The following is a 230,686-nucleotide window of genomic DNA, read 5'->3' as shown; positions in this document are numbered from 1 at the left end:
AACAAAGATTCATCAGGTTTTGAGAACAAAGGAGAGAACGATTTGAAGCAATATGATGTCATCGTCATCGGGGGCGGATCGGCCGGGCTGATGGCCGCCGTTGCGGCCGCAAAGTTTGGCGCATCCGTGCTGCTGCTCGACAAGGGCGCCAAGCTTGGGCGCAAACTGGGGATTTCCGGAGGAGGGCGTTGCAACGTGACGAATGCCAAGGAAACCGAGGATCTGATCGCCCATATCCCGGGCAACGGCCGCTTTTTATACAGCGCATTCCAGCACTTTAACAACCGCGACATTATGGCGTTTTTCGAAGGGCTGGGGATCGCCCTGAAGGAAGAGGACAACGGAAGGATGTTCCCGGTTTCCGACAAGGCGGCAAGCGTCGTCAACACGCTGATCGGCGAAGTCCGCCGATTGGGCGTCGACATTCAAACCGACACTCCCGTATCGGAAGTCCTTTATTCGGAGGGCCGCGTGTCGGGGGTAAAACTCGCCACGGGCGATATCCGCCGGGCACACGCAGTCATTGTCGCGACCGGCGGCAAATCGGTGCCGCATACCGGCTCGACGGGCGACGGTTATCCTTGGGCGGAAGCCGCCGGGCACACCATTACCGAGCTCTATCCTACGGAAGTTCCCATCGTGTCGCGCGAAAGCTGGATTGCCTCCCGGGAGCTGCAGGGATTGTCGCTTCGCGACGTCGAATTGTCGGTATGGACACCCAAGGGGAAAAAGCAGATCGGGCACCGCGGGGACATGATTTTCACCCACTTCGGCCTTTCGGGTCCCATCGCCTTGCGCTGCAGCCAGTTCATCCGGCAGGTGAAAAACAAATTCAAAGTCAACGAGGTCGACATGGCGGTCGATCTTTTCCCTGACCTGCCCGCCGGCGAGTTGGACCGGATGCTGCGGGACAAGCTTGAAACCGAACCGAAAAAAGCGATCAAAAACGTGCTGAAAGCGCAAATTCCCGACCGCATGCTTCCGCTGCTCATGAACAAGGCCGGACTGGACGGCGACGCGACCTTCGCCCATCTGCCGAAGCAGCAGTGGTCGGCTTTTATCGATATATTAAAGAAGTTTGTCATCAAGGTGACCGGCACCAAATCGATCGAAGAGGCATTTGTCACCGGCGGCGGGGTCAACCTGAAGGAAATTAATCCGAAAACGATGGAATCCAAGCTGACGGAGGGACTTTTTTTCTGCGGGGAAATTCTCGACATCCACGGCTACACCGGCGGCTATAACATCACGGCGGCCTTCTCCACCGGTTATACCGCGGGAATGCATGCGGCGCAGCTAGCGCATCCCGCTTCCGGCTGAACGTTTAAAGTTAAGGATGCCAAAAACCTCCCGGGTTTCGCTTTTGCGATGCGGGAGGTTTTTTGGTGCGTTCACATCTTCTTATTCAACAGGAACATGCGCATCAGATAAGGCACCGCCCAGCTGACCGCCGCGCCCAGCGGTATGAAGCCGATCGCCGCGAGCCATGGATTCAGCCTGGTAAACAGGACAAGCGCCGAAGCCCAGACCGAATAAGGCAGCAGCAGCCCCTGCATCGCCGCCAAACCGGCCTGCATGCCGTGTTCATCCGGCCAAGGAAGCAAGGACACGAAGGCGTCCTCCCTAAATGCAGACCATTGCAAAAACAGCCAGTACGCGATAAGCGCATGAAGAGCCAGAAACGCAAGGATCTGTATCTTGACCGGCAAAGAAACGAGCACCAGCGTGCTGACCCCGGCGAAACGCAAATATAGAGAGCGATGGCCCGGATGGCGAAGAAGCGATTTGACCATCGCGCCGGCGATTCTTTTGGCGGGCATCCGGGAACGGAACACGGGCCGGGACTTTCGGAAAAGCCATGTTTTGCTGCGGACGCGGCGCGGCTTATCCACGGAATGGCTCAACAAGAGACCCGTCAATCGGGTGCGTTTGACCAGATCCTCTTGAACGTCATGCATAAACGTGCCGCGCAGTCCGAGCCTGAACTTCAGCAGCAGCAAGCTAATCAGCGCCATCACGAGCGCCCCGATCCAAAGAACGACTCCCTGCTGCCAAAAGATGATCGCGAAAGCCAGATAAGCCGCGACGGGCAAAACGGTGAACGGAACGTAAAGCAGCCACCTGCGCACACCCTTAGCCTGCACCTTAATCAGATGCCGCGACCACATCAGCACCCATTCAAAAGCGACGGTTGAAGCAAGCAGCCCTCCTGCAGCCAAGCCGTCCGCATGAAAACGCCTGAACAGGAAAGGCAGAAAAACAAGATAACAAAAGGACGTTTTGACGGCTGCCGCGGCCATGCTGTACAAACCGCTCCGCAGCATGATTCCCCGCAGCCATTCCCTGCGCTGCACCAAAAACAACACGTCCCCTTCCCGCACCAGCAGCAGGATTCCTCCCAATGAGGCAATAAGCAAAAGCAGGACGGGAACCAGCGGAAACGGAAGCATGCCCGCCCAATCCGGCAGCGGTTCCTTCCATAACCCGTAATACAGCCGTCCGCCAAGCAGCAGCGCGGGAACGAGAATATACAACAATACCGTCCAATCGTCCGCGACGGACCGCAGGACGGCCGCCGTTTCCTTCCAATGGCTCCGGAGCCTTCGCCGGAACAGGCTTGCGGGGTCCGGGAATAGATATCCTTCTTTTTCCTTGGTCATCATCGTACAGGTCCTTTCTGTCCGAAAGAGACGGCCCTTCCGGACAACGAAGCGTTATGTCAGCGCGTCGAAGCAGTCGAACAGCGACGCTTCGGAAAGCCCGGCGGTTTCCCGGATGTCGGACAACGTCCCTTCCGCAACGGTAGCGCCGCCGGAAATCATGACGAACCTGTCGCAGATTCTCTCCGCCGTATCGAGTACATGCGTTGACATCAGCACCGCCGCGCCGCGTGCGCGCTCCTCGTCCAGCAGCCGCAAAAAATCCTTCGTCGCGCGCGGATCCAGACCGATAAACGGCTCGTCCACAATGTACACATCCGGTTCGCTCAAAAATCCGAGCATCAGCATCATTTTCTGCTTCATGCCTTTGGAGAAGCCGCCAGGCAAATCATGCTTGACTTCCTCCATGCCGAACTGGCGCAGCAGCCTGTCCGCTTCCCCGCAAAACTTTTCGTAATCGAGGCCGTAAACGGCCGCGGCCAAATCCATGTGCTCCCACAGCGTCAAATCGTCGTGAAACACCGGCTGCTCCGGAATGTATGCGTATCTTCCCGCGCTGCCCAAAAACGCGACGTCGGTTTTCGCGTATTTCAGCAGGCCGAGCAGCGTTTTGATCGTCGTGCTTTTGCCCGCGCCGTTCGGGCCGATCAGCCCCAGCAGCTCGCCGGCGTACACCTGAAAGGCGATATTTCGGATCTTTGGATGGCCCTCCTCGTATCCCGCTTCCTCAATGGCGACGTCCAGCAGCGGCTGTTTCGCGTGTTCCGTTTCCATGCCAACCTTCTCCCTTCAAAAAGCCTCACCGGCTTTTAGCGCATTCTACGGTGTGTTGCAAATAAACGTCAATCGGGCGGTACCCGCATTGCCGCAAATTTTAATGTTTTAAAGCTGATGGATTGTGACAAATCGCATGTTTTTCGGGCGGGCCGAACGTTTATGATATATATACAATACGATTCAGGCTGCGGACATGTTTCAAAATATCGAACAAAAGGGCGGGATTGAGGATGATTCACGCGCAAAAACGGGACACCGAACTATCATTGCACCTGTATCGGGTGTTCGCCAAAAGCTTCAAAAGCGTAAGCGAGCACGCCGTCGTCGGCGCCAAGTCCGAAGGGTTTCACCCGACGGCTTTTGCCGTTATGGAAATGCTGTATTGCAAGGGAGCGCATCCCATTCAGCAAATTGGTTCAAGCCTGCTGCTCCAAAGCGGAAACGTCACGTATGTCATCGACAAGCTCGAACAACGCGGCTGCATTCATCGCAGACCCTGCCCGACCGACCGCCGCGTCATTTACGTCGAACTGACGCCGGAAGGCGAAGCTCTGATGAGCGAGCTGTACCCCAGATACGGCAGCCGGATCCATCATGCTTTCAGCGGCCTCGATGACGAAGAAAAATCCGAGCTGATCCGACTGCTGAAAAAAATGGGGACGCAGGCGGAAAGGCTTATGCCTTCATCCCAGAAATAACCTGCATACATAGGCCTTGACCGGGACGCCATCTCCCTGTCGGCCTCTTTTTTTGCCCGAAGTGCTTCATGAAAAAAAGGACACCCCTTGAACCGGTCAATTTCATCCGGGGGTGTCCTTTCCTGCAGTTACCTTATACGCCGGGGTTGTCCCCGGCTTTTGCCGTTTCGGGCTCCTCCTCCGGCGACGGCACCGTGTTCCGAAGCGCCAGAACGGAAATCAGGCTGATTACCGCGATGACTCCCATGACGACGTACAGCGAATGGAGACTGCCCTCCAGCACATGCTTCAACTGATTCCACAATTCCTTCGGCATATCCGCGCTGCCTTCCGGCGTCAGCAGCCGGTTGATATCCTCTTGTTTCACATGTTCGAGGCCCGGCTGACGGGAAATCCGGCCGGCCATGCTCAGATTGATGTACGTTCCGAACACGGCGACGCCGACCGTCTGCCCCAAGGAACGGACGAACGTGTTCAGCGCCGTGGACGCTCCCCGCAGCGAGTACCCGACCGAAGACTGGGCGATGATCGTAAACACGGTGGTCGAGTACCCGAATCCCAAACCGTAAATGAAGGTGAAAATCAAAAGCACATAGTGCGGGGTGGATTCGTTAATAAGGGCAAGTCCGACCGCGCCGATCACGATGCCGGCCAGGCCGATGGCGCTTGTCTTGCGCGAGCCTGCCGTCAGGATCAGCCGGCTTCCGAACACCGAGCCGAACAGCCAGCCGATCGACATCGGGGCCATCGTCAGGCCCGACAGCGTCGCGTTTTTACCCATCACGCCCTGAATCCAAAGCGGCGTATAGGTCGTTAACCCGATCAGCAGGGCGCTGGTCAGAATGCTCGCCACCGTGGACACCGAGATGTCGCGGATGCGGAACAGCTTCAAGGGCAGCATCGGCTCGGCCGCGCGGTTTTCGATGAAAATAAACATGACGAGCAGAACGGCCGCCAAAACAAAACATCCGATCAACAGCGGCGAGCTCCAGCTGAAATATTGCCCGCCGGTCGCAAGCGCAAACAAGAGCGCGGTCATGCCGACCGTAAATGACGCCGCTCCCGCCACATCGACGGATGTTTTCTCCCGCTTATCCCGGCTTTCATGGAAATAGCGGGCGATCAGCCACATCGAAACGACGCCGAACGGAACGTTAAAACCGAAAATCCAGCGCCAATTCAAATAATCGACGAAATAACCGCCGACGAGCGGCCCGATCAGCGAGGATATGCCCCATACGGAGCTGATCAGCCCCTGGATTTTGGCACGCTCCTCAATCCGGTACACGTCGCCGATAATGGTAAACGTCACCGGCACGATGGCTCCGGCGCCGATCCCCTGGATCGCCCGGAACGCGATGAGCTGTTCCATGTTTTGCGAAAAGCTGCAGAGCAGCGAGCCGAGCACGAACAGCAGCGAGCCGATCTGGAATACCAGCTTGCGCCCGTACAGATCGCTGACTTTGCCGAAAATCGGCGTCGACACGGCCATCGTCAGCAGAAAAGCCGTAAATATCCAGCTCAGCAGTTTCATGCCTCCGAAACTGCTGATGATGGCGGGCCCTGCGGGCCCCGTGACCGTCCCTTCAATCGCCGACAGGAACGTCGATACCAATATACCGATCAGAATGAGCTGGCGTTTGGAATGTAGAACTTCGGATTGAACAGACATGGGTTTCCTTTCTGGACGACGAGGAAAAAGAACCGCTGCGCCCGGTTACGCACCGTTCGCCCTGCGCCGCGCAGCTTGCGGGGAACCCAATGGCGGCTCCTTCCGCTGCGCGAGTTCCCGATCGTCATCATATATGTTGTATTCGCATCAGGCGGTTTCTATTTGATTTTGATAAGGTTTCCATTCCATGTCAACTCCTAATCCTCAAAATTTCCGAATGAAACCTCCAATCCGGGCGCAGCAGCGCGTGCATATCGGCATCCACGAAACCCTGATCCGTATGCCGGTACTGCCGGAGCCGCCCTTCCAGCGTAAATCCGAGCGCATGAAACAACCGTCCGGCACGTTCGTTGCGGGGATCGGCCAACGCTTCCAGGCGGTTTAGCCCCATCTCTCCGAAAGCGTAGTCGATGAGAAGGCCGACGGCTTCCCGCATGTAACCGCGGCCCCAATAAGCGCTTGCCAGCTCGCAGCCGATTTCCCCGCGGTAAGCTCCCTCAAGCTGCCACCAGTTCAAACCGCAGCTGCCGATCAATCCGCCGTCCGACGCATGAATCCCCCACCTCAAGCCGTCGTCGGTCAGGGATAGACGGTTAAGCAGGCCGATCATTTCCGCCGCGGCCTCCGCATTCGGCATGTCGGGAAGATCCGCATACCGCCTCACCTCGGGGTCGGCCCAACATTCGTACATCGCTTGCGCATCCCGGGCGGAAAGACGGCGCAGGATGACGCGCTCTCCCTCGAGTTCCGGAATGCTGCCTTCGCAGCGGTATAGCATATCTTGTCCCTCCTTAGATAAAAAAATGGCTGTATGCGCGCCACTCGCAAATAAACGAACTTCCCCCATCTGTGACCCAGCCGCGATAGTTTTCAACGGCTGTATGCGCCGGCACGTTTGAAAAAAGCGCTTGTCCCGTCCGGTTTCGCCGGTTGGCGGGCAAGCGCTTGCGACATGCTTAGGCTTCCTGTGCGTTATCCTTCGGTTCGCGTCCCGCCCAAAGCAGCAGGACGATGAGGATGAACGCAATCAAGGCGAGAAGCGGAATGGTGATGAATCCGAACCAGTTCAAGTAATCGAAATTACACGGAATCCCGACGGTGCACGGAAGGGCTTTGGCCAACGCCGGAATTTTCTGCTCCAGATAATGGTAGATGGAGATGCAGCCCCCGATGACGCTGAGCGTCATGGCATAGGGGATGATTTTGCGGTCGTTCTTGTAGCTTGCAATCCCGAGCAGGATGACCTCCGGATACATGAAAATCCGCTGAAACCAGCACAGCTTGCATGGCTCGTAACGCATGACTTCGCTTAAGTACAAGCTTCCGCCCACAGCCACGATGGATACAATCCAAGCCATGTACAGGGCATACGGACGTATAGACGCCAAGAAACGATTGCCTCCCATCGTTTTAACTCCTTTTTCTCCAAAGTTTCGTCATTCTTTATTTTGCTCGGCCAGCTTCTTCTCGATAAACGGTTTCAGCACGGGATAGTTCATGGAGGCTTTTTCGGAAGCCATCTCCCCGTTAACGAACAACGTCGGCGTGCTCATGACGTTCAGTTTCCGCGCCAAAGCGTTTTGGCTGTCGATTTCTTTTTGATACGTTTTTTCGTCGATATCCTTGCGGAGCTGGTCGTAATCAACCTTGATGTTCTCCGTGCGGGCGAGGTTCACCAGGAAATCCGGCGTTGCCCACTCGGTGTTTTCGTCTCCTTGGTTTCTGTAAATCGCCTCGTAATATTTCCAGAATTCATCCTTGTTCTGATGGAACACGGACTGCGCGGCCAAGGCGGCGGTATTGGAATCCGCTTCCGGACTGATAATGAGATAATTGCTGAAGTACAGGGCGGCTTTGCCCGTATCGATGAAGTCTTTTTTCAGCTGCGGCGAGATATCTTGGGTAAAATACTGGCAGCTTGGACATTTGTAATCGCCCATTTCCACGATTTTGACCGGTGCATCCGGATTGCCGAGCACAGGCATGGAGCTGTAGTCGAAGTTGCCTTCCTTGGACGATGAACCCGGTCTGATGATGATCAGCAGCAGCACCAATACGACGATGCATGCGCCCGTGATCCACATGACCCGCTTCATGCGCTTCTCCTGCTGCTCCCTTTGGGCCTGTCTCTGCGCGATTGTATTTCCCGGCTTTTTCTTGGCTTTCATAAATTGCCGACCCTCTCCTCTCTTCGAACCAAAGTTCGAGGCGACTTGGCATGATTTTTTGGTTTCTTCCTTATAATAGCTGCATAATGGCTGCAAAAAAATGCTGCATGTCCACTTTATTCTAGCATCTTGCTCTTTGAAAGGCTATATCATTGGGAAAGGATCTTGCCGTTACAGACGCCCTCTTCCCGAATTCGTCAGATTTTATCCATTTTTTTGGTAGGCGGCGTCGCCTTTTGCGGTTAAAATTGGTTAAAAACGCATATACTAATGCCCTATCGATCAATAGCCATCATGGAGGTGAGCGGAATTGGAATGGTGGGTCATCGTCCTGATTGCAGCGGTTGCCGCGCTTGCGGCCGCAGGTATTACCCAATATGCATTCATACAAATGACGCAAATGAAAGCGTTAAGTTACCAGCAGATTTTTGAAGCTTTCGAACAGGCAGGCGCCCGCTTCCGCGATTATTACGAGCCGCTGAAAAAGGAAAACGTCGAGATCAGAAGCCATGACGGCCTCCGACTGAACGGAGTTGTCGTCAAAACGGAGCAGCCTTCGGCCAAATGGGTCATTCTCGTGCACGGGTATACCACTTCCCTGCCCGCATCCATTCCGTTTATGGAAATGTTCCGCGAGGAAGGATTCAACCTGCTGCTCATCGACCAGCGCCGGCACGGCAACAGCGAAGGCAAATACACGACATACGGCTACCATGAAAAACACGACGTCGCGGCCTGGGTGCGATTCATTAAAAAGACGTACGGCCAAAACTGCATCATCGGCCTTCACGGCGTTTCGCTTGGAGGCGGCACCGTGCTGGAATATTTGTCGCTGCCGGAAGCCGACGCCAAATTCGTCATCGCCGACTGCCCTTATTCCGATTTGACGCGTCTGATGCACCATCAAATGCAGCGCTTAAACCACATCCCTGCCGCCGTGTTCCTCCCTTTGGTCAACGTCCGGCTGCGCAAAAAGGCGGGGTTTTCGCTGAAGCAGGTCAGCCCGGTCCGCACCGTGCAAAGCAGCAGCGTGCCCGTCATGTTTATCCATGGCACCAGGGATGATTATATCCCGCCGTCCATGAGCGAGGATCTGTTCGCCGCCAAAACGGGAACGAAAAAGCTTCTGCTTGTCCAGGACGCGACGCACGGCTTTGCGTTGGATGCCGACCCCGTCCTGTACAAACGGTCGGTGCAGCAATTTGTGCGCGAAGCGCTGGCGGGCGCAGGCAATCCGGCGGAAGCCCCGGAGCAGGCCGTGGTGCTTCCATGGCCGGAAAAAGCGGATTATGGCGGATTCGAATTGACGGAAGCCCCTAATGGTTAGGCCCGGCTTGGTATTTATCCGTTCACGCGCAACAAATTACCGCAAAAAAATCCCCCTCCGTCATATACCGAAGGGGGGATTTTTGCTGCATCGGCCGAATAATTGCAGCTCCACATGGAATAAATATCCAAAATTTGATCCTCGCTTCAAGCGCATAGCATCTTTTGCTTGACGCGGAGGCCATTCCTGTATACTATCTTTTATAATTAACCAACGGTTAAAAGAAAGGTGGAGTATGATGTTTCAAGCACTTCCCTATGAAGGAAACCGGAGCGAGCAGTTTGCGGCCGTTCTGGAACAACTGAAATCTCTCATTCACGATGAACCCAGCTCCATCGCCAATCTGGCCAATGCATCGGCGCTGCTGAACAGCTTTTTGCCGGATATCAACTGGGTAGGCTTTTATTTGTACGACGGGCAAGAGCTGGTGCTTGGTCCATTCCAAGGTCTTCCGGCATGCATCCGCATTCCGCTGAACCGCGGCGTATGCGGCACGGCGGCAGCCGAACGCAGAACGATCGTCGTGGACGATGTTCACGAGTTTCCGGGACATATTGCCTGCGACGCGGCATCGAACAGCGAAATCGTCGTTCCGCTCGTCAAGAACGGAAAGCTGCTGGGCGTACTCGACATCGACAGCCCGCTCAAAGGGCGCTTCGATCGCGAGGAGCAGCAGTTTTTGGAGCAGTTTGCCGAAATCATCATTTCAACATTGTAATTTTCCGTTTTAAGAGGCGGCCTTTCGCGTCAGCGAAAAAGCCGCTTCTTTTTTTGTTTGATTTCGGGGAACCCGCATGATTTGATCACGCGTCCCCCGCCTGACGCCAGTTACATGTCTTCCGGTTTGCGAATGATCGTTAAGCCCTCCACATGTTTTTTCTGCATCAATTTGTTTTTTTTCCGGTTTTCCTTGCTGTCGAGAATGATGTCGAAGTCATAATCCTCCGGGTAAAGATTTCCCTTCTCAATATACAGCTTCAGCCGCTTCTGGTTGATCTTCAGCTTTTGCTTCTGGACCATGACCCCCACCATGCCCTTTGCGTCTTCTTCCTGGTACACGATCCCGACGCGCTGAAGCGAGCTGACATATACCGCGTCTCCCACTTCAAGCTTCCGCGGTTTTGCCGCTTCTTCTGCTTCCGTTTCGGCTGAGTTCACTTCCGGCTGTTCCCTATTTCGATCGCCTTTGCCCTCCCGCTCTGCCAGATGTCGGTTTTCGTCATCTTCAGGCAGCGGCCCATCTTCATGATGCCGAGGCCCACCCCCGAGGTCGTCCGCCATCGGGGGTGGGCTGCTATCCGTAACCGTGGCGGGCGTTCCGCTTTCTGTTCCCGGCGCTGCCAATACCGTTCTTTGGCTTTGCAAAATATCTCTGGACCGCTGGGTGATGCCGTAAGGCATGCCGAGTTTAGTGGCGATTTCGATGGCGTAACTTTGGCCGGATTCGCCGATCGTCAGGCGGTAGAGCGGTTCAAGCGTGTTAACGTCGAATTCCATCCTTGCGTTTTGAAAACCCGGGGTGCGGGAAGCAAACCCCTTTAATTCGTTAAAATGGGTCGTGACCATCATCATCCCCCCTCTCCGGTTCAATTCCTCCAAAATCGCGATCGAAAGCGACATGCCTTCTCCGGGATCGGTCCCGGCGGCAAGCTCGTCGATCAGAAGCAGCGTAGAACGGTCCGCCGTCTCCACCATCGCGATCAGCCTGCGGATTTGGGCGGAGAACGTGCTAAGCGATTGCTCGATGCTCTGTCCGTCGCCAATCGCCGTCATGACCTTATCGAATACGGCGAATATGCTGCCCTCCTCCACGGGCACAAGCAATCCGGATTGAACCATCAAGGTCAGCAGCCCGAGCGTCTTCAGCGCTACGGTTTTGCCCCCCGTATTCGGTCCGGTAATGATCAGCGAGCGGTAGCCGTTTCCGAGCTCCAGCTGGAGCGGCACCATCGTTTTCAGCATAAGCGGATGTTTGGCTCCCCGAAGCCGGATAAATCCCCTGTCACTCAGCTGTACGATCCGCCCTTCAATGGAGCGGCCATATTTGGCTTTGGCGAAAATAAAATCGTAGTTTCCCGTAATGTCGATGTTCAATAGCAGATCCGCGCCCGAAGCTTCCAGCAAGCCCGTCAGCATGCTGAGCACCACGCCTTCCTCCCGGGCCTCATCCGCTTCCAGCATCCCAAGCTCGGTCTGAAGCTGCGAAATTTCCTCCGGCTCGACGAACACCGTTTGTCCGCTGGTGGACTGGTCGAGCACCGCGCCTTTGATTTGCTTATGGTACTCCCGCTTGACCGGCACGACGTACCGCCCGCCCCGGACGCTGATCAGATGCTCCTGCAAAATCGACCCGTGCCGGGACAGGATCGAGCTCATTTTTTTCTGGATCCGTTCTTTGACCACGGCGATCTTTTTCCGGATCTTCTCGAGCTGCTTGCTCGCCTGGTCATCCACCTTGCCGAAGCGTATGCAGCGTTCGATCTCGCTTTTCAGCCGCGGCAGCTCCTGCATCGATAAGGCGTAACTGCTGACGGTAGGCGCAACGTCCCGTTTGCCCGCCATATATTTCATCAGCTGGCCGCAGCTGTGCAAAAACGTCTGCACCGCCGCAAAGTCCTGCTCCGTAAACAAATACCCCGTGTGCAGCAGCGAAACGATGTGCTCTATTCCTTCCAGCGACGGCAGCGGCACGCTCGCCCCTTTCTCCAGCAGCGCCTTCGCTTCCGCCGTTTCCTTCAGCGCCGCTTCGATCGCCCGCAGGTGATTCCCGGGCATCAGTTCGTCGATATGTTTCCTTCCTGCGTAGGACACCGCATATTCCCGCAGCATTTCTTTCACTCTGTCATACTCCAGCATGTTCATTGTCATGTTATCCATAACATGTGAGCCTCCTAATGAATGGTTTCGATTCGGAACAGGCGCTTCAGTCCCATTCCAAAATGCAAAAAGGGACAAAGAACGCTACGCGCGAGTTCTTTGTCCCTTTGTTTTCTGCCGCTTCATTTCCCTGTTATTGCGACGGGGTCGCCGGCTTGATTATGAATCAGCCGCTAACGATAAAGCCCCCTATGAACGCAAAAAAACCGTGCTGCAAGAGCACGGTCGTCAAAAAGTTCCTCGCTGCCGCAATCGCCGCATAACGAAGATACTTTTATGAATAACAAAGAAAGAAACAGCAGCCAAGGCGCCGTTTGATGCTTCGCGTGTTCTTAACTATTTTCCATGACCGCGCGAACGAAACAGACGTAAAGCATGCGTACAGCTTCGTCCTGCCGTTCAGCTTGAAAAGGCGCAAGGAAATAAAGCTGCCTTAACAGGCAAGCTTGACCCGGTCTTTTCGAGCGGTCTTCGTATGGAATTGGATTAGTTAAGAACAACCACCGACATCAAAATCTCTCCTTTGGATGAGGATGAGGTAAACTTAACAATATTTTTCATCGATGTCAAGCCTTTATGCCCGAAGCATGTACACCCGGGCTTCATAGGGGCGCAAACGGAAGGCCAAGCCGAGATCGTCTTCCCCTGAAACGTCGTAATTGGAAATCAGCAGCTCTTTTTCGGACAAGTTCAGTCCCTGCGGCAGCTCCAGCTCCGGCTCTCCGCCGAAAAAATTCAAAATGACAAGCAGCTTCGCATCATCCAGCGTCCGCGTGTATACGTATATTTCCGGGTCGTCCGGCAGCAGCAGCTCGTATTTCCCGTACACGATCACCTCATGCTCCTTGCGAAGCGCAATTAGCTTTTTATAGTAATAAAAAATCGAATCGGGATCCTTCAGCGCCGCCTCGACATTGATTTCGCGGAAATTCGGGTTCACGGCAATCCATGGTTTGCCTTCCGTAAAACCCGCTTCTTGGGTTCCGTCCCATTGCATCGGCGTTCTGGCGTTGTCCCTGCTCTTTTTGCGGATCGCCTCCATCACTTTTTCCTTAGGCGCCCCCCGCTTCAATTGATCCCGGTAAAAATTATGCGTCTCCACGTCCCGGTAGTCGTCGATCGAATCGAAGGCGATGTTGGTCATGCCGATCTCCTCGCCTTGATAAATATACGGCGTTCCTTCCAGCATGTGCATGTAGGTGGCCAGCATTTTGGCCGATTCCACCCGGTATTTGCCGTCGTCCCCGAATCGGGAGACCGGCCGCGGCTGGTCATGATTGCACCAATAGTTGGCGTTCCAGCCCTGGTCATGCAAAACGGTCTGCCAATTGCTCATGACCTTTTTCAGGTCAAGCAGGCTCCACGGACGAATGTCCCATTTTCCCGAACCTCCGGAGAGAGCGTCAAGCTGCATATGCTCGAATTGAAACACCATGTTCAGTTCTCCCCGCGTATCGCCGACATAGCACAAAGCCTCTTCCGGCCCCAGGCCGGAAGTTTCGCCCACCGTCATAATATCGTAGTGGAACAGCACCTGCGAATACAGCTGATGCAGCAGCGTATGTACATGCTCCAAGTTGGAAAACAGCTCGTAGGCCCGGACCGTCGGCAAATGATGCGGATTGTCCCCGTCCGGCAGGCCGACGGCTTTGGCGATATGCGCGATGGCGTCGAGGCGGAAGCCGTCCACCCCTTTTTTCAGCCACCACTCGACCATCTCATGCATGCAGTCGACAACCTCATGGTTTTCCCAGTTCAAGTCCGGCTGGTGTTTCGAATACAGATGCAGGTAATATTCGTCCGTCGTTTCGTCGTATTCCCAGACCGAACCGCTGAAATACGATTCCCAGTTGTTTGGAGGACCGCCGTTTTTCCCTTTGCGCCATATGTAATAATCCCTTTTCGGGTTATCCTTCGACGACCGCGATTCGATAAACCACGGATGCTCGTCCGAAGTATGGTTCAGTACGAGATCCATCATGATTTTAAGACCTCGGGCATGGGCTTCCCGCAGCAGCTCGTCAAAATCCTCCATCGTGCCGAATTCCTTCATAATGTCCTTGTAGTCGCTGATGTCATAACCGTTATCGTGATTCGGCGACTTATAGATGGGACAAAGCCAGATGACATCGATCCCGAGTTCCTTCAAGTAATCGAGTTTCGACAGAATCCCGCGCAAATCGCCGATCCCGTCCCCGTTCGAATCCATAAAACTGATCGGATAGATTTGGTACACGACGCTTTCCTTCCACCATGTTTTCTTCATATCCGTCTCCTTCCTTGCGCATCAGGCGGCTTATCTTTACAACCCGGCGGAATCCGTTTATAATAGATGTACACTAATTTTCAAATTCCCTTTCATATGAGGGGCAACTGGTGTTTCAAATCGCATAGAATAACATTTGGAGGAGCCTGCCACGCGCGGGCTCCTTTTGTCTTTTTTAGCCTTCTCGTCTTTTTTGGAGTCCGTATGCGGCAATCTTCTCCTGTGACCAAAGGAGGAATCGGATCATGTACAAATGACCATGCTATTTTTTACGGACTGCATCTAGAAAAGAACGGGGAGGAACCTTATGGAACAACAAGCAATTTGGGCTATCGTCATTTTTTTGGTTGCGTATGCACTGATTATTTCGGAAAAAATCCACCGTACGATCATCGCCATGATCGGCGGCGTGCTGATGGTGATTTGCGGGATCGTGAGCCAGGAAACGGCCATCCATCATATCGATTTCAACACGCTTGGGCTGCTCATCGGGATGATGATTATCGTGAACATTACGGCGGAGACGGGCCTGTTCAAATACATCGCCGTCTGGGCCGCGAAAAAAGCGAAAGGCCGCCCGCTCGCCATCCTGATCGCGCTGATGCTGCTGACGGCGCTCGGATCGGCATTTTTGGACAATGTGACCACCGTCTTGCTGATGGTGCCGGTTACGTTTAGTATTACACGCCAGCTTCGGGTCAATCCGCTGCCTTTCCTGATCACGCAAATCATTGCCTCCAATGTCGGCGGCACGGCCACCTTGATCGGCGATCCGCCGAACATCATGATCGGAAGCGCGGTCAAAGAGCTGACGTTTATGGCGTTTATCCAGAACCTGGCGCCGATTGCAGTGATTCTCCTTGCACTGTTGGTGCCGATTTTCGTCCTGCTCTTCCGCAAGCAGATCAAAACGACGCCTGAACTGATGCAAAGCATCATGGATCTCGATGAAAAGGAATTGCTGACGAACAAAAAGCTGCTGATCAAATGCCTTGCCGTGCTCGGGCTGACCATCGTCGGATTTTTTATCCATCAGCTCGTGCATATCGAATCCGCCACCGTCGCATTGGCCGGAGCTTTCCTGCTTTTGATCCTGACCGGGGAACATATGCTGGAGGAAGCATTCGCCAAGGTCGAGTGGCCGACGATCTTTTTCTTTGTAGGATTGTTCGTGCTTGTTGCGGGATTGATCGAAACCGGCGTCATTTCCACTTTGGCCGAGAAGGCGGTTGCACTCACCGGGGGCAACCTAACCTCAACCTCGATGCTTATTTTATGGTTAAGCGCAATCGCCTCGGCGTTTGTCGACAATATCCCGTTTGTTGCCACGATGATCCCGATGATTCAGGATATGGGCAGCATGGGAATCAGCAATCTCGAGCCGCTGTGGTGGTCTCTCGCGCTTGGCGCCTGCCTGGGCGGGAACGGCACGCTGATCGGCGCCAGCGCCAACCTGATCGTGGCCGGCATGGCGGCCAAGGAAGGATACCCGTTGAAATTTACGACGTTTTTGAAATACGGCTTCCCGATCATGATTTTGTCGATCGTTTTGTCCAGCGCATATGTATATCTTAGATATTTAATGTGATGAGGATGATGGACCGGGTTCTAATCGGCCGGAATCATGGGGATAAATGAAGTATGGAGAAAACTTGACCGAAATGGAGGCGCCCGCATGCTGATTTACCGCTGCAACGAGGATGTTGCCAGCATCACGGAAACCGTCAACGGAGAGGATGTCGAATTTCGCATCCGTCTGCTTCAGGAAGAGCCTTATTTGAACCGTCTGCGTGAGATTCGGAAGCACTTCGAAGACAACGACGTATACACCGACGCGCTGTTTTACGTCTATAAAAACCATGAGTATGGCGCCATCGTGCGGAAAGACTATTACGTCGATTTCGTGCTTGCGCTGATGAAGCATGGTTTGCTCCGCAGCGTCGAATGGAAGGAAGATGTAACGTAGTTTGGAGGGCAATCGCCCTCCTTTTTTCATGCATGCAGGTCATTCCGCCGTTTCGATCACGTATTCGTATCTTCTTTTCACGTCTGCCAGGCGCGCTTCCAAGCTGCGCTGCTCCGCTTCGATCTGGCGAACGATGCCTTTGACCGCATCCAGCTTCTCCTCTACCTGCGACAGCGTATCGTTGATCCTTCCCTGCACCATCCAGTCGGAAATGAACCCGTCGAAAAAATAATCCGAAAACCGTAAAAAGCTGCCGATGTCGATTTCGATGGACAGATGCATTTCTACGTCCTTCAGCTCTTTGCCGAACCGGCGCAAGCTGGTCTGCGCATCATGAATGTAGCCCATGGCCTCGTCGATTTTGTTATGTTTGATGTGCGTGGACAGCATGCCGCCGCCAAGCATGTCGTAAGTGCCCCAATTGCGGGCGGACTGCAAATAATCCCGAGCCTGTTCCATATCATGGAGGACGGAGCGGCCCGCCTGCACGGCCTCCTTCATTTCCTTCAGATGTATCGTCAAGTCCGCCTGCCGCTCCGCCAGCTCCGACAGCTCCCCGTGCTGCCGCAAAATGGCTTGTTCTTTTTCCTGCAAAATCCGTTCATATTCGAATTCCGAATAACGCACCTCCCGGAGCAGCTTATCGGTTTCCTGGCATTGCTTGGTGATGTCTTCGACGGCCCGCACCGCCGCATCGTATTTCGCTTTCGCCTCCAGCACCTCGAGCTGTACGCGCTCCAGCTTTTCCTCTTTTTTGCCGATGAGGCCGAAGAACAACCCGGATAAGGAAGCTCCGGTCAAGCGTTCCACGTCCTTTTCCTCGTCCGCGAGCCTCTGCTTCCAGCGATCCGCTTCCCGTTCGCGTTCCTCCCGCTCCGCTTTCAGCTCCTGAAGGCGTTTCTCCCATTTGGTTTTGTTCCTTAGGCTCTCCTTCAGCTCCGTCAGACGGGCATTTGCCGCCTCGAACATCCGCATCCCTCCATGTCAATTTTTACATTCATTACCTGTTTAAACGTTACGTCTTGGGAGAAGTTTCAAGAAAAGCGGAAACAACCGTTTTTTGCCGAAGGAACGGGCCCAAAAGGGGCGCGCTAGATTTTGCCGCGAAAAATCGCTATCATAAGACATAGTGAAAATGCATAAGGAGTGAACATCCCATTCATGAAACTAAAAAAAGCTTATTTCCCGCTCATCATCATGATCGTGGCCATGCTCGTTCTCGGCGGCTGCGGCAAAAAACCTGTAGCATCGTCCGAGGCCAGCCAGAATCAAACGCAGGAAACGCAGCAGCCGCAGGACAATGCGAAAGATAAGGATAGCAACGCATCTCAGGAGACAACGGATAAAGATACGAACGCATCACAGGAAACAACGAATAAAGATACGAACGCCTCTACAAAAACAAAAAGATGGACCAGCCCGCCGGCGATGCAAATTAATACGAGCAAAACCTATGAGGCCGAAGTCAAAACGTCCAAAGGCACGTTTACGATCCAGCTGTTCGCAAAAGACGCGCCGAAAACCGTCAACAACTTCGTGTTCCTGTCCAAGCAAGGCTTTTACGACGGCGTCATTTTCCACCGCATTATCGAATCGTTTATGATTCAAACCGGCGACCCGACGGGAACCGGCGCGGGCGGTCCGGGATATGCCTTCGAGGATGAAAAAACGAGCTACAAATACGAGCCGGGAATCGTCGCGATGGCAAACGCCGGGCCGAACACGAACGGCAGCCAGTTTTTCATCTGCACGGGCGAGGACAGCAAGGATTTGAACCAGATTCCGAATTACACCATTTTCGGCAAAATTACCAGCGGCATGGACGTCGTGAAAAAGATCGCCGCCACGCCGGTCGAAGTAAATCCGGACACGGATGAAAACAGCAAACCAACCGAAAAAGTAACGATCGACGGCATTACAATCAAAGAGAAATAAATGACAAAAAGCGCCCTGCAGCCATTGAGCTGCGGGGCGTTTTGTACATTATAGCGTATATAAATTTCGGGGCTCCCCGCTAAAGCACCTGAATCAGCTTCGAAGCCAAGGCCCCGCTTTGCGGGGTTATTTTATTTGGATTGCGATGGAAATCTACAAATCTACCACGCCCTATCGGAATTTGCGCCTTGCGCCGCAACTCCCTAAAGAATCCCGACGATCATGAAAGAATTTCTTTTGCGAATAGAGTCCGACGCTGGATCATATGGTTGTACAAGTGAGATTTTCGGCAGTCAGCCATACCAAAAGGAGGACAAGATGAACACCATTTTGCTGGGAAGTCTGGCGACTTCCATCTGCACTGCCATAGGCGCGCTGCCGGCGCTCCTGTTTAGCAACGTCACGCATCGGGGAAGGGATATCCTGCTCGCGTTTACCGCAGGCATCATGGTGGCCGCTTCGACGTATGGCCTCATCCCGGCCGCGCTGAAATTATCGAACCTTTGGATTCTGACTGCCGGCACGATTCTGGGTACCGTGATACTCACCTTGATGGAGCTGCTTATTCCCCATCAGGATCCGGGACATGCCCTGCACGGCGAAAATAACGACCGGACAAGCTCTCTCATGTTCCTTTCCGCGATGGCGCTGCACAACCTGCCGGAGGGGCTTTCCGTCGGAGTCAGCTACGGCAGCACCAACCAGGATCTGGGGACGATCGTCGCGCTCAGCATCGGTCTGCAAAATATTCCGGAGGGCTTTCTCACCGCCTTGTTTCTGATCACCCATGGGATGCGCCGGCGTTGGGCGCTGCTCTTGGCCGCCTTTACCGGCGTCCTGGAGCTTGCCGCCTGCTGGGCCGGACTTCGCTTCACCGAAACCTTCCATGCCGTCGTCCCTTACGGCCTGGCCTTTGCCGCCGGGGCCATGCTGTTTGTCGTTTATAAAGAGCTGATTCCCGAAAGCCACGGGGACGGCAATGAACGGGCAGCGACGTTTTCTTTCATTTTCGGCCTGCTGACGATGATTGGGCTGACCCATCTGCTGCGTTAAGGCATTCGTTCATAATATAGCCGGTACGCTCAATCGATGACCGCAGCGGACGGCCTCCGGGATACGCCGAATATTTTCGCCTTGGTTACGATCAAAACGAGCCCCATCGCCGCAAAAAGCATGCCGCACCAAATGAGCTGGTGGATGCCGAAACGGGAAATGAACCAACCGCCCGCGGATGAGCCGAGCGTAATGCCCAAATTGGAAAATGAAACAAACAGGCTGTTGCCGAATTCGGGCGCTTCCTTGACCTCGCTCATCAGCCACGTCTGGCTGACGATCAGACCGCCGGAATGAACGATGCCCCATAAAAAAACGACCGGCAGCATCGGAAGAAAAGAACTCCCGAAGACATAAACGAGCAGATACAACACGAGGTACAGCAGCGGAAACGCCATTGTCGTGCCAAGCATATTTTTTTGCAGCAGACCGCCGAACAGGAAGTTGCCGCCGATCATGATCACGCCAAACGCCAGCAGCATGGCGCTGACCCATGTGCCGTTCATGCGCGTGACCTGCCCCAGGTATTCGGCAAAATAGCTGTAGACCGAAAACATGGCAGCAAACATGCAGCAGACCGCCGCAACGTTCAGCCACAAGGCCGGTTTGCGCAGTACGCCGAGCTGCTTGGCGTAAGACATTTTTTCTTGGGCGGGCATGGACGGCATCAGCGCCAAAATGCCGATGAACGCGACCAAATTGACCGCAGCCGCAAACAAAAAGGCCGTTTCCAGCGACACCTGCTCCGCCAAATACGAAGTCAGCGGTACGCCGAACGCGAAACCGACCGTGATGCCGGCAAAAACCTTCGTCACCGCCTGCCCGCTTTTTTCCGGGGAAACCAGCTGCGAGGCCGTGACAAGCGCAATCGAAAAAAACACCGGATGGAACAAGGCCGGAATAATCCGGAAAACCATCAGGACGTCAAACCGGCTTGTCAGCACGTAAAACACGTTGGAAACCGCAAACATCAACACCGCCGAACTTAAAACCGCTTTGCGGTTCAAGCCGGATGCAAGCAATGTGGCAAAGGGACCCGAAACGGCGACGACCAGCGCAAAAATGCTGACCAGCAGCCCCGCCTGCGATGCGGATACATGGAATTTCTCCGTTACCTGGGGCAATACGCCGACGATTCCCATTTCGGTCGTGATGATGCCGAAAACGCCCAAAGACAAAATCATAATCAGCATCGTTGTTTTACTTTTCATGTTGTTTTCTCTCCAATTCAATTAAAGTCATAGCTACATATCTATATATATGGATATGTTAACGCAAAAAAATCCCTTCTGACGTGTTTGATCTCCTCCCGACCGTTTGACCTGCCGTTGAGTCCTCCGACATTATACATCCATTTATCTAGATATGTAAATATGTTAACGCAAAAAAAAGGAGCTTCCTCCTTTTTCATGGGCATTACAATTCATTCCGGATATAATCGGCGAAAGCCTGGATGGTTTTCTCGTTGCGGCGGTAAAAGGTCCATTTTCCCACCCGCTCCATTTCAAGCAAACCGGCGTTTTGCATCATGAGCAAATAACTCGAGACGACGGATTGGGCCAGCCCGGCCTTTTCCTGAATGTCGCTTACGCAGGCGCCGATGTGCTGGGGCACCCCGTGTTGGACGTAAGGCGTTTCATCGAAATGCCGTTCCGGATGTTTCAACCAAGCCAATATTTGACGACGTGTTTCATTCGATAAAGCTTTTAAAATTAGAGACGGTTCCATTCATTTTTCGATCCTTTGGCATCATATTTTCAGGCATTCGCGAACGATGGTTTACCAGGAAGGCCGAAGCTTCTTTGGCAAATCCCCTTCGCTTACGCTCTGGATAATCCGTTTCAAATCCGAACGCATCATTTGCAGCCGATCGTTGCCGATCACGGCTCCCCACTGGCTTTCAATGTGGTTATAAATGCTTTCCTTGGCTTTCATCAATGCCTGGCCGCGCTCCGTAAGCACCACCAGCTTGCCTCTGCCATCCGAAGGATGCGGTTTGCGGGCGACATAGCCGCGCTCCTCCAAATAATCCAGCATCTGGCTCACCGCCTGCTTGGATATACCCAAAAGCTCAACCAGCGTTTTGGCCGTGGCCCCGTCCGGAACCAGCCCCTGGAACAAAAAACCGTGCGTGGGCCGGATATCTCCGAATCCAAGCTCGTTCAGGCGCTCATGCAGTTCCTCATTCAACGCGCTGAAGGCGAGCGAAAACAATGATGCCAAATCCTCTTGGTGTCGACGGGGTGTTTTGGGCATAAGTAGCACAACTCCTTGTTATAAGTAAAAGTTAAAAATTGGTCAGTTTAGTTGACTTCTATGTTCATTATACCGCCTGGGATCAGGGAGAATCAAATCGGGAACGGGTTTTTGAGGCGCAACTTCCTAAGATCTGGAACGTCTATGAATATCATGTGAACATGGAAGGCGGTTTAACCCGATGATCCGAAAAAAAATTTCGCTGCTCCCCGTGCTCTGCGCTTCGCTGCTCCTGTTGTCGTCCTGCGCCGGCCGGCAGCCGGATTCCGCGGAAAAGGCAAAAAACGTCCATGTCCTCTCCTTCGCCGAAAGGCAGACGGTGGCAGACAAGCTCGATCCCGCCTTGATCCGGGCGCAAAATCGGCTCGGTCTGCGGATCCATGAAAAGCTCGCGGAGTCGGCAAACCCGGGGGATAATATCCTATTATCCCCATATAGCATTTTTACCGCTATATCGTTAGCCTATCAGGGCAGCGGCGGACAAACCGCCGAAGAAACGGCGCGGGTGCTCGGCATCGAACAGATCGGCAAGGAGCAGGCGAACGCCTCGGTCCGGACGCTGTATACGCTTCTCGGGGATGCGGGGTCGGGCGTCCGGTTGAATTCGGCCAATTCCGTCTGGTACCGCAAAGGCGTGGAAATGAAAGAACTTTTTATTCAAACGGCCGAAAACAGCTACCAAGCCGACGTTCAGGCCGTGGATTTTGAAAACGGGCGCACCGTCCAGGAGATCAACGGCTGGGTAAACGAACATACGGGCGGCAAAATCCCGGCGATTCTCGAGCAGGCTCCCGATCGGAACACGGTGGCGATTCTGCTGAATACCGTCTATTTTAACGGCGCTTGGCAGAATCCTTTCGATCCGAAAGACACAACGGAGGGCGACTTTACGCTAAGCGATCAAACGACCAAACAAGTGCCGATGATGGAGCAGACCGGTATGTTCGAATTCAAGCAAACGCCCGAAGCTCAAGCGATTCGCCTGCCCTACGGTGACGGGCGGCTGAACATGCTGATCGTGCTTCCCGCAGGCGGGCATTCGCTCGCCGATGTCATGAAGGGCATCCGCAAGGACCCTTCCCCTTGGCAAGCCCGTTTCGAACATGCCTCCGGCGAAATCCGGCTTCCTCGCTTCAAAGCGGAATCTTCGCTAGAGCTAAACGATGCGCTGGTCGCCATGGGCATGAAGCAAGCTTTCGACCCGGCCGCCGCCGATTTTACCGCCATGTCCGATGCCAAACCGCTGTTTGTGTCCTCCGTGCTGCACAAGATGGTCCTTGACGTGAATGAGCAAGGCACGGAAGCGGCAGCCGTCACGGAAATGGCCATGGCGGGTTCGGCTCCGCCGGCGGGCCGGTTCGAGATGAACGTGGACCGTCCTTTTTTCTTCTGTATCGAAGACGGCCAAACCGGGCTCTGGCTGTTTATGGGGACGATCGGAAATCCGACGTAAAACAGAACCAATCATCAACGTATAACAAGGAACGCAGTCACGGGTTACGGAATATCTATTGAGATGAAGAGCTCCGCTGGACGCTTTCATAGCAAAGAGCCGCGCAAATGCGCGGCTCTTGCCGTGTCTACGATGTATCTTTTAAGCAGCCATGAAACCTTTAAACCTGCTCACACAGCTCCACGCCCTCCGGCAGCACGGCCAGCACCTTTTCCTTGACGCCGGGATTCGTCCACAGCTCTTCGCCCAGCAACACGACGATGCCACGGTCATCCCGGGAACGGATCAGCCGGCCGATGCCCTGGCGCAGACGCAGCAGCATGTACGGCAGGTCCACTTCCGCGAACGGATCGGCGGCCGCCTTCCGTTTGGCGTTAAATACCGGATCATGCGGCGGAAACGGCAGCGACCAGATGATGACGTTCGACAGCGACGGCCCCGGAACGTCAAGGCCTTCCCATAGGCTGAGCGCGCACAGGACGCTTTCCTCTTCGCGCTGGAAGGCCGAAATCAGATGGCTGATTTCCCCGTCGCCTTCAAAATAAAACGGTATCCCGGTCAATAAAGGCTCGTCCTTCGCCATATGTTTGAACCGGCGCAGCTCCTCCCGGGTACGGAACAGAATCAGCGCCCTGCCGCCGGTTTGCTGCAGCAGCCGTACCGCTTCCTTCATTTTGCCTTCAAAGCCGTCTGCGAGATTCCATGCCGGCGCCAGCACTTGCATCTGTTCCGGATACGCATAAGGCGAAGCGACCGAAAAAGACAGAAAGCTTTCAATGCCAAGGCTGTCCGCGAGGTAACGGAACGAACCGTCTACCGACATCGTAGCCGACGAAAACACGATCGGCATGCGCAGGCCGAAAACATGCGCCTTCAGCACATCCTTGACCGTTCCGGGCATAATCGAAAGCGTAAGCCCCTCCGGACTGTCCTCGACCCAGCAGATCAATGCCTCCGAACGCTCGAACAACATAAGCGCCTGCTGCATCATGTCCAGATGCTCCTCCACGATCCGGAGCTGATATTCGTCCAGCGTGTACAGTTCGCCTTCAAATACCAGCTCTTCTTCAATCGCCGTCAGCAGCCCCCGGAACCGGTGCACTTCGCCGAGAAGTTCCTCCGTCAGCATGATTTCTTTGCGGTCCGAACCCGGAATGAGGCGGCTGTGCCGCCCGAACGCGGCAAACATCGCTTCGCTTTGCACGATGGCATCGTCGATCCGAACGGCGAGCGATTCGCGGATTTCGTTTTGCAGCAGGCGCGTAATCAGTTCCTCGAATACCGTATGTTTCATTTTGTAACCGAGCGCCTTCATGGCCGCCGACTCCAGCAAATGCCCCTCGTCAAACACGACGGAGGAATGCTCCGGAAGCAGCGGCAGCTGCCCCTCGCGTTTGCGGCCGTCGTACGTCCACACATGCTCCAGGTAATAATCATGCGAGCAAATGATCACGTCGGTTGCGCGGCGGTAATGGTCCCGCGACAAGGTCTGTCCGCAGCGGTGGCGGCGGTCGCAGGTAAAGCAGTCCTGGAAGGGATCCCAGCTGATTTTTTTCCACTCTTCGTCGCCAAGCTGCGGGTAATCCCGCCGGTCGCCGTACGTATGGAAGGACTGCATCGGTGCAGAGGAATACACAAAGTCCGGCAAACCTGCCGCGATGTCTTCCCATACCATCTCCTCATCGCCTTCCACTCGCGCGTGGTCCAGCTTTTTGAGGCATAGATACTGATCCGGCGATTTGCCGAGCCGCGCGTCGATCACCAAATCCAAATGCCGGGCCAGCTTGGCGATATCGCCTTCAGGTTTGACCAGCTGCTCGATCAAAGACTCGTCCGCGCAGGCGATGACCGCCGGCTTGCGCGTATAACGCGCATAACACACGGCGTACAGAAGATAAGCCAGCGTTTTGCCCGTGCCCACCCCGGCTTCGGCAAAAATCGTTTTTTTCTCGGCAAACGCCTTTTCCAATTGAAACGCCATATAAATCTGCTCGTCCCGGACTTCAAAGCCCGCTTCCGGCAGCAGCTCGTAAAAAACATCCGCTACCCAGTCCGCCGCTTGCTGAATAAAAGGCTGGGAAGGATCATATGCAAAAGGGTACCGTTCCACGTTCGAATTACCTCAGCTTTCCAGTTCAAAAATCGTTGTTTTTCCGTTGATCTTCTTGAAACGAACACCCCATTATCACATGCTCCTTCCGTAATTACAATGGGTTGGCGGGAAATGCCCTAAAAAGCAAAATCGGCCAATCAAAATCCCGAACTATGTACACTGCATCTCGCAAACCACCCGTTCAAAGCGCAGCGCCGCGAGATCATCCTCATGGATCCAAAAATAAATCCGGCCGACGTCCCCCCACATCATTCCCGTCTTGTCCTCCTCGGAATCGATTTGCAGCAGCAAACGCCATTTTACGGCCGAATTCACGATCTGCTTGCGTTTTTCGGAATTCGCCATGTCATCCCAGCCGTACGCGCCGCGGGCCAGCTCGCAGCCGACTTGCATATCCCCTTGAATTTGATCCGGATGTCCCATCAAACGGTTAATATAGTCGTCCTTCCCCCATACCCGTTCAAACTCCGGCAAAAATACCTCCCAGTATTGATCAAAATGCTCACGGTTGTCGCTCCAGCCCAGGTCCAAGCTTTCCAGGAAGGCGGACTCCGAATCCGGGACGGATAGAGAAGATTCAAACGAAATACGGTTAGGTTTCACCCTCGAAGCCTCATTCAAACGTTCGGGGATATTTCTGCGTGAAATTTGATCAAGCCGTTCAGCGTCGAAATAGAGGACACGGCAAGTATCAGGGTCCCCATAAAAGTCATCATCGTCGAACATCGGCTCTACGGCATAGAAAAAAGATAGAAGGCCGTTCTTTGGAAGGGACAGGTCCCGGGGACATTCCGCCAGGTTGATTTGGGCGATAAAAGTCATTTCGTAGTCCTTCCACATCGGCCATTCCACGTCTTCAGGCAGATCCGGATGACCTCCGACCTTGCTGCTCCCCACAGGGATCGAAGAATCATGCGCAGGCTGCAAATTCAGATACGCCGTAGGATAAATCCATCTGGCGATAGCCTGCTTATAGGCTCCCAGCCCTGCCTGTTCCAACATTTGAATGATCTCATCAATAGCCATTTTTAGACTCCTTATAAAGCGGCAGTTGCCGTATCCCCTTGCCCATTTTAAGGCAAAGGTTCATGTCATATATCGGATGCCGATTTTTCACCACTTAAGGTTTCATCAAGCATAACGAGTTTCACTGGTGTACTGCATGTTTGTTAAGCATGAAAAAGCCCCCCTTACGCTAACAGTTTTCTTATTTCGCCTGTCTGCCATAACGGGAGCATATCACAATCTTTTTATCCGATTTTCAGTGGACAGTCCTGTTGCCGCTAGCGACCAAGCCGTGAAGCTCCTGAACATCCCGCGCCGGCGGTTTTCCGTACATGCGGGCGTATTCCCGGCTGAATTGGGACGGACTCTCGTAGCCGACGCGAAAAGCCGCATCGGAGGCTTGCACCGATTCCGTCAACATTAACCGCCGGGCTTCTTGCAAACGCACCGTTTTCTGGTATTGCAACGGGCTCATGGCGGTGACGCGCTTGAAATGCTTATGAAACGCCGACACGCTCATGTTTACGGTCTTTGCAAGCTGCTCAACCGCCAGTGGGTGGTCATATTCCCGATTGATCAAACGAATGGCTTGGGCGATGTTGTAGCCATGGCTGCCGCTGATCGCAAATTGGCAAAGAAGCGCGGCCTGCTCGCCCTGAAGCATGCGATACAGAACTTCGCGGATGGCAAGCGGCGCAAGAACCGGAATGTCCTCAGGCGCGTCGAGCAGCTGCACAAGCCGCACAAGGGCTTCGAGAAGCGCGGGAGACGTTTGGTTCACGGCGATCCCACGGGCGGCTTCCGCGGGCGCGGGAGCGGGGCGGTTCGCCTTTTCCATGATCTCCAGGATGACGTCGATATCGAAGCCAAGTTTCAAACTTAAATAGGGAATCTCGGGTGAAGCCTCGACAATTCTGCCCATAATCGGCAATTCGACGGAAGTGACCAGGTAAGTCGAAGGATCGTACCGGTAGGATTCATCTGCCAGCGCGGCTACTTTAGCCCCCTGCGCCACAACGCAAATGGATGGCTTGTAGATGGATTCTAGCGGTTCCGACAAGCGCGTAGCATGCATCAGCGTCAACGAAGGGATCGCCGTCCGATGAATCCCGCCCTCCGGAGCGTGGCGGCGTATTAAAAGCGCCAGTTGCTTCAAAGCATGTTCCAGGCGCTGCGGTTCATCCGTTTTGTCCATATAGGCCGCCCCCCTTTCCAGGTAGGATGTTACGTCTATTATATGGAGACGGAAGAGAATTAGGCAAGGATCGGACAGAAATGATCTAACGGCAAGGTAGCGATCCTTCCTATAATGAATTTGCAAGGTCGAAGTCGGCGAACGACCGATCGGCCCATATCGGATGAGGAGTGGAGAAGAAATGAGTTTGAATGGAAAAGTTGCAATGGTTACCGGGGCGTCGCGGGGGATCGGACGGCAAGTAGCCATCCAATTGGCGAAAGCCGGAGCAAAAGTGGTTGTCAATTATTCTTCGAGTCGGGAGAAAGCGGATGAGGTTGTCAAGACGATTGAGCAATTTGGCGGCCAAGCAGCGGCCAACCGGGCCGACGTGAGCAAGGTGGCCGAAGTCGAAGCCTTGTTCTCGGAAACGTTGGAGCGGTTCGGACGCGTGGACATTTTGATCAACAATGCAGGGGTTATGGCAAACGTTACGATCTCGGACGTGACGGAAGAGATCTTCGATCGGCATTTCGCGCTCAACGTCAAAGGTACTTATTTCGCTTGCCAACAAGCGATGAAACATATGGCGCCAGGCGGAACAATCATTACCTTCTCGACGTCCATCTCGGGTGCAATGCTCCCGACCTACAGTCTATATGCCGCAACAAAGGGCGCGGTTGAGCAGCTGACACGGCAATTGGCCAAGGAATTCGGTCCCAAAGACATCACCATCAACTGCATCGCCCCCGGGCAAGTAGCGACGGAATTGTTCCTGAACGGCAAATCGCCGGAGCTGGTCGATTCGTACCGCCGAATGAATGCGTTCGGACGGCTTGGCGAACCGGAGGACATTGCGAATGCCGTCGAGCTGTTCGTCAGCGATCAAGCCCGTTGGATCACGGGGCAGACGATTCGCGTCAACGGCGGGTTCAACTGATTTGGGCCCGTCGATTCCCCGCTGGATCACAAGTACGGCAGATTACGGCACGCAAAAAGAGGGCGTACCCAAAGATCTTAGATCTTGAGGGCGGCCCCATTTTGCTGTTGAGAGACGCTACGGATACGAATCATTCCTCCCATCGCTCTTGCGCTCCAATTTCCTGAATGGTCTTTCGTTCTCGGTAGAAATTGGATTCTCAAAGGCGAACACTTTCGCTTGTCCGAAAAATTCCCCCCGGGGGATTCGGAAAATCAAGAAAACTCATATTTTTTGTTTATCCTACAAAATACATTCATAAAAGTCATTTTTCATCGACAAGCGTAGTCATCGAATTGGAATCCATTCTGCAGATTCCGATAAAAATCTACGATATATTGGTGCGTCAGCAAGATCAACTGGACACAAATTTCATCTGTACTGCCAAAAGCCTAAAAATTAATTCTTGCCATTTTGAACCGAATGGTTCATAATTAATTTGAACCTATCGATTCATAATATAAGAAGAGGAGTTTTACTATGCATACGACAAACACAATAAATAAACCCTTAGCGGGCAGAAAGGCATTGGTCACCGGAGGAGCTCGCGGCATTGGCGCAGCAATCGTTAAACGGCTAGCAGGAGACGGTGCATCGGTTGCTTTTACTTATGTGAGTGCGCAAAGTAAGGCAGAGGAATTGGTACAAGAAATTAAAAGCGCAGGCGGCCAAGCTTTGGCGATTCGCGCGGACAGCGCTGATTTTGGGGCATTGAAAGGCGCCGTCGAAGAGACGATCCAATCATTTGGCGGTATTGATATTCTTGTAAATAATGCAGGCATTACAAGTTTAAAGCCCTACGACCAATTTACCCTGGAGGAATTCGATCAACTAGTTGCGGTTAACCTGAAGGCGGTATTCGTTGCCGTTCAAGCGGCCGCTCCACAAATGAAACCAGGCGGTCGTGTCATCAATATTGGCAGTGTTGCCGCCGAATTCAATCCGTTCCCAGGAAACAGCCTGTATGTCTCGACCAAGGCCGCTGTAGCCGGATTGACGCGGGCGTTGGCGCGTGATCTAGCACCTCAAGGTATTACAGTCAACAATATTCAACCGGGAATGATTGATACGGATATGAATCCGGAAAACGGCCCCTATGCTTCGGGCACACAAATGATTCCGTTAGGAAGATACGGAAAGGCATCCGAAATTGCAAGTATGGTGGCTTATATCTCTTCACCTGAGGCGGGCTATATTACAGGGGCAAGTATGAATATTGACGGAGGCGGGAGCGTCTAACAGGAGTTAGTTTCCCAATGAAGACCTGTTGAACGAGGAACGATTTATGCAAGATAAAAGATCCAATCTGTCAGGAGGTCGGCTGCCGCCGATCTTCCCTAGCAGTTTTGGATCTTTCTCATATTTCCGTAACCATGACAGATTTCAAACCATGTAGTAAAATCAATAATTATCTATTGAAAAGGGGAATTGGTTATGGCAGCCGGACGTCCTCGGGCCTTTGACATTAAACAGGCACTTGAAGGTGCCTTGGAAGTTTTTAGGGAAAAGGGGTATGAAGGGACATCGTTGTCCGACCTGACCGAAGTCATGAAGATCAACCGTTCAAGCTTTTATGCCACCTTCGGAAGCAAAGAGAACCTGTTTCACATGGCGTTTGATTTATATATGAACGAAGGGCCAATTCAAGCTTCAATGGCTGCTTTAAACGAACCGACAGCACGCTTAGTCATCGAGAAACTTCTTCGTGCAACCGCGGATTCGGTGGTCGATCCCGATCATTCTCCGGGCTGTTTAACGATAAAAGGAGCCTTGGCGTGCAGTGAGGAATCTGACCCGATCAAACAATTGTTAACCAATCTACGCGTTCAAATTGAAAAAGCGCTCAGTACCCGGTTGGAGCAAGCCAAGAAAGTTGGGGATTTGCCCGAGCATACTGATCCTGTCGCTCTTTCCCGGTATGTCGCAACTCTCGTGTATGGTATGTCGATTCAGGCCGCGAACGGGGCCAGCCGTGAGGATCTTGAAGATGTGATTACCATCACTCTGACAGCATTGTCAATATAAAAAAAAATTTAAGCATCTTTTCAATCGGCAATCATTGAAAACATCTATGCTACTTGAGAAGGTTGTGAACGAATAAGCGACTTTAATTTGCACTATTCTTCAAAGTTCATATTTGAAGGTTGTTGCAATCTTATAAAAACCCAGGATCGTCGAATAACCATTAAGGAAAGAAAGGGCTGGCTGTATCGCTTAATTTGCCAAGTAAGGAAACTGTACGGTCTGCACCTGCTAATAGTAAACCTTTATCCAAACTTTCGGGATCGTTATAGAAATAAAGGATATGATGCGTATCAGCAGTATTGTCCGAAACGGCTCTGACGGATACACCACCATCCACCGTGTTAGCAATGGTAAATCTTTTGCCATCCTTCAGTTCCAAGTAATGTTCATGCTCGGAAACATACCTTTCTACACGACCGCTTTCGAGGTTGTAAAATAAATCCGCTGATAGTGTATTGGGCCACATCCCATTAACCTCGGAACCATCCGCTAAAGTCGCCTTCATGAAATATAAAATCGTGGTTTCGCTGGGCATTCTCCTTGTAGGTGCCAGCTTTGCGGTAACATCGCTAATCCATTTTTTTAATACGCTGTCGTTTAGTTTCAAGTCCTCTGATCTCCACCCTAAACGGAGTAAAGCGATCTGTGCTTGAGATAAAGCATAGTAAATCCCAAGCTGAGGAATGATACGTTCAAATACCGTTATCGTTTTGGCAATGGCTGTAACCGTCTCGGATGCACCTACTGCCGTGTTTCCGTACATAGAACCGACTTCTGCTTTAAAATGAGAATCAAGGAACATAAGTGAACCTTCATTCTTGTTCAATGTAACTTTCAGTGTCGAGTGTGCAGTTCCTTCGCTAACAATTTCTAAAGCCCTGTTAAAGGCATAAGACTCTCTATACTTGCCTGTATCTGAAATTATACCGAATCGTCTCGTCAATAAATCATTTAAATTCTCAAGCAAAAGATCTTTATTAGCTTCATTGCTTATTGAAGCGGCGTCAAGACCCAATAATCTGACAATCCCCTCAGGCTGGACCCCCGCCCTCAGGACGGATGTGACCCTTACGCTCCGGGTCGCGCCGATCGAACGTGATCATGCCAATCGTTGTTCTGTTGAGCTCGACCGCGTGACGTAGGTGCCCACCTCTGGTGTGGAGAACAGGTCGATCAGCGCCGTACGGTCCTGGGCCTCGGAATGGCGGATCATGAGCCGGTCGATCTTGATCGGAGCAGGCTCCGGGCTCGGGATGAGCATCGCCAAAACCATCGTTGCAGCACGATGTGGTCTTGACTTGAAAATTGCTTTTAGGGATAAGAGTAAATGTTCTACTCCTTCGGCTGCTGGTTCTTGACTCCCCATTCACATAACCCTTCCAAAACGGGCAATAAGGTTTCCGCTTTTTCTGTGAGACTATACTCGACTTTAGGGGGAATCTGAGGGTACTCCGTCCGTTTAACCATGCCATCTGCTTCCAATTCTTTAAGCTGTGCGCTCAACATTTTATAGGTGATAGCACCAATCTGTCTTTTCAAATCATTAAAGCGAACTGTTTGGTTTTCGGCTAGGAGGTAAATAATAACCATCTTCCATTTTCCACCAATAACTGACAATGAATAACCAAAAGGCGTATCTTGTATATGCTTAACCTTACCTTTATATTCAGCCATACTCATATTTACACTATCCTTTCTGATAGTATCTACCCATAAAGTGCGTTCTATTCTTTTGTACGTCTAAATTCTATACTAACATTACTTCAAGTAAAGGAGAGAAAAAAATGACTAAACAAACCATACGCCTGCTGATGCCGCAATGGCAAGGCGGAAATAATCCAAACTACTCTTTCGGAGCCGAACTGCTTGCCTGGCTTGCTCCTGATAATGATCAGCCCCTTATTCATGTCCCCGTTCAAGCTTATGACGGAACTCCACTGGAAAACGAGAACGGTACGTATGGAAGAAAACAACTGCTTGAGCAATTAGAGGCTGCTTATCACATCATTGATACCCATAAGCCGGATCGCATTGTCATGTTTGGTGGTGACTGCTTAGTCGAGCAAGCCCCATTTGCCTATTTGAACGAACGATACGGCGGGAATTTAGGTTTAATTTGGATTGATGCTCATAGCGATTTAGGTAGAATTGTTGGCTATGATTATGGACATACATTGCCTCTGGGGAATCTGTTGGGAGAAGGAGATGAAGAGTTTGCCCAACATGTGAAAATCCCTTTAAAGCCTGAAAATGTGTTTATCGCAGGTATAAATGTACTAACAAAACTAGATACAGAAATTATCCAAAGACTTGGTATTAAAACTGCTGGAAGCCAGGAGTTATTGAACAGCACTAAGCCTATAAAAAGTTGGATTAAACAAAATAACATCAAGCACCTGGCTATTCACCTTGATTTGGATGTGCTTGACCCCAAGGCATTTCGTTCATTATTATTCGCCAACCCTGAAGCATCTTATGATTTTTCCGCTGCCGGTACCATGCAAATCCCTCAGCTCCTTAATCTCATTAAAGAGCTGTCAGCAGAATCAGATGTAGTTGGATTAGGCATAACGGAGCATATGCCGTGGGATTCTATTAACTTAAAAAAACTGCTTTCGGAAATACCTATTTTAAATGAGCATGGTGCTTGATCGCTACTCACCACAGTAAGCACTGCTATCCGACTAGTCGACAGAAATCTAGGCCGCCTGCTGTTGCTTAGCTGTGCAAAACTCAGCTAAGCAACATATTCTTCGTTTTTTGCGTCTTTCAACACTTGGACTTGCATCCTTTTCCGACTGCAGCAAAATCCCATTAACAGGACCTAAACGGCGAGAGCAAATGATAAAATCTTATTGTGACAAGTTACATTTAATTTTCTAGATTCCTCTTTTGGTTCGATGACTACATCCCTAAATCCAGTTACTATTTCCTCGCTTTCTTGATAAATCCATTTGCATTTCCAATCCGTTTCACATCTTTCCGAATCGTAAGATGGGTTCAGCATAGGAATTAATTGTAAACAGTGCGCTGGGTTGCGGAACAAATACGGATTTCTTTATCCAAGAAGGGGGAACCACTCGGGTTCGAAATTTCAAAGATGGCCAGCGGCTCGGTAAAACCATGACATCGTCAAAATGGACGCATGGCAGTGTGCTGATAGATTACTTTCATATTTGGAGATCAACGGCTGTCTTCAGGTTGGAAACGGGAATTTCAACGCCGGAGATTCTAGAAATAAAGCTCATGTTCTCACTCCTATCGTTTCGTTTTATACTAAATTAACGATGGTAAGGAACAAAACCAAACACATTTAAAAAAATAAAAAAAGTACTTGATCATCGATCAAATACTTTTCCGGCGAGTTTCAGTATCCCCTTCACGAAATCGCTTTTGGCACGAGTATATGACTTGCGGTCGTCGCGAAACCTCTCTGCAAGTTCAAACTTCAAATCACCGTATGCTTTTGCGTCCTCGGGATGGCTTCTCAAATAATCACGAAACAAAATATGACGCTTATATTCCTCGTTTTCTGCCGTACAGACGTATAAGTGATGCCAAGGTACGTGATTCGGAGGGATAAACGCTTCCCGCCCGGCGATGCCCAAATCGCCTTCATGAAGATATCCAAGGGAAGTTAACCTTTGAACGGCTGTTTGAACCTCGGCTTCCGTAGGCACGACTACATCTATATCCACGATAGGTTTGGCTGCCAACCCTGGAACCGATGTGCTCCCAACATGCTCGATGGCAACGATAATGTCGCTTAACGCCGGCAGCACGAAATCACGCAAATCTTCAAACAACCTGACCCAATCCGGATCATATTCCACGACCGTTATGCTTGAGTTCATGTACTCCCCCTTCTCGGCACATCAATTACTGAACACTATTCTTCAACGTTTGGCGTATTCCTACCGAGCCTGGCTTCATAAAAACCGGCAAAGTCCATGCTTGTCATTCCATCGAGCAATACAAATGCCATTTTCATTGCGCACCTGTCCCTTCTCTATTTGAAAATAAACTTTCGGTTACCAATTCAATAATCAGTGCTTGGCATACCCGAAAAACGTCATCTCTCCATTTTCGTTCTGAGTGATACTGTAGGGATGGGTCTGATCGGAATATCTGCGAACGAATTTCCCCTCGCCTACCGGATAGATCTCGATATGAAGATTGCCGGAGAATCTCGTAAAGTATAACTTGCCATGAATGAACTCCACCTGGATTTTATCTTTCAAGTATGTTCCGCAGTACTCCTTCAGCAGGGTTTCGCTCATGGGAAATTCTTGATGTTTCTCGGGAACCTCGACGTCGACGCCATGCAAAATATCCGAGATGGCATTCCCCAACCTGTACTGACTCACAGCCTCATTATTGGAGAGAATGTTAATGCAAATATCTTCTTCAAAATAACTTTGCATATAAGCGCTGACCCCGAGGTGATCTCCCCCATGGGAATAGCGGTCCGTTCCGTAAATATGATGGTGTTCCAGCCCATAACAGTAGTTGTTTTGGTTCACATTAAAAAACCTGGCATACGTCTTCCGCGACAGCATTTTCCGGTCCCGCAAACAGGCATGCCATAAGTATAAATCTTCGCAGTTCGAAACGATGGCGCCTGCGCCAATGCTGAATTTCTCGTTATGATATGGACTTTTGATGTATACATCATAATCTTTTACGTAATTGGAGGACCTGTTGATAATAGGTTTGGAGCCGTCATCAACGGCGCTGTTCATCATATTCAAGGGCAGGAAGATATGGTTTCGAATAAAATCCCCGTACTTCTCCCCGGAAACATGCTCGATGATCCATGCAAGCAAATTATAGTTTGAGTTGTTGTAATCAAACACTGCGCCTGGCGACGCCGCAGGTTTTTTATCGATATACCGCTCGAAGAAATCTTGCTGCGAATACTCCAAGCGATTGTATTGACCAAAAAAATCGTCTTTAAAATGATAGAAATTATATAATCCGGAGGTATGCGATAACAGATGGTGTACCGTGACCGACTCATCCACGTTCATATCGGCAGGAAGATATCGTTTGGCAGGCTGGTCGATGTCCAGCAGTCCCTTTTCATGTAGGAGCATAATCGCAAAGGCCGTAAATTGTTTGGATAAGGAAGCGGTGGAGAAGCGCGAATGCAGACCGTTTTTAATTCCGAACTCGATGCTTGCGTAGCCATAGGCGTTTTCAAAAAGCACTTTGCCTTGCTGGATGACCTGAATAACGCCGTAAAAGTCCCATAATGCCAAATATTCGTTTATGTATGCTTCCAGTTTCATTTGCATGGATTGCACGGATCCCTCTCCTCGTTTTTTTGTATGAAAATCGGCGGCTTGGTTCACTTTGAGGCACAATCCACTTGTTCACGATTACGGATGCCGGTTTTTTTGCGTTTTATTCCCCTAGTCTTTTCTTCAATAAAAGTTCATCGTCTATAACATAATGGTTATGTTCGTACGTTCTAATTGCGGCGTCGTTCCCTTTTCCTGTAAGTACTTTTAAATCTTTTACGCCACGCCCTCTAAGATTGTCTTCCAGACAAGAAAGTATGGCGGCTGCAGCCCCTTTTCTTCGCGCGTTTTCTTCTACATACAGTTCGGTAATTTCCCCCTGAGGCTCTTCATAGCAAAATGAATCAAAACTTTGGGCACAGCCAAAACCGACGATTCTGCCATGAAACTCCGCCACGGCAACCAATTCGTTGTTGGTGTTCAGGCTATTAATGATTTGGGCCGGAGGCCTTCTGTCGCCTCCGTTAAACTCTTGATTTAGCCTCGACAGTTCCTCCGCATCGGCTATGGTTGCCAGTCTTGCCTTTATATCCGCATTCATTCTATTCATCTAGTCCTTTCGCGTATAATTACATATTCTACCACATCTGATTGACCATGAATTTACTCTAGGATAAACTAACCTCAAGGAGCGTGATCTTTTTGCCAACGATTCACAAGGAGATTTTGATTGAAGCCACACCTGAGCATGTTTGGGATGTAATAAGCGATGTAGGAGCAGTTCATCATCGTTTGGTTCCCGGCTATACCGAAGATACGATCATGAACGGCTACGAAAGGACTCTGGTTCTGCCGAACGGCGGGATCACCCGCGAATTCATCGTCTCTATTGATGACAAGGAACGGCGGATGGCTTATGCGGTAAAAGAAACGCGTTTGCCCCTGTTGCACCATCATGCGTCCTTTCAGGTTTTCCCTCATGGCGAGAACGCTTCTAAGCTCGTGTGGATCACCGATTTCCTGCCGGAGCACCTTGCCCCCGAGATTCAAGCACGCATACATCGCGGAGCGGAAGTGATGAAAGAAACCATCGAGGCGGGGGTCAAAGGAGACTGACACTGAAATTTCCCTTCATTGCTGCTCATACGAAGATCTACGAAAAAAGCCGCAGGACTCGCCTGCGGCTTTCTCTTGCTTATTGCTCCGGATTCACCGGTTCATACAAACGGGAGCGGACTTTGAACCATTGATAAATGTGGGAAACGATGACCTTCAGCACCGCATATCCCGGAACGGCCAGCAATACGCCGACGATGCCGAACAGATTGCCGCTCGTTAAAATGACGAAAATGATCGTGATCGGGTGAATCTTCAGCGTTTTGCCCATGACCTGCGGCGAAATGAACTTGCCCTCGATCAGCTGCACGACCGTCCAGACGATGATCATTTTCAGCAGCATGATCGGAGAGGTGACCGCAGCCACGATCAGGGCCGGAGTAATGGCGATAGCTGGCCCCAAATACGGCACGACGCTGGTGAATGCCGCAATCACCGCCAAAATCAGCGAATATTTCAGGCCGATAATAATATAGCCGATAAACAGCAGCGCCCCGATGCAAAAGCTGACGATGATTTGCCCGCGGATGTAAGAGCTGATCTGATGGTTCATCTCTTTCATGACGCGGTTCGTTTCGCCGCGCAGCTTCGTGGGCACGAAACCGAGAATGAAGCCGGGAAGCTTTTTCCCGTCCTTCAGCAAATAGAACAGAATAAACGGCACCGTGACGATGGCCAGCACCACTTCAATGACGTTGCCGACGAATCCGCCGATCCCGGTCCATGTTTTATTCAGGAAGGTGGAAGCCTTCTCCGAAACCGTCCGGATCATTTCCTGCGGATCGAAATTGATGGACTCCTGAAACTGGTTGATCAATTTGCTGCCCATCAAATGCTCGAACTGCACCCGGATCATTTCGCTATACGCGGGAAAATTCGTTACCAGATCCATGATTTGTTCCCGGATGACCGGGATGACAAGCGTCAGCAGCACCGCAACGACGCCGATGATAAGCATGTACAGCAGCAAAATGGACTGAAGCCGCCCCACCCTGTGCCGCTCAAGAAAATCGACGATCGGATTCAGCAGATAGTACACGATCCCCGTGAGAATAATCGGCAAAATGACGGTTTTCAGCAGCACGATCACCGGGTGGAAAATAAACGATATTTTACTGAGCACCATAATATTCAGGCCAATCAAGAGCAGAACCAGCAAAAACAATACGAAACGGTTGTTCAGAAAAAACTTTTTGAAGCGGCTCGCCCAGTTCACGGAGTTGTCCATCTTTTATTCCTCACTTTGCGTTTCCTTGATAATTTCCAGCTTGCAGAAACGGTTGTTCTCCCTTTCCAGCAGCGTAAACGTTACGCCTTCATGCATGAAGGATTCCTTCTCTTCCATCTCGTTGTTTTGGCTGTAAAGCCAGCCGCCGATCGTATCCCATTCTTTCGTGTCCAGATCGAGATTGAAGTAGTCGTTGATTTCCGAAACGGAGACCATCCCGTCTACGATCAGATGGTTTTTCTCCACTTCCTGGATCTCCTCTTCTTCGTCCGCATCAAATTCGTCGCGGATCTCGCCGACGATTTCCTCGATGATGTCCTCGATCGTAACGATGCCCGACGTACCGCCGTATTCGTCGATCAATACCGCCATATGCGTGCCTTCGCTTTGCATCCGCTGCAGAAGCACGCTTACCGGCGTCACTTCCGACACGGCCATGACCGGGTGGATCAGCGTGGATACGTCAACGTCCGGGTTGTCCTCATATGCGAGGAAAAACTGCTTCGTGTTGATGATGCCGATCACGTTGTCCTTGCTGCCGTCGATCAGCGGGAACCGGGTATACTGCTGCTCTTTGATGATTTCCACGTTTTCGCTGCGCGGCTTGTTTTTGTCGAGACAGATCATGTCGGTGCGCGGCACCATAATCTCTTTTGCCAGCATATTGTCAAACGCAAAGATCCGGCTTACGTATCCGAATTCGTTGTCGTTGATTTTTCCGCTTTCGTAACTTTCGTTCAAAATGATTTGCAGCTCTTCTTCGGTATGGGCTTCTTCATGCTCCGAGGCCGGCTTGACGCCGAACAAACGAACGAGCTGGTTAGCCGAACCGTTAAGCAGCCAGATGAACGGGTACATGATTCTTTTAAACCAGATAATGGGGGCCGAGAACCAGAGGGCAATGGTTTCCGCTTTGCGGATCGCCACCGTTTTCGGCGCGAGTTCGCCGATGACCACATGCAGGTACGTAATGACGACAAATGCGATCAGGAGGGATAAAAAAGAACTTAACCCTTCGGAAAAATGCCATTTTTCAAACAGCGGATGCAAAATTTTCTCCACCGTCGGCTCTCCGAGAAAGCCCAGCACAAGCGACGTAATCGTAATTCCGAGCTGGCAGGCCGACAAATAGCCGTCCAGGTCTCCGAGCACCTTTTTCACGGCGTGCGCGCCTTTGCGCCCTTCGGCGATCAGTTGGTCCACGCGGCTGGCGCGGACGCGGATCACCGCAAATTCCACCGCTACGAAAAAGGCCGACAATCCAATCATGAGTGCAACCAAAACCAAATTTAAAACATACCTGTCACTTTCCATTAAAGCTCATCTTCTCCTTTAAAAAATATAATAATGACTATTTAAGATGCTTATACGATAATTCAGCTGCTTAGGTTTCAACTGAAGCCTAAAAAAATTTTTCCTGCTTCCGAAAAAACAAGGCCCCATATCCTACATCTTTTCCGGAATGAACGCAGACATTCCCTTCGATCCGCGCATTCTGCGTCTTGATTACCGGATGGGCTTACCGTCAGCCGGAAAGCACCGGCGAATGCCCATGGAGGAAAAAAGCCTGAAGCCAAGTTCCGGCAAGAACGGGCTTCAGGCTCTTTTTTGAAGGTGGTACAGGGGCCAAGCGGAATCAGTGGCCGATCATAAGCGACGGATCCGGCTTGGTTTCGCCTTCCGGCTCCGATCCCACGGCCATTTCCTTCGGCTTCCGCAAAATGAGGCAGACCGCGACGCCGACAACGGCCATCCAGGCCGACAGCAAAAAGACGTCGCCGAACCCGAGCACCGAGGCTTCGAGCGGGTTGCCGCCCTTGCCGGCCGCTGCGACATGATGGTTGATGCGGCTCGTCAAATAGCCGGTCATGCCGGCCACGGCAAAGGACACGACCACCTGCTGCAATGCCGACGTAAGCGGCGTAACGCGGTTGACCCACTGGCGTGGCGCCGCATTCAGCACATGCGTATTCAGCGGCATCATCGACAAGCCCATGCCGAAGCCCATCGCGCCCAGCAGCGGCATAATGACGTACAGCGACGTATCCGCATGGATTCCGCTGAGGAAAAACAGCGATGCGGCAATGATCAGGAGTCCGACAAAGGAAACCGGGCGGGCGCCGTACTTGTCAAAAAACCGGCCGCCGATCGGCATGGCCAGAGCCGAGCAAAGCGCCTGCGGCAGCAGGATCAGGCCGGTCTCAAGCGGCGTGAACTGCCGGATATTTTGCAGGTACAGCGGCACGAACAGCATACAGCCGAACAGCGATGCCTGCATGATCCACGTCAAAATAATGCCGCGCGTAAAATCCGAAGAGCGGAATACCCGCAGCTCGAGCAGCGGATTTTTATGCATCAGTTCCACGATGATAAACAACACGAGCGCAACTCCGCCAATCGCGAGGCCGAGTTCGGCTCCGCGGGAGGACCAGGACACGCTGCCGCCCTCATTGACGCCGTATGCCAGCATGGCAAACGCGATCGGGGCGAGAATAATGCCGAGCAGATCCAGCTGCTTCGCCGCATTGCGGTCTGCCTTCGGCAAATAGGCGATGCCGAGGATGACGGCGACGACGCCGATCGGCACGTTAATGAGGAAAATCCAGCGCCAGTTGGCGTATTCCACGAGCCATCCGGACAATACCGGACCCAGCGCAGGCGCCAGCAGCATCGGCACGCCGAGCATCCCCATGATCGCGCCCCGTCGTTCCGGCGGCGCCAGCTTGAACACCATCGCCATCCCGATCGGCGCGACCATGCCGCCTCCGAGTCCCTGAATGACGCGGTAGATGACCAACTGCGTTGCATCTTGCGCGATCGAGCACAGCGCAGATCCCAAGACGAACAGGACGACCGTCGTCACGAAAACCTGCTTCGCTCCAAACCGGTCGGTCATCCAGCCGGCAAGCGGAATGACGGCCGACAGCGCCAGCGTGTAGCCGGTGATCGCCCACTGGATCGTTTTTAGATCCGTATGAAAGAAGTCAACGAGCTTGGGGACGGCGACATTGACGACCGTGCCGTCCAAAATAACCATAATCATGCCGACGATGATCGCCAGAAGGGGCGGAAGGATCGCTTTCAGCGAAAAAGGGGCCTCTCCTGCGGCGGGATGTCCCGCCATTGGTTTAGACATAGGTTTCTCCACTCATTTCTGTAGTTAGTTTGTTTCTCTATCTCTCGTATTTGTGAAAATAGTGACTGAACAACATGTCGACCTGGGCTTCCAGATCCGGCAGGTGAATCTCCGGCGCGGGCTCTTCCCCGTTGATCCCGAGATAAGAGTTCATAATGACGGGGTAAAACAACGCTCCGTAGAGCTGAGCCATCATGCAACGTATTACCGTTTCATCCGTTTCGCCCGTGATTTCCACCAGCGTATCCATCAGCTTTTCCGTCTTCATGACTTTGCTGTAGCGGACATATTCGTTTTGGGAGCAGAGAATCAGCCGGCTCTGGTCGAGCAGCTCCTTGGCGAGGCCCGGGTACTCCTGAAGATGCTTGATATACCGGCAAAAAAACTGCTTCAGCCGCTCAATCGGCCCCATGGAACGATCGTCAAGCAATGCGAAGGCGTCCTCGAAAGTGCCCACGATGCTTCCGATGGCCTGGGCGATCAGTTTTTCCTTCGAGCCGAAATGGTAGTTGACCAGCGCCAAATTCGCTGCCGCCTTGTCCGCGATTCTGCGCAGCGTGACGCATGCGATTCCTTCCTCCCGGATCAGCTCGACGGTGGCTTTTAACAAGTCTAGTTTTGTATCGGTTCCTGGTGTGTTTACCGAGCTGTCTTCCTTCGTCAATGCGGGTTCCTTCCCCCTTTCCGCACGAATTTAAACAATGTTTAATACATCGTTTAATTTAACCGCCCATGCTTTGATTGTCAATCATTTTTCCTGAGAAAAGTTGTTGTTATTCGAAGCCGTTTCCGCCCGATGTCGGTTTTGCCGATAGACGCTCCATCTCCCATTCGATGCGGGATGCGTCGATTCGTTCGAACAACGGCTCCGGCGGATTCAGCTTACGGCCGGCCGGCACGAAGTCCACCTGCCATGACGGTTCAGGCAGGGACAGAAAATCCCGGATTTTTCGGCAGGAAAAAGGGATAAACGGCGCAAGCAGACAGCTCAAGTTGGCTATGATCTGGATGCAGCTGTGCAGGGTGGCGCCGCAGGTTTCCCGGTTGTCCTTGATCTGCAGCCAAGGCTTTTCTTCATCGAAATATTTATTGGCCTTGCGAACGATGGAAAAAATGTCTTCCAACGCTTCCTTCAGCCAGCCGGCTTCGATGTTGTCTCCGGCGCTTTGGTATAACGCCGACAGCGATTTTTTCCATGGATCCGGAAGCTCTCCTTCCGGCACGATCCCGTCAAACGATTTATGGACGAAAGCAAGCGTCCGCTGCACGAAATTGCCGAATGCGCCCAGCAGCTCGCCGTTATGGCTGTGGATGAATTCCCGCCACGAAAAATCCGCGTCCCGGCGCTCCGGCCCGTTGGCGATCAGGAAATACCGGATGGAATCCGGCTGGTATCTCGCCAGCAGATCCGGAACCCATACGGCCCAGTTGCGGCTGGTCGAAAACTTCTTGCCTTCAAGCGTCAAATGTTCGCAGGACAGGATCCGGTCCGGCAGATGCAGCCCGCCTGCGCCAAGCAAAATAGCCGGCCAAATGAGCGTATGGAACGGGATGTTGTCTTTCCCGTGCACGTAATAGGACGTAATCCTCCCCTCCTCCTCCAGCCAAAACGGCTCCCATCTTTCCCCGGTTTGCGCGGCCCACTGCTTGCTGGCGGACAGATAACCGCTGACGGCCTCGATCCACACGTAAATTTTTTTATCCCCGAACCCCGGCAGCGGCACATCCACGCCCCATGTCAAATCCCGGGTAGCCGCCCGGTCCTGCAGCCCTTCCTTCAAATACCTTTCCGTCGTCTGCACGGCGTTGTCCCGCCAGCCCTCCGCCTGACCGGCATAACGTGACAAAACCTCCTGGAACCGCGACAAGGCCAAATAATAATGCTCCGTCGGCCGCTCCACCGGCTCATTGCCGCACAGCTTGCAGGCCCGTTCCTTAAGATCCGAGGGCTCCAGCAGCGTGGAGCAATGGTCGCATTGGTCTCCCCGCGCCTGCTTGCCGCAAACCGGGCAAATGCCCTCGACGTACCGGTCCGGCAAAAAGCGACCGTCCGTCTCGCAATAGGTTTGCACGACCGTTTTCCGGTATAAATATCCTTGCTCCAACAGCTTCAAAAACAAAGCCTGCACCGTCTCATGATGGGCCTGCCGATCCGTGCGCGTGTACAGGTCATAGCTGAATCCCAGCTTTTCGAAGCATGCCTTGAATTCATCATGATACCGTCCGGCAAAATCCCCCGGCTCCATGCCTTCCTGCGCGGCTTGAACGGCCACCGGCGTTCCATGGCAGTCGCTGCCTGAAACGTACAGCACCTTCTCTCCCTTGGACCGAAAATAACGCGCCAACACGTCCCCGGGCAGCAGGCTGGCCAGCCTCCCCAAATGAAGCGAGCCGTTGGCATAAGGCCAAGCTCCCCCGATAAAAATATGCGCCATCTTATACTCCTCCTTTTTTTGGGGCATCAAAAATACAAAAAAGCCCTCATCCCTTAAGGGACGAGAGCTTGCTAGCCCACGTGTTACCACCCAAATTCATCAATGCCTCGCGGCACTCACCTCGTCAGGTACGCCGCAGCCCATTCGCGGTTATACCTTAGCACGTTAACGGGTGCGGGCTTCCGGCGCAGTCTACATCCCTGAGGCGGGATTCGGTGCGCAGCTCCAAGACCATGTTCCCGCGGGTATTCCCTGCTCCTTTTCAGCTCCCGGAGCTCTCTGCAGAAGGCGTCGCCGCGGTACTCTTCTTTTCATCGCTTTTAGTTGTCGTTTGAAGTTATTGGAAAAATTATACACAGAGGGTGAGGAGTAGTCAACAACAAAAAGCTCATTCCACAAAGCCAGGGATTACACAAATTCCCCATTATGGATCAGACCGAGCCTTTTAGCTTCTACAATCGCCTCGGAGCGCGAACGCACGCCCAGTTTTTCGAAGATCCGGGTCAAATTGTACTCGACTGTGCGTTGGCTCATGAGCAGCTTCGCGGCGATATCCTTGTTGCTGCTGCCCCCCGCAACCTCCTGCAATATTTCCTGCTCCCGTTCATTGATGGACACGTCTTCCATCGTTTTATCGTTGCGGATGGAAGAGAGCCGTACCTCGCTTCGTCGCAGCTGCCTCAAAAGCGAAACAGGTATTACCGCTTCCCCGCGGAGTGCGCAGCGGATCGCATTTAACAGCTGCTCCCGGCTGGCCGTTTTGCTTATGATGCCCGAAACACCGGCTTCCACCAGCAAATTGAAATTCGAGCTGATCTCGTAGCCCGTATAGATAAGAATCCGAAAATCCGGATTGATGCCCATCAATCGTTTGGTAAGCTCCAGACCGCTGATCACCGGAATGTTGAGGTCAAACAGCATGACGTCAAATTCCTGACTTTTGGCTATTTCGAGGGCCTCCGGCGAATGATAGGAAACCGTTACTTCCATATCGGGGTCCTGTTCGATCATCGTTTTCGTACCCTCACATACCGAAGGATGGTCGTCAACTAGCAAAATACGAATCATCGTTCTCTCCTCCTTCTTCACTGTGGGGATTCATCGGCAGCGTCAACTGGACTTCAAAGCCTTTGCCCGGTTCCGAATGAAACGCAATATCCCCGTCAAGGCTGCGGACGCGTTCCTTGATACCCGAAATCCCCATATGTTTGAACGAATCGGTAAGTTCCGTCAACTGAAGCCCGCGGCCGTCATCTTTATAGTAGAAATACAATTCGCCGTCGCGCTGCTCCAGCTCGATCAGGATTTGGGACGCCCTCGCATGCTTGTCGGCGTTTCGCAACAATTCCTGCACGATGCGGTAAACCGCCAAAATTTGCACGTCATTAAGCTCGATGACGGACGGTTCCGCCCGAAGCGTCACGGAATAATTGGAGCGGATCTGCTCCTGCTGAATCAACTGTTCCAGCGCCTCCACGATCCCCATCTCCTTCAAGAGAGGCGGGCGCAGCTCGTTGCAGGTCTGCCTGATCTGATGAATAACGTCGAGAAGTCCTTCTTTGATCTGGTCCAGTTGTTCCAGCAAGCCGTCTTCCATCGGGTAATCCAGCATCAGCGACTCCAGCTTCCGGTACCAGATGAGCTGATCCTGCAAAGCCGCGTCATGCAGATCAGAAGCAAGCCGTCTACGCTCGTTTTCGGAAAGGGTAAAAATCAGGCGGAGCACCCAGGAAGGCGCCTCCTTCTGGCTTTTCATTTCCGTTTCCAGGTTCTCGATCAACCCTTCGATCAAGTACAGGTTTTCGTATACGATCCCGCTGTAATGGGCAATCGTTTTGAGCCAGTTCTTCTCGTCCATGTTAAGGCTCGTATGGTTAACCTTTTCGTCGATCCACAATACGTGCTGCGTCGTTCCGTAATTGCCCGTCACCAGCCCGGTGCCTGCCGGCAGGCGAATCATATCTCCTACCGCCGGCTTATAGCCCAGTTTTTGCAGCGCGGCTTCGATCTCCGGATCAGCGTTCCCGTCTCCCGAAACCGTAGGACGGTCCATGCTTTTATCCTGAACGATTTTAAGGAAAGACACATTCCGAACGGGCAAAATCATGCAGACCTCCCGCTCCAGCAGCTTCTCCAGATCGGAACGTTTCATCACCTTCGAAATCCTCTTGGAAAAGCGGTCGATGCTTCCTTGAAAATCATGGGTTTCCTTAAGAAAATGAGGCCTCAGCCTATAGTCCATAAATTCCTTGGCGAACAAAAACAGCGTAATCATGAAATAGACCAATAGAAAAGTCTGAATCCACTTGACCCAGGTATATTGATTCTGATGCATAATTACAGCCATCAGGCCGATGATGACCAAAGCCGGAATAAAAGAAATCGTCGTATAATAAAAGAAGCGGTTCAGCACAAAGTCGATATCGAACAGCCTTTTTGTAATAAAGAGATAAAAATACACGACCGGAATGGCCACCAGAAAAATCGCCGTCAGCTTTGCCGGGGCAAAGGAAAGGCCGAAAAAACCGGGAATCGCGTCAAACAGCAAAAACGGCAGAAAAGCAACCGTATGTCCGGTTAACGTAAATTTGAAAAGCGATCGGAGTTCCCCGGAACGGTGCTTTATGAATTTGCTAATCAATTTGTAAACGATGACCACATTGGCGTACACGAAAAATGCCAACAGCGCCGTCGTCTCATACGGATGGATCGGGATTCCGGGAATGACGCTCAGCACCATCATCATACCGACCAACGAGGCGAACAGGTAAAAAGCTCTAAGCCCCGTCCTGGTAATAAATCGTTCTTGATAGTTCCGAAGATAGGCTTCCATGAAGTGGATGAAGAAGACCGGTATGCTGGCGAAGCTGATCCCGAGCGTGATTCTTCCGACGGGGTTCAGCAGCCCCGAAGCTGCCGAGCTGAAATAACTTAAACCAATGCTCAGAAAAAACAGGATCAGGAGCTTAGCAGCCCGGTCTTCTTTTTCCTTCTTATATACATACACCGAGAAAATCAGCAGCAGCACCAGAGATAAGCCGGGGATGACCAGATAAAATAACGTGCCGTACGCCGAAACGCCATGATCGACGGGAAACGTAATCGTATATGAAGAACCGTCAGGCGCTTGGCGTTCGATCTCGATATGGTCTGCGCCTACAATGACTCCATACGTCCGGATCGCTTCCGATTGGAGGGGATCGGCTCCGTCCACATTGACCACGATGTCGCCGGGCTTAATGATGCCTTTGCCCCAGCTGTCCGGCTCGATGGCCGTCACGGCCATACGGCCGTCCGCATTCGGTGCGACGTCGATCCCCATGTCCCGTTGGCTTATGATAACGCCTGCCAAATATGCGACCAATACGATAAGTGCAATCCATCCTGCTGCAAGTTTGATGTTATTCGTCCATTTCGACAATGAAGTAGGCCTCCAGATCACTTAATGTTGTATGCGGTAAAGTGGCTGATAATTTAAGCCCAATATGCGCTTTTGCGGAGGGAGTCATCCGGTTTGCGCTCTTGCATGACATCCATGAATGCGCGCTGTTCCAATGCCGACATGCCGGCCAGCTGCAGCTGTCCGTTTTGAATCCGGGCCATAAATTCAGGTTCCGTTACGATTTTACGAATCATTTCTTTCAACATTGTCGTTTCCTCCCAATGGATCAATTTGCTTCCTTTGATTTCAATATATCAAGGCAGCATCCATTGCAAAACGACAACATATCACGTATTTCCCGCAAATCGGTTGCGTGGGAATTGCGGCATCTTTGCGGTACCCGGAACGTGTTTACCGGGTTATACCCGGATGGTTACCGCGCGGCTTCGATCATTAAGTCACGCCATTTCGGGTCCATCTCCATGCCCTCGATGATGTTCAAAAACCGGTAATAGTGGGATCGCATCCGAACGGAAGTATATAATGCGGTGCCTGTCCGCTCCACCACGGCGCAAAACTCCTCTTCGCGATTCAGCACCTCCTCCGGTTTGAGGTGGCCCGCAAAATAGTCCACGATCCAGCGTTCATTCTGTTCTTCCGCAGTAGAAAGCAAAAACAGTACCGGGAGCGTTTTTTTGCGGCGCAAAAAATCATTTTTGTTTCCCCAATCCAGCAAGTCCCTATAATCGTTTTTAATCTGAGCGGCGATGCCGACCTCCCGGGCATATTCGGCCACCCGTTCATCGGCCTGTCCGGTAGCCAAAATGACTCCAATCATGCAGGCGCACACCAATAGGGCCGCCGACTTTTGCTCCACCATCTTCAGATATTCATCCTCGTCGCGGACGGCATTCAGCAGATCCAACGTTTGGCCGTTAATGGCCACCAGCATTTGCCGGTTTAAAAAGGCTCCGGACTCATGCACCCTCTCCAGCGGAAAGTCGCTGTAAAGCAGCGTCTCCTGGGATAAGGTCAAAAAGCCGATGGCGAGGTTTAGCGCAATATCCTTCGAAAGCCGGTGCCAGGGCATTCCTCCATGGTCTTCATCTTGCAAATCGTCGATGATGTCCAGGCCAAGAATCATCAGTTCCACCGCTGCCGCAGCCTTGTAGACGGCGTCGCCTTCCCCGCCGAACATCCGGTAATGCAAAACGGTCATTTTGCCGAATAATAGGGATTCGGCTTGCTTCACCCGCAAAGACGCCAAAGCAGCCTCAAGCAGCATTTCCACTCTAAAAAACGCCTTTGCTTGGCCTTCCAATTCGGACATGATTCTGGGTTCAAATTGCTCCACGAACTCCCCTCCCGAAATTTCGCAGTTTCCACCAATATTTAACTCTTATTTTAATGGATGCTAGAATCCGTTTCCATAGTTTTCCTAAAACAACCCCGCAAAGTGGGGCCTTGGTTCCGAAGCTGATTCAGATACTTTGCGGGGAGTCCCGAAATTGATAAACCCTGTTATGTTGAAAAAAAAGCATCTGCAGGCCTTGGATCGGCCGGCAGACGCTTTTATTCAGCTTATTAGGCAATGACAGCGGGAATAACGCGGGGTGATCAAACTCGTAAAACCGATCTCCTGATCGCGAAGCAGCATTTTCCGCTCATGGACGGTAGAGAGCAATGTAATGTATGAACTGTAGTGGTCGATCAGCGATTTGAGGAACTCCTCTTCGAGGAGCTGTCCGGCAGGCACCGACAAAGGACTCGACCAACGGATATGATAAGCTTCGAGCTTGCGGACCATGCAGTCCAGGCAAAAGGTTGGGTGAGTGACGTACATCGGTCCAATCTCGGCGATCCGGCCCTGCATGACACGGCACAGAAACAGGGTATCTCCCCGCTTGGTATCCATCTCCTGCTTCAGCTGCCGAAGCTGTCCGGGCTCGCGGTACAAGACCAGATAGTTTCTCGGAGCGTTAGTGTCTTTAGGCGACGGGGTCTGCCACAACCGAAAGTCCAAGTCCAAGTCCGCGTCCTCGTATACGATAACGGCAAACTCCGACCGCAAATATTCCCTGGCGACGACCAGCGACAATGAATAAAGATCCACGTCCGGGCCAACCTGCGCAAAGAACCGTTTGAACCTTTCCAGCCCTTCCGAGCGGACCCGGTCCACCAAAATCCCTTTATGGTACAAGTTTTGGACCCCCTGGGCGCCCGCAGGCAGGTCTTGATTCTCCAATATCCGCTTCAGCTTCTCGGGTTCTTGATGGGGAATCGTGTAAAGCGGATGGTCGCGGCGGTAACGGTTCATGACCCGCAAAGTCTTTTCGGCCGGCTCAAGTTCGAAAAAGGCGTTAATCACGGAATATCCTCCTCCTTTACCCCAGCAGCATGGCATACACGCAGTGCTGGTATTTTTGTTCACGCACCTGCAGCATTTCCTCTACCTTATCGGCAAAAAAGCCGCAGATGGGCAGCGTTCGTTTATCGAGCGCGGTACTGATCAGTTGGATGTTCTGGGCGATGTGGCCTGCCTCGATCAATGCAAGCTTGTAAGACAACCGCCCATATTTCCGGAAACTGTACTGCAGGTCTGCAATGAAAAACAGCAAAATCGAAACGCCTTCCAGCACGGAACTGCGGGCATCCGTTTTGTAAAGCGTCATCGGAAGCATCCGTTCAAGCTCGCCTATTTCAAGAGAACCCCGATATCGATAAAGCTCCTGCTGTACCGGCGCGTAATAGTACACGCCTTCCTCCAGCCCTTCCACGCCGCGGATATACATGTACAGCTTAATCGGATACATGGCGCCGCCCGAGGGATATGTACGCATCGCAATCACTTCTTCCGTTCCCCGGCTGCCCATATGTCGGTGAGTATCGCGGATTCCCGCCGACCAGGTCAACAAAGCGTTCACGTCGGATAAGGTCCACGTCTGCCCCATGCCGTTAATAAAGGTTGATCTTCGTTTAAGCAGCAGCCGGGCCAATTCGGCCTCCGCGTTTTCGGGAAACGCCGCTCCCCGCTCCAGCTCAATTTTCTCCAAATATTCAGGCAGGGGCACTTCATGCTTGGAAAAAACGTAATCGTCCAGCGGCCGCTGGTTAAACCGCCATGCGACGGACCGCGGTTCCTGACTAGCCAGCTCCTCGAACAGCACGTCGTAATCATAAAATTCGGAAAGCTCGTTATGAGACGGTTGCATTTACGTTCGCCTCCTGACCGGTATGGAGTCTCCATAAAACCTCATAAAGCGCGTATTCATATTCCGGGCCCATCCCGAGACGGTTGTTCAGCATATGAAGATGGGAATAGAATATCGACCTGACCTTTTGACCGTCTTCGATCGCATCCGCAATCGCAGCGCAGCCGGCAATCAGCCTTTCGCGTAACCTGACGTACTCCTCATCCGAATGAATCAGGCGGGAGGCCGCTTCTTTCAGCCGGGAATAATCCTTCCCTGCTTGAACGAAACGGTCCGGAATCGACATCCGTTCAAATCGATAGAGGCGTTTCCAGCTGTCCGCGCTTTTGCGGTAATAGGAAACCACGCCGCCAAGCCGGACGTTCCCGGCGAAAAAGAGATTCGCCAAATCCTCCACGGCCGCCATGGCTACCAAAAAACGGGCCGTAAACGAAGATTGCTGCGTAAGGCGGAGAAGCCGAACCGCGATCCTGCTCGATTCAAGAAAAAGCGTCTCCGTCAACGGCATCAGCTGCACCCCGCCGTACCGCTCGTATTCCGGCTCATAAGGCTTTGCCACGATGTCCCCTTCCTCGTACCAGCCCATTTGATCAAGCGTCAACGGCACTCCGTCGAATTGATGATTGCGGAAGTACTCCTGCTTGGTGAGCCGGCGGCTGGCGGGATGCAGCCGTATCCACGATTTGGCCTTTTCAAACAGTTCTTCCGCATCCCGCCCTTCCGGACCGAGATAACGGATGCGGATATGCGGTCCGTCCTCCCAATATCTGAGAAAAAACCATTTTGAAATGTTCCCTTCAGCCATCCATCTCTCCATAAGATCGGCAAGCAGCAGGATAAGTCCGTCGTACATGGCGTAATTTTGATAATAAATCCGATAACTTTTCCAGGTTTCCATGGAATATCTCCTCCTTTCAAGGAAAAGGATGCGGCTCAGGATTCACTTCAAACTCCCCGCCAAAGCCCCGCCGTATTCGCTCGCGGCTTAGCCGCTCAGGAATAACGCGCCGATGCTGGTGACCGAAAGTCATTGGGAGCATGCCGGGCACAAGCACCTTGGCTGCATAAAGGCCGAAGCCTGCAACCTCGCCTGGCGTCACGTCTGCCACGTATATATTTTCGTAATGCTGAAGCACTTCCGACGCCAATTGCTCCAAATCCTCCGCCAAATCCTCATGGGTAAAGCGGGAACTTTCATAGAATATTTCCCTATACGCTTGCCGGACCGGAAGTTTGACGGATGCGTCCCGGTTCAACAAGAACCCCAGACCGTTCCTGCAGTTTTCCTCGCTTGCATAATAAAGCACATGGTCCTCAAATTCCGTTACGGCTCCCGGCCGGCCTACCAGCTGCCGCACCCGCTCGCGCATCGCGTCATCCCGGCGCAGCGCATCTTCATAAATCGGAAGCGACGTAATGACCTCCATGGCGGCCGATTCAATGGCTTTTTCCGGAATAAAATGGGCCGCCGCCGCATTATAGGCTTTCATGAGCGCATTCTTTCGTGTATCGTAGGCCACGGCCCATACGCTCGGCACCCGCAGCTCCATCGTAATATCGAAAAATCGGACTTGAATCCCTTCCAGCTCCAGAAAGTAAAGGATCTGTTTCAACTCGTCCAGGCCGGTATCCTCGATGTCGAGCTCCTGCAACGGAAGCCGGTTGTACCAGGCGCAGAGGAAATGATCCCGTTCGATCAGTTCGAACAATCCGTGAAGCACCGCTTCTTCACGGGAGCTTCCTAGCGCGAGTCCGTTCGAGCTGTCATACACAAACCGATTGGTCTGGTCTCTGAAATGCCCGTCGGCGTAATAAACGAGCTGCTCGGGAACAAGCACCTCCCGTCTCTCCTTCATCGAATAGGCAGGCGTCCAGTAAATAGGCAGTTCCTCCGTATAATGTTTCAGCCGGAATTCCGGATGTTTAAGATCCGCTTCGGTATGCAAGCCGAAATCCACCGGATTCACCGCCATGGCGCGCACTTGGGCATAGCTTTTCTTCTCGGCCGAAGGCGCTTCGCGAGCGCACATGCCGCAATACCGCTCGACAGCCTCCAGAACTGCCACCTTCTCGGCATCCGTCCGACGATAGGCTCTTCCGAACCCGGTCTCAACATATGCCGGATTCACCCGAATTTCGACGCCGCCTGCTTCGATCATGGAAGAGCGAAGCTCACGATAGCTGTGCGTCGCCGTTCCGCTGTCCCTGTCGAACCAACGCTTTAGGATCGCGCCGGTATCCGGGCCGGAATTCAGGCGGTATATTCGGGGATCAGGTTTAAATCCGCTTTGAAAACCATGGATGAATGGAATTTCACGCTTTACGTCCGGCGAGCATATAGGACAATATCCGCTTCGGCTCAACACATAGGAATCGGCCCGCAATGCATCAAACTGGATATGCTCCACCCGCTGGCCATAACGTGTAAGCAGTTCTCCCGAAAGCTGAAATGCCTCCATCATATCCACGACAAATTCCGCCGCTTGGGGATGCGGCGAAGACAGGCTCGGCTCCCCGTATGCAAGCGAGACGATATTTTCCCGGCCGTTTGCCTGCAGCCTATGCTTCAAGCAGGCGAAGCATACGCCGGACCGATCTGCGACAAACGGGCCTACCAGGAGCGTATTCAGCAGTTGATGATAGAAAAATACGCCCCCGGCATGCAGCGGAGCCGGTTGAAAAAACGGCGCGAAGTCCTCTTCCTTGAGGCCATCCGAAATGACGTGAAGGGTCATCTCCGGCTTGCCGGTCCTCTCGCGGGTCAGTCGGTACAACATGCCGCGGCGGTCCATCTCGCCCAGGACTTGCCGGAGCAGCATGCCGCCCGTATCGTATAGCAGCAGCTCTTTCATGCTTGCTTCCCTCCTTTGCGGCGCAATTGAATCACGGATATCCCGCTGTCTTTAAGCAGCGGAATCCGCATCGCCCTTACCTCATACATGCGGGTGATCAGCCGGTACAGATCCTCCGCCCGGCAAATCTCCGGACGGCTCAGGTTAACGGCGTTTTGCGTTTCGATCATCCGGAAACGATCCGGACCCGCGGCGCGGATTCCGTTCTGGCGGACTAAGGCATAATAACGGATCAGCGCATCCTCAATCGCCCGTTCGGACGTGGTGCCGTATACCCTATCCGTCCACGGCTCCTCCTTCGTGCCCGCGGCCGCGCTCCACAGCGAAGTTCCAGGAATATGGTCCACATGAAGATACAGCTGTGCCTTCTCCTTTACGAAGCGGTTGATCATGGCATCAATTCGCCGCCCATTCGGGATGAGTCCTGCATAAGGAATGACCTGTCTTTCCACCGGCCCCTGCTCCAATGCATCGTTTGTCATGAGAAATTGGGCGAGCCGATGGAGCCCATGCCGGGATCCGGCGGCCACCAACCAGGCTGCCTCCGGATCCATCCTCTCCAAGCGCAGTTCCAGATTGCGGCAGGATGCGTATACGATCTGCTCCGCGCCCGATTCCCCGGAAAAGAAACTTCCGTCCTCCGCATTCGCCAATTTGTAAGGCACCTGAATCCATTCATTCCGGCGGAATAGAAAGCTCGTAATGATGCGGCTTTCGAGGCGCTCCATCGCATCGATCATTCCGGTCCATTCGAAACGGTCCTCTTCGGCCAACCGTTCCCGCAAATCAAATTCCTCCAATGCATAGTCGCTTAACAGTTCTTTTTCTTCCGCGATCCGTTTGGCATCCTTGGCAATCACAAGAACCGTCTTGGCTTCTTCATTTCCTGCATCCCCCGCATGGGCCCGGCTTGCGGCTGCCATATGCCCTGCGTAAATGTCGAGCAAGAAATCGTCCTTTTCCTGCGGGCCGGCTTCGGCAGCTGCCATCAGCTCCGCATAGTTTTGTGGAGTCACGTTTCGGAACAACACCGACGTTGCTTCGTCAAGGTGCAGCATCTGCCACTCGCCGGAAGCCGGGGGAAGCGCCGTTTCCAATATTCTGGTTTCAGCCGCGGCAGGGGCCAATGGCTGGACGGGGCTCCCGGATGCTTTCCTTTTTAGGAGACGGTCCGCCAAGGTCTGGTCGATTTCGGCCATTCCGCCCGGCTTGCCGCCAAGCACGGCCTCTTCCAATATCCGCTTGGTCTCCGGGGGCATTTGCAGGCGGTGAAGCCCCTTCTTTTCATACACATAAAGCCGGTCTTCCTTCTTAATCAGCCAGTTTGCCATAATCGGTATCACCTGCCATCTTCATTTCCAAATAACGATATGCAGCCCGCCAGTCCATGTCGAAGCCGCTCTCCACGCATTCCGCCACCAGTCCCGTAATCCGCTGCCTCCGCAGCGAAGACATGCCCAATAGCGGCATCAGCGAATACAAGGCGGAAGCCACGAACCGGTATACAATAAATCCTTTATCGCGGTAATGCTGCAAAAATTGCGGATTCGAATAAAATGTCCGGTGAAATTCGCTCGCCTCGTCATGACGCTCAAAAAAATCATCGCCATGCGTCAGCTTCTCCACCTCCAGCTCCCCCTCGTCATAAGCCTGCGCCAGCATCGCCGAAAGCGAATGGACGAAGATCTTGAACCGCCCGAAGAGGAACTCCCGCTCAAAGATGCCGTTCGAAAATTTCCGAACCCCCTCTGCGATAAATTCTTCTTCGGCTTCCGTCCGGCCCAGCAGCGCTGCCCGGATTTTCGCTTCGATGTCGGGCTTCTTTTTCATGGCTTCGATCTGGGTTTTAAAGTACTCGAAATTCGAACGCAGGGATAAGTAGCCGATTTTGAGCCCTCCCGGACTGCCGCTGCCCGTAATGAGAAATATTTTGGCGAATTCAACGTTTTGCCTGTCTTCTGAAAGCTTGTTCCAATCCTCGTAAATGTCCGCGAGCAGCTGGCTTTTCAGCAGCTCCATCCCGTAATTAATTCTGGGGCTGCACAGCGGATTGCCGCCCGTCAGCCGCTCTTCCTCTCTCACAACCACTTCGCCGTCGCGGCGCAAGGGCAAATAATCGCCGGAGTACCCCTCCATGCCGGCAAGCTTATGAAGCATCTTCTCGTATTTTTCATATTCCTCCGCACTGCGCGGTTTGGCATAACGTTCCGCGGTCCGCCGGATCATCCGTTCAAGTCCGTGGTCGGCCTCGGACACGGGGAGCGTCGTTTTGACATGGAAGCCGTTCACCCAGCTTTTTTGCAATATGGCATTTTTCAGGCTCCCCGCCTGGATATACCGGACAATACCTCGAAGCAATGACGCCGACGCCTCGCTGTCGTACAAAAAGCAGCTAATGGTTCGCAGCCGCATCGCCGTACACCTCCCCGCAAGTAATTTCGTAAGTGTACTCCCTGACGCACTCCTGTTTCGGATCCGCCTCGGGAAACTCTTCTTCGAGCATCAAGTAGCCGGTCTTACCCGCCAGCTGAACCAGCAGATGGAACAACAATGGCGATGAGAGGTTAATGAATTGCGGCTTGCGTTCTCCCCCTTCCGTGACTTTCTCCATCTCCGTCATGAATGCGCGGACATAAAACCGGCTCGGCACGCCATGTTCCTCCATGAAATCAAGCACCCGCTTCCAGGAGCCGAACCGATCCTTTTCTTTATACAGCTCGAGCAAAGTTCTGGCAGGAATCAGCCATTTGGCGCGGGAAACGATTAACTCGGAATCACCGAAGCTGATCCGCGGTACGCGAATGATTGCGTCATCATGCTCCTTCCGCTCTTTCAGACGTTCGCGAATGACCAATTCCCCAAGGTCAAAATAACTCGTTCCATGGGAAGACAGCACGTCAAAAGTGGTTAAAATAGCCGGTGCGGCGACCAGGACGAGCGTTCCCAAAAATTGCGGGCGCACAACCTCTCCGGTCTCCTTCTCAAAAAACTCCACGCTCCCTGTCGAAGCATTGTATCTCAGGCCCAAATCCAGCCAGGAAAGGAACCGCTCGGACTCCGTCATCGATTGGATCGGCAGCGCGATCTCCCTTTCAACCGTTTTCCGGCGGATGTTTGCGTTAAAGCCGAACGTGTTGCGTATATCCGCCACCCGGTTGCCGTCGAAGCATTCGCTCAGGTATTCGCCGTACGCGGCTCCCGTATCTTTCAAATATTTGAGGAATCTCGCAAAATAGATCGAGAAGCCTTTATACATATGGTTAACGACCATACGTTCACCGTCTTCCTGCACGAAAAAGGAATGGGAAAGCAGCCGTTCGCCGAGCACCTTCTCGATTTGCCGCAGCCACCCGGAAATGCAGTCGTCCGGAATGACGATCTCCTGTCGATCCGCTGCCCCTGCCAGAAAGGAAGCCAGCTCCCCGGCAATGTCATGCAGGCGACGGATACGCGGATGCATATATGCTTTGTTCCAGTTAAAAAAGCCGTAGGTCTCTTTCATTAGTTCCGTATCCGAAAAGATCACTTGGGCCATATCCCTGAGCACTCTCGAAGCTTCCTGCGAATTGCTTGGCACATAGGATCTGCCGTAACGCTGCCGGAAAAATTCGCCTGCGGCAAACTGCATTTTGACGACTGTATCAAAGCACATCATCAGCCATTGATATTGCGACAGCCGATTCAGCTTATGCTGCTGCTCGCGATAGCTGCGAGCGGTCACCTTTTCGTCGATGCCGTCAATATACAGCATGCTCCGCCGCGGCATCGGATCCATGCCGAACATCGCGGACAATTCCTCAAGCGCTTCATACAGCCGTTCCGCTTTGGTACGGTCGAAGGACATCTCCAGTTCTGCGGTCAGCTTGCGCAATTGCCGAAACGCGTTCAGGCACGGGTGTACGATGCCGTAATGCTCAAGCTTACGGATGAGTTCGGCCAACAGCTCGCCGGATTGCTCGTTGAGCACATCGGTACGTTCAAGAACGCCGCTTCCGATCAGGTGGCGAAGCGTGCCGTCCGCCTGATCCCCTTCAATGCCAAGGCCGGTAAGGGTTGATTTCAATTCGTCGTACGACAACGATCCGCGATCCGTCAATTTGCCGAAAAGAGCCCTGAGAGCTTCGCCCGAACGCAGCGTCACAAGACCCTGTCTGGATTTGTAAAGCTGCCGCTCCCCCTTCGCATTTTGCAGCACCGTAATGTAATATTTGCCTTCCAGCTCCACGCATGTGGCGTTCAGCCGGTAATGCAGCCGGGACATAAGCTCGGGCTCCAGGCACAACCTGTCGAATGCTTGAAGGATCAGCGAATCATTGATCCGGGGATACAATTTTTTGCAGCCCTCTTTACCCGCGCCGTCGAAGCTGCCCATCCCGGAGTACGTCAAATTGGCGAAAGGGCTCGTCTTCATGCTGGCCCGGGTTAAAAATTTGATTAAGGTATAGTCGAGCTTTCTCAAGCTGCGGTCATGCTGCTCCACCGGCGTCTGCAAATATTTTTCCAATTTAGGCACGATGGCGCTGTTCATGAACATGACGGCATCGCGCAATTCCGAATCTTCCCGGTAGACGTCATGCAGCCATTTCCGGTCGGCACAGGAAAGCGCGCCAAATTCTTCTTCGATCCCGGCCATATCGGACTGAGCAGCTTCACGGGCGGCAAACACGCCCTCCACCTCTTCCCGCAAGCCTGCAGGGAACCAATGCTTTACCCGCTCGTAGCGGCCCCGGGCCGAAGGCCGGGCGTTAAAGAAATCACGTTTGAAGCGAATCGCTTCCATGCGGTCTTGATCCTCCGTAATGCCGGCGATCGCATGCTCCATTTCTTCGGTGACTTCTTTTGCCCGGGGTTCAAGCCGGGTTGCCCGCGCTTTGGCTTCCGCATACCTTTCCGCCAAATCGCCTAAATAGTGGGAGACCCGCTGCAGCGGAAAGTGGGTTTCCCTATAGATATAAAGGGGGGATACTTTCATCGTTTTCACTCCCGTTTTCGAAAAGTCGTGTTCTTTCGGCCCGTTCCCCGGCCTGTTCGAACATCCGGACAACCGCCCGCAGGCTTTCATATCCGTACAGAAGGGCCTCCTCGCCAATATCGAACGACGCCGTATGCACCGCGTTATGCTCCCTTGCATAGGCGCCTATAAAGAAATAACAGGTCCGAAGGCCCGGCAGATCCCTGGCATAGAAAGCAAAATCATCGCTTGAGAACAAAAACGGCGAGTTTAACACCGACTCCTGACCGAATCTTTTGCCGAGCAAGCCCCGGATCCGTTCCGCCAATTTAGGGTCATTGGCATACGCAGGATACTCCGAGACGACCCGGTTCCACAAAACGCCGCGGACGGAACCGTTGTGCTGCATCCGGTGGAGCAGCTGGCCGTATCCGCTGCGGTTCGCCTCTTCATCCGCCGAACGGAACGATAGGAAAAACGTTATCCGGTCAGGAACCGCATTATAGTAGCCGTTCGTTTCGATATGCGTAACTTTGCAGATCCGGCGCTCATCGTTATATTCCCGCTGGAACGCATGGACTTCGGCCAACAGCTCCATAAAATCCTGCTGATCCGCCGCATGGCCGGAGGCGAGCTCCAGCCCGATCTCGGCCGTCAGAGCGCCGGCAAGCGCCGTGCCGCCCCGCAGCGCAAAGTATCCCGGATACAAATCGGGCGTGACATGGACCGCGAACATATAGCCGATATTCCGGCCCCGGAGGAGCGGAACAAGCTCCCGCGCGCCTCCCAGCACTTCCTCGGCCGCCTGAAAGATGAAGACAAGATTTCTGCGGGGGGCGGTTTCATCCGCCCATCGCAGCAGCTGCAATAAAATGGACATGTGGGCATCGTGGCCGCAAGCATGATTCATGCCGGCATGGCGGCTTCTATATTCGAGCTCCTTATCGTCCCGGATCGGCAGTCCGTCCAGCTCGGCCCGAAACGCTACGGCCGGAAGCTTCGACCCGCCGTCATAAGATGCGATCAAGCCTTTGTCGGAATGATGGTCGATACGAATCCGCCGGGTATGCTGCCGGATGTAATTCTCGACATAAGCCCGCGTTTTGATTTCCTTCCCTGCCGGCTCCGGAATCCGGTGGAGTTCTCTCCGAATTCTTCGCAGTTCTTCGAATACGTCCGGCATGGCTGCTACCCCATTATCGCGCTTCTTTTATACCGGTACACGAACAACGTGACCACGAGCAGCGCCGCAATGTTAAGCGTCAGCATCCCGATGTCCTGCAGCGCGTTACCGCCGGCCGATATCGCTCCGACGGCCTTGTTCAAATAAAATCCGGGGAAAAACTTTTGAATATGGGCCATGAACTCCGGCATATGAAGTCCGAGATCGTTCGTCAGATTCATCGCCATAAATCCCATGTAGAGCGGGAAGGAGAGGGATTGAAGCGAAACGACATCCAGCAGAAATCCCAGGCTCAGCCCGATGAAAATATAGTAGAGGCTGGAGTAGACCGCAAGCAGCTCCATTTTCAGCAGCATTCCGTCGATGTTCAATCTGAAAACGGCAAGGCCGAATACAATAATGACGGCGGCGATCAACACGTTGAGCAGCAGCTGGACAAACGCCGTCACAAAAATGAATTTTCCCGGCGAATACGGCGTTACGGCATAGATGCTGCCAATGTAGGACTTTTCTTTGGCGACGCGCGTGCTAAGCGTGTTAAGGCCGCTCCCCGCCGTTCCGAACAACGTGCAAAATACGGCAAGATAAGTAATGTATTGCCCTTGGTCGCCTTCCGGCTTGGCAAAAGCATTCAAAACCACCAAAAACACCAGCGGCAGCACCAACGTAAAAAATACGAAACGTTTGTTGCGCAGCACCTTCAATATTTCATAACGAATGATCGTGATCATGCCTGTTTCACTCCTTCTTCCGGATTCAAATCATAAATTTCCCGGTAACAATCCCTGACTTCCTTCAGCCTTTCCTCAAACGTCATGCCCCGCTGCTGCAAATACGCGCAAAGCACGGAATGTTTATTCTTGTCGGTGACATACAGCTTGCGGTCTTCCATCAGGCCGCCGAATTGGCGCTGAAGATCCAGTGCTTCCTCTGCCGTCTCCAGATAAACGACGATCACCTTTTGGGTGTTCAAATCCTCTTTGCGCACATCGGCGATAATCTCGCCGTTCTTCAGGAAAATAAACCGGCGGCAATAGTCGTTCAACTCGTCGAGATGATGGGAGGTTACGAAAATCGACTTGCCCTGCTCCTGAATTTCCCGGATTTTATTCCAGAACATCCGGGAGGCCGTCACATCCATCCCTACCGTCGGTTCGTCCAGGAACAGCAGCTTGGGATCCGCCGCAAGCGAAAGTGCAAAAGACAGTCTCCGTTTCTGGCCGCCGGAAAGGTTTTGAACCATCGAGCGCGCTTCTTTGACAAGATCGCCGGCCTCGAGCAGGACATGGGTGCTTACGTTTGATTTGCTGTAGCTTTTGTGCAATTCGATCACTTCCCTGACCCGCAAATGATCCGGAAACAAATCGTGCTGAAGCATGACGCCGACATCTTTCCGCGTATTAAAGTTCCGTATGATCTCGCCGCCATCAATCGATGTAAGGCCTAATACCGAACGGATCATCGTCGTTTTTCCGGCTCCATTCGGTCCGATCAGCGCGATGCTCTCCCCTTCGTCGATCCCGAAGCTTACTCCGGACAATACCAGCTTTTCCTTAAAGCGCTTTTCAACCTGGTTAAATTTCAACAGCATCAACAATCTCCTTCTTCCCTTTAAAATTTGGCCTGCGTTAAATATGCCATGTCTCTGTTTCGGGCTTCGTACGAGGAGTTTAGAACCTTTTTAAGCCCTTTCCTTTTAAGGAAAAGGATGAGGCGCATGCTGAATGTCTCCCGGCGTAACGCCCCAGAATCGGGCAGCTTGTTCCAGCCGCTTCCGGCTTAACATCCGATGTTCCTCTCCAAACCAGAGCTGCTGCAAATGGGGGATCAGCACTTTGACGACCTCCAGGCCCAGATGCGTATATCCCTCCGGCGTCTGGCGAACCAAAATGACGTCGCCGAAAATGGCTTTCAGCCGGTCAAGGAGCCCCGAAGTTTCGCTGGCCATATCAATGGCGGTGTATCTGAGATTTTCGTAATAATCTGCAAAGCGTTCCATGAGATCCACATTGCCGCCTCCGAACAAAAAGTCGAAATGATGCCTTTCTTCCGGCAAGAAGTAAAGGATCGGGTGATCTTCGACTTCCCGAACGCCCTGCTGCTGGATGCGTTTGGCCTTCTCACGGATGACGCCGGTATGCGTGTCGTAAAATTCAAGGGCGAGCAGCATTTCCTCGAGCGCGTTTTGAATGGCTTTCTCCGGATCGGGATGCGCCGCGGACGTCGAATAAGCCGCAAACTTATCCGGCGTCCTGCCGAAGCAAAGCGCCCAGATGACCGGGATTCCGGTATCCATGGTGATGTCGAACAACCTCACATCGTAGTCCAGTTGCTCCAGCCTTCCGCACATGTAACGGGCCTTGCCGTTCGTAACGGATTCCGGTCGAATTTCCGGGGGCGCATGCCGTAAATACCAATGATTCAGAAAAGCATCGCGCTCTATCAATTCGAGGCACGCATAATACACGCTATCTAGAAGGCCGGTACCCAACGCGTTGCCGTTGGAGTTCCCTTTATAAACTCGCAGCGCGCCGCCCGAATAATTCTGATCCATTTTGTAGTAAGCCAAGCTTTCGGGAATATGCGTTAGCGCTTTTGAGCTCCAGGAATAGGCTGGGATCCATGGCAAATCGCCATTTTCGTCAAAGGGAACCAGACTCTCGCTTGAACCTGCAACATCCCTGATAAAGATACGGGGATCCGTCACATGCCCAGACTGCCGCATGGCGTTAAAACTGGCGCAGGTAACCGTTCGCTCCCGGCCTCGCGGATGCATGCCCGCATACCTTTCGAGCGCTTCAAACAAAGACTTGCGCTCGCTTGCCCGATAGTCCGTTGTACTTCCGATCCCCATTCCATATTTTTCTTCCCTATTTACCCGGAAAAAGGTGGAGACCGAAAAGAAGGATCGCGTATTCCGGTCTTTATAAACGATAAAATTCGAGTCGGTATTATCCGTCCTGAATACATCGCTCGGAATTGAAGCCCCCTCCTTGCGGTAGCTGTCTCCATACGGGTAAACCGCCTTCTCCCTAAAAGCCGCCGCAAACGCTTCGGCGTCATCCGGCTTCCCGCCTTCCGAGCAATTGGAGCATCGTTCCGCCGGCCAAAAGGTTAGCCGTTTCAACAACCCGTTTCCGTTCATCCGGTAATAGTCCAGCAGCCCCGGCTGCCTGCGCTTGCGGAGCAGCATGCCGAAGCATTCCATCACGAGATCCTCGGGTACCTGCAGGTCCCCGACCAGCCTGCTGGGCGCCCCTTCAAGCCGATATTCATGCTCCCGAAGATTGAAAGCCCTTCTTTTCAGGAAGCAGGAAGGACAGCCTATTTCTTCACGGCAAAAAACCGGCCCGACGATGCATTCATGCGCGTCCACGTGCAGCAAGGCGAATTTCGGAAGCTTCCGTTCCAAATATCCGTTTGCTTCCGGACGGTCGCCGTACGTGATCAAGCAGGGCAGCCGTTCCCCCTCAACCTCCAAAAGCGTCCATTGTTCTCGCCGGTTCAATACCTCGTTCAACGCGTGCGTTGCGATCATGAATCGTCACCTCCCCCCAATAAAGCAAACCCGTATTTGCGGGAAAACCCGTCTTCATATCGAAAAAGAGGAAGCTCGCCATTCTGCCGGTCCCGTGTATGAAAGCCCTCCGCCAGCCTATTTGCATCCCTAAAGGATCCTGCATTAGCCTCCGTGGATCCTCCCTTCCCACGAAGTCTGTTCCATAACCGGAACAAGGCATCCTCCAGATCCTCTCCGAAGGCCCGCAAAAGAACTCCGCCGTTTTTCCATTCAACGCCGTATACCGGCATCAAGCCTTCAATGACTCTGTAACTCATGGCAGGCGGGAATAACACGGGCCCAGGCATCCAAAACGAAAATTGTCCGGGATCGAATATCCGCTGCTCTGTTTCTACCCCGTCAATCAATCCGTAACGGTTGATATGATTCAGATAAGCGGCGCGAACGGTTAATCCGGGAGAAAGCGTGCGGTAGCTGCAATAATGGGTAAGCATGTATGCATACATATCCTCCAGCACCCGGCGTTTGCTCGGGCCGTCAAATCTGCGGACTCGATCTCCGAAATCCGCTGTTAACGTCCAGTACGTTTCGAAATCGATATCTATTTGCCGCACCCGCTCCTGAACCAATTCCTGTTCAAGCACGCTTTCATCGCGTGTTTCTTCTCCCAGCATCAGAAGTCGGCTTCGGACCCGCGGGCAGCACTCCGCATGAGCGGTTTCGGGCAGCGGAGCAATGGCCACAAGACCGTCAGCATCCATCGTAATGATGCGATCTCCTTCCCATAACTTCGTTTCAAACAGCTTGGGAAGAGGAAACCTTTTCAAGGAAGACACCGGATATTGCCGCCCAAGACAGCTCATGCACACCCCTTCGGCGAAAATGATCCGGTCTCCCAACTCGTAACGTTCCATCGGCAACAGTTCCTCCGTCTCCCCCAGCAGGCTGCGAACGCGGGCCACCCACTCCGCTTCCTGAGGGTTCGGATCAGGCTTCGCAAAAAGATGGACGATATCGTCATAACTGGCAGCTGCAAGGCTGATCATCCGGCTGCGTCCGAGCAATTCAACCCTTTCAGGGCCGCCAATGATCCGTATTGGACTTTTGTCCACCGCCTCTTCCTCCTTTCCGGCATTACATTTCGTACACATATTCAGCCGCATAATCCGTCTCATACGGATCCGGCAGCGCTTCTTCAAACACAACGGCGATTTCCCCATATTGCTGCCGGCTCCGCTGGATATGCTTCAGCATTTCGATAAAATAGAGCGGCTCTTCCGCATCAAAAAAAATCGGCTTGTGAATGGCCGTCGCCCCATATTTGATATGGAGCTTTCCTTCGCGGACTGGAAAAAGCCTGACGAAAGAACGGAGCGGAATGCCATGGGACTCAAGAAGCTCATGGAAAGAGCCGTATCCTTCAAAGTCGAAGGTCAGACTTGAGAAAAGGCTGGAGTGCAATATGTTTCTGCGGCGCTGCAAAATAAGATCCCCGAAGCTGATTCTTCCCAGCCTCCTGCTCTCCCCGAGGGAAATCTCGTTATACTCGAATCCAATTCCGTTTAAAAAGCCCGATTGACTTAGAAGGGCAATATTCCTGTAATCTTGCGGAAGATATGCCGGCGCAAGGCTGCCCGTATAAAGCGCGATCCCCCGAACATCTCCGGCTCGCAGCTCAAACCGGTTCATGTCCGCATTCCACTCCAATGTGCAGCTGTTTAAGGCAATCAAACGGGATGTTTCCGAATGCCTCCATTCCTCCGGGGCGTGTATTTCTTCAGTCAAGGAATACATTTCCGTAAAATCGTTCGTGTTCGGGTTAAATCCGCAGGACGGCGAATACGTCAGCAGCACCGCCTCACCGCATCCCAAAGCGGATCTTATTTTATGGAGCACTTGCTCATGGCGCCCCGGGTCATGATAGATGGAATACGCCAGGTAACCGTTTTTGCAATCATTGACGACGTATTTCCCATTCATCGCCGGCTGAATTAATAGCTGCAGCGTCCGCTGCGGCTTGATGCCGAGCTCCTCAAGCTGCGCTTTAAGATCCATAAGCTCATCTTCCCCGATATGCACGTCCTCGCCGTTTTCAGCCGGTTTGATCCGTTCCCGATAAACATCTTTCAAATCTTCAAGGCCGGTTACCTGGGGCGATGCGGCAAATACTGTATTTCGGCTGGTCCGGCGCAAAGCTACCTCTTTTTCGTACATGCCGGCGTATTCCGAAAGGGACTGGCGAAGCGACTCATAGGAAGCAGGGAGCCTTTCCTTAAGCAATTCTTTCATAAACAGCCTGAACTTTAACCTGTGATCGAATAAGGGAAGAATATCTGCCCATTTGTCGATCGTTCTTCTGGCGGGAACCTGAATCTCATCGGAGCCCGCAGGAATATAGCTGTCTTCATGAAACAGATCCAAGGGACGTTTTCCTTTCCACAACACCGCATCGCAGCATGCTGCCGCATGCTTCTGCGCGGAATGGATCAGCGACTCCCGTATATGAAGATCCGTGGCGTTTTCCATCCGGGTAGCAATGAGATGCAATGCCTCCAGATGTCTGACGAAACCGTCGACTCTCCCGGAAACGTTCCGGAAAGAAGACGCTTCGTCAATCAGGGCGGTTAAGGTAAGGGTGTCCGCCTTGCGCTCCAGCACATTTCGAAGATATCCGGCTGCCAACAGCTTCGTGGTCCGGCTTTCAACCCAATCCGTTCCGACGCCCAAGCGGGAGGCGAGTTCCTCCCATGTAACGATGCTGCCGGAAGGGAGATTTCGCAGACGGGATTCCTTTAATGCGAATCGCCGTTTGTCACGTTGGTATAGACCCGGCCGGACTTCTATAGGCTCCCCGGCGCCGACGGTCCAAACCGCTTCTCCAACCGGATCGGCTTCATATTTGACTCGAAAACGGCTTGCCCGGACTACTTCCGGCAGCAGAAGAAAATAATCAAACCATGCAAGCAATATCCACTGGGCCAAACGGATCCGGCTGGTCGATGCCCGGGCACCCGGCCTGCCGATGGAGGTAAACGTGGATAACGGGGCGGTTTTGGCAAATGAACGCATCATAATCTTCCAAACCTTTCCTGTTTTTTTCGGGCTATAGGAATTGTTCAACGAACAATACATTTCAAAGTTGGTGAACAGCAATGCATTTTGTACGTTTGACTGCTCCCGGAACAGCTCATAAAGCTCTTCCGCTTGCCTTTTATATTCTTTTTCAAATTGTTCCCGCAAAAGATCCTCACCCCGCTGAAGTTCCTGTCCACGGATTAGATGGGACCGGATGCTTTCCAACAGAACCGGATCAACGAATTCAAGCTTGGGGATCTTTTCGAACTGTATCTTGCCTCTTTTCATCCCCTGCTGGAGGCGTATGTATGCAATTCTGGCTCCCGGCTCACGTTCAATGAATCCGGATAATTGTTGGCGCAGCTCCTGCTGCTGCGTTGCAAAGGCCGAGCGCTCTTCGCGATAGTTGGCGAATCGAAGGTAGAAATGATCCTTCAGGCGCTGAATAGAATGTGAAGACAAATGATTTTGGCGGATGAATACGTGGGGCTCCGTCACCAATGCTCCTCCTCCGGAAAATCCCTTGGATGAAGCGGCCGCTACCGCCCCATCCAAGGTTTTTGAATCCATCTTAGGAAAGTAAGTCTTGCGCAAGCGTATGATTTGCTCCGCTGAATGTGCTCAAGCACAGGAAGAAGAGCAGGAAGAACAGGAAGAGGATCCGCAGGTGGAGTGGCTGCCGCTGCCGCTCGAAGCCGCAGTGGAAGGGATCGCTTCCGCTTGATCAAGCTCGATCAGCTCCAGATCGAGATTTTCCAGTTCTTTGTTCAGTTCCTTGTTCAATTGGTTCATGTTTTACATCTCCTTTAAAATTTTTAATGAGTTCGATCCGATTCGCTTCAAGCTTATGCACAAGATGAAGAGCAAGAGGAGCAGGACGAAGATCCGCAGGTGGAGCTGCTGCCGCTTCCACTCGATGCTGCAGTGGAAGGGATCGCTTCCGCTTGATCAAGCTCGATCAGCTCCAGGTCGAGATTTTCCAGTTCTTTGTTCAATTCCATGTTCAGGTCGCTCATGACGTTCACCTCCTTTTTACGACGATTGGGTACGGGGCAAGTTAACGTTCAAGCAGTTTCCCAAAGGAATGTCTCCCTTCAAAAGTTCTTGGTGCATTTGTTAATTGCTTCCTGTAAACAGACTAACACAGCTTTTATCCGGCTTCACCGAATACGTGTTGAGGGTTCTCCACAATTGTCTTGCGGCTGGTTTTGCGGAGCCGGTTACGGTCGTTACGAGTGGCCGCAAGGGGCAAAAGAATCAGGATTTTTAGGTTTATGGGCAGGGTTTCAAGCTGAATATCCTGGTCTATAATGGTTACTGAACCAGTTGTTAGGGAGGGAAACAAGTGATAGAAAAGGCTTTATCGGGGGGATTATGGAACAAATCGAACTTTTTGAACAAAAGAGTTTGCGGGCTATGGCTGATCTGGGTCGCTGTGGTCATTTTCGCCGGGCTGATGGCGGGAGGAAAGCAGCTGATCATGATGCCCGTTTTTTCTTTCGGCTATGTCATCGGGATATTCGGCATTCTGGCCAACAAATCGTTAAGCCGCAAATTGTCGTACGGAAGACCGACGAAAGGGCAAAACCGGATGCTTTTATTTTCGATCATCCTCATGTTTGTATTGATGGTGCTGATCGGCGGGCCGCATTTCGCGGATGAAAACTACCGGCTCATATGGCTTGGTGCGTTTCTTGCTATAGGCATTCATTTTATCCCGATGGCTTGGGTTCACGGTCCTTCGATGTTCGTGCTCGCCGTGCTGCTGATCGCGGATGCGCTGCTTGGCATGCTGGATTCGAGCCTAAACTTCCGGCTGATTGCGTATATCGATATCGGCGTCAAGCTTCTGTTCGGCATTTACCTTCTATTGACCGGAAAACCGTTGAAAAAAGCGCAGACTGAAACGCCTTTAAGCCATTAAGCGATCGCCACAGCTGTCGGAATCGATCGCCGCTTAAATAAACAGGGATTCGACCTCCATATCGGAGGGCTCGAATCCCTTATTTTGCGTGGAGCAGAATCATTCCTTTTGGGCCGAAAAACAAAGCGAGACGCCTATGAAACGCGCCCCGTATTCCAATCTATAGAAAAACACTCTTAACATAGGAACATATGTTTGGTATAATTTGAAAACGAAGGAGCTTTAGCTTGAGGATTGGATAATGAACTACAAGAAACGGGGTGGATTGGGCTTGACGACGATCATTCAAAAAATGAATCCGGAAACGGGTCTCTCCGAGTTGAGATGCCGGCTGCCCAAACAAATGAGACAAGCGGTAACGGATCTGATCGAGGCCGATTCCGGATCGGAGTATTTCTATAAGCTGCTAACGGATCACGCTCAGATTCAGCTTTTGCTGATCGAACATAACCCTCAAGAACATTATACCGAGTGCCACTGCTTTGCGACGGATATGGGCGACCCGGGGTATGCTTATGAAAGCCTTCCGCTTTTCAGCATCCGTATGTTTGCCGAAATGGCGGGCAGGCTTAATCTTGCTTAGACTCTTGCAAGGACTTTACGCGGATATATTCTTCCTCGATCGTCTTGGAGAGGAGTTCGGTTGCGGTCATGTTCAATTTTTTAGCCGTGTCCGCCAGCATTTGTTTAATATAGACGGGAACGTCATAGTGAAATTTGACTTTGTTTCCGTAAGCCATCGTTCAGCCTTCCTTCCCGAACACGCTTTGGTGTTTTCTTTCAATCAGGCGAATCAGAAGCTGCGTTGCGGACATATCCTGCAGTTCCGCGGCTTCGATCAGCTTTTCTTTGATTTCGGGCTGGAATTCGTAAGGGAGCTTCAGCTTCGGCTCGCTTAAATGCCCGTTCATGCCCTTTTCGATCTCAATCGCGTCCCGAACCAGGTTTTCCAGGCTGTCCTGCGGCCCGGGCTGCCGTCCGTATTTGACCAATACCCGCAGCAGGTAGGCCCGTAATGCGGCCTGATCTTCATCGTCAATGTGAATCCGCATTTTTCCGTCCGGAAAATCGATCCGGCAATCGATCGCGTATCCGAATAAGTTCAGCGTATATTTCATGCCACGTCCCCCTTCTCACCGTTTTGATTATAGTATGCTTTGTATCGTTACGCAATATGAGCCGCTTCTAGCGAATCTATCATTCGCCAAAAGAGCAGCCCGTTATGGAAAACGGACTGCTCTCTTTTGAAGATTTATACTATATGAAAGGAGAATAAGTGCTTCATGATTGCACCGTGACGCTTGGACGAAGGGTTATTTCAAAGGCGCGGCCCCAAATAAATCCCGGATTTTCGTAAGCCAACGCCGCTCCGTTGTATGTCGAACAAGTCCAGCCGCCGGGGCGTTTGATCTGCCGGATCGCCTGCGAGGCGCATGGCAGAAACGCATTTCTTTGCGAAAGTGCTTCCGTGTTTGTCTGCATCCGGTCCCGAAGCAGCTTGACGATCGCCTCGTAATCCTCCGGCGAGTTAAACAAAAGCATATTCTGGTCGGCATACGGAACGTTGGCAAACAGGGTATGCGCCCTGGAATAGGTTCGTACTTCAGCAATCGTCAACTTTTTGTAATAGTAATCCTTCAGGAAACGTTTGAACAACAGCGATCCATGCGCGTCTACGGCGGTATCCAGGGCATGCGGGCGCCGTTCCGTCACCAGGAAGGCATGCCTGGAATGGGCCATGCCGAGCGCCATCCCGATTTTGTTCCCTGCCGTGTTCCAGCCGCTGTACCCTAACAGCAGCCCTGTCGACGCTTGATCCAGCAATGCTTGGGTGACGGTTTCATCCGCTGCGCCGCCGCCGACGAAGTCGATGACGACGGTAAGCTGCCGCTTGCGCGCATTGGCTGCGGCATGGTCTGCAGCTTCCGCTGCCCGATCCGCCCCCGTCACGGCAACGATTTCCACGTCGCAAGGCCCGGAATCGACAAAACGTCCGCCGATCAGATTCACGTGATACCGGATATTATCATGCACGCTCATATACTCATAAGGATTGATGATTGTCGAACCGTCCGGCCCGAAATACCGAACGCCGTAACGCGGTTTGGAGCTGCACTGGTGCAAATGGCTTGCCATACGTCCCATCAACGAATAGCCGAGCCCGTCCGCATCCGGAAGAAGGATGACACGGTCCGGATTCTGGCCGTCCGAGCCGTTCAGGTGCCGATCCACGTAATCTTCCAGGAAGGCGATTTCGTTCGCCTGCACGCCTTGTGTATACGAGTCGTCGACGCCTACGGCAAGAAAATCGATCGCGCCGGTGCGGACCAGCTGGTCCAGTATATAGTAATTCGTTTTGAATTTATGGCGGCGGGCATTGTAATACTGCTCTTTGTCAAAATGGACCGGAGTGCCGAAATGGGTGCCGTCGGGCTTGATGTCGTATCCGTCCAAAATCGCTTCAAACTCCGAAGCTTCGGCCCGCGGCTGCTGCGCAAACGCCCGCGCCTCGTCGTACGCGCTTTGCGTCAATCCCTCGACGAATACCGTCGTGGCAAGCCTCATAATCGTGTCGAGCACAAATACGGGCTTATGGGGACAAGTTTGCTTGATTTCCCGGATGACGTCCAGCAGCCCGGTGGTATCCGGATCATAGTTCGGATAGGCGCCGCCGCCGTCGGCGCGGAAACGCCTGCTGCCGATCAGCCCTCCGTAAGCCAGCATATCGGATGAGATAATGAATCCGTCGGCCGACCGGATATGGTCCCGGATAAACTGCCGGATATGTCCGGTGTTTCCGAACACCGGCGCATACGTTCTAACGAGCGTGTTCCCTTCGGAATCGGCCTCGGTATCGAGCCGGTTTTTGACGTCGTTGGCATCCGGAATAATGACATGAATCCCGGCTGCTTTTGCCTGCATAACAACATCATCGAGGTTGCATGGACGATCATCGAGCGGCACATACAGAACTTTTTTCATAAATACATCTCCTTTTCGTTTCACAATAATATATGACGTCACGTAACGCTATATGAGTGATTAAAAAAATCAATCCTTTCCTGTATCGATACAACGGCCATTCACGGGATTCACTTTCGGATATCCGGATATCCATGACGACTTCCCGCTAAACCGAAGGGAGCATCCTCGCGGGATTCCTTCGTTGAAAACCATGGTAACATGTTACGTAACGATACGCAATATATTTTTGGTAAAATCTATCGATTATTTTTTCAAAAGGAAAGCGCAATAGGTCTGCGTGCCTTTCCTCAGGCCTAAAGCTATGGCAAGTCATCTAAAGAAAATTTTCGGCCACGCCCGGAATGAAGCCCATTAATATTTGGGCAAAAGCCTAAACGGCGGCTCCGACAGCTGCAAGCTTGTCCTAGTAGACGATTTTCCCGTACCATAAGCCCGTTTTCCCGAAATATGGTCGTAAGTCTACCAAACGATAGTTATCCGTCCATGCCAAAATGAGAGTAGACCCGTATGCTGTAGACAAATCTACAGGAGGTGCATATCATTGCATTGTGCAGAAAAGCGCTGCAAAGGCAGAATCAAAACGGTTGTACACCCCCACCATCGTTGCCATCACCATAAGAAAAAGAAACAAGTTGTCGTTAAAAAAATAGTAAAAGTAAACTGTCCTCCTCCCGAAGTTAATGTGACAGCCCCTCAAGGGCCACAGGGACCTCAAGGACCGCAGGGACCACAAGGGCTTCCGGGAGCACAAGGGCTTCCGGGACCACAAGGTATTCCAGGAGCGCAAGGGCTTCCGGGAGCGCAAGGTCCTCAAGGCCTTCCAGGGGCACAAGGCCCTGAAGGACCTCAGGGACCTCAAGGACCCGCAGGGCCCCAAGGCATCCCCGGCCCTCAAGGACCCCAAGGACCTGCCGGACCTGCCGGAGGCATCGCATCGTTCGCGTTTTTGTGCAGCACCGTCGATCAAAACGTCGCAGCGGCCCCTACCCCCGGCGGACAGGGCGGAGCCGTCACCTTCAACAACTCGTTAATTCACGGAACGGCAGTTTCCTTTACTGCCCCTTCAACGCTCAATATTCTGGAGACCGGAACCTATAAAATCAGCTGGGAAGTGTTCCCGACCCCGGGAAACAACGCCTTCGGGCTGTTCTTTGATCCGGATGCCGCCGGACCGCTCCCCGCTACGCTCGTTCCATGCAGCAACTATGGCACCAACGCAGGAAACCAACCTTATCCGGGTCAGGTCGTTGCCCAGTTGACGGCTGGAGGCACCCTGACGCTGAACCGGATCGATAACATGGGGAATTTGATTCTCGAAAGTACTATTGGCGGGGGAACGCCTGTCGTAAGCGCCTCGATCGTAATTGAAAGATTGGCGTAGCCCTAAGTTTCATTTCATCGAAGCTCAAATTGCGATTTTATAAAATATGAGATGTTTCAGTATATGCACGGGAAGCCGCACCTTGACACTAAAGGAGCGGTTTCTTGGCTTTTGACGAATGTATATTTCATTTTTTGGTACGGTTTTCTGCAGCGAGACGCAACCTACGCACGGAATCTCGCTTCTTTCATGATTGATTCTGGAATTTCCCGGCGCCGGCATGTAAGATAGAAACAAATCGTACAGAAATGAGGGAACGGCCATTCAAGCTTGGTTAAAAATGATCGCGGTCGTCGTGCTGACCGGCATTTTAACGCGTTTTCTCCCGTTTTCGGCATTTTTCCGCAACGTGGACACCCTGATTCACGAGCTGTCGCATGCGCTGGTGACGCTCGCATTATCGGGCAGGGTCAACGTCATCCACTTGTACAGCAACCAGGGCGGAGTGACCCTCTCTACCTTTTCGAGCAATTGGATGGCGATTCCGATCTCGCTTGCCGGATATGTCGGTTCGGCGCTGTTTGCGGTACTGCTGTTTTACCTTTATGCCAAACGAAATGAACGGGCCGGACTGCTTACGGTCATGATTCTTGCCATTGTCGCGGCGGCATTGTTCGTCCGCAACGGCTACGGGCTCCTTTGGTGCGTCGGCTTTGCCGTCTTAAGCGGTCTCGTGGCTTTCATGGCTCCGCCTTTGCTGCAAAAATGCTATTATTTGCTCATCGCTTTCATCTGCCTGGTCGAATCCGTGATCAGCCCGTTCGTCATTTTGGTCCTGTCGGTTACACGTCCCGCTTCCGCCGGAGATGCGGCCAACTTGGCCCAAGCGACGCATGTTCCGGCCGTCATCTGGTGCCTCGTCTTTATTGCGGTTACCCTATGGTGCGCCAAGCTGTCGACGTCGCTCTTGTTTAAACGGGGCTTCGGCTCCGGCGCGGCCAAGATCTGAAAGTGGATATTCTATCATTGCAAAAAAAACCGGAAAGCCCTTCTCGCTTAGCGGGAAAGAAGCCTTCCGGTTTTTTTATTTTTTTGGCGGAAGACGAGCTGCTTCTCAGCATGGCTTCCGACTTTTTCATTCAACGAACGCCTTACTCGAAAAAGCTGGAAGCCCCGCTGTACGCAGCGTTTTACTGAATTTTTCTAACCGCGGCTTCTCCTATATCTTCAAAACTTGTACTGAAACAATTAATTTTTATATATCAAATTATATTTGCCATTGACAAAAAAGTTTACCTGATGCAAAATAGCGTTGTAAGAAGCAAAATGTCCGGATCATGAATAACTAATATTATGAATGATAGAAGGGATGAATATGGAAAACTTAACTGCAGTCCAAAAAACAGCGAAACAAAAGCAGCATAACGTGTTTACTTCTACCAACGGTTTGAGCCTTGCAGAAATAAACAATACCGTTTCGCTCCCGAAAAACGCGGGATTTTGGAAAAAACTCGCCGCTTATAGCGGTCCCGGCGCTTTGGTCGCCGTCGGTTATATGGATCCGGGAAACTGGATCACCTCCATCCAAGGCGGGTCGCAATTCGGATATACGCTGCTCAGCATTATCCTGCTCTCAAGCCTCATCGCCATGCTGCTGCAAAGTATGTGCGCCAAGCTGGGCATCGTGACCGGAATGGATTTGGCCCAAGCAACGCGCCAAGCGACCAGCAAACCCGTTGCCGTCGTCTTATGGATTTTAACCGAGCTCGCCATTATGGCTACCGATATCGCCGAAGTCATCGGAGGCGCGGTAGCGCTGCAGCTGTTGTTTAAAATTCCGCTGCTGGTCGGCGTGCTGATTACAACTTTGGACGTACTGCTGCTTCTGCTGCTGGCGAAAGTCGGCTTCCGCAAAATCGAAGCCATCGTCGCGACGCTGATTGCAACGATTTTTATCGTATTTTTGTACGAGGTGCTTTTGTCGAACCCTAGCATCGGACCGTTGCTGCAAGGATTTATCCCAAGCCCGGAAATCGCGACCAACAACGGCATGCTGCTGATCGCGCTCGGGATCGTCGGGGCGACCGTCATGCCGCATAACCTGTATTTGCACTCATCGATCGTCCAATCGCGGCAGTTTGCACGGACGCCCGAAGGCAAAAAGGAAGCCGTCCGTTTTGCGACCATCGATTCCAACATCCAGCTGAGCATCGCGTTTGTGATCAACTGCCTGCTGCTGGTGCTGGGAGCGGCCATGTTTTTCGGTTCTACCAGCGATTTGGGCCGGTTCACCGACTTGTACAACGCGCTTGCCGATAACGCGATCGTCGGCGCCATCGCCAGTCCCCTGCTCAGCACGCTGTTTGCCGTAGCGCTGCTGGCATCGGGCCAAAACTCGACCATAACGGGCACCTTGTCCGGCCAGATTGTTATGGAAGGTTTTATCCGAATGAAAATGCCTTCCTGGCTGCGCCGGATGATTACGCGGCTCCTCGCCGTCATTCCCGTCATCATCTGCGTCATCCTGTACGGCGGACGGGAAAATGCGGTGGAACATCTACTCCTTTATACGCAAGTATTCCTGAGCGTTCAACTCCCGTTTGCCATCATCCCGCTGACCATTTTCACCAGCGACAAAAAAATGATGGGGGAATTCGCAAACCGGGCATGGGTCAAATATTTGTCCTGGACCATCGCGATCGTCCTGACGATCTTGAACGTGTTCTTGATCTACGGCACGTTTGCCGGTATCGAATGAGCCGCTTTCGGCTCGTAAACGGCATCCGCCCCGGAAAAATCCGGGGCGGATGTTTTGTTTTTTTCATAGAAACGATTTCGAATAAAGGCGGCAATCTCTCGTGCATACTAACATCATTGTAGCGCTGCTTCCGAACCTATCGTCCAGCTTTGGCGGGACTCCCCGTTTTTCATTTGCCCAAGCGGTGTACCGCCCCCCGGAACTTTGCCGTTGCGGACGGAGATGATAGTTACCGTTCCCACATTATGCCATCAAGCTCGGCCTTGTCTTCTGTAACGCCCGCCATCCAAGCGCCAAGGCGCCACGCAATCCGGCTTCGTTTCCAAGGCCTGGAGGCACGATATATTCACCGATTCCCCCAAGCACTTCTTCGGCCTGCACGTAACTGTTCAGATTCCGCTTTACTTCCTCCCGGATCAACGGAAACAGCTGGTGCTGCTGCATCACGCCTCCGCCCAGAATAACCTTCTGCGGCGAGTGCGTCAGGATCGCTCCGGCGACAGCCTGGGCAATGTAATGCGCTTCAATCGGCCAGGCCGGATGGTCCGACGGCAGCAGATGCCCCTTCGCCTTCCAGCGAGCTTCAATCGCGGGTCCCGCTGCCATCCCTTCCAAACAATCGCCGTGGAATGGGCAGACTCCCGGAAAATCATCCTCCGGGTGGCGTCGAATCAGCACATGCCCGCCTTCCGGATGAACCAGCCCGTGGACGAGCCGTTCCTCGGTATATACGCCCATACCCACTCCCGTGCCAATCGTGTAATAAATACAGCTATCGAGGCCTTTCGCTGCGCCGTATAGAACCTCGCCCAAAGCGGCGGCATTGACGTCGGTGTCCCAGCCGAATGGGACGGCGAAGCGGCTTTGCAGCTCTCCGAGCAGAGGATAATGCGCCCAGCCCGGTTTGGGCGTTGTCGTGATGCAGCCGTACGTCGGGCTGTCAGGGCGGAGGTCGATCGGGCCAAACGAACCGATGCCGATCGCTTCTACCCGCGCATCCATAAAGTAGGAAACCACTTTGGGCATCGTCACGTCCGGATGTTTGGTCGCAAAGCTGATGCTTTCTTCGATGTTTCCATCCTCGTTTCCGATCCCGCAGACGAATTTCGTACCGCCGGCCTCAATTGCTCCAATTCGCATATCAAACTTCCCCTTACATTTGATTCTTCCATTTGAAAATTTGCAGTTTCGTCAAAAAGTCCGGCAACTGGCCGCATAATACACGGATAACGGGAAGACGGAACCGATTGCTTCAAAAGCAGCCGCAAGAACGATCCGACCCCTGGCGTTTTTTCGACATCGTTAAGTATAAGGAACTAGACGGATAAATCGTAAATATGGAGCGCGTTGATGGTAAGCCCTTCTTCAGTGTCAACGGTCATGCCCATGGACGTATCGTCGGGATAAATCAAATCGGTCAGCACGACCTGGCCCCCGCCTGCAAACACTTCGACGGAAGATCTGTCAATGAAGATGCGCAGCTTTAATAATCCGGAAGTATCCTTCAAAACAGCGGAATGTCTGCCCGCGAATGCCGGATGGAAATCAGCCATGCCGGATCGGGTGCGGTCCACATACACCTCCTTGGCGATTGCATCGTAGCCGATGACCGTCTCCTCGCTTGTTCCGGTTCTTACTTTAAAGGCAATTCTCCCTTGACTCGAATCTGACAAGCCTATTAGGGCATCGATTTCGAAGCTCTCCATCCGCAGGCCGGATAACTGCTTCGCAGCGGCAGCCGCATCCACGCTTTTCAAGGAAACGACCGGCTTGCGGTACGCCTCCAGCTCACGGGCCGGCTGCTGAACCAAAGCTGCCTCGCCGTCAATCTCCCGAAGCCGAAGCTCCCGGACGATGGTCATCGCTCCCCTCCAGCCGTCCGTCGGCGTCAGGTTGGCATATTTCCAGTTGCTCATCCAGCCGATAAACAGACGTCTGCCGTCCTCTGCCGGAATATCCGACCAGCTGACGCCGGCGTAATTGTCCCGTCCGTAATCAACCCATCTGATGGTCTTCCGTGAACAAACATCCGGAATAAACCGCTCCCCATCAAAATCCCCGATAAAATACTGCGTTCTGGAGCCTTCCATGAAATCGGGGTGGTCACCGATGCTCACCAGCATAACCCACCGGGTTTGCCCGTCGGTCCCTTCGACCGGAAGCGGGAACAAATCCGGGCATTCCCACACGCCGCCATGGAAGCCGATCCCCTCCCCGAACTCGCTGGAAAGCGTCCACTCCTTCAAGTTCGGCGAACGATACAAGCACACCGATTGGCCGCAGGCAACGATCATCACCCACTGCGCCGACGACTCATGCCAGAACACCTTCGGATCGCGGAAATCGATAACGGCATCATGCCGCAGCACCGGGTTCCCTTCATATTTCGTCCATGTTTGCCCCTCGTCTGTGCTATAAGCAATGCTTTGGTACTGTACCGGGGGCTGCGAGCCTTCCCCTTCTACGTGATGCGTAAAAATCGCGACAAGCCCCGGCTCATCCCCGAAAAAACCGGTGGTATTGTTCCAGTCGACAACCGCGCTGCCCGAAAAAATCATGCCGTGTTCGTCCGGTGCCAAGGCGACGGGAAGCTCCTCCCACGTTACGAGGTCCTTGCTGATCGCATGCCCCCAGTGCATCGGCCCCCAGGTGGTTCCGAACGGGTGATGCTGGTAAAACAAATGGTAGGTGCCTTTAAAATAAACCATGCCGTTCGGGTCGTTCATCCAGTTTTCCTTCGGGGAAAAATGATAAACGCCGCGGCGGTTTTGCTTTGCGATTGTAGACATCTGCTAAACCCCTTCGTTATCGTAATCATTGCCGAGACAGCGCCGCCTGAAAACAGCGCTGCCCAGCCTTTTACTTTTTATATCCTGGAACTCCGATTTATGCGTTTATTTTGCATTCCGGTCATAACCCGCCTGCTTGATTTTCAGCCATTCCTGCAGCCCGAGCCGATCCAACTCCTTCAAGTAAGCATCCCATTCCCGGTCGATCTTCCCGTTCTGGTACCACTCGGTCCGCTTACGCTCCACATAGGGGAACAAATCCGCTTGAATGGTCGACAGCCGATCCAAATCTTCAAGGGAAAAGAATACGTTCGGGTATGTGTTTTCCGCTTTCATATGCGGCACCATCACGTCTTTGAGCAGCTTCAACCGCCAAGCGGCGTCGTCCGGCATTGTCGTGTACTTGCCGTAATACTCGTCCAAAATGGCCAACGGACCGGCTATGCTCGTTTTTTGCCGAAGCTCCACCGGAGCCGTGCCCTGAAGCGGCAAATGCTTTAGCATTCCTTTCGCTTCATCGAATTCGAAAATGTTTTGCTGGGTTGTATCCCCGTAAGTCCCCCAGTTGTCCTGCACGGACTGCAGCGGATCGTAAAGCTGGTCCACCCATTTGGCGGTCTCCTCTAAATGTTTGTTGCTGCTTGTAATGACCATCCGTCCGCGGTCCAAACCGATCCCGTTCGTTCTCGCCACGTTGACTTCCCCGCTCGGGCCGGCCAGCGGCGGCATCAGGTCATACGCATCGTTCGCCCCGGTAATGTTGGCTTTATCCCACGTAAAATACAAACCGTAACGGTGGTCCTTGCCCTTTGCGAGATACGTGTTCCAATCCTGCTGGAACGATTCGATGTCGACCAACCCTTCCTGATACAGCTCATGAATGTACTTGATCGCCTCTTTATAGCCTTCCTGCGCCGCTGTGAACACCACCTTCCCGTCATTCATTACGACGGTGTGGTCCCAGTTCTCTCCAAGCCCGAAGGAGCCGTACAGGAATGCCAGATCTTCGCCGCCCGGCTTATTAATGAAGGATAACGGAATTTCGTCCGCTTTCCCGTTGCCGTTCGGATCCTGCGTTTTGAAGGCGATCAGCACTTTTTTCAGCTCTTCAGTCGTTTTGGGCATTTCAAGCCCCAGCTTTTTCAGCCATTCGACGTTGATCCAAGGAAGATCGTCCACCGACTGGATTCGCTCTTTGCCGGAGCCGAGTTCTTCAATCCACGGGAAGGAATAGATATGCCCGTCCGGAGCGGTGATCATTTTTTTGTATTCCGGCGCTTGTTCAAGCACTTTTTTGAAATTCGGCATATGCTGCTCGATCAGGTCGTCGAGCGGAATGATGATGCCGTCCTTCGCCAGCTTCAGCAAATCGTAATCACCGTAGCCTGCATCGAAAATCGCGTCGGGCAAATCGCCGCTGGCCACGGCCAAGTTTCTCTTTTCGACAAATACGTCGTTTGTGTAGTTTTTCCAATTGATATGGATGCCCGTTTTTTCTTCCAGCCGTTTGTTGATCAGCTTGTCGTTCGGGTCGGCCGGAGCGAGCGCCGAACTCTGCGTCAGGAAGTTAAGCGTCACCTTGCCGCCTTCCGATTCTTTCGCTTCCCCGCCGCCTCCGCCGCAGCCCGAGAGAAGCAGCAGCGCTGCCAGCGCGGAAAGGGACAGAGTTTGGGTCATGGCTTTCTTTCTTTTTAGCTCTTTCATCTTTATGACCTCCATAATGTAAGAATGGATCCATGCCATTTATGTTCAGGCGGCCTTTATTTCAAGGAACCGACCATGACACCTTTTTCGAAATATTTCTGAAAAAACGGGTACATCACGAGCAGCGGGAGACTTGAGATGACAATCGCCGAATATTTGATCATTTCCGACAGCCGCTTCAGTTCGTTCATGGCCAACTGGTCGCTGATCATTCCCGGCGCCGTCTGGTTTTGGATCAAAATCGAACGCAGCACCAACTGCAGCGGATGCAGCTTCGCGTCCTCCAAATAAATCATCGCGTCGAAATACGAATTCCACTGTCCGACAAACGCATAAAGCGCCAGCACAAAAATGATCGGTTTGGACAAAGGCAGCACGATCCGGAAAAAGATGCCGATATCCGAAGCGCCGTCGACGTTAGCCGCTTCCTTCAGCTCGTTGGGCACGCCTTTGAAAAAGGTTCGCGACAGGATGATGTTCCACACGTTGACGGCGCCCGGAATGATGACGGCCCACACGGTGTTCAGCATGCCGAGTTGCTTGACGAGCAGGTATGTAGGAATCAGCCCGCCCCCGAAAAACATCGTGATGACAAACAAGGTCATAAAAAAACGGCGGCCGGCGAGTTGGGCATGCGAAAGCGCGTATCCGGCAAATATCGAAACGGTAACGGTTACAACGGCAAACGCGGCGGAATAAAACACGGCGTTTCCGAACCCGCGCAGCATGGCCGGATTCTCCAAAATCTTTTTATATCCGTCCAAGGTCCAATCCGAGACCCGAAAAGACAGTCCTTGATTCAGCAGCACGGTCGGATCCATAAACGAGGCGACGACGATGTACACTAAAGGCACGACGACAACCAGAACGGCCAGCGCCAGAAAAATGACGTTGAGGGACAATAACAACCGGTCGAACCGGGAATATTTGACGGCCATGACCTAAAAACTCCTTCCTAATAGAGACCTTCGCCTTCATTAAGTTTTTTGACGATCAGGTTGACGGTAACGAGGAGCACGACGTTAATAACGGAGTTGAACAATCCGACCGCCGCGGAATATGCGTAATCGCCGGACTGCAAGCCGACCTTGTAAACGTACGTGGCGATGATTTCCGAAGCCGGTAGGTTCATCGAAGTTTGCATCAGATAAGCCTTTTCGAACCCGATGGACATGATTCCGCCGGCAGCGAGAATAAACACGATCGCCATGATCGGCCGGATGGTCGGAAGATCGATATGCCTGATACGCTGCAGCAGATTCGCCCCGTCCAGGCTTGCCGCATTGTGCAACTCCGGATCGACGTTCGCAAGCGCGGCCACGTAAATGATCGAAGCCCAGCCGGCTCCCTGCCAAATATCCGACAAAATGTAAATCCATCTGAAATACTTCGGCTCGGACATGAACATGAGCGGCTCTCCCGTGAGCCATGAAAGAATATGGTTGACCGGCCCCGTCGGCGACAGAAAGATAAACAGCATCCCGACGATGACGACCACCGATATGAAATTCGGCGCATATAAAAAGAGTTGGATGTTCTTTTTAACCGACGCCCTGCGGATCTGGTTTAACATCAATGCAAGCAGGATCGGCACCGGGAAGCTGAAAATGAGGCCAAAAAAGCTCAATTTAAGCGTATTCATAAAAATGACGTCGAAATTTGGCGAGTACAAAAACTTTTCGAAGTGCTTCAAACCCACCCATTCGCTTCCCATAATCCCCTTGATTGGGCTGAAATCTTTGAATGCGATGATGGCGCCGTACATCGGGACGTATTTGAAAATAAGGGTCAGGATAAGCGCCGGGGTCAGCAGTAAATACAAGAAATAATGCCTTCTCAAATAATCAAGCATGCGCCCTGTGGAATTCCTCCGTTTCGGCACCGCTACCCTTTGGCTGACTTCCACTGTATTTTCCAAACGTTGACCTCCATTCTTCTACGAAGTTGTACATTGCAGCCGTCCGAAAGTGCTTTCAATGTGACGTATGTTTACCGCTGCTTTTACAATTTACCAAACGGCATTCACTTCCGTCAACAATTTTTGTAAATATATTTTTGTGCAATTGACAATATAAATTTGTTCATAATTATCTTATCACCGCACTTAATGTCACAACATCAGTGTGATAATCATGACTAATCCCTTGGCATTGATACAAAATATTCCACTTCAAAATTTAATATCTAGCACACAACGATATAAACAACACCTTCTTCAAGGGAAGATGAGCCGGAGTTTAAATGTAAAATCTGATTGTGCATTTGCAAACAAAACATTGCTATTTCATCCAAACTATTATACATTTGACGTATAAGAAAAAAGATTGAAAGACGTGATCGGACGCGGGAACTAAAACTATTAGAGGTGGAATCGTATACAATGGCGAAAGAGAAAGTCACAATTCAAGATATAGCCGATGCACTGGGCATCTCCAGAAACACGGCATCGAAAGCGCTGAACGGCAGCGGCAGCATTCCGAGCGAAACCCGGAACAAGGTAATCAAAAAGGCGATCGAGCTGAAATATAAGCAGTTTGCTTATATGGAAACCGAAAACCTCATGGCCAAAAACCCGGGAAATATCGCGCTGCTGACCGCCAATTTGCCCAACACATCCCATTTCGGCTCGCGCCTGATCAGCGGGCTTGAAAAAAGAATCAGCGCCGAAGGATATAATTTATCGATCCATATCGTGCGGGACATTGAGCGAAGCGCCCTGCAGCTGCCGAATAATTTCGAAGCATCCAAAGTGGACGGCATCATCTGCATCGAGTTGTTCGACTTGGAATATAGCAAACTGATTACCAGTCTCGGGCTGCCGACCATATTTATCGATTGCGCGGCGGACATGTTCTACCCTGCCCTGCAGGCGGATCTGCTCCTGATGGAAAATGAGCACAGCACGTACGACCTGACGACAAAATTGATCGAAAGCGGCCACGGGTCCTTGGGATTCATCGGCGACTATAACCACTGCAAAAGCTTCAACGAGCGCTGGGTCGGCTTTAACCGGGCCTTGACAGAGGCTGGAATCCGGCTGGATACCGGGCTGTGCATCCTAAACCCGGACCGCGAGTTCACTTCGGAATCGGATTGGATGGACAAACGGCTGGGCCAAATCAGGGAGCTGCCGGATGCCTTCGTATGCGCAAACGATTTTATTGCGGTCAACGTCATGAAAGCTTTAAAAAACCGGAACGTTTCCGTTCCGGACGACATCGTGGTGGCCGGGTTCGACAACGCGCCCGAGTCCCGGATTGTCGAACCCCATCTGACGACCGTCCACATATACAGCGACGAGATGGGAATTACCGCGGCGAGCATGCTTTTGTCCCGCATCAAGGAGCCTTTTCAGCCGTACCAGGTCACGCACATCCAAACCAAACCGATTTTGCGGGAGTCGACCGGGGCAGTGAGGTAAACCACGGCTAAAATGCAGGGAAGTTGTCGAACGGCTTCTAATGTCGCCAACGTCTGCAACGAAATATGAAAAGCGGCACCTACACGTGTAGGCGCCGCTTTTTTAAGCAAGCATAAATCCCTTATTCCCGCCCGCCAATGACAGGCGATTATTATCGCATGCGAATGACCGCTTTCAGGTGGTGTTTAAAACGAATTAGCTTATTGCGTCACCGCTTCCGCCCTCTTCTGGGCGTCATCGAGGATCGCTTTCACGTCGCCTTTCGTCATCAAGGCTTTTACGACGGCGTCTCCCCAGATTTGCCATGCTTTCGAATTATCCTTGGCGAACGTCGGCAACCCCTGCACGTTTCCGCCCATCGCCTGGTAATGGGTGTAAAGCTCCGGATGTTCTTTTTTGTACGTATCGGATTCCGCGATTTCTTTCAAAATCGGAGAGCGTACGTTGGAGTCGGCGATAAGCTGCTGAACGTCCTTGCTGTACATGGCCCGAATATATTCGAATGCCGCTTCTTTATGCTTGGAATCCTTCGGAACCGAGTGGAATGCGGCGCCGATCGTAATGTTGCCGGCTTTGCCGTTTGGCGACATCGGAATCGGCGCCATGCCGACATCGATCTTTTTGTCTCTCGCCTGCTGGGACTGCCACGGTCCGTCGATAATGTAAGCGAGCTGCCCTTTGTACCAGGCATCGAAATAGGTGCCTTCGTTCGTATTCACCATCAGGCCCGGAGCGTTGCTTGCATTCAAGTCCCGAAGCAGGGTGACCGTTTCGACGTTGGCGTCGCTGTTGAACACCGGTTTGCCGTCCGCGGCAAACGCCCCGCCGTTGATCATCATCAGCGCGCCATAGCGCAGGTATCCGCCGAAGTTCGCTCCGGCGTAAACGCCGCCGCCGTAAAATTTGCCCTTGCCGGCTTCCGTCACCTTTTTCACGTTGTCGGCCAGCTCCGCCCAGGTGGCGGGCGCTTTGTCCGGATCAAGACCGGCCTGCTTCACCAAATCTTTGTTCCAAAACAGGCTGCTTACTCCCGGCTGCGCGGCAAGGCCATAGATTTTGCCGTTGTACTCCATCGGCTTCCAGGCGGCATCCGCCACGTTTTTCCGGATTTCGTCCGCCATGTCGTCCGGGAACGGCTCCAGCAGTCCCTGCTGGGCGAAGCCGTTCATCTGCGTCTCGCCGACGATGATATCCGGCATATTTTTGGCGAGGAAGCCCGCGGTTTGCTTTTGGATGAGCGGTTCCCCCCATCCCCAATCCTGCATGTTCACCTCAATGTTTTTTTCCTTCATCAAGTTGTACATGATCGTCTGATAGTGAAGGCCAAACGCATCCGCCGGAAACTGCTTTCCGGGCGTATATGCCGTATCCAGCCCTTTCCCTTTCAGCTCCTTCTCTTTGGGCGCCAGCAAATCTCCCAGCTTCCCGGTTCCAACGTTTGTCGCCCCTTCCGTTAACACCGTAATCGTCGTGCCCTGCGCAGGCGTCGTTGTATCCTTAGATTCCGGTTTCTCCGCCGGCGGACTTTCGCTTACCTCGCTTTTTCCTCCTGCTCCGCCGCCGCAACCGGCCAGCGCCGCAATAAGAAGCGCGGATATTCCCCATTTAGCTGCTGTTCCGAATTTCATACAAATCCCTCCATCGTAAATGAATTGAATCAATTGAATGAAACGTCATCAGCCGTATGTAGCTTTTAAAACGAATGGGCTGCGATCACCCCTTAATGCCCGTATTGGCTAACCCCTGCACGATGTACTTCTGGAAAAAGAAGAAGATCAGCAAAGCGGGAACGGTCGTACCCAGGCCCAGCGTAATCATCATCGGATAGTTTGGAGAACCGCCGGGGCCTACGGCTGCGGATGATAACCGCGTAATGGCGGAAGGCAGGGTCTGCATGTGGTCGCTGGTCGTATAAAAGAATGGGGTGGCAAAGTCGTTCCAAGTGCCCAGCGCCGTCGTAATGGCGATAAAGGCCATGATCGGCATCTGCAGGGGCAGCAGGATCTGGAAAATGACCCGGAGCGTCCCCGCACCGTCCATTTTCGCCGCCTCGTCCAGTTCGAACGGAACCTTTTCAAGCGACTGCTTCACCAGAAACATCCCCATAATATTGATCGCAGGCCCGCCCAGGAGATATACCCACCAGGTATCGAGCAGCCCTGTGCCTCCGGTAAATATGTCGTTTCCGCCGGCAAACGGCCAGCGCGCAAGCTGAAGATAGGTCGGAATGAGAGCGATGGTGCCCGGAATCATTTGCGTCGCCAGCAGCGTCAGAAACAGCGCATCCTTCCCCTTGAATTTCAATCGGGCGAATGCATATCCGGCCAAAAACGAGGTCAACATGGCAAAAAACGTGCTGTATAAGGTGCGGTAAAGCGAGTTCATAAAATACATTCTGGTCGAAGTATCCGACGAGCCTTTAAACAAAACGAGGTAATTATCCAAAGTTGCATGTTTGGGAATCGGTAAAAATCCGAGAACGGTAGTCGTAAATTCGTCTTTCGTAAAAAAGCCGGCCAAAATCATGAAGATGAGGGGATAAAACAGGACAAGCCCGACGCCGGCCAGCACCAGATGCGCCAGTACATGGCTCAGTTGCAGCTTTCGCCTCGGCGATGAATGCGCGGATACAGAAACCACGGTTTACGCTCCCTTCTTTAAAGGTATCGTGTTGCTTCGATCGGCTTTCGTGGACCTGCGGTAATAAAGAACGGTGGCCGTGAACACGATGACGGCCATGATGAGCGAAGAGGCCCCCGCCATGCCGAGGTTGAAATCCCAGAAAGCGTCGCGATAGATGCGGAAGACCAGCACTTCCGTCTGCCCGTAAGGACCGCCGCCGGTAATAAACATGACCTGCTCGTATATTTGGATCGCTCCGATCAGGCTGGTAATCACGATGTAAGTGGCGATCGGCTTCAAGCCGGGAATGGTCACGTACCTCAGCTTCTGTCGTCGCCCCGCGCCGTCAATTTCGGCCGCTTCATACAAGGATACGTCCACGGATTGCAGACCGGCCAGCCAGATCAAGGCCGCGCCCCCAACCCCCTTCCAGACGGAATAAACCACGATCCAAAACACGCTCCAGCCGGTGGAAAACTGCCAAATGATCGGCTCATGCCCGATCGACTTCAGGAAGTTATTGATGACCCCGTTGCTTGGATCAAGCAAAATATTAAAAATCTGGGTCGTGGCTACCGTAGACGTGACGGCCGGAATATACCAAATGGACCGGTAGATGCCCTTGCCGAAAAGCGGCATATTCATCAGGAGCGCGGCGCCGAACCCCGCCAAAAGCGTTACCCCCGAAACTAGGCCTCCCATCCAGATGGACCGCCATAAGGCGTTGTAATATAGGGGGTCCTCGAAAAAGCGGATGTAGTTGCCCAGCCCGATGAACTTCGGCTGCCCCTGGATGCCGATCCATTCGAAAAAACCGAGAATAAAGCCGAACAGCGTAGGAAAACCGGACACGACAAGCCACCAGAAAATCATCGGCCCGAGGATCGCCGCGGCGATCAGGGCATCGCGATGCCGTACGAGAAAGCGCTTTAGTTTTGATTGTTTGAATGGAACGGCTTGTTCCATTTCTCCCCCTCCCATCATCCTATATGCAATATCAAATATATATAATATTACTATTCATGTCAATTGCTTTTCGGCACAAAAAAACCCTGAAACCAAGTTCAGGGTCTTTTGGAGTCCAAACGATAGGACAATTACTTTTTGGCAGGGCCCGTTGAGGATCTTTCGACCAGCTCGGGCTGCATGATCAATTTGCTGTATTTGACGGCCGGATTCGGGTCTTCCAGCAGCCGGATCAAAATTTCGGCCGCCTGCCTTCCCATCCTGTACTCCGATTGGGAAACATGCGTGAAAAACCCGAATTCGTCATACCCCGAAGACGGGTCGTCAAACGTAAGGATCGAAATATCCTCCGGCACTTTCAGGCCGATTCTTTTCGCAATGTTGAAAATATACACGCCCAACCGGGCGTTAAGCGTAATATAAGCCGTTGCCATTTGATTTCGGATAAACCGGTAGAGCGGGTGCGCCTCGTTGATTTCGGAATAGTCCACCTTAAAGTCCGTCAAAATAAGCGCCGGGTTAATCATCGCTCCCTTTTGCTTCAATGCCTCCATGTAGCCGGTGATCCGGTCTTCGACGGTGATGGTGGGAAGCGGCGTATCCGAGCAAATGGCGATATTGCGGTGGCCCAGATCCCAAAGACGGTTCAGCGCAAGCTTCGCGCCTTCCAGGCTGTCCGTGCAGACGAAATTCGTTTCCACGCCGGCAAGGTAGCGGTCGATCAGCACAAACGGATAATTCCGCATTTTGAGCGCGAGAATTTCTTCGTTGTAGGTCTCCGCATCGGACGGGAAAATAATGAGCCCGGACGTGCCCGTCGACAAGCATTCCAAAATCAGGCTTTTTTCGGTTTCGATCGAGTTGTTGCTGAGGACGATATGCATATGGTATCCATGTTTGATCAGCACCTCGTTGATGCCGGAGATAAGGCGGATCGCAAAAAAATCTCCCAGCGTCGGGATGATCAGCACGATCTTTTTCTTCCTTGGGCCGTCCGCTCCCTGCTCCGGATACATGGACCCTTCGTGCCCGCCGTCCCTTAAAACCGGAAACACCCCATGCCCTCGTTCATCCTGCATCAAGGAAGATGCCGGGGCGTGTTTGCCGCCGCTATAGGGCTCGCCCGCAATCCCCTTCACGAAGCTGCCGCGGCCGGGAATGCGATAAAGCCATCCCTCCTTGGCCAGCTGGCCCAGCGCCGTCGCGACCGTAATCCGGCTGACCTCGAACTGCTTCATCAATTCTTTTTCCGAAGGGATTTTATCGTTAATCTTCAATTTCCCCGTCGATATTCGTTCTTTAAAATAATCCTGAATTTGAATATATAAAGGCTGTCGATCATTTTGCATAATGAATTCTCCCTAAAACGCTATTCTGCATCATCATTTCAGTATATCATTCATGTCTTTTAGCATCAATTTAGCGAAATGACGGTCCAGCGGATCAGCATCATAACGTTACTCCTTATTCCTTGGCCCCTAACGGATCGATCGGCAGGCGGCTGTTCTCGCGGATCAATTCGAAATAAACGTCGGGCCGTACGACAACGATGTCCTTATTCTCTTTAAGCTGGCGATAGGCATTGACGAAGCTCTGATAATGAACCTCCCATGGATTCGCCTGGATGCATACGAAGAGAGGGGAGCGGCGGTCCCAAGTTTCGATCGCTTGCTGTACCGGGAAAATAAGATCCCCTTCCGAAGCGCCGTACACCACGTTCAGCTCTTGGCCGGGCATCGTGTTGTTGTAGATCGCAACCGCTCCGGTGCCGCCCTGGGAGGTAAAACCGAGCAGCGACGGGGCATTGGCCGCAATGCTGTTACCGACGTTCGGATTCGTTTCGCCCTTGACCGTGTTCCATACGGTTAATACCCGCAGCCCTGCGCGCTGCATATAATCGTCCGTCCGGGCAAAAAAGCGGTCCAGCCCCTTCTCATCCTTCCAGAAATTCGGGTACGTGTATCCAAGGCCAGACGGGCCGGAAATGAGCGCGTCGTTTTCCGTCGCCGTCCTGTGAAGGACATCCAGAATACCCGGCATCGCATCGACCATCAGCGGCGATACGGTCCAGCCGATCGGCACTTCGCCCCGGTTCGGCAAAAACCATAACTTGCTGAAATAATGCTCCATGTACTGCAGGTTGTCCCCGTCGCTCATGATATAAGAAATGTAGACTTTATTCTCCAGCGGCGGTTTCTTCGGGATTTGGGCCGGCGCAATGGACCGTGAGGTGCCGCTGAGCACGGACAGGTTGGAGGAATAATCCGCCGCAACGGTTGCCAGCCCGAACTCCGACGTTTTCGTTACCCCTTTCCCTTCATCAGGCCACCACCCGACGTATAACCCGCTTCCGTAAGGCATGTCTTTCATGAATTTGTTCAGGAGCGCCTCTTCCTCCGGGATGTCCGGATTGAGCCACACGACCGCCGCCTCCATCCCCATGGCGTAATCCCTCAAAAACGTTTTGATGTCAGGGGTCAAACCGACAAGAACGCGATGGGTCGTTTGCGGCCAATACTTCTCGTACAGAAATTCGTACACCTCGATATTCGTTTTGAACTTCCCGCGCAAATCCTCCAAAACGGGAAGACGGTAAGGATCGCCGGCGAGTTTGCCTGCAAGCGAAGGCGAAACGACGATGGCGTTTTCCAAGCCGGCGATGGTCGTCGCCAAATTGTACGTATCCGCCACGTCCGGATCGTAAACGATCATGCCGCGAATTTCGTCATGGTATTTGGACAAAAGCTCCCAGTTGTCTTTTACCTTCCGGTATTCGAGCCCGAGGGCGGTCAGCCATTTGGTGCCTTCGTCGCTGCGGGTGTCGTCGTAAATACGCGGCTTGGTTTTGTTGACCACTCCCTTCACGGTTTCGAACATGGCGACGTCTTCTTCCCTCGTTGGCGAACCGATCTGGACGTCGTACAGTTTCAGCGTCGATTTCCCCGTCCAGGCCACGCTGATCTCGATCTCCCGCTCCTCACCCGGGGAAGTGAACGGAACCGCGAACTCCTGCGTTGCGTTTTCGTTGCGAAAATCCCAATTCGTCGCTTCCAAGGAACCCAACACCGCTCCCGTCGACGGCTCGCGGATTTCCAGCTTGGCCACGCTTCCGTTTTCGTCCGCAAACCGGTCGACGCTCATGCGAAACACCGCCTGATTGTCGCCTGCCGGTACATCGGCGATCCGCGGGACGCGCAGCATGACGCCCGTTTTATCCGCTCCCGCCTTGGCAAGCCAGCCATCCCCGTCCGCCGTTCCGGTCTGATGTTCGTATTCCGCATCCTCCGCTTCGTAGACCAGCTTGCTGCTCAGGTTAATCAGATCCAGCATCGCCGCAGGCTCCGGGAAAGACGGCAACGCCTGATCTTCCGGCCAACGGATCCCCTCCTTTTTCTCGGGCCACATCCAGTAGCCGGCGGCAAAAATGGCCGCGGCCAGCGCGCATGACATGATGCCGATGCCGATGGTTTTCCTTGACAACTCGCTTCCTCCTTTGTGCACATGGTTACGCCCCACCCGCATCTATTCGGGACATGCAGCGGATTTGCACGGAACCGACAGATTGGACGAGACGGATGATCTGCGATATCATTTTCCATTCCTTAAATGCAATAATAAATATATCAAATATATTAGTCAAATCTTTTTTTGAAGCCGCAGCAAAAAAAAAGAAGACGATCCTCAAGGATCGTCTATCGTTCAGCATGGTCGTTATTCACTTGTGAAATTTGCATATTTCCTTGTCCATGAGAAGTTTAATGAATAAACCGCCCTGCACCGACCGGTTTTGGAAGTTGACCATTTTCGCGTCGGCCGTCGAATAAAAATCGGTCATCGGCACGCGGCTTTCCGACCGGTCGTACGCATGCCACAAACGATCCGCGATGGAATTGAAATCCTCCTTGTTATCGCATAACGCGGCGCTCCATACCAGCCAATCGGATTTGGTATAGGTGTTGCGGTTATCCAGCATAAGTCCGTACGGGCCGGAATGCTTTTCGATATAGGCTTTCGTCTCCGCCTTGAACGCATCCTCGGGGAATAAACCCAGTCCGAAGATACGATCCCAGACCGCATTGTATTTCATGCTGAAGGAACCGGGCCGGTCAAAAGCGAGGCGGAACGTTCCGTCTTCGTTGGCGGCCATATCCAGCCATTTTTCCGCCATGGAAGCTGCAATTTCCATCAGTTCCTCCGCCTTTTCCCCATACCCCGCCATGCGGTTCAGAATGGAAAAACCGGCAATCCCCATGATGGCCTTGATCGACAAATTGCAGTTATGAGCCAAATGCCCCGCAAAATCATCCGTGCACAGCTGGTTATCCGGATCTACGCCGTTTTGGATCAAATAATTGCACCATGTTTCAAGATGGCGCCAATGCTCCCGCGCAAACGAAACGTCGTTTTCCGCAATCGCGACGGCCGCCGTGCAAATGAGCATGTTGCCGCATTCCTCCACCGGCATTTGCCACGTCGGGCATGTGCCATGGCTGTACACCTGCCCGTTGAGGAGCGGGTACGTACCTACATCGTGCGGAGCAAAGTCATAATGCCAAACATCCGTACTGGCATATTTGAAAATCGGTCTAAGCATGCCCTTCACCAGCTCCGGGTTGTAGATCAAAAATTGCGGGATGGAAGGGTAAGTCACATCGACGGTGGCGGCGCAGCCGTTACTGAAATTTTCCTTAGAGATAAATAGCACGTCCCCGTTCGGGTCCGCGCAAATTTTATGCGCCGCAGCCGCTTGCCGGTAGGCCAAGGAGACCAGCTCCGCATATTTGTCGCTGCCCGCTTCCGCGGCTTCCCGATACAGCTGCGACGAAAACGTTTCGCATTTCCCATAAAGATCGCCGTACTCTCCGAGCGCCTGCTTGATCGCTTCTTCGATGGTTTCCCCGTCTTTTCTCCAATAGGCATCCAGCGGCTCATGGAAATATTCGATGGATTTGATATCGTCATAAGCGACGGCAATCAGCCCTTCCGAACGATCTTCCGTATCCAGCGGGACCGATAACCCGATCGTATGGTTCACGGTGCCGTATTCGTTGGTGGCGGCTGCAGCGGTCACAGCGGCGTGTTCATGATTCGAAGCGAGGTACAGGTACCCCCAGTTGATTCTAAGGTCATCTCCGCATTTGGTTAACATCCGCTGAATTTTGCTCCCCACCCTGCCGCAGGCAAATCCCGGTTCGCTGAGATCGGCGTACACGGTCGGAAACTCGTACTTCAAATTTTGGCATATCTCGTCATCCACCGTGATGGTGATCCTTGCATCATGCTTTTTCCCGTCGTTTGTTCCGGCTTTCACGTGAATATACGATACCGGTCTCGACATCCGCTTCAAATCATCCATCAAAAGAGGCGTAGTAAACGTCACTTCCAGCACGATCTCATCGCAAGCAAAACGGTACCGGCTGGAAAGCGCCGTAATGTCGAGGCCTATTTGCTCCATTTTCACGGCGTTTGGCTTCAAGCCCATAAAACCATATTCTTTGCCGTTGACCGAAGCGGTGCCGATCATGCGATGGGGTTGACCCGTCCAATGTTTGGTGTCCGATTCATTCAGTTTGTCCCCCATCGACCAGACGGAGAAATAAGGATCGACGGTAATCAGCGGTACGGCCGGAGCGCGCAGTTTCATTTCAATTCCTCCTGTTTACGCTTTGGATTCGGTATGTTCGCGTGTCCTCTCTCGTTGATTATGGTTTAATTTATCATGGTATATGGCGTAATATAATAGGAAATATCATAACAAATGTGAGGATTATCACCATGCATGAAACCATTCACAGCTTTTGGCATATGTGCGATCCGAAGCTTCCGTTGAACGTCGTCATGTCGGGCATTTCTTATTGCGATAAAAATTACCGGATCGAGCGGCACGGGGAAAACCTGTTTTCGTTCGAATATATCATCGACGGCAGCGGCGTTCTGGAGATTAATTCCCAAACCGTGTATCCGCAAAAAAACGACGTTTATATGCTGACCCGAAACAGCGACCACGCGTATTATTCCAGCGAAGAGCATCCGTGGACCAAAATTTGGGTCGTCTTTTACGGCGATTTGGCCGAATATTTGTTTAAACGGTATTTGCCCGCCGATACGTATATCGTGAAGGACTGCAATATCTTTTCTTATTTGAATGAAATCCTCAACCTTTCGTCCGCAGGCCATAAAAGTTATCCCGATTTGGTCGACGAAGTTTCCGTCCTGCTGCTGAAAATCGTGCTTCGTTTAAAAAACCATCTGGAGCATAAAGTGCTTTCTGCCGCCGAGCAAATCAAATTATGTTTGGACGTCAACATCGAAAACAGGATGGATATCAACGATGTGTGCGTACAGCTCGGATATTCGAAAAATTACATCATCAAGCTGTTTCGGGAAACGTACGGGACCACTCCCTATGCCTATTTCCGAAAACGCAAAATCGAGCTTGCCCAGCAATATTTGCTGAACACGCACCTTACCGTCAATGAAATTTCCGCCAAGCTGAACTTCGCGGATCAGCATTATTTTGCTTCGTCTTTTAAAGCCACTGTCGGCGTTTCCCCGTCGGAGTATCGAAAAACGGCGAAAAGCCGGTGAGATCGCCGCTATTCTTGTCGATTTTTATTCCGGTACACCGGACTGCCCGAGAGGGCCTCCTATTTCGCAAAATTCATTTAGGAAGAATTTCATATGCCATTGAACGCAAAATACAATATAATAAAAAGAACTTTCAAAAATAAAACTGGGGGAACATCTATGACAACACCACAAAAAAACCCCGCGGCAGCAGGAAAAAACGATCGTTTTTCTTCGGCAGGGTTTATTCTCGCCGCCATCGGCAGCTCCGTGGGTCTCGGGAACATGTGGAAGTTTCCGTACATTACGGGCAAATACGGCGGGGCAGCTTTTTTTCTTCTTTTTATCGTCTGTTTGATCGTCATCGGTTTGCCTGTGCTGCTGGCCGAACTGGCCATCGGCAGAGCCGGCAGGGGCAGCGCCGCCACCTCGTTCGTCAAAGCCGGCGGCTCCAAAATTTTCGGCCGTCTCGGCTTGCTGCAAATCATCGCCCCGTTTCTGATCTTGACCTTCTACGTCATCGTGGCGGGCTGGACGCTTCATTACGCGGTTCAATCATTCAGCGGGCATTTGTACAGCAATAAGGATTTCAGTGGACAATTTAACAGCTTTATCGGCGGCTATATGCCGATCGTTTGGCAAGTCATCGCCATTGCGATCACGGGTTTTGTCGTGGTTAAAGGGATTTCCGGAGGTATCGAAAAATTCAACAAAATCCTCATCCCCGGCATGATCATTCTGCTGATCGTGATGATGATCCGTGCCGTCACCCTGCCGGGTGCGGGCGAAGGCGTAGCGTTTTTCCTGAAACCCGACTTTTCCAAACTAACGACGGAATCCGCTTTGGTCGCGCTTGGACATGCCTTCTTCTCTTTGTCGCTTGGCATGGGTATTTTGCTGACGTACGGCGCTTACGTGGACAAGCGTCAATCGCTCGGAGCGGCGACGATCGCCATCGGGGCAGGCGACCTGATTTACGCCTTCGTTGCCGGGCTCATCATTTTCCCGACGACCGCTTCCTTCGGGATCGCGTCCGACTCCGGGCCAAGCCTCGTATTTATCGCCCTGCCGGCGGCCTTTTCGGCCATGCCGTTCGGCGCGTTTTTCGGCGGAATATTTTTCATTCTGCTGGCGATCGCGGCGCTGACGTCAGCGGTTTCGCTGCTGGAGGTTCCCGTCACCTTTGCGATGGATCGCTGGGGCTGGAGCCGCATGAAGTCCGTTCTGATCATCTCGGTGCTGGTGCTGCTTGTCGGCTTGCCTTCGGCTTTGTCCTTCGGCATCGTGCCGGGCTTTACGCATATGGGCAGCAAAAACTTTTTTGACTGGCTCGATTTTATCGCTTCGAATATTCTGCTTCCGGTAGGCGGATTGATCACCACGCTGTTTGCGGGGTACTTCTGGAAAAACGCCGCGGAGGCGGCGGGACTTAAATCCGCATGGTTCCGGGTGTGGCTGTTCACGCTCCGGTACATCGCACCGATTCTCGTTGTTCTCGTGCTTTTGCACACGACGGGAGTCATCCGGTTCTAATAGGAAAAAGGCAATCTCTATACGGTTCTGTCCATGACAGACCGAAGAGATTGCCTTTTTTATAATATCAGGAAGTATAAACTAACGCTTATTCAGCAGACTCCATCCATTGAAAATGGAAGGTGCCTTCCTTGTCGACGCGCTCGAACGTATGCGCTCCGAAATAGTCGCGCTGGGCTTGCAGCAGGTTGGCCGGCAGACGCTCCGTACGGTAGCTGTCAAAATAGGCCAGGGCCGATGCAAATGCCGGAACCGGAATCCCGCGCTGCATCGCGATGGACACGACGGTTCTCCAGGCTTCCTGATAGTTGTTCACGACCCAGCCGAAATAATCGTCGAGCAGCAGGTTTTTCAGATCCGGATTTTTGTCGTAGGCTTCCTTGATATTTTGGAGGAAACGGGCACGGATGATGCAGCCTCCTCTAAAAATCATGGCAATGCTGCCAAAGTTCAAATTCCAGTTATACTCCTCGGATGCGGATCGCAGTTGGGCGAAGCCTTGGGCATACGAAGCGATTTTGCTGGCGTAGAGCGCTTTGCGCACCGCTTCAATGAACTCTCTGGAATCGCCGGTGTACGGAGTTTTCTCGGGACCGCTCAGAACCTTGCTGGCCTGCACGCGTTCTTCCTTCATCGCGGACAAAAAGCGGGAAAACACCGATTCGGTCACGATGGAAAGCGGTACGCCCAGATCCAAGGAGCTTTGGCTGGTCCATTTGCCCGTCCCCTTTTGCCCGGCGGCGTCCAAAATGACATCGACCATCGCTTTGCCGGTTTCGGGATCCTTTTTGGAGAAAATATCCGCCGTGATCTCGATCAGATAGCTGTCCAGTTCGCCCCGGTTCCACTCCGTAAAGATGTCATGCAGTTCTTCCGTGCCGAGATCCAGCACATCCTTCAGCAGGTGGTACGCTTCCCCGATGAGCTGCATATCGCCGTATTCGATCCCGTTGTGCACCATTTTGACGTAATGGCCGGAACCGCCTTCGCCAATGTAAGTCGAGCATGGGTCTCCGTTCACTTTCGCGGAGATGGCTGTCAGGATCGGCTCCACCAATTCATAGGCGTCCTTCTGCCCGCCCGGCATGATGGCAGGACCTTTGAGCGCCCCTTCTTCGCCGCCGGATACCCCGGCTCCGATAAACCGAATGCCTTTGGCCTGAAGCTCCTTATACCTCCGCTCGGTGTCCGGGAAGTAGGCGTTGCCGCCATCAATCAGAATGTCTCCCTCTTGCAAATGCGGTACCAGCTGCTCAATCAGCGCATCGGTCGGCTGACCCGCTTTGACCATCATCATGATTTTGCGCGGCGTCTCAAGCGACTGCACGAATTCCTCGATGCTGAACGTGCCGACGAAGTTTTTGCCTTCGGCTTCCGCCAGAAGTTCTTTCGTTTTTTCAGGGGAACGGTTATATAACGCGACCGAGAAGCCTTTGCTTTCCATGTTGAGGGCCAGGTTTTTGCCCATGACGGCGAGTCCGGCCACTCCGATTTGTTGTTTGCTCATCGTTTCTCTTCTCCTCCTATGTCTCTTTACCGGTTACTGAACGCTGTTTTTCCAGTCAGCCGCAAATTTGACGAGGCCTTGGTCGGTCAGCGGGTGTTTCGCAAGCTGCGCAATGACGGAGAACGGCACCGTCGCGATATGCGCGCCCGCCATCGCTACGCGGGTCACGTGGTCCGGATGGCGGACCGAGGCGGCGATGATTTGCGTGTCGAGGTTATGCGTGCGGAACAGCTGCGCGATTTTGTCGACCAAAAGTACGCCGTCTTCCGAGATGTCATCCAGCCGTCCCAGGAAAGGCGATACGTACGTGGCGCCGGCACGGGCCGCAAGCAGCGCCTGGTTGACGGTAAAAATAAGCGTGACGTTCGTTTTGACCCCTTTGCGGGACAAATAACGGCAGGCTTCCAGACCCGCAAGGGTCATCGGTAGCTTGATCGTGATTTTCGGATCGTTGCCGTTGATTTTGATCAGCTCGTTGGCCTGCGCGATCATCTCTTCGGCCGTTTCGGCATCCGGCGTCACTTCGGCGGAAACGGATTCGACTTCCGGAACCGCCAGGCAAATTTCAGCGATACGGTCCTCGAATTTCACGCCTTCCTTGGCGACCAGGGAAGGGTTGGTCGTTACGCCGGACAGCACCCCGATTTTGTAAGCCGACTGAATGTCTTGCAGATTCGCGGTATCAATAAAAAATTTCATGAATTACAACCTCCCATGAGTTTTGTTTTCGTCATTTACTGCTCAAAACGCCTTGTTAGCCCGGCTCAGCTAGCCGTGACATGTTCGACAGGCTTCCGCCCTTCTTCCGCATTTGCCGCCTCATGTTCGGACGGCTCGTCGAACCACCAATGGAATCCGTCCTGAGCCAGCAGCGCATTGGCGGCTTCCGGACCGTGGGAACCGGCCGCATACGGATAAAGCGGCACTTCGCCCGCTTCAAACGCTTCGAGGATCGGCTGCACCCACTGCCAGGACAAGTCGACCTCATCCCAATGGACGAAAAACGTCGAATCGCCGTTCAGCGCGTCATCAATGAGCGTTTCGTAAGCTTCCTGGCCTTCGATGCGGTCCGGGAACATGTCGATATGAACCGGCTTGAATTCGCCTTTATGGTTCGGGTCCTTCGTATTAAGCTGCAGCGTGATGCCTTCGTTCGGACCGATTTCGAAAACGAGCAGATTCGGCACGCTCGTATCCTCGGCAGCGGCCGAAGAGCGAAGCGGTTCTTTGAATTCGACCACGATGCGCGTATTTTTGGACTTCAGGCGTTTGCCCGTCCGGATATAAAACGGAACGCCCCGCCAGTAATAGTTGTCGATGTTCAGCTTGGCGGCGATAAACGTATCGTTTTTCGAATCGGGCGAAATGCCGGGTTCCGACGTATACCCTTGAACCGGCTTTCCTTGGATGGCTCCTGCGGCATATTGTCCCCGGACGATCCGCGTATGCACGTCCTGCCGCGCCAAAGGCTCGAGCGCTTCCAGCACGTTCTTTTTCTTCAGCCTGATATCCTCGGCCGTCGCGTTGGTGTTCGGCACATGGATCGAGAGCATCATGAGCAGCTGCATCATATGGTTCTGGAACATATCCCGAATCGCTCCCGCCTGGTCGTAATACCCGGCGCGGTCTTCGACGCCGACCGTCTCGTCGGCCGTAATCTGGACGTTGGCGATATAACGGCTGGTCCACAACGCCTGAATGACCGGATTCGCCTGCTTGAACGCTTCAAGCCGTTGAACCATCGATTTGCCGAGGTAATGGTCGATCCGGTAAATCTCGTCTTCGGTAAACGCCTGGCTGAGTTGGCTGTTGAGTTCCCGCGCCGAAACGAGGTCATGCCCGAAGGGCTTCTCGATGATGAGCCGTTTCCAGCCGGTTACGCTGCCGAGCCCGCTTTGCTCGATTTGGGTCGCGATCGTGCCGAAGAAGTTCGGGGCGACCGACAAATAAAACAGCCGGTTGGCCGCTCCTCCCGCTCCATTTTCCCAGCTTTCCATCCGTTCTTTTAATTGGACAAAATGCTCCAGGCGATCGATATGCAGAATGTTAAACCCGAACAAATCCAAAAAGGACCGCAGGGTGTCGTCTTCCTTCACGTCCAGCCGGTAAAACTCATGCAAGGATTGCTTGACATGCGCGCGGAACGTCTCGTCGGTCAGCTCTTTGCGCCCGAGTCCGATCACGGCGAAAGACTTCGGCAGTTTCCCATGGATATATAAATGATATAAGGCCGGATAGATTTTGCGCTTGGCCAAATCCCCGGTGGCTCCAAACAATACAAAACTGGTAGGATTCATTTTGATTTCTCCCTCCTTCAGAGTTTCGGGACAAGATTCGCCGCCCCCAACTCTGGTTTCTATGTCTTGGATTCACTATAATACAAATAAGTACCATACACATAATTAATATATTTCTGAGGAGATATAGATCATGTCTATGACCAACAATTACGAGCTGTACAAAGTGTTTTATTGGGCGGCCAAAACGGGCAGCCTGACGCAAGCGGCCAAAACCTTGTACCTGACCCAGCCCAGCGTCAGCCATGCCATCAAGCAGCTCGAGGAACGGGTTGGCCTCACCCTTTTTTACCGGAACGCCAAAGGCGTCTCTCTTACACAGGAAGGAAAAATTCTTTTTTCATATATCGAGCAGTCCCAAATTCTCATCACCTTGGCCGAAGAAAAAATGGAGGCGCTGAAAAGCCTCGAAAGCGGCGAGCTTCGCATCGGCGGCAGCGATTCGCTGTTCAAGCATTACCTGCTCCCGTATTTGGAGGACTTCCACGTTCGTTATCCGGGCATCAAGCTGCACTTGAAGCACGGCACGACGCCGGAGGTCATCTCGTACCTGAAGGAAGGGCGGATCGACCTCGGGGTCGTGCGGATGCCGATCGTGGATTCTCAACTGGAGGTCACCGAAAGCACCGAGCTGCAGGACTGCTTTGTCGCCGGCGAGCGTTACGCCGAGCTGAAAGGGCAAACGATGACCATGGAAGAGCTGATGGAATATCCCATCATCTTGTTTTCGCGCAACAGCCGGGTCAGAATGGCAATCAACGAGCTTTTCGAAAAATACGGGCATGAGCTGAAACCGGATATCGAAGTGGGCAGCGTCGACCTGCTCATCGAGTTTGCGCGCAGGGGGCTCGGCATTTCCTATGTAACGCGCGAATTCGTGTCCAAGGAATTGAAGGAAGGTTCGCTGTTTGAGGTCAAGCTGGATGTCAAAATCCCTCCTTCCAAGGTGGGGATCATGATCATGCGCAACTTGCCGATCTCTTCGGCAGCAACCAAATTCATCGGCATGGTTCCGTAAAAGCGGTCAGCCCATCACTCCTGCCCTCGTTTTTTTCTTAGTCACTTATCGTATATTGGGCGACACTTTTGTATAGAGGAACCCTGCCGTCCGTAAATTAAGAAAGGCAGCCGACCAAATGGGGCCGGCTGCCTTCAACTGTCTATATTGTGTTATCGTACCCGTGGGCTTAACTGCACAAAATCAGTCTGATCTAAAAATTAGGCTCGGTCGTCACGATAGGCATCGCCTATAAAGATAAAAACTTCCTAGGCAAGGCAGCATTATTGTTAATGAAGCCATCAGGGGCATCCGTGAATCAAGCCCTGCACTACCAAGCGCATGATTAAGGACGGTTCCGTGGCTTGATCTCAGATCGCTCAAAATCATAATAAAACCTCCCACAAGAGCTTTTCTAGTTTGCTCTTATGGGAGACTTCCTTACAGAATGATTTCCATAGTGCTCAAATCGGATTAAAACTATAGCGAAGTCGGGACGGTTGTCACCGAAGTTGGGAAGCACTGGCACAAGCGGCTCGCCGGGGCCGACGGCTGATCGGTGGCCTCGTGCCTTTCGGGCATGAGCTCAATCGGACGGCGTGCCCGGGTACCACACGCCGAGCCACTGCTCGGCGCCGTAGTCCTCGAACCGCTCCACCTCGGTGAACCCCAGCTTCGCCGCGACGCGCATCGAGGCCTCGTTGGCGGTCTGGGTGGAGAGCACCACCGGCTCGCCGGGATGCGCGTCGGCGAACCAGTCGAGCGCCGCTTCGCACGCCTCGGTGGCGTACCCGCGTCCCCACGCCTGCGGCAGGAACATGTAGCCGAGCTCGGGCTCCCCGCCCTCTGGACGGATGTGACCCTTACGCTCCGGGTCGCGCCGATCGAACGTGATCATGCCGATCGCTGTTCCGTTGAGCTCGACAACGAAGAAGCCGAAGCGCTGCCCGGGCACCTCGGGCAGCGCGCGCTCGAGCTCGTCACGCGGTCGGGAGCCGCCGATGTATGTGCCCACCTCTGGTGAGGCGGACAGGTCGATCAGCGCCGCCCGGTCCCGGGCCTCAGACTGGCGGAGCACGAGCCGCTCGGTCTTGATCGGGGCAGGTGGCCAGGCGACGGTGGGCGCTGTGATCTCATCCGACATGGTGTAATCTCCCTTCTCTATTTAATTCTGTTTGTCCATGTCTAACGACATTTATCATTCATGTATTCCTCCTTGAGACCACCTAAGATCATTTCTTTAATATTGGAATACCGCCGACAAAAAGCGGAAAACGTACGCTAAATAATTCGTTGTTTAAAAGGCGAGCTCTCCCTTTCTCTACAAGGGGATCGCTTTTCGTAAATCGCCGCAAAGTTCAACTAACGTTTCCCGTTAGCTTGTAGCTGATTTTATTTGAAGTTTAATACCACTACTTAATTTACAGCTTTATTATTTATGGCCTAACACTTTATTTTCTTACAACATCATGCTTCGCCGACGTTGTCGAATAGCCCTTTCGAGTCATATTCAGAAAAGGCCCGGTCAGCTATGATGATACGTAGCGAAATGCGATACCAGAAATAAACTCTGCCTGGACCTAAGTCGGGGAAAATAACCGTCTTCGGATGGTTTTTCCAATTTTCTTTTCCTATTATCCTTTAATTGAGATAGCTAATAACAAATATTTACTTACTTATTAAAGGAGAGATGAAATGAAAAAAGTATGGCGTTTCGTCGTATATGCGTGCGTTGCGATTCTCGTAGTAGGAGGAACCGGAGCGATCGGTTACATGCGCACGATGCAGGAGTCTATGTCGGTCTACGATAAGCCGGTACCTGCTTCTTTACAAAGCGTCCAAGCTCCTGCCTATGATTCGAAAAAGCCGACAGTAGCCGTTATGTTGGCGAATGAAGTGACCGAGGTGTTCGATTTCCTCGTACCTTACGAAATGTTCTCCATGACAGGCTCATACAATGTGTTTGCGGCTGCGCCCGACAAAAACGTCAAATCGTTGACAGGCGGTCTTGATGTCGTGCCCCATTATACCTTTGATGAATTAGATCAATTGACGAGCAAAGGTCCGGATATTATCGTCATCCCTTTCATGCCGATTTTGGATGAAGCGAAATACAAGCCAGTCCGCGATTGGATAAAGAAGCACTCGGGCAAGGAAACGACATTACTGTCCATCTGCAACGGTGCCGAGAATTTGGCCGATACCGGCCTGTTGGATGGAAAGGCTGCAGCAACGCACTGGGGAGATATCGGCAGGCTGGAAAAGAAATATACCGCGGTTACCTGGAAGAGAGACCAGCGTTACGTGGCTGACGGCAATTTGGTCTCGTCTGCCGGCTTGACTTCGGGAATCGATGCAACCCTGTACGTCATTTCCCAACAAATGGGTGAGCCGACTGCTGAGAAAGTGGCGAAGGAAATGAATTACCCTTCCTACCATTTTGTTCAACATCCGCAAATGGAGCCTTTTACTGCCGGATTAAGCGATGTCGTCTATATTCTGAACAACGCGTTTCAATGGAGCAAGAAAAAAGACGGGATCCTGCTGTATGACGGTGCCGACGAACTCATGTTGTCCTCTGCTTTTGACACTTATGGAGCTTCCGGAACGACGACAACAATAACGGTATCAAGTAAACTCGATCCGGTCGTGACCCGGCATGGTCTGAATCTCGTCGCCCGATATCAAATTGCAGATGCTCCGAAACTCGACAGAATGATTTTTGTAGGCCCGAACGTGAAGACGGTCGCTGCGGGCGATATACGAAACTGGAACGAAAACGGTGGAAAGGCTGAACAGCTTTACCTGCACACCGACTCGTCCGAGCGGTTCGCGATGGAACCAGCGTTTGAAGATCTGGCAAGGCAGGAAGATGTCCGGACGGCTAAATTCGCCGCCAAGCGGCTCGAGTACCGTGCCACAAGTTACTTTAAACTTGAAGGAGCTCCTTTTTCGTACGAAGCGTTCGGCATTCCGATCGGTGTCGGCATGTTGTCTCTGTTCGTTCTTTATATAGCGGACAGACGTTTCGTAAGAAGAAAGAAAGTTTCAGCATAAACCGGGATGCAGAAGAAGCATATCAGACGTCAGGTCTGGATGCTTTCTTTTGCGTTAGAGAGGTTAGGTCCACAAGGCCGTTCCAAACTTTAAAACACAACCGGTAATTCAATTAAACCACGCATCAAATAAGTCGGACGCCATTTCAACGGTGCAGTTTCCGGATTCAGGTGCAAATTAGGCATTCTGCGCAGCAAAGTGAGAAGGGCAATCTGACTTTCAAGCCGCGCCAACGGAGCGCCCAGACAGTAATGAATTCCCAAGCCGAAGGCAAGATGGCGGTTATTTTTTCTTGTCACATCAAATAGATCCGGCTTTTCAAACTGTGTCTCGTCACGGTTAGCTGAAGCTAGAGCCGCTACAATCATATCTCCCTTACGGATCAACTTCTCATGCAGCAGGACATCCTCATTGGCCCATCGACTCGTCGCTAACTCTACAGGTCCATAGAAGCGCAATATTTCTTCAATCGCAGATGAGATAAGTTCAGGATTGCTTTTGAGCTTTTCCAATTGGTCCGGATGCTGCAGCAAAGCGAATACACCATTTCCAATCAAATTAACCGTCGTTTCATGTCCGGCCACAATAAGCAAAAAAATCATCGAATACAACTCATTTTCCGCTAGCTTTTCTCCCTCCGTCTCAGCTTGAATCAAAGCGCTGACAAGGTCTTCAGCCGGATTTTTTCGCCGTTCTTCAATCAGATGACCCATATATTTAATAAAAGACTGAATCTTCGGGAGAGCCTCCCGCATTTTCTCGGGAAGGTTGGAAGCCTCAATGATCGCGTCTGACCACTCCCGGAACTGATCACGGTCTTCTGTAGAAATCCCCAACATCTCACAAATCACAATGATCGGTAAAGGGAAAGCAAATTCATTAATGATGTTCATTTTCCCTTTGTCTTGAACCTTGTCTAGTAACGTATCAGCGATTTCTTGAATTCGGCCGCGCAATTCCTCGATCATTTTTGGCGTGAATGCTTTTTGAACCAAGCTGCGCAAGCGGGCATGATCCGGGGGATCCGAGTTCAGCATGCTGTTAGTGAGCAAATCCCTTTCCAGCATAGGAAGAACCATCATCTTGTTCATTTGTTCTTGGCTCAACAGGGTATGCGGGTTCTTAATAAACCGATTGTCTTTTAATGCAGCCTGTGCATCTTCGTATCGTGTTAAAAGCCAGGCCACTTGACCGTTAGGAAGTGTAAAACGATAAACGGGCTCTTGTTCCCTGAGTCTTGCATAAAAAGAATAGGCTTTATCTTTAAATTCAGAAGAAAACAAATCAAGTTGAGGTGCTGCATGATTCGAATTTGACATCGTTTAATCTCCCTTCATGCTTCGGTTCTAAAAGTGCCCCTTCGTCTTGGTCCCTTTGCTTTAATCGAAGCCCGGCGCCTCACGCAGGACAAATATCGTCGGCTCTGTCGGCGTCTTTCATGCTTCTCTTAGATTTCCTTCAATTGGTCGATGATGTCCTGGGGCTCCATTCGTGTCATGAAATCCGGATCGGCGTGCGTGCGGCGGATGATCCCTTTTTTATCGATAATAAACGTCGCCGTAATCGGCAAAATCCAGCGATCGGTTTTGTTGAACTCGGTGAGATTCATACCAAGCCCTAAGCCGGATATTGCAGAACGGACACCAGCTGCCGCGGTAGAAGGTCAGAATGACCGGTCCTTTGGCAAGCTCGTCATATAAGTTCACTTGCTCACCGAGCGGATTGGCCAGCGTAAAATTCGGCGCTTCGTCCCCCTCCTTTAAACCGAAAACAATGCCGGACTCCTGCTGCTCCTTTATGTGCCGAAAAACCTGCGCTTGCACCTCTTCAGGCGCTTTGACGATAAAACCTTCCTTCGCTTGATCGAATAATTCTTTAATCGCCATTCTTACAACACTCCTTTTGCGTTTTGCCCATAAAACAACTTAAGGCTCCGTTTTGTGATATAGGATCGAAAAAAAATCGCGTGAGCCTGCCCGTTTACAACTTAGCGAATGTGTTAAAGCTGTTTTACTAGAATTATATGCAAAGGAACAAGATCCTATTTCTATGAGTTTCGTTCCCTTTTATTTACGGGTTCACTTCTCGTATAATTTGGGAAATGGCTAAACAGTATCATTTTTTGACATGATTTAAAGCTATGATAAAACCAAGCGAAAGAACAAATCACTATTTTTAAGAAAAGGTAGGTTTTGAATATGGCAAACTATACGATTGAAGAAAAAGACAGCTTTACCGTTTTGGGCATTGGTACGGAGCTTAAAAGCCATTACACAGACTTTGCCGGCATAAACAAGGAAAAGGCGGAATTTTGGTCTGCCATCGAACAAGACGGAAGACTGGACACTTTAAAAGCCATCGCCGCAAATGACTACATTTTTGCCGTGAACGAAGCGGTGAATAACAAGATGATGTATTATGCCGGCGTCATGACAGAGGCATCGCTACCCGAAGCATCGAGAATCATTCAATTCCCTAAGGGAGAATACCTCGTAGTTAAAGGGGAAGCGAAGACATCTGAAGAGTTGAGTAATACGCTAGCCGGCATTGCCTTTGGTCAAGTATTGGCGGAAGCAAAGGATTTTGCCTATGTCGGCGGACCAAACGCCTCGGTTGAGATGGGTCAGCAAAATGACCGCATTTTTGGTGAAATGTGGATTCCTGTGGTTAGAAAATAAGATTGAACCCTAAAAGGAGGAATCGAAATGTCCTATGTCGTTGATTTTAAAAATGTATCTACGGTTGGTTTGGAGTCTTCACCCGTAGCGGAAGCGCTTGCCGGTTTGCGTGCGAATGAAGCCCGTTATTTTATGAACAAATACAAGCATGAATTTACGGTTGTTCCCGCCAGCGAAAGCCAAGAGACTCTTGATTATGTGAACCGGATTTTGAAAGAAGAACGTGGGATTGAGTTTGCGGCCAAACCTTTGGAAACGTCGCGCTTTCAAGTGGAGAACATCCAAATTACTTACGTCTTCTATGAGGATGGCCTTGGCCTCAATGTCATGTATACGGTGGATGACCCGAAGAAGCGGGCGGTTGGTTTTAAGCTTTCGGAGGGAATGGAGGTACCAAAAGAATTAGGGAATTTTAAATTTGCCCGGCAGAAATCCAAACTGGCTGGAACCATCCGGGGTTCGTTTTTTGTCATTAAGGGTGAATATTAAATAATGAACAGCACCTCTCCATCCAAATCGAGGGTGCTGTTATTTTTTTCGCCCAATTGCCCAAGGACATCTTTCTTAGCTCAGTATACTCCGCCCTTTTCGCCTTCCTGCCCGGATGGAATGACAATCCTCCGAGCAAACTACTGGAAAGGAGGGCATTCCATGGTAAGCATGACTTCTTGGCTTGAGCATTACGGTTACGCGCTGATTTTTACGGCCTTATTTTTAGAGATGCTCGCTCTGCCCATTCCCGGCGAAATGATGATGAGCTACACCGGTTTGCTTGTCTTTGAAGGAAAATTGAACTGGCTGTTAAGCATCGTTGCGGCGAGCTTGGGCGTATCGGCCGGCGTTACGTTATCTTATTGGATCGGCTACCGTTTCGGCAATACGCTCGTAACCAAATACGGCGAGCGCATCCATTTGGGAGAAGAACGGCTCGCCAATATGACCAGCTGGTTCGAGAAGTACGGAAACAAACTGCTGTTTGTCGTATATTTTATCCCGGGCGTCAGGCATATCACCGGTTATTTTTGCGGGATCACCCGGATGCCGTTCAGAAAATACGCGGTATACGCGCTACCCGGCGCGGTGTTTTGGGTCAGCCTGTTCATTTCGCTCGGAAGAGTGCTGGGCCCCAAGTGGGAGATGTATCACAAAACCGTAAACCGTTATATGGTTATATTCGGGATTTTGTCCGCTGTATTGGGCGCCTTGATCTATATATACAGAAAAAATAAACAACGTTTGCTGGAATCGATCCTGTCTCTAATTCAAAAGGGAATACGCCATTTCAACTCGCTGGGCAAAGTCCGCTTTCTGGTTTTGGTCGCTTTTGCGGTGTTTGTGACATGCGTTTCGTTGATGCTCGGGCTCATTCAGGACTTTTTGGCGCAGGAATTCAGCCAATTCGACGAGATTGCTTCCTACATCATCCTCACGCTATTCGGCCCGGAGTGGCGGCAGCCGATGGAATTTTTCGCAGCGCTGGGCTCCGACGTTCTTTATGCTTCCGTGATCTTGGTGACAGCGTTATGGGTATTGTTCAAATCCCGGAAAAAGCTGCTGGAGCTGTCGTTTTTCCTTTGGGTTCTCATCGGAGGCGAGCTGCTTGATGAGGGGCTGCGCGCGTTGTTCCATCGTCCCGGCCCGGTCGTTTCCGGCCATCAATGGATCAACACCTTCCCCAGTGAGGATACGATCACAGCGGTGACGATCTACGGCTTTTCCGCCTTTTTGCTGCTCCGTCATGCGGGCAAAAGCGCGGTGGCCATTCCCGTGATTCTAATCGTCATACTGGTTTGCGCGCTGATCGGAACGAGCCGCGTCTATTTTGGTACGCAGTTTCCGAGCGACGTGGTTGCAGGGTACGTTTTTGGAGGGGTGTGGATCAGTTTGAACGTCTTGCTGCTCGAAATTTTGAGGATGCTTCAAAAGAATAAAAAAGGCGGCGGGAAAACGGGCAGCGGTCGAGCCGAACGGTAACAACTTACGAAGAGGCGCTAATGATCCAAAAAGGGACTGCACTTGGTTTGATCTTTGGCACATCAAAAAAACTTTCGCCCTTTGTTCCCTGATCCCGCCATAAAAGGTTATTTTCATGCTATATTGGATTTATCATGCTCCGATCGGTGGGAGGCGTTATGCATGGAAGAACCGGTAAAAGTATTCAATACGGCGGTGGAAGCAACGCTTGAGGTGATCGGCGGCAAGTGGAAGCCCGTGATCCTTTTTCATCTGACATTCGGAAAAAAGCGCAACAACGAGCTCATGAAATTGATTCCCTCCATCACCCAAAAAATGCTGACGCAGCATCTTCGGGAACTGGAGGACGAAGGCGTGATATCCCGGATCGTCTATAACGAGGTGCCGCCCAAAGTCGAATACGAGCTGACCGAATACGGTTGGACGCTCAAAGAGATCCTGTACATGATGTGCCGATGGGGCGACACCCATATCGAACAAAAATACGACGGCAAAGCCACCGTGCTGCAGAACCCCGAGCTGGAAGCCGCGCAGTAAACATCACAAGAGGCTGTTCCCGGATGAAATCCGCTTGGGAACGGCCTCTTGTCTTGATTCACGTACTATCGATTATGGAATAACCTTAAGGCGGCGCAATTCGTCAAAAATGCCCATAAACATCTCTTCCGTATCCACGAATTCATGAAAACCGAAACGGCGGGCTTTGGAGCCGTCGGCGAAAAAGTCATAGTCCCAGGAAAAAACGAAGTCGCCAAACCGCCAGGAGGACACTTCCTGATAAGAATGCGGCTCAAGTCCGTATTTCTTCACCATTTCATTCCACAGCGGTTCTTTGTCAGCCATGACGACTTCCAACGACATTTGCAGCGGGGGAGCCGTCTCGAGACCGAAGTAACCGGCGATTTTCGGCCACATTTCGTTCCAGCGGAATAAGTCCCCATTATTGATATTAAAAGCCTGATTGGCGCAGCGCGGATCCGTCGCGGCCCACACCGTCGCTTTCGCGAGCAGCCCCGCATCCGTCATTTCCATTAAGGTGTGATAAGCCCCCGGCTTGCCCGGAAAGCGGAGCAGAATACCCAGCTCTTTCGAGATGGAAGCATATACTGCGATCACCATCGCAAGGTTCATCGGATTGCCGAGCGCAAAACCCGCAACGACGGAGGGGCGCAGCGCCGACCAAGTCCACGACTTCCCTTGCTGCCGCTTTTCCAGGTAGTTTTGCTGATCCACGTTAAACTCGGGCGGCATATGGCCGGCATCCGTCTCCCGGGCCGGGGTTTTGAACGGACCCAAATGCGCTCCGTACACTTTGTATCCCTGCATCAAACTGACATGCCGCAAGCCCGGAGCGGCTGCTTCGACGGCCTCCACGCTGTTCGTCAGCATAGCCAGGTTCGGCGCGACAAGCTCCGCCCAGGTCGGACGGTCTTGGAAGGCCGCGTAAAACAGATGGGTAACCTCGGACAAACCTCCCAGCTTTTTTCGCGTATCCTCCGGATCCAGCAGGTCGGCGGCCACGTAGCGGACCCGATCGGTATTCTCCCCTCCCCTGCGGGATACGCCGATAATATCCCAATCCGGCAGCGTCTTCAGATAATCGATCAGGTTGCGGCCGATGACGCCGTTGGCGCCGACGACCAGCGCGACTTTTCGTTCTTGGTGGACAGATGGGTGATTCATGGCAACTCAGCTCCTTTTTGGCTGTGCTTGATATGCTCCATTGTGCAACGAAAACCCCGCCTTGCGAAGTACGCACTTTCATGTCATATAAGCACTATTTTGTAACCATGAGCGCTGCGCCGCCAAGCCGATTCCACCTTTCCTTCCTGCACGTTAAGCCGCCATTCTCCGGCATGTCTGCGCGCACATTACGCAAGCTTCCGCGCAGCGTCGGCAATGCTCGTGCGTATGTTTTGCGCACTCTTTGCCGCACGCGTCACAAATATCGGCGCATAAAGCGCATATTTCCCTTACAAAAGGACTCCCCTGGGATATGGATTTGGCTGCAAGCTCACACATATCCGCGCACTCGCGGTCCAAGCGGATGCAGTCTCTCATCATGCCGATATCGCTTTCCTGCAGGCAAGCATCGTAACAGATGCTGCAGGCGACCATGCACTGCAAACAGGCATCGATACATTGTTGCATTTGCTCGTGTGACATTCCTAAGCACCTTCCTCGTTCCCGAATTTTTTCAGCCTGGTCATTCAGGCCCTCTCAGTTGGTTTTTACCCAAAAGTCGGATGAGCAAAAACGAAACGTAAAAATTCATGCCGTGAAGTAACCGGGCAAATTTTATGTATGATTTTGAAGGATTGGAAAGATAACTTTATACTTTTAATTTCGTTATATAAAGTAAATTCTCTACCGGAGGTCATTCAATGATAAAAACAAACATGGTCAAACTGGCCGCAATGCTCGTTCTTTCGGCATGCATTGTCGCTTCGCCCAAGCTTTCCGCCGCTGCGCCAAGCAAGTTCACACCAGAGCTCATGCAGCCTAATGTCTCTGTGTTGAAAATTAGCGCAGGCAAAAGCCTTATAAAAAACGAGAACGAGGTTCAGCTGCTGGACGTTAATCAGGAAACCTTATCGAGACCGCTGGATCTAAAACAAAAAGTGCTGGATGTCCATGTGTTGGAAAAACCAACCAAATTGGTCATTTTAACGGAAGGGGCCCCCGGCCGCATCGAAAAGCATGTTTTTAACGAAAACGGCGTCCGGCTGAGCAAATCGGAATATAAAATAAAGGCTCCGGAACGGGGAAAGGTGAAATGGGTGGCTCCGGCTAAAGGCGTCAACGAGCGCTTCGTGGTTCAGGAAAGCAATCAATTCTCTCTATACACTTCGTCCGGCAGTTTGGTTGTCAAATATAACGCACAGCCTAACAACAGCACCTATGAGTATGTGAATGTAGTGGACTGGGATGTTTCGGCTTATCCTTACCTTGCAGTAAAATATATGGGGCAGCGGACTATGGCGGACGATTACTTCATAAGCATCGTGAATCTCTATAGCAAAACCTCCACGGAGGTTCCCGGGCTGGAAATCAACAGGCAGCTCCGCATAGATCAGCAAGGGCGGCTAAACGTATGGAACTCCTACAATTATGAAAACATAACTCCCGCCAATGCCGCTCAGCCCGATCCAACACAAAAGCAGACTTTCCATTCCTTATACAACATCAGCTCGGGTAAGGCATTAGCCCATCACCAGTCGCTTTTTCAGCAGGTCCCCGGCCAGGCGTCCGGCGGCTGGGATACGCAACTCGCGGGCGATACCGTTTTTGTTCAAGATCTGGGTACCGGGCTGTGGAGTTTATATCCCACCGACGGTCCTGTCGCCATAGCCAAGCAGCAGACGGGCCTCGGGAAGGGTGCAAAGTTTATCGGTTATGAACCTGAAGCAAAAACGGCCTATTTCCTTGTCAAAACGGATGGTTCGGCCGCTCCCGAGTTAAAAAGGATTCCTATCGAATAGCTTTGCTTTCGTTAACGGCCCCTCCCTACTTTCTCCGGTGAAGGACGGGCTTCTCCAGCACATACAGTTCGTCGTCGATCTGAGCCATTTTCTCGGCAATCATCGCCCTTGCATCCGTGAGCGCCTGATTGTAAATATGCGGCCCCAGCTCGCCGATCATAAAATCGATCAACTGCTCGGCCGCAAGCTGCCCGATGCTTTCGGAGCGTTCCTCTTCGAAATAGGCCTGTACCTTTTGGGCAATGTCCGTTTTTTGTTCTCTAGAGATTTTGATCACCAATATCAGCAGCCTCCCATTCAGCCATGTTTAAAGCAGGCATGTCCAACATAAATTTTCCTAACCATAATACAAAAAAACAGCGGGATCAAGAGTTTGATCCCGCTGACGTCTCGTTGGGCCGATTCACCTATGAAAGTCGCTTTTCGTGTGCTTCCTTGCTTTTTAAAATCCCATTCCAGCGTTTTTCTTCCGCTTCCGGCAGATGTATGCTGAACTGATCCAGCGTTCGAAATACGATGTGATTGACCAGATCATCTAGAGATTGGGGATGGTTATAAAACGCAGGCATTGGAGGAAGTATAACGGCTCCCATGCGAGATAAAGCCAACATATTCTCAAGATGAATATCGTTCAGCGGCGTTTCCCGCGCCACCAATACTAACTTTTTGCGTTCTTTTAATACCACATCTGCTGCGCGGGAAATTAAATGATCACCAAGGCCTACACGAATCGAAGCTAATGTTTTCATTGTGCAAGGTGCGATAATCATCCCGTCAACTCGAAAGGACCCGCTGGAAATCCTGGCACCCAAATCTTGATTTGAATATGAGTAGTTGGCCAGCTGCGAAACTTCCTTTGCTGTATAAGGTGTTTCATCTTGTATCGTTGCAGCCGCCCATGATGATAAAACCAAATGCGTTTCAATGTTTGTATCTTTAAGAAACTGTAAAAGACGAACACCAAACATGGCTCCCGTTGCTCCGGTGATTGCTACAATTAACTTCACCTTGTTCAGCCCCCCTTCTTATGAACAAAAGCTTTCTATCATCATCAAAATCCGTATTTTTCCCAATTCTTTATGACATGATTTCGCAAATTCCCGGGATAACTTTTAAATGATGCTTCTATAGGTCGTTTATCTTTAGGCCAATGGTTTAAAGGCAATAAACAATTATAAACGGCCTTTGTAGTAACTCCATCGCTCTTTTCTTTTTCATCTAAATAGGCCACAAGAGGCAAGACGTTTTGGTCTGTCATAGCTATTCTTCGATCCGGATGATGACGGGTAGCCAAAGCCCATACGACTTGATTGATGTCACTTGGATTAATGTCATCATCCGTAACAATGACTTTCGGCACGTAAGAACCGGCTCTAGTTGCAAACACTGCTTCTCCGATTCCAAAGGCCAGCCTTTCATTATCCTCTCTTGGATGGCTGCGATCTACGGTGACAACAAGCCAATGTACTGCGGACTCTAATGGAATAAAGCATTCTTTAATAGGAAATCTTTGTTTTCGCAGCGTATTTTGAATGCTTGCAGCAATAGCAACGCCCCAATTGGTGTGATTTTCTTCCGGCGGAATACCGGCTGCAGTTACCGGCATGATGGGATTATTTCTATGAGTCATCGCCGTCACATGAAAGCGTGGTACTGGTTTCTTATGACCAACCCATGTATACCCGGCATATTCACCCATTGGACCTTCCGGGATCATCTCTTCCAGGGAGGCGGTTCCTTCAATAACAATCTCACTCGTAGCCGGCACTTCTAAATCACTCGTCTCGCATTTGACAACATCAATGGGCTCTCCATACCATCCCCCGATCATTTCACCCTCGTTAACATGATTCGGAAGAGGATATCCCGCAATCATAGCGATGCCGGGATCTACACCTAGACATAAGGCGAACGGCATCTTTTTACCTATCGCTTTCCACTCCCTGTATATCTTGCCTATATGTTGAGAAGCTATAACAACGCCGGCCATTGAACGGGGACCCTCAAGCATTACACGTGAAATAGACCAGTTGACCCATGATCCATCAGGTGTACGCACAATAAGGATACCGTAAGTATTGATATATCGCCCTCCATCTCCAACATGAATAAATGGCACAGGGAGTTTGGTAAGGTCGATTTCATCATTAAACAATTTGTTCTCCTTGCACTCACCTGTTGTAACTAAGCGAGGAGGAATGGGATTAACGTCGGGAAGATGAGACCAGGCTTCGACAAGCTCAGGGGCGGGAGTGTTTATGGGTAACCCAAGGGAAAGAGCTACCCGTATAAATGGGTGTTCCTTATTTGGACTCATTCCTACAGGAGCCCCTAACACTTCAAATCCTGGCGTACTGTCTTTAATGCTTTTAAACAGCGGTGCCGGAGCAGGCAATTCATAAGCACGTCGAATGATGGCACTCATTTCTAAGTTCCAATCCACCTCTTGATGAATAGAAACGATCTCGTTATGTTCTTTTAAAATTTCTACATATTCACGAAAACTTTTTAATGGTTTCATATCCAATGCCCTCCTTAAAAATCACCTTTTGTCTTATATATTTATATTAATTTCATGCATAAATATCTGTAAAATATATATAATAGTAGGTATACATATGAAAAATATATGATAGATAAAGGACGCTGAGATCTTGGACTTAAAGAAACTCATTTACTTTGTAACCATTGTAGAAGAAGGGCAAATTACGCGTGCAGCGAATCGCTTACACATGGGGCAACCCCCTTTAAGCATGCAATTAAAAGGATTAGAAGATGAGCTCGGAGTCATACTCATTCAACGCAATAATAAAAAATTCGAATTAACCCCCGCCGGACAGACATTTTATAAGAGAGCGAAAGAGGTTTTAAATTCAATTGATGGAATGGTTACAGAAGTAAAGGAACAACAGGATGGAAAAAGGGGGAAACTTTCAATAGGGACCGTAATGTCCTGTGTACCCTACCTTCCACCGCTTTTGAAGATCTTTAAGGAGAAATATCCTCTGATCTCGTTTCAGCTTTGGGAGGAAGATTCACGAAGAATTGAAGAGCTTCTGCAAAATAAAGACATTGAATTGGGCATTGTAAGATTGCCATTGCAATCTAAAGAAATGACCGAAATGAGGAACCTTTCAATCCACCCTATCCAATCCGAACCTCTTGTCGCTCTTCAACCTTCTAACGGCACTTTTTTCAAGGGAAACACGATATCGATAAAAGAATTAGAAAACCAGCCTCTTTTAGTTTTGCACGGCCAAGGCGATTATAATGTTTTTCACAGGTTTGTTGAGACATGTAACAGCTTTGGGTTTAATCCAAAAATCATTTGTGAAAGCCCTGATGTGACAACCTTGATGACTTTAGCGGATTCAGGACTAGGCATTGCCATCGTTCCTAAAATCGCTTTGCAGATCAAAATGCATAACAACTTATCTTTTGCTGAAATCATACCGAACATAAACTCTGAAACGGCCCTCATATGGATAGAGCATCGATATTTATCCAAAGCAGCACAAAATTTCAAAGACATTCTGATCAAACATTTAAAGTAAAGGATATTTCACCCATAGGGTCTTGCTTTTTCATTCCTGCCTCCAAGTTTTTTTAGATTTCCTGTATGATGATGCTATGAAAAAAATATTATCTTTCATGGATTGGGGCATATTCGCTCTCCGTTTATACCATTATATTTTGCTGTTGTCCCGGATTCTGGCAGGAAGTGAGTTTTCGAACCGAACGTTACTAAACGTGATCTGGTTGGGCATAGCCCTTGTGGCCCCTTTGCTGTTCTGGTTTCCCGGGCGCCGGACGAACAAAGTCTGGTTTTGCATATTGGAGTTATTGCTTGGCGGTTCTTATTATGTGAATTCTGTCATTCATCCGGATCTGACTTCAAAAGCGGACTATTTGCTGCCGAGTCTTGCCATCGGGTACTTATTGACGAAGCAATCCCTTTGGATCATTCCCTTACTTGTTTTCATTCCTTTTTCATTTCAGTCTTCCCTAGGACTGTCTTGGGAGCATGCCCTAAGTATCGGAACAGACAATCTGCTGTTCTGCTTCATCGGCATGTGGGCAAGTTCCGTAGCCAATGCGTATGATCAGAAGAATAAACTGGTAGCCGAAGTGGAACATCAAAATAAGCTCTTAACTCACTACTCGGCCGAGATCGAGAAAATGACTTTGCTTGAAGAACGCAACCGCATGTCGAAGGAGCTTCATGATACACTGGGGCATTCCTTCATCTCGCTCATCCTGAGCCTTGATGCTTCTATTGCCCTTATGGATAGCAAGCCTGCCGAGGCCAAAGACCGGTTAATTCGCTTAAGGGCATTGGCTGAGAAAAATCTGGATGATATGAGAAACGTCGTACACGAGATGGGGGAAGAAGAGGAATCCAGCCTGATCCGGCAGGTTGAATCCCTTGCGGCCCGTTTCCGGGAGCACACGGGTACGGCCCTTACTTTGAGTCTGCCGGGGACAGAGCGGTCCATACGTTTTGAAGTACGGCAAACGATCCTTCGGGTCATCCAGGAATCCTTCACGAATGCTCTAAAACATGGAAAGGCAACCCAACTGCATCTGGAGCTTGGATTTTCTGAGAGCCATCTGCAATTGTCCGTTCGAAATAACGGCAAGCCAATCGACAAGCTGAATTACGGCTTCGGCTTGACCACGATGAAACATCGGATTGAGCGGTTGGGAGGCAGCTTGCACCTATCATCCGGGGAGGGAACTCCAGCGATAACCGAAGTCAGATGCGAAATCCCGCTGAAAGGAGTGATGCCGCATGGAGAAGATTAAAGTGCTGCTTGCCGATGATCAAGAGTTAATTCTCGAGAGCTTGCATATCGTGCTGTCCATGGAAGAGGATTTGGAAATTGTCGGTTTAGCCAAGAATGGGGAAGAAGCCATAAAAGGCTGCGAGCAGTTTAAGCCGGATATGGTGTTGATGGATGTCAACATGCCGGTCATGGACGGCGTCGCCGCAACGGCCCTGATCAAAGAGCGAATGCCTGCAACCAAAATCGTCATGCTGACCTCCTATAAGGAAGTAGAATATGTGTTAGCGGCGTTAAGTCATGGAGCAGAAGGTTATCTGCTCAAAGCCATTCATCCGAGAGATCTGGCTGCAGGCATACGGGTCGTTCAGGCGGGAGGAACTTTAATTTCGCAGGAAATGGCGAGTAAAATGATCAAGAACATGAACAGTACCACCTCTGCGAAAAATAATGAATTCGGGCTCACTGCCCGTGAAATCGAAGTGCTGCATAAGCTGGCTGCCGGCCTGCGTAATCAAGAAATTGCCGAGGCATTGTTTCTTAGTGAAGGGACAGTTAAAAATTATATCTCATCGATTTATTCGAAGCTTAATGTGAAAGGACGGCGGGAGGCCGCCCGTAAAGCCCGGGATTCAGGAATGATGGATCGTTAAATAATGACCAAAGCGCACTGCCTCTTTATGACTTTTTGAGCCTATACTCATATCATCAAACAACAGAAGAGGCGATATAAGACATGAAGAAAAAAATGTCCGGAAATAAAGAGGTTCTGCAGAATGGCAGGAAGTTAAGTGCTTGGAGTTCATTTTGGCGCTTTCCCATCGTCTGGATGATTGTGGGAGCTATCGGTATCATTCTCATAGATACGTTATTCCGGCAACTGACAGAGCGATTAGTGGAGATAGTCCCCCTTATATTTACACTGGTGATGGGATTTCTGGCCATATTGGTATATAAGCTCACGCTGACATACGTGGCCCGGCGGTCCACTCCAGAGATAGCCACAAAGCGCGCAGGGATGGAAATTGTTCTGGGCGTACTAACCGGGGCGATTTTTATCACAGGATCCGCCTTTATTATTATGGCTCTGGGAGGGTACTCCTTTCAGTGGGCAGGTTCCGGGTATACGAGTTCTGTTCTAATCTCCTCCATTGAAACAGCTTTAGGAGCAGCCATGGTCGAGGAGCTTATCTTTCGTGGACTTATGTTTCAAGCTATGGATCAATTGGGGGGAAAACCGCTCGCACTTGCTGTGACCTCTCTATTCTTTGGAGTTGCCCATCTTGGAAATCCTGGGGCAACGTTATGGAGCGCGTTCGCCATCGTTCTGGAAGCAGGCGTTCTGCTCGGAGCCGCTTTCTTGTGGCGGCGGAACTTGTGGTTCACCATGGGGCTGCATTTTGCTTGGAATGCCATGGAAAGCTTGCTTGGCATTCCTGTTTCCGGACACGTTGCTGCCGGTCTATTTACCGTAAAGGTGAACGGTGACGCACTTCTCACAGGTGGCGACTTTGGACTTGAGGGCTCTATTGTTCCGGTTGTAGTCAGTCTTCTGATCTCGATCCCTATGTTATTTGCGACTGCAAGGAGTCGAAGGGTTGAAGCTACGAATCTTCCTGTATCAAAGTGAACGGCAGACCGGATGTTTTTAGCGTATGCAGTTGATCCAGCAGCGGACAAGTGATAGAATTTAAGTATAAAGAAACAATTTTTCGGCATACACTAAAAAGAGCCTTTGCCGCAGGAACGGCAAAGACTCGCAGGACAAAAGGCTGTGGAACCCACGGCGCGCAAAGAATTAATCTAAGCGAAACCCACCGTTAGGCGGCAACCTTACGCGGTGGGTTTTCGCTTGTTTAGCTTCCGTTTAATCCATCGATAGAGCTTCCGAATACTAAACGCAAGGCTTAGTAAGGTCGCGATCCATTTGAGGATATCCAGTAGCGCCACAAGTGCGGCCATGGCAACACCTCCTTTCGGAGTGTGCTTCGCCGTGGCCGCTCCACCGCTTTAAGTCCTTTGTCTATTATATCATGAAAGATTTGGAAGATTGCATTCCCCATGCATAATTTTGCATAGCCACTACAACCGAAATAGCTACTAGGAACGTTGATGATACGACCGTAGATTCGTGCACTCAGCTCTTTGAACGACAAGGCGTCAGCGTGTAGCTTTAGGTGAACCACAAGACGAAAAAAGGCAAAAGCGTGTTACTGCTCTTGCCTTCTTTTCACCAAAGAATCAGGATATATCCTCCATCTTGAGCTGTTTGCACAGCGTGTAGCCTGTTGTAGTTCAGGCTCTTATTTCCGAACAACGGTGTATCCTTTTTTCTCAAGCAGCTTAATGATGCCATTCTCGCCCAGATAATGCGCTGCCCCAACCACGATAAAATACTCTTCCTTTTTGCCGTTTTTCAGATATCCGTCGATTTTATCGGCCATGCCGATGTTTCGGTCGATCAGCATTGCTTTGTTGTATTCCGGTTCCGCGGCCATGCTGTTGGTCAGCTCGAGAAGCTGCTCGTCATTGCCCGTTTTCCACATTTCGGCCATTTTGTCTACGCCGTCGTCCAGTACGTCAAAATTGTCCAGGGCCGTGTTAAGGTTTTTCTCCTGCAATTCCTTGGAGAAGCCATTGAACATGCTCAGCTGCGATTCGTAGGATTCCAGCTCGACCACCGGAATTTTGCGCTCGATCGCTTTTTGGATGAAATAGAGGTCGATCCCCGCTTCCGCTTCATACCCTGCTTTTATCGATTTCAGGCTGCTGATCGTCGTTTCGACGACCCAAGGTTTGAAGGCGTCCAAGGCGTCCGGCTTCATGCCGCTTTGCTGCAGAATTTTGCCAAGCTTGGCGTACGTCTCGCCGGAAATATGATCCTTCAGCGTCGTCCCGTCCTGATACATGCCCATATCCATGACCTTTTGCTGCTGCGCCTCGTCGGCCGCTTTGCTCAAATCGATCTCGACGCCGAGATAGTCGGCCTCGGCAAACGCTTCTTCAAACTCCGGACGCAGCGGGTAGAAGCTGTCATCCGCTATATGCATCGAGCCTACCAGATACACCGTATTCCCGTTGTGCTCGACTTCCCACATGAAGCCGCGGCCACCGGCCTTGGCGGTTTCAACCGCTTTGGGAACCAGCAGAACCGTCCGCGTTTTGGCATCCCAACGAACCTCGTAGCCTGCTGCATCGCCAACGATCCGTATAGGGGCGTACGTCACGCCATTGATCCGTTTGAGCTTGCCTTTCAGCGTAATCGTTTTGCCGTCTACGACGACGTGAATCGTGTCGTCCGCCGCGCCCGTCAGCTTCGCGTTCATGGCCTGAAGGGTTGTTTTCAGCGGAACGTACGTTGTTCCGTGATCGATGACCGGCGCGCCGCCGGCATATTGAACGGCGTGGTCATTCACCTTAACCGCCGGCTGCTGCGGAGCAGCCATGACAGGCGCAGCCGTGGCCATGAGCCCGGCCGAGATCGTGATCGATAAGAGCATTCGTTTCCAATGTTTCATGTACAATTCTCCTTAGAATGAGATGATGAATGGATGAGTGATGAGTATTTGGATAACCGTCAAATCTTGTACGCCTTCATCGCTTTGCGAAGCTCTTTGAACGAAGGGCGTTTGCCGTACATCAGGACGCCGGTGCGATAGATTTTGGCCGACAACCAGCCGAAAACAAGGATCGACACGATCAATAGCGCCAAGGAAATCAGAATTTGCCAGGTCGGCACCGCCCCCATGCCGATCCGTACCAGCATGGCGGTAGGGGCCGTGAACGGGATGAAGCTCGTGACTTTGATCAGCATGCTTCCCGGCGTGCTGATGCTGAAAATGCCGATGTAAAACGCGGCAAGCCCAAGCATCGTAATCGGCATAACCGCCTGCCCCAGCTCTTCGGTGCGGCTGACGATGGAACCGACGGCCGCATACAGCACCGCAAACAGGAAGTAGCCGATAATGTAAAATACCAATCCGTACAGCAGTACCATACTATTGAGATCGGCCAGGCTCAGATGGAATTCCTCAAGCATGCCGACATTGTTCGGCAGCATCAGGTTGGCCGCCACAACCACGCCGAAGACGGCGATCTGGACGAGACCTACCAGGAAGATCCCGATGATTTTGCCGAACATTTGGTTCAGCGGCTTGACGCTCGTGATGAGAATTTCCATAATGCGCGAGCTTTTTTCGGCCGTCACCTCTGCGGCGATCATGTTGCCCGTCATCATATTGGAGCTGAAGAACAAAATCATCAGGAAGTAGACCGTCACGTAATTCATGATTTTCTGATTTTTTTCTTTTTCCGTGTCACCAGGGGCACTCACTTTGGTTTCTTCGGAAAGATCAAGCGAATCCAGCGTGACCGGTTTATTAAGGGCGGCGATTTGCTCCGCGGTCAAGGAATCCTTGGCGATCAACGCCGTCTTGATGTTTTGCAGCGCCCCTTGCAGGTACATGCTCAGTCCCTGGTCCATCCCGCCTTTGCCGGCGTACACCGCTTTCGGAAAAGACCGGTCCGCCGGGTCTTCTTCAAACTTCACGTAACCCTCAAGCTTGCCGTTCTTGACGTCCTGCTTAAGCCGACTTTCGTCATTCCCTTCATACGGTACGAAGGCATAATCCTTGCTGCCCGAACCGGCCGCATACTTTTCCAATTCGGATGCTACCGCCTGCCCGCTGCCGGATAACAAGCCGATTTGCGCAGGACCGTCATCCCCGCCGCTGAATTGCTTGATGAAATAAGGCACGTTCATCCCGATCGTAATCAGAATGGCCAGCACCAGCGTCGTAATCAGAAAAGACTTCGTTTTGACTTTATGTTTGAACGTAAACCCGATAATCGTTCCCAGATTGTTACGCATTGGATTCACCCACCTCTTGAATGAAGATTTGGTTCAGCGTCGGTTCCTTGATTTCGAAACGCTCAATGGCCGTTTGCGCCATCGCATGCCGCAAAATCAGCTGGGCCGTATCCGGCGTGCCGATCTTGATCTCGTACCCCCGGTCGACGCGCTCCACCGACTTGACGCCCGGAATAGAGTCCAGCTGTTCCACTTCTCCCTGGGTGTGCAGCACGACTTCCTCCCGCGGGTAGCGGCTTTTGATTTCTTTGATATCCCCTTGTACTACCGTATTAGAGCGATGAAGAATCGTAATGCGGCGGCACAGCTCCTCGACATGTTCCATGCGGTGGGTGGAGAACAAAATGCTCGTTCCGCTGTCCCGCAATTCTTTGACGGTGGCCTTAAGCAGTTCCACATTGACCGGGTCCAGGCCGCTGAAGGCTTCGTCCAAAATCAAAATTTGCGGCTTGTGTACGACGGCGGCGATAAAACCCATCTTTTGCTGATTGCCTTTGGACAGCTCTTCAATCCGTTTGTCGTAATATTCCGGCACTTCAAAACGGTCGAGCCAATAGCGCAGGCTTTTGTCCGCGTCTTGTTTGGACATTCCGCGCAGTCGCGCCAAATATACGATCTGCTCGCTGACTTTGATCTTCGGGTACAACCCGCGTTCTTCGGGCAAATAACCCATGACACGCGTCAGTTCGCCGCTGTACGGTTTGCCGTGGTAGCGGATCTCGCCGCCGTCCGGATAAATGAGTCCCAGCACCATCCGCATCGTCGTCGTTTTTCCCGCGCCGTTTGCGCCCAAAAGCCCGTAAATTTCCCCCTGCTCCACTTGCAGCGAAATGTTGTTCACCGCCGTTTTATCCCCGTATTGCTTGAACACGTGATCCAATTGCAACGATACCATACGTTAATCCCCTTTCCCTGACTGCATTCCCGCAGGCAGATGCCCTTTTAGCCACAGGCTTAATATTTCGTCAAGCTCAAGCGATCTCGTCTTTAACACCGAAATGCCCGAGTCATGCAAAATCTGCTCCGTCCGCATACACTCCGTCGTAATTATGCGCACCACGCCCTGGATTTCCTGCTGAACCTGAATGATTCCGGGCAAATCCTCAGCAAGATCGGCGCTGCCGCTGACCCAAAGCTCTTTCCAGTTGTCCATCAGGCTGTCTTTTTCCGCCACGCCGTGCAGTTTGCCGTGATGGAGAAGCACCACGTAATCCGCCAGGCGTTTGATCTCATCGACGATATGGGTCGACAGCAAAATGGTGGCTTCCCCTGATTCCATAAACTGACGGAGCTCGTCGATCATCAGTTTCCAGGCAAACGGATCCAGCCCGGAGGAGGGTTCGTCAAGGAGCAGAAGCTTCGGCCGCGGTGCGAGCGCAGCGGCTATTTCGTATTTGCGCCGTTCTCCTTTGGACATCATTTTCAATTTGATATTCCGTGGCACTTTGAACTTTCCGAGCAGCTCCTCGAAATACGTCTGATCCCACTCAGGGTACCACTCCGCCCGAAACTCCGCCGCTTCCTCCGCGGTCAAATTGTTCTCTTCGCTGCTTGATTTTTCCGACACAAACCCGATTTGGCGCCGGACAGGCTGCGGAATTTCATGGGGATAATTTTCGCCGAACCAGGAAATGGCGCCCCGGTCGGGATGGACGATTTTCAACATCATATGAATGAGCGTGCTTTTGCCTGAGCCGTTTTCCCCGATCAGCCCGATGACGTAACCTTTCGGCAGCTTCAGGTTGATGGGTCCGACCAGCTTCTGCCGCATTTTTTTCTCGACGCCCTTCAGTTCGATTGCCGCCTGTTCCATTTATGCTTCACCTTCCTTCCCGTCCGGATGATATTTTCTATGCAAAATGGCCAAAAACATCCGCTTAAGCTCTTCCTCTTCGCATTTGACGGATAGGCCAATGTCCACCGCCGAGATTAGCGCTTCCTCCACCGCTTCACGTCTGAACGTTTCCCGCTCAGCATCGCCGACCTTGGCGACAAACGTCCCGGTCCCCTGCTTCGTTCGCAGCAGCCCTTCACTCTCCAAATCCTGATACACCCGGCGGACGGTGATGACGCTGCAATTCAGTCCGCCCGCAAATTCCCTGATCGACGGCAATAGGGTTCCCTCCTTGATTTGCCCGCTGATGATCAGCGATCTTAATTGGGATTCGATCTGATGATAAAGCGGTTCAGCGCTGTTTTCATTTAATTGTATTGGAATCCACACCTTTTGCACCTCACCTCTTGCTTCCCGGTCAGTACGCCGCCGCTTTTGCGGACTTGTTGGCCGTCAGCCATAATCAATCTTTCGCTGCGCGGTTTACACCAGATCCCTGCTGCGAAGCGTACGGAGCGTCAACTTCGTAAATGCGGCCAGGCTAGCCGCCGCCGCCGCGAACATGACCCACATCAAGGGAGAAAGCAGCTTCCAGCGCGTTGCCGTTTCGACCGAATAAAGAAGCATGTTCCCTCCGCATATCTTGATGACAATCGCCGCCACGATCGCTCCGGCAAACAAAATAAGCGTCGCCCGGAAATACGCTTTCCCGTGGTTTGAAAATTCAAAATACATGTACGGCCCCGACAACGCCAGCCCGTAACCGATCCACGTCAGCGAAAAAGCCAGATAACCTGCCAATGACATCCCGCTCCGCATCGGTTCGGCGACCCAATACATCAAGCCGAAAAAGATGATGCCGTTGAAGATAAAAGCCATAAACATCTGCAGCAGCCGATAAAGGATGATGACCCGATCCGGGATCGGCAATGCTCTGAAATACGCCAGCATTTGCGTATACGAATCCTCGCTCAAATATTTAAAGGACCTTCGGGAGAAATAAAATCCCAGCATCGGAATGAACAGCATGAACAAGCCGTCGGTCACCGGGCTGACAAATTCAGGCGCATCCATCTGCCCTCGAACCGCCGTCCCCACCATGACCGCCATATAGACGGCATACACGATGGACCAAACCAGATATTTTTTCTCGCTTCTCAGATCTTTCTGCATGATGTACCAAGCTTTTCTCGCGTTTTCCAAAACGGCTCTCCCCCGCTCCCGTCCGGACTTTCCCGTCAGGTCTAATTATTCAATCATCTCAGGTGTGTATAGTCACATGAACTGTGCTTACTGTGTATATCTTTATACACAGTATATAGGGTGATGCACGTTCTGGCAATAGGCCTTTTGCAAAAATGGTGGAAAATTTTACAGCACAAAAAAGGCCCGGAAGCCGTCATGACGGGTTCCAGACCTTGCAGTGCAAAGTATATTCGCCGATTGTTAATATACCAAGGCAGTCGGATATTTGGCAAAAAAATCAAGCATGCTCTCCACGTCCTTCATGCGTGGTTCAGGCGCCTCAACCTCCAGCATCGTGAACCTGTTATCGTCCTGGCCCTGAAACCGGTATGCCGCCCCGTACTTCCGATAAGCTGCGGCATCCTTGTGCAGGCGATATTGCACGATATGTTCGTTCACCACCGACCGTTTTTCGAATGTCAGCGTGTCCGGAGTCATCCCCTGTTCCTCCGCCCATGCCCTCATGTCCGGAAAATAACTGCCGATCAATTGGGTGGCGCATCCTCCGCAGGAGCCCGTATCCAAATACGTCGCGCGAATGAGCGGATCGGACGGGTCCTGCATTTCGATTTTAACCGAGCCGTTCATACCGATATCCGCCGTGACCACCTTCCAATGGCGCGGAGCCAAGAGAAGATAACCGTGATTGCTGCCCCCGTTCAGGAAAAACGCTCCCCAACGCGTCAATTCCGACACCGGAAGGGATACCCCTCGCAATGTGGGCAAATCCGTATGCGGAACATTCGGAGGCGTAAATCCGCCGTAAAATGTTCCCGAAATGCAGTACAGCGGAATTTGGCCGATGCCTCCAGGCTGATCCAGCTTTAATACGCCGCATTGGACGGTGGCCGGCTGGTTAACGCTTCCGGATCCCGTTTCGTCTGCGCCCAGGTCCGCTCCTTCGCCTGGAGTCGGTTCCTGAACTTGATGGTTTTGGCCTTGACCATGCTGCTCATCCGCCGACATCGAGCCGGGGCCCGTGAGCGATGTTGTGCAGAGCAGGATGATCACGACGGCAACCGTCAAAATAAACAGCCTTCCTCTCATGCTTCCCGATGTTGTTATGCCGTTTCGTTTCATGTGGATCCCGGACCTTCTTTTTAGTGATTTGGAGTTTCACCCATATACTCTTTAGACGTAATCAGGAACCATAAAGTTATCATTTTTTTAATTTTCTTCTTTATCGATCCGTATGGCTGCACTCACCCCTTACCGATGTCGTCCGGCACCCGCGAAAAAGCGCACAAATACTAATATGTAGCCGCAAAAACAAAAAGACCTTTTCGGTATACCTGCATGTTAACGGGATTTGGAAAAATCCCCAGGTAGACTGAAAAGGCCTCTGATGTTTATGCATGCCCATGCAAATCTCTCTTCTAAGCTCCCAAAATAACGTCCCAAACCGGCTTCGTATGTCCGCCCGGATACAATACGTAAAGCAGGACATAAACGACAACTCCCGTAATGGCCGTAATAAACCAGATGGTCGCCGTTACCCTTCCCCATTTCCGGTGCTTCGAGAATTTCTCCCTGAATGCAAGCACCAACGTCGTAATCCCAAATACCGCTGCGACCGTCGCAAGGGTAATGTGGAAGATGAGGAAGATTTGATAGTACACTTTAAGTTCATCCGATCCGCCCCAGGAAGTGTTTCCCACGAATGCGGTTCTGGATACATAAATGATGAAAAAAAGGAGCGCCGCAACGGCACCGAGAATCATCACTTTTTTATGGGCTTCGCGTTTTCCTTTAATAATGAGCCCCCAGCCAATCGCCACCAAAATCGCACTGATGACAATAAACGACGTGCTGATCGTCGGCATCAGCGTATATAAATCCATCGAAATCCTCCTTACCTCACAAAAACGGGCATCTTACACCCGGTTCAATGAACCCTCGTTAAACTCGGCGGGCGTAATGTCTTCTTCCTTATTCTCGGCACGATACCAGCGAAAAAATACTCTCCCCAGCATCGATGCGAAAATAAACTCCTGAATGAACTTCATGACGATGCCGCCTACTTGCTGATCGACTTTCGTGCTCATGATGTTAAAGAAGGTCGGACCGCCAAACACCTGCAGCAGCTTCGACGGATCGCCGGACACGCAGTATCCCATCGCCTCCGCCCATACATTCGGATCGCTGAACGTGGCATACATCGGCTTCGCCGAAAAAATGATCAAACCGCAGGCCGGCGTCAGAAGCACCATGTTCAGGAAAATAAAGCCGGTTTTGGCAAGCCCCGACGTTTTGTCCTTTTCCGGCAGCGGATTGATCAGCGTCCACCACATCAGGATCGCGGCGATAAACAGCACCAGATAATAAAGACGGTGCACGGCAAAATGCAGCATGACATAGTCATGGATCGCCGGGAAATGATAGAAAGAAAACAACCCGTTAAACACAATCGCGGCCACGATCGGCCGGGCCAAAAAGCCAAGCTTCTTGAACGGGTTCACCTTCAAAATCGCTCTCCACAACCATGTCGGAATCCCCATCATTAAAAGCGGCGGCGCCACCAAATAGGAGAATGCCATCGTCGTCATATGGAACGTAAACATCAAATGCCCGAGCAGACTGATTGGACCGCCTTGAGCAAGGTATAAAACCAGCATACCGCAAACGAAGCTGATTTTTTTGCTTAATGGGACGGGTTCGCTGCCTGCAAACCTCTCGCTAAGCGGTCCGATCACGACGAAATATGCGGCCGTTACGAGCAGCATAAACGCCAGAAACAGCGGACTAAACAATTCGCTAAAGCTAAAATATTCTAACCCCAGCATGTAAAAACCTCCTCTCAAGCGGTATCAGTTCTGTCGAATTTGTGACAACTGCCTTCCATTGAAAAAAGAGGGGGCAAGTTAGCCCGCCTCTTTATCTATTTTACCACCAAACCCAGTACAATGCCGTCACGATGGCTGTACCGGCTACGAAAAATCCACCGATCATAAAGATGATGGGGATCATATGTCCCCGGTCTTTCAAGTGCATCCAGTAACCCATTTGCACCAGAACCTGAAGCACTGCCATAACCAGGAGCAGCAGCACGGTAAACGCCGCGTTGACTCCACCGGCCATGACGGCCGCGAAGGCAATGGCTGTCAGAATGATGGAGAAAATGAAAACGATGATATGCTTCTGAGGTCCTTCATGGCGCTCGCTGTGCTTCACGATGCCATGATTCGCCTGATGATCTGTCGTCATATCTTAGCCCACCTTCCCGAGCAGGTAAACGACCGTAAAGATGAATACCCAAACGACGTCGATAAAGTGCCAGTAAATGGCCGACACATAAACCTTCGGCGCCGTTACGACCGTCAAACCTTTTTTAAAGAGCTGTCCAATCAGAATGGAAATCCAGAGCACCCCGAACGCAACGTGTGCGCCGTGGAAACCGACAAGCGTATAAAACGCCGAACTGAATGCACTGGTCGTCATGCCGAATTTCTCGGCATTGACGTATTCGGCAAACTCGTAAATCTCAAGGAAAAGAAAGCCCAGGCCCAAAAGCACCGTAATGGCCAGCCATACGCGAAGCGCAGCGACCTTGTGGCGGTGCATCGCCTGTACGGCGAACACGCTGGTCAAGCTGCTGACGAGCAGGATCAATGTCGCTGCCGCCGTCATCGGCAGTTGGAAAAGCTCGCTTGCGGTTGGACCTTCATTCGTTTGATTGCGAAGCGCAAGGAAAGTCGCGAACAGGGTACCGAACAACACGGCCTCTCCGCCAAGGAAGAGCCAGAAGCCGAGCACTTTATTGCGGCCTTCTAACGTCGCCTTTTCCGGTTCGTGCGGCAAAGCGCCTTCTGTATGCGTTGCACTCATGCTTTTACCCCCTCTTCCTCCAGCTCTTCTACTTCGATGTGCCAGCCGTGATCGTCATACAAGGAACGAAGCAGCATGGAACCGAAAGTGATGACCAAACCGATAATAACAACGATCCAATTGTTGAAAATAAAGCTCATAAAAGAATTCGAGAACTGTTCTTTGCTGAACATGAATCCCAGACCGGCAATGAAAATGCCGACGGACATGACGAAAGGCAAAATCGTTGGCGACGGCATGTGAATCGGACCGAGCGGTTCCGCAGGCGTCATCTCTTTGTTGCCGGCCATTTTTTCTTTCCAGAAAGCATCGATGCCGCGTACGAGCGGAATTTGCTTGAAGTTGTATTCCGCCGGCGGGGACGCGATGGTCCATTCCAGCGTACGTCCGTCTTCCCACGGATCATTGGCAACGCCTTTCGGCTTCGCCGCAGTCGCAAACGCGTTGATCAGGAAGACAAGGATGCCGATGCCCATCAGGATGGCGCCGATCGTACTTACCAGGTTCAACGTGTCGAAATGCTGGTTAGGCAGGTACGTGAATACGCGGCGCTGCATACCCATCAAGCCCAGGAAGTGCTGTACAAAGAACGTCAGATGGAAACCGATGATAAAGAACCAGAAAGAAATTTTGCCGAGCGTTTCGTTCAGCATGCGGCCGAACATTTTCGGCCACCAGTAATGCAGACCCGCAAGCAGGCCGGATACGAGACCGCCTACGATAACGTAGTGGAAGTGGGCAACGACGAAATACGTGTCGTGGAACTGGAAGTCGGCGGGAGCCGATGCCAGCATAACCCCGGTTACCCCACCCATAACGAACGTCGGAATGAATCCGATCGCAAACAGGTTCGGGCTCGTGAAACGGATTTGACCGCCCCACATCGTAAACAGCCAGTTAAAGATCTTAATACCCGTAGGCACGGCGATGAGCATCGTCGCAATCGAGAACAGCGCGTTCGCTACCGGGCCGAGGCCTGTCGTGAACATGTGGTGCGCCCAAACCATGAAGCCCAGGAAAGCGATCAGGATCGTGGCGAATACCATCGAGCTGTAACCGAAAAGACGTTTCCGCGCGAATGTCGGTATAACCTCGGAAATGACGCCGAATGCCGGCAGGATGAGGATATACACTTCAGGGTGACCAAAGATCCAGAAGATATGCTGCCAAAGAACGGGGTTACCGCCATTGGCGACTTCGAAGAAATTGGCGCCCAAAATCCGGTCGAACGAAAGCAATACCAGACCTACCGTAATGGCAGGGAATGCAAACAAAATCATGGCGGACGTAATGAAGGACGTCCACGTAAACATCGGCATTCTCATGAAGGACATGCCAGGCGCGCGCATCGTGATGATGGTCGCCAGGAAGTTGATGCCCCCGATCAGCGTACCGAGACCGGCAATCTGAAGACCGACGGTATAAAAGTCGACGCCGTGCGACGTGCTGTAAGTATTTGTCGATAGCGGGGTATATGCTGTCCAGCCCGCATCTGGAGCTCCACCCATAATCCAGCTCAGGTTAAGGAGCAAGCCGCCGAACAGGAATGTCCAGAAGCCAAGAGAGTTCAGAAACGGAAACGCAACGTCCCGCGCCCCGATTTGCAACGGAATAACCGCGTTCATCAGCGCAAAGATGACAGGCATAACGCCCAAGAAGATCATCGTCGTTCCGTGCATCGTAATCAATTCGTTAAAGGTTTGCGCCGAGACGAAATCATTCATCGGCTTAATCAGCTGCAGCCGGATCAGAATCGCTTCGATACCGCCGATCGCGAAAAACAAACCGCCGGCCAGCAAATAAAGAATGGCTATTTTCTTATGGTCGACTGTCGTCAGCCAATCCATCAAGCCCTTATGGCGCTTGACACTATGAGCATGAGCCAAGGTTGGTACCCCCTCTTATAAAAATCTTGCTGTTGATATCGCTTAGTAATTCAACTTGTAGTTAGCCAAGTAATCGGCAATGCCATCGATTTGTTCGTCTGTCAGACCCAAATCCTTTGGAGCTGGCATTTTGTTGCCCGGTTTCACGGCTTGCGGATCTTCAAGCCATGTTTTGAGGTTTTCCTTAACCGGTTTGCCTCCGTCTTGACCTTCGTTCAGCAAGATACCCGCAACAGATTCACGCGAACCGATGCCGGTAAGGTTCGGGCCCACCGGACCGCCTTGGTCACCTACAGCATGGCAAGACAAGCAAGATTTTTTGAACGTTTCGGCCAAAGCTTGGTCTTTAGGCAGAACCGCAGGCGCTTTCATCGCGGTCACCCAATTTTTGAAAGATTCCGGACTTACCGCCTTGACCTTGAATTCCATCAGACCGTGCGAAGCGCCGCAAAGCTCGGCACATTTACCGCGGTAGACTCCTTCTTTGTTTGTGCTGAAAGCGAACCTGTTGATCGTTCCGTCCGGGTTCGTGTCCATTTTACCGGATAAGGACGGCACCCAGAAGGAGTGAAGAACGTCTGCCGTTTTGAGTTCGACGGCCACGTTTTTGCCTGTTGGGATCATCAGTTCCTGGGCGGTTTTCACGCCATATTGCGGGTATTCGAACTCCCACCAGTATTGGTGCGAAGTGACCTTCACCTGCAAGGAATTCTTATCGTTGTAATGATCGTCGCCAAAGGCAAAAATCTTTTGAACGGTCGGAACGGCGAGAATAAATACCAAGATAAGCGGAATAACCGTCCAGATAACCTCCAGTTTGAAGTTTCCTTCCACTTGTTTCGGTACTTCCGTTTGTCCCTTTTTCCTGCGGAACTTAATCAAAACGTATACCGCAATTGCAAACACGACGATCAGGACGACGATCATGATCGTGATCGAGAGCTTCATCAAATCGTACTGTCCTTCCGCCACAGGCCCCTGTGGTCGTAATGCCGACAAGTCCTCGCGGCCGCACCCGGCTAAAAGCAGAGAAAACACTGCGAGCAAGGGAAGAAGTCGCTTTACAGCCTGCCACCGTTTCATCATTGATCTACCCCACTTTGTACTTTTTCACAGGCGCCCGCCTTCAAGAAACATGCTATGCGCGGTTCATACCTGTGCAATAACGGATGAAATGCTACTGTCAACTAAAACAATCACCTATTTAATATAAGTTTAAGGTAATATTTTGTCAATGATTCTGACCTAGTTCACAAATTGTTCGAAAAGTCCCGAAAGTCGCGCCACGCAAGCATTTGCAATCGTTTTCGACCACGCTCTCCCCCCCGTTCCTCCCTCCGGTTTGCAACCTTACCATTCCCTTTTCGTATACCCATTTTTCATTCCTTTCATTCATATTTATCGGCGTTTGCGTTCATGAACTTGTCACCAAATCGTCAAATTTCAACACGGCAAAAAAAAAGAAGCCTCTCCGGCTTCTTAAGCGGTTAAAATGTACGGCCCTTCCGCTGTCACCGCGACCGTATGTTCGAACTGCACGCCGCAGGTGCCGTCCGCCGTCCGGATGGTCCAGCCGTCGCCTTCCCATAAAACGGCTCCCGTGGAGCCCAGCGTGAAGAGCGGCTCCACCGTAATGACCATGCCTTCGACTAGGCGGACTCCATCCCCGCGCCTGCCGTAGCTGGGCACGTCCGGCGGCTCGTGCAAATGCATTCCGATGCCATGACCCCCGAGCGGCCTGGCGACGCCGAACCGGCCCTTTTTCGCGCATTTTTCGATCGCATACCCGATATCGCCGATGGTTTGGCCGACCCTGGCTTGATCGATGCCGGCAAAAAGCGCCTGCTCCGTCCGCAGCATCAGCCTCTGCAGGGGTCTGCTTAGCTTCCCCACCCCGTAGCTCCAGCCCGAATCGGCAAGCCAACCGTCTTTGTTGACGACGATATCGATGGTAACGACATCCCCTTCCGCCAGCGGAACGTCGGTCGGAAAACCGTGGCAAACGATATCATTGACGGAAGAACAGATCGCGTATGGAAACCCCCGGTATCCTTTTTGCTCCGGAACGGCGCCCTGTTTTGCGAGAAATTCCTCGACGAAGGCGTCGATTTGAAGCGGAGTGACTCCCGGAGCGATCATCCTTGAAATTTCACGGTGGCACGCGGACAGAATGCGCCCTGCTTCGCGCATATACCCGATTTCTTCCTTGCTTTTCAAACGGATCTCCATGCTGCTGCTCCTTTCGCCTATGCATACTGCCATCCGGATCGGATGGTACACTATATGCGCCGACAGGGGCATTCTGCAGCAGGTCTACAAAAAAAACCGTATTCGGCGTGAAGTTCATTCACAGAATACGGTTAAGATTTTCGCGAGTGTAATAGTGATTTTGCCAGTGATTAAGAAACGGAAGAATTCATTCTTCCCAGCTCATGTTCTACAACCGAGGTGAGTTCCTCTTCGTATCCTCCCATAATATGGTACTTCCGGACATATTCCTTCACAAATTTCTTCGGATCTTTTGGCCGGAAAATCCGTGTCATTTCCCGCAGACTTTCTTTGACTTCGTTGTGACCTTTCGTTGCCATGATAGTTCCCTCCCAAGACACTTGAATGGATTGCTCCAATTAAGAGAATGCCGAAAAGACCTTACCTGACATCAAGAAGTAGTCGTATGCAGTTATTTAGGTTTGGGCTGAACGCTCCCGGCTGCTCGCTTCAAGGATCTGTAATGGTACATACCCTGTAAAAGCGTAAACTGAATCACTCCTTTCATTGTATCATATTCTTTCGAGGAAAACAGCTTTCCAAAAAAATGAATAGATTAACGTTTTTTACCTGCTGGACAAACGATATTAAAAAAATCGTTCAGGCCTGCGAAGACGTGCTTAAAAATCCTTGTCTAATTAATCATCGGCAGATCGGGTTAAGTTCATAATAAGGGTAGCAGTATATGAGATACCATCTGGCTTATGGAGGTGATCCCAATGCCGCCGTCGACCGCTTCCCATTTGGGCGAAACGGGCCGCAACGCCTGCTTGCTCGACCAAGCCGACGCAAAAATAATCGAAGCTTTCCCGAAAATGCGGAGCTTCCTGGTCACCCGGAGCGGAAAGCTCGTGTACGAAAAATACTATAACGGTCATGCCGCCGAGTCGCTAAACGACCTCCGGTCCGCGACCAAAAGTTTCACCTCCGTCTTAATCGGAATCGCATCCGGACACGGGCTGCTGCCCGGTCTGGACGAGCCGCTGCTCGGACTGATCCGGCATTATGCCCTCCAAGATGTGGATCCTGCCTTGCAGCGGTCTTTGACCTTGCGCAGGCTGCTCACGATGACCACCGGACTCGCCTGGCAAACAGGCAAAAAGCTCGGGGAACCTTTCATTCGGCGGCTGCATCGCGGCAAACGCTGGACGGCTTTTGCCCTTTCCCTGCCCGTTGTTCCCGATATGGTCGGCCGTTTTCAATACCGCAGCATCGATACGCATCTGCTGTCGGTCATTTTGAGCGAGTGCACGGGGATGGACGCGTACGCTTTTGCCAAAAAGAATTTGTTCGAACCGCTGGGCATTAAACGTTCGGCCTGGCTAGCCAGTCCGGAAAACCACAGCATGGGGCATGTCGGCCTGTTTCTTACGTCACGCGATTTGGTCAAGTTCGGCATGTGCTGCCTTCAAGGGGGAAGATGGGAGGACAAGCAGGTCATACCTGCCTCCTGGCTTTCCCAGGCGCTTCGGCCCCAGGTCGAGGGATATCCTGCTTTCGGCGATTACGGGTTCGGCTGGTGGTGCGGCAAAATGAACGGCCAAACGTTCAGCTGCGCGCATGGGCACGGCGGACAGCAGTTGTACCTGTTCCCCGAAAAGGAAGCCGTTGTCGTGTTTACGGCGGACAGCAAGGTAAGCCGCTGGAAAAATCCGCGTCCGCTCCTTCAGGAATTTGTTCTGGGAGCCGTCGACCAGCCTTTCGCGCAGGATAATCCCGCTCCCGTCAGGGAAACTTAAAAAAGCCTGCCTGCGATTACAGCAACATTTCAACAGCGACGAAGGAGGACTTATTCATGAAAAATAAAGACAAGGCCATGCTGCCGATCTCCCGCGAGGAGGTAGAAGTGGACGGGGTATACACCAATGAATGGGGCCGCGAAGAAGTGCTGCACCGGGGCGATGACTTTCCTTCGGACCCGATGCTCGGGACGACCGAATGGCAGCTGAGTGAATTTCTTTTCGACAACCATCACGAAGGCCGGACGGATCCTCGCCTGGTGCCCAAAGAAGACGACACCGACAAGATTGGAAAAATTACGCATCCGCGCAGACAACAACAAGGCGGGGACCCGCAATAACCATAAGGAAAAGCATCCTGCTTCCAGGATGCTTTTCGCCTGTTTGCTTCATAACTTGTCTCAGCCGGACATATGTTTAATACAACCATCCCGCGAGAAGACAAGGAGTGTGCAAACCATGTCCCCTTTTTTCAAATCGTCGACGGGCCTACCCGAAAATATCGCCGCCTCGCTTTGTTACTTGTTCGCTTTTATCGGCGGCATCGTATTCCTCGCCTTGGAGAAGCGAAGCCGTTTCGTCATGTTCCATGCCCTGCAATCGGTACTCGCCTTCGGCGCCGTCATGATCGCCCATGCGCTATGCGGCTTTATCCCCCTGATCGGACCGCTCATTGCCGGACTGCTGTCCATTTTAACGCTCGTGATGTGGATCGTCCTTCTATTCGCCTCGTTGCAGGGAAAATGGCTGAAGCTGCCGTGGATCGGCGATTTGGCCGAAAAACAGCTTCATCGCCTGTAAACTTCCCTTCGCCCCCGGGTCATTTTTCGGGATTCCCTTTTGCCCTCATACTTCTTACAATAAAGCAAAAGGTTCTTTGAGATGACTTGGGGGAGACAGCAATGTATTTGTTCGTTATCAATAAAAAGGCGGGCAACGGCCAAGGCTACCGCGCCTGGATTAAGATCAGGGCTGTTCTGGACGCGCGTTTGATACGCTACCGCTACGTATTTACCGAAAGCTCGAGCCACGCAGAGGACGTCATCGCCGCGATGCTTTCCGAACCCGAGCCGTGGCTTGGCGTGGCCGTCATCGGGGGCGACGGCACGATTCACAGCGTCCTGCCGGTGCTAAAGGAATTCAGGATTCCGCTGGCCGTCATTCCGGCCGGATCAGGAAATGATACCGCCCGCGGCTTTGGCATTCCGCATGATCCGCTGTCCGCCCTCGACATCATGCTTGGGGGACGAACCCGAGCCGCCGACCTGATCGCGACCGCAAACGGGCTGACGCTGACGGCGCTTGCCATCGGTTTTGACGCGCAGGTGGCCGAAAACGTCAACGCCAGCCTCTACAAAAAGATTTGCAATGTTTTCAGGGTCGGCCGCGCCGCTTATCTTGTCGGCATCCTGCACACGCTGCTGACCTTTAAGCCCTGCGGCGTCACCGTGACCTGCGACGGCAATACAAGCACGTACCAAAACGCTTGGCTGACGGCCGTCTCCAACGTCAAAAGCTACGGCGGCGGACTGCATATTTGCCCGGAAGCCCATCCGGGCGACGGACAGCTCGACGTTTGCATCGTGCACGGCTGTTCCCGGCTGCAGCTTCTGCGGCTGTTTCCGACGGTGCTCACCGGACGGCATGTCCGCCTTCCGTTCGTGACGTTTCTGCGCGGCAAAGCCGTGTCCGTCGCATTCGACCAGCTGCGGCTTGCGCTCGGCGACGGAGAAAACATGTCCGAAGGGACGTTGGACATTACCGTACAGCCAAATGCCCTGCAGGTGTATGCCGTTTAATTCGTACGAATCCGTAATTATCGTTGATAAGAAAAACGAACGTCCAACGACGTACATTCACAGAAGACGACCGCGCTTAGCCGAAATTCCCCTTAAGGTATAAGGAAGCAATCGCTACGAAACTTACACATATCTTCAAAAAAAGGACAAGCCGCTTATGCGGCATGTCCTTCTTTTATGGCAGCGTCCTTGGAGCTCGGGAGCGAACTTCCTTTAAGTCCGTTAAACAACAGGTTCAATACGATGGCGGTGACGCTTCCGGCCACGATGCCGTTATCGACAAGAATGCGGGCCCAGTCCGGAAGGGCGGCAAACAATTCGGGATGAACGCTGACGCCGAGTCCCATCCCGACCGAGCAGGCGATGATAAACAGGTTTTCGAACTTGTTCAGGTCCACCTGTCCTCCCAGCATCCGGATGCCGGAGGATACCACCATGCCGAACAAGGCCACCATTGCCCCGCCCAGCACGGAAGTCGGAACGAGCTGCGTCAACGCCGCGATTTTCGGAATAAAGCCGATGACGATCAGAATTCCTCCGGCGACCACGATCACGTCTCTCGTTTTCACGCGGCTCATTTGGACGAGGCCGACGTTTTGCGAATACGTCGTGTACGGGAAGGAGTTGAACAGTCCCCCGAGCACGATGGCGAGACCTTCGGCGCGATAGCCCCGCGCCAAGTCCTTCGAGGAGACGTCCTTGTCGACGATTTTACCGAGCGCCATAAAAACGCCCGTCGATTCCGCGATGCTGACGATCGATACCAGGATCATCGTGAGGATCGCGGATGCATGGAAGGTAGGCGTTCCGAAATAAAAAGGTCTGACCGCATGGAACCAGCTCGCTTCTTTCAGCGGCGTCAAATCGACATGTCCGGCCATCGCCGCGACGATGGTGCCGATGATCAGGCCGATCAGAACCGAAATGGATCGGATAAAACCTTTGGCGAAGCGGTTCATCAAAACGATGAACAGCAGCACGCCGAAGCCGAGCCCGAGGTTCAGCAGGCTTCCGAATTCCCCTGCCGCTTTCGCAGCGTCCCCGCCGCCGAGATCGTTCAGGGCGACCGGAATCAGCGTGACTCCGATGACCGTAACGACGGACCCGGTTACGACCGGCGGGAAAAAGGCGATCAATTTGCCGAACAATCCCGAAAACAATACGACGAACAGGCCCGATGCGATGATCGCGCCGTAAATGGCGGACACGCCGTCCTTCAACCCGATGGCGATCATCGGCGACACCGCTTGGAAAGCGCAGCCGAGCATCACCGGCAATCCGATGCCAAACCATTTGTTGCCCCATACCTGAAGCAGCGTTGCCAGGCCGCAGGCCATCAAATCGATCGAAATCAGGTAAGTCAACTGCTCCGTCGTAAAGTGGAGCGCGTTCCCGACGATCATTGGCACGATGACCGCGCCGGCATACATGGCCAGCACGTGCTGTATGCCCAACGAGAACGTTTTGAAAGGATTTCTCAATTTCGTCCGTTCCATACGGAATTCATTCCTCCCGAGTTTTTTCTATATTGTCTTTTAAGACTCAACCCAACTCACGAATATTTTAGGCTTTCCTTACGCAAACGTAACCTTGCCGTTGTCGAGGGCGGCGATTCTGACGAGCGATTCGACATGGTAACCGGCTTCCTTCAGCAGGCGGCCGCCCGGCTGGAACGCCTTTTCGATCACGATCCCGATGCCGGCGACTTCCGCCCCGGCCTGCTCCACGATGCGCGCCAGACCAAAAGCCGCTTCTCCGTTCGCCAAAAAATCGTCGATGATCAACACGCGTTCCCCAGGCTGGATAAACTTGCGGGAGACGGTAATTTCGTTCGTTTCCTGCTTCGTGAAGGAAAATACTTTTTCCACGTAAATGTCCTCCCGAAGCGTCAGCGATTTTTGCTTGCGGGCAAAAATGAGCGGCACCTCCAGCTCAAGCGCGGTCATGATGCCCGGCGCGATGCCCGAGGATTCGATCGTCAGGACGCGGTCGATTTTTTGCCCCGCAAACAACCGTTTGAATTCTTTCCCGACTTCCTTCATAAGCACCGGATCCATTTGATGATTCAGGAACGAATCGACCTTGAGCACTTGATTGCTGAGCACGATCCCCTCATTTAATACTTTTTCCTTCAACAGCTGCATTGTTTTTCTCCCTCCAAATTTCTTAAAGCCTTTTGCAAATACGTCAACGGACGCTCCATGCGGATCGGCCGGGTGTGTCGGCAATCAGGCGAATTTTGCAAAATTCCGACGTTTAAATGACGAAAAAAGCCCGCCTCTTCCGGGAACTGCCATGTCCTGGCAGAACGCGAAACTGTGCGGACTTACGGTAAACAAACGAAAAGACGCCGGACGTTAGCCCGGACCGCTTGTTATTCCCGTAGTCCGATCATTCCGGTGATCGGGTAGAGACATGCAGGCCCATTCCTGCACATATACGAGAAACCTGTGAAAACACGAAAATATATAGACAATGCATGAAGTATACCGCAAAACCGGGCCAAAAAGAAAGAGGTATTTGATGGAGAACGCGAAAAAACGCAAAAAAACGGCCGATTCTGCTGATTTCGCCGCAAATCTCGTTTATACTTTAGAGGCATGTTCCATACTGAAAGAGTAGATAGATTCGAAGAATCGGAGGGGAAACGCTTTGAAAGGCTTTATAAAAGAATTCAAGGAGTTTGCAGTTCGCGGCAACGTGGTTGACCTGGCGGTCGGCGTCATTATCGGGGGCGCTTTCGGCAAAATCGTCACGTCGATCGTCAACGATATCGTTATGCCGCCGATCGGGCTGCTTTTGGGGGGCGTAAGTTTCGGCGAACTGATCATTCCGCTGAAGCCAAATCTAACGCTGAACGGAAAACCCATACACACGCTGGCTGAAGCCAAAACAATCGGCGCGCCGGTTATCGCGATCGGCCAGTTCATCAACGTCGTGCTCGATTTCCTGATCGTGGCTTTTTGTATTTTCTTGCTCGTTAAAGGCATCAACTGGCTGAAACGGGAGAAAAAAGAGCAGGAGGAGCCGGAAAAAACGACGAAGGAATGCCCGTATTGCTTATCCGAGATTCCTTTGGCCGCCACCCGCTGCGGGCACTGCACTTCGGTTCTCGACGCCGAGCCGGAACGCGGGTAGAGCCGTTCCTTCGGCGCCGCCATATGGGAAACCGCCGGCTTACAAGCCGAGCGGTCTTTGCGGCATCAACGTGGTGATGACTTTTTTCAAATCCCGGTCTTCGGTGTATTTGGCTTCCCCGGTGTCCAGCTCGATGACCCGAATGTGGTCGAACTTCTGGCCGGCCGCCGTGGGCGTAAACAGCAGTTTGTCGGGATCCGCCAGCGCCACGTGGTAATTCATGTCCTTAAACATGTCGATCAGCTGCCCGGTATCCGGCTTTTTGCCTTTGTCGACGAAAAGCAGCCCGCGCAGCCGCTTGGTTTCCTGGCCGCACTTGACTTCAAAACGGACGATGCATTCCATGTCGTTCTCTCCTTTTTTATACTATCAATGTCATACGTTGATCCACTTATCAGAACCCGGAGGTGGTTTCCAACCATGAGCCAGGAATTATTCGATATTTATGACGAACAGGACCGCAAGATCGGTACCGCGCCCCGGGATGAAGTGCATGCCAAGGGTTATCTCCATCATTCCTTCCACTGCTGGATCGTCAGGGATACGCCGGAAGGGCGCTGCATTTTGTTTCAAAAGCGGCAAAACACCAAGGATACCTTTCCGGGCCGCTTCGACATTACGGCAGCAGGTCATCTTTCCGCGGGGGAAACCGTCGAAGATGCCGTCCGCGAAGTCGAGGAGGAGCTCGGCATTCCCGTCCGGATGGACCAGCTGACCTCCCTCGGGACGATCGATCATTTCGCGACGGGCACGGCCGGCGGCAAGTCGTTCATCGACCGGGAAAAATGCTTCGTTTACGCGCTTCTGCTCAATGTGCCGCTGACCGCGTACCGTTTGCAGGAAGAGGAGGTCGCGGGTCTGTACGAAACCCGGCTGGACGACGCCATTGCGCTGTTCGAAGGCAAAAAGGACTCCATCTCTGCTGCAGGCATTGCATCATCCCGCGAAGGGCAATCCGCTCCGGAGATGGTCGCCGCTACGTTAAGCATACATCAATTCGTGCCGCATAAATATGACGATTATCTCCATGTGTTCAAAAAATTAAAAAATCTGCAGCCTCACGCCACCTGAGCGAGCTGCAAAACGATGAAACAAAAGGGCGCCGGGCGGCGTCCTTTTTCTTTTACCTGAATCTATGAACTTCAAGAACGTTTTTCTGTTAGGCGTCCTTCGGATTTTCCGGCCCGACGTATTTGTCGTAAATCCGCTCATACCGCGGACCGTAACGTTCCGACAGCTCTTCGCCGATATCCTGCTCCAGCTCGTAGAGCACCATTTCCTGCGTAAAATGATTCAGCAGCAGCTCCACCATCACCGGATGCTCCGTGACCAGCCCTTGCGTCGTGCTGTCCTCCCCCCGCATGCCCAGCATGCACCAGCGGCGGTCGATGACGAACGAAAACCGGCGCCCCGGCGCGGCCCCGTCCTTCCGCTGCCCGAACGACATCCATGGAAGGGGACGGTTGGCCGTCTCCTCGTTCATGCAGGACCAGAGCAGCTTCACGCCGCGTCCTTCAGCTTCCTCCAGGCCGTTCCTGACAAGCGCCGCTTCTTCGCGCCAGACGTCGACGACGATTTCGTGCTCGGCCCGCTCCATCTCGCGATTCAGCATTTCCAGCACATTCCGGTCGCCCTCCACGCTATAAAACGGTTGTTGATCCGATTCCACCCGCGGCATTCTCGTCTCGATAAAAGCAAGCGACTCCTTGACCTGTCCGGAGATCATCCGCGTCAGCTCTTCGGGCTTCAGCATACTGTAGCGGACCGGCTCCCCGGCGCTTCGGCGCAAAAATCCATGCTGCGCAAGGCGCTGCAGGGCGGCGTATACGTTGGATCTGGAAACGCCGAGCCCTTTTGCCACCTCGTAACCTGAGGAAGGGCCTTTGCCGGCCAACTCCACCATAATTTTTGCTTCCATTTCGGTGAAGTTCAAATTCCGCAGATGCTGTAGCAATTGTTCCATTCTTCTGTCCTCCCAAGCTGCCAAACCCTTACTTTAGTCATTGAATGATTTATATAATTAACTTTAACCTGCGTTAAATTTGTTCCGCGCCGCAGCGTGGGCACCATTTCGACCCCTTCGGCAGATCGGCACGGCAAATTTGGCATTTGACCGTATCGCGCTGGGATTGGCCGGCTCCTGCTTCGGCGTTTCCGTCATTGTTTTCTTTCCAGAAGCGAATCCGCTGGTCCAGCTCCATCTGGCGTTCCCGCTCCCGCTCCAGTTCCTCCGCTTGACGGCGTTCCCGCTCATCCGCAAAGATCTCTTCGTCTTCCGGCTCTCTCCAGTCCTTGCCTCCCGGAAAATCGTACAGACGCTCCGACGCAGCGCCGACCTCTTCCCTGTCGAACGCCAGCTCGAATTCAACGTCATCCTCTTCCTTGACGATCGGCTCCCTGTAAATTTTGGTTTCGCCGTAATCTTCGTCTTCGAACGAGGCCGTCTGCGGTTTGCGGCTTTCGCCGCGCGCTTCCACAGGCGCTTCTCCCTTCAGGCTTCTGCCGCAGGCAGGGCAGAAATTGGCATCGAGCGCCACCGTACGGCCGCATTTGCACAGCTTTTCGTTTTTCAGTTCCGCCACCCGGGCCCGAAGCTGTTCGATCTCCTCCTGCAATTCGTCGCAGGCTTTGCAATGCTTAAGCATCTCTTTTTCCGCCAGCGTCATGTCCTCTTCGCTGTAGCCTTCATAAAAAACGCGCCCCATTTCGATAAAATGAAGCTCCATATCTTTTTCGATATCGGCAATTTGGCTGTTCAGCTTACTGATTTCAACCGCTCCCTGGGCCTTTTCCGTCGCACGGTTTGCCCCATCCTTAAGCCTCTGCAAAATTTTCATTGATTTCTCCTCCAGTTTCCAAGTGATCATCCCATGTATTTTAATAGTCGTTTTTATAAATCGCAAAAACCCATTCAACAAAAAAACCTTATGCTACAAAGATACCATGCCTCGCCTATGCTGTGAAATGTACGAAAAGACTCTTCTTTCGCCTTCTCTGCCCGCCGCCGCTCGGGTTATAATGGACTGCATGCGGTTAGGGTGTTTATATCATACCAAATTTATTGTGACACTGCTAAATAAAGCAACCGATGACTCATATTTTTCAGACATAAGGAGGATGCAGCCATGGTAAACACGCAGCTGGCGCCGACAGGCGTTCCAGCCCAAGTGCCGGCATCAGCCGCGCCTCCGCAGGCCAACCCCGCACCTACGCGGACCAGCCGGGAGCTGGTCAAAAATCATGAACCGGATGCCTTCTTCTTCCGCGAGTTGGAGAATAACGGCATCCTGCTGAATGCTCCGCAGATCAAAGCGGTCCGGCACGGCGAAGGCCCGATGCTGATTCTGGCCGGTGCAGGCTGCGGCAAAACGACCGTGCTCGCGGCGCGCACCGCTTATCTGCTTGCGGTTCGCCGCATCCCGGCCTCCGGCATTTTGCTCGTGACGTTCACGAGCAAGGCTGCGAGCGAGATCAAGCAGCGCATCGCCCGGATGCCGGGCGTCAGTCCCGCGGCAGCCCATGCGGTCGAGGCTCGCACGTTTCATTCGTTCGCGCTCCTGATGCTGCGCCGGAACGGATTCAAGCAGCAAATCCTGGGCGAATTCGGGGCGCAGCACACGATCATGAAAATGATTCTGCGCAGGCTCGATCCCTCGCAAACCTACCAGCCGGAAACGCTCCTTGCCGCTTTGTCCGCATGGAAGATGCAGGGCAAAAGCGCGGACGAGCTTCCGGATCATACGGACGACGAGGCCGCCGTCAGGAAGATTTTGCTGGCCTATGAAGCCTGGAAGCAGGAGAGGAACTTATGGGATTTCGACGACATCCTGCTGCAGTTTCGGCGGCGATTGGATGACCGCCTGTTTCTGAAGCGGCTGCAGAACCGGTATGCCTGGCTCATGGTCGACGAGTTCCAGGATACGAACGCCATCCAATACGAGCTGGTGCAATATCTTGCCGCGGCGCATCGCAACCTGGCCGTGGTCGGCGATGACGACCAGACCATCTATACGTTTAACGGGGCACGGCAAGAATCTATCTTGGAATTCGACAAGCTGTATCCCGAAAGCAAAATCGTGACGCTCGACATCAATTACCGGAGCGACAGCCGGATTTTGGGACTCGGCGGCGCGATCGTCCGCCATAACCGGATGCGCCGCCCCAAAGAGCTGAAAGCGGCCGGTCCCTCCGGGCGGATGCCGCAATATATCCAGCCGTCGCATCCCGAAGAGGAGGCTGCATGGGTTGTCGATCATATCACGCAGCAGGTCCGAAACGGAAACGCCGCTTACAGGGACATCGCCATTTTGCACCGGACCGCGGGCAGCAGCCGTTCCGTTCTCGAGCAGCTGCTCATGCGCGGCATCCCGTTCGTTCAGTATGGCAGCCAAGCCGTCTTTTACGACCAGCCTTTGATCAAACCGCTGATGGATCATTTGCGGCTCAGCTTGAACCCGCGCAGAATGGAGTCTTTGCCGGGCGCGCTCGGTCCGCTTTATGTGCCGAAAGAAGAAGGCCATGCCTTCATCCTGGCGCAGGAACGGGAAACCCGGAAGAAATACCCTCTCATCCATTTAACCCGTTGGAGCCGGCTTCAGCCGTTTCAGCAGGCCGCCGTCAAAGAGAGGATCAAGCTGATCAAATCGCTCAAAGCGATGAAGCCGGCCTACGCGCTGCAGGAGATGCGCCGACTTTTTTACGATAAATACGTGCAGGCGGGCGATCCTCTTGTATATACGCAATATAGGGACATGGTTCTCGATTCGCTGGAGGAACTCGAAAGCGCCGCGGCGCGTTTCGATACGGTCGAACGGTTTGTCGCCTATGCGGACGAGCTTTCCCTGCGCCATGCGCAAATGGAGGCGCTCAAGGACAAAAACGAAGGCGACGCCGTTCAGCTGATGACCATCCACCGGGCAAAAGGGCTTGAGTTTCCGTACGTCTACCTGATCGGAGCAAGCGAGGGCATTCTCCCGCACAGTACGGCTTTAAAAGAGAAGCCGCCGGAGGAAATGAAAGCCGCCCGCCCCGATGAGGCCGAGGAACAAATCTATGAAGCCGCCCTCGAAGAGGAGCGGAGGCTCGCTTACGTCGCCGTGACGCGGGCCAAAGAGCGGCTATATATCAGCTCCCCGGCGTATTACCATAGCAAGCCTGCCGCCCCTTCGCGCTTTTTGCTGGAGGCTTACGGCATCAAACACAACCGTTCCAAAGAATCGCCTGCCGCTTCTTCGCGCCCTGCCGCCGCTTCCAGGCAGCGGACCCGTTAAGGCATCCTTGAACGGCATACTTATGTACCACGGTTGAGACAAAATTTATATCATTGGGCCCGGGCGCTCTAATGAAATCTCGGCTTTAAAAAAGACCCTTAAGCTCCCATGCGATCGGGAATGCTTAAGGGTTTCATTTTGTAAATTGCAAAACAAGCCAACTTTTTTTTGCGAAAAGGACATATGACGCTTTTGCCATGGCTCCCACTTTTCAGGTAAAATAAGAAGTGTGGAACCGGAAATTCATCCGGTCGAGCAGTACACAAAAAAAGCAGATATAGGAGAACCGACCATTGAAAGAAGAATCGAATCATCAGCTTGCAGTGGGCTCTGTCACCCTGAAGGATTTGGAAAAGCTTGATATCGAGAACAATTTGCTGAACCAGTTCAATGAATGGAAAAGGCTTCCGATGCTTTATAAGCTTGCCCTGGAGGAGCTCCAGAATAAAATCAAACTCATCAAGACGGAGCTGAAGCTTCAAGACGGCTACAGCCCCATTGAGCATATTAAGGTCCGGATCAAGGAACCCAAAAGCATTATCAATAAGCTGGAGCGCAAGGGCATCGATTTTACGCTGAACAATATTTTGACCCACATCCATGATATTGCCGGCATGCGGATCGTTTGCGCTTTTGTGCAAGATATTTATCGTCTGCTGGACCATTTTGCCCACCGGGACGATATCCGCATTATCGAGATCAAGGATTACATCGCCAATCCAAAACCTAACGGTTACCAGAGCCTCCATGTCATCGTCGAAGTCCCGCTCATCTTGTTCGAAGGCACGCGCTGGATGAAGGTCGAAATCCAAATGCGCACGCTTGCGATGGATTTCTGGGCCAGCATGGAGCATATCATTTTCTACAAATACGACAAACAAGTGCCAAAACATGTGGTCAGCGAATTGAAGGAAGCCGCCGTGGCCGCCGACAAGCTGGACCATCAAATGCTCCGTTTGCGCGACGAAATCCTGGCTTCCGCCGGAGAGTATTATCCGCAGGAATTGCAGGAGGTTCAGGAGGAGTAGGCGCATTGCCGAATGCTCATTAAAAAAAGGACGGATCTGGCCCTAAAGCCTGTCCGTCCTTTTTTTAGATATGAGAAAATTTCCTCTAAGCAGATCCTTTTCCTACAACTTAATATTCGCCTCGTCAAAATACTCTTCCAGCGTCATGCCGCTTTGGGCCACATCTTTAGCGAGATCCACGCCGATATAGCGGATGTGCCACGGTTCGTACACGTAACCGGTAATGTCGTCGCGTCCTTTCGGATACCGGACTACGAAGCCGTAGTCTGGCGCATGCTCGGCAAGCCATTTTCCTTCCCGGGAATCGCCGAAGTTCTCTTCCAGATCATTGTTGACGCTCGGGCTGGATACGTCGATCGACAAGCCGGTCTGATGCTCGCTTGTTCCCGGGACGGCGCTTACGCTCGAAGCGTAGGCTTCGCCTTTGGTCCGAACGTTGTTTTCGTAAATGGCCTTTTGCCGCTTGTAGGAACGGTACCCCGATACCGCGCGCAGCTCGATGCCGTCCTCTTTCGCCCCGGCAAACAGATTCTCGAGGGCTTCCGCCGCTTCCTTGCGCAAATGGCGTTTCTCATGCGGTCCGTCAAAGGAAAACGGAACGTTCGGTTCCACGAGATCCGTCGGTTCATAGCCGTCCGGCAAGCTTCGCTGCTTGTTGACAATGACCGTCATCGCCTCCGGATTCGTGACCACTTCTTTTCCGTCCACTTCCTTAATCGTCGTCTGCAGCGAGCTCTCGCTGCGCTTCAGCATGACGGGATCTGCCGGAACCTGGTTTTCCTTGTCGCTGTTGCCTGCTCCTTTCAGGGCTTGTCCCTGTTCGCCGCCGGACCCGCCCGTCTTCTGGCAGCCGCTCAGCGCGGCCGTCGAAAGCGCAAGCGCGGTCACCAGCAGGCAAGTCCACAATCCCTTTTTCCACGTATGCTTGCTCATGTCCATTCTCCTAACTCTGCCTCACCAGTTCATTTATGTCCATTGTACTTGATTCTTGTCGATGCGGCAAAAGAAGTCGAATTATGCTGCAAATGGCCATGGGGCTTGGTTGTATAACTCGGCAAGCAGGCGTGCAACCCTTTTGGCTTCATCGGGCCGAATCCTTGATGAGGCTTAAGCGCTCCCGCGCTTTTTCGGCCGTTTCGGTCGTGATCCGGCGGACGATCTGCTCCGCGTTTTTCACCCCCGGCAGCAGCGCCGCCCAATCGTCGATCTGCAGCTCTCCCGTAGGTTCGGCCTGCAAATGAACCTTTACATCATGGTATTCCGCGCCCGGTTCATGAAGCTTCCCCTGTTCCGCGGCCTCCGCCAGCCATTCCCCTGCCGACGGGCCCGCTTTCCCTTTTTCCTCCAGCTTGCCTAAAGCTTCGCTGTCGTCGGACTCGGCAGCCGGCGGCACCCGCTCGGCCCAATCCCGGAAAACGTCGTTCAGCAGCCGCTCCTTTGGCAGCCCAAGCAGGGTCAAGCGGAGCACGGGTTCATCCTGAAACTTCCGCTCCGCTTCTGCCAAGACCGCACGGACATGCCCGCATCCGTTCTTGCCGCAGCCGCATTCCGCCCGGTCCCAATCCGGCGCATACCGGGACTTGACGTCCTCCTCAAGCCATAAAGGGGGCCGGCTTCTCAGCAGAGCGTACAGCTCATAGGGATGTCCGGACAGCTCCTTCACAATATCCGCGGCTTCCTCCGCGGAAAACGGCGCAAACGGGATATGCGCCTCAAAGGGTCCGCCCTTTTCGGGCGTTCCCGGAGTCACTGCCGGTGCGATTTTCGCATGAATCCAGCCGGGTACAATATTCAGCTCGAACGGTTTTATGTTTTGGTTCATCGTACCCCTCCCGGTTGCTTTTTGGTACTTTGCGGGTTACATCCAGTCTTCTCCCTGAAGCGTAATCAGTTCCCGAAGCTCGCTGTCGGACATTTCGGTCAGCCACGTTTCCCCGGAGCCGACGACCTGCTCGGACAACGCCTTTTTATGCTCGATCAGCTCATCGATCCGTTCCTCCAGCGTGCCTTGGCAGATCAGCTTGTGCACCTGGACGTTTTTCTGCTGGCCGATGCGGAACACGCGGTCCGTCGCCTGGTTTTCCACCGCGGGATTCCACCACCGGTCGTAATGCAGCACGTGGTTGGCGCGGGTCAGGTTCAGGCCGACGCCTCCGGCTTTAAGCGAAAGCACGAAAAACGGCGAACCCTTCCCGTTCTGAAACGCTTCTACCATTTGATCCCGCTCCTGCTTGGAGACGCCCCCGTGCAAAAAGGACGGCTTGACGCCGTAGCGCTGTTCCAGGCGCGATACGATCAAGTGCCCCATCTCCACGTATTGCGTAAAGATCAAAGCCGCCTCCCCGGACTCCTGAATCTGGTCGAGGAGCTCCAGGAGCCGCTCCATTTTTCCCGAAGACTCGCCTTTTGCGCCTCTTTCTTCCTTTCCGAGCAGCTGCGGCGAATCGCAAATCTGCTTCAGCTTGGTCAGCGAGGACAGCACAAGCCCTTTGCGCGCGATGCCGGTTTCTTCCCCGATTCTCTCCATCACCTGCTCGACGACCGCCTGGTACATGACGCCCTGAACCGGCGTAAGTGCGCAATACGACTTGATCTCCAGCTTCTCAGGCAGATCCTTGCGAATATCCGGGTCGCTCTTGAGGCGCCGCAGCATGAAAGGGGCTACGAGTTTGTGCAGCTCCTGCAGCTTGGACGCTCCCGCCTCGCTTGCCGTATAACGCTGCCGGAACGAAGACGCGGAACCGAGATACCCCGGATTCAAAAAGTGAAAAATCGACCACAGCTCGCCAAGCCGGTTCTCCACCGGCGTGCCCGTCATCGCGATCCGGTGGGGGGCCGACAGCTTCATGACGCTCTGGGCTTGCTTGGTGCGATGGTTTTTAATATATTGCGCTTCGTCCAAAACGACGGAAGCCCATGCCATCGCGGCCAGGTCGGCTCCGTCCCTCCCCGCCAGATGATAGGTGGTCAGGACAAGGTCGTGTTTGGCCGCTTCCTCCAGAAACGGTTCGCCATGCAGCCGCCGGTTGCCGTGATGGATGTACAGGTTCAGGTCCGGTGCAAACCGCTGCAGCTCGCGCTGCCAGTTGCCGAGCAGCGAAGTCGGGCATATGATCAGGACCGGGTTCATGTCCTTCCGGTGCTGCTCCAGCAAGCAGGTAATCACCTGTATGGTTTTGCCGAGGCCCATATCATCCGCGAGGCACACGCCAAAGCCCATATCCCTCATGGCGGACAGCCATTGAAATCCCCGCTCCTGATACGGACGGAGCACGCCGTGAAGCGAGGCCGGCACCGGCCTTGCCGGTACCTTGCGCGGGCCGTCTTCCCCCAGCAAGGACTCCAGGTATCCCGTCGTTTCCAGCCCAAGGACCGGGATGCCCTTCCATAAACGTTCCCCGCCATCCTCCGCCGATAAATGGAGCCATTCCGACAGATCCATTTCGCCTTCGTCATGTTTTTTCAAATACCGCAGCACTTGGCGGATTTCCTTCAGATCAAGCTCGATCCATTCCCCGCGGAATTTGACGTAAGGCAGGGCCGCTTCAGAGAGCTCGGCCAGCTCCTCGCGCGAGAGGGTCAAGCCGTCAAGCGCCGCTTCAACGCGGAAAGAGACAAGCTGCTCCATGCCGATCACGGGAAGGCCCGGTTTCGTATCGTCGGATTGCATTTTCAAAGTCAGTCCGACCCGCCTCCGCCCCTTGCGACTCCATTTGGACGGCATTTGCACGGTCATGCCCGCCTCGTTCAGCCGGGGCACCGAATGGCGCACAAAGGCCACCATCTCTTCGCTCGACAGCTCCATTCCCTGAGGCGCGGGCTCGCAAAGCGCTTGCGCCAGCTCGGGAGACAGCGCGGCCGCTTCTCCGAGAAGGTTCAGCATTTGCTCCTGCACGTTCTCGTATATTTTTCCCCGCCGGTGAATATGGCGTTCACGGTATCCCCAAATCGCCGCCACCGGCAGCCAGGCGCCGAATTCGTCCTGGAATTCCGCCCAAAAGGTGACTTTCCACCGTTCCTGTTCCTCCGTATGGTTCGGGGTCAAACGAAATCCGAGCTGCAGCCGGCCGTGTCGGGAACGCTCCTCATCCTGCGGGCCCTCGGGGATCGATGTGCAGCCCACAGCGGCCACTTCCTCGCCCAAGGCCGTCACTTCCTCCGTCGTTCCCTGAACGGAAATCGTCCGGCTCGCCGTCAGCAGACTGTTCCACCAAAGCTCCGCCAGCGGCGACGTGCCGCGGCGGTAATCGGCCTGGTGCCGCGACAGCTTTCCTTCCTCCGTCCGCACGACCTCCTGTACGCTCGCGTGGATCATGGCGCTGAGAAAAGAATGCAGCACCGCCGCCCCCGCCTCATGTTTCGTCAGCGGTTCGCTTCCAAGAAGCGCGGGCACGCCCAATCCGACCGGCGGCATCGCGCCGGCCAGCTGCCTGAAGCGTTCAACGTCATCCGGATCGCTCAGCTTCGGCTTCCAGGTGCCCGTCAGCGCAAGCACGCCAGCGCGCCGCCGGGAGCCTCCCGCGGATACCTCGGCCGTTCCCGGCGCGATTTGGCCGCGAAGCATCAGCTCCAGCGCAAAACGCGCCGCCTTGACCCAGTATCCCATCTCCGCTCCCGGCTGAAGGCCAAGGCGCGCGCAGGCGGATTCGTCCCATCCGAGCAGCATGTGAAAGGCGTCCGCCGGCGTCAGGGCAAGCCCTTCCAGCGTCCTCCCCATCAGCTGCCGCCGCTCCCCGCGCCGGGCCGTGCGCTGCGAAGCCGAAGGCGAAGGATACCGCAGCTCAGCCAGCCGCAGCACCGCCTGCTTGAAAGGCTTCGCCCCGTCCGAAAGCTGAAGCGATTTGACGACTTTGCTCCAAGCGTCGACTCTCGGCTCGGACATTTCTCCCGAAAAACAAAAAAACACGTCACCTAGCCATACGCCATATAGCGGTTGATTCATGGTTGTCTCCTGTCGTTCCTTGATTAGACATAATATCTTCATCTTATACGAAAACGGCCGAATTTAAAAACCTCAATCGCATTTTCATCGCTCAAAATAGCATTCGGGGAGCGCTGCGACAGATCGGGGCCCCGGATTTCCCGCGGCTTCGCCCGAACCCCGAACGGGCCCCTTCCGGATCGCATAAAAAGCCGAAGCCCGTTCCCCGGTTCATTCCCGGCGAAACAGGCTTCGGCCTTGCGCTGCTTTATTATTTTGCGGTTTCGATGGTCCAGCTTGCCCCGGCCGATCGGTCGGCCGTTTGAATGATCAGGCTGCCGTTGTCGTCCACATGCCAGCCTTCCGCGCCTTCCTGCAGCTGCTCCGCAGAAACGGATTCAAGTCCCGTCACTTCTTTCACAGCAAAGTCCGGGCGGTGAAGCTTAAACCGCAGCAGGCTCCGGTTCGCTTCGTATTTTCTATGCGCATAGGCATACGACAGCCCGAGGCCTCCCTCTTTGCCTTCAAGGCACACGTTCAAACGGGAGTAGGTTTGGTCACGGTAATCATAAGTGGCGCCGTCATCCTCGTATAAGCTGTACTCCGCTTTGAATCCGATCCGGGCTGCGGCCCCGTAAATGTGGAACGTCACGTTCCCGTTCGTCTGGTCGTCCGCATGCTGGGTCAGCGCCCCTTCGGGAACGACGGACCCGGCTTTGACGTACATCGGCATCGTCTCGAGCGGGCAGGAGGCGAGAATATAACGTCCCCCTTCCAGCTTTTCGCCCGTCCAGTAATCAAACCATGCTCCTTCGGGTAAATAAACGGCACGGTGATCCGTATCCGGGCGGTACACCGGCGCGATCAGCACCGAATCGCCGAGCAGGAACTGGTCGCAAAGATTCGTCACATTCGGGTCGTCCGGATATTCCAGCACGAGCGGACGAATGACCGGCATGCCCGTCATCGAAGCTTCCTGGAACAGGTTGTAAATATGCGGCAGCCAGCGGTAACGGAGACCGATGTACTTCCGGATGATCTCTTCCGTCTCGGTGCCGAACGCCCAAGGCTCCTGACGGAGCGTATCGATCGCGGAATGGTTGCGGAAATACGGGAAAAACGCGCCCATCTGCGTCCACCGCACAAGCAGCTGTCCCGACGTATGGTGGGCGAAGCCGCCGATATCGGGCCCGGCGAAAGGCAAACCCGACAATCCCATGTTCAGCACCATCGGCATCGCAAGCGCCATATGCTCCCAGAAGCTGCGGTTATCCCCCGTCCACACCGCCGCGTAACGCTGAATGCCCGCGTATCCCGCACGGGTCAGGACGAACGGCCGCCGGTTGTCCAGCTGCCGCTTCAGCCCCTCCGCCGTCGCCTTCGACATGAGCAAACCGTACAAATTATGCAGCTCCTCATGCGTCTTCATATCGCCGTTGTTCCGGTGGATCACGTCGAGGTCCATCGTTTTGCTTTCATTAAATACAGCCGGTTCGTTCATGTCGTTCCAAATGCCTTCAATCCCGTTCTCCGTGTAAAAGGAATGCAGATCGCCCCACCACTTCGACGTCCGGTCGTCGGTGAAATCCGGGAACGCGCTCGTTCCGGGCCATACCTCGTCAAAGTAAATGCCGCCTTCGAGCCTGGTGCAGAAATGCTCCTGCTGCACGCCTTCCCGGTACACGGGGTATGTCGGATCCTTTTTCACGCCGGGATCGACGATCGGCACGATGCGGATGCCCATATCGCGCAGCTCCTTCATCATCGCCTGAGGATCCGGAAAACGGACCGGGTCGAACGTAAATACCCGATATCCGTCCATATAATGGATATCCAAATAAATGACGTCGCACGGGATGTTTTTATCGCGGAAGGTGCGCGCGAGCTCCAATACCTCTTCCTGATCCATGTAGCTGTAGCGGGACTGATGGTACCCAAGCGCCCATTTCGGCGGCAGCTCGATGCGCCCGGTCAGCGACGTGTAGCGTGTCACGACGTCTTTCACCGACGGGCCGGCGATGAAATACAAATCATAGTCCCCGGTGCTGCAGCCCATCGCAAACGATTCGGCATGCGTCCTCATATCCACTTCGGTCCGGCCCGGGTTGTCGAGGAAGAGGCCGTAGCTCGTTCCGCCGCTCATATGGATCACGAACGGAATCGACTGGTACAACGCCTCGATTTCCGGCACGTGGGGCGCGTAAACGTCCGTGTTCCAGTTCGTGTAACGTTCGCCGCGTTTGTCGAGGAAGCTCGATTTCTCCCCGAGGCCGTAAAAATGCGAATCCTGCGGCATATCGTAAAGCGCATGGACGCCGCTGCGCGGATGGAAGGCAAGGCTTTTCTGATGGCAGAGAACCTTGCCCTCCGTGTCGCGGACCGTAAGCGCAAACGTGGATTTGTCGACCTCAAGCGCGATCAGGGAAGAACGAAGGACCACCCGGTCGCCGGTTTCCTCCAGCTCGATGCCGCTTTCGCTTTTTTGCCGGAATGCGGGATCGATGGCCACCGTCGCGGATAAGTCCGGCTCGCCTTTTCTGAAAAATTTGATGCGGAATATGCCCTCCGCCGGGAACAATACGGCCGCGCCGCCGCGCTCCCCCCGCAAAACAAACGTATCCCCGCGCCGCTCGCTTTTTTGAAACCTGCCTACGTCCTTCCACTGCTCGCCATTTCCCGCCGCTCCGTATTTGTCCGGGCGGATCGCTTCGCTTCCTTCCATTGCTCTCGCTCCTTCTTCTTGTTGCGGGATTTTGCGTTCATCCGGTTGCCCTGATTACGCGCACAACCCATTTTTTCATATCCCATACCCAATCCTTGATGGAAAGAGGCTCCTTCGAATGATCAAAGGGAGCCTCCGTTTACCGGCCAAAAGCCGCTGCATTTCTTTATTTCTTCAGGTTATCCCAAGTTTTTTGGAAGTCCGCAAGGAGCTGGTCTTTATCCGATTTGCCTGCAATATAGCTTTGCATGCTCGAACCGAATTCATTCCATGCGCCTTCCGGGAATCTGGCGAACTGCCAGCTCAGCACCTTGTTTTCCTTGCTGTATTTCAGCACTTCCGCGCCCAGCGCGCCGAGATCCTGTTCCGTGGCATTGATGCTCTTGAACGCCGGGATGAACTTAAATTCTTTGGTGATGTAGTTTTTGCCTTGATCGGACGTCACGAGCCAGTTCAAAAATTCCTTCGCGTCGTCTTTCACCTTGGAATTTTTGTTGACGACCCAGTTGTTCGGCACGCCGACGAGCAGCTTGTCGTTTTCTTCCGCGTTATCGCTGATCGGCATCGGCAGGAGGCCGATGCTCATGTTCGGCGTAATGCCGTCGATTTGCACCTGCGTCCAGTTGCCCTGCTGCGTCATGGCGGCCTGGCCGTTCGCGAACATGGTCATTTCCGTGTTGTAATCGGTTGTCAGCGGGTTTTTGTTGCCGTATTTCAGCGTCAGGTCAAACAGCTTCATCAGCCCGTCCATTTCCGGGTTGCCCGCGAATTTGGCCGTGCCTTTGTTCAGTCCGTCGATGTACGCGCCGGGATCCTTCTGATGGGAAAACGCCACGTTCAGCGTATGCTGTCCCAAAATCCAGCCTTCCTGGTATCCGTTGACGAACGGCGTGATGCCGGCGTCCTGCAGTTTTTTGGCGGCTGCGTCCAGCTCGGTCAGCGTTTTCGGAATTTCCGTGATGCCCGCTTTTTTGAACAGATCCTTGTTGTAAACGAAGCCGTAGCCTTCCAAGTTCATCGGCATGCCGTAAATTTTGCCGTCTTTTGTTATTTGGTCCTTGGACACGTCCACCATGTCGCCGACCCATTTTTCATTCGACAGGTCTTCAAGCTTGTCCGACCAAGTGTTCAAATCGGTGTACCCGCCGACGTTAAAAATGTCGGGCTCTTCGCCTGAAGCGAATTTCGCCTTCAACGCCGCGCCGTAATCGGAGCCGCCGCCGACCGTTTGGATATCCAGCTTGATGCCCGGATGGCTTGCCTCGTAATCGGCCTTCAACTTATTGAGCGCTTCCGCGATTTCCACTTTGAACTGGAAAATATGAATCGTTTTTGTGCCGCCTTGTCCTTCGCTGCCGCCACTCGCCGTTTTGTCTGTTTTCGAGCCGCAGCCCGCCAGCACGACGGAAAGCGCGAGCATCGAAGCGAGCGTGATTTTGGAACGTTTTTTCATGAATGAATCCTCCCTTTTCGTTTTTCCGATGTCAAACGAGAATCATATCCAAAAGCTTATTTTGTAACCGTTTACTTCTCCATTATAGAGTCGGGCAAAACCGATGAGCACTTACGATATTGACGAAACAGGGGGAACGGATTGACCTGTCCGGTTCGCCCCGTTCCAGCCCGCATCAGCCTTTGACCGCGCCCTGCGTAATGCCTTCGACGATATATTTTTGCATCGCCAGGAAAAATACGATGACCGGCAAGATGCCGAGCACGAGCGCCGGCAGCGCCAGATCCCACTGCTTCGTGAACTGGCCGAAAAACGCAAACGTGGCGATCGGTATCGTCCGCAGGTCCGCGCTTTGCAGCACCAGGGACGGAAGCAGATAGTCGTTCCAGATCCACAGCGTATTTAAAATGATAACCGTAACGAACATCGGTTTCAAAAGCGGCAGCACGATCCGGAAAAAAGTGCCGTAAGTATTGGTTCCATCCACCCGCGCGGCCTCCTCGATTTCCAGCGGTATCGATTTGACGAACCCGTGGAACAGGAATACGCTAAGCGGCACGCCGAAACCCAGGTAGCTCACGATCAATCCCGGTATGCTGTTCATCAAGCTAAGCGAGCTCATCACTTTCACGAGCGGAATCATGATCGACTGGAACGGAATGACCATCGCCGCGACGAAAACGGCGAACAAAAACCGGTTGAAACGGCTGTTGTGGCGAACCATCCGGTACGCCGCCATCGCGCTGAACAACGCGAGCAGCGCGTTGCTGAATACGGTGACGATCAGCGAGTTTTTGAAGGCCGACGGAAAATTCGTCATGTCCCACGCCTTGCTGTAGTTGTGCCATTCGAAGCTTTTCGGCCAGCTGGCGGCATTGGTCAGCAGATCGCCGAACGTTTTGACCGAGTTCACGAACAGGAAGTAGAACGGAATCAGAAAGAGCAGCGCGATGACAACCATGACGATTTCGGTCGCGAGCGTCCCGAAGCGGTATTTTTTGGATACTTCCATCACGATTCAACCTCCTTCGATTTCGTCAATTTCACCTGCAGACTCGTAATGACCGCCACGACAACGAAGAATATGATCGCTTTGGCGGTGCCCAGCCCGTAACGGTTGTTCTGGAACGCCTCGTTGTAAATGTTCAGCGCCACCGATTCGGTCGAGCGGAACGGCCCGCCTTTCGTGAGGGACAGGTTCAAGTCGAACATTTTGAACGACCAGGAGATCGCCAGGAACAAACAAACGGTAACGGCCGGCATGACAAGCGGCATAATGACCGTTTTCAAAATTTGCAGCCTGCTCGCCCCGTCGATTTCCGCCGCTTCGATAATGTCCTTCGGAATGTTGTTGATCGACGAAATGTAGATGACCATCAAATAACCCGCGGTTTGCCAAACGAACACGATCACGATGCCCCAAAACGCGGTCGTCGCGTCGCCGAGCCAGGGCAGGTTGAAGAAATGCCAGCCGGTGGCATCGCCCACCGCGGAGAACCCTTTGACGAAAATGAACTGCCAAATAAATCCAAGCAGCAGGCCGCCGATCACGTTCGGCATAAAAAAGACGGTGCGCAGCACGTTGCGCGTCTTTAGCGGCTTCGTCAGGAAATACGCCAGGAAAAATCCGAGCAAATTAGTTAAAATAATGCCGATGACCGTAAAACGGACCGTAAACCAGAAAGCCTTCCCAAAGTCGGGATCTTTCGTTAATATTTGTTTGAAATTGTCGATGCCGACCCAAGCGACCTCGCCGGATACCCCATTCCAGCTCGTAAAGGAATAATAGAGGCCCAGCAGGAACGGAATCACAATAATGACGGTAAAAAAGAGCGTGGATGGCCCCACGAACACCAGCTGCTGAAACAGCCCGGACGTTTTTTTGCGATTCATCCCGATTCTCCCCTTTTCGAAGTACTCTAACTGTCTGTAGGTCAAGTATGCAGGAATGCGTTTACAAAAAACACGGAGGATCGTGAACCGTTAGGGGGAAAATATTGATATGCCGAAAACAGGCCATTACGTCAAAGAAGGGGATAAACCGATCAAGTTCCGCAGCATCCGCTCGCGGCTGATCCAGTTCATGCTTCTGGCCACGACGATCCCGCTCCTGCTGTCCATCAGCATCACGTACATCCATACGAAGGAAACCATCAAGGAGCAAGCGCTGGAAGAAAACCGGCATTTGATTTTCCAGGGAAAAACGAATGTCAGCAATTATTTGGACAATATCAACAAAGCATCGCTCGTGGTGTACAACGACGCCAATTTTTTGCGGAACCTGCGCAAAATCCCGGATGATTACCGGGCCGTCGCCGAGGTGTTTACGCTGCTGCAAAACATTCAAAACACGGTCGGCGGCATCGAGCGGATCTACCTGCATGCTTCGCAATCCAACCAGTCGACGCTCGTGACGCCGGCCACGTTTCCGAAAAGGGAGTTTCGTCCCGTGCCTTATGTCAGCACCGTGCCTTACGAAAAATTCACGACCGCGATCGAGCCGACCCATAACAGCCATGACTATGGGTTTCCCCCGTCGCCGACCTCGTATACGAAACGCAGGGTGTTTACTTTCCACCGGACCATCACCAACATCCCTTCGGAAAAGGTGCTGGGCGTGCTGGCCATCGACGTCAGGCTCGATTCGGTTGCGGCTATTTGCGAGCAGCTGTTTAATAAAAAGAACGAGCAGCTTGTCATCGTCGACCGGGGCGGAAACGTCATATATTCGGGCAGGGAAGAACAGATCGGCCAAAAGCTGCAGGATCAAGCCGTGCTTGAACATATCCGCCAAAACGACAGCGGCTACTTTGAAATGAACGGCGCGATGCATGTATACGAGAAGATGCAGACGCCTTACACCGACTGGACGATCGTCAAGCGGATCCCGAACGCCACGCTATATGAGCGGGCTACCCAGCTGACCAAAATCAATACGGCGATCGCCGTCATCGCCCTGCTGGTGATCATCTTCGGAACGCTGTTCATCTCGGTGCGCATCACCGAGCCGATCAAACGTTTGACCAGCTATATGAACCGGATCCAGTCCGGTCAGCTGAACGTCGACATCGATTGGAACAGCCGCGACGAAACGGGCATCATGTTTTCCAGGTTCAGGCAGATGATGGATACGATCAACAATCTCATTTTGCGCGAATACAAGCTGGAGCTGGCGAATAAGACCAATCAGCTCAAGGCGCTGCAGGCGCAGATCAACCCCCATTTTCTGTACAATACGCTGCAGTCGATCGGTACGCTGGCGCTCCATCATAACGTGCCGCGGATCTATGCCCTGCTCTCCTCGCTCGCGAAAATCATGCGGTACAGCATGAACAAGGGCGACGCGCTGGTGACGCTTCGGGAAGAAGCCGAGCACGCGAGGTTGTACCTCGATTTGCAAAAGGAGCGGTTCGGCGACCAGTTGGAATTTTCGATCCGCCTTGAGCCGGACACGCTGGGGGTGCCGATGCCGAAAATGATTTTGCAGCCGCTCGTCGAGAACTTTTTCAAACACGGGATGGACAACCTGAAAGACGGGCGCGGCCGTGTTGACATTATGAGCCGGATGAACCCGGACGGCGTATTGACGATTGTGATCGAAAATAACGGGGAATCGATTCCGCCGGACTTGCTGAAGCGGCTCACCTCCGAGCTTGAACGGCAGCAAAGCGGAGCACAGGCCGAATGGAGCGACGAGTACGGGATCGGGCTTCACAACGTAACGATGCGCCTGCAGTTGTACAACGAGCACGGATCGGAACTCCATATCGAAAACATCGAGCCGCAAGGCGTCCGGATCACTGCGCAAATACACACCAAAGCGACACAGACGAAGGAGAATGAGGAATCATGAAGGTTTTGATTGCGGATGACGAAAAGCATGTGAGGGATGCGATAAAAATGCTGGCCGATTGGGACAGGCACGGCGTCACCGCCATCCTTGAGGCTTCCGACGGACAATCGGCTGTAGAGATCATCACAGAGGAATCCCCCGAAATCGTCATGACCGATATGCGCATGCCGCGAATGGACGGAACAAAGCTGCTGGAATGGATCAAGGAGAACCGTCCCTCCGTTAAAGCGGTCGTCATCAGCGGATACGACGATTTCGAGCTGGTGCGCCATACGATCCGGAGCGGCGGCCTGGATTATATCCTCAAGCCCGTCGATCCGGATGCGCTGAACGACGCGCTCGGCAAGGCGGTGGAGGCTGCGCGCGCCGAAGCGCTTCAGAACCGTCTCAGCACGCGTCAAAACATGGAGCTTAACCGCATGCGGCCGCATTACGCGGACAAGCTGCTGACCGACCTCATCGGCGGCCATGGCGGCAAAGAGGACCTTGTACGGCAGCTGCGGGACGAATTCGGCCTTCCGGGCGACGCAGCCTTCTGCCGCGCGGCCGTCATCAGCACGGCCCAATTGGATCAGGAGGTATTGAACAAGTTCGCGCAGATGCCTGAGCTGCTGTACTTTACGCTGATCAACATCTGTAACGAGGTGCTGCTATCCGGACAAAAAGGCATCGCTTTTCACCATTTGGGACGCCCCGAGGAAATCGTCCTTCTTCTATGGGACGAGACGATGCCCCTGCAATCCGTGCTGGAGGACATCCGCAAAGGCATCGACCTGACGCTGCGCCGCCAGGTGCATATCGGCGCCGGAACGCGCCTGCCCTTTCCTCAAGGTGCTGCCCAGTCCTACCAGGAGGCCCGCCAGGCGCTGTGGCAGCGGAACGCCGCCGACGCGTCGGGCTGGCTGCATGCCGGAGTGCCTCAGCCCCCAAAACCGTTGCGGCTTGGCGCGCACGAGGAGAGTTTTCGGCTGGCGGCGCTCAGCGGCAGCGCGGAAAAAATCGGCGCCGCGGTGGACGCCTGGATGAACCAGGTCCGGGAACTGGGTGCGGTAACGCCGGAGCAGCTTGCGCAGTGGAATGCCGAATGGGACTGGATGCTGAAGCAGTGGATGGACCAAAATTCGGATCAAACCCCGAACGGCGCGGAAAAGGATGTGCTGCTCGAGCTGCCGCGGTCGCTCCCGCTCGATCCGCAAGGAAGGCTCTCCTTCCCCCTTTGGAAAACCCAATACGAAGGCCGGCTGACGGCGGCCAGCCGCATCCTGACGCAGCAGCACTCCCGGGAGAACCACATCATCCACGATATCGCCGCATATCTGGAGAACCATTATGCCGAAGATATATCGCTGCAGGATATGGCCGCCCGTTTTTTTCTGAGCCGCGAATACATTTCGAGACGCTTCAAGCAGGAATTCGGCGTCAACATCTCGGATTTCCTGGCGGGCGTACGCATCGAAAAGGCGAAGCTGCTGCTGCTCAATCCGCAGCTGCGCATTGCCCAAATCGCCGAAATGGTCGGATACCAGGACGAAAAATATTTCAGCAAAGTATTCAAAAAGCAGGAAGGCCGCACCCCCAACGAATACCGGAAGGAGCAAGCGGTGCGCTGACGAGGCGGCAAGGTGCTGCTTGAGATGCGACCGAGTCGCTCTCCTCCTTTTTAAACGGCCTTTTTCTCCCACAAAAATAAGCGTCCTTCAGATCTTCGAACGATCTTGGGACGCTTGTCTATTTTATGCTGTTGGACCCTGCGGCCGAAGGTTTCAAACGTTTACGTACCCTTCTTCTGCCTCCATGCCAAGCACGCGAATGACGTCGTTCGGGTAAACATGTACGCCGGCCGTACCGGTCAAAGCGATGCTTACCATGGCGCGCGCAAGGATTCTTGCCGGCATCGCCCGATATTTGGCCGCCCGGCCCCGCAAAAGCGGATCCAGGCTTCTCATGACCCAGGCCCCCGCCGCTTCGCCGAAGCGGAATTCTCCCCGGTCCCCGAGCAGCAGCGACGGACGAAACAGATGCACGCCCGGGATTCCCACGGAGCAAACGGCCTTTTCGGCCTCCCCTTTGACGCGGTTGTAAAAGATTTTGGAATTGGGATCGGCCCCCATGGCGGTGACGGCCAAAAACTGCCCGACGCCCTGCCGTTTGGCTATTTTCGCCGCCCGCAGCGGATACTCCAAGTCCACCTTGCGGAACTTCGTCTGCGACCCCGCTTTCCGGATCGTCGTGCCAAGGCAGCAAAACACATCCCTAGCCCCTTGGAACCGCTCCGCATGGTCCTCCAATTGTTCAAAGTCGATGACCGATTCGTGCAGCTTCGGATGCCGAACCCCCAGCGGCCGCCTCGTCAATACGCCAACGGATTCATAGGCTTCGCTGCGAAGCAGCTCTCCGAGCAATTCCCCGCCCACAAGTCCCGTGGCGCCAAGCACCAATGCGTGCAATCCGATCTTCCCCACCCCGCTTTCATGGATTTATTTGACCTCATTCTACCCGTTTCGGGCATCCGGTTTCAACAGGCTTCGTTCCCCAAACCGGCCGTTTTCCCGTAATCCAACCTCGCCCGGCCGCTTTCGGCAAACCCGTGTTTTATGCATGCGCTCCCCTCAGGCTTCCGCTGTCTTCTGCCGTAATACAACGATTTGAAATCCCCATGAAAAGCGAATATACTGATAAAGAATTATTTTAGAATGAACGTTCAGTATAAGTTGTGGATCGAAAGAAAGGTGAAATGAGGCCCATGAACAAAAAACAGCTTTCAAGTCAGCAGACGAAACAGAAAATCGCCGACGCCGCCCGCGCCTTGTTCGGGCAAAAAGGTTACGCCTCCACTTCCATCGAGGACATCGTTTCCGCCACGCAAATCAGCAAGGGCAATATGTATTACCATTTCAAAAACAAGGAAGGGCTGCTGCTCTACCTGCTCGACGAATGGAACCGGGAATGGGCCGAGCAATTTCAGGCAAAAAAGGCCCGTTACCATACCGTCAAGGAGCAGATGATCGCGCTGGTCGAACATTTTCTGCTGGACGGCTTTCAGCATCCGCTCACCAAGGCGATGAACGAATTTTACGCTACCGAGCTGATTACGTCGCCCAACCAGGATCGAATCGAAGAGATGATGCGGGAGTATCTTCGCAATTACGAGGAACTGCTGGAGGAAGGCATGCGGACGGGCGAGTTCAAGCCGGACGACGCTCGCATGCTCAGCATCATTCTTGAAGGCATGCTAGCCGGCATGGAGTTTTCTACGAACAAAATGTCTTTTGAACAAGCGCGTGCGCTTTACCTGAAAGCGATGCATGTTTTTCTGTACGGCATCACCGGGCTGACCGAGCCGCCGGCTGCGGAGAAGGCAAACGGCTAATTCATTTCATAAAAAGTGAACCTGCTTAAATTAATGGAGGAACCAATGAGTCAAGAAAAAAACCTGCTGCCTGCGCTGGAGACCGACCCCGTAGGCAAAGTTTTCGTACGCTACCTTATTCCGTCCCTTGTCGGCATGCTCATGATGTCGATCAACGTTGTCGCCGACGGCATTTTCGTCGGTCACCGTCTCGGCGCGCTGGCGCTGGCCGGCATCAACATCGCGTCCCCGGTATTTTCCGTATTTTTCGCCATGTCGCTGTGGCTCGGGATCGGCGGCGCAACCTTGTTTTCCCAAGCCAACGGCGCGAAAAACATCAAGCAAGCGCAGCGGATTTTCACCCACTCGCTTATCCTCATTTTCGTTCTGACGATGCTGGTCGCCGTCACCGCCTATCTGCTGCGCGTTCCTTTGGCTTATGCGCTCGGGGCCAACGGGGATACGCTCCCCCATGCCGTCGAATATATGACGGTGCTGCTCACTTACGGCTTTATCATTACGATCCAAAATGCATTCAGCCTGTTCGTCCGCAATGACGGCAACCCGAACCTGTCCATGATCTCGATGGTCGTTTCGGCGGTCCTCAACATTATTTTGAACTATATATTTTTGTACATGCTTGATATGAGCGTCAAAGGTTCGGCTCTGGCAACCGTCCTCGCCACGCTCGTTGGGGCGCTGGTGCTGTTCGTCCATTTTTTGCGCAAGGACCGGACGCTTTCCTTCGCCAAGCCGTTTTTTTCGCTGAAGCTGGCCGTCCGGACGTTGACGATCGGTTTTCCAAGCTTTATTTCCGAGGTCGGGCTATCCGTGTTTACGATCGGGTACAACGTAGCGATGGTGCGATGGGCCGGAACGGCGGGCGTCGCCGCCTTTTCGGTGCTCAATTACGCGCACAGCGTCATGCTGATGCTGTTCCTCGGCATGGGTTCGGCGATTCAGCCGCTGATCAGCTACTACCGCGGCGCCAAGCTGCGCCAACGCGAAGTGCAGACCGTCCGGATCGCCGTCGCTACGGCCTTCGTCTCCGGCATCGCCGTCTTTCTTCTCGGCCTCGCGTCCGCGGGCGGCATCGTATCGCTGTTCGGCGATTTCTCCGAAGAGGTTCGCTCGCTGGCGATCAACGGCATCCGGCTCTTTTTTATCGGATATATGTTTATGGGCGTCAATTTCGTCATGATGACCTTTTTCCAAGCGTCCGAACAGGTCAAAGCGGCGGTATGGATCACGTTATCAAGGGAAATTATTCTGATGGTCGTTTTCCTGCTGGTGCTGCCTCATCTGCTCGGAACGAACGGTGTATGGCTTTCCATCCCGCTGTCCGAATGCGTCGTGGCGGTTTCGATTTTCATTTATGTTCAATATTTGCAAAGATCGAAGCAAACGGCGGTATAAAAAATGCTTATCGACGTACTTTCACGGAAAACATACCGCGTTTAGCGGAAATTTTCATTGCGGAATCCTTTAAAATAAAACGCGTGAAACACGCGCCGCGCCTGCTTTCTCCCATTTATGGAGAGGGCAGGTTTTTTGTTTTGGAAAACATTGCGGTTCAAAAAATGATGTTCCGCCTATTGTATTAAGTGTATTAAGTGATATAATACACTTAAATCACTAATCGTACTTTTTTGTACGGCGGGAGGAACCTCTATGGAAGAACAGCAGGTTGGCTCGCTGCATTTTCAGATCGATTTCAGTCAACCTTTATATGAACAGATACTGGATCAAGCCAGAAGCGCAATTGCAAAAGGAGAGATCGCTTTGGGAGATAAAATGCCATCGGTAAGGGAACTGGCGCAGGAGCTGCGCATCAATCCGAACACCGTCATGCGGGCCTATCAGGAACTGGAGCGTGACGGATTGACGGAAAAACGGCGGGGTCAAGGCACGTTTGTGACCTCCTCCGCGGAGAACGTGGCCACCTTCCGGACGGCCTTGGCCGCCAAATACATCGACAGCTTTATGGAGCAAATGGAAAGCCTCGGGCTTTCATGGAAAGACATCGAAACATACATCCGCCGAAAAAAAGAAGCGGGAACGGGAGGGATCGGTTGATGACGGCAAACATCGTGGAATGCCATCAGGTTACGAAACGCTACGGCAATAAAACGGCGCTCAACCGGCTTGACCTCGCAATTCCCGCGGGACGGATCACAGGCATCCTCGGCCCGAACGGCTGCGGAAAGTCGACGTTTTTCCGGACGCTGTCCGGTTTGGTCAGACCGGATGAGGGACGGATCGAGGTACTCGGGAAAAAGCCGGGCTGGCAAACGAACGGCAGCATCGCCTATCTTCCGGACCGCGCCAGATGGTATCCGAGCCATACCGCAAGGCAGGCGCTTGAATGGGGAAAGTCCTTTCTTCCCGGCTTCTCGATGGAACGGGCGATCCGGTTGGCCGGCGACATGGACATCGACCTCGATATGCGCGTCGGCGGCATGAGCCGCGGCCAGGAAGCGCGAATCATGCTGATTCTGTGTCTTGCGCGCGAGGTGGACCTTGTGGTGCTTGACGAGCCGTTTACAGGCATCGACGTCATTTCCAGGGAAGCGATCGTCGCAAGCCTGATCGATTATTTTGAAGAAAGCGAGCAGTCTATCCTGATCAGCACCCATGACATTCAGGAAGTGGAAGGCCTCTTCGATTACACGGTGATGCTGAAGGCGGGCCAAGCGATCTGGTCCGGCAATACCGAGGATTTGAGAGCGGAATACGGCTCTTTGAGGGATGTTTTCCGCAAACTGTACGCGAAGGAGTGGAACGATTAATGTTTTCGGCAGTTTTCCGTGATCTGGTTCGCCATGAGTTCAAAAGCAAAGGACGCTGGAAGAGGCAAAACCGAATCGGCATTCCCCGGACATGGTGGTTGGTTTACTTTTTATGCATCTTTACCGTCGTCATCGGCACGCTCACCTATTTTGCCGTTCGAAAGGACCTCGAGTTAAACGCCCTTTGGACCGTTACTTTAGGTCTTCCCTACATCGCGTTTTTTCTCGGATTCGGATCGGTCAAAAACGAATGGAGCAACGATACCTACGGTTGGTGGCTGACGATCCCCCAGCCGCGCACGCGGCTGGTTGCCGCCAAATGGCTGGGCATCTGGCTGAAGGTATTGGCAGGGCTTTTAACGTTATATGTGGTCGTATCCGTGTACGTCATGATCCTCTCGTTTACCGTTTCCCATTATTCGTTCGCAACGACCCGGACGTTTATGGAAACCGGCTTTAACTGGCTGTCGCTGATTGTCGCGATCAGTCCGCTGATCATCGCGGTCGGCATGCTGATGGGCGTTCTTCAAAACACCGTCATCCGCCCTTTGGCGCCGATTCTATGGGTCGTGTTCATGGCGGGGCTTGGCCTAATGTATTCCATGACGGACAAGGTCTTCCCCGAAGAGGGTTTTCCCCAGGAATACAGCCTCTGGTCCTCCTATCCGCTTGAGCTTCCGCTCATCGTGGCGCTGGACTGGGTGCTCGCCTTCGCGGTACTTCGGCTTACGGCATTTTTGATTGAAAAGAAACTCGATTTATAGGGGGAACAAGTATGGTTCAAGTAATGATCAATTCACCGCAAACGGCTGAGACTGCTGCTTCTAACAATGGATACATGCTGGAGGTCAAAGGGCTTCGAAAAACGTACGCGAAAAAGCAGGCGCTCGAAAACGTCACCTTTTCGCTGAAACCGGGCACCTCGTTCGGCTTCCTCGGGCCCAATGGCGCAGGCAAATCGACGACCATGAAAATATTGACCGGCATCGTCAAAGCCGACAGCGGCACCGCAAAGCTGTTCGGCAAAGACGCGGCCAGCGAAACCGACGCCGTCGCGAAATACATCGGCTATGTTCCGCAGGACATTACGCTGTACGAAAAGCTGAGCGCATATCAGAATCTGGAATTTTTCGGGGAAGCCTACGGGGTCAAAGGCAAGGAGCTGAAGCATCGGATTCATGAGGTGCTTGCCAGAACCGGGCTGCTGGAACGGGCAAACGAGGCCGTCAGCACCTTCTCCGGCGGCATGAAAAGAAGGATCAACATCGCCGCCGCCCTGCTGCACCGTCCAAAGCTGCTCATTCTCGACGAACCGACGGTGGGGATCGACCCTCAGTCGCGCAACCATATTTTCGAGATGATCCGCGAGCTGAACGCCGAAGGCGTGACCATCATCTATTCCACGCATTACATGGAAGAAGTCGAAGCCCTCTGCGACGAAATTGCGATTATGGACCAGGGATCGATCAAAGCGATGGGACCGCTGGGCACACTGCTCGAGCAGTACGGCCAGAAGGCCATTTACCTGGAAGTTCCCGGTTTGGCCGAACCGCCCCGGGATTCCAACATTACCGCCTCCCGCAAAGAAGGTTCGGGGTGGCTGCTGGAAACGGAACAGCCTTCGGCCCTGATGCAGCATCTTTTGCGCGAGGCTTCGCAGCAGGCATGGGACGTCAAGCAGCTGGAAATCGTCCGCCCTTCGCTCGAAAGCGTGTTTTTGAAGGTCACCGGTACGGCGCTCCGCGATTAAACCGACAAGAAAAACGTCTATCGACTTACTTTCACAGAAGACAGACCGCGCTTAGCGGAAATTTCTCTTGAGATATAAGGAAGCCATCGCTTCGAAACTTATACTTTCTTATATCTTCAAGAACCTATTCGAAGCAAAGGAGATTCAAACGATGAGATCGATGATGATCAAAGAGCTGCGGCTCATTGGCAAAGATAAAAAAAGCTTCTTTTTCCTTCTCTTGATGCCCATTATTTTTATCGTGATGTTCGGGTCGGTGTTCAATCAAGGCGACAGCGGCGCTTCCGTCTCGCTGCGAACGGTCGACCAGGACCAGAGCGCCGCATCCAAAGCGCTGATAAGCCAAATGAAAGGCATCATGGATGTACAGCAGCTTCCCGCGGACGACTTAAACGGGCAGCTGGACAAAATCAAACAGGGGCAGTTCTCGGCCATGCTCGTGATCCCGAGCGGCTTCGAGCAAGCGATGAAATCGGGCCAAGCGGCCGACGTCAAGCTGTACCAAGACCCGTCCGCCCAGATGGAGGTCGCGCCGATCCAGGCGATTCTGAGCAGCATTTCCACCCAATACCGCGAGCAAAAGCTGACGGGCTTGCTGATCGCCAAAGGCGAGTCCAAAGCGCAGGCCGAAGCCGCCCTCGCGTCCCCGATCCGGATCGAAAACGTGGCAACGTCCTCCGACAAGTTTAGCATGATCGACCAAGTCGTGCCCGGCATGACCGTCATGTTCGTATTTTTTATCATGATTACGATGGCCCGCCGCTTTTTCGAGGAAAAGAAAACCGGTCTGCTGTCGCGCATCCGCACCACGCGCATCAAACCGCTTCATTATTTGCTTGGCATGTGGTTCCCGTTTGTTCTGACGGTCATCGCACAGTGCATCATTTTGTTCGCTTTCGGCCATTTCGTTTACGGGCTTGCGCTTGGCGACGTCGCGGCATTGTCGGTTATCGTCGTCTCCCTCAGCATCGCCGGCACGGGCATCGGCCTGGCGCTTTCCTTCCTCGTTCCCGGCGAAGGGGCGGCCATGGTCATCACGCAGGTCATTTCGATGGGAGGCGCCATGCTTGGCGGTTTGTGGGTCCCATCCTATCTCCTGCCGAAGGCCGTGCAGACGATCGGACATTTCCTGCCGCAATTTTGGGCGCAGCATTCGCTGCAGGATATCATCGCCCACGGCGCGCATCTCGGCGACGTATGGGGCGCCGCCCTCATCCTGCTCACGTTCGGCCTTGCCGGGCTCACCGTAGCCCTGCTCAGACTTCCCGGATTTCTCCGGTCCGCGGCCAACTGACGCTAACCACCGGCTTGCGCCGTGACGCACAACAACAAAGGGATGTTCTGCCTGTCGGCAGAGCATCCCTTTGCGCATGTCCAATCCTGCATATCCAATTATGCAACGGCTATGATCGTTATAGAAACGAACGCAAACCCGAGCAGCACCGCCGTCATTGCCGCAGACAGCTTCTTTTTCTCCGCGGGACGGTAAAATCTGCGCAGAGCAAATTTATTCCGGTGCAACACGTAAAGAACGGCCAAATTCGCGGCGAGAAGCAGCAGCATCTGGATCGGCGCCAGCTCCTTTCCGTCCGTCAGCGGCCTTTCGACGGCTCCTAAAACAAATAGTCCCATGACCAGAAACACGACGCTTCGCAATGCCTCGAGCGTCCAAAAAGCGGCTTTTCCAATGCCCATATCGTCCGCCTCCGCCTTGATTTATTCTAGATTCATACCGCTTCGTCCCGTACATGGACGGCAAGCGGCACCCTACCGAATTTACAATATCAGTCCCATACTTGTTTACATTTTACCAAAGGAACAGATCCTTCCACAACCCAAAAAAACGCCTGTCGTATTCGGCAGACGTTTTTCCGGATCAAGCTCCCCGTTTGGGAATGGAGGGCAGCTGTTTGCGCATATGGTCTACAAACGCTTTGGCAAACACCGGGTCCCACTGGCTTCCCCGGCCTTCGTCCAAAATGGAGAGGGCGATCGACGGCGCCATCCCCCTGCGGTATGGACGGTCGGAGGTCATCGCGTCATAGGCATCGGCCACGGCAATGATCCTTCCAAGCACCGGAATCTCCTCACCGGCAAGCCTATCCGGATACCCCTTCCCGTCGTAGCGTTCATGATGCGAACGGACCCCCGGAAGCAGCGGCGCCATCACTTCCTTCGGTTCGATCTGAAGCAGGATATTTTCGCCGAGGGCCGGGTGGGCTTTAATCTGATCGAATTCTTCCTCGGTCAGCCGCCCTTCCTTCAGCAGCACGGTATCGCGAATGCCGATTTTGCCGATGTCGTGCAGCAGCGCGGACTTTCGGATAATGGCCAGCTCCTCGGGAGACATGCCGCACAGCCGTCCGATCTGCTCCGAATATTCGGCGACGCGCAGCGAATGTCCGGCGGTATACGGATCGCGCGCATCCAGCGCGACCGCGAGCGTGACGAAATAGCTGTCCAGCATCACCCGGCTTTCCTCTTCCCGCATTTGCAAGGCGCCGACCATCATGTTGAAACCGGTAACCAGCTTGGAAAACTCGTCGGAATAGACGTTTTGAACCTTCGTCAGCCGGCCTTCCTTAATGTCGTTCATCGCATCGTACAACTGGGAGATCGGCCGTTCAATATCTTGCGTAATCAGCCTCGCCCCCATATAAACGAAAGCCGCGTCAATAAGCAGGATCATTCCGGCCCAGCCCCAATAATTTTGAAACATGTCGACTTCCAGCCGATGCAGCCGGATATGCGCGGCAATGCTGAACAGCAGCAGCGGCAGGATGCCGATCAGCATGCCGCTCACCAGAAATTTAGGGCGGATCGGCAGCAGGACATGGTCATCGGCATCCAGTTCCACCCGAAACCTTTGTTCGGCCAGCGTTTTGATCTCGAGCAAAAGCGGGCGAATCGCGGCCGTCGTCAAGAAAAAATCCAGCATCGCGTGCATGCCCGCCACCAGCAGCGCCCCCATGGCAGCCACCAATACGTAGAAATCGGGAAATGACAACAGGCCCTCATGCAGCATCCATACCGTGAGAGCCAGCGCCGGAATGGAGAAGCTCAGCTGATGCGGCACCAGAATACGGAATACGGACAATAACGGCAGCCGGTGCGTACGGACGTATGCCTTCCGAAGCACCTCAAGATCCGCTTCCGGGGCAAGCCCCTGCCGGACCGGCCGGATATGGCGAGCGAAAGCGATCCACTCGGCAACGCCCATGCAGGCAAGCGAAACGAGCAAAATGAACGCAAGACGCTGATATTCATCCGGAGTCATGTCCACCTGCGTAGGAACGATCGCGCTGCCGACGACGAGAACCGTTAACAGCAAGCCGATCATATAATTGCGCAGCAGTTTGCCCAGAAACGACCGGTACACCTTCCTCGCCTTCGGACAAGAAGAATCGGTATTCATAAAGCAAAGCCTTCCTTGTTCAAAATTCATAAAAAATGGCTAGTCCAATACTACTATCATTATCGGCCGAAAGAATGAAATATGTGACAATAATCTCGACAAACCTTTCCCTTTCCGTAACTTTTTGTGACAACGGCAAAAAAAGCCCGCCGAAGCGGAGCAAAGACGCATGTTTATGACTTTCTTCATAGCTTTCCTTGAAGTGACTTCCAGTTCAGGCTGGAATATGCCCGGATTCCGTCTTTCCCCTGCTCCGTTGCGGTGCCCTCCCGTCCGGAATCCGTTTGCCCGATCATCGCCCGGATAAGTCGCTTTTCAAAAAGGTTGCAAAATCTTGGTTTTCATGGTATAATTCGAAAATGTACAATTTCATTTAACCCCAATTGTTCCTCGCAACAAAGAATAACTCTTCGGATCCGCGAATCCTTCCATCGGATCATCGAAGCATTAAATTCCTATTTTGAATGACCCAAACGAAGTAAGAGTTTAAGACAAGACGCATTCTGATTCACGCTGGCGCGGTCATCGGAGCCGCAAGGACAAAAGAGAGGTAGGGCTTTTGTTGTTTTGGAAAGGTCATTATTCTGTTTACCGACAAGACTAAAGGAACCGGCTGCAGTCTGGCTTTTTCGGACTGTCAGGGGTTAAATAGATGGCGTCATGCTGCGCCAGACAACACATAGAACCCCCGGGAGCTGCTCACCGCAGCCCTTCGGGGGTTCGTCCATTTCATATGTTGTAGCCTTTGATCGGCGTTTTGATCGGAGCGCCCCGCTTCATGTATTCCAGAAGGGCGATCGGATTGTTGTCCATGCCCCCCGCGTTGACGCGGTACCCGATATATTGGCCGGGGCTGTTGATTCCCGTCTTGACGGAAAACGTCACCTGAATGCCTAGCTTATGGCAGATGTCGATCACCGGTTTCGAATATCCGCCATACGGAAACGCCAAAATGTTTCGCGTATTTCCGAGTTTCTCCCGCAAAATTTGATCGGACAAGGCCAGATCCCGCGTGACTCTCCGAACGTAATCTTCGTTCGTTTCCACGCGGCGCAGCGTCTTGTTGTCCTCCGGACCCATCAGCATCGGTTCGGCCCGATCCTTGTTTTTGCCGGTAATACGAATATAACCGTAAGCATGGGAATCGTAGGTATGGCTGTAAAAATCGATGAATCCCGTCCGATGCATGGCCTGCACCTGCTGCCAATTCAGCTTGGGAAGCCCGGGATGCTTCGGGTTGCCTATGGTCGCGACGATCAGGAAATTGGTAGCGGGCGCGTGATATTCCTCCAAAATCGGATACACGTATTTGTAAAACGTCTCATAACCGTCGTCAAACGTCAAAAGCACCGCATTATTCGGTACGGGACGCCGCTTCGTAATAAAATCCGCATACTGCTCCATCGTGATCCAGTGGAAGCCGTTGGCTTTCATTGCATCGAGCTGCTGTTTGAAAACGGCCGTATCCAGGCTTTTGGCGTTGGTCGGATGGGGCTGTACGTCATGGTACATCAGAACGATGACTTTATTTTTGTAATATATGGCATTTGGCGTCGGCCGGGTGGAAAAGAATCCGTGTACGCGCGCCCCTCCTGCCTCCCCTTTTACATGGGTTCGTGCAGGGTGGTAAACATAAGGCCCCTCCCGCCAAAGAAACAACGATGCGATCAACAACAAGATGCCGAAAGTGCCGTATGAGAGCATTTTTTTTCGATGCATGACTTCCTTGAACTCCTTTATAACGATTCATGGGCAAAATCGTCCGATTTCCGAATATTTCGCGTTGTCGGGCGGTGCATTCCCTGTATTATAAACATACTCTGAAAACAAGGAGTGATGCAAATGCCGGATTATAGGATCATCGTCGACCTTTCGGATCGCACGCTTTATCTTTTGGACGGAGACCAAGTCGTCAAATCCTACCCCGTGGGCATCGGCAAAATGGTAACCAGCACCCCCACGGGCGAATTTACGATCATCAACAAGCAGCTTCATCCCGGCGGGCCGTTCGGCGCTTTATGGATGGGTCTTTCCAAACCCCATTACGGCATACACGGAACCAACAACCCCTCTTCGATCGGGCACGAGGTGTCTCACGGCTGCATTCGGATGTACAACGAGGACGTGCTTGATCTTTCGTCTTACGTGCCGGTCGGCACCCGCGTGACGATCCGGCCGTAGCAGGCCGGGAATCGGAGCTTGAGGGCTCCGCGACAACAAAACCCTGCAGGAAACGGACGTTTCTTGCAGGGCTGCGGCTGTTGTTTTTCGCTTCTTATGGACTACTCTTTTACCGGAAATGCCATGACGCTCATCAGCGCGTTTTCCGCCTGCGTGGAATCCAGCCTGCTGTACTGCACGTACACCGGGCCGCTGCTAACGACTTCCATCGCATATGGAACGCCTTTCGGAATGAAACGTCCTTCCGCCTGCAGCGACGCGGTCCGAATATGCTTCGTGCGCCGGCCTCCAACCGTCGTCTTCATTCCCAACAAGGGCTCCCTGTCCTCAAAAAAAGCGTTGACGGTGACCGTAACTTCTTCCCCGTTCAAATTAAGCACGCATATCGATTCATGGCTCTCCAGCTGCCCGCTGCTATCCGGCGGAATGTATCCGTCCGGGATGATCCACTGCAATTCGCCATTGGACATGATCGGTTCCTCCGCTTCCATTACATATTGAACATGCAAAGACAGTCGTCCCCCTTCGTCGCTTTACACATTCTGCGGATCAAACCGTTTTCCCTTCCCTTTCCGTAAAAAAAGCTTCGGCAAGTCGTCATTTCGTGCTTCCCGAGTCTTTCGGTCCATTAACCTGAATCCCTTTTTCATGCCGGTATTGGATCACGAGCTGGCGCCAAAAATCGTAACTCCCCTTTTCGTCGGATATATAAGGCTTGTAAAAGTCGTAGGCTTCCTGCGCCCAAACCGGACAAGGCATACTCAGCAGACTTTCCTGCCGCTTGATCCAAGCCGCCTGTTGGGCAACCGTCGCCTGCAGCGCCTCGAAGGCCGCTTTTTCTTCATTGGTCATCGGCTCCGCTTCCTTTCCCTTGGCATCATATTGGTACAAACCGTACTTGTCCATGATTTGAACCAGTTTATCCGCATATTGCGGATCGGTTGCATAGCCGGCCTTCGCCACCGCCCGGGCCGCCGATCTTCCATCCGTGTTCAATGCATCCCTGTACCGCCGGTCTCCGGCCGGGCCGTTGACGATCAGCCGGGAATGGTCTTGCATGGACTCCTCCCAGTTGTGGTACATGCGGAAATAGGCGAATATTTGCACCCAAGCGCCCCTGACATATTCCGAGGTCTGCATGCGGATGCTTCCTGCCGGCCCTTCGCCTTTGATTCCGAACAAGTTATTCGCTTGCGCGGCCAAACGGCTTTCCCCCCACGAGGACTCAAGCGCCGCCTGAGCGATCGTCAGGGAAGCCGGAACCCCCGTCTTCGATTGGTCCGCAACCGCGAGCGGAGCGATTTTGGCGATGAAATTTTCCTGTTTCACCTAAAGGTACCCCCTTTCCGCAATAGACGAGCATAAAGCGCAACAGTCCTTATACCATTCCATGCCAAGCGGCGCCGGTCTGCCTGTACGGCCATCCCTGTCGGGAATCAGAAGCAAGCCCGTTTTCCGTATTCGGGAGGAGCACCCGAATACGGCAGGCACGGAACACGCCGCGATCCAACCATCGGGCGACACTTGCACAAGCCTGCAAACTTTTTTAAGATTAACAGAAACCATAACCTTGAAATATGGAAGTCCGGGGTACACATGATCATCATATGGCTTTGGAAGGGGAAAACATTATATGAACGATTCGAAATGCCAAATCATCCGCGAAGAAGTCCTGCCGGGGATTTTTGCCGCCCAGGCCCGTCCCGAAGACAAAATGGCGGTGAACAGCCTGATGGTGCAAGCCGCGGCCTGGCTGCAAGGCAAAGGCTCAAAGCAGTGGCATGAGCTGCTTGCCGGGGAAGACCGCCACGGAGTCGCCGAGGCGGTCGACCGCGGCGACGTGTTTATTTTCAAACAGGGCGACGCCCTTGCGGGCATGGTGATTCTTCAGCAGCATGCGAGCGCATGGGATCGTGCGCTATGGGGCAATGAAGGACATGAATCCGCGGTTTATTTGCACCGCCTTTGCATTGACCGCGCTTTTGCGGGACGGCAGCTCGGAAGCGCCATTTTGAACTGGGCCGTAAACGGCATCCGTTTCCCGCATAAGGACCGGATCCGTTTGGACTGCATCGCATCGGTGCCCGCGTTGAACAGCCTGTACAGCGGAGCGGGATTCGAATCCCGGGGTTCCGCTCCGGATGCGCCGTTTAATCTCTATGAAAAGCCGGTCCCCTCGGAAGCCTGACGTTCAAAGTCTCCGAAACGAAATGAATACCACAGATTTACCCCGCTTCGAAGGCGGTCCAGGTTTTTGCAGGAAACTTCGGAAACGATGCATTGTTATCGACAAAAAAAGGCGGCATCCGCAATGGAAGCCGCCTTTCCCGTTACTCACTCAGTAGCCGGATGAATCCAGCGTACGCCCGATTTTGTCCAGCATAATCCGGCTTTCTTCATTCAACCCTTGAACGGTAACCCGTTTGCCAAGAGCAGCGTATTTGTCGACCACTTTGGAAAGGGCGTTTGTCGCCGATTGGTCCCATAGATTCGAACCCGTAAAGTCGATGACGACCTGATCGGGATCCTCCGGATACGCAAACAGCTGGGGAAACTGCGCCATCGTGCCAAAAAACAGCTGCCCGTGGATCCGGTACAACTTGGCCCCCTCCCCGGACCATTCCGTGGAGGCATGAATCCGGGCCATGTTCCAGCCGAACCGCAGCGCGCTCAAAACGACGCCCGCCACGACGCCAAACGCCAGATTGGAAGTCGCCACCACGATCGCAACCGTCACGGCCATCACAACCGTGTCGCCGAGCGGCACCTTATGCAGCGTACGCAAGGAGTTCCAATCGAACGTGCCGACCGACACCATGATCATCACGCCCACGAGTGCCGCCATCGGAATTACCTTGACCACGCTGCCCAGCGCAATAATGAGGAACAGCAGAAAGATGCCCGCAACCAGGGTCGAAAGCCGGGACCGTCCGCCGGATTTCACGTTGATGACGGTCTGTCCGATCATCGCGCAGCCGGCCATCCCGCCGAACAACCCCGAAACAATATTGGCAAGGCCCTGCCCTTTGATTTCACGGTTTTTATCGCTGGCCGTTTCCGTGAGCTCGTCCACCAGGTTCGCCGTCAGCAGCGATTCCGTCATTCCGACGACGGCAAGCGCCAGCGCGTAAGGCAGCACGGTAATAAACAGATGAAACGACAACGCCACCGAAGGAATGTGGAAGGATGGCAGCGTCTGCGTAATCGTCCCCATATCGCCTACCGTTCGGACGTCGGCATGGGTCAATACCGAAATGACCGTCATGGCGATGATCGCCACCAGCGCCGAAGGAACGGCTTTCGTCAGGAGCGGGAACAAATAGATGATAGCGAGCGTTCCGGCAACCATCAGATACATCACCCAGGTTGCGCCCGCGAAATTGGGAAGCTGCGCCATAAAAATAACGATGGCCAGCGCATTGACGAAGCCGACAATGACCGGCTGGGGCACAAATGTAATCAATCGCCCAAACTTAAGCTGGCCCATGATCCACTGCAATATTCCAGTCAAAATCGTGGTTGCGAATAAATATTCGATCCCGTATTTGGCTACGATCGGCCCCATCAGGGAAGCCATCGCCCCCGTTGCTGCCGAAATCATGCCTGGCCGTCCCCCAACAAACGATATCGTCACCGCAATCAGGAAAGAAGCGTAAAGCCCGACCATCGGGTCCACGCCCGCCATCAAAGAAAACGCAATCGCCTCCGGGATCAGGGCGAACGCCACCGTCAAGCCCGATAACATATCCCTTTTGACATTACTAAAGAAGCCTTGTTTTAATCCATTCCAAAACAAAGAGATAATTCCTCCTATCTATTTTTTAAAAGCAAGCATCCGAACATGTCCAAAGTCTAGTTAAAAATAATAGCTCCCCACTCTCAGGTTCGCCCAGGTCCGATTTTCACTGGTCAACATTATAAACATAAAATAGAGCGATCCCAAAACGCCATGTAAACGGTTCAAATCCTTATTTCCTCTCCAATAATGCCGAATGCTCCTTATTATTGGCGATTTCTTACGGTAATAAATGAGCGTTTTACCTGCTGTTTCTATCACGAAACATCTCACAGCTTCTGAATAGTATATTACTAGAAACGAGGATGTTCCTTGCATCTTCGTTTCCCGCCAACCCTCATGCTTCACCCATCACTCCCCTTACTTGGCAAAAAGCCTGCGGCCCCCGCTCATCCGCAGGCTTTTTGCATGGGTGCATCTCGCATACAAGCGATTCAATATGAAAATAGAGTCCGCTGCTATTTGCAGGAGAAGCGGCGACTTAGCGATGACGGAATCCGCATGCGCATTGACGGGCGCGCTAAGGCAGCCCGGGATGAACAAACCTCATAGCCGAAAGAGGCCACCCCCGTACCGTTTAAAGGTACGGGGGTGGCCCCCCGGTGAAGATATCACAACACGTTTGTTGTTTTACTCTACGTTTATGGGTCCGACGGAAGTCGACAGGGTGATCGGCGGACCTCCTCCGTTGATCTCGTGTTCGCCGTTCGAGACGCCGGACAATGCCCCAAGCTCGCTTTCCGCCTTCAGCGTGTATTTCATCGAATCGGCAAATGCGGCGCGAATGCTCCCGACATCGGTTCGGGCCGTCAGGCCGCCGCCTTCCTCGATCCCGTTCAACCGAAGCTCCACGCTTCCGGCATTGGACCCGATATCGGACTTACCCGCGATCCGGCCCTCCTTCACGACAATATTCCCCACGTCGCTATGGATCCGGTAGGTTCCCCGGAAGCCGTCCACGCTTATTTCCCCGACGTCGCTCGCGACGTCGATTCCCGCAACCGTTGCAGGAAGCTCGATATCATAATCGATGATGAAATCGGAATACCCGTATTTGGAGTCGGCCCAGTCCCATAGATTTCGGCCGGTGTCTTCTTTGGAGCTTGTGATGAGCTTCAGCTGGCCGTCCTTTGGAATCAAGGATGTGACTGCTTGTTCGCTCAAGTTCCGGTAAGAAGATCGCTCCTTCAAAAACCAAATGGTCGTCTTTACCTTTACGGCGTCTCCGTCTCCAGCCGCAAGGCGGATGTTTCCGACCCGGTGGTCGATACGCAATACCGTATCGGCGCGGGCTTCCCCTTCGGCGGAAAGCTCAACCGGTTCGCCCTCCCGCTTTAATCGTTCCGCGGCGCCGGCCGCGGCATTTCCCACCGAATCTCCTGCGGCTGCCGCCACTTCCTGGATGTCCTTCTTGACCGTTTGCGCGGCTTCGTGAACGGTGTCGCAGCCCGCCAAAAACAGAACGGACACCATCGCCGCAGCAATGGCCCATCGGTATGATCTCTTCATTAAATAGGTCCCCTTCCGATTCCCGCTGGTTATTTCTGGTACCCATTATACGGGGTGGAGGGACTACGCGCGCCGAGCCAAAGACGGGTCTTCTCCTGGACTTTGGTCGGGGCGCGATGCTTGTATCGGAGGGTTCGCCCCGATGTCAAATATGTACGGCCCGGATATCCTCGAATCGGATCCACTGCCAGTCATCTTCCTCGCGGAGTTTGATTTCCTTCAAATAGGTATTGATGACCGTCACGAAACCGCGCAGCCGTCGGGTTCCATTCGGCGTATCGACCGTCAGACCGATTTTGACATGCTCTTCGAGCGAGCGTGCAAGCTCGCGTTCCACCCCGGCCCAGTCCGTTATTTCCCGTTGCGAGCCGAACGTCTCCCTGGAATCCTGTTCCGGGGCCATCACTGCGGATCGATGCGGTTTATCCATCATTAATCATCTCCCGTTTATCATTCAAGAACAAGTGTTCCCATTATAACTTAAATGATTCCCTTTTGGCAATGCCAAATGCCTCCCCTAGGATGGGTTATCCGTTCCCGCGAATCCGGCTGCACTGCCTCAGGGATGAAGGGGTTTATTCGCCGTCAAGCCGCAATCGTTCGAAAAACTGCTGTTCCGAAATAACCTCGATGCCTTCCCGCTTCAGCAGCGCCGCCGTGACTCCGCTTCCCGCCACCTTGCGGTTTTCGAACCGGCCGTCGTAGATCATCGCGCTACCGCAGGACGGGCTATATTCTTTCAGCACGACCAAAGTCGCCCCCAGCTCGCGTATTCGGTGGAGTGCCGCATAAGCGCCTTTAATGTACATATCGCTGACGTCCCGTCCGGATTTTTCGATGACCCGGGCTTGTCCGTCCAAGACGTCGGCACCCGTTCCGCCTTGAATTTCGGCGGGCTCCCGCGGCGTCGTAAACCCGCCCATCAGTTCGGGGCACACAGCGACCGCCTTTTTTTCCTCAACCAGCCTTTGAATCGCTTCTTGCAAGCAATCCGTTCCGTTATATCTCACTTTCATTCCTGCCAGACAGGAGCTGACTACGATCACTTCCATCACCTCATACCGATTATTATACAGGAAGCAGAATCCCCATGTCGCCGCCCAACGTTTTATTCCTGAGCAATGAACCCGAATCCAAGAGACGGATCACGGCAAACAAAAAAAGCGAAGTCCGCCTTTTTGCGAACCTCGCCTTCATATGTTGATCTTATCGCGTTTTCCGGCATTCTCTCAAATCATCGGCAAACACCAACCCCTTAGGGGAGCGTCTTTTCGCTTTTCCTTTCAAACCCCGGCTCGAACACGCTGAAAAAAGAAATGCTCGAGGTTTGCACGTGATGTTCGTTCAGCACCACCCACTCCTCGCTTTTCAGCCTGGCAATAATCCCCGGAATGTCGCCTGAAATAATGTTTAATGACTCCCCGCCTACAAAATGAATCGTAATGCTGCTTTCGCTCAAAATGTTTCCACCTCCAGAAATTGACTGCCCTATCATGGAAGTATTCCCCATTCCTTCTCTTCTTATATACACGGGTTGGAGGATAAAGAATCCGGCACATGCAATCTCCCAAAATTTATTGAAACCAACCCTTCCACATTTCGTAAAAATAGTCAAAAAGAATGACGAAAATGCTTGAATTATATCATTAGTCCGATGACACTTATGATCTTCAAGCCCCAGCCAAACAAGGAGGTGACGGAAAACCGGCAGCAAAAAGCTCGATACATGACGAATAAAGCCAATCTCCCAGCCGATGGGTCGACAAAAAGGATGAAAACAAGTTGAAAAAGTCGATCGTATTACTGCTCTCCCTAGCTCTCGTATTGTCCGCCTGCGGCTCCAAGGAAAAAGAAAAAGCGCCGGCCGAAGAGACGAAGACAACCGCTACCCAGGAGGCTCCAAAGGAAACACCGAAGGAACCGGAGGAACAAAAGATGGCCACCGCCGAAACCGAGGAATTTGCCTTTTCGTACCCGGCTTCATGGCAAGCCTTCGATTTGTCCCAGCTTAACCAGCCCGCGATCAAAGCGGCTTATGTAGATCCCGCCCCGAAGGTGGCTTTTGCGGATAACGTGAACGTTGCCGCCGACAATTCCAAGCTGACGGCCAAAGAAAACGCGGATCAAGTCGTTGCCCAATATGAAAGCGGCGCGCTGGCAGCTTCCATAAAAGATTTCAAAAAAATCAGCTATACGGATGCTGCCAATAAAGGCGGGATTTTGGTCGGCGAATATACGAATGCGCAGTCCGGTGTGCCGGTCGTTTTGACGCAATACATCGTCCCTACGGGCAACTCTACCTATACGATGACCATTTCTTACGGGAAGGAGTCTTATGATAACGGCGGGAAAGAAGCCGTCCAAAAGATGATCGATTCCTTTAAATTAAGCAGCAAAGCATTTGCCGCTGACGGGACGGAGAAAACATCCGTCCAAGAGACGACCGCCAAAACGCCTTCAGGGCAAACGCAAATGGCCGATGTGATGGTACAGATCATTCCATCGGTGACGGATAACGCCGGCGAAATGACCGAAAAGACTTATAACTACATCGTAAGCCATAAAGACCTGTTCCCGGCCGTGACGGCAGACAGCAAAAAGGCGGCCAAAGCATCGGTCGATGCAAGCATCACGTCCCGCCATCTGTTCAAAAACATTACCCCGTATCTGGATAAAATGGTGCAGGTAAGCGGACAGGTCATCGACATCGAAGAGGAAGAAACGGAAATCGGAACGATCGCCATCATCCATGTCGGGGATGAAAACGACAACTCCATTGTCGGCTTGTACATGAATGCCACGGGAGATATTTTGGAAGGCGACGAAGTTACTATGGTCGGACTCCCAACCTCCCTTTTCTCTTTTGACAATGTCGGCGGCGGCACAACCAACGCCATTTTGATGAGCGTATCCACTGTACAGAAAAAATAAGCGGCTCCCTAACTCAAAAAAAACGCAGAACGAGGAAGGATCAACCCTCCTCGGCCTGCGTTTTTTCGCGTATTTTATGCCGTTAATGAATCCGTTCCGGAATAAGTTTTTTTACGATGCGGCTCGAAAGATCCTGCGTTTCGCCTTGAATGGCTTCCATGGCTTTCCGCTTTTCCGCTTCCAGTTCGGCCAATGCCTCTTCCACATGGCGGTTCGACTCTTCTTTCGCCTCTTTGATGACCTGCTCCGCCTGCGCCATGCTTTCACGGATCGTGTGCCGAACAGCGTCATTGGCATTTTCAACCGCAGCCTGCAAAACGGCTTTTCTTTCCGCCTCAAGCCTTTGCATTTCCTCCCGAAGCCGATCCGCCGAATCAAGCTGCTCTTTTGTCCGGGCTTCCCTTTGCTCCATCACCCGATACAGCGGCCCGAACGCATACTTGCTCAACAACAGGTACAAAATCAAAAACGCAATGAAGGCCATCACAGCCGATGGTAAAGATGTAACGCTGAAAAAATTCATCGCTTCCGCTCCTTTTGCCGCCGAGTTCTCATCTCTTGAACATACAAGCTGCGCGACGTGATGCGGTTCGTCTAGAGACTTCTCTAACATACCATAAGAGGCCAAATGATAGGGAAAGGATCGATTGCGTAAATTTGTAATTTTTGTGAATTTATTCGCGGGGCATGTTTCCATTTTTTATATACCCGATAACAAAAGTCAACAACACCGCAGAAAGATATGTGGCCCGAATGGCGATAGGAACACGTACCGACACACTTAGGATCAAAAAAATAAAAACAAAGCCGACTTCTTCCCTGAAGAACCGCGAGAACGTCTTTGCAGCCATCCGATATATCATGATTCCTACATATAACAGCATCGAGGCCGTATAAGCGATCATGGTCAACATTGAAACATCTCCTCCATATCCCCTTCAAATGGATTCGCTTCCCTTTGATTCCCGTGAACAAAAAATCATGTGCATATTGGAACAAGCCATCCACATAAGTTAACTTAGGCATTTCAAGTTGTTACCAATCCGGTTAAAAGTGGTTTTTATCTAAAATTATATACCATGGAGGATTAATGTGTATGGAAATACCGATCACAGGATTTATGATCCATTCGAATGACCCGGGCTCGGAGCATGATCACAGCCTGTTTATTACCTCATGGGATGGAAGACCGGTCAAAATGCATGTTCATCCCTTTTCAGGGCAGACTTCCGTCGATGTCGGGCATTTTCACCGCTATGCAGGAAAAACGGAGCCTGCTCCAAGCGGCGTTCCCCATGTTCATAATTATTATGTAGAAACCACAGTTGACGACCAACACGCGCATTTAATCAAAGGAACGACAGGCCCCGCGATTCCTTTGCCTAACGGAGGGCATTATCACTACTTCGAAGGTTTCACGACGGTAAACGGAAGAATTCCGCATTCGCACAGATATAGCGGGAACACAGGCAATGAAGAAGGATACTGATAGAAATACCTAAAAAGTTTATAAGATTTCTATGCACCTGCTCAAAAAAATGAAGACCCTATGGTATATATACCACAGGGTCTTCAGGCTGTTATTTACTTAGAAAAAGAACGATTTCGTTATGATGACCAGCAAAATGAAGAGAACCAAAATTGCTGCCATGTTAGTGCCCATACCACCATAACCGTAACCTACTCCTCCAACAGCTTCGCTCATCCCACACTACCTCCTTGATTTAGAATACATTATATCTTATGTATGAATCGGTAGCTGGTAAGGGACAATTCGGTAAATTTGAATAAAAGGTGGTAGGCCGTTGTTCATTTTCTAATAGTTATGAATTTTAAAAGGCCCCGCCTACGCTTCGTTGTAGGAAAGGCCTTTTAAGGATCCGGAGGTTTTATAAATGAGTGGATTTGTTGTACTCACACTCATACTATGCAATTGTTTTTAATTGGCTATAAAAATAGTTCAATGACACTGGAGCTTAAATCATAGGGCGAATCCAAAGTTTTAATGCGATCGATCGAGTAAGGGCTTGAGAAATGGTAGAAGATCGGTATATACAACAAAAAAGACGCGGCTCCCGAAATTCGGAATCCCGCGCCCTATAAGGCTTCATAAGGATGCTGGTGAAGGGAATTGAACCCCCGACCTACGCATTACGAGTGCGTTGCTCTACCCCTGAGCTACACCAGCTTAACAAGTTGTCTGATTCAAAGAATCAAACGACACAAAAAATATTATACAGCTTTTTCAGGAAAATGCAACAGTTTTCTAAGAAAAAGTCACGGCACTATTGCAGCTTCGCCCGCACCGATTGAAGTTTCTGCTCGCTCGAGGAAGGTTTGTCGCGCCGGTCGTCGATTTTCACCGATGTCGAAACCCGCTGCGCTCCGGAAAGGAAAGGCGCTTCATGCAGTGCCGCAATGGCCTTCCACACGTCCTCCAGCTGCCCTTCGATAATCGTGCTCATCGACGTCAATTGATAGCTGATTCCCTGCTGGTTCGCCAGCACCTTTTGCATTTCCGCCACGTAAGCGCTCAGGCTGGTGGTGGCCGTTCCGATCGGAATGACCGTCACTTCCGCTATCGCCATTCGTTGTTCCTCCCCATCCTTTACTTGATCGCGTCTCTCCTTATTGTATCCAACTCGGGAAAAGATAGCAAAAGCGAAAAAAGCGGCCATAAAATTCAATAGCCTTTCTTTGACGGAAAACGAATCAGCCTCTTGCAAACGAAAAAATCCTTCCCAAGCCGTTTCGGCCTGCAGCCAAGGTTGCCCTCTGCTCCAAAAAGCATTGGATGTATATTGCGCGGGGAAAAAGATTACGTTATACTTAGCGACAAGAATCGAACATCAGACATTATGCCGATGACCAGCATCCAACTGTGAGGCGTTTTCGACCGGGGCAGGGGTCTCTCCCGCCCTCTAAGTTAACCGGCTTTCCGTCCGTTACCGCGGAACCAAAGGGGATCGGCCCCTGCCGCTTTGAAGAAGCGCCATGCCGGTCAATTTGGGTGGCACCGCGAGCATGCGCTCCTCGTCCCAAAGGATGAGGGCGCTTTTTTGCATTTTCGGACAAAGGAGCTGTATGAACGATGTTAAGCATGCAATTTATTCGCGAAAATCAGGAGCGGGTGCAACAAACGGCGGCAAACAAAAACATCCCTTTCCGGGTGGAAGATTTGCTCGCCTGGGATGCGAAGCGAAAGGAACTGCTTCAGCAAACGGAAGCGATCCGCACACGGCGAAACCAGGTAAGCAAAGACGTCGCACCCCTGATGAAGCAGGGAAAACGCGAAGCCGCCGAGCCGCTGATGGCACAGGTAAAGGAAATGAACGAAAAGCTGGCCGACCTTGAAGCCGAGCTGCAGAAAGCCGAAACCCGGGTATCGGAGCTGCTTCTGCTCGTTCCGAATATCGTGTCGGAAGACACGCCCGTCGGCAGGGACGACGGCGACAACGTCGAAATCCGCCGCATCGGGGAACCGACCGCATTCAGTTTCGAGCCGCTGGATCATGTCGCCTTGGGCGAAATGCATGGGCTGTTCGACATTCCGCGCGGCGTTAAAACCGCCGGCACGCGCAGCTATTATTTGAAAGGCGCCGGGCTTTACCTTCACCTCGCCGTGCAGCGGCTGGCGCTCGACTTTTTGGCGGCGCGCGGATTTACGCCAATGGACGTCCCGGTCATGGTCCGGCCGGAGGCTTTGGTCCGGACCGGGTTCTTCCCGACCGGCCAGGATCAGACCTATGAAATCACGGACGAAGGAAAATACCTCGTCGGCACGTCGGAGGTATCGCTGGTGTCGTATTATGGCGACGAAATCGTCGACGTCGAAGAGCCGATCCGGCTGGCAGGCATGTCGGCCTGCTACCGGCGCGAGGTCGGCTCGGCGGGCCGGGACGTGAGGGGGCTGTACCGGGTCCATCAGTTCGCCAAAGTCGAACAGGTCGTCCTCTGCAAAAACGATCCCGACGTATCGGAGGCGGTTTTGCAGGAAATCACCGGCCACGCGGAGGCCATCCTGCGGCTGCTGGAACTTCCATATCGCGTCATGGCCGTATGCACCGGCGATATGTCGCAAAAAACCTATAAACAATACGATATCGAAACCTGGATGCCAAGCCGCGGGGCTTACGGCGAAACGCATTCGTCGTCGAACCTGCTGGACTTTCAGGCGCGCCGTTCGAACATCCGTTACCGCGACGAAGACGGCAGCCTCCGGTTCTGCCATACGTTGAACAACACCGCCGTGGCATCGCCGCGAATTTTGATCCCGGTCCTGGAAAATCATCAGCAGGCGGACGGCAGCATATATATCCCTCAAGCGCTTCGGCCGTATATGGGCGGCATGGAACGGCTGATCCCGCCGCAAGAAGCAAAGGAATATATGGGCACAGGTGAATAAATCAATCTCCATGGCACGCTGCTGCGCGAAGGATGCAGTTTCATTTTCGGATTACGCAAAAGGTGGAGAGCGTCTGCCCGGGGCCGAAAACGTCGGCATGCGAACATAAACCGCAAGCGGCGCTTCCTTTTATTTGCAGCGCCCATCTTATAGAAATATACTGGTTGTACAAAATGTCAGGCATCATGATTCGCCTAAGTGGATAATCAATTGGAGGTGTTTTGAATGGAAAATCCTACGCAAGCGCAGGATACGGGAACCCTTTATCTTCAGGTCGCGATCGGAAGATTCAAAGAGCTTAAACAATCGGCCGAAAAAGCCGTAGCCCAAATCGCGGACGATGCCAAGCTGAGCTGGGCGCCGGGCGAAGAATCCAACAGCATCGCCATCATCGTCAAGCATGTCAGCGGCAACATGATCTCGCGCTGGACGGACTTCCTGACAACGGACGGCGAAAAAGAATGGCGTGAACGGGATGAAGAATTCGAAGGCACGATTGCGTCCAAGGAAGATCTCCTCTCCGTATGGAACCGGGGCTGGGACGTATTTTTGCAGGCGTTATCGGAACTGAAAAGCGAAGACCTGCTGAAGACGGTTTATATCCGGCAGCAGCCCCACTCGGTCCTTGAAGCCATCGAACGCCAGATGTCCCATTATTCCTACCATATCGGCCAAATCATATACATTGCCAAAATGATTCAAGGCGATGATTGGCAGACGCTCACCATACCGAAGCGAAAGAAATGATCATGAGGTATCCTTTCGGCCCCATTTCGCGGGCATTGGTCTCACAAGTTTGAATGTTCCCATAAAGCAGCCTCCCGTACCGGGTTTCACGGGAGGCTGTCTTCTTTACATGCCGCGGTTTAATTCCCGACGTTTTTCGGCTCTTTTTCGGGCATCCAGCTCCCGGCGCTGGTTGATCAGAATGACGCCAAGCATGGCGATAACAAGACTTAAGCCTGCGATCAGCACGATTTCCATAAAACCGCCCGATAGAACATATACCGCAAAAAGCACCAGCCCCGCCCCCATAAAAAAAGAGGCGCCAATCACGAACTTCTCCATCGTTTCACTCCTTATGAAACAGCTTATTCCGAAGCTTTCTATGCCTGCAAAACAAGCCAAAAAGCAGATGCCTCGCAGAATAAAATACATACTCAGGCCGTAACCGATCCCGAAGTATTCATTTTTCTCTGCTCCATGCAAATAAAAATGATGAGCCGAAACGTCATGTAACCTTTCCCGCAGCCGATGACTATGCTGTACCATGAGGATTTGCGGATCCTGCAAGGATGACTATGGGCAAGGAGCGAACCGAATGATGAAACCGGATTATTCCTATATCCATGCCCGGCTGAAGTCGGGAAAATATACGATGAACAAGCTGGCTTCCGCGGGATTGACCCTGCTTATGCTGACGCTCATTTCCCGGGTGCTTCCCGTCCCGGAAACGCCCTGGTACCAAGCCGATCCCGACACGGCCATTTCGCCCGAAATCTGGGTGTACAGCTACGCGATGCTGATCTCCATCGCTTCCGATGCGGTGCTGGCTCTGCTCCCGCCGCTGAATGGATTAAAACAGGCCGCCTTGTACGCGGCCGCCGCTTATGCCTCTTTTTACTGCCTGTTCGCCAAAATGCCCGCATTTGACGGGTATCGGGAAATTGCGGCGGCGGCCGGCGTTTGCACGGTGCTTGTTTTTTTCCTGGGGAAGCGGATTTTCTCCGACCGCTCCCTGCTTACGCCCTTTTTTGCGCTTGTCGTTCCGCTTATCTGCCTGTTTCTGATGTGATTTGAAACGGCTTTCGCAGCAAGCGGTCACAGCGCCTCGATCAAGTCTCCCGCGATCAGGGAGGACGGATGGCCGCGGCGAACGGCTGCGGCTTCCCCTGCAAGACCATGCAGGAAAACCCCGTAAGCGGCCGCCTGAACGCCGCTTAATCCTTGGGCCAACAGGCCGGCGATGATACCTGTCAGCACGTCGCCCGCGCCTGCCGTCGCCATGCCCGGATGGCCCGTCGTATTCACGTACGCGGTGCCGTCCGGAGCGGCGATGACCGTTCGCGCGCCCTTAAGCACCAGCGTTACCCGATGGGCCGCCGCATAACGGGCTGCGGCCCCGATCCGGTCCCGCTGGATTTCCTTCGCGGACAAGCCGGTCAGCCGGGCCATTTCTCCCGGATGCGGCGTCAGCACCGTATCCGCCTTCCTTGCCCGCCAGGATGGGAATTCCGCGCAGTCCGCCAGCATATTCAGCGCGTCGGCGTCCACGACGAGCGGACATTCGGACTGCTCCCAAATATGCCGCAGCCAGCGCCCGTCGCCGTCAAACCGCCCCAGTCCCGGGCCGACGGCCAGCACGCTGCGGCTTGCGGCAAGCTGAAGCACCGCCTCGGCGGAAGCCTCGTCCCAGTCCCCGGAGCCGGCGGGGGCCAGCATGATTTCCGGCGCTGCGCCGGCCATATGCGGCAGCAGCGTCGCGGGCAGCGCCCAGGTAACGAGGCCGCTGCCCGCGCGCAGAGCGGCCCGGCTGCACAGCAGGCCCGCGCCGCTCATGCGCGGGCTGCCGGCCGCCACAAGCACGTGGCCGTACGTGCCTTTGTGGCCGTCCGGCGAGCGGCGGCGCGCCGTGTCTACGCGCAAGCGGCCGCGCAGCACCGCTTCGGTCAGCAGGAAGGCGCCCCCTTCCAGCTGACCGCACAGCTCCGAGGGGATGCCGATGGAGCGCACCACCACCTCCCCGGCCGCTTCCGCGCCGGGGTACTGCGTCAAGCCTCGCTTCAGGAACGCGAGGCAAACCGTCAGCCGCGCCGCGATGCACGGCCGGCTTACTTCCCCCGTGTCGGCGTTCAACCCGCTGGGGATGTCCGCCGACACGATCGGTTTGCCGCTGGCATTCGCCGCGGCAATCATGTCCGCGTACGCGCCCCGCGGCTCGCCATGGGCGCCGGTCCCGAGCAGGGCATCGACGATGCCCGTGCATCCGGCATAGTCCACGGCGTCGTGCCCGTGGACAAGCAAGGGGATGCCAATGGCCGCGGCGGCGTCCCGCTGCAGGGCGGCATCCCCTTGCAGTTGTTCCGGCGGCAGGGCATACGCCACCGTCACGCGGATGCCCGCCTCGCGCAAATATCGCGCGGCCACGAGGCCGTCGCCGCCGTTGTTGCCTTTGCCGGCGAGAATCAGCCAATGCTCGCGCTCCGGCCGTTCCAGCGCCAAAGCCGCATCGCCCCGGATGCGTCCCGCGTTCCCCGCCGCATCGCCGAAGCCGGCTGCCCCATGTCCATCCGTTTGGGCTTGCCGGCGTTCGCGGCACAGGCGAACCACTTCCTCCGCAATCGCTTTGCCCGCGTTTTCCATCAGCGCCATGGAAGGAATTCGGACCTCTTCGATCGTGCGCCGGTCCAGCTCCCGCATCTGGGCTGAAGTCACGATATGCATGTTGGCATTACCTCCTTTAACGGCGTCCGCAAAGCGGCATCATTACGATGCGCAGAGGATTCGGCGGACACCGGTCTCCCAATCTCATCATTCGCTTGCTAATCTTGAACAAACATCCATTCAAGAGTAAGACTCCCGGTATGGTGAAGCCTTATACGACGGCTTCGGCTTAATACGCGACCGTAAACCGGGAACGGACGAAATATGGATCCTCCAGTTCGTCCACGAGCGCCGCGGCCAAATCGGCAATCGTAATCCGGCTGCTGCCCGCCTCGTCCGTAATCAGCCGGTCGATGCCGATTCGGAAGTTCCCGCTGCGCGGGCCTTCCTCCAATACCGCTGCGGGGCTGAGGTACGTCCAGTCAAGATCGGACCCGCTGTAAATGCCGTAAGCGTCGGCATGCGCTTTCGCCAAGAAATACAGCTCCTCCGGGAACGTCGGCGTGTCCATCAGCCGCACGCCGTCATCGGTGATCAGGCTGCCTGCTCCGCCTACCACCAGCAGCCGTTTCGCCCCCGACCGACGTACGCCTTCGACCAATGAACGCGCCGCCTCCAGCATTTCCTCCTCGTCGCCTGCTTGCGGACCGTAAGCGCTGATGACCGCTTCGCGCCCCTTGCAGTGCTCCGCAACCGAATCCGGGTCCAATAGATCCCCGATGACGGGATGCAGACGCTCATGCTCCATTTGCAAACGCGAAACGTCGCGTACGACGGCCGTCACGTCATGTTCGCGGTTCAGCGCCTCCTTCAGCAAAGCCTGCCCGATTTTGCCGGTAGCTCCGAATATCGTTATATTCATGGGATGAATGGTTTCTGTCATGAAGTAATCTCCTTCGTTTCGATTTGCTTTGTTTGGTTTAGAGCGGCACGGCGGACCCAGTCTGCCCGCCATCCGCGCTACTCCTATATTACCCTCAAATGGCCGATCATGCCCATGGGTCATTAAAATAAAAAGCGCGGCGGCTCATCCCGCTGCGCCTTTCTTTATATTAAGAATGCACCGGCTCCAGTTCTTCGGCAGGCATGACGGCCGCTCTCAGTTCCAGCTCCAGCTCCTCCGCGTAGTCCCGCACCCGTTCTTCGCTGTAACCGAGACGCTCTGCCATGAATCGAATGACGGGTTCCTTCCACTGCCGCACCCAGGCGATGTCGAAAAACACGGCTCCGGTCCGCCGGATGAAAAAATCCACCGGTTTCGCCACCATCTCCTCTTCGATCCCGTACTTGAGCATCGCCTCCACCTCCGCGGATAACCCATGGTCCGTTCCGTTCTTTGTCCTAGATTGAACCCGGTCAAACACGGCTGGAACATTCGAGCCGTAGCGGATGGTAAGGCGTTTGGCGGTTTCCTTCGAGAGCCCGGCGCGCTCGCCCCTTTCCGTCATTTGCCGGACAAAATCGGGAAAACGGTGCGAGCCGCCCACATCGCCGCCGGAAATAGGCTGCCTCCGCGTCGCGCACGGGGCGAACGGTCCGTATCCTTCGGCCTGAAGCTTCCCGGCGAGAAGATCCGTGATCGTTTCGGCCATCTTCCGGTACCCTGTCAGCTTGCCGCCGGCGATCGTAAGCATTCCCGAAGGCGAAACGAAAATTTCGTCCCGTCTCGATACTTCCGAAGGCGCTTTGCCTTCCTCGTAAATCAGCGGGCGCAGCCCCGCCCAGCTCGATTCAATATCCGATGCCGTGAGCCGAAGCTCCGGAAATATATGATTGCAGGCTGCCAACAGGTAATCCCTGTCTCCGGAAGTCGCCCGCGGATGAACCGTATCGCCGACGTAGTCGGTATCGGTCGTGCCTACATACGTTTTCCCGTCGCGGGGGATGGCGAACACCATCCTTCCGTCCGCCGTATCGAAGTAGATGGCCTGCCGGAGCGGGAAGCGGACGCCGTCGAATACAAGATGCACGCCCTTGGTCAGGCGGAGCGTTTTGCCGGACTTGGACCGGTCAAGCTCCCGCAGCGTATCGACCCAAGGCCCCGTTGCGTTGACGATTTTCCGGGCCCGAATGCGGTATTCTCCTCCATCGATGACGTCCCTGGCCTTCACTCCGACCAGCTTCCCGCCATCGTATAAAAGCTCCTCCGCTTTCGTATAATTGACGGCGTCCGCTCCGGCTTCCACCGCTTTTTTCATCACTTCGATCGTGAGGCGCGCGTCATCCGTCCGGTATTCCACGTAATAGCCGCCGCCTTTCAAACCCTGCGTCCGCAAAAGCGGCTCTTTACCGAGCGTTTCCTCTATGCTCAGCATCTTGCGCCGCTCTTCGCGTTTGACGCCGGCCAGGAAGTCGTATACGCGCAGACCGACCGACGTCGTGACCGCCCCGAACGTGCCGCCTTCGTAAAACGGCAGCAGCATCCATTCCGGCGTCGTAACATGCGGCCCGTTTTCGTATACCACGGCGCGTTCCTTGCCGACCTCCGCCACCATTTTCACCTCGAATTGCTTCAAATAGCGAAGCCCTCCATGAACCAGCTTCGTCGACCGGCTGGACGTCCCCGCCGCAAAATCCTGCATCTCGATCAGCGCCGTCTTCATGCCCCGCATCTGCGCGTCCAAGGCAATGCCCGCGCCCGTAATGCCGCCGCCTATGATCAGCACGTCATAGACCCCGTTTGCCATCTCCTCCAGCTTGTTTCTGCGATTCATCCCGGAAAACATATGCTTCATGCCGCAACCCCTCTTTCCATAAGTTAAGAAAAATATCGACCGGCAAAACCTTCAAAGACGACGGACCGCATCTTGCGGACATTTCCACATTTCCCTTGCAACTATATAACCCATAATCGCAAAAAAACCACGAATATCCCGCGGCATTCGCATCAAATGCGAAGCGCGGGCGTTCGTGGTTTTCTCAAACGTCTCCTACCGTCGTATGAACTTGTTGTTATTATAACACGCAAATGAAAATTGCAATATCCCTATTTATAAGCAATGACGGCCCGAACGGCTTTTTTCCTGCCCTCGTTAAGGCGGCTCTTATTCCCGGGCATGGCCTGGCCGGTTTGAATGACCGGTCCGATCTCAGCTTCCCGAGATCTCCCCTTTGTTGTTCCGGAAGCCGACGGCAGCCCCGCCAAATAAAGCCGCCCCCAGCACCGTCGTCGTATTGACGACCTGCCTCTCCATCCGGCTCCGCCTTAGTCCTTATGCTCAAAATGCTTCCACAGCTCGACGTTCGACGTCGTCACGGCGGACGCCCCCGCGCGAACGGCTTGTTCCACGTCGTTGACCGTCCGGATCAGTCCGCCCGCGAAAACCGGAATGCCGGTCCGTTCGGAGACCTCGGTGATCATATGCGGAATTACGCCCGGAAGGACTTCGATGTAATCGGGCTGCGTCCTTTTAAACATCGCGTAGCTTTTCTCCAGCGCGTTCGTATCCAGCAGAAACAGACGCTGAATTGCAAGAAGCCCGTTCTGCTTCGTTTTCGCGATGACCCCGGCCCGGGTCGAGACGATGCCTGCCGGCTTCACGACCTGGCATAGATACTCCGCGGCGTATTCGTCGTTTTTCAGCCCTTCGATCAGATCCGCATGGAGAAGCGGCTTTTTATCATGGGATTTCGCCAGCTGAACGATCGAGTTGATTTGGCTGACGTGCGTATCCAAAATGACGATGTATTCGTACGACAACTTCATCAGCTTCTCCAGATCCTTCACTTTACGGGCTGCCGGCAAAATAAGTTGATTCGTAAAAGACATGTGTCGCTCCCCCGTTCTTTTTTATTGCCCTAATACGAAAAAGAGAAAAGAAAAACACCAAACGGTCCCCGAGGGGACTTCATTCACGTGTTCTCCTTTTCTCCGCCGCTTTTATGAACTTGCGCTTAGTATAAATCAAAATGTAAGCGGTGTCTACCCGGTAATATTCGTACCGCAACACGGTTTAATATTCCGCCCCGTGTCGTACATTAAGTGCAGAAGAGGAAGGAGCAGCTTTTATCGCCTTCAAGAGCCGATTTTTTGCCCGGACATGAGAAAGGTCCGCTTGGAGTCGTTTCTTTCTGATATCATAGAAAAATAAACCATATATATCCAAAGAACGGTTATGGGTAATGGTTCAGGAGCTGTTTTTTATTTTGCAAAAGGAGCTGATGAATGTATGGTTGCAGAGTACATCATCCGTCTGGCGGTCGCCGGGCTGCTTGGAGCGATCATCGGTCTGGAGCGGGAGCTGCGGGCAAAGGAAGCCGGACTCAGGACCCATTTTCTCGTCGCCGTCGGCAGCGCGCTTATTATGCTCGTATCGCAATACGGCTTCTCCCAGGTGCTGGAGCATGATCACGTCGCGCTCGACCCGAGCCGCGTCGCGGCCCAGGCGGTGAGCGGCATCGGCTTTCTCGGCGCAGGCATGATCATCCTTGAACGGAAAATGGTGCGCGGGCTGACGACGGCGGCCGGCGTGTGGGCCACCTCGGGCATCGGCCTGACCATCGGTTCGGGCATGTACGCCGCCGGCATCAGCGCGACGGTGCTGGTCATGATCGGCCTGGAGCTGCTCAGCATGATTTTCAAGTCCGGGCGGACGCTGCAAATTTCCTTCGAGCTTGATGCCAAAGAATCCGTCAAACCGATTTTGGAGTCGCTAACGTCCCGCAAAATATCCATCTCGTCGTACGAAATGGAGCAGGACCCCGAACGCCTCGGCATGTACCATCTCAAAATCGAAGCCAAAACAAAACATAACGGAACCCTGCAGGAACTGCTCGAGAACCTCGACAGCTTGCCGCATATTTTGTCCGCGAAGCTGGAATAATCCAGGAAATATTGAAATCCGGAGCTTGTTGTGCAATAGTGGAATCAAAAGCGGTGAAGGAGGGTATTCGCGTTGCCGTTTGCGGCTTGGATTCATGCCAATGATCTTACCGATACGCAAACCGGGATCATCGTCACGGGGTTTGCGGTCATCGTGTTTTTATGGATATACATCCGCACCGCCCGCTCTTACCGCAAGGCGGCCTCGGCCCGGCTGGAGAGGCTGCGGCAGACGCTCGACTTGTATTGCCGGGCGCAGGGCCTGCTGGGCGGCGATGCGGAGCCGGCTCCGGAAGAAGCGGAACATGAGCCTGAATCGGTGCATTTCCTTCTGCAGCAGTGCAAAGCGGCCCCTTTGGTGACGACGGAAATGATCGAAGCCATCGACGCTTATGCGAAGGAACGGGACGCTTCCCGCCATGGTCAGCTGGAACGGCTGCTCGATCGCGAAATCAGGAAAAAAATCCGCGAACAGGCCTCTATTATAAGATGGTTGGACAACCCGGGCTGGGGGACGGCGTTTTGGAAGCTGGTACGCCCTGCGGTGCCTTTTTTTCTGTTGGCATTCGTAGTTTATTGGAGCGTGCAGCTTTACGGGCAATTCCAGGAACGTGACTTTCCCTTGCTTTCCTGGACAAGCGCCGAGCTGTGGATGCGTTTCGTATCCTGCCTGGCGGCCGTCGTATCCTTTTATTTTGCCGTCATGACGCCGCGCAAAGACTCGCTCAGATACGCCTATCGTATATTGGCCTTAGGCATCAGCGCGGCTGCGCTGGCGCATCTTGCAGGCCTATGGGCCGCGCCGTACATATTGGCCCTTCAAGTCGTCTTGTTTGCATGCGGATTCGGCGTGAACCCCAAACGTTCGCGTCGCGACCGCCCGTATGCAGGGTCGGAGGACTTGCTCGAGACAGACGACCGGAAGCCGCCAAGAAAATAATCCCACAAAGTACCTGAATCAGCTTCGAAGCTGATTCAGGTACTTTGCGGAGAGCCCCGAGAATTTATTGGATCCTAAGAAGACAGACCGCGTTTAAAGGTAGTTTTTCATGCAATATCAGGAAGCAATGGCTCTGTAGTATTCTGATATGATAAACAAAACCCGCTGACGGGCAAGCCTTCGTTACGGCTTGATGCGTCAGCGGGTTTTGCCTTTTTCCGTTCTGCCCGGATGCTATTTGCGTTGCTGTCAATTTTGAAGCGGCTAAGGCTGCCGGCCCGGCTGTCCTTACCGGCGGTCCTGGGCCGCCTTTTTCAGATCCTGCCTCGCCCGGGAGGCAATCCCCGCTTTGGCCGGTTTGGAGGGCGTATTCTCAAAACGCTTCCGCTCCGTCCGTTCCATCTGCACGATCTGGCCTTCATGCACGACGATATGAAGCGAGCCGAATTCCATGTCGTTTAATTGGCCGGCAATCCTCTCGAGCCATACCTCATTTAACTGGAGCCCTTTTGCCATGACAAGCGCCTCCTTTGCGTTCAGAACGATATTGATGCACATGGTAAATCATTCTTTTCCAACCAAATTACTATGTTTTAAAGTTACATTATCATGCCGGGAAAAAGACTGTCAATGCGCGTTTTTTCCGGCATACAAACTTTTGATCAGCAACGTGGCAAGGGCCAACAGCAAAAGCAGCGATGCGACGGCGAACGAAGCCGAAAACTGATATTCGTTGTACAAAATCTCGACATGCAGCGGCAGCGTGTTCGTCTCGCCGCGAATATGTCCCGAAACGACCGATACCGCGCCGAATTCGCCCATGGCCCTCGCGTTGCACAGGATGATGCCGTAGATCAGCCCCCACTTGATGTTTGGCAGCGTAACCCTGGTGAAGACGGTCCATCCCTTCGCGCCCAGCGTTATGGCCGCCTCCTCTTCCTGCTGTCCCTGATCCTCCATGAGCGGTATGAGCTCCCTCGCCACGAAAGGGAAGGTGACAAAAATCGTGGCGAGCACAACGCCCGGCACGGCATAAATGATTTTGACGTCATGGTCCGCAAGCCACGGGCCGAACCAGCCGTTAGCCCCGAACACCAGCACGAAGATCAGCCCGCCGATCACGGGCGAAACCGCAAAAGGCAAATCGATCAGCGTAATGAGCACCCCTTTGCCTTTAAACCTGAATTTGGCGATCGCCCATGCCGCGGCAACCCCGAAAATCGTATTGAGGGGTACGGCAATCAGCGCCACAAGCAGCGTCAGCTTGAGCGCCGACAGCGCGTCGGGGTCGGAGAGGGCGCTGATATAAACATCCCATCCCTTTTTAAGCGCCTGCGTCAGGACGACGGCAAGCGGAAGCACGATCAGCCATAACAACACCAAACCCGCCGCGCCGATCAGCAGCCATTTAACCAAAGGCCCTTCGGTCGCCGCCCGCGAGGTTTGCACCTGGCGCACGGCGGCAGCTCCGGGTACGCCTCCCGCCATCTATACCGCCTCCTTTTTTCGGCCGGACCATCGCTGCAGCGAATTGATGACCAGCAGCATCAGGAACGAAATCAGCAGCAGCAAAACGGCCACCGCCGACGCTCCCGCGTAATCGTACTGCTCCAGCTTCGACATGATCAGCAGCGGAGCGATTTCCGTTTTCATCGGCATGTTGCCGGATATGAACACGACCGAACCGTATTCCCCGATCCCCCTGGCAAAAGCCAGCGCAAAGCCGGTCAGAAGCGGCGGAACGAGGGCCGGCAGCACGATGCTGCGGAACGTCCGGAACCTGCCCGCTCCAAGCGTGGCGGAAGCCTCCTCGGCATCGCGTTCCATATCCTGCAGCACCGGCTGAAGCGTCCGGACGACAAACGGCAGACCGATAAACATGAGCGCCAGGGTGATCCCAAGCTGGGAAAAGGCGACTTTGACGCCAAGCGGCGCCAGCAGCGAGCCGATCCAGCCGTTCGGGGCGTACAAGGCCGTCAGCGACACGCCGGCCACCGCCGTCGGCAGCGCAAACGGCAAATCGATCAGGGCGTCGCACAGCTTCCTTCCCGGAAATTCGTAGCGGACGAGCACCCAGGCCAGCAAAAGGCCGAGCACCGCATCCACAAGGGCCGCCGCGGCCGACGTCGTGAAGCTGATCCGGTACGAGGCAAGCACGCGCGGGTCGGTCGCCACCTGCCAGAACTTCGCCCAGTCAAGCCCGGTGGAATTGATCAGCAGCGCGGAGAGCGGCACCAGGACGATCAGACTTAAATACGCGACGCTGAACCCGAGCGTCAGGCCAAAGCCGGGAAGAACCCGGCTCCGCCTTGTTTTTGCTTGGCCCATAAGTTCACCTCTTTCCTGCCTTCGCACGCTTTATTTGCCCGGCGTATAGATCTGGTCGAATACCCCGCCGTCGTTAAAATGTTTGGCCTGCGTCTCGTCCCATGTGCCGAAGACATCCTTCAGCGTAAAAAGATCGAGCGATTTGAACGTGTCTTTGTATTGTTCCAGCACCGATTGCAGCGTCGGACGGTAGAAGTTTTCGGCGGCGATTTTTTGACCTTCCTCCGAATACAAATATTTCAGGTAAGCTTCTGCGACTTCGCGCGTTCCTTTTTTGTCCACGACCTTATCCACGACCGCTACCGGCGGCTCCGCCAAAATGCTGACCGATGGATAGACGATGTCGAATTTGTCCGGCCCCAGCTCTTTCACCGACAGCAGCGCTTCGTTTTCCCAAGCCAGCAGCACGTCGCCGATGCCCCGCTCCACGAACGTCGTCGTCGCCCCGCGGGCGCCGGTGTCCAGCACGGGGACATGCTTGAAAAGCTCGCGCACGAATTCTTTTGCTTTCTCCTCATCGTTGTTGTTATGCTTCAGGGCATATCCCCATGCCGCCAGGTAGTTCCATCTTGCTCCTCCCGACGTTTTCGGATTCGGCGTAATGACCTGCACGTCGCCTTTAATGAGGTCGTTCCAGTCCTTGATGCCCTTCGGATTGCCTTTGCGCACCAGGAAGACGATGGTCGAATTGTACGGCGTGCTGTTCAAGTCGAATTTGCTCTGCCAGCCTTCCTTGATGAGCCCTTTTTTCTGGATGGCGTCGATGTCGTAGCCTAACGCAAGCGTCACCACGTCCGCCTCCAACCCGTCGATCACGGAACGGCTCTGCGCGCCGGATCCGCCGTGGGATTGCTTGATCGTCACTTTTTGCCCTTTTTCTTTTTCCCAATACGCCGCAAACGCCTTGTTGTAATTTTCATAAAGCTCCCGGGTCGGATCGTAGGAAACGTTCAGCAGATTGATCTCCTTTGTTCCGCTTTTCGCTTCGCTGCTTTGGTTTTGTCCCTCCGCCGATGCGGATTCCCCCGTTTCTTTTTTGCCCCCGCAGGCGGCAAGCGCCGCCGTCAGCAGCAGCACAAGCGAAATGGCCGCCCCTTTTTTTGCGATTCGGATCCCCTTGCGATTCACCATGGTCCCACTCCCATTTCTTAAATTGTGTTCCCCGCCTGGAATTCAGGTAAGAAAAAAAACGGAGAAACCCCTTTCCAAATGACGGGCGCATCAAAAAAACACGCTGCATCATTCGTAATCGGCGGTTCCTCCGTTTGTACGGCGGGAACGATCGTATGTCCATCCATCTTCAAGCCGGTTTTATTTCAATTAATCCTACCTGTTTAGTATGTTATATTCGTATTGTAATCACGGCCCATTGCGCCGTCAATCCTTTTTTTTAGAAAAAAGCAACCTTTTTTCTATCGATCCGGCCCAAGTTCCCCCGAAAGTGGAGTACTCACTTAGCGAACACGGAAAGACGTTCATCCCTATTTCAGAGAAGATGGCCCAGTGGGGATTAACTCATCAAGAACGTGAGCAACAAGAAGGGTGATGAAGAAACGACGCTCTTGAAGGCCGCATTAATGGCAAGCTCGGAATAACACCCAAGCGTCATTATTGGTAGACCACATATGAAAAAGCAGCCTCCGCTTAAATACGGAAGCCGCCTGTTCAAGAAGGACGATTATTTATAAACCGGAACGATGCAAACGGGTTTCGGCAGCTTCAGCGCATGTCCCGTCGGCGTCAAACGTCCGCTGTCTTTGTCGATTTTGAAAGAGACGACCGAATCGCCGTTCTGATTGGCCGCAAGCAAATATCCGCCTTTGACGATCGCGAAGTTGCGCGGGGTTTGTCCGCCTGTCGATACCCATTCGACCGCCGTGAGCAGACCTGTGGAAGGATCGATGTGATACAGTCCGATGCTGTCGTCGCTGCGGTTCGAGGCATACAGGAAACGCCCGCACGGCGTGACGTGAATGTCCGCGCTGCTGCTTCCCCTCGCGGCGCCTTCCGGCAATGCGGACAAGGTCTGCATCACCTGCAAATTCCCCGCCTCCGCGTCAAACGCATAAACGTTAACCGTATCGTCCAGCTCGTTGATGCCGTATGCCCATCGGCCTGACGGATGGAAATCGAAATGCCGCGGTCCCGCCCCGGGAGCCGTTTTTACCCGGTTATGTACTTGAAGCTCACCGCCCTCCAAACGGTAAATGACGATTTCGTCCAAACCGAGGTCGCAGACCAGCACGTATTTCCCCGATGGATCCTGGAACACCGAGTGCGGATGCGCCGCTTCCTGGCGCTCTGGGTTGACGCTGCCGCCGCTGTGGCGAACGAGGCCCGCCTCGGCCAGCTTTCCGTCGCCTTCGATCCGGTAGGCATTGACGTGACCGCTGGAGTAATTGGCTGCCAGCACATGGGTATCATCCCGGGTGAGGGATATATAACATGGGTCTGATCCATGCGTCGGTTTGCGGTCAAGCAGCTGCAGTTTTCCCGTTGCCCCGTCCACCGCATAAGCGCATACTTCGCCGTCCCCGGTCTCGCTGACTGCATACAAACGGTCCTGGGCCGCATTCAGAGCCAGAAACGACGCATTGGCGATGCCGTCCGTTCCGTGCACGATTTCCATGCTTCCGTTATCCATGTCGAGGACGCAAAGAAAAATCCCTTGTTCGTCCGCCCCGGTATACGTGCCGGCGTAAAACCATCTTTTATTGTCGCTCATTTTGAATCGACGCTCCTTCATTTTAGGTTTCCTGCTGCATCCAATGTCATGTCCGTTATCCCTACAATAATCGTTTCGGCGCCGGGCGGCAACGTTTAGTTCGTTTTCGACGTTCCCGATTAGGAAACCTCCCGCAATCCGCATCGATCCGAAAACAGGGCTCGTTTCACTTCTTCCTTTATGCGGTAACTTAGTAACGGTATAATGGAATCAGAACGCGAGTTCTCCATTTTTCCCGTTCAGGCAGGAATCCGGCATCCCGCTTGGGTCCATTGTCAAGAGGAGGATACGCTTCGGTGCCTCCCGTGCACGCTGAGGCAAGTCCTGCAAAAGGGAATAAGTTCAAGAGAAAACGGCAATGTCTAGATGAAAAAACGCATTGGAGGAGGAGTTTGGATTGAAATCGGTAGCAGTATTTTGCGGTTCGAGCAAAGGCGCGTCGGAAGTCTATGTGGAAGGCGCGAAGCAGCTTGGCAAAGAATTGGCGCGTCGCGGCATTACGCTCGTTTACGGCGGTTCGAGCATCGGCGTGATGGGGGCCGTGGCGGATTCCGTATTGGCCGAAGGCGGACAGGTCATCGGGGTCATGCCCGGCTTTTTGGATAAACGGGAAATTTCCCACAAACATCTCACGGAGCTGATCATCGTCGATTCCATGCATGAAAGGAAGGCCAAAATGGCCGAGCTTTCCGAGGGTTTCATGACCCTTCCGGGCGGACCGGGTACGATGGAGGAGTTTTTCGAAATCTTCACGTGGGCCCAGCTCGGACTGCACCGCAAGCCGCTTGGGTTTCTGAATATCAACCATTATTACGATCCTCTGCTGGAGTTTTTCAAACATATGGCAAACGAGCAGTTTCTACAGGAAAAATATTTATCCATGGCGCTTGTCGACACGGACCCGGGCCGGCTGCTCGATCAATTCGGGTCCTATGAGCCGCCTGCCGTCAAAACCTTCCTCAAACCGGATCAAACGTAACAATGGATAGAGAGAAAAAACAGACCGGAGGCTTGAAACGCCCGGTCTGTTTTTTTGTTTTGCGCTATTTTTGAATCGTAAGGCTAAAAGGCTTCTTGATCAGCTGACCGGGGTATTGTTCGACTTCAAAGGTCAACGGCTGCGGGTAGGACTTGCCGGCAATGTCGAAATAATACTCATCCAAGCCGCTGTCCGCATTCTTTTTCCATCCTTCGTGAAGTACCTCGCTGTTGTTCATTAGAACGTGTTTGTTCCCTTTTCCATCCGTAAATTCAGGTTTTATTTTCAAAAACTGGCCGATGCGCGAATCCATGCTTTGGAACCCCGACGTAATCCGGATCCGTTCACTTGACGTTTCGATGGAAGCCAGCTTGAGCCTGTCGTCCGGCGCCTGTATCAGCTTAAATTGATTCGTGTCGATCACGAGCTTCATTTCTCCCTCAAAAGCCGTTTCGATCCATGACCCTCGCAGCTCGAGCGGGTCCCCCTTCACATAGTCCGGAGCATAAAAACCAAATATTCGCTTGCCGGGTTCCGTTTCTACGGCCATCGCCAGCGGGAGCACGTTTCCGCGGTCGTTTTTCGTCCGAAGCTCCCAATCCAAAAAACGGGCGAATTTTTGCATCCCGGATGCATCCGAAGCTAGGCTTAAGTTTATGCGTTCCGGAACTTGAACCATGTTTTCAAGCTTGATTTTGACGCCTTCAAAATCAAACATGTGATTTACGGGCACCGTTCGTTCGAGCACCGCAAGCTTGGAGGCATCCACCGGAATCTTCACTTCCAGAAATTTTCGCGTTGCCGGAAACTCGCCGTTGTCCCATTCGCCCGAAAAATAAAACTCATCCGGGAGCTTTCCGCCTCCCGTTAGATCAAAGATCAGCATATCGCGATAGCTGCCGTTGTCATAATAACCCGTCCTCTCATTCGTGTCCCGAACGAATTGCTTGTAAGGAAGCTTATCGTAGACGGTCGTATACAGCCCGGGATTCACCGGTTTGATCCGTTCCCCGTTATCGCTTTTGGAAGTATAAAACAAAACCAGATGTTTCCGGTCGGTCATGATCCCGTCCACCGTAACATGAAACCCGTCATAGGATGCGGCCCTGCCCACCGGCTGATATTTTCCCTGATCCAACGCCTCGCGCAGCATCCCTCTTTTGCCGACCTCCCATTCCACATAAGACGGGATTCGCTGATCGGCTGCCGTTTGCAACTCTTTGAGGCCGCCTCCAAAACGCATGTCCGGCACATAAACGGCGGCTGCCACGATAAGCAATAACGCCGCCGCGCAGGACACAGCCGTTCTGCCGATTCTCCGCCGGGTCCTCGCCTGGCCGCCCCGCAGCATGCCGCTTCGAACCGCGCTTTCCAGCCGTTCCTCCGAAATTCTCCGTTCGGCAATGTGCGCCGGCTCGAAATACTGCTCCAGCAGCCGCTCCTCATTTGCCATGGTATAATTCGCCTCCCGCGCTCATTTTCCCCCGCAGTTGCTTTAAGCCTTGGTGAAGCCACGTTTTTACGGTCCCCTCCGGTTTGTCCAGCACTTTCGCGATTTCGGCAAGCGTCATGTCCTGATAATATTTGAGCGTCAGCACATGCCGGTATTTCGGGCGCAGCCGCTGCATCGCCTGATGCAGGTCGAGCCTGCTGTCGCTGATCATTTCGGCCGCGCGTTCTTCCCTCTCCACGTTTAAAGGAAGCAGCCGCTTCCTCCGCTTCTGTTCATCGATGCAGCAGCGGATCAAAATCCGGATCAGCCATGCCTGGAACGCCGAAGGGTCCTTCAGCTTGCCGTAGTTCATCCAGGCTCTGCACACCGCTTCCTGCACCGCCTCAAGCGCATCGGCCTCATGACCCAAATAGCTGTATGCGATGCCGTACAGCTTTCTCTTTACTCCGGATACCTGGGCGTAAAACGTCTCCTCATTTCCTTGGCTGGCAGCGGCGGAACGTTTCGGGTCCACCATAAACGTTGCCCCTTTCCTGCATTTTCACCGGCCGGTGAAGTTCATCGACGGATCGGGCTTGCCGGAATCGATGAAGGATTTTGCAAATTCCATACTTATAAGACAGCGACGAAACGCAAACGGTTTTATTTTTTTCGGCGTTGCCGGCGTTGGCCAAGACGAAGCAGCAAAAAAGCAGCCCCCCGCTTCGGAAGCTGCCTGTTTTATAGCCATGTTTTGACGTTACACCGGGTCCGCGGTGCCGGCCTCGACGATTTGGCGTTTGACGTCCTTCATCGTAATTCCGTCCAAATAACGCTCCAGCGCCGATTCCCCGCCGCTGTATATTTGATCCATAACCCCCTGGATATTGGACGCGACCTCGCAAGGAAGCTCCTCGCCGCCGGAACACCATCCCGGCTTCAAGGAACCTCGGGCAAGCAGGCGATACAAGTCTCCCAGCGTCGCGTTTTCCGTTTCCGGATTCAGCAGATATCCTCCGCCGACGCCCTCCTTTGTCGCCACGTACCCATGCTTGCGCAGCAGGCCGAGCACTTTGCGGATGCGGGCGGGATGCGTGCAGACGCTTTTGGCGATTTCCTCGCTGTTAGCCATATGTTCCTCTTTTACGCTAAGAAGGGTTAAACAATGGACGGCAATGTTAAACTCACTATTCATTTTTGCTCCTCCTTATACTGTAATTATATGGTTAACAGTTGCTGATGTCAACCTGGGTCGGCCGTTTCTCCAAGCTTTCCCGAGGACTTTCTCACGTATCGTGTACCGTTACATTTCTAGTGTATCTTCGCGCTGAAAAGATAAACCCCATCCTTGTGATTTTATCTTGTTTCGGGTTTGCGTTACAATAGGGATACCGGAAAACGACTTCCGCGAATTTCGGACAAGGAGCTGACACCCGGCCATGATCCATTACATTCGTTTACGTTAATGAGAGGTGCAGGTTTAAATCAGCCCGGCCGCTTTTTTTTGAAGCCTGAGCCGAGGTTTATTTAACTGCGCCTTTTTCATTTGACCCGGGATTTGCAAAATCCCGAACCAAACGAATGAATGGGGTGTATTTGCGTTGTCCAAAAAAGAACATATGTTATCGCTGGCTGGCCTGCTGGCCCGCCACGTATCCCTTTTCCGCTGCCCGGTCTGCGGCATGGCCATGAACTTGGCGAACGAACGCAGCCTGTCGTGTACGTCGGGCCATCTGTTCGATCTCTCCCGCGACGGGTACGTTCACTTGATGCCGAACGCGAAGCCGGGCAAATACGATAAAGAGCTGTTTGCGGCGCGCAAGCTGATCAACGGCAGCGGGTATTTTAACAAGTTGCTGGAAGAGCTGTTTGCCGTCATAGCGGAACATTTCGGGCCGGAACCAACTGCCCCGATGGCCGTCCTGGATGCCGGATGCGGCGAAGGATCGCATTTGTCCGCTCTTCAAGCCCAACTTGAATCTCGTCTGCATCGGGACGTCATCGCGGTCGGGGCGGATCTGTCCAAACCGGGCGTCAGGACCGCGGCCAAAGGAAACCCCCGCGCCCTCTGGTGCGTGGCCGATTTGGCCCGCTGCCCGTTTCAAGACGAAAGCTTTGGCGTCATCACGAACATATTGTCCCCCTCCAACTACGGGGAATTCCGAAGGCTGCTCGCCAACGGCGGCATGCTGGCCAAAGTGGTCCCGGGACCGGAATATTTGCGGGAACTCCGGCAATTTCTGTACGGCCGCCAGGTCCGGCGGGACAAGGATCCGGAACGTACGGCCGCTTTGTTCGCCGAACATTTTCCGGATATGAAAGAGCGGCGCGTTCGATACGAAACGCTGCTCGACCCGCGGCATTTGGAGGCGATGCTCCGGATGACGCCGCTGTCCTGGCATGCGCCCGAGGAACGGGTTCGTCGGCTGCTCGCCCAAAGCTCCTTTAGGATGACGTTCGATTTCTATATTTTATGGGGCAAACATTTCATAAAGTGAATATTTCGGAACATCTTTTCCGCTAAAAAAAGCGTACCTCATTTCCAGCATCAAGCTGGAGGAGGTACGCTTTTTCGATTTGTCGTATAGTCTTCCTGCCGTTTCCCCGTTTTTTGGCGCGGTGCTCAATCCGGTATTTCCATGATATCAGTAGGCCGGCGGAGCCGCGTTTTCCAGGCCGGGGATCGACTTGCCCTTCGGCAGCTCAAAGGACCATTCCACGTTGTCGTACCATTTGTCGGTGACGGTGCGGATGAGCGTCGCCTTCTCCGGCAGCTTGCCCATTCCGTTCACGATAAAACCGGGATCCCCCGCGGCCTCGTTTAATACACCCCATCCAACCGATCCTCTGTACGTCACAGGGTATTCCTTCCCGTCCGAATCCTTCACGATCCATTCGTCATGGTTGAACATATTGCGGAATTTCCCATCCATCCGGATCAGGCTTACGGTCGGACCCGTACCCTTCTGCTGATTGGGATCGCGGTCGACCCAAAAATCGCTCAGCGTCAGTTCGTCCCCCTGATCCTTGAAAACAACCGGATGTCGTTTCAGCTCGTTTGGAACGAGCTCCACCGAACCGCTGCTGCGGACCGGAATGGAGTATCCGTCCAACACGAAACGCAGCTTCTGGCTGTCGTATGGCAGGTACCGGAACGTAAAGGTCCAGTGGCGCTTGCCTCCGCGCAGCTCGCTGTTCTGCGAGATGATCGTTTCCATATGCGGGGCCCTTAGATTGTTTACGCTCGATATGTCTTCCCCCTGCTCGTTTTCAAAATGGAACATGAGCTGCTGGTCGGCTTCAAGCCCGCCCGGTGAACGTTTGGCCGCTTCGCGGCTCAAAGACGTGCTTAACTCGAGCCGCACCCCGCTAGGCGTGCGAACCAGCTTTTCCATTTGGATCAGCATGCCGTCAGGCGTCGTATATTTTTCATGCAGCGGCGTCGTGATGTTCATCGCGTTGGCTTTTTGCATGTCCAGTTTGAACCGGAAATCCCAGTTTCCCTCGACGACCCTCTCGGTATAAGGAATTTGCAGCCGATCGACGTGCGCTTCCACGATCAGCGCATCCATCGGAATCTCCTTTACGAAAACAAACGTCAATTTATCGACCGTGTCCGAGCCTTCGATCCGCCGCAGCTCCGCCACCTCGTTTCCGTTAAGGTCCGTGATGCGGAGATCATTCCAATCAATCGCATAAACGAGGGCTTTCCCTTGCGGGTCCGTCACCTTTACACCCATCACGAGCCTCGTGGCATCGGCAACCACCTCGTCGATTTCGAGGGTATAACCTTTATCCTTCACCTCTACATGGGGATTTTGCACAATGCCGAGCTTGCGCGCATCGAGCATCCCGCTGTCCGTCGTCTCTTTCGAAAAAATGGACCTGACCCAATCGGCGATCGACGTCTGAGCATACAAGGTAAAGGTGCCGGTGACGATCAAAAGCAGCGCGACCCACAGCGCGCTTTTTTTGATAATGCGGCCAGTCCTGCGAGTCCGTTTGAAGGGGATCAAAAGCAGCTGCTCTCCGGACTCGTTCTCGATCTCGACGTCGGCCAGGGAAGCCATCACCCGCTCCGTAAATCCGTCAGGCAAAGCCGCCTGAAAAAGCAGCTCCCCCCAAGCCTTTTCCTCCTCCTCCGCCAGCCGCAGCAGCGATTGGCATTCAGGGCATGTTTGCGCATGGAGACGCGTTTCTTCATCCACACTATTTCCAGACCGAATGGACTCTTTGATCTGCGACAGCTTCGAGCATCTCATGTTTGATCCCCTCCTTATCCTTGACGAGTTTGCATAAGGACTTTTTGGCCCGGTGAAGCCGGTTCCGCACCTGATTCACTTTAATGCCGGCAATCCCGGCAATTTCTTCATAACTCAGCTCGTTCGTATATCTCAAAAGCAGCACAATGCGGTATTTCTCGGGCAGCCGTTCGATGAGCTCCCGCACTTCCCCGCCGGTTTCCTTGCGCAGATAGGCCAGCTCAGGCGTTTCGGCATGGTGCCTCCCCTGGCTGAGCAAACTGTCATCCGCCGGCGTGTCTTTTTTTTTCCGGTTTGCGTCCCTCATCACGTTCACGGCGATGGTGTACAGCCAGGAGGCAAAGCTGGAGTCCTCCCTGAAGCTCGCCAGCTTGCGGTAAGCTTTCAGAAAAGCTTCCTGCGTATAATCCTGGGCGTCCTGCGGACCGGCCCCCATGCCCAGAAGCAAACCGTATATTTTGTTTTTATGTGTATCCACCAGCTGCGCGAAGCTGTCCTTATGGCCGGCCAGCACTTGTTTGACAAGCGCAGCGTCCCGTGACGGGTCTATCATAAAGATCCTCCCCTGCTCTCTCTACCTCTGACCTTTCATATATGATGTAGACGAACGAAGCAGGCGTTTCCTCTCGCTTTTTCGAAAAATATTCCCGTAAAAGCGGAGCATTGGCTTCGAAGCCGAATGAGCGCTTTGCGGGGACAACGGAAACTTTCCCATCTCTTCAAAAAAAGGAGCCCTTCAAAATGAAGGGCTCAAAATCAGATTAGACATATGAAAGGGTTTACAAAACCATTATAGTATGAAACTGTCTTTTTGGAAACGCTTTTTTCAAAAGAAGGCGGCTTCTGCAACATGCGGGTAAAAAATACGATTGCAAAAACTAATGTGATTAGTTATAATGCTAACAAGATTAGTTTAGTGTATGGGAGGATGATTGTTTATGAAAAAAACAACGGTTCATCAAGTTACCCAGCTTTCCTTTATGCCCCGCCTGTTCCCCGTCAATGTGTATCTTGTCGAAGAAGAGGACGGCTTGACCTTAATCGACGCAGGCATGCCGTTCAGCCTGAAGGGGATTTTAAAAGCGGCGAAGTCGCTCGGCAAACCGATAACCCGCATCCTTCTCACCCATGCCCATGGAGATCATGTTGGTGCTTTGGACGGACTGAAGGAGGCCGTTCCAAGCGCTGAAGTGTATATATCGCGCCGGGATCAGGCCCTTTTGGCCGGCAGTCGCGCCCTTGAGGATGGGGAGCCGCAAATGCCGATCAAAGGCGACGTCCCGAAAAACATACGCACGAAACCGGATCGCCTCCTGACGGACGGAGAACGGATCGGCTCGCTTCTGGCCATCGCCACTCCCGGACACACGCCCGGCCAAATGGCATTCCTCGATACCCGGAGCAACGTCCTGATCGCGGGCGACGCTTTCCAGCTCCGGGGCGGCATGGCGGTATCCGGCGATATGCGGCCGCTTTTCCCTTTTCCCGCGATGGCGACCTGGAATAAAGAAGCGGCCCTTGCCAGCGCCCGCCGCCTGGCCGATTTGAAGCCGTCCTGGCTGGCCGTCGGCCACGGCCGGATGCTCGAGCGGCCTGCAGAAGCGATAAACGAAGCGATTCGTCGCGCCGAAGCCGCTTTTCGGGAGGTGAAATAAGATGGCCAAAATGGGCCTTGACCGCCACACCCTTCTTGTCGCCGCCGCCGAGCTCGCCGATGAATCCGGCCTGGACTCGTTGACGCTGGCGGCGCTGGCGCAAAAGCTGAAGGTGCGCTCCCCTTCCCTTTATAACCATGTGAACGGCCTTCCCGATTTGCGGGCGGCGCTGACCGTCTACTGCATCCGCCTTCTCGTCGAGACGACGCGGGATGCGGTCATCGGCAAAACGGGGGACGAAGCCGTCCAAAACCTGTGCAAAGCGTACCTTGGTTTCGCCCGTTCCCGCCCCGGCTTGTACGAAGCCTTTTATAAGGTAAATACGCAGCATGAAGAACTCGAATCGGTGAAACAGGAACTGCTGAACCTCTTTTTGCGGATCATGGAGCCCTACGGGCTCGGGGAAAAAGAAACGCTGCACGCCATCCGCGGGCTGCGCAGCCTTTTGCACGGATTTGCGTCGCTCGAGCAGCATGGCGGTTTCCAAATGGACCTGCAAGTGGATGAAAGCGTGGCTTACGTTTTGCAGGCGTTTCTGCGTGGACTGCGCGCGGATAGAGGCGGATCATAAGTGATAAATGTCATACGATGGTCAAGTTTACTTCTTGCCTGGCGTGATATAATATAGTTATACGTGATTAATTATATCTTTACGCAGAGAGGAGTCTTGAACTTGGCTCATATTAGTCCCTCGTATCTTCAAATCGGATCTACCGTGGGGGCTCTGGTTATGGCGCTTCTGGTCATTTTCGTCCGTTTGAAGGCCAGCAATAGACCTGTAACGATAAAAAAAATCATCATCCCGCCGCTGGGCATGGCAACAGGCTTCCTGATGTTCGTGGCGCCGCAAGTCCGGGTTCCATGGCTTTGGGCTTTGGCCGCCTTTCTCGTCGGCTGGTTTTTATTTTCATATCCGCTCATTCGCAGCACCAAATTCGAAGTTTCGGAAGGACAGGTGTTTGCCAGACGTTCCAAAAGCTTCGTCGTCATTTTGTTCGCCCTGCTGATCGTTCGGACCGTCCTTCACCAGGTCATTGACGAATACGTTTCGATACCGCAATCCGGCGCGCTCTTTTTCCTGCTGGCGTTCGGCATGATCCTCCGCTGGAGGGTGTTTATGCTGAAGCAGTACCGCTCCATTGAAGCGTCAGGCGAACTAAACGGCAATCCGGTGCCGGAGAGCTCTACCCCACCGAACGCCCAATCATAACCGCATATGCATAGAAATATAGAAGTACCGCCTTTTTGCGTGATCGCCGCACAAGGCGGTTTTTTCATGCTTTAAGCAGCTTTTTTGCTTGCATCTTGCGGCGTTCAAGGGTATATTGCTGTATGGAAATGCAGAACCTAAGGCAGAAAGACGGAAAGCGTGGCAACATTTTCATCAAGGTGCAGTTTGTTGAATTTGTCACAATTTGCGCACAAAAATGGAGGAAAACAGAGAGATTGGGACCAAGAAGACGTATACTTGTGTAAAACTTCACAATTTGTGCTTAACGCTTGAAATGCCTCATTATCCTTTTGGTGAACATTATGTTAACATAGGTAATGATGAGTTAGATTGCGGCCTTTTTCACTTGGGGAAGGTCTGTTGCTTCTAGACCCCTCTGCCCAAAAAGGGTCTATTAGCCCTTTTTAAAATAAAATTAAGCACTGCTGCTTACGCAAAGGAGAAATGGACATGTCGGAAACAATTACTGATGCAAAGACTGAACAAGCGAATGCGCCTGTCAGCCAAAATCAACAGGATTTGCTCGACCAGCTGCTCAAGCCCGAGGTTCAGGAATCTTTGACCACTCTGGTCAACCATCTTCCAAAGCTGACTGAGCTTGTGAATGTATTGACAAAGTCTTACGATTTCGCTCAAGCCGTGGCTACGGACAAAACGCTTAAAAGCGATACGGTCGGCGCCATTCAGGAAATGGCAACCCCGGTTATCAAATCGGTGAAATCCGTTGCCGCAAACGTGATCGAAGCAAAAGACCGCGCAGAAAGCAGTCAAGAAGTGATCGGTCTTTTTGGCCTGCTCAAATTGCTGAAAGATCCGCAAGCGCAAAAGCTGTTCCGTTTCGTGAACGCTTATCTCCAAGTCTCTGCTGAAAACGCGAAAGAACAAAAATAATCCACTTTAATATTTAGGTAAGGACGGAGGAAAAACTATGTCAAAACATATTGTCATTTTGGGTGCGGGATATGGCGGACTCCTCTCCGCGCTGACCGTTCGTAAATATATGAACAAAGACCAAGCGCGCGTGACCGTGGTGAACCAATATCCGACTCACCAAATCATTACCGAGCTTCACCGTCTGGCTGCAGGCAGCATCGAAGAAAAAGCGATCGCCATGCCGCTCGACAAACTGTTCAAAGGCAAAGACATCGATGTGAAAATCGCCAAAGTCGAGTCTTTCTCCGTAGACAGCAAAGAAGTTAAACTTTCGGACGGTTCCAAGCTGAGCTATGACGCGCTTGTTGTCGGCCTTGGCAGCATCACCGCTTACTTCGGCATTCCTGGACTCGACAAATACAGCATGGTGCTTAAATCCGCTGACGATGCCAACCGCATTCACCGCCATATCGAAGAGCGCATCCAAGCTTACTCCCAGACAAAAGATCCGGCTGACGCAACGATCCTCATCGGCGGCGGCGGCTTGACCGGTGTCGAGCTCGTGGGCGAAATCGCCGACATCTTGCCGAACCTGACCAAAAAATACGGCATTGACCGCAGCGAGATCAAATTGATGCTCGTCGAAGCTGGCCCTAAAATTTTGCCTGTGCTTCCCGACCATCTGATCGAACGCGCGACAAAAAGCCTGGAAGACCGCGGCGTAACGTTCTTGACCGGACTGCCTGTAACGAACGTGGAAGGCAACGTGGTCGACCTGAAAGACGGCCAAAAAATCGTCACCAACACCTTCGTATGGACCGGCGGCGTGCAAGGCAATCCGCTTGTCGGCGAATCCGGCCTGGAAGTCAACCGCGGACGCGCAACCGTCAACGAATTCCTGCAATCCACGTCCCATAAAGACGTATTCGTTGCCGGCGACAGCGCCGTATACTTCGACGAAACCGGACGTCCTTACCCTCCAACCGCGCAAATCGCATGGCAAATGGGCGAGCTGATCGGCTACAACCTGTATGCGTTCCTGAACGACAAAGCATTCGAAAAGTTTGCTCCGGTAAACTCCGGTACGCTGGCTAGCCTTGGCCGCAAAGACGCGGTAGCAACGATCGGCGAAAACAACATTTCGCTGAAAGGTCTGCCTGCGACGCTGATGAAGGAAGCAAGTAACATCCGTTACCTTTCCCACATCAAAGCTTTGTACACGTTGGCTTATTAATATATGAACGGAAGACTGCCGCTTTAAACGGCACAACAGGGCATCCCGCACGGTCCGACGACCGGGGAGGCCCTGTTTTTTTATCCATTTTCAGCGCGCCTATGTCCCGCCGCAAAATTCGATCTTGTCCGCGTGTTCTTGGACGTCCCTCTTCTCTATATCCTAAAAAGGGAAAAGATTTATGGCAAATGCAAGGAGGACGGCATGCGGAAGCTTGCGGCGGCGCAGCCTGCGGAATTTCAAGTTTGGGTTTTCACCCGCGCGGATCTGGCGAGGTTCATCATCATCGATATTGTATTCAGCTCGGCGCTTTATGCCGGTTTAAGACGGGTCAACGGGCATGACACGATTGCGATTCTCGGAAGCTCCGTTGGGACGCATTTGTGCAAATATTTGCAAAACCGCGGCTTCTTGCCCAAATTGCGGCCCGGAAAACCCGTCCGGCAGCTGCCCTGGCGCCTGACACCGGACTAGAAACAAAATAACTCGGCCGATTATGAGATTTTTATCACAATCTCGTGTACAATATTCATTGAAGGAGCGAATGAAACATGAAACGCAAAAGAAGAAGAGTTGCTATCGTAGGCTCAGGCATGGTCGGATCCAGCTGCGCTTACGCCATGATTAACCAATCCATCTGCGACGAAATCATGATGATCGACCGCACGTACGACCGGGCGCTGGCCCAGGCGCTGGACTTGTCGCATTGCATCGATTTTACCCATACGCGGACGACCGTGTATGCCGGAACCTATGCGGATTGCGCCGATGTCGATGTCGTTATTCTGACCGCGGGAGCCAATCCGAAACCGGGACAAAACCGGATGGACGTCTTGGCCGACGCCGCCGAAATTACGCGGCAGATCGTCACGCCGATCGTCGAGAGCGGATTTCAAGGGATTTTCATTACGGCCGCCAATCCGGTGGATATCGTTACGTATATGATATGGAAGCTTACCGGCTTTCCGCGCCACCGCGTGATCGGCACAGGCACGTCCATCGACTCGTCACGGCTCAAAACGCTGCTGTCCGACGTTTTTTCCATCGATCCGCGCAGCGTCAGCGGGTATGCCCTGGGCGAACACGGCGAATCGCAATTCGTGGCATGGTCTCATGTCACCATCGGCGGCAAGCCGATCCTCGACATTTTAGAGCAGCATCCGGAGCGGTTTAAGCATGTCGATCTGCATGACATCGCGCGCAAAACGAAAGACGCCGGATGGGAAATTTTCACGCGCAAGGGCTCGACCCATTTCGGGATCGGCAGCGCCATCGCCCATATTACCCGTTCCGTGCTGAACGATGAACATAAAATTATCGCCGTATCGGCCATCCTCGACGGGGAGTACGGGCAACACGGCGTATGCGCCGGGGTTCCGGCCATCATTAGCAGCGACGGCATTCAGGAATTGCTCGAGCTGAAGCTGAGCGAAGACGAGCGGCAGCTTTTTGGCGATTCCTGCGATTTGATCCGCCGCAATTTGGAAGGGCTCAACATGGAGCCAATCCGATAACCGAGCCCACATCTTTTTCCGAAATAAGGTATAATGGAATCGATATCCAATTGAATCGGGGTGGGTCAAATTGATGATGCTCGCCGCTGTTCTTGCCGTTTTGCTGATGTGCGGATTTTATTTTGCTGTAGTCTATTTCGGATTAAGATTGTTGTTTAAAAAGGTTCTTCATCGCACCTTGGACCCGATGGTACTTTTCGCAGTCTTGATTATTTTATTGTCCTGTTTAGGCATCGGACAGCGGATTTGGTACAATCATCCATGGGATGCGGGTAAGCTGCTGATGCCGCTGTCCGCCATGGTTGTGGTTCTGCTTCGCAAAATGCGCGCACGAAAATAAAACGATTTAAAAAGGAGCATTTTCCCCGCCTTCCGGCAGATAAACATCTTGTCCGGATCGGCTGGGGCAAAGGCTCCTTTTTTCATTCGCGGGTTTCGATCACTTTGAATCCGGCCATGCTACGTCATCCCTTCTTCGGGAAGGTTCGGCGAATCTGCAGCCGGATGTTCCGGATGTTCATAACGCGCGATGAATTACCGCTCCTCAAGTCCGCTCATATCCGGCGGTACGCGATGTTTGGTCGCCTGTTCGTACCCATAAGCAATCTTGATCAGCGTCGGCTCGCTGAACGCGGCCCCGACAAACGTGATGCCCACCGGCCCTTTGGTAATGTAACCTCCCGGTGCGATGACGCCATCTTGCGCGTAACCTCCCGGCACCGTAATCGCCGGATACCCCGCTCTGGCCGCGATATCATCCCCATCATCGCAACCAAGGAACAATAGCGCGTCAAGATTGTAGGTTTCGAGCGCGTAATCGATCCCCTGCGACTGCGACATCTCCTTATTGTACCGAAGCGTATCCAAATATTCCGGTTCGGATAGCGTCCCGCTTGTCGCTTCGCATTTCTCCAGCAGGTCCTGCCCGTATTTCAGGCACCGGTCGGCATGCTCGTTGTTGAACGCGATCACTTCGGCCAACGTATGTACGGGGATGCTTTCAGGAAGCTGCGCGAGATAGTCGTTGACGCCCTTTTTGAACTCGTAAACCAAGACGTTTCCGTTCCAGGACGCATCCTGACAAGGCAGCTCCACCGGATCGACGATCGTTGCTCCTTCGCTGCGCAGCGCTTCGATCGCCGCTTCGAGAATCGCCGTCCGGTCCTGATCCAGCTCTCGGAAATAAAATCTCGGAATGCCGATACGCGCCTGCTTGATGAAAGAGGCGTCTAGAAACGGGGTATAATCCGTTAAAAAACGGCCGTCGCCGGCGCGTGTTGCCGCATCGCGCTCATCCAACCCGGTCATGGCCCCCAGCACGATCGCCGCATCGGCAACGGACCGGGCCATCGGTCCGGCCGTATCCTGGGTATGCGTAATCGGGATGATGCCCGAACGGCTGACCAGCCCGACCGTCGGCTTGATGCCGACCAGCATATGTTGGCTGGCCGGGCTGATGATCGACCCGGACGTTTCCGTGCCGATGGCCGCGGCGGCCAGATTCGCCGCCACGGCGGCGCCCGAGCCGGAGCTGGAGCCGCCGACGAACAGCTCGCCCGGGCCGTATGGATTAAGGCACAGTCCCCGGCGGCTGCTGTATCCGGCCCACATGTCGCTCGCCATAAAATTGGCCCATTCCGTCATGTTCGCCTTCCCGAGGAATACGGCCCCTGCCTCCCGCAGCCGGGCTGCGACGAATGAATCCTGTGCCGCCACGTGCTCCGCCAGAGCAAGCGTACCTGCGCTCGTATGCATTGCGTCACAGGTGTCGATATTGTCTTTCAGGAGCAGGGGTATGCCATGCAGCGGCCCGCGGCTCCCTTTTTCATAACGTTCGTCATCGAGCGCCCTTGCGATGTTTACCGCTTCCGGATTCACTTCAATGATGGATTTCAGCTTGCCGTCGTACCGCTCAATCCGTTTCAGATAGGCTTTGACGATTTCCTCGGAGGTGGTTTCGCCCGATTCCATGGCAGCCTGCATGCCGCGGATATCCAGCTCCACGATCCAATCTTCGCTATTTCGTGTTTTTTCCATTTGTCCTCACTCCAGGTTTGACGTTAGAGGCAGCCGCATCGTTTCAGGCCGTGGCATATTTCTCCATATGCTGCCTGTACAGCTTCCATTCCCCTTGTTCCTTGCAGAATACTTCCATGGCCAACACGCTCGCGACTTGTTTGCCGTGCAGGCTGAAGTTCACGATGGCCGATAGGATCAATTCATTTTCTGTACGCATGTTCCTTGCGAGGTCGCTGTACTCCCAATGAGGTTCCTTGCCCTCATACATGGCCAGCGTCTCAAGGTTGTCCGTTTTATGATGTTCGGATCGGTAAACCTCGTAATCCCGATCCGGGTAATAACCAAAATAACCGATAAAGTCATCCGATATCCATACATTCACCTCTTCCGCGGTCCCTTCATTGATAACTCTGCGGTACGCTTCGACCGCAGCAATGGCTTCATCTAACATGAAAAACCCACTCCCTATGCTAATTGGCGCTGACCTTTCAGATTTGGCCTGTATTTTGCATAACTCCCCGTCTCAAAGCGCCCCCAAATATTCGGGCGTAATCGCCTCTTCCACAATTTCGCCGTCGGCGACTTCAACCCCGTATACCCTGGCCTCCCGGCGCGAGTTGACGACTCGGTGAATTTTGCCGCCGATATAATGAATGCCCGCCCCATCGCTTACGCCAACGCCTGCGCCGATCCGGCCGCTGCGCAGCAGCTCGTGATAACCCCGCCTGTACTCCGGCTCCGAATCATAATGCGGACTGTGGCTGCCGGGTATGAGGCCCAATCCTTGGACAACTTTCGCCTGCCCGGCATCATCGCAGTTGACTCCCTCTTCGTACCAGCACATCGAGCCTGCGCTAAGTCCGGCCAAAACGACGCCCTGCTCCCATGCCTTGTGAAGGATGCGGTCCAAACCGTGCTCCCGCCAGGTTTCCAGCATCCGCATGGTGTCGCCCCCGCCCACATAAAGGATGTCCTTTTCCAAGACGTAATCCTCCAAATCAGCCGTAGGAGGCCGGGATAATGCGAGATGGGAAGCAGTGCAGTCGAACGCCGAAAAAGCTTTATAAAACCCTGCAATATATCCTTCCGCGTCCCCGCTGGCCGTCGGGACAAAGCACACTTTTGGCGTACGGGCTGCAGACTGCTGCAAAATATATTGATCGAGCAGCGGATTATCCGGCTCCATAGAAAAGCCGCCGCCGCCCAGCGCGATCACCTGTCTCATGGAATTCCCTTCTTTCTGCAGGTAACGATCAAAAAAGCTAGTTATTCCAAAATTCTTTCATCCATCATAACAGCACCCCGATCCGCGCCGCCACCTAAAAATTGGCTTAAATCGTTGTTTCCGGCGTGAATTGGCATTATGATCAAGAGAACCGATCCTTGAGGAGGGACAATCGCCATGATTCAATATCAGGATCATATTCGCGATATGACCGAAGCTTCGCTTGCAGAAGGTTTTTTCGACGGGTGGCCGAATCCGCCTTCTTATAGCGTTTTTATGCAAATTCTTAAAAATGCGACCCACGTCATCTTGGCCAAGGACGATCAGTCGGGGCAGGTGGTCGGCTTCATTACCGCTTTATCCGACCGGGTGCTGACAGCCTACATTCCTTTGCTGGAAGTGGTGCCCGCCTATCAGAAACGGGGGATCGGAAAAGAGCTGACCCGAAGAATGCTGGATAAGCTGAAAGGCATCTATATGGTCGATTTGTTGTGCGATCCGGATCTTCAGGATTTTTACGAGCAGCTTGGCATGAGAAAAGCCCAGGGCATGCTGATTCGCAACTACGAGCATCAGTCCGGCAGCCCGGAGCCGCAATAAACTTGAAAGAACCCGCTGGCTGTGAAAGCCGGCGGGTTCTTTTCCCATGCATGTTATCCTGCAAGATTGACGAGATTTTTTTCAACCGCATATATAAAATAACCGTGGTTCCACTGCTTGACGGTCACGATGCAGCGCCGCCGCCCCTTTTCAAAAAAATAACCCGACCCATTCTGTTCGGCATAATTCCAGCCTTCCTTGTTCATGCGTTCTTTTAGAAGCTCGGCCGGATGGTTTACGTTCGTAAGGTACTTTACGGTCCCATTTTGGCCTTGACCCATCAAGACCACGGCTTTGTTGCTTGAATGCAGCGTGTACATAAGCTTAATATTGTCGAACCCGATATTTTGGACATATAGACCAGCGACGATCACGCCAAAAACAATGACGCCTACCCCGCTCCATAACGCGTTCCTCCATGCTTTTTTCACACGCCTTCCTCCCCGGCCGTTCCGGCTAAATATATATATCCATCGAAAGCTATCCCTGCTTCCCATCCTTTTCCAGCGCTTCCTGAAGCACCTGTCCGACCAATTCATGATCGTTTACGACATAACCAAACTCCTCCGGTTCAACCCAAATCCGCGACAAACACTCATGCTCACGGTTAAACGACAGCCGCTCGGTCACGTCCATCCGGTAAAACAGCTGATAGCCGATCATCGGGTATTTTCCGTTCGGGTCAAACGACTCATTTTCTTCGTGACTGATCTCCATTTTGCCGAGGTACGCGATGATTCCTTTAACGCTGCCTTCTTCCAGCGCTTCCCGATGAAAAGCCTCCTCCGGCGTCTCTCCCGGCTCCACATGTCCTCCCGGCACGTTGTAGCCCCTACCTTGTACATGTACGGCAAGGACAAGCCCCTGATGCAGGCAAATGCCGTGCACGCTTGTCACCAGCGCGGGATCGGGCCGTTCGTCTCCGGGGATCCAGGTTAACTTTATTCTTTGGCCGTTCCAATCTGCGTATATGGTTTGATTCATGCTGCGTACTTCCTTTCAAGAAAAAAATAGCGGGACTATGCCCCCTCCGACGCGCTTTTGCTTCGGATCTACCTATGTCGTTTTGCTGATGGATGATGTCTGCAAATAAAAATCGCCCGCCAAACTTGCTTCCACAAGCTGCCGGGCGAATCCTGCCTATTTTTGTAATTGATTAATGTATTTATCCATTATTGAACGACGCTTTTGAAATCAGAATGATTGCAGCATCGTCAAACGATCAAGCTGCTGACCGCAAAGGCCGTTCCGATGAACACCATGCACAGCAGCGTCGCGACGGCCACGTTTCCTTGCTTGAGGCAATCGGAGATTTTAAAGCTTGGCGTGACCAGCTCGAAAATCCAATAGGCCGCCACGAGGCAAACGTAACCGACCGCAAACCACATCGCCATAAACCAGATCGACGTGTTGGTATAGGCCGCGACGCCCAGGATGATCGCCGTGGCCAAAAATTTGCCGCCCAAGGCGAGGCCTACCGCCACGTTGCCCTTTTTCAATTCTTCCATATCTTTAAACGGCGTCATCCAGCTGAAAATCAGCATCCCCAGCAGCTGCAGCGCAATGATGACAAGCACGCTTACGACCAGATTCACGACGACGGTCAACTCGCCCACCCCCTGAATTTTGCATAAGCCGAATCGTAGTCGGCAAAATCGTGAATTTCTTCAAGCTTGACGGATACTTTCTTTTCCTTCTCCAGCGCTTTGTAGCGATCGTCGTCGATCGGCTGCTTGATCCGGTTGCCGGAAGGCAGCTCCAGCACGGCGAAATTCCGCGTTTTATCCTTGTACTGCGTTTTGTACACGCCAACCAGATCGACTTCCGTCGTGACCGGGATTTTCAGGTTGGCCATGTCTTTTTTGGCGTCACCCTCGGTTTTGAATGTTTTGATCGTGCTCCAGGAGGACAGATGGACGCTGCTGCGCTGATTCGCATCCGTCGTCATTTCCGCATCCATGTACTGCAGGGCCCAAACTTTATCCCCCGTCGCGTAATTTTCATCGTTAGGCATCAGCTCGTTGTCCGGCAAAATCGTCATGTCGCTGCCGATCAAATCGCCGACGCTGCCTTCGATGATCCGATAATCCCACGGCACGCGGGACACCATGTCCTGCCCATCCACCGAGGTGCCCGAATTAAACACGGACTGCTCGTTGTCCGAGCAGGCGTTTAGCAGCAGCACGGCCAGCAAGGAAAGCGCCAGAAACGCCGCAAACCTGAATTTCCGCCCGGATCGCGGATGTCTTTTTCCGTTTCTTGTCATCTATCTCACTCCGATCGCTATAAAATGGCTCGTATTTCCCGTAATCAGCCCTCCCGCTCTGCCCAGCAGGCCGCATGGCTGACCGTTGATCATGAACATGCCTGTAAGCAGGCGCCGCGCGCCGACCGCCGTCTCAATTTCCGGGAGGTTGGCCCGCATCTGATAGACGGAGGGGAACAGCTCGCTGGTATCAAAGCCGTCCTCGTCCTTAATCTCCAGCTCCCCGCTGCCGTCGAACATTTGCACGGAGCCGCCCTCGCGTCCGAACATCGATTTGGAAACATAGTTTCCCGAAAATACGGGCTTGTTGTACGTCGGCAAAAGATATTTTTCGATCGCTTCACGCTCATCGTCGGTATACAGCAGCCCCAGCTCATACAACCCCCAGGCCGCGGCGATCAGTCCTTTGGACTGCAGCAGGATGCTGTGCGGCGGATTAAACAGCGTCAGCTTCCCCGTCTCGATCGAATACGCAAGCGCATCCCCGCCGTCGTCAACGGCCATCCATTCTTTCGGATACAAAGCGAACATCCGCTTGATCTCCCGTCCGCTCCCGTCTTTGACGATGCCGTGATCGATGGAAAGCTCCAGACAATCGACGCATCGGATATCCAGTCCGCTGTGGCGCACCAGCGCTTCGATGGTACCCGAGTCCTCCAGATGCTCACCGTAAGCGACGCATGCCGCCGTATCCGGGCGCTCGACGCCCCAGGCCGCAGCCACCAGCTCTTTCATCCGGACGTTGGGCGAATCGATGCCTGCCTCCCGGCACATCCAAGGCGTCACGATGGAAGCTTCCACGTAACCGGTCGGGGTATCCGCGTTCAGCTCGTACAGTTTGATGCTCCCGTCATGCGAAACGGCGTAATCGAACCGTGCATACCGGCTGATCAGGTTCTCCTCGGGCAACGGGCAAATGTCGAGCATATCCCATAAGATCGGCGGGATGCCGATCAGCTCGTACAGCGCCCGGTTCCCGTGGACATAACGCACCGTCCGGTCCAAAATCCGCCACAATCGGGCGGACGCCTGTTCCAGCTCCAGGTAGGTATCCCTGTTCATGACGACGAGCTGGTCCAGCCAGTATTCCTCGTCTTCCAAATCGGCCCAAGTGAAGCCCAGCTCCGCGAGTTCTTCCACCCGTTCCTGGCGTGGTTGCCCACCCGGCTTAAGCACTTCGAATACGCTGCCCGTCATCCGCCGAATCCGCTCCGCGAGCTGGATCTGGAACCCGAAAAGATGCCGGATTTCGAGCTGGAACTGGAGCCGGACGAGCTGTAGCCGCTCGATTTGCCGCCGATGCCGCCGGAGCTTGAAGAGGTGCCGCGCCGGGTAATCGAACCCGTCGAACGGGAGGTTTTTGGCGTAACCGTCGATCCGACGACCTGCTTGTTTTGGAACGCGCCGCTGGAATAGGAACGCGGCTTGTAGGCTTGCGATGTGCCCGTGTAATACGTACGGCGGTTGTCGTAATACGTACTTGGATGGTAACTAGATCCTCTGTTAAATAAAAAATGGTACAGCAGTAAAGTTTCCCACCCAAACCCCGAATGGCTCGTGCCGTAGTTGTTGATGACCGTCGTACCGCCGCTGCTGGTACCTCCGGAGCTTCCCGACTGCGTACCGTCTTCTTTTTCGTTTTCTTCGGGAAGCGGAATGTTCCAGTCGGCATTTTTATCGAAATAAGCTTTGACTTCCTCGGTTGACCATGCCACAAGCTTCGGTTCGTTTGCGGCATCTCCGGCTGCATTAACCGAGCCCGCTGTCGCCCCGCCCGCAAGCAAAAAAGCGTTTGCCAAAAGCGCCACGCCAAGCGACGTGGACAGCACCCGAACCGGCTTGCCTTCCGGCGTAAACAGTTTTGCCGGTTGTTTCTCCTTATCCTGCGGCTGTTGTTCGTTTGTCATGTTTCTTCCCCCTTTCTGCCGAACTTCAGGCTATTCATTGCGGATCCGGACCAAAAGCAGCTCCAGCTTGCCGTCGTCCACGTTTAATCTACCTTCGATCGTTTCGTATTCCTGGCCGCGAACGACGATGTAATTCACATGCTCCAGCGCCGCTACCATGTTCATGCTCCAGCTGCGTTCTTCGATTTGGCGAAGCTCGCCGCTTGGCATCTTTTCAATCAAAATGACGTTCATATCGTTGCCCATTATGTTTTACACCCCTTGTTCTGAATTAATCCATATGTCATTTGATACGTAAGTAAACCGTGGTCCGTTCCATTTCCCGTTTCCATTTTTTCAAAAAAATTGTCGCATTGCGACATCTTTGAAAAGCAAGTCTTCTCATAATATGGAAACACGCATTAATCAGCATAAAACCTCTCTATCCGAAACGCAATAAAAAAATGGGTCGGCCCAGCCGCTGCTTTCAAAGCATTAAAGAAAACCTTTCGTTCATCATAACTTTATTTTCCAAACCCATCAGCAACCTTATTTTGGAAATCGCGTTTAATATAAAGGCTGGAAAAATTCCGCCATCCTGTAACTCTATCAAAACTGAAAAAAGATAAAAGAAATGAGGCACAAGATCATGAAAAAACGTACCAAGCTCATCCGCGTTACTGCGGCCCCTGCCCTGGCGGCAGCTTTGCTTTGCGGCACGGCCTCGCTGCCGACGGCAATTCATGCCGATGCTCCGGCGGTCTCGATCGGCTTTCCAGGCGGTCAGGCCATCAAAGCGCCCATGCAAAAGCCGCTCTGGACGTCAGCCGTCGATCCCGGCTCGAAGGCTGCCGTCACCGATTACGGAACGGTGCTTGCCTTTTCGGGAAAAAAGCTGATCGCGCTGAATCTGGCTACCGGCAAAAAGGTCTTTACCTACGGCAGCAACCTAAAGCCGTCGGTGCAATACTTGAAAGGAATGGCCTACGGCGTCGGGGACGACGGACATGTATATGCCATGAACGCCAAGACGGGCAAAGAGCTGTGGAAATCGGCTGCAGGTCTGTCGGATGCGGACGAGCCGATCGTGATTGGCGATACGGTGTATGTCGCGAACAAGCAGGCCCTCATAGCTTTGGATGCGGCGACAGGCAAACAGCGCTGGAAGTCGGTCGAGGATCGAGCTGATACCGCAGGCAAGCTTTCCCTTGAAGCGGAGGGCATCCTTTTTATGTCAAATAGTATCTCCGGAGCGTATTCTTACTCGCAGCTTAAAGCCATCGATGAGAAAACGGGGAAAACTTTATGGAAGGCACCATTCCAAGCGGAACCGTTTGCTGTTCGGGACGGGTTGGTTTATTCCGAAAAAGAACAGTCGCCGTTTGATGAAGTGGATGCCGACGGACCTCCCCACGTCACCTTATCCGTCCTGAACGTCAAAACCGGTAATAAGGTCGGCGAACGGGTCTATTCCTGGAACCGTACGAACAGCTCCCCATCCGCAGGAGTAGCAGGCAGCATGCTGCTTAGCGGCAATGATCTGTATCTTGTAACGGAAGACGCCATCCATAAATACGATTTCGGGCATTACGATAAGGACGGCAAACCGTTGAAAAAGTGGAATAAACCATCCTACCCCGTCATATTGACCGGATCGGTGCATGCCGGCAGGATCTATTTTTGGAACTATAATACGAATTCAATATCAGGCATGAAGCTCGTAGACGGCCAGGAAATCCAATGGGGAACCGACAACCCGCCCGTTCGGACGGACATTTACGGCAACGGCGTGTACATCGGGCAAAGCGACGGCGTATTTCATGGATACAACCTGCAGACGACTGCGCCCGCCTTTACCGTGAACACCGGGTCACGCAATTACGGGCCTACGCTACGTTCGAGCAATACGTTGATCATTCAGGCCCAGGATAACGGGAAGCTGATCGCGGTTCCGGTGCCGAAGGCATTGCAGTGAGTTTGATCGTTTGATATGAATCTACCATTTCATAGAGAAAAGAGGTACAAGAGCAAGATGAAAGCAAAAATGAAACCGGCCCGCACAGGGGCGATCGCTTTGCTCACGGCGGTTTTGATCAGCGGGATCAGCCTGCCAGCGGCGCAGGCCGCGGCTCCCGTCGTCTCTTATAACGTTCCTGCGTCGCCTGCCATTAAAGCACCGGTCCAAAAGCCGCTGTGGACGGCCTCCTTTGACAAGAACACGGACAGCGTCGTGACGGACGACGGCATCTTATTCACTTTTAACGGCGGCAAGCTTGTGGCATTGAACGTGAACACGGGCAAAACGCTTTATACTTACGGCAGCCGGCTTCGCCCGGATGTCGCTTACCAAAAAGGCACGGTGTACGGCGTCACGGAGGCCGGTCAGGTATTCGCGCTGCAAGCGAAAACCGGCAAACGGCTGTGGCAGACCGCGGCGGGGATAACGGAAACAAGCTCTCCCCGTGTGATCGGCGATACGGCGTACGTCACCAAAGGCAACGCAATCATCGCACTGGACGCCGCCACGGGCAAACAGCGCTGGAAGGCAATCGAAGAACAAAGCGAATTCGCCGGGGGCGTCAGCATGGAAGTGGATGGTATCGTTTATGCTTCGTACATGGTTCAAGGCGCGCTCACTTCGGTTCAACTGGACGCTTTCGATAAAAAAACCGGCAAAAAGCTGTGGAAGCAATTCCGGCAAAACCCGCCATTGGCGGTCCGAAACGGGCTGGTGTATTCCGTCCGCGACGAGTATCCTTTTGACGATGCCGACCCGAAACGGGAGCTGAGCATTAACGTATTCGACGCCAAGACCGGCGTGGAAAAAGAAACGCAAACCTACAGCTGGAGTTTGGGCACTTTGCCTCCTTATACAAGGGACAATAACGGCTCCGTGATCCTAAACGGCAACGACCTTTATTTAGCGACGGACAGCGCCGTGATGAAATATGACATTACCGCCTACAAAAAAGACGCCAAGCCGCTGCAAAAATGGTCCGTCCCGAACGTCGGGAAATCGCTGATCGGCTCGGTGCATGACAACAAAATCTTTTTCAGTAAAGAAGCTTCCGGCGCGATTACGGGCATGAAGCTGGCGAACGGCCAAACGTTCGGCTTCCAAACCGACAACCAGCCCGTTCAAACCGACATCTACGGCAACGGCGTGTATATCGGGCAAAGCGACGGCGTATTACATGGGTATAACCTGCAGACAGCGGCTCCGGCTTTTACGGTAAACACCGGTTCCCGCCAATACGGCCCGACCCTTCTTTCCGGGAATACGCTGATCATTCAGGCCAAAGATACCGGCAAGCTGATTGCGGTCCAGGTGCCAAAAGCGCTGCGTTAACGAACGGCAAACGGCTGGATATGGTACAATCATTGACATAAAGACTACAGGGCTGCAAGAGGAGACATATTTAGTGGAACAATTACTGCAAAAAATCAAGCAATTAAGCGAAAAGGAAAAGAAAACGCTGGAGCAGATGGTTCTGAAATTGACCGAAGAGGTCGGGGAAACTTCGCAAGCGATGCTTTCTTACAGGCAGGCGAGCGGCAGCGAGTATAAAAAGCTGGATCTCTCTGACGTGAAGGAAGAATGCGTGGATGTCATCCTGGTCGCTTTGGCGCTATTTTACAAGCTGAGCGAGGATGAAAATGAGCTTCCAGACGTTCTCAGCAAAAAAGTCGATAAATGGAGTTCGGTGATGACTTAAGGAACGATTTACCGTGAACATGCCCGACATAAAAAAGGCGCCCGGTGAGGCGCCTTTTTACATGACGGAAGCCCGGTACTATCTCAGGGGTTCGCGATATTGGGGCCGTACCCCGCGCAACATCCGGGCACGGCGGTCATACGAAATACCTTATAGGAACAAAGAAAATTCGTTGTCGATTTCATTGGTTGATTTTCCTTTGGGATGCATGCATATCCGTTGGATTAAAGGCCTTTGTCTTGATTGTAAAAGGCGCTTCCCTGGCCTGCCAATAGCAGAAATCCTGATCTGTACCGGTACAGATCGATGCGTTTACGATTCAGCCTCGGCGTACGCCGCCGCAGCCGCGTTCAGATAATAAGCCAGCCCGGTCTGCTGGTCCTCCAGCATCCGCAGGTGAAACTCATCCTTCAGGAAAAATGCCGTTTGTGCCGCAAAATCCTTGGCTGCAACCCGATGTCCGTGACTGTTCATGAATGCCAAATGTTCCCGGATCGATTGATGAACCCTTGGGTCGTTATGTTTGACCCCTCCGGCCAGAAAAGCGGACATACTTTTCATAAAAGCCGCCGCCTCAGCGGCCTGCTCGTTCATCTCCGGCACATCGATCCGCTCCGCTTCAAGCTCCACGCCGTATTGCTCCTGAAGGTATTCGCTTTGTTCCCGCAACGCTTCCCGCCACCCATCCTCGCTATCGAAGCCGATAAACAATTCCTCCTGCGGCAGCGGTTCTCCACACTCCAGGCCTGCTTTTGTTTTCCGCAGCGTGTCCATGATCCGTTCCAGCCTTTGCCGGCGCTGCTCCAAAAGCTCTTCCTGCTCCGCCAGCATCGCCGCTCGATCCGGTTCCCGGTCCAGCAGCTGCCCGATTTGCTCCAGCGAAAAATCAAGCTCGCGGTAAAACAGAATGGCCTGCAGCCGTTCCAGCTCTTTTGCGCCATATAACCGATATCCCGCTTCCGTGATTTCAGCCGGCTCAAGCAGGCCGATTTTATGGTAATGGTGCAGCGTCTTGACCGTCACTTTGGACAGCTCCGACACTTCTTTGACTGTAAGAAGCATGATGCTTCACTCCCTTCTGTAGTGAAGTCTAAAGCCTGCCCTAAGAGGAGGGTCAAGGGGGAATATCATCTGCAGAGGGATGTTTTTTAGCTGAGCCAGCATAACAAAATTAAAATAATTGGCAATTATAAATAGCTCAAGAACATCCAAAGTATTACATGATCTGATCTTTCACTTTTTCCGTTTATTCTGTTTTCTTTTTTATTTTGGTGGTTCGCTGTTGTAATAGTCTGTTATTTTTTGAACACTCTTTGATAGGTGATACCTTACATTTTTCGAATCTGTTTGAGACCTCTCTCTCTTAAATTTTGCAAAAGGTTTTATTAAAGTATTTCTAACCCAAACGAAATTATGTATTTCTTTCAAATTAGCTAAAGTTGATATTATAAATATAAAAACTAGAGCAATGACTATCATCAATACGCTTGGTTTTAAAACCCTCCCCAAAAACTACTCTACAATAATTTCAGGAAAATTTCGGAAAACCAAACAAACATTCCACTCAAAAGAGGTGCGACGTAGGTTCTTTTAAAACATCCTGACGTCGTTGTCGACAACAACCGAATCAGCAAATACGTTACGCCTTATCCGAACTTCATGAAAAAGTTGCTAATGTCCACGGAGTAAACAATAATGACCGGAGTCGCAACAAAAGAAAGCAAGAAGGCAGAGAGAGCGGTCATAACCAGTACATAGTTTTGCTTGTTCCTGTATAAAAGAAACAACAATACACTATATGCGGTGATAATCACTAATAAAAGAAAACACTGCACCCCTGTGGGTCCTGGATCGTAGACAATAAAATCAGGCTCCCCGAAGCTCATCAAAATATTCAGGGCTAGGGCGCAGCATATACTGCCGAGGCCAATACTGACTATAGCCAAGGCGATCCGTGTGAGAATTCTAATTTGAAACCACCTCCATATCTCCTTTTTTCGGATCAGATAGAAAAATATCGTAGATCCCTCCAACAATATATCGTAAAAATCCCATCACAAAAAGACCAGCCGGATTCCGGCTGGTTGTTAGCTTCATTGCTTATAAAGCCGATTGAGCGTCTCCCCTTATCTCGCCCCTTCCTGCCAAGCGCGAATCAGGTAATCCGCGTCCTTGTTCAGCACCGCTTTGACGCTGTCTTTGACATGGTCGCTCATCGCTTCGTTGTTCAAATGTTTCACGAAATTTTGCAGCTGTTTGACCGCTTGATCCGTTTTGCCGCCATCCCGTTGATGCTGCGCCTGCTTTAGCGCATTGGTCAGCTGCGGGACAAGGGGACCGCCGAGGTCGCCGGCCGCCGCGTAACGCGCCATCAGATTTTGGATGGAAGCCAGACTCGCCGTTACATGGAACCGGAACGTTTTTGTATCAGGATGGCCAGATCCGTCCTTCACCGCCACATTTGCCGTCTGTTCGCCTAAGAGACCGGCCAAACCGATGGATAGGCTGCGGTTATCGGTATTTACCGTATATTCTTTGCCGTTCAAGGTTAGCGTCGCGGCACCGCCCGCCGTCAGGCCCTCTTCGACCTGGAAGGTCAGAACGGCATCATCTTCAAAAGCGTCGCCATCCTTCACCGCATTGCCGTCCACAGTGAGCGAGAAAGCCGACTGCTTCCCGCTTTCCACCGTGATTCCTTTGGATACGTTGCCCGACGTGTCTATGGATTTGAACCGGATGGAGTAGTCTTTCCCCTGCTCGGTTTCGGGAATCGCCGCCGTTTGAACGCCGCGTTTTACTTCGATTACGTCGCCGATCTGCTGTCCGCCCGAAGAAACGGTAATTTGCACCTTTTGGGCGTCGATATCATAGGGACCGTCCCAAGTCAGAACGAGTCGGCCGTTCGCGTACGAGATCCGGACATTCTCCACGTCTCCGGGAGGAACATTGTCTTTGGGAGGTTCCACCGGCGGCGTCGGTGCCGTGAACACGGCCGGATCGCCGAAAGTGAACTTATCCACGTTGAACAAATAATCCGTTCCTTTAAACAACATGAATACGATATGTTTTCCGGTGACCGGAGCCGTGACGTCGGCCGGGAAAACCTTAAAGTTTTGCCACCCGCCGGTTCCCGTGATCTTGTTCTCGGCGATGACCGGCCCGTTCATGCTGTCCAACCGGACCTCGATCGTGCCGCCGCCGGTCGCGCTGGCCGCTTGGACATGGAATTTGGAAGGACTCGTATTTCCGAAGTCCACATAGTTGTACATGACATACGGGTTGTTGGCGGCGTTAATGCCCGCCAAATACGTTTGCCCGCCGCCCGATTCGGTGCCAAAGCCAACACCGCCGTTGTTGTCCTCGGCCTCCAGCTTGGCATAAGCATCCCTTGCTTTGCCTTTCATGGTCGTAAACGTGAACCAGTCCAGATTGCAAGGATAGTCGCCGCCGCCCGCCCCATGGAAGACGAGATAGACGTCATGCACGCCTGCGGCCGCTTTGTCATCGATGTTGCCCATGATATCGACCCATTTGTCCCAGCCTCCCAGCGCCGGAATGTCCACCGTGCCCACCGTCGGTCCGCTCAGCGAATCCAGCTTGACCTCGATCGTGCCGCCCTGGCTGCCGCTGGACACGTGCACGCTGATGCCGGATGCGCCCGACCCGAAATCGATGCCTTTATAGGAGGCATAAGCATTATTTCGGATGCCGTCCAGATACCCGTTTTCCGTATTTTTGCCGAGCCCTTCGCTTCCGTCATAATCCCCAGCTTTTAGCTTTGCATAGGCATCGGTTTTGGTCGGATCGCCCGCGGTGAACTTAAACCAGTTCAGGTTAAACAGATATTGATCGTTTTTCTTGGTAAAGACGAGATAGACGTCATGTTTTCCCGTAATCGTGCTTGGATTTCCTTGATCATCCTTCAGCAGCGTCACGGCGTCGATGTAGTTATTCCATCCGCCGGTGCCTTCCACGTTCAGCGTCCCGACCTTCGGACCGTCCAAGGCGTCAAGCCGGATTTCGATGTTGCCTCCACCCGTCGCGCTGGCCGCTCTCGCGATAAAACCTTGGGCGCCGGTTGTTCCGAAATCGACGTTTTTGTAGGCCGCATAGTGTCCGGGCTGAATGCCGCCGAGCTGCAGCGAGCCTTCAAGCGCCCCCTCCAAGACGAATCCTTTGCCGATGTTGTAGCGTTCGGCCTCGATTTTTTTATAAGGATCTTGAACGGCGTAGCGAAGCTCCGCATCCATCGGTTTGATGACGTTCAACGCTTCCACGGCCGCGGCCGACGACCAGGATCCGTACGTTCCGGACAGCAGCTGTCCGACCCAGTTGCCGTCGACGATACCATCCGGATTCCGGTGGCTCCAAGCCATTTCCGCGTTAAAAGCCGCCCAGGCGTCAAACGTGGCGCCGAATTCCTTGTATTTGCTTTCGCCGCGTTCATCCAGCGCTTTTTTGAGGAAGGACAAGTTCCGCATCAAAATCGTTTTGCCGCCTTTTAAATCGCCATTGGGTCCTTCGTAGTTCAGCAAACCGGTAGCATCCGCCAAGTTGTTTTTGGTGAAATTTGCGGCTTTGACCGCATCATCCAAATACGTCGTATCCCCGGTCATCCGGTACAGTCCGACGGCCGCCCCGATGTATGTGCCCTGATTGTAATGCGTGGCTCCCTGGATCGCGCCTTTCTCCGTTTCGATCCGGTCAAACACTTTGCCATTGCCGTCCGTCAGCATCGTTTTGCCCCATCTGAAAATGCGGGTTGCCGCATCCAGGTAATACGGGTCTTTGGTAATGTCATACATATATTCCGCCGCTTCGGCCGCCGGGAAGTTGATGCAGGCGTTTTTCGTGTTATGCTCGCTGTTCAGCCACCAGATGCCGCCGCCGGCAAAATCGTCGTCCCACTGCGTGTCGTAAACGAAAGCGAAGTGGCGTTTCGCCGCATCCAGATATCTGGCTTCCCCCGTGATTTGATAAGCCCGGGCGCTTCCCATGACCCACCACATGATGTCGTCGTTAAACGGGTTGTTCGTCCAATCCGAGCCGTATTTGGCCACGGTGCCGTCGAAGATGTCGTCGATCTGGGCCCGAAGCTGCTTTTTCAGGTCAGGATCGGAGGTATGCTGGTACGCGTCCATCACCATTTCCCACAGCTCGGCTTCCACCCAGAAGCCTTGGTAGGTTTTGCGGTTCGTATCGCCCCAAAACTGTTTGGCGGCAGGGTCCCAGAACGCGGCATTAAACGCCTTCATGGCCTTGTCGCCATCCGATGCCTGAAATGCGTGAGCCGTCGATCCTCCCGCTTCGGATAACGCTCCGAAGGCAATCACCGCCGCGAGTGGAACGGCAAAAAGCTTGCATGCGCGGTATTTATTCCATGACATACAAATTCCCTCCCTGTTTATTGTGCGGATATATGCGAAAACTTGAAGCCGACCTCCTTTTTGGTTTGATCGGCTTCATGCTTTAACGCCAGGCGTTTATTTGGCTTCCGAAATCACTTTATTGATTTTGTCCGCCATCGTATTCAGCTCGGTGATCGGCGCTTTGCCCATGAGGACGTTTTTCCAGGAGGCTTCGATGAACGGATTCGCTTTCCCCGTCCAGGTTGCCAGAAAGCGGACCGGCTGCGTGCTCGGTGATTTCAGGATATGGTCGATCGATTCGCCGACCTCCGGATGCCCTGCCGTTTTCAAAGCGTCAAAGTAGGCGGAAGAGGATGCCTGGTATGCGGCCGGCGCGACCGGCGTTTTCGGCAGCACTTCCTCGTACATTTTGGAATCCAGATACTTGAGCACTTTCCAGACGGCCTCCGGGTTTTGGATCGAAGCCGGCGAACACCAGCCTACGGCATCGTATATTTCGGTTTGGCTGTTCACGACGGGCATCGGCACGAATCCCCATTCCAATTCTTTCGGAGCGGTCCGGATCAGATCGTCGGCAACCCATTGTCCCTGCAACGTCATCGGCACTTTCCCCTGCTTGAAAGAGCTCATGACGTTCGTCAAATCGAAGGTAGGCGGATTCATGTAGCCGCTGGCAATGGCATTTTTATATTTTTCGACGCCTTCGACGAATTTGTCGCTGATTTCCACCTTTGCCGGGCTGGTGATGGCGTCCGCGAACGGAGCCCCGCCAGCCGATACCGAATACAGCGAGGTCATAAACGGATCCACCGAAGCGTAAAAACCGAACTGATCCACGCCGCCCTGCTTGCTCGAAAGCTTCTCCATGTCCGCGAAAAATTCGTCGTACGTCCAGCCGATTTTCGGTTCCGTGAGCCCGGCGTCCTGGAACGCTTTTTTATTGTAAAAAATGCCGTACGTGTTCAAGAGCCCCGGGAGCCCGACCAGTTTGCCGTCATAATGCCAGCTGTCCGTCACGCCTTTATAAAACCCGTCCATAAACGTATTGTCCTGCTCCGCCATCGACGTCCAGTCGTACAGCAGACCTTTGGAGGCATTATCGAGCAGCATGTCGTTGCCCGTCATAAAAATGTCGGGGGCTTTTTTCGCGGTCAGCATGCCGTTGATTTTGACGCCGTAGTTATCCAGCGGGGTAGGAATCAGCTTCACTTTGATGTCCGGATTTTCCTGTTCGAAGCTTTTCATCGCCGCCATGATTTTGTCGTTCATTTCCGCCGATTCCCAGGTGATCATCGTGACTTCGACCTGTTTGCCTCCCTTGTCCGTCCCCCCTCCCGTTCCCGGCGAATCCGCCGTGTCCGACTTGCCGCCGCATGCGGCCAGCAGGCCTGAACACAGCATGATCGCGAGCATTCCAGCGGTCCACTTTCCGGCAACCTTTTTCATAAAAAAGACCTCCCTAAACGAATTTGATAAAATGACGCCTAAAGTCCGATATGTCTTGAGAATTGCATCAAGCCGGCACGCACCACCTCCGATCCGGTTCACCCGGGTTATTTCAGCGAAGCGGAATTAAGGGAGCCCAGCCCCTGCATGAAGTATTTCTGCCCGAAGAAGAAAATGAGCAGCATGGGAAGGATGTAAATCAGGTCCGCGGCCATAAACAGGTTCCACGCGGTCGCATAGGTGCCTTTATAGGAAGCCATCGCAAGTGCCAGCGTCCATTTGCTCGGATCGATGATGTAAATCAGCGGTTCCAGGTATTGGTTCCATGCGCCTTGGAAGGAGAAAATAACCATCGTCATGATCACCGGCATCGTCATCGGCACAAGCACCTTGGTCAAAATATAGAAATCCGAGGCGCCGTCGATTTTGGCCGCTTCGTCGAACGATACGGAGATCGTTTTCAAATATTGGACATACAGAAACGAAAACGTGGCGTTGCCGAAAAAAGCAGGCACGATGATCGGGAGCCAGGTATCGTACCATCCCAGCTCGGTATACAGATTGAAAAGAGGGATCATGCCGACGAATCCGGGGAGCATCAGGCTGCCGACAAACAGCGAAAACCACAGCTTGCGGCCCGGAAAATGCAGCCTTGCAAGCCCGTAGCCGACCAGCACGGAGCTGACGATTTGCCCGATCGTGCACATGACCGCGATAAACATCGAGTTGCCGAAGGTTTGCCAAAAGTTGATTTCTTTCGTTCCGGTCACGAAATTGGACCAGTGAAGCTCCCGGGGGAACCATTCCGGAGGAATTTTGAATACGTCGTTGTTGCCCTTAAGCGCAATGGTCACCATCCAAAGCAAAGGGAACAGCATCGCGACGGCGCCGACCGCCAAAATGACGAACCGTACGGCATCCAGCAGGCCGAGCTTCCGTCTTCGCTTCATTCGCCCTTCCGCATGCACCACCATGATGAATCTACCTCCTTATCTCGCATTGTCGCTTTCGTAATATACGAACCGGTTGGAATACCGGTAAGTCAAGGCCGTAAAAATCATGATGATCACGAAGAGAACCCATACCTCCGCGATCGCGTAGCCGAACATTCGGCCGCCGAAGGCGTCGTTGTAGATTTTGAAATTGAGGAGCGAGGTCGAAAAATTCGGGCCGCCGCCCGTAAGCACCTGAACCTGGTTAAAGGCCTGGAACGCGCCGATGATGCCGAGGATCAACTGCAAAAACAAGATCGGAGTAATCATGGGGATGGTGATGTGCAGCGCCGTCCGCCACCGGACGGCTCCGTCAACCTCGGCCGCCTCGTACAGTTCTTGGGGAACCGACTGCAGGCCGCTCAGAAAGATGATGACGCCCGATCCGACCTGCCATAACCCGATCAGCACAAGCGAGGGCAGCGCCGTTTTTTCGCTCGTAAGCCACGTCCCTTCGGGCAGCCCCAGCAGGCGCAGCAGGGAATTGGCCAAGCCGTATTGCGGCTGGTAGATGAACAGCCACAACGTTAGCGAAGCGATGGACGGCACCACCGTGGGCAAATAATAGATCGTGCGGAACCATTTGATTCCGGGCAGGCTTTTGTTCAGCAGCATCGCCAGCAGCAGGCCGAGAATGAGCGACGAAGGCACGCTCAAGATGACGAAATAAAGCGTCGCCCGAACCGAAGGCCAAAAAGCCGGGTCCTCC

General features: G+C 52.9%; 216 protein-coding genes, 1 tRNA gene and 1 riboswitch (1 of these 218 running past the window's edge). Of the genes, 74 read left to right on the top strand and 143 right to left on the bottom strand.

The annotated features are described in order from the left end of the window. The first annotated feature begins 42 nt into the window (after positions 1–42). Positions 43–1,320: a BaiN/RdsA family NAD(P)/FAD-dependent oxidoreductase gene (locus RJP21_RS02995; protein WP_310858036.1), complete on the top strand. Its 1,278-nt coding sequence runs from the start codon at positions 43–45 to the stop codon at positions 1,318–1,320. Positions 1,321–1,391: 71 nt separating this feature from the next. Here RJP21_RS02995 and RJP21_RS02990 read toward each other — a convergent pair whose 3' ends face one another. Then, positions 1,392–2,663, bottom strand: a complete 1,272-nt coding sequence (locus RJP21_RS02990; protein ID WP_310858035.1) for an ABC transporter permease — start codon at positions 2,661–2,663, stop codon at positions 1,392–1,394. Positions 2,664–2,714: 51 nt separating this feature from the next. Next, positions 2,715–3,434: an ABC transporter ATP-binding protein gene (locus RJP21_RS02985; RefSeq protein ID WP_310858034.1), complete on the bottom strand. Its 720-nt coding sequence runs from the start codon at positions 3,432–3,434 to the stop codon at positions 2,715–2,717. A gap of 233 nt (positions 3,435–3,667) precedes the next feature. Between RJP21_RS02985 and RJP21_RS02980 the strand changes: the two genes are divergently transcribed. Further along, positions 3,668–4,135, top strand: a complete 468-nt coding sequence (locus RJP21_RS02980; RefSeq protein ID WP_310858033.1) for a MarR family winged helix-turn-helix transcriptional regulator — start codon at positions 3,668–3,670, stop codon at positions 4,133–4,135. 133 nt (positions 4,136–4,268) lie between these two features. Here RJP21_RS02980 and RJP21_RS02975 read toward each other — a convergent pair whose 3' ends face one another. The 4 genes from RJP21_RS02975 to RJP21_RS02960 all read right to left on the bottom strand — a co-directional run bounded on the left by RJP21_RS02975 (position 4,269) and on the right by RJP21_RS02960 (position 7,975). Beyond that, positions 4,269–5,807: an MDR family MFS transporter gene (locus RJP21_RS02975; protein WP_310858032.1), complete on the bottom strand. Its 1,539-nt coding sequence runs from the start codon at positions 5,805–5,807 to the stop codon at positions 4,269–4,271. 190 nt (positions 5,808–5,997) lie between these two features. Then, positions 5,998–6,585 (bottom strand): GNAT family N-acetyltransferase, encoded by a 588-nt coding sequence (locus RJP21_RS02970; protein ID WP_310858031.1) that lies wholly within the window; start codon positions 6,583–6,585, stop codon positions 5,998–6,000. 178 nt (positions 6,586–6,763) lie between these two features. After that, complete coding sequence (locus RJP21_RS02965) at positions 6,764–7,213, bottom strand: disulfide oxidoreductase (RefSeq protein ID WP_397386160.1); 450 nt, start codon at positions 7,211–7,213, stop codon at positions 6,764–6,766. Positions 7,214–7,243: 30 nt separating this feature from the next. After that, positions 7,244–7,975, bottom strand: a complete 732-nt coding sequence (locus RJP21_RS02960) for a DsbA family protein (protein ID WP_310858030.1) — start codon at positions 7,973–7,975, stop codon at positions 7,244–7,246. A 310-nt stretch (positions 7,976–8,285) separates the two neighbouring features. On the opposite strand from RJP21_RS02960, the gene RJP21_RS02955 reads away from it, so the two are divergent. Together RJP21_RS02955 and RJP21_RS02950 are read left to right on the top strand one after the other, a co-directional pair. Further along, a complete protein-coding gene (locus RJP21_RS02955; protein WP_310858029.1) occupies positions 8,286–9,302 on the top strand; it encodes an alpha/beta hydrolase in 1,017 nt (338 codons plus the stop codon). A gap of 238 nt (positions 9,303–9,540) precedes the next feature. Further along, the gene (locus RJP21_RS02950) at positions 9,541–10,020 is read left to right on the top strand and encodes a GAF domain-containing protein (protein WP_310858126.1); all 480 of its coding nucleotides are present in this window, start codon (positions 9,541–9,543) and stop codon (positions 10,018–10,020) included. Positions 10,021–10,130: 110 nt separating this feature from the next. Here RJP21_RS02950 and RJP21_RS02945 read toward each other — a convergent pair whose 3' ends face one another. Continuing rightward, on the bottom strand, positions 10,131–12,179 hold the full coding sequence (locus RJP21_RS02945; RefSeq protein WP_310858028.1) for an endonuclease MutS2: 2,049 nt from the start codon (positions 12,177–12,179) through the stop codon (positions 10,131–10,133). Positions 12,180–12,753: 574 nt separating this feature from the next. Beyond that, positions 12,754–14,445, bottom strand: a complete 1,692-nt coding sequence (locus RJP21_RS02940) for a glycoside hydrolase family 13 protein (protein ID WP_310858027.1) — start codon at positions 14,443–14,445, stop codon at positions 12,754–12,756. A gap of 307 nt (positions 14,446–14,752) precedes the next feature. Between RJP21_RS02940 and RJP21_RS02935 the strand changes: the two genes are divergently transcribed. Beyond that, positions 14,753–16,033 carry an ArsB/NhaD family transporter gene (locus RJP21_RS02935; RefSeq protein WP_310858026.1) on the top strand — a complete coding sequence of 427 codons (1,281 nt, stop codon included), beginning with the start codon at positions 14,753–14,755 and terminating at the stop codon, positions 16,031–16,033. An 87-nt stretch (positions 16,034–16,120) separates the two neighbouring features. Further along, positions 16,121–16,411 carry a hypothetical protein gene (locus tag RJP21_RS02930; protein ID WP_310858025.1) on the top strand — a complete coding sequence of 97 codons (291 nt, stop codon included), beginning with the start codon at positions 16,121–16,123 and terminating at the stop codon, positions 16,409–16,411. Positions 16,412–16,450: 39 nt separating this feature from the next. Here RJP21_RS02930 and RJP21_RS02925 read toward each other — a convergent pair whose 3' ends face one another. After that, complete coding sequence (locus RJP21_RS02925) at positions 16,451–17,380, bottom strand: hypothetical protein (protein WP_310858024.1); 930 nt, start codon at positions 17,378–17,380, stop codon at positions 16,451–16,453. Positions 17,381–17,572: 192 nt separating this feature from the next. Here RJP21_RS02925 and RJP21_RS02920 point away from each other — a divergent pair, with 192 nt between their 5' ends. Continuing rightward, the gene (locus RJP21_RS02920; protein ID WP_310858023.1) at positions 17,573–18,346 is read left to right on the top strand and encodes a peptidylprolyl isomerase; all 774 of its coding nucleotides are present in this window, start codon (positions 17,573–17,575) and stop codon (positions 18,344–18,346) included. A 318-nt stretch (positions 18,347–18,664) separates the two neighbouring features. Next, on the top strand, positions 18,665–19,399 hold the full coding sequence (locus RJP21_RS02915) for a ZIP family metal transporter (protein ID WP_310858022.1): 735 nt from the start codon (positions 18,665–18,667) through the stop codon (positions 19,397–19,399). A gap of 29 nt (positions 19,400–19,428) precedes the next feature. On the opposite strand, the gene RJP21_RS02910 is transcribed toward RJP21_RS02915, so the two are convergent. From RJP21_RS02910 to RJP21_RS02900, 3 genes are all read right to left on the bottom strand, one after another. Next, positions 19,429–20,610 carry an MFS transporter gene (locus RJP21_RS02910; RefSeq protein ID WP_310858021.1) on the bottom strand — a complete coding sequence of 394 codons (1,182 nt, stop codon included), beginning with the start codon at positions 20,608–20,610 and terminating at the stop codon, positions 19,429–19,431. A 205-nt stretch (positions 20,611–20,815) separates the two neighbouring features. Continuing rightward, the gene (locus RJP21_RS02905; RefSeq protein ID WP_310858020.1) at positions 20,816–21,127 is read right to left on the bottom strand and encodes an ArsR/SmtB family transcription factor; all 312 of its coding nucleotides are present in this window, start codon (positions 21,125–21,127) and stop codon (positions 20,816–20,818) included. A gap of 51 nt (positions 21,128–21,178) precedes the next feature. Then, the gene (locus tag RJP21_RS02900; RefSeq protein WP_310858019.1) at positions 21,179–21,655 is read right to left on the bottom strand and encodes a MarR family winged helix-turn-helix transcriptional regulator; all 477 of its coding nucleotides are present in this window, start codon (positions 21,653–21,655) and stop codon (positions 21,179–21,181) included. Between the two features lie 181 nt (positions 21,656–21,836). On the opposite strand from RJP21_RS02900, the gene RJP21_RS02895 reads away from it, so the two are divergent. Then, a complete protein-coding gene (locus RJP21_RS02895; protein WP_310858018.1) occupies positions 21,837–23,108 on the top strand; it encodes a serpin family protein in 1,272 nt (423 codons plus the stop codon). A 160-nt stretch (positions 23,109–23,268) separates the two neighbouring features. Here the strand turns inward: RJP21_RS02895 and RJP21_RS02890 are convergent, their stop codons facing one another. The 3 genes from RJP21_RS02890 to RJP21_RS02880 form a co-directional block, all read right to left on the bottom strand. Then, positions 23,269–25,218, bottom strand: a complete 1,950-nt coding sequence (locus tag RJP21_RS02890; protein WP_310858017.1) for an ATP-dependent DNA helicase — start codon at positions 25,216–25,218, stop codon at positions 23,269–23,271. A 153-nt stretch (positions 25,219–25,371) separates the two neighbouring features. Continuing rightward, positions 25,372–26,247, bottom strand: a complete 876-nt coding sequence (locus tag RJP21_RS02885; RefSeq protein ID WP_310858016.1) for a YwqG family protein — start codon at positions 26,245–26,247, stop codon at positions 25,372–25,374. Between the two features lie 235 nt (positions 26,248–26,482). Next, positions 26,483–27,421, bottom strand: a complete 939-nt coding sequence (locus RJP21_RS02880; protein WP_310858015.1) for an AraC family transcriptional regulator — start codon at positions 27,419–27,421, stop codon at positions 26,483–26,485. 181 nt (positions 27,422–27,602) lie between these two features. Here RJP21_RS02880 and RJP21_RS02875 point away from each other — a divergent pair, with 181 nt between their 5' ends. The 3 genes from RJP21_RS02875 to RJP21_RS02865 all read left to right on the top strand — a co-directional run bounded on the left by RJP21_RS02875 (position 27,603) and on the right by RJP21_RS02865 (position 30,404). Next, a complete protein-coding gene (locus tag RJP21_RS02875) occupies positions 27,603–28,340 on the top strand; it encodes an SDR family oxidoreductase (RefSeq protein ID WP_310858014.1) in 738 nt (245 codons plus the stop codon). Between the two features lie 519 nt (positions 28,341–28,859). Further along, positions 28,860–29,618 carry a 3-oxoacyl-ACP reductase family protein gene (locus RJP21_RS02870; RefSeq protein WP_310858013.1) on the top strand — a complete coding sequence of 253 codons (759 nt, stop codon included), beginning with the start codon at positions 28,860–28,862 and terminating at the stop codon, positions 29,616–29,618. A gap of 195 nt (positions 29,619–29,813) precedes the next feature. Then, positions 29,814–30,404, top strand: coding sequence for a TetR/AcrR family transcriptional regulator (locus RJP21_RS02865; RefSeq protein ID WP_310858012.1), 591 nt, complete (start codon positions 29,814–29,816; stop codon positions 30,402–30,404). 160 nt (positions 30,405–30,564) lie between these two features. Here RJP21_RS02865 and RJP21_RS02860 read toward each other — a convergent pair whose 3' ends face one another. The 3 genes from RJP21_RS02860 to RJP21_RS02850 form a co-directional block, all read right to left on the bottom strand. Next, the gene (locus tag RJP21_RS02860) at positions 30,565–31,419 is read right to left on the bottom strand and encodes a hypothetical protein (RefSeq protein ID WP_310858011.1); all 855 of its coding nucleotides are present in this window, start codon (positions 31,417–31,419) and stop codon (positions 30,565–30,567) included. An 84-nt stretch (positions 31,420–31,503) separates the two neighbouring features. Next, the gene (locus tag RJP21_RS02855; RefSeq protein ID WP_310858010.1) at positions 31,504–31,770 is read right to left on the bottom strand and encodes a hypothetical protein; all 267 of its coding nucleotides are present in this window, start codon (positions 31,768–31,770) and stop codon (positions 31,504–31,506) included. Further along, positions 31,737–32,084: a winged helix-turn-helix transcriptional regulator gene (locus RJP21_RS02850; protein WP_310858009.1), complete on the bottom strand. Its 348-nt coding sequence runs from the start codon at positions 32,082–32,084 to the stop codon at positions 31,737–31,739. Before RJP21_RS02850 ends, RJP21_RS02855 begins: the two co-directional genes overlap by 34 nt. Positions 32,085–32,188: 104 nt before the next feature. Here RJP21_RS02850 and RJP21_RS02845 point away from each other — a divergent pair, with 104 nt between their 5' ends. Next, positions 32,189–33,055, top strand: coding sequence for an arginase family protein (locus RJP21_RS02845; RefSeq protein ID WP_310858008.1), 867 nt, complete (start codon positions 32,189–32,191; stop codon positions 33,053–33,055). Positions 33,056–33,742: 687 nt separating this feature from the next. On the opposite strand, the gene RJP21_RS02840 is transcribed toward RJP21_RS02845, so the two are convergent. The 3 genes from RJP21_RS02840 to RJP21_RS02830 form a co-directional block, all read right to left on the bottom strand. Beyond that, a complete protein-coding gene (locus tag RJP21_RS02840) occupies positions 33,743–34,258 on the bottom strand; it encodes a GrpB family protein (protein ID WP_310858007.1) in 516 nt (171 codons plus the stop codon). Between the two features lie 192 nt (positions 34,259–34,450). Then, positions 34,451–35,701, bottom strand: a complete 1,251-nt coding sequence (locus RJP21_RS02835; protein ID WP_310858125.1) for a serine hydrolase domain-containing protein — start codon at positions 35,699–35,701, stop codon at positions 34,451–34,453. Between the two features lie 109 nt (positions 35,702–35,810). Next, positions 35,811–36,257, bottom strand: coding sequence for a GNAT family N-acetyltransferase (locus RJP21_RS02830; RefSeq protein WP_310858006.1), 447 nt, complete (start codon positions 36,255–36,257; stop codon positions 35,811–35,813). Between the two features lie 83 nt (positions 36,258–36,340). Between RJP21_RS02830 and RJP21_RS02825 the strand changes: the two genes are divergently transcribed. Beyond that, the gene (locus RJP21_RS02825; protein WP_310858005.1) at positions 36,341–36,763 is read left to right on the top strand and encodes an SRPBCC family protein; all 423 of its coding nucleotides are present in this window, start codon (positions 36,341–36,343) and stop codon (positions 36,761–36,763) included. Between the two features lie 79 nt (positions 36,764–36,842). On the opposite strand, the gene RJP21_RS02820 is transcribed toward RJP21_RS02825, so the two are convergent. The 24 genes from RJP21_RS02820 to RJP21_RS02705 form a co-directional block, all read right to left on the bottom strand. Then, on the bottom strand, positions 36,843–37,991 hold the full coding sequence (locus tag RJP21_RS02820; RefSeq protein WP_310858004.1) for an AI-2E family transporter: 1,149 nt from the start codon (positions 37,989–37,991) through the stop codon (positions 36,843–36,845). Between the two features lie 3 nt (positions 37,992–37,994). Continuing rightward, complete coding sequence (locus RJP21_RS02815; protein WP_310858003.1) at positions 37,995–39,305, bottom strand: hemolysin family protein; 1,311 nt, start codon at positions 39,303–39,305, stop codon at positions 37,995–37,997. 322 nt (positions 39,306–39,627) lie between these two features. After that, complete coding sequence (locus RJP21_RS02810; protein ID WP_310858002.1) at positions 39,628–41,127, bottom strand: DHA2 family efflux MFS transporter permease subunit; 1,500 nt, start codon at positions 41,125–41,127, stop codon at positions 39,628–39,630. 37 nt (positions 41,128–41,164) lie between these two features. Then, positions 41,165–41,791 carry a TetR/AcrR family transcriptional regulator gene (locus tag RJP21_RS02805; RefSeq protein WP_310858001.1) on the bottom strand — a complete coding sequence of 209 codons (627 nt, stop codon included), beginning with the start codon at positions 41,789–41,791 and terminating at the stop codon, positions 41,165–41,167. A 109-nt stretch (positions 41,792–41,900) separates the two neighbouring features. After that, positions 41,901–43,562, bottom strand: coding sequence for a methionine--tRNA ligase (gene metG / locus RJP21_RS02800; RefSeq protein ID WP_310858000.1), 1,662 nt, complete (start codon positions 43,560–43,562; stop codon positions 41,901–41,903). Positions 43,563–43,970: 408 nt separating this feature from the next. Further along, positions 43,971–44,630, bottom strand: a complete 660-nt coding sequence (locus tag RJP21_RS02795) for a response regulator (protein ID WP_310857999.1) — start codon at positions 44,628–44,630, stop codon at positions 43,971–43,973. Continuing rightward, positions 44,608–46,983 carry a sensor histidine kinase gene (locus RJP21_RS02790; protein WP_310857998.1) on the bottom strand — a complete coding sequence of 792 codons (2,376 nt, stop codon included), beginning with the start codon at positions 46,981–46,983 and terminating at the stop codon, positions 44,608–44,610. The genes RJP21_RS02795 and RJP21_RS02790 overlap by 23 nt, the downstream gene beginning before the upstream one ends. A gap of 53 nt (positions 46,984–47,036) precedes the next feature. Further along, the gene (comX, locus tag RJP21_RS02785) at positions 47,037–47,210 is read right to left on the bottom strand and encodes a competence pheromone ComX (RefSeq protein WP_160038786.1); all 174 of its coding nucleotides are present in this window, start codon (positions 47,208–47,210) and stop codon (positions 47,037–47,039) included. Positions 47,211–47,377: 167 nt separating this feature from the next. Beyond that, a complete protein-coding gene (locus tag RJP21_RS02780) occupies positions 47,378–48,298 on the bottom strand; it encodes a polyprenyl synthetase family protein (RefSeq protein ID WP_310857997.1) in 921 nt (306 codons plus the stop codon). A 222-nt stretch (positions 48,299–48,520) separates the two neighbouring features. Beyond that, on the bottom strand, positions 48,521–49,312 hold the full coding sequence (locus RJP21_RS02775) for a hypothetical protein (protein ID WP_310857996.1): 792 nt from the start codon (positions 49,310–49,312) through the stop codon (positions 48,521–48,523). 16 nt (positions 49,313–49,328) lie between these two features. Continuing rightward, positions 49,329–50,156, bottom strand: a complete 828-nt coding sequence (locus RJP21_RS02770; protein WP_310857995.1) for a SagB/ThcOx family dehydrogenase — start codon at positions 50,154–50,156, stop codon at positions 49,329–49,331. Next, entirely contained in the window at positions 50,140–51,054 is a 915-nt protein-coding gene (locus tag RJP21_RS02765; RefSeq protein ID WP_310857994.1) for a thiopeptide-type bacteriocin biosynthesis protein, read from the bottom strand. The genes RJP21_RS02770 and RJP21_RS02765 overlap by 17 nt, the downstream gene beginning before the upstream one ends. 16 nt (positions 51,055–51,070) lie before the next feature. Next, positions 51,071–53,008, bottom strand: a complete 1,938-nt coding sequence (locus RJP21_RS02760; protein ID WP_310857993.1) for a TOMM precursor leader peptide-binding protein — start codon at positions 53,006–53,008, stop codon at positions 51,071–51,073. Then, positions 53,005–54,339 carry a hypothetical protein gene (locus RJP21_RS02755; RefSeq protein WP_310857992.1) on the bottom strand — a complete coding sequence of 445 codons (1,335 nt, stop codon included), beginning with the start codon at positions 54,337–54,339 and terminating at the stop codon, positions 53,005–53,007. The genes RJP21_RS02760 and RJP21_RS02755 overlap by 4 nt, the downstream gene beginning before the upstream one ends. After that, complete coding sequence (locus RJP21_RS02750; RefSeq protein WP_310857991.1) at positions 54,320–55,420, bottom strand: hypothetical protein; 1,101 nt, start codon at positions 55,418–55,420, stop codon at positions 54,320–54,322. The genes RJP21_RS02755 and RJP21_RS02750 overlap by 20 nt, the downstream gene beginning before the upstream one ends. Then, complete coding sequence (locus RJP21_RS02745; RefSeq protein ID WP_310857990.1) at positions 55,401–57,980, bottom strand: lantibiotic dehydratase; 2,580 nt, start codon at positions 57,978–57,980, stop codon at positions 55,401–55,403. The genes RJP21_RS02750 and RJP21_RS02745 overlap by 20 nt, the downstream gene beginning before the upstream one ends. After that, complete coding sequence (locus tag RJP21_RS02740; RefSeq protein WP_310857989.1) at positions 57,952–59,142, bottom strand: M20 metallopeptidase family protein; 1,191 nt, start codon at positions 59,140–59,142, stop codon at positions 57,952–57,954. Before RJP21_RS02740 ends, RJP21_RS02745 begins: the two co-directional genes overlap by 29 nt. 5 nt (positions 59,143–59,147) lie before the next feature. After that, positions 59,148–59,873 (bottom strand): ABC transporter permease, encoded by a 726-nt coding sequence (locus RJP21_RS02735; protein ID WP_160038806.1) that lies wholly within the window; start codon positions 59,871–59,873, stop codon positions 59,148–59,150. Beyond that, positions 59,870–60,733, bottom strand: coding sequence for an ABC transporter ATP-binding protein (locus tag RJP21_RS02730; RefSeq protein WP_310857988.1), 864 nt, complete (start codon positions 60,731–60,733; stop codon positions 59,870–59,872). The genes RJP21_RS02735 and RJP21_RS02730 overlap by 4 nt, the downstream gene beginning before the upstream one ends. 105 nt (positions 60,734–60,838) lie before the next feature. Further along, positions 60,839–62,680: a YcaO-like family protein gene (locus tag RJP21_RS02725; protein WP_310857987.1), complete on the bottom strand. Its 1,842-nt coding sequence runs from the start codon at positions 62,678–62,680 to the stop codon at positions 60,839–60,841. Then, a complete protein-coding gene (locus tag RJP21_RS02720) occupies positions 62,677–63,774 on the bottom strand; it encodes a hypothetical protein (protein WP_310857986.1) in 1,098 nt (365 codons plus the stop codon). Before RJP21_RS02720 ends, RJP21_RS02725 begins: the two co-directional genes overlap by 4 nt. A gap of 22 nt (positions 63,775–63,796) precedes the next feature. Further along, entirely contained in the window at positions 63,797–66,235 is a 2,439-nt protein-coding gene (locus RJP21_RS02715) for a hypothetical protein (protein WP_310857985.1), read from the bottom strand. Positions 66,236–66,358: 123 nt separating this feature from the next. Further along, entirely contained in the window at positions 66,359–66,529 is a 171-nt protein-coding gene (locus RJP21_RS02710; RefSeq protein ID WP_081992076.1) for a thiazolylpeptide-type bacteriocin, read from the bottom strand. Between the two features lie 53 nt (positions 66,530–66,582). Further along, a complete protein-coding gene (locus RJP21_RS02705; protein WP_156124501.1) occupies positions 66,583–66,753 on the bottom strand; it encodes a thiazolylpeptide-type bacteriocin in 171 nt (56 codons plus the stop codon). A gap of 329 nt (positions 66,754–67,082) precedes the next feature. Here RJP21_RS02705 and RJP21_RS02700 point away from each other — a divergent pair, with 329 nt between their 5' ends. Together RJP21_RS02700 and RJP21_RS02695 are read left to right on the top strand one after the other, a co-directional pair. Continuing rightward, positions 67,083–67,661, top strand: a complete 579-nt coding sequence (locus RJP21_RS02700; protein WP_310857984.1) for a DUF6609 family protein — start codon at positions 67,083–67,085, stop codon at positions 67,659–67,661. Between the two features lie 241 nt (positions 67,662–67,902). After that, complete coding sequence (locus RJP21_RS02695; RefSeq protein WP_310857983.1) at positions 67,903–68,244, top strand: hypothetical protein; 342 nt, start codon at positions 67,903–67,905, stop codon at positions 68,242–68,244. Here RJP21_RS02695 and RJP21_RS02690 read toward each other — a convergent pair. From RJP21_RS02690 to RJP21_RS02680, 3 genes are all read right to left on the bottom strand, one after another. Continuing rightward, positions 68,231–68,401: a hypothetical protein gene (locus RJP21_RS02690; protein ID WP_201452096.1), complete on the bottom strand. Its 171-nt coding sequence runs from the start codon at positions 68,399–68,401 to the stop codon at positions 68,231–68,233. The genes RJP21_RS02695 and RJP21_RS02690 overlap by 14 nt on opposite strands. Before the next feature lie 3 nt (positions 68,402–68,404). Continuing rightward, positions 68,405–68,779 carry a hypothetical protein gene (locus RJP21_RS02685; protein WP_160038822.1) on the bottom strand — a complete coding sequence of 125 codons (375 nt, stop codon included), beginning with the start codon at positions 68,777–68,779 and terminating at the stop codon, positions 68,405–68,407. A gap of 163 nt (positions 68,780–68,942) precedes the next feature. Further along, positions 68,943–70,643 carry a DUF4127 family protein gene (locus tag RJP21_RS02680; RefSeq protein WP_310857982.1) on the bottom strand — a complete coding sequence of 567 codons (1,701 nt, stop codon included), beginning with the start codon at positions 70,641–70,643 and terminating at the stop codon, positions 68,943–68,945. 685 nt (positions 70,644–71,328) lie between these two features. Between RJP21_RS02680 and RJP21_RS02675 the strand changes: the two genes are divergently transcribed. The 3 genes from RJP21_RS02675 to RJP21_RS02665 all read left to right on the top strand — a co-directional run bounded on the left by RJP21_RS02675 (position 71,329) and on the right by RJP21_RS02665 (position 74,725). After that, positions 71,329–72,027, top strand: coding sequence for a collagen-like protein (locus tag RJP21_RS02675; protein WP_310857981.1), 699 nt, complete (start codon positions 71,329–71,331; stop codon positions 72,025–72,027). Positions 72,028–72,307: 280 nt separating this feature from the next. Then, positions 72,308–72,976, top strand: a complete 669-nt coding sequence (locus RJP21_RS02670) for a M50 family metallopeptidase (RefSeq protein WP_310857980.1) — start codon at positions 72,308–72,310, stop codon at positions 72,974–72,976. Between the two features lie 366 nt (positions 72,977–73,342). Then, complete coding sequence (locus tag RJP21_RS02665) at positions 73,343–74,725, top strand: Nramp family divalent metal transporter (protein WP_310857979.1); 1,383 nt, start codon at positions 73,343–73,345, stop codon at positions 74,723–74,725. Between the two features lie 243 nt (positions 74,726–74,968). Here the strand turns inward: RJP21_RS02665 and RJP21_RS02660 are convergent, their stop codons facing one another. The 5 genes from RJP21_RS02660 to RJP21_RS02640 all read right to left on the bottom strand — a co-directional run bounded on the left by RJP21_RS02660 (position 74,969) and on the right by RJP21_RS02640 (position 81,070). After that, positions 74,969–75,865 carry an ROK family protein gene (locus RJP21_RS02660; RefSeq protein ID WP_310857978.1) on the bottom strand — a complete coding sequence of 299 codons (897 nt, stop codon included), beginning with the start codon at positions 75,863–75,865 and terminating at the stop codon, positions 74,969–74,971. A gap of 176 nt (positions 75,866–76,041) precedes the next feature. Continuing rightward, a complete protein-coding gene (locus RJP21_RS02655) occupies positions 76,042–77,514 on the bottom strand; it encodes a glycoside hydrolase family 32 protein (protein ID WP_310857977.1) in 1,473 nt (490 codons plus the stop codon). Positions 77,515–77,619: 105 nt separating this feature from the next. Then, positions 77,620–79,218 carry an ABC transporter substrate-binding protein gene (locus RJP21_RS02650; RefSeq protein WP_310857976.1) on the bottom strand — a complete coding sequence of 533 codons (1,599 nt, stop codon included), beginning with the start codon at positions 79,216–79,218 and terminating at the stop codon, positions 77,620–77,622. A 56-nt stretch (positions 79,219–79,274) separates the two neighbouring features. Beyond that, on the bottom strand, positions 79,275–80,156 hold the full coding sequence (locus RJP21_RS02645; protein ID WP_310857975.1) for a carbohydrate ABC transporter permease: 882 nt from the start codon (positions 80,154–80,156) through the stop codon (positions 79,275–79,277). A gap of 17 nt (positions 80,157–80,173) precedes the next feature. Next, positions 80,174–81,070, bottom strand: coding sequence for an ABC transporter permease (locus RJP21_RS02640; protein ID WP_310858124.1), 897 nt, complete (start codon positions 81,068–81,070; stop codon positions 80,174–80,176). Between the two features lie 528 nt (positions 81,071–81,598). Here RJP21_RS02640 and RJP21_RS02635 point away from each other — a divergent pair. Then, positions 81,599–82,639: a LacI family DNA-binding transcriptional regulator gene (locus RJP21_RS02635; RefSeq protein ID WP_310857974.1), complete on the top strand. Its 1,041-nt coding sequence runs from the start codon at positions 81,599–81,601 to the stop codon at positions 82,637–82,639. 200 nt (positions 82,640–82,839) lie between these two features. Here RJP21_RS02635 and RJP21_RS02630 read toward each other — a convergent pair whose 3' ends face one another. The 6 genes from RJP21_RS02630 to RJP21_RS02605 all read right to left on the bottom strand — a co-directional run bounded on the left by RJP21_RS02630 (position 82,840) and on the right by RJP21_RS02605 (position 91,871). Beyond that, positions 82,840–84,267: an extracellular solute-binding protein gene (locus RJP21_RS02630; RefSeq protein ID WP_310857973.1), complete on the bottom strand. Its 1,428-nt coding sequence runs from the start codon at positions 84,265–84,267 to the stop codon at positions 82,840–82,842. 85 nt (positions 84,268–84,352) lie between these two features. Next, positions 84,353–85,279: a carbohydrate ABC transporter permease gene (locus tag RJP21_RS02625; protein WP_236575430.1), complete on the bottom strand. Its 927-nt coding sequence runs from the start codon at positions 85,277–85,279 to the stop codon at positions 84,353–84,355. 3 nt (positions 85,280–85,282) lie between these two features. Beyond that, positions 85,283–86,227 carry a carbohydrate ABC transporter permease gene (locus RJP21_RS02620; RefSeq protein WP_310857972.1) on the bottom strand — a complete coding sequence of 315 codons (945 nt, stop codon included), beginning with the start codon at positions 86,225–86,227 and terminating at the stop codon, positions 85,283–85,285. A gap of 131 nt (positions 86,228–86,358) precedes the next feature. Beyond that, on the bottom strand, positions 86,359–87,576 hold the full coding sequence (locus tag RJP21_RS02615) for a GntR family transcriptional regulator (protein WP_310857971.1): 1,218 nt from the start codon (positions 87,574–87,576) through the stop codon (positions 86,359–86,361). 115 nt (positions 87,577–87,691) lie between these two features. Continuing rightward, the gene (locus RJP21_RS02610; protein WP_310857970.1) at positions 87,692–89,707 is read right to left on the bottom strand and encodes a GxGYxYP domain-containing protein; all 2,016 of its coding nucleotides are present in this window, start codon (positions 89,705–89,707) and stop codon (positions 87,692–87,694) included. 235 nt (positions 89,708–89,942) lie between these two features. Continuing rightward, positions 89,943–91,871, bottom strand: coding sequence for a glutaminase domain-containing protein (locus tag RJP21_RS02605; RefSeq protein WP_310857969.1), 1,929 nt, complete (start codon positions 91,869–91,871; stop codon positions 89,943–89,945). Between the two features lie 131 nt (positions 91,872–92,002). Here RJP21_RS02605 and RJP21_RS02600 point away from each other — a divergent pair, with 131 nt between their 5' ends. Continuing rightward, positions 92,003–92,815: an AraC family transcriptional regulator gene (locus RJP21_RS02600; protein WP_310857968.1), complete on the top strand. Its 813-nt coding sequence runs from the start codon at positions 92,003–92,005 to the stop codon at positions 92,813–92,815. A gap of 159 nt (positions 92,816–92,974) precedes the next feature. Beyond that, complete coding sequence (locus tag RJP21_RS02595) at positions 92,975–94,327, top strand: sodium-dependent transporter (protein ID WP_310857967.1); 1,353 nt, start codon at positions 92,975–92,977, stop codon at positions 94,325–94,327. A gap of 88 nt (positions 94,328–94,415) precedes the next feature. Here the strand turns inward: RJP21_RS02595 and gndA are convergent, their stop codons facing one another. From gndA to zwf, 3 genes are all read right to left on the bottom strand, one after another. Continuing rightward, a complete protein-coding gene (gene gndA, locus RJP21_RS02590) occupies positions 94,416–95,834 on the bottom strand; it encodes an NADP-dependent phosphogluconate dehydrogenase (protein ID WP_160038846.1) in 1,419 nt (472 codons plus the stop codon). 33 nt (positions 95,835–95,867) lie between these two features. After that, positions 95,868–96,533 carry a fructose-6-phosphate aldolase gene (fsa, locus tag RJP21_RS02585; protein ID WP_310857966.1) on the bottom strand — a complete coding sequence of 222 codons (666 nt, stop codon included), beginning with the start codon at positions 96,531–96,533 and terminating at the stop codon, positions 95,868–95,870. 65 nt (positions 96,534–96,598) lie between these two features. Further along, on the bottom strand, positions 96,599–98,131 hold the full coding sequence (gene zwf / locus RJP21_RS02580) for a glucose-6-phosphate dehydrogenase (protein ID WP_310857965.1): 1,533 nt from the start codon (positions 98,129–98,131) through the stop codon (positions 96,599–96,601). Between the two features lie 139 nt (positions 98,132–98,270). Here zwf and RJP21_RS02575 point away from each other — a divergent pair, with 139 nt between their 5' ends. Then, the gene (locus RJP21_RS02575) at positions 98,271–99,149 is read left to right on the top strand and encodes a LysR family transcriptional regulator (protein WP_310858123.1); all 879 of its coding nucleotides are present in this window, start codon (positions 98,271–98,273) and stop codon (positions 99,147–99,149) included. A 565-nt stretch (positions 99,150–99,714) separates the two neighbouring features. On the opposite strand, the gene RJP21_RS02570 is transcribed toward RJP21_RS02575, so the two are convergent. Continuing rightward, complete coding sequence (locus RJP21_RS02570) at positions 99,715–100,272, bottom strand: GNAT family N-acetyltransferase (RefSeq protein ID WP_310857964.1); 558 nt, start codon at positions 100,270–100,272, stop codon at positions 99,715–99,717. Positions 100,273–100,823: 551 nt separating this feature from the next. On the opposite strand from RJP21_RS02570, the gene RJP21_RS02565 reads away from it, so the two are divergent. Next, positions 100,824–102,185 carry a DJ-1/PfpI family protein gene (locus tag RJP21_RS02565; RefSeq protein WP_310857963.1) on the top strand — a complete coding sequence of 454 codons (1,362 nt, stop codon included), beginning with the start codon at positions 100,824–100,826 and terminating at the stop codon, positions 102,183–102,185. Between the two features lie 89 nt (positions 102,186–102,274). Here RJP21_RS02565 and RJP21_RS02560 read toward each other — a convergent pair whose 3' ends face one another. Beyond that, positions 102,275–103,504, bottom strand: a complete 1,230-nt coding sequence (locus RJP21_RS02560) for a cytochrome P450 family protein (RefSeq protein WP_310857962.1) — start codon at positions 103,502–103,504, stop codon at positions 102,275–102,277. Positions 103,505–103,723: 219 nt separating this feature from the next. Further along, entirely contained in the window at positions 103,724–104,071 is a 348-nt protein-coding gene (locus RJP21_RS02555; protein WP_310857961.1) for a redoxin domain-containing protein, read from the bottom strand. 312 nt (positions 104,072–104,383) lie between these two features. Here RJP21_RS02555 and RJP21_RS02550 point away from each other — a divergent pair, with 312 nt between their 5' ends. The 4 genes from RJP21_RS02550 (at position 104,384) to RJP21_RS02535 (ending at position 107,374) form a co-directional block, all read left to right on the top strand. After that, positions 104,384–104,863, top strand: coding sequence for a GyrI-like domain-containing protein (locus tag RJP21_RS02550; RefSeq protein ID WP_310857960.1), 480 nt, complete (start codon positions 104,384–104,386; stop codon positions 104,861–104,863). Between the two features lie 27 nt (positions 104,864–104,890). Then, positions 104,891–105,352 carry a phage tail protein gene (locus RJP21_RS02545; protein WP_310857959.1) on the top strand — a complete coding sequence of 154 codons (462 nt, stop codon included), beginning with the start codon at positions 104,891–104,893 and terminating at the stop codon, positions 105,350–105,352. Between the two features lie 162 nt (positions 105,353–105,514). Then, positions 105,515–106,837, top strand: a complete 1,323-nt coding sequence (locus RJP21_RS02540; protein WP_310857958.1) for a bifunctional DedA family/phosphatase PAP2 family protein — start codon at positions 105,515–105,517, stop codon at positions 106,835–106,837. A 162-nt stretch (positions 106,838–106,999) separates the two neighbouring features. Beyond that, complete coding sequence (locus tag RJP21_RS02535) at positions 107,000–107,374, top strand: winged helix-turn-helix transcriptional regulator (RefSeq protein ID WP_310857957.1); 375 nt, start codon at positions 107,000–107,002, stop codon at positions 107,372–107,374. A gap of 72 nt (positions 107,375–107,446) precedes the next feature. On the opposite strand, the gene RJP21_RS02530 is transcribed toward RJP21_RS02535, so the two are convergent. Both RJP21_RS02530 and RJP21_RS02525 read right to left on the bottom strand, forming a co-directional pair. Further along, complete coding sequence (locus RJP21_RS02530; RefSeq protein WP_310857956.1) at positions 107,447–108,520, bottom strand: SDR family oxidoreductase; 1,074 nt, start codon at positions 108,518–108,520, stop codon at positions 107,447–107,449. Positions 108,521–108,673: 153 nt separating this feature from the next. Beyond that, on the bottom strand, positions 108,674–109,003 hold the full coding sequence (locus RJP21_RS02525; RefSeq protein WP_160038872.1) for a four-helix bundle copper-binding protein: 330 nt from the start codon (positions 109,001–109,003) through the stop codon (positions 108,674–108,676). Positions 109,004–109,221: 218 nt separating this feature from the next. Between RJP21_RS02525 and RJP21_RS02520 the strand changes: the two genes are divergently transcribed. Continuing rightward, positions 109,222–110,319, top strand: a complete 1,098-nt coding sequence (locus tag RJP21_RS02520; protein ID WP_310857955.1) for a hypothetical protein — start codon at positions 109,222–109,224, stop codon at positions 110,317–110,319. A 25-nt stretch (positions 110,320–110,344) separates the two neighbouring features. Here the strand turns inward: RJP21_RS02520 and RJP21_RS02515 are convergent, their stop codons facing one another. The 3 genes from RJP21_RS02515 to RJP21_RS02505 all read right to left on the bottom strand — a co-directional run bounded on the left by RJP21_RS02515 (position 110,345) and on the right by RJP21_RS02505 (position 112,840). Then, positions 110,345–110,596, bottom strand: a complete 252-nt coding sequence (locus tag RJP21_RS02515) for a DUF2164 domain-containing protein (RefSeq protein ID WP_310858122.1) — start codon at positions 110,594–110,596, stop codon at positions 110,345–110,347. Positions 110,597–110,726: 130 nt separating this feature from the next. Beyond that, positions 110,727–111,326: a UbiX family flavin prenyltransferase gene (locus RJP21_RS02510; RefSeq protein WP_310857954.1), complete on the bottom strand. Its 600-nt coding sequence runs from the start codon at positions 111,324–111,326 to the stop codon at positions 110,727–110,729. Between the two features lie 44 nt (positions 111,327–111,370). Then, positions 111,371–112,840, bottom strand: a complete 1,470-nt coding sequence (locus RJP21_RS02505; RefSeq protein ID WP_310857953.1) for a UbiD family decarboxylase — start codon at positions 112,838–112,840, stop codon at positions 111,371–111,373. Positions 112,841–112,973: 133 nt separating this feature from the next. Here RJP21_RS02505 and RJP21_RS02500 point away from each other — a divergent pair, with 133 nt between their 5' ends. The 4 genes from RJP21_RS02500 to RJP21_RS02485 all read left to right on the top strand — a co-directional run bounded on the left by RJP21_RS02500 (position 112,974) and on the right by RJP21_RS02485 (position 116,733). Beyond that, positions 112,974–113,873, top strand: a complete 900-nt coding sequence (locus RJP21_RS02500; RefSeq protein ID WP_310857952.1) for a LysR family transcriptional regulator — start codon at positions 112,974–112,976, stop codon at positions 113,871–113,873. Between the two features lie 76 nt (positions 113,874–113,949). Continuing rightward, positions 113,950–115,125 (top strand): sensor histidine kinase, encoded by a 1,176-nt coding sequence (locus tag RJP21_RS02495; RefSeq protein WP_310857951.1) that lies wholly within the window; start codon positions 113,950–113,952, stop codon positions 115,123–115,125. Continuing rightward, positions 115,112–115,756, top strand: a complete 645-nt coding sequence (locus RJP21_RS02490; RefSeq protein WP_310857950.1) for a response regulator transcription factor — start codon at positions 115,112–115,114, stop codon at positions 115,754–115,756. The genes RJP21_RS02495 and RJP21_RS02490 overlap by 14 nt, the downstream gene beginning before the upstream one ends. Before the next feature lie 83 nt (positions 115,757–115,839). After that, complete coding sequence (locus RJP21_RS02485; RefSeq protein WP_310857949.1) at positions 115,840–116,733, top strand: CPBP family intramembrane glutamic endopeptidase; 894 nt, start codon at positions 115,840–115,842, stop codon at positions 116,731–116,733. Between the two features lie 673 nt (positions 116,734–117,406). On the opposite strand, the gene RJP21_RS02480 is transcribed toward RJP21_RS02485, so the two are convergent. From RJP21_RS02480 to RJP21_RS02410, 15 genes are all read right to left on the bottom strand, one after another. Continuing rightward, positions 117,407–118,621 carry a TraB/GumN family protein gene (locus tag RJP21_RS02480; RefSeq protein ID WP_310857948.1) on the bottom strand — a complete coding sequence of 405 codons (1,215 nt, stop codon included), beginning with the start codon at positions 118,619–118,621 and terminating at the stop codon, positions 117,407–117,409. 59 nt (positions 118,622–118,680) lie between these two features. Beyond that, entirely contained in the window at positions 118,681–119,973 is a 1,293-nt protein-coding gene (locus RJP21_RS02475) for an ABC transporter permease (RefSeq protein ID WP_310857947.1), read from the bottom strand. Further along, on the bottom strand, positions 119,966–120,868 hold the full coding sequence (locus RJP21_RS02470; RefSeq protein WP_310857946.1) for an ABC transporter ATP-binding protein: 903 nt from the start codon (positions 120,866–120,868) through the stop codon (positions 119,966–119,968). Before RJP21_RS02470 ends, RJP21_RS02475 begins: the two co-directional genes overlap by 8 nt. A gap of 3 nt (positions 120,869–120,871) precedes the next feature. Beyond that, positions 120,872–121,786: an ATP-binding cassette domain-containing protein gene (locus RJP21_RS02465; protein ID WP_310857945.1), complete on the bottom strand. Its 915-nt coding sequence runs from the start codon at positions 121,784–121,786 to the stop codon at positions 120,872–120,874. After that, positions 121,787–122,197 (bottom strand): GntR family transcriptional regulator, encoded by a 411-nt coding sequence (locus RJP21_RS02460; protein WP_310857944.1) that lies wholly within the window; start codon positions 122,195–122,197, stop codon positions 121,787–121,789. 93 nt (positions 122,198–122,290) lie between these two features. Next, the gene (locus RJP21_RS02455) at positions 122,291–123,010 is read right to left on the bottom strand and encodes a hypothetical protein (protein WP_310857943.1); all 720 of its coding nucleotides are present in this window, start codon (positions 123,008–123,010) and stop codon (positions 122,291–122,293) included. Positions 123,011–123,253: 243 nt separating this feature from the next. Then, positions 123,254–124,132: a DUF4850 domain-containing protein gene (locus RJP21_RS02450; protein ID WP_310857942.1), complete on the bottom strand. Its 879-nt coding sequence runs from the start codon at positions 124,130–124,132 to the stop codon at positions 123,254–123,256. Between the two features lie 296 nt (positions 124,133–124,428). Beyond that, positions 124,429–124,893: a DUF420 domain-containing protein gene (locus RJP21_RS02445; protein ID WP_310857941.1), complete on the bottom strand. Its 465-nt coding sequence runs from the start codon at positions 124,891–124,893 to the stop codon at positions 124,429–124,431. A 33-nt stretch (positions 124,894–124,926) separates the two neighbouring features. Then, the gene (gene ctaG / locus RJP21_RS02440) at positions 124,927–125,835 is read right to left on the bottom strand and encodes a cytochrome c oxidase assembly factor CtaG (protein WP_310857940.1); all 909 of its coding nucleotides are present in this window, start codon (positions 125,833–125,835) and stop codon (positions 124,927–124,929) included. A gap of 100 nt (positions 125,836–125,935) precedes the next feature. Then, complete coding sequence (locus tag RJP21_RS02435) at positions 125,936–126,256, bottom strand: cytochrome C oxidase subunit IV family protein (RefSeq protein ID WP_310857939.1); 321 nt, start codon at positions 126,254–126,256, stop codon at positions 125,936–125,938. A 3-nt stretch (positions 126,257–126,259) separates the two neighbouring features. Beyond that, positions 126,260–126,877, bottom strand: coding sequence for a cytochrome c oxidase subunit 3 (locus tag RJP21_RS02430; RefSeq protein WP_310857938.1), 618 nt, complete (start codon positions 126,875–126,877; stop codon positions 126,260–126,262). Further along, complete coding sequence (gene ctaD / locus RJP21_RS02425) at positions 126,874–128,724, bottom strand: cytochrome c oxidase subunit I (protein WP_310858121.1); 1,851 nt, start codon at positions 128,722–128,724, stop codon at positions 126,874–126,876. The genes RJP21_RS02430 and ctaD overlap by 4 nt, the downstream gene beginning before the upstream one ends. Positions 128,725–128,805: 81 nt before the next feature. Next, the gene (gene coxB / locus RJP21_RS02420; RefSeq protein ID WP_160038922.1) at positions 128,806–129,849 is read right to left on the bottom strand and encodes a cytochrome c oxidase subunit II; all 1,044 of its coding nucleotides are present in this window, start codon (positions 129,847–129,849) and stop codon (positions 128,806–128,808) included. A 393-nt stretch (positions 129,850–130,242) separates the two neighbouring features. After that, positions 130,243–130,992, bottom strand: a complete 750-nt coding sequence (gene map / locus RJP21_RS02415) for a type I methionyl aminopeptidase (protein WP_310857937.1) — start codon at positions 130,990–130,992, stop codon at positions 130,243–130,245. 170 nt (positions 130,993–131,162) lie between these two features. Continuing rightward, on the bottom strand, positions 131,163–131,351 hold the full coding sequence (locus RJP21_RS02410; RefSeq protein WP_036651115.1) for a hypothetical protein: 189 nt from the start codon (positions 131,349–131,351) through the stop codon (positions 131,163–131,165). A 399-nt stretch (positions 131,352–131,750) separates the two neighbouring features. Between RJP21_RS02410 and RJP21_RS02405 the strand changes: the two genes are divergently transcribed. The 4 genes from RJP21_RS02405 (at position 131,751) to RJP21_RS02390 (ending at position 134,569) form a co-directional block, all read left to right on the top strand. Beyond that, on the top strand, positions 131,751–132,770 hold the full coding sequence (locus RJP21_RS02405; protein ID WP_310857936.1) for a serine hydrolase domain-containing protein: 1,020 nt from the start codon (positions 131,751–131,753) through the stop codon (positions 132,768–132,770). Positions 132,771–132,826: 56 nt separating this feature from the next. After that, complete coding sequence (locus RJP21_RS02400) at positions 132,827–133,111, top strand: transposase (RefSeq protein WP_160038928.1); 285 nt, start codon at positions 132,827–132,829, stop codon at positions 133,109–133,111. A gap of 118 nt (positions 133,112–133,229) precedes the next feature. Further along, positions 133,230–133,571 carry a DUF4870 domain-containing protein gene (locus tag RJP21_RS02395; RefSeq protein WP_160038930.1) on the top strand — a complete coding sequence of 114 codons (342 nt, stop codon included), beginning with the start codon at positions 133,230–133,232 and terminating at the stop codon, positions 133,569–133,571. A gap of 101 nt (positions 133,572–133,672) precedes the next feature. After that, positions 133,673–134,569, top strand: a complete 897-nt coding sequence (locus RJP21_RS02390) for a diacylglycerol/lipid kinase family protein (protein ID WP_310857935.1) — start codon at positions 133,673–133,675, stop codon at positions 134,567–134,569. Positions 134,570–134,724: 155 nt separating this feature from the next. Here RJP21_RS02390 and RJP21_RS02385 read toward each other — a convergent pair whose 3' ends face one another. Both RJP21_RS02385 and RJP21_RS02380 read right to left on the bottom strand, forming a co-directional pair. Next, on the bottom strand, positions 134,725–136,065 hold the full coding sequence (locus tag RJP21_RS02385; RefSeq protein ID WP_310857934.1) for a nucleobase:cation symporter-2 family protein: 1,341 nt from the start codon (positions 136,063–136,065) through the stop codon (positions 134,725–134,727). A gap of 78 nt (positions 136,066–136,143) precedes the next feature. Continuing rightward, positions 136,144–136,713, bottom strand: a complete 570-nt coding sequence (locus RJP21_RS02380; protein WP_160038935.1) for a xanthine phosphoribosyltransferase — start codon at positions 136,711–136,713, stop codon at positions 136,144–136,146. A 219-nt stretch (positions 136,714–136,932) separates the two neighbouring features. Next, a riboswitch (purine riboswitch) is annotated at positions 136,933–137,032 on the bottom strand. A gap of 189 nt (positions 137,033–137,221) precedes the next feature. On the opposite strand from RJP21_RS02380, the gene mscL reads away from it, so the two are divergent. Then, positions 137,222–137,707, top strand: a complete 486-nt coding sequence (gene mscL / locus RJP21_RS02375) for a large-conductance mechanosensitive channel protein MscL (RefSeq protein ID WP_310857933.1) — start codon at positions 137,222–137,224, stop codon at positions 137,705–137,707. Positions 137,708–137,746: 39 nt separating this feature from the next. Here mscL and RJP21_RS02370 read toward each other — a convergent pair whose 3' ends face one another. Further along, positions 137,747–138,052, bottom strand: coding sequence for a hypothetical protein (locus RJP21_RS02370; protein ID WP_160038939.1), 306 nt, complete (start codon positions 138,050–138,052; stop codon positions 137,747–137,749). 75 nt (positions 138,053–138,127) lie between these two features. On the opposite strand from RJP21_RS02370, the gene RJP21_RS02365 reads away from it, so the two are divergent. Then, the gene (locus tag RJP21_RS02365; protein WP_310857932.1) at positions 138,128–138,778 is read left to right on the top strand and encodes an NUDIX hydrolase; all 651 of its coding nucleotides are present in this window, start codon (positions 138,128–138,130) and stop codon (positions 138,776–138,778) included. An 88-nt stretch (positions 138,779–138,866) separates the two neighbouring features. Here RJP21_RS02365 and RJP21_RS02360 read toward each other — a convergent pair whose 3' ends face one another. Both RJP21_RS02360 and RJP21_RS02355 read right to left on the bottom strand, forming a co-directional pair. Beyond that, positions 138,867–139,670 carry a TrmB family transcriptional regulator gene (locus RJP21_RS02360; protein WP_310857931.1) on the bottom strand — a complete coding sequence of 268 codons (804 nt, stop codon included), beginning with the start codon at positions 139,668–139,670 and terminating at the stop codon, positions 138,867–138,869. Positions 139,671–139,743: 73 nt separating this feature from the next. Further along, entirely contained in the window at positions 139,744–140,544 is an 801-nt protein-coding gene (locus tag RJP21_RS02355) for a zinc ribbon domain-containing protein (RefSeq protein WP_310857930.1), read from the bottom strand. 288 nt (positions 140,545–140,832) lie between these two features. Here RJP21_RS02355 and RJP21_RS02350 point away from each other — a divergent pair, with 288 nt between their 5' ends. Both RJP21_RS02350 and RJP21_RS02345 read left to right on the top strand, forming a co-directional pair. Continuing rightward, positions 140,833–142,977, top strand: coding sequence for an ATP-dependent helicase (locus tag RJP21_RS02350; RefSeq protein ID WP_310857929.1), 2,145 nt, complete (start codon positions 140,833–140,835; stop codon positions 142,975–142,977). Positions 142,978–143,387: 410 nt separating this feature from the next. Continuing rightward, entirely contained in the window at positions 143,388–144,005 is a 618-nt protein-coding gene (locus RJP21_RS02345; protein ID WP_160039803.1) for a GTP pyrophosphokinase, read from the top strand. 102 nt (positions 144,006–144,107) lie between these two features. Here RJP21_RS02345 and RJP21_RS02340 read toward each other — a convergent pair whose 3' ends face one another. The 7 genes from RJP21_RS02340 to RJP21_RS02310 form a co-directional block, all read right to left on the bottom strand. Continuing rightward, positions 144,108–144,938: a M15 family metallopeptidase gene (locus RJP21_RS02340; RefSeq protein WP_310857928.1), complete on the bottom strand. Its 831-nt coding sequence runs from the start codon at positions 144,936–144,938 to the stop codon at positions 144,108–144,110. Positions 144,939–145,086: 148 nt separating this feature from the next. Next, on the bottom strand, positions 145,087–145,827 hold the full coding sequence (locus tag RJP21_RS02335; RefSeq protein ID WP_310857927.1) for a hypothetical protein: 741 nt from the start codon (positions 145,825–145,827) through the stop codon (positions 145,087–145,089). Between the two features lie 36 nt (positions 145,828–145,863). Continuing rightward, positions 145,864–148,947: a DEAD/DEAH box helicase gene (locus RJP21_RS02330; RefSeq protein WP_310857926.1), complete on the bottom strand. Its 3,084-nt coding sequence runs from the start codon at positions 148,945–148,947 to the stop codon at positions 145,864–145,866. A gap of 250 nt (positions 148,948–149,197) precedes the next feature. Then, positions 149,198–151,648 (bottom strand): glycoside hydrolase family 31 protein, encoded by a 2,451-nt coding sequence (locus RJP21_RS02325; protein ID WP_310857925.1) that lies wholly within the window; start codon positions 151,646–151,648, stop codon positions 149,198–149,200. A 166-nt stretch (positions 151,649–151,814) separates the two neighbouring features. After that, positions 151,815–153,101 (bottom strand): ABC transporter substrate-binding protein, encoded by a 1,287-nt coding sequence (locus RJP21_RS02320; RefSeq protein ID WP_310857924.1) that lies wholly within the window; start codon positions 153,099–153,101, stop codon positions 151,815–151,817. A 175-nt stretch (positions 153,102–153,276) separates the two neighbouring features. After that, positions 153,277–154,113: a carbohydrate ABC transporter permease gene (locus RJP21_RS02315; protein ID WP_160039805.1), complete on the bottom strand. Its 837-nt coding sequence runs from the start codon at positions 154,111–154,113 to the stop codon at positions 153,277–153,279. Continuing rightward, positions 154,113–154,994, bottom strand: coding sequence for a carbohydrate ABC transporter permease (locus RJP21_RS02310; RefSeq protein ID WP_160038958.1), 882 nt, complete (start codon positions 154,992–154,994; stop codon positions 154,113–154,115). Before RJP21_RS02310 ends, RJP21_RS02315 begins: the two co-directional genes overlap by 1 nt. A 151-nt stretch (positions 154,995–155,145) precedes the next feature. Between RJP21_RS02310 and RJP21_RS02305 the strand changes: the two genes are divergently transcribed. Together RJP21_RS02305 and RJP21_RS02300 are read left to right on the top strand one after the other, a co-directional pair. After that, positions 155,146–156,954, top strand: coding sequence for a cache domain-containing sensor histidine kinase (locus RJP21_RS02305; RefSeq protein WP_310858120.1), 1,809 nt, complete (start codon positions 155,146–155,148; stop codon positions 156,952–156,954). Next, entirely contained in the window at positions 156,951–158,564 is a 1,614-nt protein-coding gene (locus tag RJP21_RS02300; RefSeq protein ID WP_310857923.1) for a response regulator, read from the top strand. The genes RJP21_RS02305 and RJP21_RS02300 overlap by 4 nt, the downstream gene beginning before the upstream one ends. A 153-nt stretch (positions 158,565–158,717) precedes the next feature. On the opposite strand, the gene RJP21_RS02295 is transcribed toward RJP21_RS02300, so the two are convergent. Further along, positions 158,718–159,407 carry an oxidoreductase gene (locus RJP21_RS02295; RefSeq protein ID WP_310858119.1) on the bottom strand — a complete coding sequence of 230 codons (690 nt, stop codon included), beginning with the start codon at positions 159,405–159,407 and terminating at the stop codon, positions 158,718–158,720. A gap of 290 nt (positions 159,408–159,697) precedes the next feature. On the opposite strand from RJP21_RS02295, the gene RJP21_RS02290 reads away from it, so the two are divergent. The 7 genes from RJP21_RS02290 (at position 159,698) to RJP21_RS02260 (ending at position 166,136) form a co-directional block, all read left to right on the top strand. Beyond that, positions 159,698–160,324, top strand: coding sequence for a TetR/AcrR family transcriptional regulator (locus RJP21_RS02290; RefSeq protein WP_310857922.1), 627 nt, complete (start codon positions 159,698–159,700; stop codon positions 160,322–160,324). 45 nt (positions 160,325–160,369) lie between these two features. Continuing rightward, the gene (locus RJP21_RS02285; protein ID WP_310857921.1) at positions 160,370–161,719 is read left to right on the top strand and encodes an MATE family efflux transporter; all 1,350 of its coding nucleotides are present in this window, start codon (positions 160,370–160,372) and stop codon (positions 161,717–161,719) included. A gap of 255 nt (positions 161,720–161,974) precedes the next feature. After that, entirely contained in the window at positions 161,975–162,379 is a 405-nt protein-coding gene (locus tag RJP21_RS02280; protein WP_310857920.1) for a GntR family transcriptional regulator, read from the top strand. Then, entirely contained in the window at positions 162,379–163,092 is a 714-nt protein-coding gene (locus tag RJP21_RS02275) for an ABC transporter ATP-binding protein (RefSeq protein WP_310857919.1), read from the top strand. Before RJP21_RS02280 ends, RJP21_RS02275 begins: the two co-directional genes overlap by 1 nt. Then, on the top strand, positions 163,092–163,856 hold the full coding sequence (locus RJP21_RS02270; RefSeq protein ID WP_310857918.1) for an ABC transporter permease: 765 nt from the start codon (positions 163,092–163,094) through the stop codon (positions 163,854–163,856). Before RJP21_RS02275 ends, RJP21_RS02270 begins: the two co-directional genes overlap by 1 nt. 11 nt (positions 163,857–163,867) lie before the next feature. Then, complete coding sequence (locus tag RJP21_RS02265) at positions 163,868–164,842, top strand: ABC transporter ATP-binding protein (protein ID WP_310857917.1); 975 nt, start codon at positions 163,868–163,870, stop codon at positions 164,840–164,842. Positions 164,843–164,993: 151 nt separating this feature from the next. Continuing rightward, a complete protein-coding gene (locus tag RJP21_RS02260) occupies positions 164,994–166,136 on the top strand; it encodes an ABC transporter permease (protein ID WP_310857916.1) in 1,143 nt (380 codons plus the stop codon). Between the two features lie 98 nt (positions 166,137–166,234). Here RJP21_RS02260 and RJP21_RS02255 read toward each other — a convergent pair whose 3' ends face one another. From RJP21_RS02255 to RJP21_RS02245, 3 genes are all read right to left on the bottom strand, one after another. Then, the gene (locus RJP21_RS02255; protein ID WP_310857915.1) at positions 166,235–166,537 is read right to left on the bottom strand and encodes a hypothetical protein; all 303 of its coding nucleotides are present in this window, start codon (positions 166,535–166,537) and stop codon (positions 166,235–166,237) included. A 181-nt stretch (positions 166,538–166,718) separates the two neighbouring features. Continuing rightward, positions 166,719–168,257 (bottom strand): HD domain-containing phosphohydrolase, encoded by a 1,539-nt coding sequence (locus tag RJP21_RS02250; protein ID WP_310857914.1) that lies wholly within the window; start codon positions 168,255–168,257, stop codon positions 166,719–166,721. Between the two features lie 729 nt (positions 168,258–168,986). After that, positions 168,987–169,976: a polysaccharide deacetylase family protein gene (locus RJP21_RS02245; RefSeq protein ID WP_310857913.1), complete on the bottom strand. Its 990-nt coding sequence runs from the start codon at positions 169,974–169,976 to the stop codon at positions 168,987–168,989. A 123-nt stretch (positions 169,977–170,099) separates the two neighbouring features. Between RJP21_RS02245 and RJP21_RS02240 the strand changes: the two genes are divergently transcribed. Next, a complete protein-coding gene (locus RJP21_RS02240) occupies positions 170,100–170,438 on the top strand; it encodes a L,D-transpeptidase (protein WP_160038980.1) in 339 nt (112 codons plus the stop codon). Between the two features lie 101 nt (positions 170,439–170,539). Here the strand turns inward: RJP21_RS02240 and RJP21_RS02235 are convergent, their stop codons facing one another. Both RJP21_RS02235 and RJP21_RS02230 read right to left on the bottom strand, forming a co-directional pair. After that, a complete protein-coding gene (locus tag RJP21_RS02235; protein ID WP_310858118.1) occupies positions 170,540–170,908 on the bottom strand; it encodes a sensory rhodopsin transducer in 369 nt (122 codons plus the stop codon). A gap of 127 nt (positions 170,909–171,035) precedes the next feature. Next, the gene (locus tag RJP21_RS02230; RefSeq protein WP_310857912.1) at positions 171,036–171,767 is read right to left on the bottom strand and encodes a glycoside hydrolase family 73 protein; all 732 of its coding nucleotides are present in this window, start codon (positions 171,765–171,767) and stop codon (positions 171,036–171,038) included. Between the two features lie 304 nt (positions 171,768–172,071). Between RJP21_RS02230 and RJP21_RS02225 the strand changes: the two genes are divergently transcribed. Continuing rightward, positions 172,072–172,626 (top strand): GNAT family N-acetyltransferase, encoded by a 555-nt coding sequence (locus tag RJP21_RS02225; protein ID WP_310857911.1) that lies wholly within the window; start codon positions 172,072–172,074, stop codon positions 172,624–172,626. A 150-nt stretch (positions 172,627–172,776) separates the two neighbouring features. On the opposite strand, the gene RJP21_RS02220 is transcribed toward RJP21_RS02225, so the two are convergent. From RJP21_RS02220 to RJP21_RS02200, 5 genes are all read right to left on the bottom strand, one after another. Next, a complete protein-coding gene (locus RJP21_RS02220; protein ID WP_310858117.1) occupies positions 172,777–174,183 on the bottom strand; it encodes a SulP family inorganic anion transporter in 1,407 nt (468 codons plus the stop codon). 681 nt (positions 174,184–174,864) lie between these two features. Then, complete coding sequence (locus RJP21_RS02215; protein ID WP_310857910.1) at positions 174,865–175,743, bottom strand: DUF4097 family beta strand repeat-containing protein; 879 nt, start codon at positions 175,741–175,743, stop codon at positions 174,865–174,867. A 145-nt stretch (positions 175,744–175,888) separates the two neighbouring features. Then, positions 175,889–176,176 (bottom strand): YolD-like family protein, encoded by a 288-nt coding sequence (locus RJP21_RS02210; RefSeq protein WP_310857909.1) that lies wholly within the window; start codon positions 176,174–176,176, stop codon positions 175,889–175,891. A 142-nt stretch (positions 176,177–176,318) separates the two neighbouring features. After that, positions 176,319–176,789 (bottom strand): 2-thiouracil desulfurase family protein, encoded by a 471-nt coding sequence (locus RJP21_RS02205; RefSeq protein ID WP_310858116.1) that lies wholly within the window; start codon positions 176,787–176,789, stop codon positions 176,319–176,321. 209 nt (positions 176,790–176,998) lie between these two features. Then, the gene (locus RJP21_RS02200) at positions 176,999–177,202 is read right to left on the bottom strand and encodes a hypothetical protein (protein WP_160038990.1); all 204 of its coding nucleotides are present in this window, start codon (positions 177,200–177,202) and stop codon (positions 176,999–177,001) included. A 323-nt stretch (positions 177,203–177,525) separates the two neighbouring features. Here RJP21_RS02200 and RJP21_RS02195 point away from each other — a divergent pair, with 323 nt between their 5' ends. Next, positions 177,526–178,674, top strand: coding sequence for a hypothetical protein (locus RJP21_RS02195; protein ID WP_310857908.1), 1,149 nt, complete (start codon positions 177,526–177,528; stop codon positions 178,672–178,674). Between the two features lie 82 nt (positions 178,675–178,756). Here RJP21_RS02195 and atpF read toward each other — a convergent pair whose 3' ends face one another. Both atpF and RJP21_RS02185 read right to left on the bottom strand, forming a co-directional pair. Further along, entirely contained in the window at positions 178,757–179,197 is a 441-nt protein-coding gene (gene atpF / locus RJP21_RS02190) for a F0F1 ATP synthase subunit B (RefSeq protein ID WP_160038994.1), read from the bottom strand. Positions 179,198–179,348: 151 nt separating this feature from the next. After that, the gene (locus tag RJP21_RS02185; protein WP_160038996.1) at positions 179,349–179,588 is read right to left on the bottom strand and encodes a hypothetical protein; all 240 of its coding nucleotides are present in this window, start codon (positions 179,586–179,588) and stop codon (positions 179,349–179,351) included. Between the two features lie 182 nt (positions 179,589–179,770). Here RJP21_RS02185 and RJP21_RS02180 point away from each other — a divergent pair, with 182 nt between their 5' ends. After that, positions 179,771–180,163, top strand: coding sequence for a YmaF family protein (locus tag RJP21_RS02180; RefSeq protein WP_160039000.1), 393 nt, complete (start codon positions 179,771–179,773; stop codon positions 180,161–180,163). A gap of 99 nt (positions 180,164–180,262) precedes the next feature. Here RJP21_RS02180 and RJP21_RS02175 read toward each other — a convergent pair whose 3' ends face one another. From RJP21_RS02175 to RJP21_RS02165, 3 genes are all read right to left on the bottom strand, one after another. Continuing rightward, positions 180,263–180,379: a YjcZ family sporulation protein gene (locus RJP21_RS02175; protein ID WP_212977366.1), complete on the bottom strand. Its 117-nt coding sequence runs from the start codon at positions 180,377–180,379 to the stop codon at positions 180,263–180,265. A 411-nt stretch (positions 180,380–180,790) separates the two neighbouring features. Then, positions 180,791–180,862: transfer RNA gene (locus tag RJP21_RS02170), tRNA-Thr, on the bottom strand. Between the two features lie 97 nt (positions 180,863–180,959). After that, positions 180,960–181,262 (bottom strand): MTH1187 family thiamine-binding protein, encoded by a 303-nt coding sequence (locus tag RJP21_RS02165; protein ID WP_160039001.1) that lies wholly within the window; start codon positions 181,260–181,262, stop codon positions 180,960–180,962. A 503-nt stretch (positions 181,263–181,765) separates the two neighbouring features. On the opposite strand from RJP21_RS02165, the gene serS reads away from it, so the two are divergent. Together serS and RJP21_RS02155 are read left to right on the top strand one after the other, a co-directional pair. Beyond that, a complete protein-coding gene (gene serS, locus RJP21_RS02160) occupies positions 181,766–183,079 on the top strand; it encodes a serine--tRNA ligase (protein ID WP_160039002.1) in 1,314 nt (437 codons plus the stop codon). A gap of 225 nt (positions 183,080–183,304) precedes the next feature. Next, entirely contained in the window at positions 183,305–183,826 is a 522-nt protein-coding gene (locus RJP21_RS02155) for a DUF1572 family protein (RefSeq protein ID WP_310857907.1), read from the top strand. 105 nt (positions 183,827–183,931) lie between these two features. Here RJP21_RS02155 and RJP21_RS02150 read toward each other — a convergent pair whose 3' ends face one another. Beyond that, complete coding sequence (locus tag RJP21_RS02150; RefSeq protein ID WP_310857906.1) at positions 183,932–184,147, bottom strand: hypothetical protein; 216 nt, start codon at positions 184,145–184,147, stop codon at positions 183,932–183,934. Positions 184,148–184,400: 253 nt separating this feature from the next. Between RJP21_RS02150 and RJP21_RS02145 the strand changes: the two genes are divergently transcribed. Beyond that, entirely contained in the window at positions 184,401–184,874 is a 474-nt protein-coding gene (locus RJP21_RS02145) for a hypothetical protein (protein ID WP_310857905.1), read from the top strand. 26 nt (positions 184,875–184,900) lie between these two features. Here RJP21_RS02145 and RJP21_RS02140 read toward each other — a convergent pair whose 3' ends face one another. The 4 genes from RJP21_RS02140 to RJP21_RS02125 all read right to left on the bottom strand — a co-directional run bounded on the left by RJP21_RS02140 (position 184,901) and on the right by RJP21_RS02125 (position 190,232). After that, positions 184,901–186,523, bottom strand: coding sequence for an NAD(P)H-hydrate dehydratase (locus RJP21_RS02140; RefSeq protein WP_310857904.1), 1,623 nt, complete (start codon positions 186,521–186,523; stop codon positions 184,901–184,903). A gap of 169 nt (positions 186,524–186,692) precedes the next feature. Then, positions 186,693–187,325 carry an NAD(P)-dependent oxidoreductase gene (locus RJP21_RS02135; RefSeq protein ID WP_310858115.1) on the bottom strand — a complete coding sequence of 211 codons (633 nt, stop codon included), beginning with the start codon at positions 187,323–187,325 and terminating at the stop codon, positions 186,693–186,695. Positions 187,326–187,515: 190 nt separating this feature from the next. Further along, positions 187,516–189,198, bottom strand: a complete 1,683-nt coding sequence (locus tag RJP21_RS02130) for a glycerol-3-phosphate dehydrogenase/oxidase (protein WP_397386159.1) — start codon at positions 189,196–189,198, stop codon at positions 187,516–187,518. Between the two features lie 470 nt (positions 189,199–189,668). Continuing rightward, on the bottom strand, positions 189,669–190,232 hold the full coding sequence (locus tag RJP21_RS02125; RefSeq protein WP_160039012.1) for a glycerol-3-phosphate responsive antiterminator: 564 nt from the start codon (positions 190,230–190,232) through the stop codon (positions 189,669–189,671). A gap of 400 nt (positions 190,233–190,632) precedes the next feature. Between RJP21_RS02125 and RJP21_RS02120 the strand changes: the two genes are divergently transcribed. Both RJP21_RS02120 and RJP21_RS02115 read left to right on the top strand, forming a co-directional pair. Beyond that, complete coding sequence (locus RJP21_RS02120) at positions 190,633–191,286, top strand: MgtC/SapB family protein (RefSeq protein ID WP_160039014.1); 654 nt, start codon at positions 190,633–190,635, stop codon at positions 191,284–191,286. Between the two features lie 72 nt (positions 191,287–191,358). Next, on the top strand, positions 191,359–192,225 hold the full coding sequence (locus RJP21_RS02115) for a hypothetical protein (RefSeq protein WP_310857903.1): 867 nt from the start codon (positions 191,359–191,361) through the stop codon (positions 192,223–192,225). Between the two features lie 288 nt (positions 192,226–192,513). On the opposite strand, the gene RJP21_RS02110 is transcribed toward RJP21_RS02115, so the two are convergent. The 4 genes from RJP21_RS02110 to RJP21_RS02095 all read right to left on the bottom strand — a co-directional run bounded on the left by RJP21_RS02110 (position 192,514) and on the right by RJP21_RS02095 (position 195,684). Next, positions 192,514–192,741: a YezD family protein gene (locus tag RJP21_RS02110; protein ID WP_160039018.1), complete on the bottom strand. Its 228-nt coding sequence runs from the start codon at positions 192,739–192,741 to the stop codon at positions 192,514–192,516. A 111-nt stretch (positions 192,742–192,852) separates the two neighbouring features. Continuing rightward, positions 192,853–193,713 carry a sulfate ABC transporter permease subunit CysW gene (gene cysW, locus RJP21_RS02105; protein ID WP_310857902.1) on the bottom strand — a complete coding sequence of 287 codons (861 nt, stop codon included), beginning with the start codon at positions 193,711–193,713 and terminating at the stop codon, positions 192,853–192,855. Continuing rightward, positions 193,714–194,553: a sulfate ABC transporter permease subunit CysT gene (gene cysT, locus RJP21_RS02100; RefSeq protein ID WP_212958046.1), complete on the bottom strand. Its 840-nt coding sequence runs from the start codon at positions 194,551–194,553 to the stop codon at positions 193,714–193,716. Between the two features lie 30 nt (positions 194,554–194,583). After that, positions 194,584–195,684 (bottom strand): sulfate ABC transporter substrate-binding protein, encoded by a 1,101-nt coding sequence (locus tag RJP21_RS02095; protein ID WP_310857901.1) that lies wholly within the window; start codon positions 195,682–195,684, stop codon positions 194,584–194,586. Between the two features lie 208 nt (positions 195,685–195,892). Between RJP21_RS02095 and RJP21_RS02090 the strand changes: the two genes are divergently transcribed. Continuing rightward, the gene (locus RJP21_RS02090) at positions 195,893–196,099 is read left to right on the top strand and encodes a winged helix-turn-helix transcriptional regulator (protein ID WP_310857900.1); all 207 of its coding nucleotides are present in this window, start codon (positions 195,893–195,895) and stop codon (positions 196,097–196,099) included. A 132-nt stretch (positions 196,100–196,231) separates the two neighbouring features. On the opposite strand, the gene RJP21_RS02085 is transcribed toward RJP21_RS02090, so the two are convergent. After that, the gene (locus RJP21_RS02085) at positions 196,232–197,278 is read right to left on the bottom strand and encodes a lactonase family protein (RefSeq protein WP_310857899.1); all 1,047 of its coding nucleotides are present in this window, start codon (positions 197,276–197,278) and stop codon (positions 196,232–196,234) included. 397 nt (positions 197,279–197,675) lie between these two features. Here RJP21_RS02085 and RJP21_RS02080 point away from each other — a divergent pair, with 397 nt between their 5' ends. After that, a complete protein-coding gene (locus tag RJP21_RS02080; RefSeq protein ID WP_310857898.1) occupies positions 197,676–198,257 on the top strand; it encodes an LOG family protein in 582 nt (193 codons plus the stop codon). Positions 198,258–198,321: 64 nt separating this feature from the next. On the opposite strand, the gene RJP21_RS02075 is transcribed toward RJP21_RS02080, so the two are convergent. The 3 genes from RJP21_RS02075 to RJP21_RS02065 form a co-directional block, all read right to left on the bottom strand. Continuing rightward, entirely contained in the window at positions 198,322–199,710 is a 1,389-nt protein-coding gene (locus RJP21_RS02075; RefSeq protein ID WP_310857897.1) for a DUF4179 domain-containing protein, read from the bottom strand. Next, the gene (locus tag RJP21_RS02070) at positions 199,700–200,227 is read right to left on the bottom strand and encodes a sigma-70 family RNA polymerase sigma factor (protein ID WP_310857896.1); all 528 of its coding nucleotides are present in this window, start codon (positions 200,225–200,227) and stop codon (positions 199,700–199,702) included. The genes RJP21_RS02075 and RJP21_RS02070 overlap by 11 nt, the downstream gene beginning before the upstream one ends. Positions 200,228–200,449: 222 nt before the next feature. Beyond that, the gene (locus RJP21_RS02065) at positions 200,450–200,884 is read right to left on the bottom strand and encodes an Rrf2 family transcriptional regulator (protein ID WP_310857895.1); all 435 of its coding nucleotides are present in this window, start codon (positions 200,882–200,884) and stop codon (positions 200,450–200,452) included. A 406-nt stretch (positions 200,885–201,290) separates the two neighbouring features. On the opposite strand from RJP21_RS02065, the gene RJP21_RS02060 reads away from it, so the two are divergent. After that, positions 201,291–202,187 (top strand): putative RNA methyltransferase, encoded by an 897-nt coding sequence (locus RJP21_RS02060; protein WP_310857894.1) that lies wholly within the window; start codon positions 201,291–201,293, stop codon positions 202,185–202,187. 147 nt (positions 202,188–202,334) lie between these two features. Here RJP21_RS02060 and RJP21_RS02055 read toward each other — a convergent pair whose 3' ends face one another. Then, positions 202,335–203,951 (bottom strand): DUF4179 domain-containing protein, encoded by a 1,617-nt coding sequence (locus RJP21_RS02055; protein ID WP_310857893.1) that lies wholly within the window; start codon positions 203,949–203,951, stop codon positions 202,335–202,337. Further along, entirely contained in the window at positions 203,899–204,504 is a 606-nt protein-coding gene (locus RJP21_RS02050) for an RNA polymerase sigma factor (RefSeq protein WP_310857892.1), read from the bottom strand. Before RJP21_RS02050 ends, RJP21_RS02055 begins: the two co-directional genes overlap by 53 nt. Positions 204,505–204,889: 385 nt before the next feature. Here RJP21_RS02050 and RJP21_RS02045 point away from each other — a divergent pair, with 385 nt between their 5' ends. The 8 genes from RJP21_RS02045 (at position 204,890) to RJP21_RS02010 (ending at position 210,798) form a co-directional block, all read left to right on the top strand. Beyond that, positions 204,890–205,606, top strand: coding sequence for an MBL fold metallo-hydrolase (locus tag RJP21_RS02045; RefSeq protein WP_310857891.1), 717 nt, complete (start codon positions 204,890–204,892; stop codon positions 205,604–205,606). Position 205,607: 1 nt separating this feature from the next. After that, complete coding sequence (locus RJP21_RS02040; protein WP_310857890.1) at positions 205,608–206,177, top strand: TetR/AcrR family transcriptional regulator; 570 nt, start codon at positions 205,608–205,610, stop codon at positions 206,175–206,177. A gap of 102 nt (positions 206,178–206,279) precedes the next feature. After that, positions 206,280–206,816 carry a CcdC family protein gene (locus RJP21_RS02035; protein WP_310857889.1) on the top strand — a complete coding sequence of 179 codons (537 nt, stop codon included), beginning with the start codon at positions 206,280–206,282 and terminating at the stop codon, positions 206,814–206,816. A gap of 471 nt (positions 206,817–207,287) precedes the next feature. Continuing rightward, the gene (locus RJP21_RS02030; protein ID WP_160039049.1) at positions 207,288–207,728 is read left to right on the top strand and encodes a DUF1641 domain-containing protein; all 441 of its coding nucleotides are present in this window, start codon (positions 207,288–207,290) and stop codon (positions 207,726–207,728) included. A gap of 37 nt (positions 207,729–207,765) precedes the next feature. Continuing rightward, positions 207,766–208,944, top strand: a complete 1,179-nt coding sequence (locus RJP21_RS02025) for an NAD(P)/FAD-dependent oxidoreductase (protein WP_160039051.1) — start codon at positions 207,766–207,768, stop codon at positions 208,942–208,944. 204 nt (positions 208,945–209,148) lie between these two features. Further along, positions 209,149–209,418: a hypothetical protein gene (locus RJP21_RS02020; protein ID WP_310857888.1), complete on the top strand. Its 270-nt coding sequence runs from the start codon at positions 209,149–209,151 to the stop codon at positions 209,416–209,418. Between the two features lie 77 nt (positions 209,419–209,495). Then, on the top strand, positions 209,496–210,458 hold the full coding sequence (locus RJP21_RS02015) for an L-lactate dehydrogenase (protein WP_160039055.1): 963 nt from the start codon (positions 209,496–209,498) through the stop codon (positions 210,456–210,458). A 73-nt stretch (positions 210,459–210,531) separates the two neighbouring features. Beyond that, a complete protein-coding gene (locus tag RJP21_RS02010; protein ID WP_310857887.1) occupies positions 210,532–210,798 on the top strand; it encodes a hypothetical protein in 267 nt (88 codons plus the stop codon). A gap of 194 nt (positions 210,799–210,992) precedes the next feature. On the opposite strand, the gene RJP21_RS02005 is transcribed toward RJP21_RS02010, so the two are convergent. From RJP21_RS02005 to RJP21_RS01995, 3 genes are all read right to left on the bottom strand, one after another. Next, positions 210,993–212,495: an amidase family protein gene (locus RJP21_RS02005; protein ID WP_310857886.1), complete on the bottom strand. Its 1,503-nt coding sequence runs from the start codon at positions 212,493–212,495 to the stop codon at positions 210,993–210,995. A 43-nt stretch (positions 212,496–212,538) separates the two neighbouring features. Continuing rightward, entirely contained in the window at positions 212,539–212,928 is a 390-nt protein-coding gene (locus RJP21_RS02000; RefSeq protein WP_310857885.1) for a DUF4440 domain-containing protein, read from the bottom strand. A gap of 72 nt (positions 212,929–213,000) precedes the next feature. Further along, complete coding sequence (locus RJP21_RS01995; RefSeq protein WP_310857884.1) at positions 213,001–213,702, bottom strand: Type 1 glutamine amidotransferase-like domain-containing protein; 702 nt, start codon at positions 213,700–213,702, stop codon at positions 213,001–213,003. Positions 213,703–213,879: 177 nt separating this feature from the next. Between RJP21_RS01995 and RJP21_RS01990 the strand changes: the two genes are divergently transcribed. Further along, positions 213,880–214,302 (top strand): GNAT family N-acetyltransferase, encoded by a 423-nt coding sequence (locus tag RJP21_RS01990; RefSeq protein ID WP_310857883.1) that lies wholly within the window; start codon positions 213,880–213,882, stop codon positions 214,300–214,302. A gap of 53 nt (positions 214,303–214,355) precedes the next feature. Here RJP21_RS01990 and RJP21_RS01985 read toward each other — a convergent pair whose 3' ends face one another. From RJP21_RS01985 to RJP21_RS01955, 7 genes are all read right to left on the bottom strand, one after another. Beyond that, positions 214,356–214,733 carry a hypothetical protein gene (locus RJP21_RS01985; protein WP_310857882.1) on the bottom strand — a complete coding sequence of 126 codons (378 nt, stop codon included), beginning with the start codon at positions 214,731–214,733 and terminating at the stop codon, positions 214,356–214,358. Between the two features lie 49 nt (positions 214,734–214,782). Continuing rightward, positions 214,783–215,286: an NUDIX domain-containing protein gene (locus RJP21_RS01980; protein WP_310857881.1), complete on the bottom strand. Its 504-nt coding sequence runs from the start codon at positions 215,284–215,286 to the stop codon at positions 214,783–214,785. A 230-nt stretch (positions 215,287–215,516) separates the two neighbouring features. Then, positions 215,517–215,909 carry a DUF350 domain-containing protein gene (locus RJP21_RS01975; protein ID WP_310857880.1) on the bottom strand — a complete coding sequence of 131 codons (393 nt, stop codon included), beginning with the start codon at positions 215,907–215,909 and terminating at the stop codon, positions 215,517–215,519. Next, complete coding sequence (locus tag RJP21_RS01970) at positions 215,906–216,568, bottom strand: signal peptide protein (RefSeq protein ID WP_310857879.1); 663 nt, start codon at positions 216,566–216,568, stop codon at positions 215,906–215,908. The genes RJP21_RS01975 and RJP21_RS01970 overlap by 4 nt, the downstream gene beginning before the upstream one ends. Continuing rightward, entirely contained in the window at positions 216,569–217,765 is a 1,197-nt protein-coding gene (locus tag RJP21_RS01965) for a glutathionylspermidine synthase family protein (protein ID WP_310857878.1), read from the bottom strand. Next, positions 217,762–218,475 carry a hypothetical protein gene (locus tag RJP21_RS01960; RefSeq protein ID WP_310857877.1) on the bottom strand — a complete coding sequence of 238 codons (714 nt, stop codon included), beginning with the start codon at positions 218,473–218,475 and terminating at the stop codon, positions 217,762–217,764. The genes RJP21_RS01965 and RJP21_RS01960 overlap by 4 nt, the downstream gene beginning before the upstream one ends. 30 nt (positions 218,476–218,505) lie before the next feature. Continuing rightward, complete coding sequence (locus RJP21_RS01955) at positions 218,506–218,721, bottom strand: hypothetical protein (protein ID WP_160039079.1); 216 nt, start codon at positions 218,719–218,721, stop codon at positions 218,506–218,508. 382 nt (positions 218,722–219,103) lie between these two features. Between RJP21_RS01955 and RJP21_RS01950 the strand changes: the two genes are divergently transcribed. The 3 genes from RJP21_RS01950 (at position 219,104) to RJP21_RS01940 (ending at position 222,170) form a co-directional block, all read left to right on the top strand. Next, positions 219,104–220,429, top strand: a complete 1,326-nt coding sequence (locus RJP21_RS01950) for an outer membrane protein assembly factor BamB family protein (RefSeq protein WP_310857876.1) — start codon at positions 219,104–219,106, stop codon at positions 220,427–220,429. 57 nt (positions 220,430–220,486) lie between these two features. Next, a complete protein-coding gene (locus RJP21_RS01945) occupies positions 220,487–221,803 on the top strand; it encodes an outer membrane protein assembly factor BamB family protein (RefSeq protein ID WP_310857875.1) in 1,317 nt (438 codons plus the stop codon). 73 nt (positions 221,804–221,876) lie between these two features. Next, positions 221,877–222,170: a MazG-like family protein gene (locus RJP21_RS01940; RefSeq protein ID WP_310857874.1), complete on the top strand. Its 294-nt coding sequence runs from the start codon at positions 221,877–221,879 to the stop codon at positions 222,168–222,170. A 312-nt stretch (positions 222,171–222,482) separates the two neighbouring features. On the opposite strand, the gene RJP21_RS01935 is transcribed toward RJP21_RS01940, so the two are convergent. The 5 genes from RJP21_RS01935 to RJP21_RS01915 form a co-directional block, all read right to left on the bottom strand. Continuing rightward, positions 222,483–223,232: a MerR family transcriptional regulator gene (locus tag RJP21_RS01935; protein ID WP_310857873.1), complete on the bottom strand. Its 750-nt coding sequence runs from the start codon at positions 223,230–223,232 to the stop codon at positions 222,483–222,485. Between the two features lie 1,064 nt (positions 223,233–224,296). Then, positions 224,297–227,557, bottom strand: a complete 3,261-nt coding sequence (locus RJP21_RS01930) for a carbohydrate-binding protein (protein ID WP_310857872.1) — start codon at positions 227,555–227,557, stop codon at positions 224,297–224,299. A 96-nt stretch (positions 227,558–227,653) separates the two neighbouring features. Further along, complete coding sequence (locus RJP21_RS01925; RefSeq protein WP_310857871.1) at positions 227,654–228,985, bottom strand: ABC transporter substrate-binding protein; 1,332 nt, start codon at positions 228,983–228,985, stop codon at positions 227,654–227,656. Between the two features lie 107 nt (positions 228,986–229,092). Then, positions 229,093–229,959 carry a carbohydrate ABC transporter permease gene (locus RJP21_RS01920; protein ID WP_310857870.1) on the bottom strand — a complete coding sequence of 289 codons (867 nt, stop codon included), beginning with the start codon at positions 229,957–229,959 and terminating at the stop codon, positions 229,093–229,095. Positions 229,960–229,974: 15 nt separating this feature from the next. Next, positions 229,975–230,686, bottom strand: the 3' portion of a protein-coding gene (locus RJP21_RS01915; protein ID WP_310857869.1) for a carbohydrate ABC transporter permease. It continues 188 nt past the right edge of the window; only the last 712 of its 900 coding nucleotides appear in the window; its start codon lies off the right edge, out of view; the stop codon is at positions 229,975–229,977.

Source organism: Paenibacillus sp. VCA1, assembly GCF_031583795.1.
Lineage (GTDB): Bacteria > Bacillota > Bacilli > Paenibacillales > Paenibacillaceae > Paenibacillus_AQ > Paenibacillus_AQ albilobatus.
Note: the sequence above shows the minus strand (reverse complement) of the source record. Positions and strands in the feature narration are given on the sequence as shown.

Excerpts from the sequence above, each read along its gene's own strand:
- RJP21_RS02220 (WP_310858117.1), bottom strand. The coding sequence starts at position 174,183 with ATGTTATCGGGCTTGACGGTGGCGTTCGCCCTGATCCCGGAGGCGATT.
- RJP21_RS02340 (WP_310857928.1), bottom strand. The coding sequence starts at position 144,938 with ATGAGCAAGCATACGTGGAAAAAGGGATTGTGGACTTGCCTGCTGGTG.
- RJP21_RS02120 (WP_160039014.1), top strand. The coding sequence starts at position 190,633 with ATGGTTGCAGAGTACATCATCCGTCTGGCGGTCGCCGGGCTGCTTGGA.
- RJP21_RS02730 (WP_310857988.1), bottom strand. The coding sequence starts at position 60,733 with ATGCTGTTGAAATTTAACCAGGTTGAAAAGCGCTTTAAGGAAAAGCTG.
- RJP21_RS02110 (WP_160039018.1), bottom strand. The coding sequence starts at position 192,741 with ATGGCAAAAGGGCTCCAGTTAAATGAGGTATGGCTCGAGAGGATTGCC.
- RJP21_RS02065 (WP_310857895.1), bottom strand. The coding sequence starts at position 200,884 with ATGAATAGTGAGTTTAACATTGCCGTCCATTGTTTAACCCTTCTTAGC.
- RJP21_RS02855 (WP_310858010.1), bottom strand. The coding sequence starts at position 31,770 with ATGGGGAGTCAAGAACCAGCAGCCGAAGGAGTAGAACATTTACTCTTA.
- RJP21_RS02555 (WP_310857961.1), bottom strand. The coding sequence starts at position 104,071 with ATGGCGATTAAAGAATTATTCGATCAAGCGAAGGAAGGTTTTATCGTC.
- RJP21_RS02795 (WP_310857999.1), bottom strand. The coding sequence starts at position 44,630 with ATGATTCGTATTTTGCTAGTTGACGACCATCCTTCGGTATGTGAGGGT.
- RJP21_RS02550 (WP_310857960.1), top strand. The coding sequence starts at position 104,384 with ATGGCAAACTATACGATTGAAGAAAAAGACAGCTTTACCGTTTTGGGC.
- RJP21_RS02920 (WP_310858023.1), top strand. The coding sequence starts at position 17,573 with ATGAAACTAAAAAAAGCTTATTTCCCGCTCATCATCATGATCGTGGCC.
- gndA (WP_160038846.1), bottom strand. The coding sequence starts at position 95,834 with ATGAGCAAACAACAAATCGGAGTGGCCGGACTCGCCGTCATGGGCAAA.
- RJP21_RS02750 (WP_310857991.1), bottom strand. The coding sequence starts at position 55,420 with ATGCGGCTGCGAACCATTAGCTGCTTTTTGTACGACAGCGAGGCGTCG.
- RJP21_RS02530 (WP_310857956.1), bottom strand. The coding sequence starts at position 108,520 with ATGAATCACCCATCTGTCCACCAAGAACGAAAAGTCGCGCTGGTCGTC.
- RJP21_RS02705 (WP_156124501.1), bottom strand. The coding sequence starts at position 66,753 with ATGAGCGACCTGAACATGGAATTGAACAAAGAACTGGAAAATCTCGAC.
- RJP21_RS02650 (WP_310857976.1), bottom strand. The coding sequence starts at position 79,218 with ATGAAAGAGCTAAAAAGAAAGAAAGCCATGACCCAAACTCTGTCCCTT.
- RJP21_RS02850 (WP_310858009.1), bottom strand. The coding sequence starts at position 32,084 with ATGAGTATGGCTGAATATAAAGGTAAGGTTAAGCATATACAAGATACG.
- RJP21_RS02670 (WP_310857980.1), top strand. The coding sequence starts at position 72,308 with ATGATCGCGGTCGTCGTGCTGACCGGCATTTTAACGCGTTTTCTCCCG.
- RJP21_RS02125 (WP_160039012.1), bottom strand. The coding sequence starts at position 190,232 with ATGTCTTTTACGAATCAACTTATTTTGCCGGCAGCCCGTAAAGTGAAG.
- RJP21_RS02185 (WP_160038996.1), bottom strand. The coding sequence starts at position 179,588 with ATGTTGACCATGATCGCTTATACGGCCTCGATGCTGTTATATGTAGGA.
- RJP21_RS02865 (WP_310858012.1), top strand. The coding sequence starts at position 29,814 with ATGGCAGCCGGACGTCCTCGGGCCTTTGACATTAAACAGGCACTTGAA.
- RJP21_RS01965 (WP_310857878.1), bottom strand. The coding sequence starts at position 217,765 with ATGACGGGCAGCGTATTCGAAGTGCTTAAGCCGGGTGGGCAACCACGC.
- RJP21_RS02285 (WP_310857921.1), top strand. The coding sequence starts at position 160,370 with ATGAGTCAAGAAAAAAACCTGCTGCCTGCGCTGGAGACCGACCCCGTA.
- RJP21_RS02250 (WP_310857914.1), bottom strand. The coding sequence starts at position 168,257 with ATGAATACCGATTCTTCTTGTCCGAAGGCGAGGAAGGTGTACCGGTCG.
- RJP21_RS02090 (WP_310857900.1), top strand. The coding sequence starts at position 195,893 with ATGTTATATTCGTATTGTAATCACGGCCCATTGCGCCGTCAATCCTTT.
- RJP21_RS02660 (WP_310857978.1), bottom strand. The coding sequence starts at position 75,865 with ATGCGAATTGGAGCAATTGAGGCCGGCGGTACGAAATTCGTCTGCGGG.
- RJP21_RS02910 (WP_310858021.1), bottom strand. The coding sequence starts at position 20,610 with ATGAAAAGTAAAACAACGATGCTGATTATGATTTTGTCTTTGGGCGTT.
- RJP21_RS02870 (WP_310858013.1), top strand. The coding sequence starts at position 28,860 with ATGCATACGACAAACACAATAAATAAACCCTTAGCGGGCAGAAAGGCA.
- RJP21_RS02130 (WP_397386159.1), bottom strand. The coding sequence starts at position 189,198 with ATGAAGCATATGTTTTCCGGGATGAATCGCAGAAACAAGCTGGAGGAG.
- RJP21_RS02490 (WP_310857950.1), top strand. The coding sequence starts at position 115,112 with ATGGAGAAGATTAAAGTGCTGCTTGCCGATGATCAAGAGTTAATTCTC.
- zwf (WP_310857965.1), bottom strand. The coding sequence starts at position 98,131 with ATGAATCCTACCAGTTTTGTATTGTTTGGAGCCACCGGGGATTTGGCC.
- RJP21_RS02355 (WP_310857930.1), bottom strand. The coding sequence starts at position 140,544 with ATGAAAATTTTGCAGAGGCTTAAGGATGGGGCAAACCGTGCGACGGAA.
- RJP21_RS02835 (WP_310858125.1), bottom strand. The coding sequence starts at position 35,701 with ATGCAAATGAAACTGGAAGCATACATAAACGAATATTTGGCATTATGG.
- RJP21_RS02370 (WP_160038939.1), bottom strand. The coding sequence starts at position 138,052 with ATGGAATGCATCGTCCGTTTTGAAGTCAAGTGCGGCCAGGAAACCAAG.
- RJP21_RS02915 (WP_310858022.1), top strand. The coding sequence starts at position 18,665 with ATGAACACCATTTTGCTGGGAAGTCTGGCGACTTCCATCTGCACTGCC.
- fsa (WP_310857966.1), bottom strand. The coding sequence starts at position 96,533 with ATGAAATTTTTTATTGATACCGCGAATCTGCAAGACATTCAGTCGGCT.
- RJP21_RS02635 (WP_310857974.1), top strand. The coding sequence starts at position 81,599 with ATGGCGAAAGAGAAAGTCACAATTCAAGATATAGCCGATGCACTGGGC.
- RJP21_RS02180 (WP_160039000.1), top strand. The coding sequence starts at position 179,771 with ATGGAAATACCGATCACAGGATTTATGATCCATTCGAATGACCCGGGC.
- RJP21_RS02980 (WP_310858033.1), top strand. The coding sequence starts at position 3,668 with ATGATTCACGCGCAAAAACGGGACACCGAACTATCATTGCACCTGTAT.
- RJP21_RS02990 (WP_310858035.1), bottom strand. The coding sequence starts at position 2,663 with ATGATGACCAAGGAAAAAGAAGGATATCTATTCCCGGACCCCGCAAGC.
- RJP21_RS02735 (WP_160038806.1), bottom strand. The coding sequence starts at position 59,873 with ATGATCACGATCATTCGTTATGAAATATTGAAGGTGCTGCGCAACAAA.
- RJP21_RS02010 (WP_310857887.1), top strand. The coding sequence starts at position 210,532 with ATGATGCTCGCCGCTGTTCTTGCCGTTTTGCTGATGTGCGGATTTTAT.
- RJP21_RS02545 (WP_310857959.1), top strand. The coding sequence starts at position 104,891 with ATGTCCTATGTCGTTGATTTTAAAAATGTATCTACGGTTGGTTTGGAG.
- RJP21_RS02280 (WP_310857920.1), top strand. The coding sequence starts at position 161,975 with ATGGAAGAACAGCAGGTTGGCTCGCTGCATTTTCAGATCGATTTCAGT.
- RJP21_RS02630 (WP_310857973.1), bottom strand. The coding sequence starts at position 84,267 with ATGAAATTCGGAACAGCAGCTAAATGGGGAATATCCGCGCTTCTTATT.
- RJP21_RS02645 (WP_310857975.1), bottom strand. The coding sequence starts at position 80,156 with ATGGCCGTCAAATATTCCCGGTTCGACCGGTTGTTATTGTCCCTCAAC.
- RJP21_RS02710 (WP_081992076.1), bottom strand. The coding sequence starts at position 66,529 with ATGAACCAATTGAACAAGGAACTGAACAAAGAACTGGAAAATCTCGAT.
- RJP21_RS02930 (WP_310858025.1), top strand. The coding sequence starts at position 16,121 with ATGCTGATTTACCGCTGCAACGAGGATGTTGCCAGCATCACGGAAACC.
- cysW (WP_310857902.1), bottom strand. The coding sequence starts at position 193,713 with ATGGCGGGAGGCGTACCCGGAGCTGCCGCCGTGCGCCAGGTGCAAACC.
- RJP21_RS01935 (WP_310857873.1), bottom strand. The coding sequence starts at position 223,232 with ATGCTTCTTACAGTCAAAGAAGTGTCGGAGCTGTCCAAAGTGACGGTC.
- RJP21_RS02390 (WP_310857935.1), top strand. The coding sequence starts at position 133,673 with ATGTATTTGTTCGTTATCAATAAAAAGGCGGGCAACGGCCAAGGCTAC.
- RJP21_RS02015 (WP_160039055.1), top strand. The coding sequence starts at position 209,496 with ATGAAACGCAAAAGAAGAAGAGTTGCTATCGTAGGCTCAGGCATGGTC.
- RJP21_RS02745 (WP_310857990.1), bottom strand. The coding sequence starts at position 57,980 with ATGAAAGTATCCCCCCTTTATATCTATAGGGAAACCCACTTTCCGCTG.
- RJP21_RS02680 (WP_310857982.1), bottom strand. The coding sequence starts at position 70,643 with ATGAAAAAAGTTCTGTATGTGCCGCTCGATGATCGTCCATGCAACCTC.
- RJP21_RS02695 (WP_310857983.1), top strand. The coding sequence starts at position 67,903 with ATGAACTACAAGAAACGGGGTGGATTGGGCTTGACGACGATCATTCAA.
- RJP21_RS02045 (WP_310857891.1), top strand. The coding sequence starts at position 204,890 with ATGAAAAAAACAACGGTTCATCAAGTTACCCAGCTTTCCTTTATGCCC.
- RJP21_RS01930 (WP_310857872.1), bottom strand. The coding sequence starts at position 227,557 with ATGTCATGGAATAAATACCGCGCATGCAAGCTTTTTGCCGTTCCACTC.
- RJP21_RS02365 (WP_310857932.1), top strand. The coding sequence starts at position 138,128 with ATGAGCCAGGAATTATTCGATATTTATGACGAACAGGACCGCAAGATC.
- RJP21_RS02360 (WP_310857931.1), bottom strand. The coding sequence starts at position 139,670 with ATGGAACAATTGCTACAGCATCTGCGGAATTTGAACTTCACCGAAATG.
- RJP21_RS02345 (WP_160039803.1), top strand. The coding sequence starts at position 143,388 with ATGCTTTATAAGCTTGCCCTGGAGGAGCTCCAGAATAAAATCAAACTC.
- RJP21_RS02270 (WP_310857918.1), top strand. The coding sequence starts at position 163,092 with ATGTTTTCGGCAGTTTTCCGTGATCTGGTTCGCCATGAGTTCAAAAGC.
- RJP21_RS02150 (WP_310857906.1), bottom strand. The coding sequence starts at position 184,147 with ATGGAGAAGTTCGTGATTGGCGCCTCTTTTTTTATGGGGGCGGGGCTG.
- RJP21_RS02885 (WP_310858016.1), bottom strand. The coding sequence starts at position 26,247 with ATGGCTATTGATGAGATCATTCAAATGTTGGAACAGGCAGGGCTGGGA.
- metG (WP_310858000.1), bottom strand. The coding sequence starts at position 43,562 with ATGGCGCATATTTTTATCGGGGGAGCTTGGCCTTATGCCAACGGCTCG.
- RJP21_RS02275 (WP_310857919.1), top strand. The coding sequence starts at position 162,379 with ATGACGGCAAACATCGTGGAATGCCATCAGGTTACGAAACGCTACGGC.
- RJP21_RS01950 (WP_310857876.1), top strand. The coding sequence starts at position 219,104 with ATGAAAAAACGTACCAAGCTCATCCGCGTTACTGCGGCCCCTGCCCTG.
- RJP21_RS02495 (WP_310857951.1), top strand. The coding sequence starts at position 113,950 with ATGAAAAAAATATTATCTTTCATGGATTGGGGCATATTCGCTCTCCGT.
- RJP21_RS02875 (WP_310858014.1), top strand. The coding sequence starts at position 27,603 with ATGAGTTTGAATGGAAAAGTTGCAATGGTTACCGGGGCGTCGCGGGGG.
- RJP21_RS02685 (WP_160038822.1), bottom strand. The coding sequence starts at position 68,779 with ATGAAATATACGCTGAACTTATTCGGATACGCGATCGATTGCCGGATC.
- RJP21_RS02985 (WP_310858034.1), bottom strand. The coding sequence starts at position 3,434 with ATGGAAACGGAACACGCGAAACAGCCGCTGCTGGACGTCGCCATTGAG.
- comX (WP_160038786.1), bottom strand. The coding sequence starts at position 47,210 with ATGTTGAAAGAAATGATTCGTAAAATCGTAACGGAACCTGAATTTATG.
- RJP21_RS02845 (WP_310858008.1), top strand. The coding sequence starts at position 32,189 with ATGACTAAACAAACCATACGCCTGCTGATGCCGCAATGGCAAGGCGGA.
- RJP21_RS02765 (WP_310857994.1), bottom strand. The coding sequence starts at position 51,054 with ATGGAAACCTGGAAAAGTTATCGGATTTATTATCAAAATTACGCCATG.
- RJP21_RS02325 (WP_310857925.1), bottom strand. The coding sequence starts at position 151,648 with ATGGAAGGAAGCGAAGCGATCCGCCCGGACAAATACGGAGCGGCGGGA.
- RJP21_RS02620 (WP_310857972.1), bottom strand. The coding sequence starts at position 86,227 with ATGGAACAAGCCGTTCCATTCAAACAATCAAAACTAAAGCGCTTTCTC.
- cysT (WP_212958046.1), bottom strand. The coding sequence starts at position 194,553 with ATGGGCCAAGCAAAAACAAGGCGGAGCCGGGTTCTTCCCGGCTTTGGC.
- RJP21_RS02075 (WP_310857897.1), bottom strand. The coding sequence starts at position 199,710 with ATGGCAAATGAGGAGCGGCTGCTGGAGCAGTATTTCGAGCCGGCGCAC.
- RJP21_RS02770 (WP_310857995.1), bottom strand. The coding sequence starts at position 50,156 with ATGCAACCGTCTCATAACGAGCTTTCCGAATTTTATGATTACGACGTG.
- RJP21_RS02025 (WP_160039051.1), top strand. The coding sequence starts at position 207,766 with ATGTCAAAACATATTGTCATTTTGGGTGCGGGATATGGCGGACTCCTC.
- RJP21_RS02005 (WP_310857886.1), bottom strand. The coding sequence starts at position 212,495 with ATGGAAAAAACACGAAATAGCGAAGATTGGATCGTGGAGCTGGATATC.
- RJP21_RS02655 (WP_310857977.1), bottom strand. The coding sequence starts at position 77,514 with ATGTCTACAATCGCAAAGCAAAACCGCCGCGGCGTTTATCATTTTTCC.
- RJP21_RS02960 (WP_310858030.1), bottom strand. The coding sequence starts at position 7,975 with ATGAAAGCCAAGAAAAAGCCGGGAAATACAATCGCGCAGAGACAGGCC.
- RJP21_RS02465 (WP_310857945.1), bottom strand. The coding sequence starts at position 121,786 with ATGGAACAGGCGGCAATCGAACTGAAGGGCGTCGAGAAAAAAATGCGG.
- RJP21_RS01980 (WP_310857881.1), bottom strand. The coding sequence starts at position 215,286 with ATGAATCAAACCATATACGCAGATTGGAACGGCCAAAGAATAAAGTTA.
- RJP21_RS02970 (WP_310858031.1), bottom strand. The coding sequence starts at position 6,585 with ATGCTATACCGCTGCGAAGGCAGCATTCCGGAACTCGAGGGAGAGCGC.
- RJP21_RS02760 (WP_310857993.1), bottom strand. The coding sequence starts at position 53,008 with ATGAAAGAGCTGCTGCTATACGATACGGGCGGCATGCTGCTCCGGCAA.
- RJP21_RS02435 (WP_310857939.1), bottom strand. The coding sequence starts at position 126,256 with ATGACGACAGATCATCAGGCGAATCATGGCATCGTGAAGCACAGCGAG.
- RJP21_RS02665 (WP_310857979.1), top strand. The coding sequence starts at position 73,343 with ATGGAAAACTTAACTGCAGTCCAAAAAACAGCGAAACAAAAGCAGCAT.
- RJP21_RS02215 (WP_310857910.1), bottom strand. The coding sequence starts at position 175,743 with ATGAAGAGATCATACCGATGGGCCATTGCTGCGGCGATGGTGTCCGTT.
- RJP21_RS02395 (WP_160038930.1), top strand. The coding sequence starts at position 133,230 with ATGTCCCCTTTTTTCAAATCGTCGACGGGCCTACCCGAAAATATCGCC.
- RJP21_RS01960 (WP_310857877.1), bottom strand. The coding sequence starts at position 218,475 with ATGACAAACGAACAACAGCCGCAGGATAAGGAGAAACAACCGGCAAAA.
- RJP21_RS02310 (WP_160038958.1), bottom strand. The coding sequence starts at position 154,994 with ATGAATCGCAAAAAAACGTCCGGGCTGTTTCAGCAGCTGGTGTTCGTG.
- RJP21_RS02235 (WP_310858118.1), bottom strand. The coding sequence starts at position 170,908 with ATGTCCAATGGCGAATTGCAGTGGATCATCCCGGACGGATACATTCCG.
- RJP21_RS02095 (WP_310857901.1), bottom strand. The coding sequence starts at position 195,684 with ATGGTGAATCGCAAGGGGATCCGAATCGCAAAAAAAGGGGCGGCCATT.
- RJP21_RS02450 (WP_310857942.1), bottom strand. The coding sequence starts at position 124,132 with ATGAAACGAAACGGCATAACAACATCGGGAAGCATGAGAGGAAGGCTG.
- RJP21_RS02350 (WP_310857929.1), top strand. The coding sequence starts at position 140,833 with ATGGTAAACACGCAGCTGGCGCCGACAGGCGTTCCAGCCCAAGTGCCG.
- RJP21_RS02410 (WP_036651115.1), bottom strand. The coding sequence starts at position 131,351 with ATGGCAACGAAAGGTCACAACGAAGTCAAAGAAAGTCTGCGGGAAATG.
- atpF (WP_160038994.1), bottom strand. The coding sequence starts at position 179,197 with ATGAATTTTTTCAGCGTTACATCTTTACCATCGGCTGTGATGGCCTTC.
- RJP21_RS02430 (WP_310857938.1), bottom strand. The coding sequence starts at position 126,877 with ATGAGTGCAACGCATACAGAAGGCGCTTTGCCGCACGAACCGGAAAAG.
- ctaD (WP_310858121.1), bottom strand. The coding sequence starts at position 128,724 with ATGGATTGGCTGACGACAGTCGACCATAAGAAAATAGCCATTCTTTAT.
- RJP21_RS02040 (WP_310857890.1), top strand. The coding sequence starts at position 205,608 with ATGGCCAAAATGGGCCTTGACCGCCACACCCTTCTTGTCGCCGCCGCC.
- RJP21_RS02560 (WP_310857962.1), bottom strand. The coding sequence starts at position 103,504 with ATGTCAAATTCGAATCATGCAGCACCTCAACTTGATTTGTTTTCTTCT.
- RJP21_RS02255 (WP_310857915.1), bottom strand. The coding sequence starts at position 166,537 with ATGGGCATTGGAAAAGCCGCTTTTTGGACGCTCGAGGCATTGCGAAGC.
- RJP21_RS02055 (WP_310857893.1), bottom strand. The coding sequence starts at position 203,951 with ATGAGATGCTCGAAGCTGTCGCAGATCAAAGAGTCCATTCGGTCTGGA.
- RJP21_RS02540 (WP_310857958.1), top strand. The coding sequence starts at position 105,515 with ATGGTAAGCATGACTTCTTGGCTTGAGCATTACGGTTACGCGCTGATT.
- RJP21_RS01955 (WP_160039079.1), bottom strand. The coding sequence starts at position 218,721 with ATGGGCAACGATATGAACGTCATTTTGATTGAAAAGATGCCAAGCGGC.
- RJP21_RS02815 (WP_310858003.1), bottom strand. The coding sequence starts at position 39,305 with ATGGAAAGTGACAGGTATGTTTTAAATTTGGTTTTGGTTGCACTCATG.
- RJP21_RS02740 (WP_310857989.1), bottom strand. The coding sequence starts at position 59,142 with ATGCCGGACGTATTCGAAGAACTGCGAAGAATTCGGAGAGAACTCCAC.
- RJP21_RS01970 (WP_310857879.1), bottom strand. The coding sequence starts at position 216,568 with ATGACAAGAAACGGAAAAAGACATCCGCGATCCGGGCGGAAATTCAGG.
- RJP21_RS02320 (WP_310857924.1), bottom strand. The coding sequence starts at position 153,101 with ATGAAAAAACGTTCCAAAATCACGCTCGCTTCGATGCTCGCGCTTTCC.
- RJP21_RS02225 (WP_310857911.1), top strand. The coding sequence starts at position 172,072 with ATGAACGATTCGAAATGCCAAATCATCCGCGAAGAAGTCCTGCCGGGG.
- RJP21_RS02030 (WP_160039049.1), top strand. The coding sequence starts at position 207,288 with ATGTCGGAAACAATTACTGATGCAAAGACTGAACAAGCGAATGCGCCT.
- RJP21_RS02245 (WP_310857913.1), bottom strand. The coding sequence starts at position 169,976 with ATGCATCGAAAAAAAATGCTCTCATACGGCACTTTCGGCATCTTGTTG.
- RJP21_RS02520 (WP_310857955.1), top strand. The coding sequence starts at position 109,222 with ATGATAAAAACAAACATGGTCAAACTGGCCGCAATGCTCGTTCTTTCG.
- RJP21_RS02945 (WP_310858028.1), bottom strand. The coding sequence starts at position 12,179 with ATGGATAACATGACAATGAACATGCTGGAGTATGACAGAGTGAAAGAA.
- RJP21_RS02565 (WP_310857963.1), top strand. The coding sequence starts at position 100,824 with ATGAAAAAAGTATGGCGTTTCGTCGTATATGCGTGCGTTGCGATTCTC.
- RJP21_RS02050 (WP_310857892.1), bottom strand. The coding sequence starts at position 204,504 with ATGATAGACCCGTCACGGGACGCTGCGCTTGTCAAACAAGTGCTGGCC.
- RJP21_RS02400 (WP_160038928.1), top strand. The coding sequence starts at position 132,827 with ATGAAAAATAAAGACAAGGCCATGCTGCCGATCTCCCGCGAGGAGGTA.
- RJP21_RS02300 (WP_310857923.1), top strand. The coding sequence starts at position 156,951 with ATGAAGGTTTTGATTGCGGATGACGAAAAGCATGTGAGGGATGCGATA.
- RJP21_RS01995 (WP_310857884.1), bottom strand. The coding sequence starts at position 213,702 with ATGAGACAGGTGATCGCGCTGGGCGGCGGCGGCTTTTCTATGGAGCCG.
- RJP21_RS01920 (WP_310857870.1), bottom strand. The coding sequence starts at position 229,959 with ATGGTGGTGCATGCGGAAGGGCGAATGAAGCGAAGACGGAAGCTCGGC.
- RJP21_RS02840 (WP_310858007.1), bottom strand. The coding sequence starts at position 34,258 with ATGAACTCAAGCATAACGGTCGTGGAATATGATCCGGATTGGGTCAGG.
- RJP21_RS02020 (WP_310857888.1), top strand. The coding sequence starts at position 209,149 with ATGCGGAAGCTTGCGGCGGCGCAGCCTGCGGAATTTCAAGTTTGGGTT.
- RJP21_RS02335 (WP_310857927.1), bottom strand. The coding sequence starts at position 145,827 with ATGAACCAAAACATAAAACCGTTCGAGCTGAATATTGTACCCGGCTGG.
- RJP21_RS02925 (WP_310858024.1), bottom strand. The coding sequence starts at position 17,380 with ATGTTCGAGGCGGCAAATGCCCGTCTGACGGAGCTGAAGGAGAGCCTA.
- ctaG (WP_310857940.1), bottom strand. The coding sequence starts at position 125,835 with ATGCTGGGGTTAGAATATTTTAGCTTTAGCGAATTGTTTAGTCCGCTG.
- RJP21_RS02315 (WP_160039805.1), bottom strand. The coding sequence starts at position 154,113 with ATGGAAGTATCCAAAAAATACCGCTTCGGGACGCTCGCGACCGAAATC.
- RJP21_RS02470 (WP_310857946.1), bottom strand. The coding sequence starts at position 120,868 with ATGGTATCGTTGCAATTGGATCACGTGTTCAAGCAATACGGGGATAAA.
- RJP21_RS02385 (WP_310857934.1), bottom strand. The coding sequence starts at position 136,065 with ATGGAACGGACGAAATTGAGAAATCCTTTCAAAACGTTCTCGTTGGGC.
- RJP21_RS02145 (WP_310857905.1), top strand. The coding sequence starts at position 184,401 with ATGATGAAACCGGATTATTCCTATATCCATGCCCGGCTGAAGTCGGGA.
- RJP21_RS01945 (WP_310857875.1), top strand. The coding sequence starts at position 220,487 with ATGAAAGCAAAAATGAAACCGGCCCGCACAGGGGCGATCGCTTTGCTC.
- RJP21_RS02260 (WP_310857916.1), top strand. The coding sequence starts at position 164,994 with ATGAGATCGATGATGATCAAAGAGCTGCGGCTCATTGGCAAAGATAAA.
- RJP21_RS02820 (WP_310858004.1), bottom strand. The coding sequence starts at position 37,991 with ATGGACAACTCCGTGAACTGGGCGAGCCGCTTCAAAAAGTTTTTTCTG.
- RJP21_RS02085 (WP_310857899.1), bottom strand. The coding sequence starts at position 197,278 with ATGAGCGACAATAAAAGATGGTTTTACGCCGGCACGTATACCGGGGCG.
- RJP21_RS02810 (WP_310858002.1), bottom strand. The coding sequence starts at position 41,127 with ATGTCTAAACCAATGGCGGGACATCCCGCCGCAGGAGAGGCCCCTTTT.
- RJP21_RS02505 (WP_310857953.1), bottom strand. The coding sequence starts at position 112,840 with ATGAAACCATTAAAAAGTTTTCGTGAATATGTAGAAATTTTAAAAGAA.
- RJP21_RS02135 (WP_310858115.1), bottom strand. The coding sequence starts at position 187,325 with ATGAATATAACGATATTCGGAGCTACCGGCAAAATCGGGCAGGCTTTG.
- map (WP_310857937.1), bottom strand. The coding sequence starts at position 130,992 with ATGGAGATCCGTTTGAAAAGCAAGGAAGAAATCGGGTATATGCGCGAA.
- RJP21_RS02950 (WP_310858126.1), top strand. The coding sequence starts at position 9,541 with ATGTTTCAAGCACTTCCCTATGAAGGAAACCGGAGCGAGCAGTTTGCG.
- RJP21_RS02330 (WP_310857926.1), bottom strand. The coding sequence starts at position 148,947 with ATGAATCAACCGCTATATGGCGTATGGCTAGGTGACGTGTTTTTTTGT.
- RJP21_RS02475 (WP_310857947.1), bottom strand. The coding sequence starts at position 119,973 with ATGCGTAACAATCTGGGAACGATTATCGGGTTTACGTTCAAACATAAA.
- coxB (WP_160038922.1), bottom strand. The coding sequence starts at position 129,849 with ATGATGAAACGGTGGCAGGCTGTAAAGCGACTTCTTCCCTTGCTCGCA.
- RJP21_RS02900 (WP_310858019.1), bottom strand. The coding sequence starts at position 21,655 with ATGCCCAAAACACCCCGTCGACACCAAGAGGATTTGGCATCATTGTTT.
- RJP21_RS02525 (WP_160038872.1), bottom strand. The coding sequence starts at position 109,003 with ATGTCACACGAGCAAATGCAACAATGTATCGATGCCTGTTTGCAGTGC.
- RJP21_RS02535 (WP_310857957.1), top strand. The coding sequence starts at position 107,000 with ATGGAAGAACCGGTAAAAGTATTCAATACGGCGGTGGAAGCAACGCTT.
- RJP21_RS02480 (WP_310857948.1), bottom strand. The coding sequence starts at position 118,621 with ATGAAACATTGGAAACGAATGCTCTTATCGATCACGATCTCGGCCGGG.
- RJP21_RS02940 (WP_310858027.1), bottom strand. The coding sequence starts at position 14,445 with ATGAAGAAAACATGGTGGAAGGAAAGCGTCGTGTACCAAATCTATCCG.
- RJP21_RS02290 (WP_310857922.1), top strand. The coding sequence starts at position 159,698 with ATGAACAAAAAACAGCTTTCAAGTCAGCAGACGAAACAGAAAATCGCC.
- RJP21_RS02000 (WP_310857885.1), bottom strand. The coding sequence starts at position 212,928 with ATGTTAGATGAAGCCATTGCTGCGGTCGAAGCGTACCGCAGAGTTATC.
- RJP21_RS02210 (WP_310857909.1), bottom strand. The coding sequence starts at position 176,176 with ATGATGGATAAACCGCATCGATCCGCAGTGATGGCCCCGGAACAGGAT.
- RJP21_RS02725 (WP_310857987.1), bottom strand. The coding sequence starts at position 62,680 with ATGATCGCAACGCACGCGTTGAACGAGGTATTGAACCGGCGAGAACAA.
- RJP21_RS02570 (WP_310857964.1), bottom strand. The coding sequence starts at position 100,272 with ATGTCGGATGAGATCACAGCGCCCACCGTCGCCTGGCCACCTGCCCCG.
- RJP21_RS02975 (WP_310858032.1), bottom strand. The coding sequence starts at position 5,807 with ATGTCTGTTCAATCCGAAGTTCTACATTCCAAACGCCAGCTCATTCTG.
- RJP21_RS02640 (WP_310858124.1), bottom strand. The coding sequence starts at position 81,070 with ATGCTTGATTATTTGAGAAGGCATTATTTCTTGTATTTACTGCTGACC.
- RJP21_RS01990 (WP_310857883.1), top strand. The coding sequence starts at position 213,880 with ATGATTCAATATCAGGATCATATTCGCGATATGACCGAAGCTTCGCTT.
- RJP21_RS02405 (WP_310857936.1), top strand. The coding sequence starts at position 131,751 with ATGCCGCCGTCGACCGCTTCCCATTTGGGCGAAACGGGCCGCAACGCC.
- RJP21_RS02595 (WP_310857967.1), top strand. The coding sequence starts at position 92,975 with ATGACAACACCACAAAAAAACCCCGCGGCAGCAGGAAAAAACGATCGT.
- RJP21_RS02240 (WP_160038980.1), top strand. The coding sequence starts at position 170,100 with ATGCCGGATTATAGGATCATCGTCGACCTTTCGGATCGCACGCTTTAT.
- RJP21_RS02485 (WP_310857949.1), top strand. The coding sequence starts at position 115,840 with ATGAAGAAAAAAATGTCCGGAAATAAAGAGGTTCTGCAGAATGGCAGG.
- RJP21_RS02445 (WP_310857941.1), bottom strand. The coding sequence starts at position 124,893 with ATGGATTTATATACGCTGATGCCGACGATCAGCACGTCGTTTATTGTC.
- RJP21_RS02880 (WP_310858015.1), bottom strand. The coding sequence starts at position 27,421 with ATGGACAAAACGGATGAACCGCAGCGCCTGGAACATGCTTTGAAGCAA.
- RJP21_RS02600 (WP_310857968.1), top strand. The coding sequence starts at position 92,003 with ATGCATGAAACCATTCACAGCTTTTGGCATATGTGCGATCCGAAGCTT.
- RJP21_RS01925 (WP_310857871.1), bottom strand. The coding sequence starts at position 228,985 with ATGAAAAAGGTTGCCGGAAAGTGGACCGCTGGAATGCTCGCGATCATG.
- RJP21_RS02615 (WP_310857971.1), bottom strand. The coding sequence starts at position 87,576 with ATGCAAAATGATCGACAGCCTTTATATATTCAAATTCAGGATTATTTT.
- RJP21_RS02265 (WP_310857917.1), top strand. The coding sequence starts at position 163,868 with ATGGTTCAAGTAATGATCAATTCACCGCAAACGGCTGAGACTGCTGCT.
- RJP21_RS02165 (WP_160039001.1), bottom strand. The coding sequence starts at position 181,262 with ATGGCGATAGCGGAAGTGACGGTCATTCCGATCGGAACGGCCACCACC.
- RJP21_RS02755 (WP_310857992.1), bottom strand. The coding sequence starts at position 54,339 with ATGGCAAACTGGCTGATTAAGAAGGAAGACCGGCTTTATGTGTATGAA.
- RJP21_RS02605 (WP_310857969.1), bottom strand. The coding sequence starts at position 91,871 with ATGAAACTGCGCGCTCCGGCCGTACCGCTGATTACCGTCGATCCTTAT.
- RJP21_RS02140 (WP_310857904.1), bottom strand. The coding sequence starts at position 186,523 with ATGCATATCGTGACTTCAGCCCAGATGCGGGAGCTGGACCGGCGCACG.
- RJP21_RS02175 (WP_212977366.1), bottom strand. The coding sequence starts at position 180,379 with ATGAGCGAAGCTGTTGGAGGAGTAGGTTACGGTTATGGTGGTATGGGC.
- RJP21_RS02830 (WP_310858006.1), bottom strand. The coding sequence starts at position 36,257 with ATGAATAGAATGAATGCGGATATAAAGGCAAGACTGGCAACCATAGCC.
- RJP21_RS02380 (WP_160038935.1), bottom strand. The coding sequence starts at position 136,713 with ATGCAGCTGTTGAAGGAAAAAGTATTAAATGAGGGGATCGTGCTCAGC.
- RJP21_RS02905 (WP_310858020.1), bottom strand. The coding sequence starts at position 21,127 with ATGGAACCGTCTCTAATTTTAAAAGCTTTATCGAATGAAACACGTCGT.
- RJP21_RS02575 (WP_310858123.1), top strand. The coding sequence starts at position 98,271 with ATGACCAACAATTACGAGCTGTACAAAGTGTTTTATTGGGCGGCCAAA.
- RJP21_RS02935 (WP_310858026.1), top strand. The coding sequence starts at position 14,753 with ATGGAACAACAAGCAATTTGGGCTATCGTCATTTTTTTGGTTGCGTAT.
- RJP21_RS02070 (WP_310857896.1), bottom strand. The coding sequence starts at position 200,227 with ATGGTGGACCCGAAACGTTCCGCCGCTGCCAGCCAAGGAAATGAGGAG.
- RJP21_RS02965 (WP_397386160.1), bottom strand. The coding sequence starts at position 7,213 with ATGGGAGGCAATCGTTTCTTGGCGTCTATACGTCCGTATGCCCTGTAC.
- RJP21_RS02155 (WP_310857907.1), top strand. The coding sequence starts at position 183,305 with ATGGAAAATCCTACGCAAGCGCAGGATACGGGAACCCTTTATCTTCAG.
- serS (WP_160039002.1), top strand. The coding sequence starts at position 181,766 with ATGTTAAGCATGCAATTTATTCGCGAAAATCAGGAGCGGGTGCAACAA.
- RJP21_RS02895 (WP_310858018.1), top strand. The coding sequence starts at position 21,837 with ATGATCCGAAAAAAAATTTCGCTGCTCCCCGTGCTCTGCGCTTCGCTG.
- RJP21_RS02690 (WP_201452096.1), bottom strand. The coding sequence starts at position 68,401 with ATGGCTTACGGAAACAAAGTCAAATTTCACTATGACGTTCCCGTCTAT.